At 40.1% G+C, this 187,500-nt stretch carries 188 protein-coding genes, 3 tRNA genes and 1 other RNA gene (2 of these 192 only partly in view); 63 read left to right on the top strand and 129 right to left on the bottom strand.

Going from position 1 to position 187,500, the window contains the following annotated elements; genetic code table 11:
* The 3 genes from GQ61_RS09060 to GQ61_RS09050 form a co-directional block, all read right to left on the bottom strand.
* Nucleotides 1-700 carry the 5' portion of an SEL1-like repeat protein gene (locus GQ61_RS09060; RefSeq protein ID WP_085785024.1) on the bottom strand. It extends 209 nt beyond the left edge of the window, so the window shows 700 of its 909 coding nt (coding positions 1-700); its start codon is at nt 698-700; its stop codon lies beyond the left edge, outside the window.
* Nucleotides 701-825: 125 nt separating this feature from the next.
* Complete coding sequence (locus GQ61_RS09055; protein ID WP_157111186.1) at nt 826-2,169, bottom strand: polyhydroxyalkanoate depolymerase; 1,344 nt, start codon at nt 2,167-2,169, stop codon at nt 826-828.
* A 64-nt stretch (nt 2,170-2,233) separates the two neighbouring features.
* Nucleotides 2,234-2,785 carry an SCO family protein gene (locus GQ61_RS09050; RefSeq protein WP_198157337.1) on the bottom strand — a complete coding sequence of 184 codons (552 nt, stop codon included), beginning with the start codon at nt 2,783-2,785 and terminating at the stop codon, nt 2,234-2,236.
* A gap of 354 nt (nt 2,786-3,139) precedes the next feature.
* Here GQ61_RS09050 and GQ61_RS09045 point away from each other — a divergent pair, with 354 nt between their 5' ends.
* On the top strand, nt 3,140-4,513 hold the full coding sequence (locus GQ61_RS09045) for a hypothetical protein (protein ID WP_085785022.1): 1,374 nt from the start codon (nt 3,140-3,142) through the stop codon (nt 4,511-4,513).
* Between the two features lie 18 nt (nt 4,514-4,531).
* Here the strand turns inward: GQ61_RS09045 and GQ61_RS09040 are convergent, their stop codons facing one another.
* Nucleotides 4,532-5,128: an SMI1/KNR4 family protein gene (locus GQ61_RS09040; RefSeq protein ID WP_085785021.1), complete on the bottom strand. Its 597-nt coding sequence runs from the start codon at nt 5,126-5,128 to the stop codon at nt 4,532-4,534.
* Nucleotides 5,129-5,338: 210 nt separating this feature from the next.
* Here GQ61_RS09040 and glmU point away from each other — a divergent pair, with 210 nt between their 5' ends.
* Together glmU and glmS are read left to right on the top strand one after the other, a co-directional pair.
* Nucleotides 5,339-6,682 carry a bifunctional UDP-N-acetylglucosamine diphosphorylase/glucosamine-1-phosphate N-acetyltransferase GlmU gene (gene glmU, locus GQ61_RS09035; protein WP_085785020.1) on the top strand — a complete coding sequence of 448 codons (1,344 nt, stop codon included), beginning with the start codon at nt 5,339-5,341 and terminating at the stop codon, nt 6,680-6,682.
* Between the two features lie 2 nt (nt 6,683-6,684).
* A complete protein-coding gene (gene glmS, locus GQ61_RS09030) occupies nt 6,685-8,505 on the top strand; it encodes a glutamine--fructose-6-phosphate transaminase (isomerizing) (RefSeq protein WP_085785019.1) in 1,821 nt (606 codons plus the stop codon).
* A 116-nt stretch (nt 8,506-8,621) separates the two neighbouring features.
* Here the strand turns inward: glmS and GQ61_RS09025 are convergent, their stop codons facing one another.
* Nucleotides 8,622-9,350: an outer membrane beta-barrel protein gene (locus GQ61_RS09025; RefSeq protein WP_085785018.1), complete on the bottom strand. Its 729-nt coding sequence runs from the start codon at nt 9,348-9,350 to the stop codon at nt 8,622-8,624.
* A gap of 222 nt (nt 9,351-9,572) precedes the next feature.
* On the opposite strand from GQ61_RS09025, the gene gltX reads away from it, so the two are divergent.
* From gltX to GQ61_RS09000, 5 genes are all read left to right on the top strand, one after another.
* Nucleotides 9,573-10,910, top strand: a complete 1,338-nt coding sequence (gene gltX / locus GQ61_RS09020; RefSeq protein WP_085785096.1) for a glutamate--tRNA ligase — start codon at nt 9,573-9,575, stop codon at nt 10,908-10,910.
* A 9-nt stretch (nt 10,911-10,919) separates the two neighbouring features.
* Nucleotides 10,920-12,293, top strand: a complete 1,374-nt coding sequence (gene cysS / locus GQ61_RS09015; RefSeq protein ID WP_085785017.1) for a cysteine--tRNA ligase — start codon at nt 10,920-10,922, stop codon at nt 12,291-12,293.
* Between the two features lie 8 nt (nt 12,294-12,301).
* Nucleotides 12,302-13,060, top strand: a complete 759-nt coding sequence (locus GQ61_RS09010) for an RNA methyltransferase (RefSeq protein ID WP_085785016.1) — start codon at nt 12,302-12,304, stop codon at nt 13,058-13,060.
* Nucleotides 13,061-13,147: 87 nt separating this feature from the next.
* A complete protein-coding gene (gene rpsD, locus GQ61_RS09005) occupies nt 13,148-13,762 on the top strand; it encodes a 30S ribosomal protein S4 (protein WP_085785015.1) in 615 nt (204 codons plus the stop codon).
* A 90-nt stretch (nt 13,763-13,852) separates the two neighbouring features.
* Nucleotides 13,853-14,107 (top strand): hypothetical protein, encoded by a 255-nt coding sequence (locus tag GQ61_RS09000; RefSeq protein ID WP_085785014.1) that lies wholly within the window; start codon nt 13,853-13,855, stop codon nt 14,105-14,107.
* Here the strand turns inward: GQ61_RS09000 and grxD are convergent.
* Both grxD and GQ61_RS08990 read right to left on the bottom strand, forming a co-directional pair.
* On the bottom strand, nt 14,104-14,433 hold the full coding sequence (grxD, locus tag GQ61_RS08995) for a Grx4 family monothiol glutaredoxin (protein WP_085785013.1): 330 nt from the start codon (nt 14,431-14,433) through the stop codon (nt 14,104-14,106). The two genes, GQ61_RS09000 and grxD, sit on opposite strands and share 4 nt — an antisense overlap.
* Before the next feature lie 16 nt (nt 14,434-14,449).
* Nucleotides 14,450-14,680 (bottom strand): BolA/IbaG family iron-sulfur metabolism protein, encoded by a 231-nt coding sequence (locus GQ61_RS08990; protein ID WP_085785012.1) that lies wholly within the window; start codon nt 14,678-14,680, stop codon nt 14,450-14,452.
* Between the two features lie 110 nt (nt 14,681-14,790).
* Here GQ61_RS08990 and GQ61_RS08985 point away from each other — a divergent pair, with 110 nt between their 5' ends.
* Nucleotides 14,791-15,096, top strand: a complete 306-nt coding sequence (locus tag GQ61_RS08985; protein ID WP_198157336.1) for an ATPase inhibitor subunit zeta — start codon at nt 14,791-14,793, stop codon at nt 15,094-15,096.
* A 4-nt stretch (nt 15,097-15,100) separates the two neighbouring features.
* Entirely contained in the window at nt 15,101-15,778 is a 678-nt protein-coding gene (locus tag GQ61_RS08980; RefSeq protein ID WP_085785010.1) for a hypothetical protein, read from the top strand.
* Here GQ61_RS08980 and apaG read toward each other — a convergent pair.
* The 10 genes from apaG to GQ61_RS08930 all read right to left on the bottom strand — a co-directional run bounded on the left by apaG (nt 15,775) and on the right by GQ61_RS08930 (nt 25,146).
* A complete protein-coding gene (gene apaG, locus GQ61_RS08975) occupies nt 15,775-16,176 on the bottom strand; it encodes a Co2+/Mg2+ efflux facilitator ApaG/CorD (protein WP_085785009.1) in 402 nt (133 codons plus the stop codon). The genes GQ61_RS08980 and apaG overlap by 4 nt on opposite strands.
* Nucleotides 16,177-16,250: 74 nt before the next feature.
* Nucleotides 16,251-17,255, bottom strand: a complete 1,005-nt coding sequence (locus tag GQ61_RS08970; protein ID WP_085785008.1) for a glycosyltransferase family 9 protein — start codon at nt 17,253-17,255, stop codon at nt 16,251-16,253.
* Between the two features lie 5 nt (nt 17,256-17,260).
* Nucleotides 17,261-18,637, bottom strand: coding sequence for a phosphoglucomutase/phosphomannomutase PgmG (gene pgmG, locus GQ61_RS08965; protein ID WP_085785007.1), 1,377 nt, complete (start codon nt 18,635-18,637; stop codon nt 17,261-17,263).
* A 2-nt stretch (nt 18,638-18,639) separates the two neighbouring features.
* Nucleotides 18,640-19,983, bottom strand: coding sequence for a UDP-glucose dehydrogenase family protein (locus tag GQ61_RS08960; RefSeq protein WP_085785006.1), 1,344 nt, complete (start codon nt 19,981-19,983; stop codon nt 18,640-18,642).
* Complete coding sequence (gene galU, locus GQ61_RS08955; RefSeq protein WP_085785005.1) at nt 19,984-20,889, bottom strand: UTP--glucose-1-phosphate uridylyltransferase GalU; 906 nt, start codon at nt 20,887-20,889, stop codon at nt 19,984-19,986.
* A 61-nt stretch (nt 20,890-20,950) separates the two neighbouring features.
* Complete coding sequence (locus GQ61_RS08950) at nt 20,951-21,379, bottom strand: DnaJ domain-containing protein (RefSeq protein WP_085785004.1); 429 nt, start codon at nt 21,377-21,379, stop codon at nt 20,951-20,953.
* Nucleotides 21,380-21,391: 12 nt separating this feature from the next.
* Nucleotides 21,392-22,225 carry a division plane positioning ATPase MipZ gene (locus tag GQ61_RS08945; RefSeq protein ID WP_232317318.1) on the bottom strand — a complete coding sequence of 278 codons (834 nt, stop codon included), beginning with the start codon at nt 22,223-22,225 and terminating at the stop codon, nt 21,392-21,394.
* Nucleotides 22,226-22,245: 20 nt separating this feature from the next.
* Nucleotides 22,246-23,067, bottom strand: coding sequence for an ABC transporter permease subunit (locus GQ61_RS08940; RefSeq protein WP_085785002.1), 822 nt, complete (start codon nt 23,065-23,067; stop codon nt 22,246-22,248).
* A gap of 3 nt (nt 23,068-23,070) precedes the next feature.
* Nucleotides 23,071-24,000, bottom strand: coding sequence for an ABC transporter permease subunit (locus tag GQ61_RS08935; RefSeq protein WP_085785001.1), 930 nt, complete (start codon nt 23,998-24,000; stop codon nt 23,071-23,073).
* A gap of 3 nt (nt 24,001-24,003) precedes the next feature.
* Entirely contained in the window at nt 24,004-25,146 is a 1,143-nt protein-coding gene (locus GQ61_RS08930; protein WP_085785000.1) for an ABC transporter ATP-binding protein, read from the bottom strand.
* Nucleotides 25,147-25,365: 219 nt separating this feature from the next.
* Here GQ61_RS08930 and GQ61_RS08925 point away from each other — a divergent pair, with 219 nt between their 5' ends.
* Nucleotides 25,366-26,169 carry a hypothetical protein gene (locus tag GQ61_RS08925; RefSeq protein ID WP_085784999.1) on the top strand — a complete coding sequence of 268 codons (804 nt, stop codon included), beginning with the start codon at nt 25,366-25,368 and terminating at the stop codon, nt 26,167-26,169.
* 12 nt (nt 26,170-26,181) lie between these two features.
* Here GQ61_RS08925 and GQ61_RS08920 read toward each other — a convergent pair whose 3' ends face one another.
* Nucleotides 26,182-27,285 (bottom strand): extracellular solute-binding protein, encoded by a 1,104-nt coding sequence (locus GQ61_RS08920; protein WP_085784998.1) that lies wholly within the window; start codon nt 27,283-27,285, stop codon nt 26,182-26,184.
* Nucleotides 27,286-27,482: 197 nt separating this feature from the next.
* On the opposite strand from GQ61_RS08920, the gene rplM reads away from it, so the two are divergent.
* On the top strand, nt 27,483-27,950 hold the full coding sequence (gene rplM, locus GQ61_RS08915) for a 50S ribosomal protein L13 (protein WP_085784997.1): 468 nt from the start codon (nt 27,483-27,485) through the stop codon (nt 27,948-27,950).
* Nucleotides 27,950-28,390 carry a 30S ribosomal protein S9 gene (gene rpsI / locus GQ61_RS08910; RefSeq protein ID WP_085784996.1) on the top strand — a complete coding sequence of 147 codons (441 nt, stop codon included), beginning with the start codon at nt 27,950-27,952 and terminating at the stop codon, nt 28,388-28,390. Before rplM ends, rpsI begins: the two co-directional genes overlap by 1 nt.
* An 84-nt stretch (nt 28,391-28,474) precedes the next feature.
* Here rpsI and GQ61_RS08905 read toward each other — a convergent pair whose 3' ends face one another.
* Together GQ61_RS08905 and GQ61_RS08900 are read right to left on the bottom strand one after the other, a co-directional pair.
* Nucleotides 28,475-28,774: an integration host factor subunit alpha gene (locus tag GQ61_RS08905; protein ID WP_085784995.1), complete on the bottom strand. Its 300-nt coding sequence runs from the start codon at nt 28,772-28,774 to the stop codon at nt 28,475-28,477.
* A 238-nt stretch (nt 28,775-29,012) separates the two neighbouring features.
* Nucleotides 29,013-29,591 (bottom strand): AAA family ATPase, encoded by a 579-nt coding sequence (locus GQ61_RS08900; protein ID WP_085784994.1) that lies wholly within the window; start codon nt 29,589-29,591, stop codon nt 29,013-29,015.
* A gap of 222 nt (nt 29,592-29,813) precedes the next feature.
* Here GQ61_RS08900 and GQ61_RS08895 point away from each other — a divergent pair, with 222 nt between their 5' ends.
* The gene (locus GQ61_RS08895; RefSeq protein ID WP_085784993.1) at nt 29,814-30,575 is read left to right on the top strand and encodes a hypothetical protein; all 762 of its coding nucleotides are present in this window, start codon (nt 29,814-29,816) and stop codon (nt 30,573-30,575) included.
* Between the two features lie 20 nt (nt 30,576-30,595).
* Here GQ61_RS08895 and GQ61_RS08890 read toward each other — a convergent pair whose 3' ends face one another.
* From GQ61_RS08890 to dnaE, 3 genes are all read right to left on the bottom strand, one after another.
* Entirely contained in the window at nt 30,596-31,483 is an 888-nt protein-coding gene (locus GQ61_RS08890; RefSeq protein WP_085784992.1) for a LysR family transcriptional regulator, read from the bottom strand.
* Between the two features lie 302 nt (nt 31,484-31,785).
* Entirely contained in the window at nt 31,786-32,502 is a 717-nt protein-coding gene (locus tag GQ61_RS08885) for an N-acetylmuramoyl-L-alanine amidase (protein ID WP_085784991.1), read from the bottom strand.
* Nucleotides 32,499-36,071 carry a DNA polymerase III subunit alpha gene (gene dnaE, locus GQ61_RS08880; protein ID WP_198157335.1) on the bottom strand — a complete coding sequence of 1,191 codons (3,573 nt, stop codon included), beginning with the start codon at nt 36,069-36,071 and terminating at the stop codon, nt 32,499-32,501. Before dnaE ends, GQ61_RS08885 begins: the two co-directional genes overlap by 4 nt.
* An 807-nt stretch (nt 36,072-36,878) precedes the next feature.
* Between dnaE and GQ61_RS08875 the strand changes: the two genes are divergently transcribed.
* The gene (locus tag GQ61_RS08875) at nt 36,879-37,892 is read left to right on the top strand and encodes an aminoglycoside phosphotransferase family protein (protein ID WP_085784990.1); all 1,014 of its coding nucleotides are present in this window, start codon (nt 36,879-36,881) and stop codon (nt 37,890-37,892) included.
* Nucleotides 37,893-37,984: 92 nt separating this feature from the next.
* Here GQ61_RS08875 and GQ61_RS08870 read toward each other — a convergent pair whose 3' ends face one another.
* Complete coding sequence (locus tag GQ61_RS08870; RefSeq protein ID WP_157111184.1) at nt 37,985-38,452, bottom strand: hypothetical protein; 468 nt, start codon at nt 38,450-38,452, stop codon at nt 37,985-37,987.
* Between the two features lie 319 nt (nt 38,453-38,771).
* Here GQ61_RS08870 and GQ61_RS08865 point away from each other — a divergent pair, with 319 nt between their 5' ends.
* Together GQ61_RS08865 and GQ61_RS08860 are read left to right on the top strand one after the other, a co-directional pair.
* A complete protein-coding gene (locus GQ61_RS08865; protein WP_085784988.1) occupies nt 38,772-39,002 on the top strand; it encodes a DUF1467 family protein in 231 nt (76 codons plus the stop codon).
* Between the two features lie 168 nt (nt 39,003-39,170).
* Nucleotides 39,171-39,629, top strand: coding sequence for a MarR family winged helix-turn-helix transcriptional regulator (locus tag GQ61_RS08860; RefSeq protein WP_085784987.1), 459 nt, complete (start codon nt 39,171-39,173; stop codon nt 39,627-39,629).
* A gap of 66 nt (nt 39,630-39,695) precedes the next feature.
* Here GQ61_RS08860 and GQ61_RS08855 read toward each other — a convergent pair whose 3' ends face one another.
* Nucleotides 39,696-40,925 (bottom strand): multidrug effflux MFS transporter, encoded by a 1,230-nt coding sequence (locus GQ61_RS08855; protein WP_085784986.1) that lies wholly within the window; start codon nt 40,923-40,925, stop codon nt 39,696-39,698.
* A gap of 313 nt (nt 40,926-41,238) precedes the next feature.
* Between GQ61_RS08855 and GQ61_RS08850 the strand changes: the two genes are divergently transcribed.
* Nucleotides 41,239-41,970, top strand: a complete 732-nt coding sequence (locus tag GQ61_RS08850; RefSeq protein ID WP_085784985.1) for a DUF3800 domain-containing protein — start codon at nt 41,239-41,241, stop codon at nt 41,968-41,970.
* Between the two features lie 235 nt (nt 41,971-42,205).
* Here the strand turns inward: GQ61_RS08850 and GQ61_RS08845 are convergent, their stop codons facing one another.
* Together GQ61_RS08845 and GQ61_RS08840 are read right to left on the bottom strand one after the other, a co-directional pair.
* Nucleotides 42,206-43,288, bottom strand: coding sequence for a hypothetical protein (locus GQ61_RS08845; RefSeq protein WP_085784984.1), 1,083 nt, complete (start codon nt 43,286-43,288; stop codon nt 42,206-42,208).
* A 313-nt stretch (nt 43,289-43,601) separates the two neighbouring features.
* Entirely contained in the window at nt 43,602-44,366 is a 765-nt protein-coding gene (locus tag GQ61_RS08840) for a dockerin type I domain-containing protein (protein WP_198157334.1), read from the bottom strand.
* Between the two features lie 186 nt (nt 44,367-44,552).
* Here GQ61_RS08840 and GQ61_RS08835 point away from each other — a divergent pair, with 186 nt between their 5' ends.
* The gene (locus GQ61_RS08835) at nt 44,553-44,975 is read left to right on the top strand and encodes a CBS domain-containing protein (RefSeq protein ID WP_085784982.1); all 423 of its coding nucleotides are present in this window, start codon (nt 44,553-44,555) and stop codon (nt 44,973-44,975) included.
* Between the two features lie 56 nt (nt 44,976-45,031).
* Here the strand turns inward: GQ61_RS08835 and GQ61_RS08830 are convergent, their stop codons facing one another.
* Nucleotides 45,032-46,168, bottom strand: a complete 1,137-nt coding sequence (locus tag GQ61_RS08830) for a methyltransferase (RefSeq protein WP_085784981.1) — start codon at nt 46,166-46,168, stop codon at nt 45,032-45,034.
* Between the two features lie 135 nt (nt 46,169-46,303).
* On the opposite strand from GQ61_RS08830, the gene GQ61_RS08825 reads away from it, so the two are divergent.
* The 5 genes from GQ61_RS08825 (at nt 46,304) to GQ61_RS08805 (ending at nt 51,378) form a co-directional block, all read left to right on the top strand.
* A complete protein-coding gene (locus GQ61_RS08825; RefSeq protein ID WP_085784980.1) occupies nt 46,304-46,948 on the top strand; it encodes a TetR/AcrR family transcriptional regulator in 645 nt (214 codons plus the stop codon).
* A gap of 64 nt (nt 46,949-47,012) precedes the next feature.
* Nucleotides 47,013-47,138: a type B 50S ribosomal protein L36 gene (gene ykgO / locus GQ61_RS08820; protein WP_085784979.1), complete on the top strand. Its 126-nt coding sequence runs from the start codon at nt 47,013-47,015 to the stop codon at nt 47,136-47,138.
* A 22-nt stretch (nt 47,139-47,160) separates the two neighbouring features.
* Complete coding sequence (rpoZ, locus tag GQ61_RS09460) at nt 47,161-47,562, top strand: DNA-directed RNA polymerase subunit omega (RefSeq protein ID WP_085784978.1); 402 nt, start codon at nt 47,161-47,163, stop codon at nt 47,560-47,562.
* A 144-nt stretch (nt 47,563-47,706) separates the two neighbouring features.
* The gene (locus GQ61_RS08810; RefSeq protein WP_085784977.1) at nt 47,707-49,857 is read left to right on the top strand and encodes a RelA/SpoT family protein; all 2,151 of its coding nucleotides are present in this window, start codon (nt 47,707-47,709) and stop codon (nt 49,855-49,857) included.
* A 72-nt stretch (nt 49,858-49,929) separates the two neighbouring features.
* Nucleotides 49,930-51,378, top strand: coding sequence for a TrkH family potassium uptake protein (locus tag GQ61_RS08805; protein ID WP_085784976.1), 1,449 nt, complete (start codon nt 49,930-49,932; stop codon nt 51,376-51,378).
* A 3-nt stretch (nt 51,379-51,381) separates the two neighbouring features.
* On the opposite strand, the gene GQ61_RS08800 is transcribed toward GQ61_RS08805, so the two are convergent.
* Nucleotides 51,382-52,215, bottom strand: coding sequence for a hypothetical protein (locus tag GQ61_RS08800; protein WP_085784975.1), 834 nt, complete (start codon nt 52,213-52,215; stop codon nt 51,382-51,384).
* A 261-nt stretch (nt 52,216-52,476) separates the two neighbouring features.
* On the opposite strand from GQ61_RS08800, the gene GQ61_RS08795 reads away from it, so the two are divergent.
* The 5 genes from GQ61_RS08795 (at nt 52,477) to GQ61_RS09265 (ending at nt 55,982) form a co-directional block, all read left to right on the top strand.
* Nucleotides 52,477-53,811: an MFS transporter gene (locus GQ61_RS08795; RefSeq protein ID WP_085784974.1), complete on the top strand. Its 1,335-nt coding sequence runs from the start codon at nt 52,477-52,479 to the stop codon at nt 53,809-53,811.
* Between the two features lie 108 nt (nt 53,812-53,919).
* Nucleotides 53,920-54,342, top strand: a complete 423-nt coding sequence (locus GQ61_RS08790; RefSeq protein ID WP_085784973.1) for an Xre family toxin-antitoxin system antitoxin — start codon at nt 53,920-53,922, stop codon at nt 54,340-54,342.
* Nucleotides 54,343-54,358: 16 nt separating this feature from the next.
* Nucleotides 54,359-54,817 carry an RES family NAD+ phosphorylase gene (locus tag GQ61_RS08785; RefSeq protein ID WP_085784972.1) on the top strand — a complete coding sequence of 153 codons (459 nt, stop codon included), beginning with the start codon at nt 54,359-54,361 and terminating at the stop codon, nt 54,815-54,817.
* Nucleotides 54,818-54,860: 43 nt separating this feature from the next.
* Complete coding sequence (locus tag GQ61_RS09270) at nt 54,861-55,352, top strand: AAA family ATPase (RefSeq protein ID WP_198157333.1); 492 nt, start codon at nt 54,861-54,863, stop codon at nt 55,350-55,352.
* Between the two features lie 12 nt (nt 55,353-55,364).
* Entirely contained in the window at nt 55,365-55,982 is a 618-nt protein-coding gene (locus GQ61_RS09265; RefSeq protein WP_320408937.1) for an ATP-binding protein, read from the top strand.
* Nucleotides 55,983-55,994: 12 nt separating this feature from the next.
* On the opposite strand, the gene ftsZ is transcribed toward GQ61_RS09265, so the two are convergent.
* The 16 genes from ftsZ to mraZ all read right to left on the bottom strand — a co-directional run bounded on the left by ftsZ (nt 55,995) and on the right by mraZ (nt 74,301).
* Nucleotides 55,995-57,395: a cell division protein FtsZ gene (ftsZ, locus tag GQ61_RS08775; RefSeq protein ID WP_408606999.1), complete on the bottom strand. Its 1,401-nt coding sequence runs from the start codon at nt 57,393-57,395 to the stop codon at nt 55,995-55,997.
* A gap of 342 nt (nt 57,396-57,737) precedes the next feature.
* Nucleotides 57,738-59,018, bottom strand: coding sequence for a cell division protein FtsA (gene ftsA, locus GQ61_RS08770; protein WP_085784971.1), 1,281 nt, complete (start codon nt 59,016-59,018; stop codon nt 57,738-57,740).
* 9 nt (nt 59,019-59,027) lie between these two features.
* Entirely contained in the window at nt 59,028-59,894 is an 867-nt protein-coding gene (locus GQ61_RS08765) for a cell division protein FtsQ/DivIB (protein WP_085784970.1), read from the bottom strand.
* Entirely contained in the window at nt 59,882-60,805 is a 924-nt protein-coding gene (locus GQ61_RS08760; protein ID WP_085784969.1) for a D-alanine--D-alanine ligase, read from the bottom strand. The genes GQ61_RS08765 and GQ61_RS08760 overlap by 13 nt, the downstream gene beginning before the upstream one ends.
* On the bottom strand, nt 60,802-61,740 hold the full coding sequence (gene murB, locus GQ61_RS08755) for a UDP-N-acetylmuramate dehydrogenase (protein ID WP_085784968.1): 939 nt from the start codon (nt 61,738-61,740) through the stop codon (nt 60,802-60,804). The genes GQ61_RS08760 and murB overlap by 4 nt, the downstream gene beginning before the upstream one ends.
* Nucleotides 61,741-61,758: 18 nt before the next feature.
* Complete coding sequence (gene murC / locus GQ61_RS08750; protein WP_085784967.1) at nt 61,759-63,213, bottom strand: UDP-N-acetylmuramate--L-alanine ligase; 1,455 nt, start codon at nt 63,211-63,213, stop codon at nt 61,759-61,761.
* A complete protein-coding gene (murG, locus tag GQ61_RS08745; protein WP_085784966.1) occupies nt 63,210-64,325 on the bottom strand; it encodes an undecaprenyldiphospho-muramoylpentapeptide beta-N-acetylglucosaminyltransferase in 1,116 nt (371 codons plus the stop codon). The genes murC and murG overlap by 4 nt, the downstream gene beginning before the upstream one ends.
* A complete protein-coding gene (gene ftsW / locus GQ61_RS08740; RefSeq protein ID WP_085784965.1) occupies nt 64,322-65,455 on the bottom strand; it encodes a putative lipid II flippase FtsW in 1,134 nt (377 codons plus the stop codon). Before ftsW ends, murG begins: the two co-directional genes overlap by 4 nt.
* Before the next feature lie 13 nt (nt 65,456-65,468).
* Entirely contained in the window at nt 65,469-66,845 is a 1,377-nt protein-coding gene (gene murD, locus GQ61_RS08735) for a UDP-N-acetylmuramoyl-L-alanine--D-glutamate ligase (RefSeq protein ID WP_085784964.1), read from the bottom strand.
* Entirely contained in the window at nt 66,845-67,936 is a 1,092-nt protein-coding gene (gene mraY, locus GQ61_RS08730; protein WP_085784963.1) for a phospho-N-acetylmuramoyl-pentapeptide-transferase, read from the bottom strand. Before mraY ends, murD begins: the two co-directional genes overlap by 1 nt.
* Before the next feature lie 3 nt (nt 67,937-67,939).
* Entirely contained in the window at nt 67,940-69,358 is a 1,419-nt protein-coding gene (locus tag GQ61_RS08725; RefSeq protein WP_085784962.1) for a UDP-N-acetylmuramoyl-tripeptide--D-alanyl-D-alanine ligase, read from the bottom strand.
* Complete coding sequence (locus GQ61_RS08720) at nt 69,355-70,842, bottom strand: UDP-N-acetylmuramoyl-L-alanyl-D-glutamate--2,6-diaminopimelate ligase (protein ID WP_085784961.1); 1,488 nt, start codon at nt 70,840-70,842, stop codon at nt 69,355-69,357. Before GQ61_RS08720 ends, GQ61_RS08725 begins: the two co-directional genes overlap by 4 nt.
* Complete coding sequence (locus GQ61_RS08715; RefSeq protein ID WP_085784960.1) at nt 70,839-72,530, bottom strand: peptidoglycan D,D-transpeptidase FtsI family protein; 1,692 nt, start codon at nt 72,528-72,530, stop codon at nt 70,839-70,841. The genes GQ61_RS08720 and GQ61_RS08715 overlap by 4 nt, the downstream gene beginning before the upstream one ends.
* A gap of 8 nt (nt 72,531-72,538) precedes the next feature.
* Nucleotides 72,539-72,859, bottom strand: coding sequence for a cell division protein FtsL (ftsL, locus tag GQ61_RS08710; protein ID WP_085784959.1), 321 nt, complete (start codon nt 72,857-72,859; stop codon nt 72,539-72,541).
* Nucleotides 72,860-73,825 carry a 16S rRNA (cytosine(1402)-N(4))-methyltransferase RsmH gene (gene rsmH, locus GQ61_RS08705; protein WP_085784958.1) on the bottom strand — a complete coding sequence of 322 codons (966 nt, stop codon included), beginning with the start codon at nt 73,823-73,825 and terminating at the stop codon, nt 72,860-72,862.
* Nucleotides 73,822-74,301 (bottom strand): division/cell wall cluster transcriptional repressor MraZ, encoded by a 480-nt coding sequence (gene mraZ / locus GQ61_RS08700; RefSeq protein WP_085784957.1) that lies wholly within the window; start codon nt 74,299-74,301, stop codon nt 73,822-73,824. Before mraZ ends, rsmH begins: the two co-directional genes overlap by 4 nt.
* 344 nt (nt 74,302-74,645) lie before the next feature.
* On the opposite strand from mraZ, the gene GQ61_RS08695 reads away from it, so the two are divergent.
* Nucleotides 74,646-76,574 carry a S8 family serine peptidase gene (locus tag GQ61_RS08695; RefSeq protein WP_157111182.1) on the top strand — a complete coding sequence of 643 codons (1,929 nt, stop codon included), beginning with the start codon at nt 74,646-74,648 and terminating at the stop codon, nt 76,572-76,574.
* Between the two features lie 97 nt (nt 76,575-76,671).
* On the top strand, nt 76,672-77,880 hold the full coding sequence (locus GQ61_RS08690) for a DUF4917 family protein (protein ID WP_085784955.1): 1,209 nt from the start codon (nt 76,672-76,674) through the stop codon (nt 77,878-77,880).
* Nucleotides 77,881-77,896: 16 nt separating this feature from the next.
* Here the strand turns inward: GQ61_RS08690 and fabI (GQ61_RS08685) are convergent, their stop codons facing one another.
* The 3 genes from fabI (GQ61_RS08685) to GQ61_RS08675 all read right to left on the bottom strand — a co-directional run bounded on the left by fabI (GQ61_RS08685) (nt 77,897) and on the right by GQ61_RS08675 (nt 80,563).
* A complete protein-coding gene (fabI, locus tag GQ61_RS08685) occupies nt 77,897-78,667 on the bottom strand; it encodes an enoyl-ACP reductase FabI (protein ID WP_085784954.1) in 771 nt (256 codons plus the stop codon).
* Nucleotides 78,668-78,696: 29 nt separating this feature from the next.
* Nucleotides 78,697-79,082: RNase P RNA component class A (rnpB, locus tag GQ61_RS08680), an RNA gene on the bottom strand.
* Nucleotides 79,083-79,171: 89 nt separating this feature from the next.
* Complete coding sequence (locus GQ61_RS08675) at nt 79,172-80,563, bottom strand: Rpn family recombination-promoting nuclease/putative transposase (protein WP_085784953.1); 1,392 nt, start codon at nt 80,561-80,563, stop codon at nt 79,172-79,174.
* A 219-nt stretch (nt 80,564-80,782) separates the two neighbouring features.
* On the opposite strand from GQ61_RS08675, the gene GQ61_RS08670 reads away from it, so the two are divergent.
* The 4 genes from GQ61_RS08670 to GQ61_RS08655 are packed head-to-tail and all read left to right on the top strand — an operon-like array spanning nt 80,783 to nt 85,075.
* Nucleotides 80,783-81,943, top strand: coding sequence for an ABC transporter permease (locus GQ61_RS08670; RefSeq protein ID WP_085784952.1), 1,161 nt, complete (start codon nt 80,783-80,785; stop codon nt 81,941-81,943).
* An 8-nt stretch (nt 81,944-81,951) separates the two neighbouring features.
* Nucleotides 81,952-82,674 carry an ABC transporter ATP-binding protein gene (locus GQ61_RS08665; RefSeq protein WP_085784951.1) on the top strand — a complete coding sequence of 241 codons (723 nt, stop codon included), beginning with the start codon at nt 81,952-81,954 and terminating at the stop codon, nt 82,672-82,674.
* 11 nt (nt 82,675-82,685) lie between these two features.
* A complete protein-coding gene (locus GQ61_RS08660) occupies nt 82,686-83,636 on the top strand; it encodes an efflux RND transporter periplasmic adaptor subunit (RefSeq protein WP_085784950.1) in 951 nt (316 codons plus the stop codon).
* Entirely contained in the window at nt 83,633-85,075 is a 1,443-nt protein-coding gene (locus GQ61_RS08655; RefSeq protein ID WP_085784949.1) for an efflux transporter outer membrane subunit, read from the top strand. The genes GQ61_RS08660 and GQ61_RS08655 overlap by 4 nt, the downstream gene beginning before the upstream one ends.
* 61 nt (nt 85,076-85,136) lie before the next feature.
* Here the strand turns inward: GQ61_RS08655 and GQ61_RS08650 are convergent, their stop codons facing one another.
* From GQ61_RS08650 to GQ61_RS08640, 3 genes are read right to left on the bottom strand one after another with little or no spacing between them, the layout of a single operon-like run.
* Nucleotides 85,137-86,726, bottom strand: a complete 1,590-nt coding sequence (locus GQ61_RS08650; RefSeq protein WP_085784948.1) for an ABC-F family ATP-binding cassette domain-containing protein — start codon at nt 86,724-86,726, stop codon at nt 85,137-85,139.
* Between the two features lie 6 nt (nt 86,727-86,732).
* A complete protein-coding gene (locus GQ61_RS08645; protein ID WP_085784947.1) occupies nt 86,733-87,617 on the bottom strand; it encodes a DMT family transporter in 885 nt (294 codons plus the stop codon).
* A gap of 29 nt (nt 87,618-87,646) precedes the next feature.
* On the bottom strand, nt 87,647-88,246 hold the full coding sequence (locus GQ61_RS08640; RefSeq protein WP_085784946.1) for a thymidine kinase: 600 nt from the start codon (nt 88,244-88,246) through the stop codon (nt 87,647-87,649).
* A 189-nt stretch (nt 88,247-88,435) separates the two neighbouring features.
* On the opposite strand from GQ61_RS08640, the gene GQ61_RS08635 reads away from it, so the two are divergent.
* Nucleotides 88,436-89,386 carry a lipase family protein gene (locus GQ61_RS08635; RefSeq protein ID WP_198157331.1) on the top strand — a complete coding sequence of 317 codons (951 nt, stop codon included), beginning with the start codon at nt 88,436-88,438 and terminating at the stop codon, nt 89,384-89,386.
* 2 nt (nt 89,387-89,388) lie between these two features.
* Here GQ61_RS08635 and GQ61_RS08630 read toward each other — a convergent pair whose 3' ends face one another.
* The 3 genes from GQ61_RS08630 to lpdA are packed head-to-tail and all read right to left on the bottom strand — an operon-like array spanning nt 89,389 to nt 92,163.
* The gene (locus GQ61_RS08630) at nt 89,389-89,829 is read right to left on the bottom strand and encodes a type II toxin-antitoxin system RatA family toxin (protein ID WP_085784944.1); all 441 of its coding nucleotides are present in this window, start codon (nt 89,827-89,829) and stop codon (nt 89,389-89,391) included.
* Nucleotides 89,813-90,742: a lipoyl synthase gene (gene lipA / locus GQ61_RS08625; protein ID WP_085784943.1), complete on the bottom strand. Its 930-nt coding sequence runs from the start codon at nt 90,740-90,742 to the stop codon at nt 89,813-89,815. The genes GQ61_RS08630 and lipA overlap by 17 nt, the downstream gene beginning before the upstream one ends.
* 11 nt (nt 90,743-90,753) lie before the next feature.
* A complete protein-coding gene (gene lpdA / locus GQ61_RS08620; RefSeq protein ID WP_085784942.1) occupies nt 90,754-92,163 on the bottom strand; it encodes a dihydrolipoyl dehydrogenase in 1,410 nt (469 codons plus the stop codon).
* A gap of 114 nt (nt 92,164-92,277) precedes the next feature.
* Between lpdA and GQ61_RS08615 the strand changes: the two genes are divergently transcribed.
* Both GQ61_RS08615 and GQ61_RS08610 read left to right on the top strand, forming a co-directional pair.
* Entirely contained in the window at nt 92,278-92,976 is a 699-nt protein-coding gene (locus GQ61_RS08615; RefSeq protein WP_085784941.1) for a response regulator, read from the top strand.
* Entirely contained in the window at nt 92,976-94,310 is a 1,335-nt protein-coding gene (locus GQ61_RS08610) for an ATP-binding protein (RefSeq protein ID WP_085784940.1), read from the top strand. Before GQ61_RS08615 ends, GQ61_RS08610 begins: the two co-directional genes overlap by 1 nt.
* 253 nt (nt 94,311-94,563) lie before the next feature.
* Here GQ61_RS08610 and GQ61_RS08605 read toward each other — a convergent pair whose 3' ends face one another.
* The 4 genes from GQ61_RS08605 to GQ61_RS08590 all read right to left on the bottom strand — a co-directional run bounded on the left by GQ61_RS08605 (nt 94,564) and on the right by GQ61_RS08590 (nt 96,958).
* A complete protein-coding gene (locus GQ61_RS08605) occupies nt 94,564-95,007 on the bottom strand; it encodes a phasin family protein (protein WP_085784939.1) in 444 nt (147 codons plus the stop codon).
* Between the two features lie 72 nt (nt 95,008-95,079).
* Nucleotides 95,080-95,628: a hypothetical protein gene (locus GQ61_RS08600; RefSeq protein WP_085784938.1), complete on the bottom strand. Its 549-nt coding sequence runs from the start codon at nt 95,626-95,628 to the stop codon at nt 95,080-95,082.
* A gap of 1 nt (nt 95,629) precedes the next feature.
* Complete coding sequence (proC, locus tag GQ61_RS08595; protein WP_085784937.1) at nt 95,630-96,445, bottom strand: pyrroline-5-carboxylate reductase; 816 nt, start codon at nt 96,443-96,445, stop codon at nt 95,630-95,632.
* Nucleotides 96,446-96,448: 3 nt separating this feature from the next.
* A complete protein-coding gene (locus GQ61_RS08590) occupies nt 96,449-96,958 on the bottom strand; it encodes a type III secretion system chaperone family protein (RefSeq protein ID WP_085784936.1) in 510 nt (169 codons plus the stop codon).
* A gap of 157 nt (nt 96,959-97,115) precedes the next feature.
* Here GQ61_RS08590 and rfaD point away from each other — a divergent pair, with 157 nt between their 5' ends.
* The 6 genes from rfaD (at nt 97,116) to sppA (ending at nt 103,411) form a co-directional block, all read left to right on the top strand.
* Nucleotides 97,116-98,102, top strand: coding sequence for an ADP-glyceromanno-heptose 6-epimerase (gene rfaD, locus GQ61_RS08585; protein ID WP_085784935.1), 987 nt, complete (start codon nt 97,116-97,118; stop codon nt 98,100-98,102).
* A gap of 9 nt (nt 98,103-98,111) precedes the next feature.
* Entirely contained in the window at nt 98,112-98,915 is an 804-nt protein-coding gene (gene lgt, locus GQ61_RS08580; protein WP_085784934.1) for a prolipoprotein diacylglyceryl transferase, read from the top strand.
* Nucleotides 98,887-99,945: a class I SAM-dependent methyltransferase gene (locus GQ61_RS08575; RefSeq protein WP_085784933.1), complete on the top strand. Its 1,059-nt coding sequence runs from the start codon at nt 98,887-98,889 to the stop codon at nt 99,943-99,945. Before lgt ends, GQ61_RS08575 begins: the two co-directional genes overlap by 29 nt.
* A 10-nt stretch (nt 99,946-99,955) precedes the next feature.
* Entirely contained in the window at nt 99,956-100,735 is a 780-nt protein-coding gene (pgeF, locus tag GQ61_RS08570) for a peptidoglycan editing factor PgeF (protein ID WP_085784932.1), read from the top strand.
* Between the two features lie 72 nt (nt 100,736-100,807).
* Nucleotides 100,808-101,629: an enoyl-ACP reductase FabI gene (gene fabI, locus GQ61_RS08565; protein ID WP_198157330.1), complete on the top strand. Its 822-nt coding sequence runs from the start codon at nt 100,808-100,810 to the stop codon at nt 101,627-101,629.
* 9 nt (nt 101,630-101,638) lie between these two features.
* Nucleotides 101,639-103,411 carry a signal peptide peptidase SppA gene (gene sppA, locus GQ61_RS08560; protein ID WP_085784931.1) on the top strand — a complete coding sequence of 591 codons (1,773 nt, stop codon included), beginning with the start codon at nt 101,639-101,641 and terminating at the stop codon, nt 103,409-103,411.
* A 1-nt stretch (nt 103,412) separates the two neighbouring features.
* On the opposite strand, the gene pip is transcribed toward sppA, so the two are convergent.
* From pip to GQ61_RS08505, 11 genes are all read right to left on the bottom strand, one after another.
* The gene (pip, locus tag GQ61_RS08555) at nt 103,413-104,375 is read right to left on the bottom strand and encodes a prolyl aminopeptidase (RefSeq protein WP_085784930.1); all 963 of its coding nucleotides are present in this window, start codon (nt 104,373-104,375) and stop codon (nt 103,413-103,415) included.
* A gap of 11 nt (nt 104,376-104,386) precedes the next feature.
* Entirely contained in the window at nt 104,387-106,300 is a 1,914-nt protein-coding gene (locus tag GQ61_RS08550) for a transglycosylase domain-containing protein (RefSeq protein WP_085784929.1), read from the bottom strand.
* Entirely contained in the window at nt 106,293-106,859 is a 567-nt protein-coding gene (gene idi / locus GQ61_RS08545) for an isopentenyl-diphosphate Delta-isomerase (protein ID WP_085784928.1), read from the bottom strand. The genes GQ61_RS08550 and idi overlap by 8 nt, the downstream gene beginning before the upstream one ends.
* Before the next feature lie 17 nt (nt 106,860-106,876).
* The gene (locus GQ61_RS08540) at nt 106,877-107,227 is read right to left on the bottom strand and encodes a hypothetical protein (protein WP_085784927.1); all 351 of its coding nucleotides are present in this window, start codon (nt 107,225-107,227) and stop codon (nt 106,877-106,879) included.
* Nucleotides 107,228-107,238: 11 nt separating this feature from the next.
* Nucleotides 107,239-109,683 (bottom strand): DNA topoisomerase (ATP-hydrolyzing) subunit B, encoded by a 2,445-nt coding sequence (gene gyrB, locus GQ61_RS08535; RefSeq protein WP_085784926.1) that lies wholly within the window; start codon nt 109,681-109,683, stop codon nt 107,239-107,241.
* Nucleotides 109,684-109,709: 26 nt separating this feature from the next.
* The gene (gene recF / locus GQ61_RS08530; protein WP_085784925.1) at nt 109,710-110,843 is read right to left on the bottom strand and encodes a DNA replication/repair protein RecF; all 1,134 of its coding nucleotides are present in this window, start codon (nt 110,841-110,843) and stop codon (nt 109,710-109,712) included.
* Nucleotides 110,844-110,874: 31 nt separating this feature from the next.
* Entirely contained in the window at nt 110,875-112,047 is a 1,173-nt protein-coding gene (dnaN, locus tag GQ61_RS08525; protein WP_085784924.1) for a DNA polymerase III subunit beta, read from the bottom strand.
* A 3-nt stretch (nt 112,048-112,050) separates the two neighbouring features.
* Nucleotides 112,051-113,475 (bottom strand): chromosomal replication initiator protein DnaA, encoded by a 1,425-nt coding sequence (dnaA, locus tag GQ61_RS08520; RefSeq protein ID WP_085784923.1) that lies wholly within the window; start codon nt 113,473-113,475, stop codon nt 112,051-112,053.
* A gap of 124 nt (nt 113,476-113,599) precedes the next feature.
* Complete coding sequence (gene rpsT / locus GQ61_RS08515; protein WP_085784922.1) at nt 113,600-113,860, bottom strand: 30S ribosomal protein S20; 261 nt, start codon at nt 113,858-113,860, stop codon at nt 113,600-113,602.
* An 83-nt stretch (nt 113,861-113,943) separates the two neighbouring features.
* A complete protein-coding gene (mutM, locus tag GQ61_RS08510) occupies nt 113,944-114,783 on the bottom strand; it encodes a bifunctional DNA-formamidopyrimidine glycosylase/DNA-(apurinic or apyrimidinic site) lyase (protein ID WP_085784921.1) in 840 nt (279 codons plus the stop codon).
* A gap of 7 nt (nt 114,784-114,790) precedes the next feature.
* Nucleotides 114,791-115,495 carry a DUF1003 domain-containing protein gene (locus GQ61_RS08505; protein WP_085784920.1) on the bottom strand — a complete coding sequence of 235 codons (705 nt, stop codon included), beginning with the start codon at nt 115,493-115,495 and terminating at the stop codon, nt 114,791-114,793.
* Nucleotides 115,496-115,625: 130 nt separating this feature from the next.
* Between GQ61_RS08505 and GQ61_RS08500 the strand changes: the two genes are divergently transcribed.
* On the top strand, nt 115,626-116,063 hold the full coding sequence (locus GQ61_RS08500; RefSeq protein WP_085784919.1) for an NUDIX hydrolase: 438 nt from the start codon (nt 115,626-115,628) through the stop codon (nt 116,061-116,063).
* Between the two features lie 16 nt (nt 116,064-116,079).
* A complete protein-coding gene (gene ubiE / locus GQ61_RS08495) occupies nt 116,080-116,838 on the top strand; it encodes a bifunctional demethylmenaquinone methyltransferase/2-methoxy-6-polyprenyl-1,4-benzoquinol methylase UbiE (protein ID WP_085784918.1) in 759 nt (252 codons plus the stop codon).
* 12 nt (nt 116,839-116,850) lie between these two features.
* On the opposite strand, the gene GQ61_RS08490 is transcribed toward ubiE, so the two are convergent.
* Nucleotides 116,851-118,158, bottom strand: a complete 1,308-nt coding sequence (locus GQ61_RS08490) for an Rpn family recombination-promoting nuclease/putative transposase (RefSeq protein WP_085784917.1) — start codon at nt 118,156-118,158, stop codon at nt 116,851-116,853.
* Between the two features lie 208 nt (nt 118,159-118,366).
* Between GQ61_RS08490 and gatC the strand changes: the two genes are divergently transcribed.
* From gatC to gatB, 3 genes are read left to right on the top strand one after another with little or no spacing between them, the layout of a single operon-like run.
* Nucleotides 118,367-118,654: an Asp-tRNA(Asn)/Glu-tRNA(Gln) amidotransferase subunit GatC gene (gatC, locus tag GQ61_RS08485; RefSeq protein WP_085784916.1), complete on the top strand. Its 288-nt coding sequence runs from the start codon at nt 118,367-118,369 to the stop codon at nt 118,652-118,654.
* A 14-nt stretch (nt 118,655-118,668) separates the two neighbouring features.
* On the top strand, nt 118,669-120,150 hold the full coding sequence (gene gatA / locus GQ61_RS08480) for an Asp-tRNA(Asn)/Glu-tRNA(Gln) amidotransferase subunit GatA (protein ID WP_085784915.1): 1,482 nt from the start codon (nt 118,669-118,671) through the stop codon (nt 120,148-120,150).
* Nucleotides 120,147-121,643, top strand: coding sequence for an Asp-tRNA(Asn)/Glu-tRNA(Gln) amidotransferase subunit GatB (gene gatB, locus GQ61_RS08475; protein ID WP_085784914.1), 1,497 nt, complete (start codon nt 120,147-120,149; stop codon nt 121,641-121,643). Before gatA ends, gatB begins: the two co-directional genes overlap by 4 nt.
* Nucleotides 121,644-121,822: 179 nt before the next feature.
* Here gatB and GQ61_RS08470 read toward each other — a convergent pair whose 3' ends face one another.
* The 13 genes from GQ61_RS08470 to rpsM all read right to left on the bottom strand — a co-directional run bounded on the left by GQ61_RS08470 (nt 121,823) and on the right by rpsM (nt 135,072).
* A complete protein-coding gene (locus GQ61_RS08470) occupies nt 121,823-122,536 on the bottom strand; it encodes an outer membrane protein (RefSeq protein WP_085784913.1) in 714 nt (237 codons plus the stop codon).
* Nucleotides 122,537-122,563: 27 nt separating this feature from the next.
* Complete coding sequence (locus GQ61_RS08465) at nt 122,564-123,370, bottom strand: hypothetical protein (RefSeq protein ID WP_085784912.1); 807 nt, start codon at nt 123,368-123,370, stop codon at nt 122,564-122,566.
* 193 nt (nt 123,371-123,563) lie between these two features.
* Complete coding sequence (locus GQ61_RS08460; protein WP_085784911.1) at nt 123,564-124,832, bottom strand: dicarboxylate/amino acid:cation symporter; 1,269 nt, start codon at nt 124,830-124,832, stop codon at nt 123,564-123,566.
* Between the two features lie 18 nt (nt 124,833-124,850).
* Nucleotides 124,851-127,001 (bottom strand): adenylate/guanylate cyclase domain-containing protein, encoded by a 2,151-nt coding sequence (locus GQ61_RS08455; protein WP_085784910.1) that lies wholly within the window; start codon nt 126,999-127,001, stop codon nt 124,851-124,853.
* Nucleotides 127,002-127,013: 12 nt separating this feature from the next.
* Complete coding sequence (locus tag GQ61_RS08450) at nt 127,014-127,868, bottom strand: substrate-binding periplasmic protein (RefSeq protein ID WP_085784909.1); 855 nt, start codon at nt 127,866-127,868, stop codon at nt 127,014-127,016.
* 3 nt (nt 127,869-127,871) lie between these two features.
* Entirely contained in the window at nt 127,872-128,648 is a 777-nt protein-coding gene (locus tag GQ61_RS08445; RefSeq protein ID WP_085784908.1) for an aspartate/glutamate racemase family protein, read from the bottom strand.
* Between the two features lie 110 nt (nt 128,649-128,758).
* Nucleotides 128,759-129,676: a LysR family transcriptional regulator gene (locus GQ61_RS08440; protein ID WP_198157329.1), complete on the bottom strand. Its 918-nt coding sequence runs from the start codon at nt 129,674-129,676 to the stop codon at nt 128,759-128,761.
* A 245-nt stretch (nt 129,677-129,921) separates the two neighbouring features.
* Nucleotides 129,922-131,220, bottom strand: coding sequence for a replication-associated recombination protein A (locus GQ61_RS08435; RefSeq protein WP_085784906.1), 1,299 nt, complete (start codon nt 131,218-131,220; stop codon nt 129,922-129,924).
* On the bottom strand, nt 131,204-132,661 hold the full coding sequence (locus GQ61_RS08430; protein ID WP_085784905.1) for a Do family serine endopeptidase: 1,458 nt from the start codon (nt 132,659-132,661) through the stop codon (nt 131,204-131,206). Before GQ61_RS08430 ends, GQ61_RS08435 begins: the two co-directional genes overlap by 17 nt.
* Nucleotides 132,662-132,763: 102 nt before the next feature.
* Entirely contained in the window at nt 132,764-133,207 is a 444-nt protein-coding gene (rplQ, locus tag GQ61_RS08425; RefSeq protein WP_085784904.1) for a 50S ribosomal protein L17, read from the bottom strand.
* Between the two features lie 26 nt (nt 133,208-133,233).
* Nucleotides 133,234-134,250: a DNA-directed RNA polymerase subunit alpha gene (locus GQ61_RS08420; RefSeq protein ID WP_085784903.1), complete on the bottom strand. Its 1,017-nt coding sequence runs from the start codon at nt 134,248-134,250 to the stop codon at nt 133,234-133,236.
* A 35-nt stretch (nt 134,251-134,285) separates the two neighbouring features.
* Complete coding sequence (rpsK, locus tag GQ61_RS08415; RefSeq protein ID WP_085784902.1) at nt 134,286-134,675, bottom strand: 30S ribosomal protein S11; 390 nt, start codon at nt 134,673-134,675, stop codon at nt 134,286-134,288.
* 28 nt (nt 134,676-134,703) lie between these two features.
* Nucleotides 134,704-135,072 (bottom strand): 30S ribosomal protein S13, encoded by a 369-nt coding sequence (gene rpsM / locus GQ61_RS08410; protein ID WP_085784901.1) that lies wholly within the window; start codon nt 135,070-135,072, stop codon nt 134,704-134,706.
* Between the two features lie 332 nt (nt 135,073-135,404).
* On the opposite strand from rpsM, the gene GQ61_RS08405 reads away from it, so the two are divergent.
* On the top strand, nt 135,405-136,697 hold the full coding sequence (locus tag GQ61_RS08405) for a gluzincin family metallopeptidase (protein ID WP_085784900.1): 1,293 nt from the start codon (nt 135,405-135,407) through the stop codon (nt 136,695-136,697).
* Between the two features lie 158 nt (nt 136,698-136,855).
* On the opposite strand, the gene GQ61_RS08400 is transcribed toward GQ61_RS08405, so the two are convergent.
* The 39 genes from GQ61_RS08400 to GQ61_RS08210 all read right to left on the bottom strand — a co-directional run bounded on the left by GQ61_RS08400 (nt 136,856) and on the right by GQ61_RS08210 (nt 165,805).
* Nucleotides 136,856-137,536 carry an adenylate kinase gene (locus tag GQ61_RS08400; RefSeq protein ID WP_085784899.1) on the bottom strand — a complete coding sequence of 227 codons (681 nt, stop codon included), beginning with the start codon at nt 137,534-137,536 and terminating at the stop codon, nt 136,856-136,858.
* Nucleotides 137,533-138,873, bottom strand: coding sequence for a preprotein translocase subunit SecY (gene secY / locus GQ61_RS08395; protein ID WP_085784898.1), 1,341 nt, complete (start codon nt 138,871-138,873; stop codon nt 137,533-137,535). The genes GQ61_RS08400 and secY overlap by 4 nt, the downstream gene beginning before the upstream one ends.
* Nucleotides 138,874-138,882: 9 nt before the next feature.
* Nucleotides 138,883-139,353 (bottom strand): 50S ribosomal protein L15, encoded by a 471-nt coding sequence (gene rplO, locus GQ61_RS08390; RefSeq protein ID WP_085784897.1) that lies wholly within the window; start codon nt 139,351-139,353, stop codon nt 138,883-138,885.
* 29 nt (nt 139,354-139,382) lie between these two features.
* Nucleotides 139,383-139,580: a 50S ribosomal protein L30 gene (rpmD, locus tag GQ61_RS08385; protein WP_085784896.1), complete on the bottom strand. Its 198-nt coding sequence runs from the start codon at nt 139,578-139,580 to the stop codon at nt 139,383-139,385.
* Nucleotides 139,573-140,121 (bottom strand): 30S ribosomal protein S5, encoded by a 549-nt coding sequence (rpsE, locus tag GQ61_RS08380; protein WP_085784895.1) that lies wholly within the window; start codon nt 140,119-140,121, stop codon nt 139,573-139,575. The genes rpmD and rpsE overlap by 8 nt, the downstream gene beginning before the upstream one ends.
* Before the next feature lie 11 nt (nt 140,122-140,132).
* Nucleotides 140,133-140,498: a 50S ribosomal protein L18 gene (gene rplR, locus GQ61_RS08375; RefSeq protein ID WP_085784894.1), complete on the bottom strand. Its 366-nt coding sequence runs from the start codon at nt 140,496-140,498 to the stop codon at nt 140,133-140,135.
* A gap of 2 nt (nt 140,499-140,500) precedes the next feature.
* Nucleotides 140,501-141,034 (bottom strand): 50S ribosomal protein L6, encoded by a 534-nt coding sequence (rplF, locus tag GQ61_RS08370; protein WP_085784893.1) that lies wholly within the window; start codon nt 141,032-141,034, stop codon nt 140,501-140,503.
* A gap of 10 nt (nt 141,035-141,044) precedes the next feature.
* Complete coding sequence (gene rpsH / locus GQ61_RS08365; RefSeq protein ID WP_085784892.1) at nt 141,045-141,446, bottom strand: 30S ribosomal protein S8; 402 nt, start codon at nt 141,444-141,446, stop codon at nt 141,045-141,047.
* 11 nt (nt 141,447-141,457) lie between these two features.
* Nucleotides 141,458-141,763 carry a 30S ribosomal protein S14 gene (rpsN, locus tag GQ61_RS08360; protein WP_085784891.1) on the bottom strand — a complete coding sequence of 102 codons (306 nt, stop codon included), beginning with the start codon at nt 141,761-141,763 and terminating at the stop codon, nt 141,458-141,460.
* A 9-nt stretch (nt 141,764-141,772) separates the two neighbouring features.
* The gene (rplE, locus tag GQ61_RS08355; protein WP_085784890.1) at nt 141,773-142,312 is read right to left on the bottom strand and encodes a 50S ribosomal protein L5; all 540 of its coding nucleotides are present in this window, start codon (nt 142,310-142,312) and stop codon (nt 141,773-141,775) included.
* An 11-nt stretch (nt 142,313-142,323) separates the two neighbouring features.
* Nucleotides 142,324-142,644: a 50S ribosomal protein L24 gene (gene rplX, locus GQ61_RS08350; RefSeq protein WP_085785092.1), complete on the bottom strand. Its 321-nt coding sequence runs from the start codon at nt 142,642-142,644 to the stop codon at nt 142,324-142,326.
* 3 nt (nt 142,645-142,647) lie between these two features.
* A complete protein-coding gene (gene rplN, locus GQ61_RS08345) occupies nt 142,648-143,016 on the bottom strand; it encodes a 50S ribosomal protein L14 (protein WP_085784889.1) in 369 nt (122 codons plus the stop codon).
* 22 nt (nt 143,017-143,038) lie between these two features.
* Nucleotides 143,039-143,272, bottom strand: a complete 234-nt coding sequence (gene rpsQ, locus GQ61_RS08340; RefSeq protein ID WP_085784888.1) for a 30S ribosomal protein S17 — start codon at nt 143,270-143,272, stop codon at nt 143,039-143,041.
* 1 nt (nt 143,273) lies between these two features.
* Entirely contained in the window at nt 143,274-143,477 is a 204-nt protein-coding gene (gene rpmC, locus GQ61_RS08335; protein WP_085784887.1) for a 50S ribosomal protein L29, read from the bottom strand.
* A 3-nt stretch (nt 143,478-143,480) separates the two neighbouring features.
* On the bottom strand, nt 143,481-143,900 hold the full coding sequence (gene rplP, locus GQ61_RS08330; protein WP_085784886.1) for a 50S ribosomal protein L16: 420 nt from the start codon (nt 143,898-143,900) through the stop codon (nt 143,481-143,483).
* A 19-nt stretch (nt 143,901-143,919) separates the two neighbouring features.
* A complete protein-coding gene (rpsC, locus tag GQ61_RS08325; RefSeq protein ID WP_085784885.1) occupies nt 143,920-144,603 on the bottom strand; it encodes a 30S ribosomal protein S3 in 684 nt (227 codons plus the stop codon).
* The gene (gene rplV / locus GQ61_RS08320; protein WP_085784884.1) at nt 144,603-144,983 is read right to left on the bottom strand and encodes a 50S ribosomal protein L22; all 381 of its coding nucleotides are present in this window, start codon (nt 144,981-144,983) and stop codon (nt 144,603-144,605) included. Before rplV ends, rpsC begins: the two co-directional genes overlap by 1 nt.
* Before the next feature lie 2 nt (nt 144,984-144,985).
* Nucleotides 144,986-145,267: a 30S ribosomal protein S19 gene (gene rpsS / locus GQ61_RS08315; protein ID WP_085784883.1), complete on the bottom strand. Its 282-nt coding sequence runs from the start codon at nt 145,265-145,267 to the stop codon at nt 144,986-144,988.
* A gap of 9 nt (nt 145,268-145,276) precedes the next feature.
* Nucleotides 145,277-146,095: a 50S ribosomal protein L2 gene (gene rplB / locus GQ61_RS08310; RefSeq protein ID WP_085784882.1), complete on the bottom strand. Its 819-nt coding sequence runs from the start codon at nt 146,093-146,095 to the stop codon at nt 145,277-145,279.
* Nucleotide 146,096: 1 nt separating this feature from the next.
* Entirely contained in the window at nt 146,097-146,438 is a 342-nt protein-coding gene (locus tag GQ61_RS08305; protein WP_085784881.1) for a 50S ribosomal protein L23, read from the bottom strand.
* Nucleotides 146,435-147,055: a 50S ribosomal protein L4 gene (rplD, locus tag GQ61_RS08300; protein ID WP_085784880.1), complete on the bottom strand. Its 621-nt coding sequence runs from the start codon at nt 147,053-147,055 to the stop codon at nt 146,435-146,437. Before rplD ends, GQ61_RS08305 begins: the two co-directional genes overlap by 4 nt.
* Nucleotides 147,052-147,858: a 50S ribosomal protein L3 gene (rplC, locus tag GQ61_RS08295; RefSeq protein ID WP_085784879.1), complete on the bottom strand. Its 807-nt coding sequence runs from the start codon at nt 147,856-147,858 to the stop codon at nt 147,052-147,054. Before rplC ends, rplD begins: the two co-directional genes overlap by 4 nt.
* Nucleotides 147,859-147,869: 11 nt before the next feature.
* A complete protein-coding gene (gene rpsJ / locus GQ61_RS08290) occupies nt 147,870-148,178 on the bottom strand; it encodes a 30S ribosomal protein S10 (RefSeq protein ID WP_085784878.1) in 309 nt (102 codons plus the stop codon).
* A gap of 25 nt (nt 148,179-148,203) precedes the next feature.
* Complete coding sequence (tuf, locus tag GQ61_RS08285; RefSeq protein WP_085784866.1) at nt 148,204-149,394, bottom strand: elongation factor Tu; 1,191 nt, start codon at nt 149,392-149,394, stop codon at nt 148,204-148,206.
* 40 nt (nt 149,395-149,434) lie between these two features.
* Nucleotides 149,435-151,510 carry an elongation factor G gene (gene fusA / locus GQ61_RS08280; protein WP_085784877.1) on the bottom strand — a complete coding sequence of 692 codons (2,076 nt, stop codon included), beginning with the start codon at nt 151,508-151,510 and terminating at the stop codon, nt 149,435-149,437.
* A gap of 23 nt (nt 151,511-151,533) precedes the next feature.
* Nucleotides 151,534-152,004 carry a 30S ribosomal protein S7 gene (gene rpsG, locus GQ61_RS08275; RefSeq protein WP_085784876.1) on the bottom strand — a complete coding sequence of 157 codons (471 nt, stop codon included), beginning with the start codon at nt 152,002-152,004 and terminating at the stop codon, nt 151,534-151,536.
* A 9-nt stretch (nt 152,005-152,013) separates the two neighbouring features.
* Nucleotides 152,014-152,385 carry a 30S ribosomal protein S12 gene (gene rpsL, locus GQ61_RS08270; protein ID WP_085784875.1) on the bottom strand — a complete coding sequence of 124 codons (372 nt, stop codon included), beginning with the start codon at nt 152,383-152,385 and terminating at the stop codon, nt 152,014-152,016.
* Between the two features lie 204 nt (nt 152,386-152,589).
* On the bottom strand, nt 152,590-156,759 hold the full coding sequence (gene rpoC / locus GQ61_RS08265; RefSeq protein WP_085784874.1) for a DNA-directed RNA polymerase subunit beta': 4,170 nt from the start codon (nt 156,757-156,759) through the stop codon (nt 152,590-152,592).
* 30 nt (nt 156,760-156,789) lie between these two features.
* Entirely contained in the window at nt 156,790-160,968 is a 4,179-nt protein-coding gene (gene rpoB, locus GQ61_RS08260) for a DNA-directed RNA polymerase subunit beta (RefSeq protein ID WP_085784873.1), read from the bottom strand.
* A 159-nt stretch (nt 160,969-161,127) separates the two neighbouring features.
* Nucleotides 161,128-161,502, bottom strand: a complete 375-nt coding sequence (gene rplL, locus GQ61_RS08255) for a 50S ribosomal protein L7/L12 (RefSeq protein ID WP_085784872.1) — start codon at nt 161,500-161,502, stop codon at nt 161,128-161,130.
* 26 nt (nt 161,503-161,528) lie between these two features.
* Nucleotides 161,529-162,038, bottom strand: coding sequence for a 50S ribosomal protein L10 (rplJ, locus tag GQ61_RS08250; RefSeq protein WP_085784871.1), 510 nt, complete (start codon nt 162,036-162,038; stop codon nt 161,529-161,531).
* Between the two features lie 211 nt (nt 162,039-162,249).
* Nucleotides 162,250-162,939, bottom strand: a complete 690-nt coding sequence (rplA, locus tag GQ61_RS08245) for a 50S ribosomal protein L1 (RefSeq protein WP_085784870.1) — start codon at nt 162,937-162,939, stop codon at nt 162,250-162,252.
* Between the two features lie 4 nt (nt 162,940-162,943).
* Nucleotides 162,944-163,372 (bottom strand): 50S ribosomal protein L11, encoded by a 429-nt coding sequence (gene rplK, locus GQ61_RS08240; RefSeq protein ID WP_085784869.1) that lies wholly within the window; start codon nt 163,370-163,372, stop codon nt 162,944-162,946.
* A 71-nt stretch (nt 163,373-163,443) separates the two neighbouring features.
* Entirely contained in the window at nt 163,444-163,986 is a 543-nt protein-coding gene (nusG, locus tag GQ61_RS08235; protein WP_085784868.1) for a transcription termination/antitermination protein NusG, read from the bottom strand.
* A 12-nt stretch (nt 163,987-163,998) separates the two neighbouring features.
* Nucleotides 163,999-164,187, bottom strand: a complete 189-nt coding sequence (gene secE / locus GQ61_RS08230) for a preprotein translocase subunit SecE (RefSeq protein WP_085784867.1) — start codon at nt 164,185-164,187, stop codon at nt 163,999-164,001.
* Nucleotides 164,188-164,218: 31 nt separating this feature from the next.
* Nucleotides 164,219-164,294, bottom strand: a tRNA-Trp gene (locus tag GQ61_RS08225).
* A gap of 77 nt (nt 164,295-164,371) precedes the next feature.
* Entirely contained in the window at nt 164,372-165,562 is a 1,191-nt protein-coding gene (tuf, locus tag GQ61_RS08220) for an elongation factor Tu (protein WP_085784866.1), read from the bottom strand.
* Between the two features lie 57 nt (nt 165,563-165,619).
* Nucleotides 165,620-165,693 (bottom strand) — tRNA-Gly (locus tag GQ61_RS08215).
* A 26-nt stretch (nt 165,694-165,719) separates the two neighbouring features.
* A tRNA-Tyr gene (locus GQ61_RS08210) sits at nt 165,720-165,805 on the bottom strand.
* Between the two features lie 180 nt (nt 165,806-165,985).
* Here GQ61_RS08210 and GQ61_RS08205 point away from each other — a divergent pair.
* The gene (locus GQ61_RS08205; RefSeq protein ID WP_085784865.1) at nt 165,986-166,507 is read left to right on the top strand and encodes a hypothetical protein; all 522 of its coding nucleotides are present in this window, start codon (nt 165,986-165,988) and stop codon (nt 166,505-166,507) included.
* A gap of 23 nt (nt 166,508-166,530) precedes the next feature.
* Here the strand turns inward: GQ61_RS08205 and GQ61_RS08200 are convergent, their stop codons facing one another.
* Both GQ61_RS08200 and GQ61_RS08195 read right to left on the bottom strand, forming a co-directional pair.
* Nucleotides 166,531-169,608: an efflux RND transporter permease subunit gene (locus GQ61_RS08200; protein ID WP_085784864.1), complete on the bottom strand. Its 3,078-nt coding sequence runs from the start codon at nt 169,606-169,608 to the stop codon at nt 166,531-166,533.
* Between the two features lie 6 nt (nt 169,609-169,614).
* Nucleotides 169,615-170,640, bottom strand: a complete 1,026-nt coding sequence (locus GQ61_RS08195; RefSeq protein ID WP_085784863.1) for an efflux RND transporter periplasmic adaptor subunit — start codon at nt 170,638-170,640, stop codon at nt 169,615-169,617.
* Between the two features lie 91 nt (nt 170,641-170,731).
* Here GQ61_RS08195 and rlmB point away from each other — a divergent pair, with 91 nt between their 5' ends.
* Genes rlmB through rnr form a run of 5 tightly spaced genes read left to right on the top strand, consistent with a single transcriptional unit; the run spans nt 170,732 to nt 177,934 of the window.
* Nucleotides 170,732-171,523 (top strand): 23S rRNA (guanosine(2251)-2'-O)-methyltransferase RlmB, encoded by a 792-nt coding sequence (rlmB, locus tag GQ61_RS08190; RefSeq protein ID WP_085784862.1) that lies wholly within the window; start codon nt 170,732-170,734, stop codon nt 171,521-171,523.
* 8 nt (nt 171,524-171,531) lie between these two features.
* Nucleotides 171,532-172,155, top strand: a complete 624-nt coding sequence (plsY, locus tag GQ61_RS08185) for a glycerol-3-phosphate 1-O-acyltransferase PlsY (RefSeq protein WP_085784861.1) — start codon at nt 171,532-171,534, stop codon at nt 172,153-172,155.
* Nucleotides 172,115-173,272: a DNA-processing protein DprA gene (gene dprA, locus GQ61_RS08180; protein WP_085784860.1), complete on the top strand. Its 1,158-nt coding sequence runs from the start codon at nt 172,115-172,117 to the stop codon at nt 173,270-173,272. Before plsY ends, dprA begins: the two co-directional genes overlap by 41 nt.
* A gap of 23 nt (nt 173,273-173,295) precedes the next feature.
* On the top strand, nt 173,296-175,686 hold the full coding sequence (topA, locus tag GQ61_RS08175) for a type I DNA topoisomerase (RefSeq protein WP_085784859.1): 2,391 nt from the start codon (nt 173,296-173,298) through the stop codon (nt 175,684-175,686).
* Nucleotides 175,687-175,690: 4 nt separating this feature from the next.
* On the top strand, nt 175,691-177,934 hold the full coding sequence (rnr, locus tag GQ61_RS08170) for a ribonuclease R (protein ID WP_198157328.1): 2,244 nt from the start codon (nt 175,691-175,693) through the stop codon (nt 177,932-177,934).
* Between the two features lie 16 nt (nt 177,935-177,950).
* Here rnr and rpmG read toward each other — a convergent pair whose 3' ends face one another.
* Complete coding sequence (gene rpmG / locus GQ61_RS08165) at nt 177,951-178,118, bottom strand: 50S ribosomal protein L33 (RefSeq protein ID WP_085784857.1); 168 nt, start codon at nt 178,116-178,118, stop codon at nt 177,951-177,953.
* A gap of 176 nt (nt 178,119-178,294) precedes the next feature.
* Here rpmG and GQ61_RS08160 point away from each other — a divergent pair, with 176 nt between their 5' ends.
* The 7 genes from GQ61_RS08160 to GQ61_RS08130 are packed head-to-tail and all read left to right on the top strand — an operon-like array spanning nt 178,295 to nt 184,059.
* A complete protein-coding gene (locus GQ61_RS08160; protein WP_085784856.1) occupies nt 178,295-179,791 on the top strand; it encodes a leucyl aminopeptidase in 1,497 nt (498 codons plus the stop codon).
* 1 nt (nt 179,792) lies between these two features.
* A complete protein-coding gene (locus GQ61_RS08155) occupies nt 179,793-180,239 on the top strand; it encodes a DNA polymerase III subunit chi (protein ID WP_085784855.1) in 447 nt (148 codons plus the stop codon).
* 21 nt (nt 180,240-180,260) lie between these two features.
* On the top strand, nt 180,261-180,683 hold the full coding sequence (ndk, locus tag GQ61_RS08150; RefSeq protein WP_085784854.1) for a nucleoside-diphosphate kinase: 423 nt from the start codon (nt 180,261-180,263) through the stop codon (nt 180,681-180,683).
* 22 nt (nt 180,684-180,705) lie between these two features.
* Nucleotides 180,706-181,785 carry a DUF2066 domain-containing protein gene (locus GQ61_RS08145; RefSeq protein ID WP_085784853.1) on the top strand — a complete coding sequence of 360 codons (1,080 nt, stop codon included), beginning with the start codon at nt 180,706-180,708 and terminating at the stop codon, nt 181,783-181,785.
* Nucleotides 181,782-182,324 (top strand): CDP-alcohol phosphatidyltransferase family protein, encoded by a 543-nt coding sequence (locus GQ61_RS08140; protein WP_085784852.1) that lies wholly within the window; start codon nt 181,782-181,784, stop codon nt 182,322-182,324. The genes GQ61_RS08145 and GQ61_RS08140 overlap by 4 nt, the downstream gene beginning before the upstream one ends.
* Complete coding sequence (locus tag GQ61_RS08135) at nt 182,321-183,412, top strand: AI-2E family transporter (RefSeq protein WP_085784851.1); 1,092 nt, start codon at nt 182,321-182,323, stop codon at nt 183,410-183,412. The genes GQ61_RS08140 and GQ61_RS08135 overlap by 4 nt, the downstream gene beginning before the upstream one ends.
* On the top strand, nt 183,409-184,059 hold the full coding sequence (locus GQ61_RS08130) for a DnaA/Hda family protein (protein WP_085784850.1): 651 nt from the start codon (nt 183,409-183,411) through the stop codon (nt 184,057-184,059). The genes GQ61_RS08135 and GQ61_RS08130 overlap by 4 nt, the downstream gene beginning before the upstream one ends.
* A 3-nt stretch (nt 184,060-184,062) precedes the next feature.
* On the opposite strand, the gene GQ61_RS08125 is transcribed toward GQ61_RS08130, so the two are convergent.
* From GQ61_RS08125 to GQ61_RS08110, 4 genes are all read right to left on the bottom strand, one after another.
* A complete protein-coding gene (locus GQ61_RS08125) occupies nt 184,063-185,223 on the bottom strand; it encodes a hypothetical protein (protein ID WP_085784849.1) in 1,161 nt (386 codons plus the stop codon).
* On the bottom strand, nt 185,210-185,788 hold the full coding sequence (locus tag GQ61_RS08120; protein WP_085784848.1) for a hypothetical protein: 579 nt from the start codon (nt 185,786-185,788) through the stop codon (nt 185,210-185,212). Before GQ61_RS08120 ends, GQ61_RS08125 begins: the two co-directional genes overlap by 14 nt.
* Before the next feature lie 89 nt (nt 185,789-185,877).
* Complete coding sequence (locus tag GQ61_RS08115; RefSeq protein WP_157111180.1) at nt 185,878-186,927, bottom strand: hypothetical protein; 1,050 nt, start codon at nt 186,925-186,927, stop codon at nt 185,878-185,880.
* Between the two features lie 52 nt (nt 186,928-186,979).
* A protein-coding gene (locus GQ61_RS08110; protein ID WP_198157327.1) for an MBOAT family O-acyltransferase crosses the window boundary here: on the bottom strand, nt 186,980-187,500 show its 3' portion. Its footprint extends 742 nt past the window's final position; only the last 521 of its 1,263 coding nucleotides appear in the window; the start codon falls outside the window, past its right edge; the stop codon is at nt 186,980-186,982.

Here is a 187,500-nt window from a genome sequence, read left to right as displayed (position 1 = left end):
TCATCTCAGGGATGCGATCTGCCTTGACGAATGTTGATTTCGTCAGTGTATCGTCGAGCACATAATGTTTATGCCTGAGTTTCCCCAAATATCTCATCCCTACATCATCTCCTGACTCTGCAGCAATTTTAAAAAAAGCTTCTGCTAAAGGAATATTTTTCTTCAGACCCAAAAGACCATATCGATTGAGGAGACCGTAAGCAGAAAGTGCAGGTAGATAACCTGATTCTGCTGACTGCTCGAGTTTTGTGACAATCGTATAGCAGTCAAGATTTCGATCTTTACGTTTTGCTTTATGTCTTTTCTTAATGAGTTCAAGAGCTTCTTTAAAATCATTTTTGGCGTGTTCATTTTTCTTTTTATTCTTTGTTAACTTGAAATACTTCATTAATCGCACTTTGATAGCAGCATCATAAGGAATATCTTCTTTAAAGACGGTTGTTTCATTAACTTGCATTAACTGATCAACCACATGATCAATATCAGTCACAAAAGTAGAATCTGGTGTTTTTTTAAGAGGAAAGTTTTTTAAAAGGCTCTTCTCCCGACTTTTCTTATTTAACGTGTAACTTTCCCCCCCCTTTTTTAGCAACCGCTCTTTTACCTCTCCTTCGTCTAAATCTTTTAAATACAAGCTATTTACAGGACTTGTTAATAAAACACTTCCTAAAAAAGCCCAAGAGAATACATGTCTTATCATGCTTAGCTCCCTGATCCTGAAACTGTTAAAACATTCATCATTTAAGATATAGAGATAGTCTCAACAGCTATCTTCCTCTGCAGGAGCTAAAAAAACGTAAATTTTTGACTAAGCACGCTATTCCTTTAAGAAACTTTTCGTTTTAAAGACGTTATACTTGAAGGCGATTGATTGCTTTCCACGTGTTTAATAAAATCACGAATGACAGGCGCGATGGACTCTCTCCACCGTTTACCATTAAAAACGCCGTAGTGACCAACCCCTTTTTGTAAATAATGCTTTTTCATGTTTTGAGGAATGTTTGTGCATAAGGCCTGAGCAGCTTCTGTTTGTCCAACTCCAGAAATATCATCCTTTTCTCCCTCTACAGTCAATAAAGCAGTTCTGCGAATAGCTTTTGGATCAACAGTTTCTCCCTTCCAACGCATAGTCCCCAAAGGTAAATTGTGGTGTTGGAAAGCGATTTCAACAGAGTCTAAGAAATAATCAGCAGGCAAATCTAATACAGACCTATACTCATTGTAAAAACGTCGATGCGCTTCAGCACTATCATCGTCCCCCTGCACGAGATGATTGAAATGATCAAAACTCGCATTAAGATGACGTTCGAGATTAAGGCTCATAAATCCTGCTAACAGAATAAAACCAGGACATACACGACGCAAAGCTCCTGGATAATAATGGGGCACACGCGCGATAACAGTTTCATCAAACCATTCAATTTTCTTTTCTTTTGCCAGTTTATTAACTTTTGTGGGATTAACGCGCGTATCTATAGGCCCCCCCATAATTGTCATCGAAAGCGGCTGACAAGGGTCATTATGCGCCGCCATTATAGAAGCAGTCGCCATCACAGGTAACGCAGGTTGACAGATGCCCATAATGTGGACGCGTTCTCCAAAAGAGTGAAGAAAATCTATCAAATACTGAATATAGTCTTCCAGCTTGAAACTTCCTTCATAAAGAGGGACATTTCGACCATTTTTCCAATCCGCTAGATACAAATCATGATCCTTTAAGAGAGTATTGACCGTATCGCGGCACAGCGTGCCATAGTGACCTGAATAAGGAGGCACCAATAATAATTTCGGCATTTTCTCGTCGGCTTGATCTTTAGTAAATTCAGAACGAATCAGTTCCTTACGAAAATGAATTAAGCGACCAAAAGGCTTATTCATCAGAACATCTTCGTGAATTTTGTAAACACACCCATTTTGAGAAACAATCTGATTAATTTCAAATGAAGGCTTTCCATAGAAATGAGTGAAACGCTCCATCATCTCCAAGTTTGCCGACATCGTTCGACCTGTCGTCGTTTTATTCAAAGGTATAAAAGGATTGGAAGTCACGCGATGAGCCATATCAAAAAGTAGATTGCTGGGCACATATGTCGCTTTTTTAAAATCAACAAAATAATACACTGCAGACATTTCTGAATGGTTTTTTTGTCGCTTATAGAATTGCCGCATGATCTATCTCCCGTATTTTTTTGTTATTTTTGAGTATCAACGATTAAGGGTTAATAAATCTTAATTAAAAATGCTTTCGCAAAATTTCTACAATTTTATCAGGCATTGTATTATGGCTGAAATGACTTAAAAATCTACCTTGTCGATCCATAAGATATACAATTGACGAGTGATCAATCAAATAATCATTACTATCTTCTCTCTCGACTTTACTCGCATAGACACCATAAGCATCCATAGCAGCTTTAATCGCCCCATCCTCTCCGGTCAAAGCGATAAATTGCTGCGGATAATTCTGCATGTATGAAGAAAGCGCATCTACCGTATCGCGATCGGGATCAATGGTAATAAAGATAGGTTGTATCTCTTGTCCTTTATCTCCAAGCATCTCAAGTGCTTCAGCAATATTATAAAGGGCTGTGGGACAAATATCTGGGCAAAAACTATAGCCAAAATAAATCAGCATGTATTTTCCACGAAAATCAATGTCCGTACGAATAACACCATTTTGATCAACCAATTTAAAAGCGCCTCCAATTTTGGCAGTCCCGGTTTCTCCTCGTTCCATCACCAAGGCATCGTTCTCATTTTTCTCAAGGGCACTGTGATTATTCATGGAATAAAATAAACTCAACACAAGGAGCGTGATTAAAAAAGCTCCTCCAGAGATATAGAGGATGCATTTTCTCGACAGAACATACTTACAAGGGAATTTAATTTTCATTTTTTTAGCTTCTTTTACCTTCTTCAACAGCAAGGCCCCTATCATTCCAAACTCTTGCAGCAAATGCAACGCATAATTCCTTTCAGTCAATAAGGTAAATTAAATTTTTAATTAAATTTTAATAAATTTTTAGTATTTATACTAACAAAATATCATGACAACTATGCAAATATTATATTGTACAAATCAACAAAAAGTATTAAATAGTATGTCATCATGCATTACTTAATGAGGAGTTTCTTGAGGATGAATCAAATCTTCAAAATGTTTATTTTAGTTGCTGTCGGGCTCATTATCCTTAAAAACCCTTTACAGGCAACGCTTTTGGAAAACCCTTTATTAGAAGATAGGGTTAGAAAAACGCTGACATTTTATGACCTTGATAGAGATTCTGAAAATTTTACCCCTTCAACTCTTAAAGAAAAGTGGGATGATTCCTCTGAGCATTCCTCCATTCCTGCAAGCCCTACCTTTCAAGAAGAGGGTACAAAAAGTGAAAGTCAGATCGTTGAAGAAGATAGCCTTGCAGAGAAAGATATCTCTCCCAAAAAAGCAAGAAAAAATGAAGAGAAGGACGAAGAATCTGAGGACACGGATCGTGATCCTTCATGGGATAACTCTTTTGAAGATTTAGAAGAATATGACACAAGTTTTCTCGAAGAAGGCAAAGGCTTATTTGACGATATAGATCCTGAAGAACTAAGAGAAGCAACGCCTGATAACTGGGGAGACAAGGCTGTTGAGCGTCGCGACGGATTAACGCGCTCTCAATATCAAGTCTTGCGTGAGATTCCAAGAAATGCAGGTGGGCTCGGCTTGAGTCCTGTGAAACCCATCGTCAGAGCCTTACGTCTAGAGCAAAAAAAGCCTGTCGCATCCAAAGAATTTCAACCTACAAAAACAAGCCCCCAAAAAAGCTATACGACGCGTCGTCAGGAAAAAGTGCGAGAGCAGGCTTTACAAGAGAGCGCACAAACACAAGCAGATAAAAGACCGTTCCAACTTTTAAGGTGGGGAAAGTATATGAAGTTTGTATCGAGTGCTAAACAAAATGGCGATATTCCTTCTGTTCAAACTCTTGTTAATAAATTTTTTGAAATTTTTGCCGATGACCCTCAACTCCAAGTCATCTCTATTGGCGCCTCAACATTTGTTGTCGATTTGTCTCTGATCGATCTATTGCTTCAGAATACAAAAGGAGAAAATAACAAATCCCTCCTAAAACGTGGATGCAACCCAGTTTTCTTTGATAAGGAAGAAGGTGCCCTGGTTCTTGAAGAAACAGATGATAGTTTTAGACTCTCTGATGATGAAAAGACAGCTCCTCTAACTCCTCTTTTAGGTAACTATATGCATCTCGTACAAGGAGCAGGAGCAAAGATCACTCTCGATGTCTCAGATATGCCAGATACACCAATGGTACAGTTTATCAGGAGAGCAAAAGAACAGGGCACGATTGTGAATCCTGTCTATCTTTGTCATCAAAAAATACATCAAGCTTTCTATGACCTCTTTAATCACAACAATGTCAGAGGACTTTCAATACATTTTGATGGTCAATTCGACAAGGAACGCAAAGCGGCCAACATAAAGTTGCTCGAGCTTATGGTGAAACCGTAAAAATCAACGGGTCCCCCTTTACTTTGAGGGGCTCGTGTTTTCACTTTCGTCGTTTTCAGGCGTATGATTAAGCTCTTTTTTATCAGCTTGCTTTGATTGCACCCACTCTAGCAAGCATCCCCATTTTTTTAGTTCCTGTACATAGGGTTTGGATTGATCTTTTTGAGAGGGGATAAAAAGGAAACGCTTAATCTCCCCTGTTTTATTATTAAAAAAATCACATTCACTACCTTGCACCCGATTAAAGGGAATCCAATCTTTGTCAATCTTACATTCACGTGCATTCTTGATCGCTTTGACAAGGTCACTTTCTTTACCATGGTTAGCGGTAATAAAGTCTGCATCTTCAAAAGTGCATCCACTTAATTTCTTTAGAAAGCTTGTTATTAATGGATGAAACTTAATGCGCAGCGATCTTTGAATTTCTAGTATTTCCTGACTGGAAGGACTCTTAAATGTGCTTCCCGAGCTTGTCTTTTGATGCGTTTCATAAATAGTTTTAAAAGCAATTTTTGTTTTTTCATCTGCATCTAAAACAACAGAAGTACTTCCATGGGAAAACCCACTGAAAATAAGACTTATAGCAAAAACCCAGCTTACTTTTTGTACTCTCATGACATCCAAATGGTTAAAATTTTATTAAAATTACCTTAATGTACAAATTCAACACCAAATTGGCAATATTTTTCTTAATAATCTTCATAAAGCTTGTCCTAGATAGCATCGAGAAGAATTCACTTGAAATTTTTCGTCACATTTAACATTCTTGGCCAACTTTCAAGCCTATGGCATTGTCAATTCAATGTTTTTAAGGAAAATTAAAAAATGAAGAGCTCACCTTCAATAGCTATTATTCTTGCAGCGGGCCAAGGATCCCGTATGAAATCATCACTGCCTAAAGTTTTACACCCTTTGGCAGGAAAACCTATTATTCAGCACATTGTTGATACGGTAAATCAAACCCAGGTTGATCAAACGATTGTTGTCCTCTCACCTCAGATGAAAGAGGTTGAAGCCTATTTAAGACGCGAAAATCCTAAAATCGAGATCGTCTATCAAGACCCTCCAAAAGGTACTGCCCATGCAGTTCTTTCTGCACGTCCTTATTTAGAAAATCTTCCTGGTAAAGTTCTCATTCTATTCGGAGATACCCCTTTTATCCAGAGCGCCACGCTGCAAAAAACTTTGGAGTCCCTTGATCAATCTCAGATTGTTGTTTTAGCCATGACTCCAAAAGATAAGCGTCAATATGCGCGCACCATTATAGGTGATGACGGATTCGTTGAAAAAATCATCGAATACAAAGATGCAAGCGAGACCGAAAAGGCCACATTTATTTGTAATTCAGGATTTATGGGCATAAAGGGAAGCTGTGCCTTATCTCTTCTTGAAAAAATACCCCCCATTAACAATGAGTATTATCTTTTTGAAGCCGTCCGTCTAGGCAATGAGAAAAACATCAAAACCCGATTTATGATGATTGAGGAATGGGAAGCACAAGGTATTAATTCCCAACAAGAACTCGCTTTTGCAGAAAATTTTTACCAAACCCAACAACGGATTAAATTCATGGATTCAGGGGTTACATTTCAAGCACCTGAAACTGTCTTTTTATCCCACGATACTATTCTTGAGCCTGGCGTAACACTTGAACCTTTTGTTTATTTTGGACCAAATGTCCATGTAAAACGTGATGCACGTATCAAAGGTTTTTCTCATATTGAAGGCGCCTTAATTGAAGAAAAAGCTGTGATCGGTCCTTATGCACGCATTCGTCCCAATACTGTCGTTGGACAAGGTGTCCGCATTGGTAACTTCGTTGAAGCGAAAAATACTGTCTTCGAAGAAGGATCTAAAGCCAATCATTTAAGCTATATTGGTGATGCACATGTGGGCAAGAAAACCAATATCGGCGCCGGAACGATCACGTGCAACTATGATGGTCTTAACAAATATAAGACTGTCATTGAAGAAAATGTATTCATTGGATCTAATACAGCGCTCATTGCTCCAATTACTATTGGAAAAGGATCAATTATTGGAGCAGGAAGTACGCTAAGCCAAAGTGTAAGCGCGGATGCGATTGCTTTGACCCGATCCGATCAACGTGAAATTAAAGAGGCCGCTGCACGTTTTCGTAAAAAGCGGATGATAAAGGAGTCTTCTTAAAGATGTGTGGAATTGTTGGAATTATTTCTTCAACGTCAGTTGTTGATCGATTGGTACAAGGAATTAAACGCCTTGAATATCGAGGGTACGACTCAACAGGGATTGCAACATTTTCTCATGGGGATCTTCACGTTAGACGCACACCGGGCAAAATCATTAACCTGGAAAAACGTCTTGAGACAAGTCCTCTAAAAGGGATGATTGGTATCGCCCACACACGATGGGCGACCCATGGACTGCCAAACGAAACGAACGCTCATCCTCATCAGAGTGATACAGTAGCTCTCGTTCATAATGGTATTATTGAAAATCATGATGAACTGCGTCGTGAATTGATGCAACAAGGGGTCGTATTCAATAGTGAAACAGACACTGAAGTTATTGTGCACTTGATTACATACTATCTCCAATCTGACACAAAACCTTTACAAGCAGTGCAAAAGGCCTTGCAACGTTTAAAGGGGGCTTATGCCATTGCCGTACTCTTTAAAGACACTCCTGATCTTCTCATTGGCGCACGCCATGGCAGTCCCCTTGCCATTGGTTATGGGGATAATGAGATGTTTTTAGGATCTGACGCCATTGCATTAAGTGGCCTTGCCCAAGAAATTTCTTATCTTGAAGAAGGTGATTTAGCGGTTCTTTCTTTAACTTCTGCACAAATCTATGATGTTCAAGGTACTCCAGTAAAACGCCCTATAGAACCAGCTCCCAAAGGCGAAGATTTGAATAAAGGCTCATTTGAGCATTTCATGGCTAAGGAAATTTTTGAACAACCAGATGTCGTACGTCAAACGTTGAGCCACTATTTGAACGTCTCTGAATCTCATTTTTATTTTCCCCCCCTTCCCTTTCATTGGCAGGATGTACCAAAAATTACAATTGTTGCATGTGGAACGGCTTATTATACTGGCGTTGTGGCAAAGTACTGGTTTGAAAAAGTAGCACGAATCCCTGTTGAAGTTGATATTGCCTCCGAGTTTCGATATCGCATGCCTCCCTTGCCCAAAAATGGGGTCGCTCTCTTTATCTCTCAATCTGGTGAAACTGCGGATACATTGGCTGCTTTTCATTATGCTAAATCTCAAGGACAACACTGCATCGGAATTGTAAACGTTCCTAAAAGCTCTTTGGCACGCCTTGTCGATGTTTGTCTTCTTACCCATGCAGGTGTAGAAATTGGTGTAGCTTCAACAAAAGCGTTCACAACACAATTAACAGTTCTCTCTGTGCTAGCCTTAGCTGCAGCAGAACAGCGCAAAGTAATTACCTCGGAAGAAGTAAAAGACTATTGTGCAGAGCTGGCGCGTTTACCCAATACTCTTGAAAAAGCTTTGACTTTAAAAGATGAGGTTAAATCTATTACTCAAGATCTGAAACATGCTTCAAACGCTCTCTATCTTGGACGGGGCACCAGCTACGCCATTGCCCTTGAAGGAGCGCTCAAACTCAAAGAAATTTCCTATATTCACGCAGAAGCCTATGCTGCAGGGGAAATTAAACATGGACCGATTGCGCTTATTGATGAGGCTATGCCGATTATCATTATCGCTCCCCATGATGACCTCTTTGAAAAAACTTTATCAAACGTCCACGAAGTCCATGCACGACAAGGCCGTATCATCTTTTTAAGTGACCCTAAAGGCCAAAAAGCTTTCACGTTAAAAGATACAGTTCGGGTGACATTACCTGAGATCTGCTCTTATCTCTCCCCGATTCTCTACACGATCCCCATTCAGCTACTCGCTTATTATACGGCTGTTGCCCGGGGGACTGATGTCGATCAACCTCGTAACCTCGCCAAATCTGTCACGGTCGAATAAAGCATTTCAATTTACACCTTAAAATAAGTCAAAAACCTCCACTTATAGGGGAGGTTTTTTTGTATAAAAAAGCCCACCAAAGGTGGGCTTTTAAATGACGGGAAATACCGTTCTAATTAGAAGCGGTACCCGATTCTCAAACGGAAATCAGACACGCGTGGTTTAGTTTTATAAGTTTGAGAGATGTTAAGCACACCACCAGGATTACCAGCTAAAGACAATTGAGGAGCATCTTTATACATAGTATAAGTCCATTCACCACCAAGATACCAATGCTTATCGAGTTTAGTTTCAAAGCCAACCCCTGTTACAAAACCTGTAAGACGTTTTTTCTTTGAGTCACTCGCTTTAATATCAAAGTTAATTCTATCATTCGTTTTTAAATCAACAGTCCATTTAGCAGTTTCCACACCAACTTTCACATAAGCTAAAAAGTGGTTATGGATAATTCCACCAATACGTGCAGCAATTCCAAAAGAATCAGACCTTTTTAAACTATATTCATCAGTTACAAGCAAGTTTCCTCCCCCGGCACGTTGACGTGTCTGAGACCCTTGTAAATTGCTAAAATCACCGGACGCTTCAAGACCAATCAAAAAAGCATTGGTGAGCATAAAATCATAACCAAATTGCAGACCACCGCGAAAACCTTTTAACCCAAGATCAACGCTATTGAACTGATTACCAGGAGCAATGGGAATAAAAAAGTTTTGGTCTGTCTTTCCAGAACCGATGCCATACCCGCCGTTCACTCCAACGTGGAAACCGTGAAACTCTTTTGAAGCCGCAATGGCTGGTGCGCTTACAAGCGCCGATGTTAACAGTGCTAAAGCAATCTTCTTCATGTCTTAACCCTTTTTTAATGGAATATTAATCAAATTTAAATCTAACCCTAGATAGCGCCCCTTAAATAAAGAAGGCAACTGAAAGAAACCCCCCTTGTCAAAATTTTTCCCACCATGTGTCTTTTTAAACACAGTTATACGCACCCCCCTAGGCAAGGTAGAGATTATCTGTTAGTTTTCTTAAAAATTAAAAACTTTGATTTTAAGGATTCCATGTCAAAAATGTCCCCTCGCGTACGTTTTGCGCCCAGTCCAACAGGTCTCTTACACGTTGGCAATGCACGCACTGCCTTAGTAAACTGCCTTTACGCCAAAAAAAACAATGGGATATTTATTTTAAGGCTCGATGACACAGATGCTGAAAGAGGCTCAGAAACTTATGCAGAAGGTATTCATCAAGACTTAAAGTGGCTGGGGATTATCCATCAAGAATATTATCGTCAGTCAGACCATCTCGAGCGTTATCAGAACGTCATTAACAAGTTAGAGCAAGTGGGTCGCTTATATCCTTGCTATGAAACTCCAGAAGAGCTTGATTTTAAAAGAAAACGGCTTTTAGCTCAAGGTCGCCCTCCAATTTATGATCGATCTTCACGCAATTTATCTTCCGAGCAGATGGAAAAATACATGCAGGAGAATCGCAAGCCCCATTGGCGATTCTTCTTAAATCCAGGAAAGATAACTTGGGATGACTTAGCCCATGGCCCCATGGAATTCGATGCAGAAAAGCTTAGTGATCCTATCCTTATTCGTGAAGATGGGAGCCCTGTTTATACACTTTCTTCTGTCGTCGATGATTTGGACATGAAAATCACGCATGTGATACGCGGAAACGATCATATTTCCAATACAGCAATTCAGATCCAACTTTACGAAGCGATCGGTGGCACGCCAGCGGACCTTCACTTTGGACATCTTCCTCTGATCGCTGGAGAGCAAGGAGAGAGCCTTTCAAAAAGATTAGGCAGTATTAGTTTGCAATCTTTGCGTGAAGAAGGCATTGATCCTATGGCTATAAATTCCTATTTAGCCAGCCTTGGAACATCAAATGAAGTCAAAGCATCTTATTATCTAGAAGCTTTAGTCACTGATTTTGATCTTAAGAAATTTGGACAGGCATCGCCTAAATTTTCCTTAGATGTTTTATGGCGTTTAAACGAAAAATTGCTTCATAATATGTCTTTCGAAATGGCAAGGCCAAAGCTCCATGCTTTAAATTTATCTCATATTACTGAATCTTTTTGGAATGCCATGCGTGGTAATTTAAAAAAGATTAAAGACATTGGGCATTATTGGTCTGTTTGTAATGAATCAATCACCCCCGTAATTGAAGATAGACCCTTTATTTTAACAGCAAAAAGCCTACTGCCAGATACCCCGTGGGACGAATTTACCTGGCAAAAATGGACTGACGCGCTAAAAGAACAAACTGGTCGCCAAGGAAAAGAGCTGTTTCGCCCCTTAAGACTAGCACTGACGGGGGAAGAGCATGGCCCTGAGATGAAAAAGCTTCTCCTGGCTATTGGTCCTGAAAAAACGATTGAAAGACTTTCTGTTTAAAGGACGACGATGACGATTATCCTTTATAATACCCTTACTCAATGCCGCGAAGAGCTTGTTCCAATAACGCCTGGCGAAGTCAAAATGTATGTCTGCGGACCAACAGTTTATGACCGTGCCCATATTGGGAATGCGCGCCCCTATGTTGTTTTTGATGTTCTTTTTCGACTTCTACAAATTTTTTATAAAACGACTTACGCACGTAATATCACTGATATTGAAGATAAAATTATTGTAGCCTCAAAAGAATCTGGAGAACCCATAAGCGCCTTAACTGAACGCACAACCAGACTATTTCATGAAGACATGGCCACCATAGGTATTTTACCTCCGACCATTGAACCTCGAGCCACGATGCACATTCAAGAAATGATAGATATCATCGAAACTTTGATTCAAAAAGATCATGCTTACGAAGCACAAGGACATGTTCTCTTCAATGTGAAAAGCTTTAAAGACTACGGCACGCTATCAAAACGCAATCTCGACGATATGCTGGCTGGTGCACGGGTTGAAATAGCACCTTATAAAAAGGATCCTATGGATTTTGTGTTATGGAAACCTTCAACCGATGATGTGCCCGGTTGGCCGAGTCCTTGGGGAAGAGGACGACCTGGTTGGCATATAGAATGCTCAGCAATGAGTTGTAAGCATCTTGGAACCAGCTTTGATATTCATGGCGGGGGACGTGACTTGATTTTTCCACACCACGAAAATGAAATTGCTCAAAGCCAAGCTGCGTTTGGAAATAATAGCTTTGCTCGGCTATGGATGCACAACGGCATTCTAACCGTTAATGGCGAAAAAATGTCCAAATCCTTAGGTAACTTCTTTACAGTGAGGGATCTGCTCGATCAAGCTGACGGAGAAACAATACGCCTTGCACTTCTCTCAACCCATTATCGGCAACCTTTAGATTGGAAAGATACTACCCTTGCACAAGCTAAAAGTACGCTTGATCGCTTTTACACTGCATTAAAAGATTATGAGTTGCATGAGGAACCGTCTTATGATGAAGCGTTCATAGCTATCTTGCAAGATGATCTCAATACGCCAAAAACATTAACATGGTTGCACAGCCTTGTGTCAGACATTCATGCAGCCGAGTCTTCTCTTGAGAAAGCGCAAATGCAAGCTATCTTAAGAAAAAACGCAAGTCTTCTTGGAATCTTACAACAAGATCCAAAGATTTGGTTTCAAAAGACTGTTCAAAAACAGGCGCATACTCTCGAAATTCCTCAAATAGAGCAATTGATCCTGGAACGCCAATCAGCACGCTTTAATAAGGATTTTGCTCAGGCCGATAGCATCCGCAAGACTCTAGAAGAAAATGGAATTATCCTTGAAGATAGCCCAAAAGGCACGACTTGGCGTCGAGTATAAGGATTCAAATGTTTCCAGTAATGATATTAATCGATCCTCAATTAGGAAGAAATATTGGCAATACCGCGCGGGCTATGCTCAATTGTGGTCTTCAAGAATTGCGTCTTGTGCGCCCCCCCCTCAATTGGCTTAATGAAAACACCCGAGCTCTTTCAGCAGGCGCAGACATCGTTTTAGATAATGCTCAGTGTTTCGAGAATGTTGAATCAGCAACTGCTGATCTTCATCGTCTTTATGCGACGACAGCCCGTCATCGAGATATGGTGCAAGAAGTGATGACCCCGCGACATTTTGCAAAAATCGTAACGCCGCTTTATCAATCAGGTCAAAGAATTGGCGTGCTTTTTGGTCCTGAGAAGTGTGGTCTCGAAAATGATGATCTCGGCCGCGTTAAAGGAGTCATAAAAATCCCTGTTAATCCTGAATTTAGCTCATTTAACCTATCGCAAGCCGTTCTCATTCTTGCTTATGAAATTTTTCTGGCTTCTAGCCTCAATGATTCAAGAGAAAGTCATTTAAATCATGGTAATTCTGACCTTGCCAAGAAAGAAGAAGTGGATGGTTTTCTAGATCAGTTATTAGATGAATTAGATAAAGCAGGCTATCTTAGACCAGAACACAAAAAATCGATTATGCAACGCAATTTAAGAAATATTTTTTCCCGCATTGACATGACCTCTCAAGAAGTGCGTACATTAAGGGGAGTCGTCTCAAGTTTGGTGAATCCAAATGGCATTTTTTCGCGTCCAAGACGACGGCCAAGGTAAAATTGAAAATAAACAATTTGACAAGGCACATAAAATTACTATAGTTGCTGGCTTTAGGTAAGATTTTCTTGATTATGGAAGTGATGAATGACAAAGCGCTTAAGTTCAAAATATAAAATTGATCGTCGGTTGGGATTAAACCTATGGGGACGCCCCAAAAGTCCAGTAAACTCCAGAAATTATGGCCCTGGTCAGCATGGTCAAAAGCGCAATAAGCCTTCAGACTACGGCTTACAATTGCAAGCTAAACAACGCTTAAGAGGTTACTACGGCAATATCAATGAAAGGCAATTCCGTCGCTTCTATAAAGAAGCAGTACGTCGCCGCGGTGATATCAGCGAAAACCTCATTGGTCTCCTCGAGAGACGATTGGATGCCGTTGTTTATCGTATGAAGTTCGTTCCAACGGTGTTCGCAGCACGTCAATTCGTAAACCATGGTCACGTTCTAGTGAACGGTCAACGCGTCAACATTCCTTCTTACTTGGTGAAAGAAGGGGATTTGATTGAGGTAAAAGAAGCATCTCGTGAGATGGCCCTTGTGATGGCAGCATCCCAATCCAGCGAACGTGATATTCCAGATTATATGGAAGTGGATCACAAATCTATGAAGGGTAAGTTCGTAAGAACTCCTCAATTGGCTGATGTTCCTTACCCAGTAAAGATGGAACCAAATTTGGTCGTCGAATTTTACTCACGATAAAAGAGATGGAACAACACTTAAAAAAGCCAGGAATAAAACCCCTGGCTTTTTTATTGGGTAAAAAACAATAACGATAAACGGGAGATTGCAATGATTTACAAAATACTATTCAGCCTTATTTTACTTCTGCATATTTCTAGCGCTTTGAGTTCTTCAGATTTCCCTCAGGAAGAAAATGACCAAGAAACACCTTCTTCATCTACCTTTGTTTCAAAACAACCTAAAGATCCTCAGGAAAAGCAAGCTTCTTACGATTATGAAGACTTGCTTAACAGAGCCTATAGACAAATGGGGGAGTATCTTGAAGAGCGTTTAAAGCAATCTCAAACCTCGCACAAATCTTAAATATTGAGAATACCTTTTGCTTTTAAAAGGTTTTCAAATTCACCAGAAGCGAGCATATCGCGAACGATATCAGCGCCACCAACGAATTCTCCTTTAATATAAAGTTGCGGAATCGTCGGCCAATTGGTGAAATCCTTAATAGCTTGACGCATGTCCTGATTTTCAAGAATGTTCACATCTAGAAAAGGAACTTTAAATTTATTCAAAACCTGCACAACAAACCCCGAAAAGCCACACATTGGCGTTTTTTGAGTCCCTTTCATATAGAGAACCACATCATTGTCTTGAATTTGCTGTTTAATTTCATCAAATAGAGTTTGTGTCATTCTTCATCTCCTCATACTATTCGGCCCGTGTTTCCAGAGAAAGAGCATGTAATGCTCCCCCCATAATCTCTCCGAGAGCTCCATAGACCATTTTATGTTGTTCTACGCGTGATTTTCCAGCAAAACCAGCATACACAATAGTGGCCTTATAATGATCCCCATCTCCCATAGTATCTTCAATTTTGATGGAAGCTCCGATCAAATTTTCTTCAATAAGTTTTTTTAATGCATCTGCTTTAATAGCCATGACTTAAAACCCTAAGATAGACATTGCACTTGATAATTTCATGTGCGACACTTCACTATATAATGCTCATAAAAGTCAATAACTTTATAATAAGATTAATGGGTCAAAACTTGAAAAAGACAACACAATCAAATCATCCAGAAGATAACAATACCTATAAAGTTCGGGCACTCACCTATGTTTATTTAAGTGCTTGGGCGAGCAAATTGATGAAATTTTCAGAAGCCGAAACACAACAATTTGCTCAAGAGATTGTTTCCTTAAGTGTTTCCACTCCTGAAATCATCTTTGAGCACATAAAAAATATACTCCAAAAGCACAGTATCTCTGTTGATCTTGATCAACTACAAAAGCAATTTGAGGATTATCAAAGGCTCGCACGCATTCAAGTTATGGATTTAAATCGGGCTCCCTAAAGTGATGAAATCATTTAATCCCGAAAAATTTTTTGCATCTCTTTGGGTTCAGAAACTCTTATTGATTGTGGCTCCTTTTGTCCTTCATCCCGATGGTTCAAAAGCAAAAACCCCTATTGAGCAAATTCTTTCAAGCCTACACCTGAACATGCTGGCGCCTTTTATTGGGACAGGTTTTATGGTCAGTGCTTTATTTGTAACCTTTCGTATGATGAAAAAACGTTTTGTGGATCTAAGCTGGCTGGTGAATTTTGAATCCATAGAAGCTTTAACGCACATCAGCCTTGGGTTAGCTTTATTGGCTTACATAGCCTCAATTACACGTTATTTAGGGCCGCGAATTTTACGTCTTTTTATTAAGACTAAAGAAATGCCAGCTTTCTCTTTCTCTTTTTGGACGGCTCGTTATGGAGGCATAATGATGTTCTTTGGTTTTATTGCCTGGGTTTTGACTTTTATTTTTTGGATTCAACCCAGCTTGGGATGGTTGATATTTTTGCTCGTTGTAGTCGGGAGCCTCCTTTTTCTATCCTACATGGAAATAAGACGCCAATACATAAGAATCCACGATCATTATGATGCTATGATGCTCAAAAAAATAAATATCGTTGAATCAATTTTGTTTGTATTACTCAGTCTTTTTTCTGGAGCAATTTATTTTTCAGTAATCAAGATCATTTAATTAATTGTTACTGACTCCTCGGGACTATTCAAAACAAAAGTTGGAATAAGAATTTTTATTGTTCTTTCATCTTGCGTTTCCATTTCATAGTAGCCACCCATAATACCTGAGGGTGTATTTAAAGGAACACCACTTGTGTATTGATAGGATTCACCAGGTGCAAGAATAGGCATTTCCCCCACAACCCCTTCTCCCTCGACTTCTTCGACATACCCTGTCGCATCAACAATCCGCCAAAAACGACGTAATAACTGAAGAGTCTCAACACTCTGATTCTGAATGTTTATATGGTAAGCCCAAACGTAATGGGGACCATTAGGTAAGGATTCTTCTTCAACAAATTGTACTTTGACAGTGACGATGACTGAATGGGATTGAGTTAAAAAGGTATCGGACATTTCTTATCTATTTTTTTTATTATATTCCAGCAATTCATTAAGTAACTTCAGGTATAGCGTCAAGAAAAAACACCTTATGAAGCTTCTTTTGAAAAATATTTTTCCTTTAAAAGTTTTTTTTCTTCTATGAACTGAAACACTCTTTCAACTGAAATGCTGGCCATAGGTGTTTCTGTTTCCAGTTTTTGATCGGGACGAATCACAGGATAAAGATTTTTTGAATATGTTAAAGGGGGCGTAACGCCAAAAAGTCCTACAGAAGGCATATCCAGACAAGCAGCAGCATTCATAAGACTGCTGTCATTCCCTACAAATAAATCTCCATGAGATAACAATGCAAAAGAATCTTCAATCTCCAGGTCAGTCACTGCTTGTGCGTGAACACCTCCTTCGCTCATCTCTTCGACAATCCATTCAGCTTCTTTAGATTCAAAACGCGCTCCACAAATAAAAATAGTACCTCTTGCGTTTTTTTGCAGAGATAGTCCTAATTCTGCAAAATTTGAAAGAGGCCAACATTTCAAACGATCACTCGCACCAATGCCAAAGAATATCCAAGGTCTGGGCAATGCTCCAAAACGACTATCCACATAATTGAGAGATTTGGGCAACAAAGGCAATCTTCGTGATTCTTTTGCCCAATCAATACTATGGAGAGCCATTAAACTCTCAAGCTGCTCGATGGTATGTTTTTGACGCCAACGAGCATCTAAACATTTCTTAGATGTTAGAAAAAGATTTTGACGTCCCAATCCCAAACCATAACGTTCAGGTACGCCAGCAGCAAAAGGCAGAAAAGCATGCGTAACGCTCCGATGCAAAGCCCATGATTGTTGAAACTTTCGCTGACGAATTTCACGAATTGCCTTCCAAATTTCGTTCTTTTCAATATAAAGCACTTCTTCAATTATTGGCTCGGACGTTAACCAACGCTGTGCTAAGGATCGAGACTTGGTAAGCACTGTTACTTTTCCCGTCGGGGATTGTCGCGCAATTGCCCTAATATACGGTAAATACCAAATCATATCGCCGATGCCGGGATAAGCTTGGATAATTAATGTACGCGAACGTTTCGCCATCCCTCTTAGCTCACTTTCAAATTATAGTTTTTTAAATGGCTTTCTAAATCGTCTTTCAATTCTCCAAGAACCTTTTCACTCAAAGCTTCAACACGCCCTACCAAAATTTCTTGAGTATTAGAGGCCCTTAGTAACCACCAACCATTTTTTTTCACAACTCTAACGCCATCTACATCTATAAAATCTATATTATTTTTTTCCAATTCAACACGAATTGACTGAATCACTTTGAATTTATCAACGTCTTGAGCCTGAATATGCAACTCAGGCGTTGCGTAAGTTTTAGGTAGTGATAAACGCCATGCACTCAGCGGCTTTTCTTTCATGCCAACAATCCCGCAAAGACGCAAAGCTGCATAGAGCGCATCATCAAACCCAAAATTGCGATCACCAAAGAAAACATGACCGCTCATTTCACCTGCTAAAGGAGAAGAAAGTTCTTTCATTTTTGTTTTAATCAAAGAATGTCCAGTACGACTCATGAGAGGATTTCCTCCCATCTCTTTGATTTTATCAAAGAGCACCTGACTCGCTTTGACATCTGCTAATACTGTGGCGCCGGGGTGAGTTTTTAAAACTTCCTCTGCAAACAAAATAAGCAGCTGATCCCCCCAAATAATTTGGGCAGTTTCATCCACCACCCCCAAGCGATCTCCATCACCATCAAAAGCAATGCCCAGATCTGCTTTACGAGAAAGAACAGTTTGTTGTAATTCCACGAGGTTTTCAGGCACTGTAGGATCTGGATGATGTGCTGGAAAGTGACCATCAATGGTTCCATTAAGGACAATATGTTCTCCGGGCATCTTCTTGAGGAGGCGTTGGAGAGCGTTACCCATAGCACCATTCCCCACATCCCATACAACCCTTAAAGGACGTGAAGTTTCATAATGAGTCTTAAAATCTTCAAGGAGATATTCTACGTAGGCTCCTTCAAAAGCCACTTCTTCGATGCTTCCTGCGTTTTCAAAAAAATCACTTTGCGTCAAAGTTTTATACAGCTTTTGAATATTATCGCCAAAAAACGACACCCCTTTGAGCATCATTTTGAAGCCATTCATATGAGCTGGATTATGAGATCCAGTAATCATAATGGCGCCGTCAGCGTTCAAAGCTCTTTGAGCAAAATAAACCATAGGGGTGGGACCAAGACCAACATTAATGACGGCGCGTCCACTCTTTTTAAGTCCTTCTTGTAACCCCATCACAAGATCAGGTGAGCTTAAACGTCCATCATAGCCTATAACAATTTTTTGCGCCCCTTGAGCTTCAGCCATGGTACCATAGGCTCTGCCTAACTCATACGCAAACCTGTGCGTTATTTCAGTGCCTACTACCCCCCGAATGTCGTATTCACGAAAGATTTTTTGTGGATAAGACATATCTATATGACGGCCCTTAAGCCTTCTTTCGTTTTGTACACAGGAGTTCTACCGATCGACACATAATCTAATCCTGCCTGTGCCATTTCATCGGCCTTATATATATTGCGCAAGTCAATGACCATCGGAGTTTTAAGTTCATTTTTCATGCGATCAAGATCCAACGCACGAAATTCGTTCCATTCCGTAAGAATCACTACAGCTTCAGCTTTTTTCATAGGCGCATACGGATCTTCAAACCACATAACATTAGGCAAAAGCTCTTTGGCTTCTTCCATTCCTTTTGGATCATAGGCTCGTACTTCAGCTCCCTGTTTTTGAAGTCCTGGTATAATGTCTAAACTCGGACTTTCTCTCATATCATCCGTATTTGGCTTAAAAGTAACCCCTAAAACCGCAATGCTCTTTCCTTGAACAGTTCCACCACAAGCTGCAATAATTTTATTCACCATTTGTTTTTTACGTTTATCATTACTTGAAACAACAGTGTCTACAATGATCAAGGGAGAACCATAATCATTTGCTGTTTGGGCCAGCGCCAAGGTGTCCTTCGGAAAACATGAGCCTCCATAACCTGGGCCCGCATGAAGAAACTTACCACCAATCCGTTTATCTAATCCCATACCCTTTGCAACTGCTTGCACATCGGCACCAGTTTTTTCACATAAATCTGCAATTTCATTGATGAAGGCTATTTTAGTCGCCAGAAAAGCATTTGATGCATACTTCGTAAGCTCAGCTGTCTCTAGGCTCGTCATCACCAAAGGTGTTTCAATAAGGTATAAAGGACGATAAAGCTGACGCATCAATTCTTCGGCACGTGCACTACTGCAGCCAATTACCACACGATCAGGTCTCATAAAATCTTCAATCGCCGACCCTTCTCTTAAAAACTCGGGATTGGAGACAACATCAAACTCTGCCTTAGGATTGGTCTTTTTTAAAATCTCCTCAACCTTTCGGCCTGTCCCTACAGGTACAGTGGATTTAGTCGCAATAATAGTATATCCCTCTAAGGATTGGCCAATTTCCTCAGCAGCCGCAAATACATAAGAAAGATCTGCATGACCGCCACCACGACGCGTCGGTGTCCCTACTGCTATAAACACGATATCCGCTTCTTTTACAGACGCCTTGAGGTCAGTTGAAAATTCGAGACGTCCCGCTTTAACATTATCTGTTACCAGCTGCTCTAATCCAGGTTCATAAATCGGAATAATCCCTCTTTTAAGAGCTTCGATTTTTGTTTGATCTTTGTCTACACAAGTTACATGAACACCAAATTCTGCAAAGCACGTGCCAGAAACTAGGCCTACATATCCTGTGCCAATAACTGAAATGCGCATTTAAGCTCCTTTAATTTTAACGTTTTGAGAATGCTCAGAGATCTCATCATAAAGTGCTTGAATCTCTTGAGTGACGGATTGTTTAAGATCGTCTCGTTTAAAAGCAACATTAAGATTTGCTGCTAACAACCCCTCTTTTGAACCACAGTCAAAGCGGCGTCCCTTAAATCTATATCCCACAAAAGGATATTTTCCTATCATCGGAATAAACGCGTCAGTTAATTGGATTTCACCGCCAGCACCTCGCTCTTGACGCTCTAAATGCGTAAAAATTTCAGGAAGTAAAACATAACGCCCGATAATCGCGACATTAGAAGGAGCTTTATCAACAGGAGGTTTTTCAACCACACCCTTTGCCCACACTTTATTTCCCTCATCTCTGTCAACATCCAAGATGCCATAGCGAGAAACGTTCTGTTGCGGAACATTTGTCACTGCAACCATATTTCCGTCATCGTAAGCCTCAACCATTTGCTTTAAACAAGGCTGATCACTTAAAATAAAATCATCGGCAGAAAGAACGGCAAAAGGTTCATCATTAATCAAATGGCGCGCACACCATACGGCATGTCCTAGCCCCAAAGGTTCCTGTTGACGCAAATAACAGATGCTACCGGGGGCTCGCACAAGTCCTGATAGGTCATCTAAGGCATTGTTATTGCCTCTATCCTTAAGCATCGACTCAAGCTCAAAAGAATGATCAAAGTGATCTTCAATAGAAGTCTTTCCACGTCCCGTTACGAAAATAAATTCTTCAATGCCAGCGGCGGCAGCTTCTTCAACGGCATATTGAATCAATGGTTTATCCACCACAGGAAGCATTTCTTTTGGCATCGCTTTAGTTGCAGGCAAAAAACGTGTTCCTAGCCCCCCAACAGGAAAAATGGCTTTACGAACTTTTTTCATATCCTATCCATGATTTATACAACGTCCCTTCCCGTTTATCGAATCACGGTCAGAAAAACAATTAATTTTTCAAAAGAACATCTTTAGCGTGATTAACTTTTGCTGCCAGATAAGCTGATCCTCCCTTATCTGGATGCACTTTTTGAATAATGCGGCGATAGGCCTTTAAAATCTCTTCTTCCGTATCACGGGCCTTAACACCGAGGATTTGACGTGCCTCTTCTAACGTCATATGTGTTGAGACAGCTGATTTAGAGAGTTCTTGTGTTTCTTGTTGAAAAAAATAAGGCAAAAATGGAATGAGGACGAATAAGCCCGTAATAACGAATGGCAGCCTTAACCCAAAAAAGATTAATACAAAAGCCAAAACAACAACGATAGCCAAGCCAATTTTAGCAGCTTTAGCACGCGTTTCAGTATCTACATGTATAAACCAACGCGCCAGAAAAAGAGTAGCCACTAATAAAACTGCGCCTACAAGAATTGACATTCTGTGCGCTCCTTAACTGGCTTTAGAAAGTTTTTCTGATAAAGCGGGCAAGCGAATCATCTCCAACAAAGCCCGAAGTTCTTGACGTGCAGTTAAGTGAGAAAGAGTCATACTAATTCCCGCATCTTTTAGATCCAGAAGGGTGAGTCCGTCTAAAAACAGTTCACGAAAAATAACTCTTTCTCCAAGTCCCCAGCCCAAACGAAAACCAATACGTTTTGCAAGATTTTCCAAAGCTCCTTGCATTTCTTTCTTATTCTTCGCCCGATGGGAACTTAAGCGATTACGGATCACAATCCAATCAAAAGTCCCCTTACCACGCATAGCGCGACGTTTCTTTTGATCCCAGACCATTTCTGCATAGGTACTCGGTTTTTCAACCTTGCCAGATTCTGGATTAACGCGACCAAGCATGTCCAAATCAATAAAGCTATCATTCAATGGTGTAATAAGTGTATCAGCAAATGAATGAGCGTAACGAGATAAAAAGCTGTCGCTACCGGGTGTATCAATAACGATGAAATCCTTATTTTGAAAAGTTTTCAAGCAAGTATCAAAACGACTCGTTTCATCCTTCTCAGCTTCATCTAAACTTTTCAACTCACTCTTAAAAATGGGCTGATGATCGGGCATGGGTAAATTGACACCTTTGCGCTTTTTATAATCATTACGGTTTTCAATATAACGGCTTAATGTACCTTGACGTGCATCCACGTCAATGCTGCCAACTTGAAATCCTAATCTTAAAAGATGCGTAATAAGATGCATCGACACTGTCGACTTACCAGTGCCACCCTTTTCGTTACCCAAAACAATGACATAGGGCTTTCTCAAATTATTTGACACTTTGTTGAACTCCATTTTCTTTAAATATCTTGCCAACGTTGTTTAGTTTTAATACGTCGATTCACAACATAACCTGCAATCAGAATCCCCACGGTTACCAATAAAACAATAATTGTGGCCAAAGCATTAATTTCAGGACTTACTCCTTTTCTAATACTTGAGAATACAACAAGAGGCAATGTAGTGGATCCAGGCCCTGACAAAAAGCTTGCAAGCACTACGTCATCGAGAGACAGAGTAAAAGCCAAAAGCCACCCAGCAGCAATCGACGGGAATATAATTGGTAAAGTAATTCTAAAAAATACCGTCATCGGTTTTGCACCTAAATCAAGAGCAGCTTCCTCAAGGTCTACATCAAACTCTGCCAAACGTGCTCTTACAACTACGAGAACATAGGCAATAGCAATAGTCGCATGACCCAAAGTAATTGTTGTTATTCCTCTCTTCGGCCATCCTATTGTCTGTCCGAGAACAACAAACATCAACAGAAGCGCTAAACCAGTCATGACATCTGGCATAACCAGAGGAGCTGTCACCAATCCATTTAGAATTGATTTCCCTTTAAAAGACTTAAAACGCACAATAACTAAAGCACCGACCGTTCCGATGATCACAGCTAAATTTGCAGTCATAAAAGCAATCTTTAAGCTCAACCATGCAGCGTTAAGAATGTCTTGATTTGCAAAGAGCGCTTTATACCACTTTAAAGAGAATCCTGTCCAAAGGCTTACGACTTTAGACTCATTAAAAGAATAAATGATAAGCGACATAATGGGGGCATATAAAAAGACATACCCAAAGACCATAAATGTAAAAAGAAAAATACTGCGACGGGCTTTCATAGACTAATCATCTCCCGTGGCAAGGAATTTCTGAAAGAGCGAAATAGGCAGAACGAGAAGCCCAAGCATTGCAACTGCGAGACCTGATGCCAAAGGCCAATCACGATTAACCAAAAACTCTGTCCACAAAATTTTTCCGATCATGAGAGTATCAGATCCGCCCAAAAGCTCGGGAATAACGAACTCTCCCATACTGGGAATAAAAACCAGCATAGCACCTGCGACAGCACCTCTCAAAGAAAGGGGAACAGTAATAGTGAAAAATGCTTTTAATGGCTTACACCCTAAATCATAAGCAGCTTCCAGCAAAAGAGGGTTGATCTTATCGAGCGTAGCGTACAAAGGCAAAATCATAAACGGCAAATAAGAGTAAACGATGCCGAGACATACTGCAAAATTGTTATTAATCAGGGGCAAAGGTTCATTAATAATTCCCCATCCCATCAGAAAATTATTAATAAGCCCCTTGTTGTTCAAGATACCTACCCAAGCATAGACACGAATTAAAAACGACGTCCAAAATGGAAGGATCACGAGCATCAACAAAGGAAGACGCCAACTATCAGAAACACGCGTAATACCATAAGCAATAGGATAACCGATAAATAAACAGAGTATCGTCGACAACCCAGCGACTATAATGGATTGTGAATACGCCGCAAAATAAAGCTTATCATCGATCAAAGAGCTGTAATTAAAGAAACTCAGACGTATTTGCAGAGTCGAATCTTCCAACCATTGGAAGATCGCCGTATAGGGCGGCGCTCCCAAAACACTGTCTGAAAAACTTATTCTGACCACAATGAAAAAAGGAACCAGAAAAAAGGCAATATGCCATCCATAAGGAATAGCAATCACTAGACTGCGACTAAGAAATCGGCGAAGAAAGGATTGTTTAATCCCCTCTTTCCATGACTGAAAGGTTCTTATCATAATTTATCCTGTTAAAATCACAGCACTTTCAGGGCGCCATGAAAGATATACTTGATCATCCCAGTTAATGGGACGCTCAGCCATACGAAATTGGTTCGTCACCGTCGCTAAAACTTTTTTCTTATTGGGCAGTTCCACGTGATAAATAGACACGTCTCCAAGATATGCTATTTCACTCACAATCCCTTTCATAAAATTAGGGCCAACGTGCTTACGATTTGAGGAAATCACAACTTTTTCAGGTCGAATAGCGACAGCCACATGCGCTCCAACAGGAGCTGATGCAAAACTGCTAACATAAAGGGTTGTCCCTGCTTCCTCAGAATGAACAACCACGTGCTCTTCTGTTTCTTCTGCCACAATTCCTTCAAAAATATTCATATCCCCAATAAAATCAGCGACATAATAAGAGTTCGGATATTCATAAATTTCAGTCGGTGTTCCTACTTGTCGGATGCGTCCTTCTTCCATCACCGCTATGCGCGTTGACATCGTCATCGCTTCTTCCTGATCATGGGTTACCATAATGAATGTAATCCCTAGCTTTTCCTGAATGCTCACCAACTCAAATTGAGTTTTTTCACGCAATTGACGGTCCAAAGCCCCTAATGGCTCATCCAAGAGTAATAATTTAGGCTGTTTAACCAAACAACGCGCTAATGCCACACGCTGACGTTGACCTCCTGAAAGTTGTTCAGGCTTACGACGACTGTGTTTCGTCAAATGAACAAGTTCCAATATTGAAGAAACGCGATCTCTAATCTCTGTTTTTGGCAACCCTTCTTGCTTAAGTCCAAAAGCAATATTTTGTTCCACAGTCATATGTGGAAAAAGCGCATAAGATTGGAACATCAAATTGACTGGACGTTCATAGGGAGCTACAGCCGTCATATCAGATCCATCGATATACACTTTGCCAGAAGACGGCGCTTCAAAACCGGAAAGAATTCGCAATAAAGTCGTTTTACCACAACCAGAAGGCCCAAGAAGAGCAAAAAACTCTCCCTTATAAACGCTGAGATAGGCGTTATTTAAGGCAACTAATCCATCATAGTTTTTGGACACATGATCTACAAGAATGTAAGGCTGAGCCTTTGGATCCTGCCATGGGGGAAGTCCTTGACTTGGGCGATCTGCAACAGCCATTTATTTACCTCTTTCCTACTCCGACATCTCTGTCAGGTTGACCCTCTATTCTTTTTAACGCAAATAGAGCGCTGCGTCCTCAAAAAAATTATAAACGGCGTTATACTCTTCTACCAGGATATATCAAGAAAAAAGAAGGATTTTTTGGAATAAAAATTAATCATTCCTTAAGCTCAAAATCCCCATGATGTGAGAGCCAAAAAACAATAGGAGCGTTTCATGAAAAAAATATCTTTTATTTTTGTAGTTTTAACACTGCTGATTCCTCTAACGACTTCAATTTCTTATGGGACAGAGGACCTTTTAAGAGAGGATTCTCCTTTAAGAACAACTGCAGAAAACACGACCCAAGGCGGAACAATGAAAGACATTAATCTTGATGAAGATGTTCCTGGGTGTTGGGATAATTATCATCGGGTTATGAGAAAATTTTGGATTGCTATGGATACCCCTTTTGACATTGTTCACACTTTAGCAGCTAAAGGCAGCGCTTTAACAGCTCTTCTTAAGACATACATCTCATTTTCGCCTGAGGCTCTCTCAAAGCTTGGCTTATCAAGCTTAATCCTTGGACAAATTTCATCCTTTATGGTCGCAGGCAAAGGTGGATCAAAGTATTTGATACGTCGTCATGAGGATCAATTAAGACAACTTATTCAAGAAGCGCATAGAAAGAATGCTTCTAACTCTTCCGTCTCAGCATTACCGTCCATAACAGTCACCTTGGATAACGATAGCGCTCCTCAAGGATGTCTTCCACGATATCACAGCACAATGCTCAAGTTTTGGGGAGCCGCAGAAACTTACTTTGATGTGATCAACTTCTTAGCAGCCCAAGGCAGCACCATTTGTGTCGGACTCCAAAATTATGGCGGCTTTTCTGCTGAAGCAACGATTTCTCTTGGAACGGCAGGCACTGTCTTAGGGTACATCTCAACAGGCATGATTGCGGCTAAAGCAGTTTCTCAATATTTAATGCGTTGGCATGAGAAAAGTCTACAACCTGTAGCAGGCAACTCCTAAAGTTGCCTTCTATTAAGTACCTGTTCTGACTTTTGTCATGGCACGCGTCATCATGCGCTGAAACTTAGGTGCTTTTGCCGTGGTTAACACAAATTTTTTCATATCCTTTTTATCCGGGAAAATAAGCTTATTGTTCACTAAGCTCTTATCCATAAACTGCTTAGACTCAGGCACAAAGTTACCAAAGAAATTTTTATTACTCGTGGCAGCAATATTTTCAGGTCTTAGAATAAAATCGAGAAATTTATGGGCATTATCCGCATGGGGCGCATCCGCAGGAATAGCGGCAACATCAATCCACATGCCAGCTCCTTCTTTAGGAATCACGAATTTAATATTAGAACGTTGATTTTTAGGGACATCATTGTAGGCAATATAGAGGTTGCTGATCCAATGCTGTACTAGACACATGTCGCCAGAAGCCAATTCACTTGGGGAGCGGGCGACGTCAAACCGGTCTATATAAGGGCGAACGCTTTGAAGCAACGTTACTGCTTTATCAATGTCTTCCTTAGAAGCTGTTGATGCATCTAACTTTAAATAAAGCAAGGCGGGCACAAAAACATCCACTGCCTCATCCAGCATCGTAACTCCACAGCTATTAAATTTACGAATAACGTTTGGATCAAAAAACATTGCCCAACTATCGACAGGGGCATCTGGCATAATTTCCTTAACTAAATCTTCGTTATATCCAAAACCAATAAGGCCCCAGGTAATTGGAATCGCATAAAGGTTTCCTGGATCAGCTTCATCAAGTCTTTGAAAAGCAATAGGATCAATTTTTTTGTAGTTCTGCAGCTTTTTCTTATCAAGTTTTTGATAGAGCTCTGCAGGCACTTGGCGTGCGAGATAAGGCCAAGCACTTGGAAACACTAAATCATAACCTGAACGCCCTAGAAGCAGTTTCGCTTCCAAGACTTCATTACTATCAAAGAAATCCACAATGACTTTAACCCCTGTTTCTTTCTCAAACTTAGCAATAATCTCAGGGGGAACCATTCCTTGCCAAATGTAGAGATTTAGAACATTTTCATCTTCAATAGCCTTTAAAGGGAGACTCGTCGCCATAAGCGCAACAATTAAAAGAGTAAAATAACGCAAAATTAAGGCCATTTCCTTTGGTACCTCTCAAATTCTTAAAAATTCTAGGAAGACTACGTTAACGTTTGCTTAAACTAGAGGTTTTTTTTAACATTATAGGCCCTATTGGTCTATATTTTTTAAATTATGCATTTTTGTCATTGACGTCCCCCCCGAACCTACTGTATCAGAGCACATATATTTTTAGGCAATTACATTGAATTAGGCCCATGAAGACTTTTTCTTTAAAAACTGCAGAAGTTAAAAAAAATTGGCTCGTTATTGATGCAGAAGGCATCGTCCTCGGACGACTCGCCAGCATTGTTGCGAACCGTCTGCGCGGAAAACATAAACCAGAATATACACCTCATGTTGATTGCGGTGATCACATCGTTGTCATCAATGCAGAGAAAGTACGTATTACTGGTAAAAAAATGACTGATAAGGTTTATTATCGTCATACAGGCCACCCTGGTGGTATTAAGGAAACTACTCCTGCAAAAATTCTGGCAGGACGTTTTCCAGAACGTGTATTGATGAAAGCTGTTGAAAGAATGGTGCCAAGAGGCCCACTCGGACGTCAGCAAATGACCCACTTAAAAATTTATGCTGGTCCCAATCATCCACATACTGCACAAAATCCAGTACAGTTGGATGTAGCCGCAATGAACGAAAAGAACAAGAGGAGCAAGCTCTAATGGCTGAGCCGATGACAACGACAACTGAGCAACCAAAGCCAAAATTAGATGCATTAGGTCGCGCCTATGCAACAGGTAAACGCAAAAATGCGATTGCCCGTGTATGGATTAAGCCCGGCAGTGGTAAAATTGTTGTTAATGGACGTGATTGGAGCAAATATTTTGGTCGCCCCGTTTTGCAAATGATCATCAATGAACCTTTTAAGGTTGCGAGCCAAGAGAATCGCTTTGACGTGATGTGCACAGCTGTTGGTGGTGGTCTTTCTGGCCAAGCAGGTGCCGTAAAGCATGCTATTAGTAAGGCTCTTACGTTTTTTGACCCTACCTTACGTGCTGTTTTAAAGGTTCATGGTCTTTTGACCCGCGATAGCCGTGTTGTTGAACGTAAGAAATACGGTCATCGTAAAGCACGCCGTCGCTTCCAATTCTCTAAACGTTAAAAGATATTTGGAGTTTTCCAAAAAGCAAAAGAGCAAGTATTTATACTTGCTCTTTTTTTATTTTAAGGACGCTTTTAAAATCCCTTAAGCAGGAATCTTTTCTACTTTTTTCTTTAAGATGTGTGATGCTCGAAACGAAATTGTTCGACGTGGTGTAATGACTACTTCTTCGCCTGTCTTAGGATTGCGACCGACACGACTATTCTTCTGACGGACGGCAAAACTACCAAATGATGACAGCTTGAGTACTCCCTCTTTTACGAGTCCTCTTGTCATTTCTTCTAAAATTGATTGTAAAATAATACTTGCTTCGTTTTTTTGAAGACCTGTCTGATTTGCAATTGCTTCAGTCAAATCACTCCGTGTGATGGTCGTGTGAGCCATCTTATCACCTCCCTAGATTTATTATTTTTATTATTCTATTTATTTGTATATTTGACCATACCCCTTGCATATAAAGGGGTCAAACAAATTTTTGTTAACAATCCTTGCTGGAAGATTAACAACCTAAGCGCATTTTCATAAGAGATTGATTTATGTGAATTATCTCAATTAAGAAAAAATCAAATCAATTCAAGGCAAATTCAATCCATCATTGCAATCGAATAAGCGCATTTTTAACCTAATCGCGCCCTTCATTTAAAAGAGAATTTGCCAATTTTTTTAAACGTACAATACGATTACCAGAAATTTCTATTATTTGAGGATGACGATAGTTTGGGAAGATATCATAGAGATCATCGCGATATATTTTTTTAAAACATGTATCAACTGCCCTACGATAATCTGCATCCTCTTCGGTATATTCAATAGGATTTTCGTTTGTGATGGGCAAAAATATAATCAAATCTAAATTATTTAAGGCTTCTTTTACGTCATCAAATTTTTCAGAAACTTCACTCTCATTAATATCAAGACAATCCTGCTCTAGTACACACATAGCATACGCGAGAAAATCAACTGGACATCTGTCAAAAATGATATTTTGTTCGTTTGCATATTCATTAAGTTGGGTAATGCTATAATCGAGTTGCTCAAGGAAGCTCTCAAGACTAGGTTCTAATGACAGCTCCATTACTGTCTCATCTTGTAATTTATAGTATGGCTCACTTTCACACTTATAATGAGGGTGCTTGTTAATAAAATCTTCAATAAGTGTGCTTTTGCCCATAAAATGGGTGCCAGAAACAGCAATGCGCATGTCATTTTCCTCATTTTAATATTTCGTTTGGATTTCCTGACCGGACCTTCTTCTTCGACCTATTATTTAATTTTAACCACCATTGCAATGAAATCTTATTTTATTGACTCTTTTAAAGAACGTCTTTTTTCAGATTTCGCCAGTGATCAATGAGTATTGATTTTTAAGAGAATTTCGAATAGCTCATAGTATAGAGTGAAAAATTACAAGAAGACCATACCAATGAAGCGATACATATTAATTCCTTTCTTGATCGTAATGTCGCCCTCTCTTCACGCCTCTCTCAGTGAAAGTAGTCATGATGAGCTAGAAGAATTAAGAAGCGCTTTAACTGATATAGATTTATCTAAGTTCACGCTTCATGATGGCAACGAAACACCACCATCCCCTCCACTGAATCATGGTTGCATGCATCGAGAATTAAGTCAAAGAACCATTGAGGCACTGGATACTGTGCAAACTGCTGCTGGGATGTACCCTGGATTAATCAAAGCTGGTCAAGAGCTCGTGCTCGCTGGTCAAGCTTCAGGTCAGCAAAGTGATTATAGAAAGGCAGAGAGCCAGTTTCGTCTTGCTTTAAGAATCATTATCGAAGAGTTATCAGGCAATGAGACCCTTGAAGAGAAAAAGCGTAAAGTCACGTTTTCGGTAATCTCCACTGAAATGCAAAAAGGAGAAATTACTGAGCTCCCATTATTTCATATTTTCAAAGGATTGATAGAGGCCACTGAAAAGCAAGGTAATCAAAAGGTTATTGCGAGACTCATTAGTACAACTTTCAACGGAGAACCTTTTCGCTCTCTCTTAAGTGCCACATGTCAAAGAAAACTAATCCTTGCTCTTGAACAATTCGTAGCTTCCCGCGACGTTATTCATTTAGATTTCCTTCAGGAAATGCGAGATTTGAAAAAGCAGGAATTAGCCCATATCTATCCAACGACATCGATTCTGCAACACGCAATTGTTAATCAAAAAAAAGGATAAGATAAGAATGAACGTTGTTTTTATCTCTTCTTAATTTCATCCAAGATGTAGTCACAAAAGGCTGTTACGCGTTTAGAATACTGTAAATGTCGACGGAAAGTATAATAATACTTTTCTTCACGCGTTCCAATGTCAGGGAGAATTTGAACGACATTGGGATATTGAATATCGATCAACTCATCAATAATCGCGCCAATCCCCAGCCCATAATTAACAGCTTTAATCACCCCATCAGTTGTATTGACCTGCAAATAGGGTGTTCGTGGCTTTTCAGGATTCGCTCCAAAACTTAACAACCAATCAGCTGTCTGCAAATTTTTGGGGGAGTCTAGAGAATAAACAATTAAACGATGATTATCGAGATCTTGGGGCGTCTTAGGTTCGCCAAACTCTCGCAAATATTCTTTGCTCGCGAAAATTTTATACTTTACCGATCGCAAATAGATTTGCACAAGATCTTCGTTACTCTCTTCAAAGGGATTGATCGCCGCATCGGCATTTGAATTTGTAAGACTCTCACTGGATGATCCATAAAGAGTTAAACGCATATCCGGATATTTCCTTAAAAATCCCGGCACAAAATGAATAATCCAATTACTGATAATACCTGCCGTAGAGATCACCTTGAGATTCCCTTTTGGGGTCTTATCGACATCTTTCACAGTTTCTTCTGCAGTCGCCGCAATTCTTAGGATTTCCTTCGTATGTTCAAACAAGATTTTCCCTGCATCACTAAGCACTAGGCTTTTTGCTTTTTCACGAATGAAAAGCTTTGTTTGGACACTTTCTTCAAGAACGCTAATAGTTCGGCTTAAGGCTGACGGGGCTAAGTTCAACTTTTTGGCAGCACGATACATGCTTCCCTCAGCCACAACTAAATAAAAGACTCTAAGTTTATCGAGATCCATGTTCACTATCTTACTGTTAACTTCATATTCACAATATTAGAAAAAGATTAAAAATAATTTAAGATGCAAAAAACTGCAATTTTCATCAAAAAATTGAGAGGTTGCTCCTAAAAACAACCTCTCAGATGGTTGAGTCAACGCTCTTGATAATTAGCGCTTAATAATTGCATACATATGGGTTGTCGAAACAACTTCGAAAGTTATTTGCTTCATGACAAAATCCTCCTCTGTTTTATGAAAATGTCTATCTAAAATAGACATTTTATAGATATGTCTTTTTTCCCAATTGGTCAATTAAAAAATTAAATAGACTGTTTTAGTAAATTCAAGCATGCCAAAGTTTGGCTATCACCTCCCCCATTAAAAAGGAAGGGGCAATAATGCATTTGAAAGGCTTGTACCGCTCTTCTCGTCGCTAAATCTTCTTTATTATCCTGAGGGATTTTATAACCAAATTCATGGAGAGCTTTTTGAAGATCTAAAATCGAGACCGACTGACTATCATGAAAATTGACATCCTTCACGGGGGGTATTCCAATGCCATTTTCTGCAAGATAATGCCAATTAAAACGCTCACCAGGATCAGATTTTCTTATGGGATCCACATCAGAATGACCCAAAACAAGAGAAGGTTGAATAGGATGTCGATTGATAATTTCTTGAGAAAGTTTTAACAAACTCTCCATCTGCGGCTCAGAAAAATCCCGATAATCCGGTCCATGACCAGGATTAACCAACTCAACCCCTATGGAACGATTGTTAATGTTCTGATGTCCTCGCCAGTAACTCGAATCCGTCGCAGCATGCCAAGCACGCTTCTCTTCTGGCACCAACCCATACACACTTCCTTCTTCATCAATTAAATAATGAGCACTGACCGGATGGGCAGAAGTTGCATCAGTTAAAATTTGTAGAGAGAGGTCCAAGTCACAAGCTGTGTAATGGATAATGAGAAAATCAATCTCTCCATCTTTAGGACGCTCGTTAAAGTTAGGAGACGGAATTGATTGAATCTTCATAGAACAACCATCTCTTGAATTCCCGGAACATTCAATATGCGTGCCCTGACAATGTCATTCAGATTATATGTCTCAGGCAATGTTATTTTCATCGCCATTTGTCCAGAACCAATGATTAATTGCACTTTGTTCTTTCCCTCTCCTCCTCCCAAAAGGATCGTACGAATACGAGAGAAAACTTCTGCATCATCTTGATTATTGATCACAATTTTATAATTACAAGACGCTCGCGCTACTTTGCTGTGTAAGTGTGGCGCTTCTAAAGCTTCAACAAGAGGCATCACATCTTGTACGGTTAATCGTAAGTTATCATCCTCAAGACGACCTAAAATCTTCAAGAAAAAGCAATTTCCTGGCTCCAGCTGTTCTCGATATTTGGCATAATGCTCTGAAAAAAATGTGACTTCAAAAATCCCATGACGATCGGAAAACTGCACAAAGGCATAACGCTGGCCATTCTTAGAGAGACGCTCATTCTTAGCGATGACCACGCCTGCTAAATTAAGTGTCTGATGATGAAGAGCTAACTTTTCCAATAATTCACTCGAAGATGTTAATGATAGACTCTCTAGCTCTGCACCATAAGATTCAAGAGGATGAGATGAAAAATAAAAGCCAACAGCGTCAAATTCCTTTTGAGCCTTTTCCATCGGTGACCAAGGATCTACGTCGGGCAAGCGATGACTCGTAGAAAGAGCACCTTCGCTCGCACTCCCAAAAAGACTTGTTTGACTAGCTTCACGGGCTTGGCGCTGTTCTCCCACATATCCTAGAATCTGATCAACAGCTCTCATCAATTGACTTCTTTGAGTATGTAATGCATCAAAAGCACCTGCAGAGATAAGATTTTCCAGCTGACGACGGTTCACCGTTTTTGTATCTAAACGTTTTGCAAAATCAAAAACATCCTTATAAAGACCCCGTTCATTACGTTCTTCAACCATTAGTTGAATAGAAGCAGCGCCTACATTTTTGATAGCTGATAATGCATAACGCACAGCATATTGCCCCTCTTCATCCTTCTCCACAGCAAACTCTGCAAAGGACTTATTAACATCAGGAGGCAAAAGTTTAATTCCCATCCGCAATAGTTCTTGGCGAAATAAACTTAATTTATCGACGTTATTCATTTCAAAAGTCATGGTTGCAGCCATGAACTCTACGGGATAATTAGCTTTCAGATAGGCCGTTTGATACGTAATCAAGGCATACGGCGCCGAGTGCGATTTATTAAAACCATAGCCAGCAAATTTGGCCATTTGATCGAAAATTTGCGTCGCAACAGCCGAACCAATAGCTTTACTAGCAGCCCCTTCCAAAAATATCTGTCGTTGGGCATCCATTTCTTTTTTAATTTTCTTACCCATCGCCCGTCTTAAAAGATCGGCACCTCCGAGACTATAGCCTCCCAAGACTTGGGCAATCTTCATGACTTGTTCTTGATAAACCATTACACCGTGGGTTTCTTCAAGAATGGTTTCCAAATCCTTGTGCAGATAATGCACTTTTTCATGGCCATGCTTACAGGCAATATAACGAGGAATATCGTCCATGGGACCTGGTCGATAGAGAGCAACTTGAGCGATAAGATCTTCAAAACGGTTTGGTTGCATACGTCTTAAAACATCACGCATGCCTGCCCCTTCAACCTGGAACACGCCAACGGTTTCTACGCGTTGTAACATTTGATATGTTTTAGGGTCATCAAGGGGAATGGTTGAAATATCAATTTCAATCCCCCGATTCTTTAATAGATCAGCGGTCTTCTGAATGATGGTCAAAGTTTTTAAACCTAAAAAGTCAAACTTTACCAGGCCTGCTGTTTCTACATCTTTCATATTAAATTGGGTAGCGGCCATGGCGCTCTTACCATCGTGATACAAGCCAACACCTTCCGACAGAGGACGGTCAGCAATCACCACACCTGCTGCATGGGTTGAGGCATGACGATAAAGTCCTTCGAGCTTTTTACTAATTGAGAGAAGCTTCGCCACAGAAGGATCTTCTTTTTCCATAGCTTGTAATTGTGGTTCTTGGTCAATGGCTTGCTCAAGAGTAACAGGATTCGTAGGGTTATTAGGAATCATCTTGGAAATCTTATCCACTTGTCCATAGGGCATCCCTAAAACACGTCCTGCATCACGCAAAACTGCGCGGGCTTGGAGTTTTCCAAAAGTAATAATTTGCGCCACACGATCGCGACCATATTTATCAGCAACGTAATGAATCACTTCATCACGTCGCTCCTGACAGAAATCGATATCAAAGTCAGGCATGGAAACACGCTCTGGATTCAAGAAACGCTCAAAGATCAATCCCCATCGTATGGGATCAATATCCGTAATGGTCAAAGACCACGCCACAAGAGAACCCGCGCCCGATCCGCGCCCCGGTCCCACAGGTATTTCTTGACGACGAGCCCACTGAATAAAATCTGCAACAATCAGGTAATAGCCCGCATACCCCATACGCACAATCACGTCTAATTCGTAATGAAGGCGATCAAAATATTCTTTCTCTAAAGCTTCTTTTTCAACCGTTGTCATCTTGCTTTGATACACTTGTTGTTCAAGACGCTTTAAGAGCCCCTCTTTCGCCTGCTCTCTGAGTTCCACTTCTTCCCCTTTTTCAGTAGGGAAAAGAGGTAATAAGGGTTTTGATGGCTCCAACATAAACGCACAACGTTGGGCAATAATAATAGAATTCTCAATAGCTTCGGGCAGATCTTTAAATAACTCCCGCATCGCCTTATCAGACTTAAAATAATGTTCTGGTGTTACACGTCGACGATTTTGTTCACTTACATACGTCCCTTCGGCAACACATAAGAGCGCATCATGGGCTTCGTAATAGTCAGGCGTAGAAAAATAAACATCATTGGTGGCAACGATTGGCACGTTCAACTCATCAGCAAGCGCTAAAAGACTGCTTTCAAGAAAGAGTTCATCGCGATAATGATGACGTTGAATTTCAAGGTAGAGACGATTTCCAAAACATGTTTTGAGGCGCTCCAAGAGAGCCTGCGCCCCTGCCATATCTTTCCCTATCAAAAGCTTATGCAAGGGGCCTTCACGCCCTCCACACAAAGCAATAAGCCCATGACCATAGCTTTCAAGTTCACTTAACGTCACGTGAGGCTGCGTAATAGAGCTATTCTGACGCAAGAAAGAATTAGACACCATCTTCAGAAGATTTTTATATCCTTCCTGATTTTGGACCAGGAAAACCATCTTTGGCAAATCCACTTGTTTTTGAAGGTGTTCGTGGAGATTTTCATTCACTTGAATGAGCAGCTGACACCCAAGAATGGGTTGGATGCCGGCTTTAGCCGCTGCAAGAGAGAACTCCATGGCTCCAAAGAGATTGCCAGAATCTGTCATGGCCACAGCAGGCATGCCGTGCTGTAGGGCAAGATCCACAAGCTCTTTCACTCTAATCGCTCCTTCTGCAAGCGAATAAGCCGAGTGATTCCGAAGATGAATAAAAGGTGCTTTGGTCATAATTCCTGTGCTGTCATAAACGTAAAATTTATAGCCTAGCCCAGGACAGGATGCAAAGGATTCAATCATGCGGTAAATTCCCTGATTCAAAGCCTATTTCAAAGTATTACAATAGTAGTTATAATTTTATGAAAATAATTTATACTATATTTACATCTTTTTTCTTGACATATGAGTAATTTAATAATATATATGACTTATGTTTGTTCTGCAGAATAACATTTACCCTTGTCTCTCCCCAAGAGAGACTGGAGTAAGATACGTTAAAGAAGTAATAGGTCATTAAGATCTTAAGACCACACAGTAAACGATCTTTTAAAAGGAAGAGGGTTAGTTGCCCGCCGGCCCAGGACCTTTTAAGAAGATTTTTAGAGTGTTAAAAGAATTTTTCCCCGGGGAAAGAGCTTCGAAGGAAGAGAAGATTTGAGAGAAGAGTCTCCCTTTGAAAACGGTATCATGCTCTTTCCTCCCTCAGCGTCCTGAGCCATCCCAGGCGATGGGGGAGTGAAAGGGTCATCACCCAACAAGAACAATAAAAAACATCGTCAGAAAATGTCATCACGCGATTCTTTCAGAACCGCGGAGCGATTCAGCGTGTTTATGTGTAACCAAACCACGTCCCTGCGAGGCCCCTTGGCCGCGGCAGTCCATATTGCTTATTTAACTGGATCACGTCGCTTCGCTCGTGATGACGAGAGTGGGAAGAGACGCCATGACCTTCTTTCTTCGTCATCGCGAACCCTCGAAGAGGGTGTGGCGATCCATCTTGCTTTTCTAGAATGCGTCCCTGCCCTATCTCCCCGATAGACACCAACGTGCTGCCTTTAGCTATAAAAATTTGGCGAGCTACTGCTAGAATTCCTGTATACTTCTCCCATGATAGAAAAACCGTCTCTTTCAGAGCAACGCCTTATTGAGTGCCTAAAGATCAATTATGGCATTGAAGTTGCTACGCTTACCTCCCTTCTTCTGGGGGCGGATATGCATGCGTCAGTCTATAAAGCTCAAACGCATGATCAGTCCTCTTATTTCGTAAAGTTAAAACAGGAGCATCCCCAGGATATCAGCACTATCATAATTGGGGTGTTACGTAATGCTGGCATTCAACACATTATCCCCATCGTTAAAACAATCCATGGCAAAGAAACTCAGCCCATTGACGACTTTACCCTGATTGTATCCCCCTTTGTCGGTGGGTGTGACGGATTTAGTCGTGATCTAACGAATGATCAATGGTATACGCTCGGCAAAGTGATGAAAAAAATTCATGACATTAATGTGCCGGGCGCTATTCAAGCCACGATCCGGCAAGAATCTTACTCACCCAAATGGCGACAAGCCGTGCGATCGCTCTATCCGCTTATTGAGTCTGAACCGAAGGGGGATACGATTGCCGTTAACTTGCTGACATTTATGAAGCAGCATATAGCTGCCATTCATCGGCTGGTCGATCGCGCTGAACAATTGGCCCAAATGGCCCAAGATCAATCACCTCAATTCGTGCTGTGCCATTCTGATCTTCATGGCGGTAATATATTAATAGATAAAAACGATACTCTCTACATAGTGGATTGGGATGACCCTATCCTAGCACCTAAAGAGCGTGATCTCATGTTTATTGGGGGAGGTGTTGCTAATGTTTGGAATAAGCCCCATGAGCAAGAGTTGTTTTATAAAGGCTATGGAAAGACCGACGTTAATAGGACACTCTTGGCATATTACCGACATGAACGCATCGTAGAAGACATAGCACTCTATGGTCAGCAGTTACTTCTAACGATGGCAGGAGGCCAGGATCGAAGTAATTGGTATCAACACTTCATCGCCCAGTTTGATCCTCAAGGCGTGGTCGAAATAGCCTTTAAAACAGATGAGGAACTTACCCTATAGATTTAAATTTTGGTTAACTCCACCATATCCTTTCTATAGGAGCAGGTGGAGTTCACTGCAAGGCCAGACTCTTTCATGACCAGCTGAATATATTATTTAAAAAGATCAAAAAATTTCCACTTATTCTTAGGGTGTTTTACGGGTACGCGCATTTCTTGCTCCGTTTGCCAGGCCTGTTGAGCGTTCCTTTCATAACCTTCTTTCTTTTTTGGATCCACAGTACGATGAGCGAGACCTTTATATATGTTCCACGCTAGATCATAGTGGCCTTGCGTAAGGCTGCATACGGCTAGTTCCTCCATATTTGAATCTGTTGGATTATGAAAAGCTTTTTTTTGCTTGAACGCAAACTCTTCCTTATAGTTTCCTTGATAAAAGTTCTGCTTCGCTTGCGCATCTAATCTTTGTTCATAGGGAGAAGGTGTAAGAGAGTTTTTTGACGTGCTTGATTTCTTTTTACGTTCTGCTCCTTTTGATTCCTCCCAAAGGTGCGTAGCATGAACACTTGAACTAACAATTCCTAAAACACATAAACAAAGTGACAATCTTTTTTTTAACATTTTAATTCTTTCAGTTTGCAGATACACAAAATTCCTTAAGGTCATTAAAAAGCATTCTGATTCCTTCCTAACGGGAAAAAGCAGACCTTTCATATGACGAATAGGAAACATTCAAAAAATTATAACACTTTTACTTATTAAATCAATCTTCTGTGATGCATTTATTCGCACACCTTATCCTTACTTTAGAAAAATTGAGGTTTATTGATTATTGAGAGCCTCAACCTCATAGCACACTTCTCAACGTACAACTGCAGACCCTTTTGATCTTTGCTAAAGTGCTCTTCCTTTCTCCTTTAAAAAAATGTAAGAATGAATCATGTCTATTGTATCAGCCATTGTTACATATCTTATGGTTTGGTGGGTGGTTCTTTTTACAGTTCTACCTTGGAGAAATGAGCCTGTTTTACATCCTCTTCAAGGGCATGACAAAAGTGCTCCAAGAAACCCTCAAATTCTTTTCAAACTATTGATCACCACTCTAATAAGCTCGATACTATCGGCTATTATATATTTCCTGATTAAAAACACCTTTATTACTTTAAATTAATAAATTTTTAAATATTAATTTCATAAAATTTGTTGAAAATTCTATATCTATTCTTACATGTAAGAAAAAATGCGATTAAAATTAATGTAAGAAATGAATCTATATTAATTAAAATTTAACTAGTCTTCTGCGAAAATAACAATATATGCAGAATGAAAGATAGGAACTATGAAACAAGTCTATTTTGACACAATTATGCTCATTGAGAGGCTGCATCGTCAATTCTTGGAAGTTGTGCGCGTTGAGCTTGATCGTATTAACGTAACCGATATTACAAACATTCAGTGCTTTATCCTTTATAACATTGGTAAAACACGCTTGAGTGTAGGTGAAGTTTCCAATCGTGGGTATTATTTGGGTTCAAACGTAACGTATAATTTAAAGAAGATGGTTGAAAACGGATACTTAGTTCAGGAACAATCTCCCCATGATCGCCGGTCAAGCTACATTAGTCTTTCTAAAAAAGGCGAAACACTGTACGACCGCATCGAGACAATTTTTACTGAGCATGCCAAAAACCTTAAACACAATGGGATCAGCGATGAAGATATCAAACACATGAAATCTTTATTACAAAAACTAGAGGGATTCTGGACGTTTACTGCTACTCACGAAGTACGCTTTTAGAAAAAAAAAAGAAAAACAAACAAGAAAGAAATAACCCGAAGGGTGTTTATCCTTCGGGTTATTCATTTAAGCTTTGAATGCTCGGGTATGCGCCTTTCTTATGAAAGACCACCAAATCACTAAAAGATTAGCTATATTCAAAGCTAGAAAGTAAGTCGGCATTGCTTTCAGCGTTCCATTATGGAAATACCCCATCAACAAGGTAAATCCTGAAATGAGCAAGTAATAAACACATCCAAACACTGAAGCTGCTTGGCCAGCGTTCGTTCCATATTTTTGTAATGCCAACCCCAAACAATTGGGAATAATCAACGCATGTCCAAAAGCTGGAATCATGACCAAGCTGTAGGATATAATAATCGCACTCATTGGATCACGGTGTGAAATGACTTCTGATTGTGCAAGCACTGTAAACATCAATGTAAAAATGAAGTTAAACGTTGCTCCCATCATAATAATCTTTTCACCTTTGATACCTTTTTGGTTTAAGATCTTTGAGGTATAGGCTCCAAGCAGCAATGGCGCAGCAACACCAATACTCATCATGCCATAAACATCCGGTGTCATATTCAACATATCAATGAAGTAAAATGGCCCTTCTGCATAATAACTAAAGATGATGCCGTTGCTGGATCCCACAAGAAAAGCAAATCCCATGACTCGACGATCAGTGAGAATATCCTTGAGTCGCTCTATAAAGCTGCCTTTTGGTTGTGGAGAACCTCCTCCATGGGTTTCTGGTAAAGAACGCCATACCCAGGTAAGAGTCACTCCTCCCAAAAGGATTAGGAAAATAAAAACCGACTGCCAGCCATAAAACTTATCTAAATGTCCTCCAATGGTAGGTCCCAAAGCGGGCGAAAAAGCCAAAGCCATACTGATGGAAGAAAAGGCTTTACTTCTCTCTGACGGAGCAAAGGAATCGCGGGCAATAGCTTGCCCCAAAACTGATCCCGTGCTTCCCCCAAAAGCTTGAAGGAAGCGACTCGCTAATAAAGCTTCTATGGTTCCAGAAACGTAACAAAAGAAGCTAGCCAAGATATAAAGACCTATCCCCAGCATGAGAATAGATTTTCGACCATAGAGATCCGATAGATTGCCCCAAACAGCGACTCCTACGGCAAAGCCAAAGAGATAGATGGTTAAGGTAGACTCTGCCATATGGCACTCCACAAAGAAGCAGCGCGCCACATCGGGCAGAGAGGGCGTGTAGATGGTTTCAGTCACTTGTGGCAACGCCACAATCATAACGATCAAAGCCAACGCCACGCGTTTAGCATGTTTTTGTATCGACATTTTAATAACTCACAAATCTTGATTTTAATAAAAACAAAAGCTCCCCAGCTCACTCTCTTGCAAGCAGGCAACTCTTTTTAAGACAGGATGTCGACTAAGCGACTTTGATCAGGATAATCTTCATAATAAGAATAATATAAACATGCCGGACAGTATTGTAAAGGCCTATCGCTCAGGGATAATGAGAATTATTGTTAGCATTGCGATCTAAGATTTTTTCAGCTTATCTAAACATCAGAATGTTGTCATTTTATAGTTCTTTCTATAGTTTGAAAAATACAATAACAATTGACGCACTAAGGACAAGAAAGTTTTGAAAGAACATAGCGATTTTATTGTTTACGTTGATGAAAGCGGCGATCACAGTCTTACTTCGATTGACAATAAATACCCTATCTTTGTATTATCATTTTGCATATTTCACAAAGAAGAATATACCAATATAATTGTTCCTCAGCTAAAAAAACACAAATTTGAGAGATTTGGACACGATGCGTTTGTGTTACATGAACGCGATATAAGAAAACAAACAGGGCATTTTTCTTTCCTTCACAATGAAGCTCTAAAACACGAGTATTATAGCCAAATCAATGACTTGATTAGCAAAACTTCAATGGATATCATTGCAGCTGTCATCGATAAGAAAAAATTACAAAAACAGTATGCCCATCCAGACAATCCATATCATATGGCTCTTGGGTTCTGCCTTGAGCGATTATCCTGTTTTCTTAAACAAAAGAATCAAGAGAGTAAACTAACGCACATTCTTGTAGAAGCACGAGGAAAAAAGGAAGATAAAGATTTAGAACTAGAATATTGGAGAATCGTTAAAGGACAAAATCAGGCTAATAAATTAAATTATACAGTAGATAATGGACCTTTTCAAATACACTTCGTCTCAAAAATAGCTAATATGGCTGGAATGCAAATAGCTGATTTAGTAAGCAGGCCAATAGGCAGAAGCGTTATAAATCCTAACCAATCCAATCAAGCATGGGATATTCTTAAAAATAAACTTTTTGAAGGATTAAAAGTTTTCCCTTAACTCATAAAAAGCGAAAAACCCCGGTAAAACCGAGGCTATAACGCCGACCGGGAACCCCCAATCCACTTAAATCATTATATCGTGCAAAAAGTGCTTTTTACAAGAAAAATTTTATCTTGTTAAACTAGCTTAAGCACACACTAAGATTTAAAAATGTTTTTTATTAATCTCTGTAGTTGAAGGGTTATTTTTTCCCCCCCATTACCTTTTCAAAAGATTTTCAGTCACTTTTTTCTCAAAGCGCTTTATTTGTATTATTCGTCGAATGTTCTGCCTCTAATTTTTCTAAAACCAAGCTCTTTAAAAAATTTGTTTCACGCGCGGGAGAAAAATCTTGCAAAGCTTTTTCTTGATCCCATTTATCATATGAAAAATGCGGGCCCAATTTCCAAAGTTCTGATTCTGCAAATAGTCTGATAAAATAATTAACATTAGAAACTATTTCGTCCACAGCACTCCCTTCAAGCTCACATAAAGAATAGAATTCTACATTCTGGGGAAGAATTTTTTCATAGTTATCTTCTAGAAACTGTAACCCATTGAACATACCCAAGACGTTAATCGAAATTTTTGAGTACTCTTGACCAAGCCATTTCCTTAAAGTCATATTAAAACTAGCGATAGAAGCGCCAGACTCTACTATGTCAACAATGATTAACTTTTTCGTTCCTAAGGCCTGTTTTAGTCCTGTTTTTTCTAAGTAAGACAAATAGGCTTTTTCTTGTTGATCTGTGGGGATATCGATATCAAGATGCTTAAAATATTTTCTTCGCTCTGGATTAAGATCCCTAGGATAAGATTCTACTTGATTAAAAAGCTTTTCAAATGAATTAAAGTGATTTGCTTCGTCTTCTGAGTCAAAAGCTGTGAAATCTGGAACATAGGGCCTTCCAGAATAAGCGATATCAAAACATTTTCTCTGGCCCTCATATAAAGCTTTAAAGGCCATCCTCAACCATAAAGGGGTACGCCCTAAAAATACTATTGTTTCATCTGAGTCTGTGACTTCAAAAAGTTTCTGTGCTGCTTTTTTTAAATAATTTGACATCCGATCGGCTGTTTTTTGGTAAGTCAAATCGTCCTGACTACCTTTGAGAGAAAATATATTAAATTTTGTTTCTGGTGTTAAAGAATCTTTTTGTTTTTTCTGAGGCCCTTGTTCCTCTGAACAGTCATCACATCCAGATATTCTGTCGCTTTTTCTTTTAGCGGGCGTTGCACGTGTCTCTCCAACCTCTATGAAGGGATCACTTGTGTACGCATCACAATTAGATAGAATTGAAATTATTGCTAATATAATATGAAAATAAATCTTCAAAACACCCCCCAATGCTTAATATACGTATAATATTAAAATACAAATATTCAATCATTAGAGTAAAAATATACATGATAAATGCATGTAAGACGGACAATACTCTTTTCGGGAGATTTACCTACAACCTTAAGTTTTGAGAAGAGTATACTTAGATCGACCACTATTTTTCTGATTCGATCTTAGCTAAGGAAAAATTTTGCGGGTGTTTTATACCAATAAAGGTTCATTCAAAAATTTGGCTAACATATCTCATAAAAAAACACCCCTTCTTTTTGAGAAGGAGTGTTCTTTTGATCTAACGATCTTTTAAAACCTATTTTGCTCTCTTGAGAATCTTCAGCATTGAATCAATCTTATCGCCAACGACATTCTTAGAATCTTTTGCACCTTCCCAAGTTTGCACCATGTGCAGAAGACCGCTAATAACATCTGTCACTTGCGTCAGTTTTTTAGGATCGAATTTATCGCTCGCCCATTGAGTTTTCAGGACTGAAAGTTTCTCTGCCATTTCATCACCAAAATCATTGGCAATTTTAGCACCGCCTTTAATACTATCCGCTTCTTTTGCGATACGCTCAATAAATGAAACAAACGTATCTTTATAGCGTGCTGGTAATTGAGCAAAAATATCGCTTGTTTCAATAACGTCTTTCGCTTTGACAACAGTCTCAGAAACCGTTGTTGCAGCACGTATAATGGCCTCAGGAGCAGCTAATGCATCTTGCAGATCAACTTTCCCATCATGGTTAATATCGAGTAATTTACTGGAAAAAAATAACTTCAAGTCTTCACCGTTAAACTGCCCATCACCATTCACATCTAAGAGGTGAAGAAGGCGCGCAACTGACTCATGAACAAATTTACTGAGCTTACCGACTAAGGCCTTAAAATCTGAACTATCAACACGACCGTCGCCATTAATATCCAGAATGCTCAATTTCTTAGATGTAACTGAGCCAGAAGTTGATGCACCCACATCCTCTTTCACTTCGCTTGAAGCTAAGGATGGATTTGCGCTGCTGAGAGCGATCACACTGGTTAGAGCTAAAGCTAGATATTTAATTTTAATAGTCATCATTATCCTCCATTTTGGTTGTCTCCCCATGTAAGAAGGAAATTATTAATAATCTACTAATTATTTACTAAGTTTCCGTATTTAGTGGATAATAGGTTTTTAATTAATCTTCACAGCTTCTTAAGCTTTTGATTTTATAATAAAAATAGAACAACAAGAATAATCTTAGAGTTAAATGGAGGCGTTTTCATGAAGGTAAAAAATATTATGACGCGTAAGGTTGATTTCGTTTCTCCTGAAATCACCGTCGCAGAAGCTGCACGCCACATGCGTAAGCTAAATATTGGTTTTTTACTCGTTGCAGAAAACGATCGGCTGATTGGCACTCTAACCGATAGAGATATTGTTATTACGGCTGTTGCAATGGGCAAGGATGTTAACAAAACTTTGGTTCGTCACGTGATGTCCGTGGGTGTTTTGTATTGTTCTGAAGATGATGATATTGAAGAAGCTGCTCACAACTTGGGACGCAATCAAGTCCAAAGAATGCCAGTCCTGAATGATGAAAAGCGTCTTGTTGGTGTTATTTCCCTATGTGACCTGTGTGTTAAAGGTTCTAAACATGCAGGAGCCGAAGCTCTTTATGAAATCTCGCAACGGGCGTTTCATTAAATATGGAGAAAAGGTGAACATAATTCATCTTTTCTCCAAGTTCGAAGAATACAGATTTATTGACGTATTCCTTCAATGATGCTTAATTTTGTTGAGGTTGGTAAAACACGGTTCAGTGTAAATCCTGCACTTTCTAAAAGAAGGCGAAATTCTTCGCGTGTACGTTCGCGCCCTTCTCCCAAAGACATCATGATCAAATCTCCATCTTTGAGTATATTGGGCTTTGAAGAATCCTCAAGCACCACATCAACAATAAGAACTTTACCTTCTTTGGGCAGGGCTTTTGCTGAATTACGCAAAATTAAATGACAATTTTCATCACTCCAATTATGAAAGACGCGCTTCATAACATGAATATCCGCGCCTTCAGGTATTTGATCAAAAAAACTTCCCCCCACAACCTTATAGCGATCTTGATGGGTTGTCAGACTTAGAGAAGTTTGCGCTTTTACAGTTGCTGGCAAATCAAAGAGTATGCCTTGTATAGATTGATTTTCTTTGAGAACAGTCGCCAAAAAACCGCCATAACTTCCCCCCACATCCATGACACACCTTGCGCCAGAAAAATCATAACACTTTGGAATTTCACTATCTTCAACCACAGAAAAATTTCCCATACCTGCATTAAAACGTTCATGGGCTTTAGGATTGCCTTCTAGGTAATCATAAAAACCCATACCATTCAGAGCATTAAAAGGCGTCTTACCATTTTTTACCGCCATATCGAGGGCCCCTACCGATTCCCATCGCTTTGAATCCATTTCCTTAGCAACCGCTGCACGCAACGACTGTGGATGGTCTGATCGTAAAAATTCAGATTGTTCAGTGAGATAAAAAGTTCCATCTGAATTCTTTTTAAAAACTTCATGGCTTTCAAGGACCATCATCAATCTTTTTAAATTGAGAACATGAGCTCCCAATCTGTTTGCAAGATCATCAATTCCCATGGGCTGTTGGTGCAGAATATCAGCAATCTTAAGATCCGCTGCAATTTGAATAGCGCGCGCTTTCAAGTGTCCATAAGCATTAAACAGTAACTCATCTTTTGCCGTATTAAATCTTTTAGAAGACACTTTTATTTCTGCTTCTGATTTTATGTCTGAAGCTTGAAGCACTGCAATGCTACAAACACTTCCATAAAGAAGTGTCGTTGATAATAGTAGTGCTGGTCTAAAATTTTTTACGAAGTTCATTTCTATCTCCTTGATTGAATGTTCGGTCAATAACCGCTTAAAAAAGCTGTTGAATGATCGTTCAATTAACCATATAGTACCTCTAAATTCTAAATGCAAGAAAAAATTGAATGATCGTTCAATAAAGAGGAAAGCATGGTAAAAAAAGGATCTAAGAAACTACCGGAACAAAAAAATGAAGAATCCACTGCGGATAAAATCCTAATATCTGCCCAAAAATTATTTGTTGCCCATGGATTTGCTGGCACTTCTATCAGTGATATTGCAAATGACGCAAAGATCAATAAAAGTCTTATCTACCATCACTTTGAAAATAAAGAAAAGTTATGGCTAAAAGTAAAAGATACGATGGTAGAAAAATTCTCACCCGATCTACAATCCTATGGTCAGCACACACACGGTGCAAAAGTAACGCTAAGATCATTTATTGAAGATTTCGTGACGAAAAGATTTGAGTTCTATCTAAACAATCCCGATATGGTACGTCTCATTCATTGGCAACGCATCGAAGATAAAGAAAAACCTCTGACCAAAGATCGCTTAAGTAGCAGCCTGTCCATTATCTCTCAAAACACTATCGAAGAGCTGCAAAAAAAGAAAGAAATCAGAAACGATGTGCCCACTGATTTAATCCGTGCCTTTATTCTGACCACAACCTCCGCCATATTTTTGATTCAACCTCACCTTCTCTACGGAGCAAAAGATAAAAAAATAGCCAAAAAGTACTTAGAATTACTCATTGATTCTCTTATGGATGGTTTACGTCCACGGAAACCTTGACAGGACTGTTTCAAACCGTTAAGTGATAGTTCATTAATTATTTGATCTGAGTGGGAGAGAGTCCATGAAAGTTGTAAATTCACTAAAATCCATGAAAACTCGTCATAAAAATTGCCGAGTGATTCGTCGTAAGGGCCGTGTTTATGTCATTAATAAAACCAACCCTCGTTTTAAAGCTCGTCAAGGTTAATAGAAAACATTTAGGATAGTCCATGGCACGCGTTACCGTTGAAGATTGTATTGAAAAAGTCCAGAACCGTTTTGAATTGGTTGTTTTAGCAGCCTTTCGTACGAGACAAATTTCAGCGGGAGCTCCTCTCACGATTGAACGCGATAAAGATAAAAATCCTGTTATTTCCCTACGTGAAATTGCTGAAGAGACCATAAAAGTCCCAGATCTTCGGGATGGAGTCATGAGCGGCTTTCGTCGCGTTGTTGAAGTTGAACCCGAGGAAGAACAGCTCGTCGACCTTTTGGAGCAAGAAATTGCTAGCACAATTATTCCTTCACAACCTATGCGTCTTGAAGATCTAGATGATAATGAGCCTGAAGACGATCTTGAAGAAGAAGGTGTGGAAGATTTCGGCGGAGAAAGCGACGAAGCCTCTGAATAGCTTGTAATATAAGATTTTTCCTTCCTTTTCACTCATCAAACTGTTAAAATTTAAATAAAATAAGTTCAACTAAACGCAAGCCTTAAATTAAGTAGGGCTTGTGATTATTTTTTATTTAAGGCTTAGCCTAGGAAAAGGAAAAAAATGATTCGGCAATTTGAGCTTGTCGAAAAAGTCAAAGCTTATAACCCAAATGTCGATGAAGAGCTCTTAAACAGAGCTTATGTTTTTTCCATGAAAGCTCATGGAAGTCAAATCCGTGAGTCTGGTGATCCCTATTTTTCTCATCCCTTAGAAGTTGCTGGCATCCTCAGCGATATGAAAATGGACTTAGCAACCATTATTACTGGGCTCTTACATGATACTATCGAAGATACTATTGCCACCCGCGATGAAATTAAAACTTTATTTGGTGAAGAAATCGCAACCCTTGTAGATGGGGTCACCAAACTTACAAAAATTGAATTACAATCAGATAAAACCAAACAGGCCGAAAATTTTCGTAAGCTTGTATTAGCCATGTCCAATGATATTCGTGTTTTATTGGTCAAATTGGCAGATCGTCTCCACAATATGCGCACCCTGCATTTTGTTAAATTAGAAGAAAAGCGTCGTCGCATAGCACGAGAAACGATTGAAATTTACGCCCCTCTTTCTGCACGTCTTGGCATTCACCATTTCAAAGAAGAACTAGAAGATCTGGCTTTCAAAATTCTCAATCCCGATGCGCGTGAATCAATTTTAGCCCGTTTAAGATTCCTAGAAAAAGAAGGAGATCAAAATCTTATTCAAAGCATCATCCAAGAACTTAGCGAAGTTCTGGAAAAAAATTCTTTGAAAGCTGAAATTTCAGGTCGGGTCAAAACGCCCTATTCTATTTGGCTTAAGATGCAAAAAAAGAATGTTACTTTTGAACAACTCGCCGATATTATGGCTTTTCGTGTAGTTGTTCCTGAGTTAAGCGATACCTATCAAGCGCTCGGCATTATCCATAGCGCTTACTCAGTCATTCCTGGTCGATTTAAGGATTATATTAGTACACCAAAACCAAATGGTTATCAGTCTATTCATACCACCGTCATTGGTCCTAAAAAGCAAAAAATTGAAATCCAAATCCGCACAAAACAAATGCATGAAATTGCAGAATACGGTGTTGCAGCGCATTGGCAATATAAAGAAGGCCGAACTCCTGAAGTCCAAGAATATCAATGGTTGAGAAGTCTTCTGGAAATTCTTGAACACGCCTCAGGACCTGAAGAATTTTTAGAGCATACCAAACTTGAGATGTTTCAAGATCAGGTTTTTTGTTTTACACCAGCCGGTGATTTAATAGCTTTACCGAAAGGTGCGACATCTATCGACTTTGCCTATGCAATTCACTCTGAAATAGGGAATCATTGTGTTGGAGCAAAAATAAATGGACGCATGGTTCCTTTAAGAACCATTCTGAATAATGGGGATCAAGTTGAAATTATCACCTCAAAAACTCAGACCCCTTCTCCTACTTGGGAACGCTTTGTTATTACAGGCAAAGCAAGTGCTAACATCAGACGTTTTATAAGAACACAACAGCGTTCACAATATATAAACCTAGGAAAATCAATTTTAACCAAAGCATTTCAGCACGAACATCTGACTTATTCTGAAAAAGATATTGAGAAAGTTCTGAATAAATTTCAATCAGAAAGCATGGAAGACCTGTTTGCTCTTATTGGCGAGGGACGCTATACCAGTTATGAAATCATTCGTACTGTTCACCCAGATTATAATCTCAAGTACCCACCCAAATCTAGAGATTCCATAACCAAAGTTCCCGAAGGAACGAAAGATGTTTTAGACACTTTTATTTCGATTCGAGGACTTATCCCTGGCATGGCAGTCCATTTTGCACGTTGTTGCCATCCTCTTCCTGGCGATAAAATTGTGGGAATAATTGTTACAGGTCGCGGCGTTACTATTCATACTTATGATTGCGAAAATTTAAAGAACTATGCAGAAGAACCTGAACGCTGGATTGATGTTGCGTGGGATACAAAAGAAGAACAGCAACAAGAAATGCATACAGGACGTTTATCCCTTGTTCTTTTTAACCAACCTGGCTCACTTGCCGCAATTACGACCACCATCAGCAAAAATCATGGTAACATTGTGAACCTTAAATTTACGCATCGCTCAGAGAATTTTGTAGATATCATGATCGATATTGAAGTTAAGAATTCTGAACACTTGAGCATTATTATGGCTGCTTTGCGCGCTTGTCCTCTCGTAAGCTCCGTTGATCGGGCAAAATCCTAATGATTGAAATTGTTCTCAGTCTAAAACTAGAGTAACATCATACATAATATTCAATAAAAATTGGGCTTTTAAGTGATTACGTTTCACCCTATATTTTTTTCCTCTGGGCTTTTTTTAACTGCCCTTTCATTAGCTATGGTTCCGCCTCTCATCACGGATTACATGCATGAAGATATTAATTGGCAAGCGTTTGCAATTTCCATCGGCATCACCTTGTTTTCTGGACTTTTATTAACGCTCGCCAATCGCCCTTCTGGCAATGTGCGTCTTTCTGTTCGCGATACATTTTTGCTTACGGCAATTAATTGGTTGTTAATGGCTTTTTTCTCAGCACTGCCTTTTATCTATTCTAACAGCACCAACACCCTCACTGATTCATTTTTTGAAGCTATCTCAGGTCTGACAACAACGGGAGCAACTGTTCTCCATGGGCTCGATTTTACATCCCCTGGAATTGTTTTATGGCGCTCACTTTTACAATGGTTTGGGGGTATTGGTATCATTATTACTGCGCTTACAGTCATGCCTATTCTGAAAATCGGCGGTATGCAATTATTTCGTAATGAGTTTTCTGATCGCTCTGAAAAAATTCTCCCTCATGCTTCTCAAATCGCGACAGCCATACTGCTCACTTATCTTTTCTTTACAGTCATTTGTGGATTTTGTTTGTGGTTCGCAGGAATGGACATTTTAGAAGCCGTGTGTCATGCCCTCTCTACCATCTCAACTGGAGGATTTTCAACGGTTTCAACTTCGATTTCACATTTTAACAGCGTTGCTATTGAGATTATCTTAATGGTGTTTATGATCATTGGAAGTATTACTTTAATTCTCTTTGTACGTCTTTTTCAAGGAGAACCACAGGAACTTTGGAGAGATACTCAAGTACGTACATTTCTGGCCATTATTGTTATTGCCAGCATAAGCTTGACTCTATGGCGTTGGAACGAAGGCACTGAATTCTTAACTTCTCTTCGTGAATCGGCATTTAATACAATTTCCGTCATTACTACCACTGGTTATAGTTCTTCTGACTATCATCAGTGGGGAAGTTTTCCCATCACCTTCTTCTTTCTTCTTATGATGATTGGGGGATGTACGGGTTCAACATCCGGCGGTATTAAAGTATTTCGCTATCAAATTATGTTCTCCGTTGCGCGCAGTCAAATTGCACAAATGCGCCGTCCTCATGGTGTTTTTCTCGCTTCCTATAATCACAAGCCTATTCCAGAAGGAATTTTTATTTCTGTTTTTACTTTTTTTGCGCTGTTTGTCCTTTGTTTTGGATCGCTTGCAATTACTCTTTCCCTTTATGATTTGGATTTTCTCACCTGCACTTCGGCAGCCATTGCTGCGTTAAATAATATTGGTCCTGGCCTTGGTGATCTTATTGGACCCGATGGAACTTATGCCCCCCTTCCTGATTCAGCCAAATGGCTTTTAATGATTGGCATGATTTTAGGGAGGCTTGAATACGTCACAATCCTAATCTTGTTCTCACCAGGTTTTTGGAAAAATTAAATATCAAACTTCTCGAGCAATTTTCTTGTAAGTCACTGCAGCCATAGCAATTGGTAGAAGACCAGTCATTGTACTGAAAAGCGTTTGTAATACTTGAATAGCATTGACTGCTTCAGGTGCCACAAGAGCCAAAGAGAAAGCTAATAGCCCGATTAAAAGCGCTATGGGGATATAAAGAACTAAAGTCATGAGAATCGTCAATATTAACGTGATTGCTATTTTAAAACGGTATCCCTGAGTAAGTTTCCAAGACGTACTGAGATATCCATCTCCATCCAGCGCTGCTAAGAGAGGTGTATATAAAAATGAAGAAGCCAGAAAAAAAATGAAAGGCAAGAATAAAAGAATCGCCAGAGCAATCATTATGGGTAAAGATAATGTTATCCCTAAAAGAATTTTTAGACCAAAATAGACACCTGTCAATACGCCACCAAAGACAACCATCAATCCCAACGTCGCAAAAAAGACTTTCAAGGTTGCGAGAATATAAAGCCAATATCGTTTCGTTGCGATTGTAGCGAGTAAGTTTGTTTGAGGAAGTTCATCCAAAACGATCTGTCTGGATAGGGCAATATGCATTGGTAATGCGACCAAAGCCATGAATAAAGAATAGGTAATGATACCAGCCAACTCTAATAAATCGATACTTTCTTTTGGTGCACCATACCTCGAAAAATCAGTTAGAAAAAATTTTCCGGTGAAGCCATACGCAACGACAACATTAAGCAGAATACCAATGATAACAAATTGTAGTAATAATGGAAAAAGCCCTTTGAGGTTTTTAAAAAATGAAATGAAAGTTTCTCGCGTACATTCAATAATGTTAAACCTACTCATAACTCAGCCTCTTAGATATACTTTCACAACTTATTATGTGATTAGAATAACAATTAATTACTAATTTTTAATGAACTTTTTGACTTGTTTTTTGACAAAAATGGATTTCAAAATAAGCCTTTAAGAATATGCAGATATATATCCTTCACAAGCTTCATCCAAAACCTTGTGTACGCAGTGTTTTTAATATCTTGACGGTGAGCAAGAATAATCGTTAGGATATGTTTTTGTTTTTTGTGCAATAACAATCAGGACTATCTGATGAAAGCTTCCGACGGCGTTATAATACAACCTCAATTCTTCCCTACAGATGAAGTCCTTCCACAACAACAGAGCTCAACTTTAAAAAAAGTTATTTCTTCTTGTATGATTGGCAATGCCCTTGAGTGGTATGATTTTGCGCTTTATGGACATTTTGCGACGATTATAAGCAAATTGTTTTTTCCTTCGACAGATCATTTTGCTTCGCTGATGGCTACCTTTGGTGTCTTTGCTGCTGGCTTTATTATGCGTCCTTTAGGAGCCATTATTTTTGGTCATATCGGTGATAAAATTGGCAGAAAAAACGCATTGCTGTGGTCTATTTATTTAATGACTATCCCCACCTTCCTCATAGGCTTATTACCAACGTACACGCATATTGGTTGGTTGGCCCCTGTTCTTCTAACGATCATCCGCCTCCTGCAGGGAATTTCAATGGGGGGAGAGTTTACGGGTTCAATGATTTTTATTGTCGAACACTCAAAAAATAAAAAGCGCGGCTTTTCAGGGAGCTGGGCACCTTTTAGCTTATTGATGGGTGTTCTAGTGGGCTCTGCAATCGCAATGCTCACCACCATGTTGCTCTCTCTCGACGACCTCCATAGCTGGGGGTGGCGCATCCCTTTTCTTCTGAGTATTGTTGGAGGCTTTATCGGCTCCTATATGCGTCGAACGTTGGCGGATCCTGAAACATTTGAAAAGATGAAAAAGAAACATACAACACACGCAACACCTGTCATTGAAGTTTTCAAGCATCATACACGTAAAATATTTTTAGTGTTGTTCGTCGATCTTCTTGTCGCCATTGGCTTTTTTATGACGGTTTCCTTTGTTGTTTCTCATCTTTCAGCCGTTGTTGGCGTTTCAAAATCATGGGCTTTAATCATTAACACGTGCAGCATGATTGCTTGTGCAATTGTGATTCCCTTCTCTGGATGGCTCACCGACAAGATTGGTCGTAAGCCTGTTATGATGGGAGCTGCGAGTGCGTTTGCTGTATTAGCCTACCCACTGTTTCTTGGATTTTCCGCTCAAGGTATTGTCATCCCCCTCATGAGTCATGTGACTATGGGAATTATTCTAGGCTTTTACTTCGGTCCTATCTCCGCTGTGCTTGTTGAAATTTTCCCTGCATCTGTGCGTTATTCGGGAATTTCTCTCGCTCATAATCTGAGTATGGCCATCTTTGGCGGAACATTACCGACTATTTCTTTAGGTCTTATCCAACTCACGGATAATCATGCTGCGCCAGCATTTTATTTAATTCTGGCGGCTATTATTTCTTTTTCTGGCCTTTATTTTATGAAAGACCGCTATAAGGAAAAAATCGATTAAAAATCCTTTTCTTCTCAAGGCTTGAGAGAAAAAATTCTTGTCATATACTTGTAGATAGTATATATTTATACTATATCATAGTATAAAAAAGAACCTGGAGAAAAAGCCATGATTGCAGCGGGAAAGATAGCCGAAGAGCTAGGAGGAAAAAAAATCCTCCATCGTAACATTAAATCTTTTTCCGATTTACGCGACACCGTAGAAAATGGGCTTCCTAAGGCGTCGATGAAATACGTTTTTCGTTCTTTTCCTGAAAGCAATAAATATGTTTATAGCCTTATTCCTGAAGGCACTTATAAGAAAAGAAAATCCACTCTAAGCTTGGAAGAAAGTGAAAAAACAGAAAGAATCGCCAGAGTAATAGCGACGGCAAACTATGTATGGGATGATGAAGAAGTTGCAAAACAGTTTTTATTGAGACCCCATGCCTATTTCAAGAATCGTACACCTCTTGAAATAGCATTTTCAGAACTGGGAGCAAGACAGGTTGAAGAACTTCTGTGGAAAATTTATTATGGCCTTCCTGTTTAAAACATAAGAGATTATCTTGGATTCTTTAATTGCCTATAGAATAGCAGATGCTAGGCACGCTCTCATGGATGGTTATGGAGCCTTGATGTTTGGAGGAAGGTGGAATTCTCCTGGTTTTGAAGTTATTTATGCTTCTCTTTCATATTCGTGTGCAATGTTGGAAGTGTTAGCCCATATAGGGCGTCAGGGAATTATTCCAAAAAACCATCGTTATATAAAGATCTCAATCCCACAATCATTAAAAATAGAAAGTTTTGCCAAACAAAACAAGCATTGGAACTCTCCAGATACGATAGCGAGTAGAGCGTACGGAGATAAGTGGATCAAAGAAGAACGAACAGTTGCTTTAATTGTTCCCTCTGTTGTTGCTACAGAGGATAAAGATATCGTCATTAACCCCAAACATCCTGATTACAGGAAGATTAAAGCTTCTCCTCCTCAAGATATTATTTGGAATGAAAGGCTATTCACCTAGATCAATTATCGACTATTCTCCAATATATTGGAGAATAGTCACTATGGAAAGAGCTCAAAAACAAACAATACTGAAAGATTTAGAAAAAAAACTGGTACTTCTTGTCGGGCCACGACAATGCGGGAAGACTTGGTTGGCTAAAGATATTGCTAAAAATTTCCCCAACAGTGTTTACCTCAATTACGACCAACAAATAGATAAAAAAATTATTCTAGAACAATCATGGTTGGATTCCACAGATCTTCTGATCCTGGACGAACTTCATAAAATGAGAGACTGGAAGAATTATCTGAAAGGCGTGTATGATACAAAACCAGAATCAATGCGCATTTTGGTTACAGGAAGTGCTCGACTTCACGCTTATGATCAATTAGGGGATTCTCTTGCTGGACGCTATTTTCGTCATCGTTTATTGCCAATTTCTCTCGCTGAGTTAGAACAGATATCTGAACCACTTGATATTAACAAGTTGTTGGAGCGAAGTGGGTTTCCTGAACCTTATTTAGCGGATAATACCACTGAAGCAAATAGATAGAGGCTACACTATATCAATAGCCTGTTAAGTACGGATATTTTTGAAATTGATAAAATCCATAATGCGAAAGCCATGCAGCTTGTCTTTAATGTATTGCGAAGCAGGGTTGGATCTCCCACTTCATATCAGTCTATTTCCGAAGATGTTGGCGTATCTCCAACCACAATCAAAAAATATGTTCAGATTTTAGAGGCTTTATTTATCATTTTTACAGTCCACCCGTATTCCAAAAACATTGCAAGAAGCCTTCTCAAAGAGCCAAAAATATATTTTTATGATACAGGCTTAGTTCAGGGCGATGACGGAGCAAAGTTTGAAAATTTTGTTGCAGTTAGTTTACTCAAACATGTCTATGGGAAAGTTGACATTAAGGCTGAAGACTATGCCTTGTATTATCTACGAACAAAAGATAGTCAAGAAGTTGACTTTGCCGTAGTATCGCAAGATAAGATTGAAACAATGATCGAAGTAAAATACTCAGATCGCACTCCAAGTAAAACCTTGATAAAATTTCATGAAAAATATAACTACCCTGCGATTCAATTGGTCAACTCTCTTCGAAATGACTATCAACAACAAGGCGTTCGTATTTTAAAAGCAGAAAAGTTCTTATCTCAACTCTTTTTGTGATTCAAGGCTGCACTATTTTCCTGACTTACGTCTTAAGTAGGAAGGGATATCCAATATATCACCATCCGTACTATCGCGCTGGATCGCTGATGGCTTTTGCGCTTTTGCAGATACAGGCTCAGCCATATAATCAAACTCTTCTCCTAAAGATTCTTCAGTGGATCTACCTCCACGCATCTTTTCGGCAAAGCGACTAAAGAAATTCTTTTTACGAGGCTTTAAATCGTCTTCAACGATTGGCTCTGGCATCTTACCCTGTGATGCAAAAAAATCTTCCTGCTCTGCGTCGTCCAAATTATGATCATCAAACTGAAAATTTTCTTCAATACGCGCTTCTTCTTGAGTTCTCTTTTCAAAATCGATTAATTCGTTCTCAGCGATAATTGTATCTTGAGGGCTTTCTACAGGAGCAGAAACTGGCGTCTCAAGCTCAACTTCGTCCTCAATCAAATTACGCATTATCTTAGAGCGTGAAGCCCAAGGTTTTGGCATTGTCATCGCAGCATCTATCCCTGTTGCAACAACAGATACCCGTAGACGACCATTTAAACGCTCATCATACGTTGAACCAAAGATAATATTGGCGTCGGGATCAACCTCTTCACGAATACGATTTGCAGATTCATCAACTTCAAAGAGCGTCAAATCACTGCCTCCCGTAATATTAATCAAAACACCGCGGGCGCCCTTCATGGATACATCGTCCAAAAGCGGGTTCGAGATCGCAGCCTCAGCAGCACTGATAGCGCGGTTTTCACCTTCAGCTTCTCCTGTTCCCATCATGGCCTTACCCATCTCACTCATCACAGCACGAATGTCAGCGAAATCAAGATTGATTAACCCTGGCATCATCATCAAGTCAGTGACACCACGAACACCTGAATACAAGACATCATCAGCCATTTTAAAGGCGTCTGCAAAAGTCGTTTTTTCGTTGGCAACCCGGAATAGATTTTGATTAGGAATAACAATCAAGGTATCAACGTATTCTTGTAGGTCTTCAATCCCCTTCTCAGCCGTGCGCATACGGTGATTTCCTTCAAAATTAAAGGGTTTTGTCACAACAGCCACTGTTAAAATCCCGCGATCTCTCGCAGCTTGCGCAATAACAGGAGCAGCCCCAGTTCCAGTACCACCACCCATACCTGCTGTAATAAACACCATATTACAATTTTGAATCTCATTTAGCACTTCTTCAATGGATTCTTCAGCTGCGGCGCGTCCGACCTCTGGTTTTGAACCAGCACCAAGGCCTTGTGTAATCCCAAGTCCTAAGCGAATTTTTCGTCCAGTCAGTGATTGGCCTAAAGCTTGCGCATCCGTATTACAAACAATAAAATCAACGCCTTGCAATTTAAGACGCATCATATTGTTCACAGCGTTTCCACCCGCGCCTCCAACGCCAACAACCATAATTTTTGGTTTTAATTCTGCGTCAGTTTTACTTGCTAATAATTCAAGATCCTGCCCCGTTGAAAAAGCTCTTTGCTCACCATTAGAGTCAATAAAAGATGGGCTTTCTTCATCTTGAGAAGAACGGGGAGTTGCAGTCTTTGATTTTGCAGTACGTCTGCGTGTCGCTGGAGCTTTGGTCAATGGCGTTGGTTCCATATCCATACCCAATTCTTCTTGGGTTTCCAAAGTTGCAATTTCCTCGGAGGTTTTATTTAAAGAAGTTGGGGCCGTTGTCATTCCTATCTCCACGTTAACACTAATATCTTCAAATCGTTTTGAACGCATTAATAACCTAGTCTACTATAAATTTTCCCGAAGCCAAACGCCAAACCTACCAAAAAATGCAGGTGCATTTTGAGACATTTTCTTTTGGCGACTCGCATTAAGCTTTTGTTCCCCCCGCGCATATACTAAAAGTCCTGCACAGGTAGCAAATGAGGCAGTACGCATTCTCTCATCTAGACCTTGAACATTGATGGGTTTACCTAATCGCGTGTGCTTATCTAAAATGAGACTTGCTAATTCTCTTACACCAGGAAGTTGACTAGCACCACCCGTTAAAACCAATCTTTTGCTGGCAATAGCAACATCGTTAAACTTTTTCAAGCGTTCTTTTACAAGCTCAAAGGTTTCTTCTATACGAGGACGTATGATACGGACAAGTTCAGACTTTGTAACTTGTAATCCTTTTTGAGGATCATCTTCCCCAATTTGAGGCACACTAATAATCCCGCGATCGTCTTGATTTGAAAGAGGCGAAACCATAGCACTGCCATGGAGAATCTTGATTCGTTCTGCGTGAAGAAGAGGCGTTGATAGTCCACGAGCAATATCATTTGTTACGTGAAGCCCTCCTACAGGTAAGTAATCTGTATGATAAAGGCGACCATCATAAAAAACAGAAATCGAGGTTGATCCTGCTCCCATATCAATCAAAGTTACACCTAAATCAATTTCATCTTCGACCAATGTGGATAGTGACGATGCATAAGGAGCCACTACAAAACCGCTAACGCTTAAATGACAACGATCGACACATGCATAGAAATTCCGTACTGGTCCAGTTTCAGCGGTAATAACGTGAATACTAGCTCCTAAGCTCTCCCCTACCATTCCTCGAGGATCTTTAACGCCACGCGTTCCATCAATATTAAAAGTAACGGGGATACAATGCAAAATTTCTGAATTACTTCCCCCGACAGATTGAGCCGCGGTCTGTTGCATTTTTCGAATATCATTATCATCAACAGCGCGTCCAGCAATAGGTAAAGAAACATCAAGGATATGAGATTCCACAAGACCTGCGGAGAGGCTCACCAAGATATCATTAACTGTTACTTGAGCCATTTGCTCGGCAGCATGTGTTGCTCGAGCAACCGAAGTCGATAAAGCTTCCATGTTAACGATTGCACCATTTCGTATGCCCTTTGATGCTTCGTAACCAACGCCCATAACTTGAATAGTGTCACCACTTCCAAGACGACCGATGTAACAGCAAACTTTGCTTGTGCCAATATCTAAGACCGTCACGATCTCTGGCAAAACTTTCTGCAAACTTTTTCGAACTGTTTTAAAATACATTATTGCCCTTTAAGCACTCTTCTCGCCTTTCAACTTAATTCCAGGAGCGCGCATTTCTTGTGAAAGATAAAAGAACACACGATCGGGTACACGCAGGTCAATCACTACTATATCTCTTTCCTGCAAAGGCTGCTCCTGATTTAGTTGATCCAAATATTTTATAGCCTCTTTAAAATTGGCAGACACTTCAGGTAGTTGTACGCGCAATTTGTTATCCAGGATTAAATCCCATCTGCGTTTGCTGATATATACCGCACCAGTCATACGACTCGCTATGGCCGAATAGCGGCTGACTTCTTCAATCAGAACGGGCGCTTTTTCAACGGCACCATCACCGGTCAAAATAGGAAGCTGAGTAAATGGTCCAATTTTATCCGCTTTAATAATTTGTCCGTAATTATCAATCAAATGCAGTTTTGCATCTTTTTGCCAGAAGGCGATTGGATGGTGCTCTACGATTCGAATATAAAGTGTATGTGGCAAACGACGGCTAACCATAGCTGATTTTACCCAGCCGAGTTTCTCAATTTTCTCACGAACTACACTCGGAGAAACATCAAATATGGATTTATTCATATCTAACGAAACAGCCTGTAAAACATCTGTCTTTGAACAATGATGATGACCATCGATAATTAAGTTTTTTACTTTAAAACCTGCTCGTTGACTTGTCGCCATCCACCAATTCCAGGAATCTTGACGCAATGCTTCTATATGACCACTGAGTAAGGCAAATGAAAGACCTCCCAATAGAATCACAAATGACAGAGCCTTGAAAAATAAAGAAAAATTACCGCTCTTCGGTTTTGCGGATTTCTTGCCTCTTTGAGAGACGCTCTGTCTTGATGAAGATTTATCTGCTCTCAATCCGGGCATTTTGGATTTTCAACCATCCATTCCAACAATTTTTCAAAAGGCATCCCTTGATGCGCTGCAATCTCTGGGAGTAATGACAACGGTGTCATACCAGGTTGCGTATTCACTTCCAGAATGTAAAACCGTTTCCCTTTTTCATTTTTATTGTTGTAACGGAAATCCGCCCGACTCACCCCAAAACAATTGAGACAATTGTGAGCTTTTAAGGCTAAATCCAAAACTTCTTGGTAATCCTCTTCAGGCAATGGCGCTGGCATAATATGCTCAGCTTTACCTTCAGTATACTTTGCTTCATAATCATAAAAGCCTTGCTTAGGCTTTATTTCAATGGCACCGATCGCTGCGTTACCAATCACTGCGACCTGGATTTCACGACCATCAATATATTCTTCGACCATAACGCGAGAACCATATTTCCAATTCTTATGCCATTTTTTCAAATCCTCATCGGTCTGAATCACAGCGACACCGATGCTGGATCCCTCTTCCAATGGTTTTAATACATAAGGCTTAGGCATCGGATCCTTTTTTAAGACGGCCTCAACATCTGTAACAAAGCCCTTTGGACAATGAATACCTGCTGCTTGAAACAGCGTTTTAGCAGTCGGTTTATTCATAGCCAAAGCTGAAGACATAACGCCTGATGATGTATAAGGAATTTTCATAATTTCAAGGACACCTTGAATATGTCCATCTTCCCCCCAACGACCATGCAGCGCATTAAAGACCACATCTGGAGCTGGCTTAAGCTTCTCGATTAATTTTTGAAGATCGCGAGAAACATCGATTGAAATAGTTTGATAACCAGCCTTTTCAAGGGCAGTCGCAACCTTTTCTCCGCTTGCGAGAGAAACTTCGCGTTCACCGTTCCACCCTCCCATTAACACTGCAATTGTCTTTGTCTTCTTCATGCTGCCTTTACACTCATTTCCACTTCAGATGCTGATTTACCAATCCTCCTGATCTCCCATCTTAAGTCAACCCCTGATGTTTCAAAAACACGCCTTTGTACTTCTTCTGCGAGTGTTTCAATTTCTTCAGCTGTTGCATCCCCTGTATTAATTAAAAAATTACAGTGTTTTTCTGAAACTTGCGCTCCCCCTATGCGTAACCCTCTACAACCGGCTTGATCAATAAGTTCCCAAGCGCTCATTCCATCTGGGTTTGCAAATGTACTGCCCCCTGTCCTAGAACGTACTGGTTGAGTAAACTCACGTTCTTCTAAAAGTTTTGTGATTTTCTCTAAAATAATTGATGATTTTCCATTGCGAAGTCTTAATCGTGCGCCAATAAAAATCCAATTTTCAGGAATCCCGCAGTGTCGATATGAAAAGCCCATCTCTTCAAGAGTTAAATGATGGAGCGTTCCTCTAGGATCTAGAGCAAAAACCGCCGACACCACATCTTTCATCTCAGTTCCATAACATCCTGCATTCATTCTCAAGCCACCACCAATGGTTCCAGGAATACCTGCAAGAAACTCAATACCTTCAAGACCTTCATCTACTGAACACATAGCAAGAGTGCGATCCAAAACTGCAGCTCCAACATCAACTTCATTGCCATGGAATGCAATATTATTGAAGCCTTTTCCTAAACGTATAACCACCCCGGGTACGAGACCGTCTCGCACTAATAAATTAGATCCAACTCCGATAACATTGATAGGAATATCTCTGGGTTTTTCTTTGAGGAAAAAGGACAAATCATCTGTATCAGCAGGTTTATAGATGACTTCCGCAGGTCCCCCAACATTGAACCATACGTATTTGCCAAGGGCGACGTTCGCATTATAGCTGCCACGTACTTTCGGTAAACGTTCAATGAGATTTTCTTGCGCTTTCAATCTATTGTCTCCCTAATCTTAGCCAATTGCACTTTTAGTCTCCATATGACCAGCTAATGACTCTAATTTTTCCTGTAAGCCCCTCGCCCACGATGTTATTGTTCCAGCCCCTAAACACACAACATAATCTCCTGATGCAGCAATGTCAAAAACAAGTGGAGCGAGTGCTTCTGCTGAATCAATCGAATAGATGTTTCCTTTATAGGCAGCCTTGAGAGACGAAACAAGATGTTCTTGCGTCAAACCTGGTAATGGTTTTTCACCGGCACCGTAAATCGGTGTTACAACAACTGCGTCCGCTTGTGAAAAACTGTTACAAAACTCATTAAATAAATTGCCTAAACGCGAATAGCGATGAGGCTGAAAGATAGCGATAACTTTTCCTTTTGCTACTGTCGTAGCTGTTTTCAAAACAACTTTAATTTCTTCAGGATGATGAGCATAATCGTCAATAATTTGTATATTTCTAAAATTTCCAACTGCTGTAAAGCGTCGGCTCACTCCTTGAAAACTACTCAGGCCTTGTTTGAGATGTTCGACATCCATTCCCAGCTCTAATCCTAAAGCAATTGTTGATAAAGCATTTTGAACATTATGTTCTCCTAACATTGATAGGAAAACATCTTTAATGACTTTAAGATCTGAAGGCATGGCACAAACTTGGCGAAATCGTTCATTAATCACCACATCAAAAACACTTCCTTGCGGCCCAGGACGGATATTGGTTGCATAAATATCAGCTTTAGGGTTCAATCCATAAGTCACTACTCTACGATCCGTGATTGATTCAGCCAGAGCACTGACTTCCGGATGGTCTTTACATAAAATAGCCAAACCATAAAAGGGGATCCCGAGCACAAAGTCTTTGAAAGCTTTCTTAAGGGTCGCAAAGTCTTTATAATATTCCATATGCTCAGGATCAATGTTGGTCACAATAGTAATTGTCCTGGGTAATTTCAAAAAACTTCCATCAGACTCATCAGCTTCAGCAACAAACCAATCACCATGTCCCTGACGCATATTAGTTCCATATGCATTAATGATTCCTCCGTTCACAACAACAGGATCAAACCCTCCTGTCTCGAGGATCGCTGCACTTAAAGAAGTTGTTGTGGTTTTGCCATGGGTGCCGGCGACCGCAACAGAAAATTTTGATTGCATTAATTCAGCGAGCATTTCAGCGCGCATAACTACCGGAATAGATTGTTCACGTGCTGCTTTAATTTCTGGATTATCGGACTTTATATCTGATGAGACCACTACAACATTTGCTCCAAGGATACTCTCTGCTTTATGGCCAATCGTCACTGAGATCCCAAGTTTTTGCAACCGTTCAACATTTGCATTTAAATTTATGTCACTGCCGCGCACATGATAGCCTCTATTATGTAAGAGCTCAGCAATACCGCTCATACCAATACCGCCAATACCTATAAAGTGAATCTCACCTGCGCTCTGTGGCGAAATTTTCATGCTGAGACTCCCAATTTTCTCTTACCGTATAAAGTTTTGTTACACATAATTGCCGTCAATTCCTTTAACGCCTTAGGTTTTCCAAAGTGGCGGGATTTTTCAGCTGCTGAAAATAAAGGTTTCGGATCACTCATCAAGCCTTTTATCAAAACCTCAAGATTTTTTTGTAAACATGCGTTTTCTGGCAACAGCCATCCTCCTCCCGGCCCTGTAAAAGCCTTAGCATTTTCAGTTTGATGATCATCCAAAGCTTGTGAAAAAGGCACTAAAACAGCAGGTCTACCTACTGCAGCAATCTCAGAAACCGTTGCAGCACCAGATCGTGCAATAATTAAGTGAGAAAGGTGCAATAACTCCGGAACATTTTCATAAAATTCTTTAATCGTCACCTTAGCTTGCGTTTTTTCATAGCTTTTTTTCAAGCTCTCTATTGTCCCTTTAGGACATTGTTGAAATATTCTTAAACGTTTTTGCTGAGTTAACGGCAATGATGCGATCACTTCAGGAAGTATTTGATTAAATATTTGTGCTCCCTGGCTCCCCCCTAAAATAAAAAGATTAAAGTATCCTTTTGAGGGTGGAATCTCATAATCCTTTTTTCTGGCTTCAAGGAGAACGGGTCTTACAGGTAGACCAGTCACAACAACTTTTTGTTGGTGAACCGACTTAATTTTAAGAGTCTTTGGAAAAGAAATCGCTAGTTTGCTTGTGAAAGGCAAGAACAGACGATTAACGCGTCCTAAAACTGCATTTTGCTCGTGAAGAACTATAGGCACTCTAAACAACACAGCTGCTGTTAATAAAGGGAAAGAAGGATATCCTCCAAACCCTATGACGCTTTGAATGTTTCTGCTTTTGATTAGTTTAAATGATGTAAGACAACTTTTTAATAAGCCCCAATAAAAAAGAACTTTACCCTTCCCATTTCTTCTCAGAGGCAATGGTAGAACTTCAACCGAAAAAGGCTCAGAGTTTTGTAAATAGCTATTTCCGCGAGGATCCGTCATAAACAGAACCTTGTGACCAAGCTTTATCAACTCTAAAGCAAGGGCTTTTGCTGGTAAAACATGTCCTCCCGTCCCTCCGGCAGCAATTGCAATAGAATACTTCATAACCACCGTCCTTTATTGCGACGCTTCGTAAGAGCCAGGATCATTCCCATAGCGATAGAAAGAGCAATCAACGAAGATCCGCCATAGCTAATAAAGGGCAAAGTCATCCCCTTTGTGGGAATCAGATTGGTCGTAGACGCAATATTAATCATGGCCTGCAAACCAAATTCTGCAGCCAACCCTGCCACAGAAAGTAAAATAAATAAATTGTCTTCTGACAAAACACGCGCAAAACTTCTCAAAACGATAAACAAAAAGAGACCCAAAATAATGAGACAAAAGAACAACCCAAATTCTTCCCCAGCCACAGCATAAATAAAGTCAGCATGAGCATCTGGTAAATATTTTTTTACTGTACCTTCACCAGGTCCTTGTCCCCAAAAACCTCCATTCATAAACGCTTCCAGTGACTGACTCACTTGATAACGTTCGCTAAAGCGGTCGCCTAAATTAGGATTAAAAAATCGATCGATACGATGACTCACATGGGGAAAAACGAGGTAAGCCCCTCCTAATCCTAGTAGCCCTATGACTCCTGATACACCGACCCATAACAAAGGCAATCCGGCTAAAAATAATTGACCAAAGAAGACTGTTGAAACCAAGATCACCATTCCCATGTCAGGTTGTAAAGCAAGCAAAAATATAACGAAACCGTAAAATACAAAGGCTGCTACGTAACCAGGAAAATCTGGATTCAATTTGCGTTCTGACAACATCCAAGCACAGAGAATAACAAGTGCAGGCTTAATAAACTCTGACGGCTGTAGAGACAACCCCATAAAACTTATCCAGCGCCTTGCTCCCTTTATTTCCGATCCTGAAAACAAAGTCATAGCAATTAAAAGTAACCCCATAAAATATATTAACAACGAAACTCGCCGAATGTTTCTTAAGGACAAAAGAGATGTACTAACCAAAGTGATAAGCACAGGCACAAGGTAAAACGAGTGTCGTTTCACAAAATAGAAAGGATCTAAGTTTAGATGATTAGCTACAGATGGACTTGCTGCCATGGTAAGAAAAAAACCAATCGCTATTAATGCAATAATTGCAGACAAAAGCCATCGATCGATGGTCCACCACCACCGGCCTAAAACACTATTATCACTGCGTGCAAAAGTCGCCATTAAGTAAGATCCCTCATGACGCTTTCTCTACACAAAGCTGTTGCACCAGATTTTTAAATATAGTTCCCCGCTCTTCAAAATCACGAAATTGGTCAAAACTTGCGCATGCTGGTGAAAGCAAAATCACTGCATTTTTATGAGCACGCAGCGCATCATTATGGGCAGCATTGACAGCCTCTTCAAGAGTACCATTACATTCATAATCAAGCTTCCCATTCAATTGTCTTGCAAAGCTTTCTTGAGCCTCACCAATTAAATAGGCTTTTTTAATATTGGGATAAAATTTTTCTAAGGGCGTTAAAGGCTCATTCTTTGGCTTTCCTCCCGCAATCCAGTAAATGTTACTAAAACATGCAAGAGCCTTGCCAACAGCCTCCACATTAGTAGCCTTACTATCATTGACAAAAGTAATCGCCCGCTTTTCACAAACTTTTTCAATTCGATGGGCTAATCCCTGAAAATTTTGGAGGCCTTTCAAGGTTTCATCAAAACTTAATCCTTGGCATCGAGCAATAGCATAAGAAATCGCTGCATTTTGCCAATTATGATGTCCTAAAGCCCAGCTGAGATCTCTAAAATTAAAGACAATTTTTCCTGCTCCCCAAGCATTATCCGTCAATCCATCGTCCGTAATTCGTAGCAACGAACTTTTGTCTCGCCCAACACTAATGAGCTGAATGCTGGACTTTTTTTCAAGACGTTTAAAAATATCTGATGAATAATTATCATCAATGCTAACAACAGCATTCTTGAGGCCCTCTGCACCAAAGATCAGTTCTTTCGCTTGAGCGTACTGTTCAATAGAACCATGACGTTCTAGATGATCAGGTGTAATATTAATGAGCGCGGCAGTGTCCAAACTTAAAGATGGTAGTCTTTCCAACTGGTAACTTGACAGCTCAAGCACATAAACTCCTCTTTCCCCCATCGAGGGTAAACTGAGAGCAGGAACACCTATGTTTCCTCCCACAGCAACCTTTAGACCTCCATTATCGAGAATATGACCGACAAGGGCTGTTGTTGTTGATTTTCCATTGGTACCAGTAATACCAATAAATTTGGCATGGGACTCCCACTTAAAAAGTAAATCAACGTCTACAATAATAGGCACTTTGTTTTTTTGAGCTAGTCTAGCAACAGGATGAGGTACTGGAAGATGATGAGGAATTCCTGGACTGAGAATCGTGGCTTGAAAATTCTGCCATGGCCATTCTTCATAAGGCGATATAATGCACCCTAAATTTTTTACAAGTTCGTAATAATTAGATTGATCATCCCAAGCATAGACACTCGCTCCACGCGCTCTTAAAGCTTGACAAGCTGCGAGACCAGATCTTCCAAGACCTACCACCGCAAAGCATTGATCCTGAAGTTCTAAAGACCCGCCCATTAACGTAACTTCAAGGTTGAAAGTCCAACTAAAGCTAAGATTACCGCAATAATCCAAAACCGTATAACAATAGTTGGCTCAGCCCAACCTTTTTTTTCAAAGTGATGATGTAAGGGAGCCATTAAGAAAATGCGTTTTCCACCTGTTGCTTTAAAATAAAGCACCTGAAGAATCACTGAAATCGTTTCAACGACAAAAAGCCCCCCAATAATAGCCAGAACGATCTCATGTTTTGTAATAAGACTGATCGTTCCAAGAGCACCTCCCATAGAGAGAGAACCAGTATCTCCCATAAACACCATGGCAGGGGGGGCATTAAACCATAAAAATCCAAGACCAGCTCCGATGAGTGCACCACAGAAAACTGTCAGCTCACCGCTTCCAGGCACTTGATTAAGTTGCAAGTAATTTGCAAAAATATGGTTACCCACCAAATAAGCAATCACAGCAAAACATAATGCCACTAAAATCACTGGTACGATTGCTAAACCATCCAAACCATCTGTTAGATTAACGGCATTGGATGATCCCACAATAACTATGCATGCAAAGGGTAGATAAAACCATCCAAGATCAAACATAAAACTTTTCAAGAAAGGAACAGCTAAGCCTGTTGCATTTGGTACATGCATCACATGAGTCAGTGCATAGGCTGCCAAAAATGCTGTAGAAAATTGCACTATCAACTTGAGTTTTCCTGGCAACCCTTTGCTATTTTTTTGAGACAACTTAAGATAATCATCAGCTGCTCCAAGGCCCCCAAATATTATAGTTACTCCTACAACAATCCAAACGAAACCATTGCTTAAATCTGCCCAAAGAAACGTACTAAAAATAAGAGCCACAAGAATTAAAAAGCCTCCCATTGTTGGAGTTCCTTTTTTTGAAACAAGATGCGATTGCGGACCTTCTTTGCGAATTGGTTGACCTTCTTTTTGTTTAGATTTTAGCCATCGAATAAAGTAAGGACCAAAAATAAAGCTAATTAGTAAGGCAGTAAGGATAGCTCCACCCGTTCTAAACGTAATATAGCGAAAAAGGTTGAAAACTGGGAATTGAACAGAGAGTGGTGCTAATAAATTATAAAGCATCCTTTAAGCACTCTTCTTTATTTTTTCATGATTGAGCGCTTCAAGTGCATCTACAATTTTAGACATCCTACCACGATAAGCACGCATGCCACGTGATCCCTTAACAAGCAAAACATCACCAGGGCGAACAAAAGAACAAATCTTCTTTGCAAGATCATCCAAGTCATCATTTTGATAGCCCTGCATAGACTCAGGTAATTTAGCAAAGAGATGCGCCATCAAATTACCTGTTGTAAATACTTTATCTACATGATTAGCAACTAACTCGTCGACTAAAGCTTCATGCAGCTCTTTAGCAAAATCACCAAGCTCAGCCATATTACCCATCACGGCGATACGTCGTCCTTCAGGTCCAGGATTAAGCCTTCCTAAGGTTTTAATACCTGCAGACATAGATCCAGGTCCTGCGTTGTAACTATCATCGATAACTGTAATACTCCCCCCATCAACCTTAAATTCGCGAACTGCTCCACGACCATCTAAGAGTTGAAATTGAGAAAGACTTGCGGCAGCTAATTCAACATTACCTCCCAGCAACCAGACTGCCGTCAATACCGCTAAACTGTTATAGGCCCAATGCTCTCCCACTGCAGGTACAGCATATTCAAGTTCACGACTGCCAACCGTTGCTCGAACAAAAAGACGTCCATCTCGATAAAAATTCTCATGTAAACGCGCATCAGCAGTTGGATCGCTACCAAAAGTAACAACGTCAAGACCTTTGCTCTTAGCTTTCTCTTCAAGACGATGGAACATGGGATTATCTTTCTTTAAAATCACCTTACTTCCAGGATCCATACCTTCAAAGATTTCAGCTTTTGCATCTGCAACACCCTCATAGGAACCGCAATTTTCAATATGCATTTTTTCTACAGTGGTGATGAGAGCAATATGAGGACGCGCTAATTTAGACAATGGCGTAATTTCGTTAGGATAATTCATCCCTATTTCAAAGACACCATAATCAAAGCTTTGAGGAAGCTGACAAAGACTTAATGGCAGCCCCCAAAAATTATTAAAACTTCTCTCGCTGGCCGTCACTTTTCCTTGATGACCGAGGACCAATTTTAAAGCTTCTTTTGTACTCGTTTTACCAAAGCTACCTGTAACCGCTATGATTTTAGCCTGTGTGCGCTTTCTTGATGCATAAGCCAAATCATTAAGCGCTTGGAGCGTGTCTTTTACGCGTACTACGTTATATTGTCCTTTAAAATCTTCATTAACAATGGCAGCTACGGCCCCTTTCTCAAAAGCTTCTTGCACATGGTCATGCCCATCATGAATCGGTCCTTTGAGAGCAATGAACAAGTCCCCTTTTTTTATTTCTCTTGAATCAATCGTAAAGCCTGTTGCTTGCCATTCGCAACTAGGAGTGCCCCCAGTTGCCTGTGCAACTTCATGAGATGTCCAGAGTATTGTCATGAGCAGGTTCCTCCAATGGCTAGCAAAATCTTTTGAGCTTCTTCAAAATCGTTATAGGGGATCCGTTGATCGCCCACAATTTCTTCGCGTTCATGCCCCTTACCGGCAATTAAACATATATCCCCTTCTTCCAGTGTGGAAAGGGCGTGACGAATTGCTTCAGAGCGGTTGGGAATTTCTATAGCGTCAGGACAGCCTTTTAAGAGAGACGTCCTAATCAACTGAGGATCTTCATATCTCGGATTGTCATCGGTAATGATCACCCGATCTGCACCTTCTCGTGCAGCAATCCCCATGCCTTCTCGTCGACTCAAATCACGTCCTCCTCCGCAACCAAAAATCACGGTAAGATTTCGTTTTGTATAAGGTCTGATAGTCTTTAAAGCTGTGCGCATACCATCTATATTTTGAGCATAATCAATATAGACGATGCCCTTTTTGGGAGTTTCGCCTGCTTTTTGCATGCGTCCACTCACGGTCTTTAATTTTTCTAGACAAGGAAGAACATCTTCTATGGAATCCCCAGCACCAACGACAAGACCCGTTGCACAAAGAGCATTCATTGCTTGAAATTCGGCTATCAACGGTAAATTAATTTGGTGCGTTTTACCAAATGCCTCTAGGTCGATCGTTTGACCATTTGCATGAGGCTTAATCTTTAAAAGACGCAGTTCCTGTCCTTGCCAGCCATAACTCATATAGCGTACATCATGATGACGACAGAGTTCTTGTAAAGGTTTAAATTCTTTAACATCAGCATTTAAAACAGCAACACCATTAGGGGCTATAAGATCGCTAAAAAGACGCTTTTTAGCTGAAAAATAACGTTCCATCGTTTGATGGTAATCAAGGTGGTCGCGTTCGATATTAGTAAAACCTGCGGATTTAAACCGTATACCATCCATACGATATTGATCGAGACCATGGCTGGATGCTTCCATACTCACGTGCGTTACACCGTGGCGATGCATATCTGAAAGAGCTTGATGCAAAACAAAAGCATCAACAGACGTTTGTTTAACCTCAGGTAAGAGTTCTTTCAAATTCTCTGGACAATCAAGACCTGTTGTTCCCATAAAACAAGCAGTGTGCTTTAATTGAGTCCAAATTTGACGACAAAAGGAAGCTACAGAGCTTTTACCGTTTGTCCCCGTCACTGCCACAAGAGACTCAGGTACGCCAGGATATAATTTTCCAGCAATACGCGAACGAACGAAGCGTGGATTTTCTACTGCTATGATTTTGACTTTATTCAGCAGAGATGAATCTAAATCTTTTAGATCTTCATCCAGCCCTTTGAGAATAGCGCAAGCACCTTTTTCAATCGCTTCTTTAATATAGGGAAGATTGCTTGAACCATTTAAAGGTTTAAGCGCAATAAAAAGCTCACCTGTCTTTGTTAAACGAGAATCCGATGAGACCCCAGTAACTTCAAAGTCTAATCCGTTGAGTTGGCTTTCATCTAATAAGGCACTGAGTTTCAATGCTTTCCTCCAAAGCTAACTGTACGGAAAAATGGATCGGCATCCTCCATTTCTTTGATTGGATTTGGCATCATTCCCAACACAGGTCCCATCCTTGAGATAATATTCTTGGTTACCACTGCAGCATTCCAGCCAGCGGCATTAAAACCATAGGTTTGTTTCGAAGCTTTTGGATCATCTATCATGATAAATATCACGTATTTTGGGGTGTCCGCCGTCTCACCCACAACCCCTACCAGAGTTGTGACCACATGGTCATCACTATAACCGCGCCCAGAAAGCTTTTTACGTGTTCCTGTTTTTACCGCAACAAAGTATTCAGGAACATTTGCCTTCCTGGCAGTACCATCGCTTACCACATGCCGCATTAATTGCAAGATCTTTCGTGAATTCTCTTGAGAAATAACCCGGACTCCTGGCTCTAAATCAGTCTTTTGGCGTAGTAAAGTAGGCATAACTTTTGTCCCGCCCCCTGCCAAAGTAGCAATGCTAGAAACTAAATGTAAAGGTGTAATGGACATACCATATCCATAGGAAACTGTGATAGCAGTCGTCTCACGCCAGTGTCTGGGGACCAAAGGAACTCCTATTTCTTTTAATTCAATAGAGGATGGCTCAAACAATCCTAAACTCTTTAAGAATTCCTTTTGACGAGAAATCCCAGTTGCTAACGCAAGTTGGGCCGCTCCAATATTTGAGGAATAAACAAAGATCTCAGCAACGTTTAAAGGTCTACCCTTTGGGTGGTTATCCGTAATCTTAAATCGACCAATATGTATTGGATGGGTCACATCATAAACCGTAGAAAGCTTTGCAACACCATACTCTAAAGCCATGGCTATTGTAGCAGCTTTCATTGTAGAACCCATCTCATAAGTACCAAGGGTCAATTTATTGAAATGATTATCCTTTGGGCAATCATTGGGGTGATTGGGATTAAAATCTGGGAGAGATACCATGGCGACAACTTCACCTGTCTTTATATCCATCACCATTCCCGCAGCACCATCAGCATTAAACTCAGCAACTCCCTTTGCCAGTTCATCACGCACGATGTGCTGTACTCGCAAATCCACACTAAGCTGAAGAGGCTCCTGGTTGGAAGTGAGATAAGAATCCATACTCTTTTCAATGCCAGCGATCCCTTGGTTATCAACGTTCGTAACACCTAAAATATGGGATACCAATGAACCATGGGGATAAATACGACGTTGATCAGACATAAAATTTAAACCTGGAATCCCAAGTCTAAGGACTTTTTCTTTTTGTTGGGGAGTCAAGTGACGCGCTATCCAAATAAAACTCTTCTTTGATTGCAGACGCTTCAGCAATGCATCACTGCCAACTGCAGGCAAAACAGTTCTTAATTTTTTAACAACTTCGTCATAGTTTTGAACAACGCGCGCATTAGCATACAGAGATGAAGTTGTAATTGTTGTTGCTAAAACGTTACCAACGCGATCTACAATTTCAGCGCGACCTGTTTTAAATCCTTTAGAAAGATCTTGTTCTGCTAAAGTAGGTTCATGGGTTGAACGTAAAACCGTAAGATCAAAGAGACGACCACATATAGCCAAAATAGCGAAAACAAAAACAGCGCTCGCCATTAATAAACGTGTTCTCGCTATATCCAACGCACCGCGCTGGAGCATTTTCATTTTTTGAACGTTTAATAATGCCTCTTCCATTAATCGTTTTAACCTTCGCCTTTGATTAAATGTATAGAACCTTCTTCAAATACTGTCTTGTTTGGTAAGTCTTTCAAAGAAACTATTTGATAACCATGAGCAGGTTGAACATTTAAATGCTTCTCTGCTAAAATTTGCAACCGCTGAGGCTCATTCAAATAGCTCCACTCTGCCTTTAAGAGACTCGTCGATTCTTCTAACCCAAGCATATTCTGATGAATTCGGGCCAATTCTGTTTCGATACTCAATACACATTGTTTGATATTGTATGTTGCAACACCTAATAATGCCACCATAAATACAGCTGTGAAAATGGTACTGCGTCTCATTTACACCTCCTTAGTAGTTTTGGCTATTTTGAGTCTCATAAGAGCCCTTAAGCGCGCCGAACGTGCGCGTGGGTTTCGTCTTGATTCTTCATCACTTGGCCTGACGACATTTTTCGTTAGCAGTTTAAACTCTGCTTGAGTTGCGACTTTAGTGGCCCCAAGACTATGACGGGATCCTTGAGAAGCCTTACCCGAACGTTTTTGCATAAATTGCTTCACAATGCGGTCTTCCAAAGAATGAAAGGACACAACAACTAAACGTCCCCCTTCCGCTAAAAGCTTTTCGGAAGCCAATAGACCTCTTTCTAACTCGCCGAGCTCATCGTTTACGTAAATGCGCAGTGCTTGAAATGTTTTTGTAGCAGGATCAATATCATGTTTTGCAGACCTTACGACTGATCGCACAATCTCCGCCAATTGTAATGTTGTCGTAACAGGTTGTTTTTGTCTTTCGAGGACAATCTTGCGAGCAATAGCGCGAGAATGCCGTTCTTCCCCATAGCGATAAATGATATCTGCTAAATCTTTTTCCTTATAAGTATTCACAACATCAGCAGCACTGAGCGTTGCTTTTTGACTCATACGCATATCCAAAGGGCCATCTAACCGAAAAGAGAATCCACGCTCTCTCTGATCTAATTGATAAGAAGAAACTCCTATGTCAAGCGCAATTCCATCAATTTTGCCGATACGATCCGAGAACAAATCGTCCATTGCGCCAAACCTACCCTCAATGATAGAAAAACGATCAGGATATTTCTTTTCAAATTCTCGCCCACGCTCAACCGCCTCTAAATCGCGATCAACCGCTTTTACTACACATAAGGATGATTCAAGAATAGCTTTTGAATACCCTCCTCCCCCAAAGGTACCATCAATAATGACTTCTCCATCTTTTGGCGCAAGGTAGTAAAGAACTTCATTGAGGAGCACAGGAGAATGGAGGGATGGAGCTATGTGCGTCATGCTCTAGTCCCTCCACCGGGAGATAAATCGTTACGTAACTTAACAGTGACTTGATGCTCTTTGACGCTCGCTCGAGCCTTAGCTTGCAATAACGCAAAAGCTTTAGGCTCCCATATTTGAAAAGTTGCGCCACGCCCAACAAAAGCTATCTGTTCTTCAAGATGAGCATAATCAAGAAGCATCTTTGGCAAAATTACACGTCCATCCCCATCAATGGGAATTTGTTGAGCGTCAGCAAAAATTGTCGCAGCAAGGTCATCTTGAGCATCGGAAAAAAGATCCAAAGCATCGACGCTCTGACTTAAACGCTGCATCCGACTAAAACTACAACATTCAATCGCTGGAAATTTATAGGAACGAAACGCAACAAATCCTTGAAAACTTTCTGACGACAAAGCTGCACGGAAGGCTGCGGGGACGGAGACACGTCCTTTCTTATCTATCTTATTTTCAAAAGTTGACAAGAAAAGGGTCATAATTCCCCAAGTACTCCACAAATAAAACCCATTACCTACCAAAACTGGATATCTATGGGATAGCATGGGATTAAATGGGAGTCAATGGATATTTTATGGGAAAATGACTACCCACAGACTTATCCACACCCAATCTTACGTGTACTAATATTCGCAAATGATTGTTTTTCAAGGTGTTAGGCAAAAATGTTGCAAAGAAGAAGAAAAGGATAAGAAATTTTATGCAGAGGACTTAAAAAAACTTTTAAACTTCATAATAAAAATTATTAAGAGTCCCTCTTTCTACATCTTTAAGTTTTTTTAGAGATTATCGTCCTATAATTTAGAAGAATCACGAGGTGCAAATGAATTACCTTCAAGATCTTTATCGTGTGTGGAGAACGCATCAAAGCCAAGCCATAAAGAGCATAATGCGGGGTAATATTCACGAAATGCGGCAGGCCAATCTCAATTATTATCAGCAATTAGTTACTGCTAACCAAGACCTTTTAAAAAGGTCCTTAGACCGTCAAGAAAAGAACAATTGGATGAAACATTTAAAAACTTCTGCTCTTGCTCTTAGTGGTGTGTTTTTGGTTGGTCAACCAAATTTTGCCAGCAGTCTTCGCGAAGAATTAGGAATAAAAAAATATCATAGCAGTCAAACAAAATATAAAGCAGCTCTACAATCCAAGAAAATTGAAACAGATAAAACTCTGGATGAGCAGCTTAATCCATTAAAAGCCTTAACACCGCAACAGAGGGCAAGATTATTTGAAATTAGTGATATTACAGTAGAAAATGATTTGCTGAAAAATTTAAAAGAAATTGCAGAGCGTGGCAAAAATTATGCCAAACTTCGTAGTAAATACCGTGGAATGCCCCACACCATTGATACTCTCACCACTTTTATTCTTTTGAAGGATGATGACTACAGAAAAGAGAACCTTCCTTATTTGATTCCTCTTTTTGAAAAAGAATATCACACTCGATATAGAATAGTTAAAAAGCAAGATCAATTACTCAGAGAGCTTATGACTAGACTAGATGATACATTGGATTCAGACGTAGCAATTAAAAAGTACCTACAGAGTCTCTATATGCATGGCAAATATGATGCTTACGCAATGAAATGGACGAAATTCAAACATGTCCTAGAGTCTCAAAATAAGGCACTCTTAGGTCTCTCATTCCGTAATCAAAACCATAGTGGAAAAGGCGTAACGCTTATTGTCTATGAAAAAGATGTGGAAGAAAATCATGGCACAGACATGATCAAGACAGTGAAACATGGAGTTACTCACAAGAATGTTGGCATCCACCGAACACAAGGATTGGCACCAGATGCTACAATCAAAGCTTGGAACTACCAAGACCTTTTAGAACAAATCGGTGAAGGAAAAACAACTCTTTTTAAATCTAAAGGATTGCCAATAGTCGTTAATGCTTCTCATTCAGCTGGTGAAGAAATCATCACTGTTTTTAAACAAGATGAAAAAGGCAAAGTGCATTTTACTTTTCCAACAAACAAAATTCCTCCTAGACTAAAATTATCTTTAAACGTTGTTGAAGGAGTCTTAGATCTCTCTCTTAAAAGTTCTGAAATCTCGGTTCCCGTCTTAAAAACTTCAGAAATATTATCCTCTTCTTTTGCTGAATTTCCAATTATTGATGCTTATCTAAAATCACAACACTGGACACCAGAATCTCCTCTTCCTCCCCTCTTGCAGAAAATATATCTAGACGCACAGCAATATGCTTTAGAAGACACTCTTCTCCTTAAAGAAATGCTTGAAGGATCGGACATTTTACTTTTTAGATCTGCTGGAAATGAAGGTCTTACTATGATCAAAGGTAACAAGCCCGGTCTTAAAAAAGTAATGGAAAGCCATCAAGAGCTTCTAGACCATACACTTCTTGTTGGCGACTGGGATATTTCAAAGAGTGCTATAAGTAGTTACAGCAATCAGGCTGGAGATTACTCTGATATGTTTTTATTGGCTCCTGGTAAATATCAAATCAGAGATGTTGGAGATAACATTTATGAATTCATACCAAAAGGAGGTACTTCGACAGCATCAGCCATAGCAAGCGCTATTGCTACTAAACTTAGAGGAGCATTTCCAGATCTAACCTATAGTGAAATTAAGGAGGCGCTTCTTAAAGGCGCCAATAAGGATGATATCAAAGACTATAATCCCAATATTCATGGGCAAGGCATCATCAATTTTAAGGGGGCAATGGCAGAAGCTCATAAAATTAGAGCTCAAAAAATGTTGATACAACAGAGTTAGCTCCTCTTTAAACAAGTATGCCTGTTTATCTGATATCTAGAAAGGAATTTGAAATAATTGAGAATTAAACTTTCTATAAAATCAAAGGTCAGAAGAAATGCCGTTTAATCCTATTCAATGTACTCACATAGAGTCAGGTCAAACTGCAACCCTATGTCTTAGTTGTTATATAAAAGCTCTGAGAAATGGTGTTGTAAAAAATGCAAAAAAAACTCTTCTAATAGGAAATGGTCTAGGACTCTCTTGTCCCGCAGACAGTGTAAGAAATGCAGTCCATTATGATACAGTTGAAGCTCTAGACAACATTACTAAAAATATTACAAACCTTATTAATGCTCCAAAAGCACTCGATCGATTAGTTATCATCAAAAAGCCAGAACTTATTAACGAATGTGTTCGCTATATTGTTAATTTTAATCTTTTGAATCATGTTCTCAAAAGAGCGCCTCAACCCTCTGATATTATAGGTCAGACTCAATTAAAAAATTTTTTTCTAGACTTCAATCAAATATTTACAATCAACTACGATCCTTTTTTCTTTTGGACTATTCAAAAATATAGTGCTCCTGAACAAGGAGCGAAATTTCTGGATGGTCTAACATTTATCCATGGAAACAATCTGAAAGAATCTCTCCATTTAACCTACGATGAAATTGCCACCAACTTACAAAATGGTGAAAAAGAAGGACGTATTCCAGTTTATTTTCTACATGGAGGATTTCACCTTAGAAAGCATCAAATAACAAACAAATATTTCACAATATCTGCAGAAAATTGGTGTCGAGAAAATTTTATGAAAGCCTTCAAAGATGATACACAAAGTCAATTACATGCAAGACTTCACAATCTTCCTCTAGAACGTACCCCTGTTATTATTTTTGAAGATCGTTACTATGTCAAAAAAGCGGAAATTAACGATGATCATTATCTTCGTGAGGCCTACAAAAAACTCTCTGATTTAAAACAAGGGCATCTTTTTATCTATGGATGCTCTTTTTTCAATTGTGAACATCTCTTTGAAGCAATTTTTCACTCTCCCTTAAATCCGGCTTTAAAGATATACATAAGCTATATGCAAGATGACACAAGACCCAAGAAGTTTGTGATGAATTACTTGCATTCAAAAGGATTAAATAGCGTAGAAAATATATATTGGGTGGAAATAAAAAAGGGACAGGAAAGGCTGATCTGGAAAGACCCAAAAACTGATGATGGGTTTGAATTCGATTTAGAACTCTCTTTGCCTTCTCAAAACAATACATCACAGCCGAGGGCAGAGGGCAGAGACCATAAGCCAATACGCTAAAAAATATGTCTCAGTCTTAACCGAGAGTGTGATAACCTCCATCGATATATTCGATGTTACCCGTTAAAGATTTAGCAGCATCACTCACTAAAAATGCAGCTAAACTCCCAACTTCTTCAATTGTCACCAATTTATGATTAGGAACGCGCTTTTTGACCATCTCCATCAACTCATCAAAACGATCCAAACCTGAAGCTGCCCTGGTTTTGATAGGACCTGGTGAAAGAGCATGTACACGAATATTTTGAGAGGCCAGTTCAATGGCTAAATAACGAACAGTCGACTCTAAGGCTGCCTTGACGGGTCCCATCAGATTATAGTGCTTAACAACTTTTTCAGCCCCATAAAAACTGACAGCCAAAAGACACCCCCCCTTTTTCATCAAAGGTTCGCTCTGCTTTGCTATCCGAATAAATGAATGACAAGATAAATCCATGGCCGTCGAAAAACCTTCTTTACTGCAATCTGTTACACGAGCGTGCAAGTCTTCTCTCGGCGCATAGGCTACCGAATGTAGTACAAAATCAAGCTCTCCCCAGGTGTTTTTAATTTTTTCAAAAACTGCTTCTAATTGACCTGGAATACGAAAATCGCAGGCTAACAGCAGGGGGGCATCTAAGCGTTCGGCAAGTGGCTTGACATAAGGATAAGAGTCACTATTCAAGTAGGTAAGTGCCAAAGTCGCTCCCATCTCTCGAAAAACGTGTGCACATCCATAAGCAATGCTATGTTCATTGGCAATACCAATGACCAATCCTTTTTTCCCTCTTAATAAAGCCCCAGTCATAGAAATCACCTTTTTTGTTATTTATAAAATTTGCTTGGAAGCATATAAGCCGGGTTCTGTCCAGCCCGCTTGAGCCTGGATGGTCATTCATCTGGAAGCGTTGTTACCAACGCCTTCACGCAACCTACCCGAACGATCGTGCAGAAACCCACGTTTTAGGTTACCCTAAAGTATCGTCCCTATTTGGTTTTGCTCCAGGTGGGGTTTACCCTGCCATACCTGTTACCAGGAATGCGGTGTGCTCTTACCACACCATTTCACCCTTACCTTATATACAAAACATAAGGCGGTATATTTTCTGTGGCACTTTCCCTAAAGTTACCCTCGCCGGACGTTATCCGGCACCTTGTTTCTGGGGAGCCCGGACTTTCCTCCCCTTAAGAAAATCTTAAGGAGCGACCATCTTGCTTCCAAGCATATTAACTATAGCATAAACAATACGTTATGGGAATATTAAGCAATCACACTCCCTTTTATAGAGATCCTTCCTTCATCTCACCTTTTCTACTTCCTCTCTTGCTTTGCTTTTAAGCGCAGTTTTTCGACTGTCTCATCTTCTAGTCCTGTCGCTTCTTTGATTTGCAAAGTACTTAACTTAAAAGCGATGAGTTTAAGAGCCGTATCGATATTCATCTGACCAAGCTTCTCCTCAGCCACTTTCGATTTCTCTTCAGCTATCTTAGATTTTTCCTCAGCTTGTCTTAAGCTCTCTTCAGCTATCTTAGATTTTTCCTCAGCTTGTCTTAAGCTCTCTTCAACAACCTTAGATTTTTCATCAGCGGCTCTGGCTTTTTCCTCAGCTATCTTAGATTGCTCTTCAGCGTGTCTTAGGCTTTCCTCAGCGTGTTTAACACTCTCCCTTACTTGATTAAGCTCTTCTTCTTTGTCTCTTCGCGTCATCTCGTCCAACATTCTTTCTTGATAAGCCAAGTACTCCATTGACGAAAAGTTGTAACTGCTGATGGTTTCATAGGCCCCTTTTATCTTTGAATCTGGAGGAGAACTCACCACTTGCTGCCAATTGTTTAATAGATAGAGAAATTCATCTTCAGCAGATTTTATTCTTCCATTGGTCTTAGTAAACTTTTCTAATTCAATCACCACATAGCGCGGACCATCAGGAAATTCAGTGTGCATTTTTTTATGCTTTAACGTAAAGATGTGCTTATAATCTTGATTATCCTTAAACAAGGTATGATCAACAATACAAACAAGATAGACAGGCTTCAGAAGACCATAGTCCAACCCTCTCCCAAGTTGTTCACTATACGCGGCCGATGCATAATAATGGAGGCGTTTGAAAAAGGCCTTTTCTTTGTCTTTTTGCATTTCAACAATAAATTGCTTTCCGGCTCGGTCTTTACAAAAAATATCGAAGAAAGATTTCTTGCCACGATAACGTCTAGGGGTAAATTCATTGTTCAAGATCGTAATGGTTTCAATTCTCTCTTGCCCTTCTAATTCTAGAAAATCATTCAAAAGCCCGACGACCATCTGAGAGTTTTCTTTTGATGTGAAAATTCTTTTAAACAATTCATCATCCTTTGGGTCCAACAAAGCCGTACGATGAAGAGGAATTGATTCGCTGGTTTCAGGAATCGTGATTCCTTTTGTTTCATCCTGATCTTGAAAAAACGCAGTTTTATGAAAACCTGACGTTTGGAAATTCTTTGGCCACGCTCTCAACCCCTTCCCTCTTTGCACGTTAACGGTGGAGTTTTTGAAAAGGGGGACGGAGGAAGAATGAACAGCCGGTCGCTTCTTAACGACCTTTGCCCCGCCCTTTGTCACTCCGTTGAACAGCACTTCTGCCAAGGCTGACGCTTCAGCTGCAGCTCCGTGTAAACTATAGATGCCCATACATAAAAATAAACAGACTTTGATGCTCTGCTTCATGGCTAACCTCTCTGTGGATAGGAAAACGTCTTTTTATTATTACGATAGTCATATCCACAAAGAAGAAGATTGTCAACTTTTTTGGCAATTATTTTGCCTTAAATTTTGCTGATCCTCCTGATTTGGCTAAGAACCAATGATTTACTTTTTAAAAACTTTTTCCTTCTATCCTTCGTATGTTAATATTTTTCATAATAACAAAAGAGCGAATACGCCAAGATGTTTTATATTGCCCTGAGAATGCTCATTGGAGACCGCGGAAAGTTTATTGGAATTATCCTTGGTATTTCTTTTGCTTCATTGATTATGACTCAACAGCCTGGCGTTTTCGTTGGTCTTATGACGCGATCTTTTAGTTTTCTTACAGATATGGGATTGCCTGATATTTGGGTCATGGATTCGAAAGTTCAATATATCGATGATAGCAAACCTATGGCTCAAACAATGCTCTATCGGGTTTCAAGCATTGCAGGTGTTGATTGGGCAAAGCCTCTTTATAAAGGCAACATTCAAGCTCGTCTCGAGAATGGTAACTTTCAAAATTGTAATGTCATTGGATTGGACGATACTACTCTGATAGGTGGCCCTGCAACTATGATAGAAGGTCAACTTGAAGACCTTAGGCGCAGTGATTCAGTTATTGTCAATGTAGAGGGCGCTAATGACAAACTAGCAAAACCGTCAGCATACCCTGGAGGTCCCAAGATTCCCCTAAAGGTTGGCGATCAGCTTGAATTAAATGACCACCGAGCTGTCGTTGTTGGCATTGCAGAAACCACGCGAACTTTTCAGTCTCTTCCTGTTGTCTTTACAACATTCACCAGAGCCACTAATTTTGCTCCTCCTCAGCGGCATCTTCTTTCTTTTATATTAGTTAAGGTTAAATCAGATGAGAACATTCAAGGCGTCATAACGAGAATTAAAGAAAACACAGGTCTAGCAGCGTATACAGCTGACGAATTTAAAAATATAACAATAAAGTATTACTTAAAATACACTGGCATTCCTATCAATTTTGGAGTTTCAGTTCTTTTAGGCTTCCTTGTTGGTGCTGCTATTTCTGGTCAAACATTCTATAATTTTACCCTTGAAAATCTTAGGTATTTTGGTGTCCTTAAAGCCATGGGAGCAACGGACCGCATGCTTCTGTATATGATTCTATTTCAATCAATCATCGTTGGAGTTGTTGGGTATGGCATAGGTCTTGGGGGCACAACACTTTTTTCTATTCTCTCTCGATCTTCTCAGATTGCCTTTCGTTTTCCTTGGCAACTCATGGCCTTCAGCATTATTGGTGTCACTATCATTTCAACGATTGGGGCCCTCATCAGTATTCGCAAGGTAATCAAGCTTGAGCCTGCAATCGTATTCAAAAGCTAGCGATACTTATGAAACAACAAAAACTAACTACCGCAGTGCAATGCTCAAAAGTCATCAAGACTTATACTGATGGCACAACAAAAGTAACGGCGTTAAGGGGTGTTGAACTAGATATAAAAGAAGGTGAACTCTTGATGCTTGCAGGTCCATCAGGGTGTGGAAAAACAACACTTATTTCGATAATTGCTGGAATCTTGGATCATGATAGTGGTACTTGTCAGGTGTTTGGGCACAAAGTTTCAGAATTTTCTCCCCTTGAAAGAATTAAATTTCGCGCTAAAAACATTGGTTTCGTGTTTCAAGCTTTCAACCTTATGCCTACATTAACAGCTTCAGAAAACGTAGCAGTACCTCTTATAATTAATGGAATGGAGCGTCACGCAGCAACTCTTAAAGCAAATGAAATTCTTGCTCAAATGGGATTATCTGACAAAACACACTCACTGCCTGTTTCACTTTCAGGTGGACAACAACAACGCGTCGCCATTGCGCGTGCTCTTATCCATGACCCACGCCTTATTGTTTGCGATGAACCAACGAGCGCCCTTGATGGTGAGACTGGCCAATTGATTTTAGGAATAATGAAGAAGATAGCCATGGACCAAAAGCGATCGCTCATAGTTGTAACACACGATATACGCATATACCCTTTTGCAGATCGCATTGCGCTCATGGAGGATGGAAAAATTAAGAAAATTGTGACTTCATATAAAGATGCAATAAAAAATTGATGAGAACATAAATGAAAAAAGACCTTTTCGCTTTACACAGAATTTTATATATCATAGCTGCCTTAGGCGTCATTGGTGGCATTAGCATGGTTATTCGTGATCAAAAGACACCCAAAATTTCTCATCCTGTTACTCTTCCTTCGTCATCTCCCTATAAAGATTTCATTGCTGGAGCAGGAATCATTGAAGCTCAAACGGAGAATATCAAACTTGGCAGCCTTGTTTCTGGTATCGTTGAAAAAGTTCTGGTAGAGGTGGGCGCCCATGTTAAAAAGGGAGAACCATTATTTAGCCTTAATCCACGTCAAGCAAAGGATGCCCTTAACTCTAAACTTGCACAACTTGAAAAAGCAAAAGCATCTATTATTCAAGCACAAACAAATCTTAATGATGCCCAAGATAAATTTAAGCTTGTCAAAGGTTTGAAAGATGCAAGCGCCATAAGTAAAGAAGAGTTTATTACACGAAGAAATAACGTAATGATTGCTGAAGCTGCTCTTCAATCAGCTAAGGCAGATATCAAAACAGCAGAAGCTGATGTAGAAACTGCCCAAACAACTTTAGATCTTCAGAGGATAAGAGCTCCTATTGATTGCACCATTCTACAAATCAATATCCACCCTGGTGAATATGTACCAACAACTCAATTAGCGACTCCCCTGATGATTCTTGGGGGCGTGCAAAATTTTCACATACGCGTTGATATTGATGAAACTGATGCGTGGCGTTTTCAGCCTAATACAAACGCAACAGCTTTTTTGCGCGGCAATAGTTCCATAAAAATCCCGCTTAAGTTCCAATATACTGAACCCTATGTAGTTCCTAAAAAAAGTCTTACGGGTGATTCTACGGAAAGAATAGATGTTCGCGTCCTTCAGGTGATTTACAGTTTTGATCCCAAAGATATGCCATCTTATATTGGTCAACAGGTAGATGTTTATATTGAGGCTCCCCCATCATGATGATCAAACTATACCTCAAGAAAAAGTCTTTGCTCGTAGGTGTTTTACTTTTAGCTGGGTGTGAAATTGGACCTGATTATGAAAGACCCAAGATTGATATATCTGAAAACTGGTCAGAAAAAATCAATCAAAGCGCTCCATTCTCTGAGGATATTAAATGGTGGAAAAACTTTAATGACCCAGTCTTGACTGCACTTATACATGCTGCAACAGAATCTAACCTTGATCTTAAAGTTTCAGAAGCAAAAATTGCTCAAAGTCGATCCCTCGTTAAAAGTGCAGAAGCAGGCTTATTCCCTCAATTTTCGCTTTCAGGAGCTTTAACTCATCGTCAAAACAGTCGAAACGCTTACACATCTCCACAACAAAGCTTAGGAAAAAGGTTTTATGATTTATATCGTGGCGAATTAGACACTAGCTGGGAAATTGATTTATTTGGTCGATTGCGTCGTGCTGAAGAATCTGCAGTTGCTTCTTTAGATTTAAGTATTTCTGATGCCCATGGTGTTTTTCTCGCTTTAATTGCAGACATAGCGCAAAATTATATAACACTTAGAAGTACGCAGCAGCAATTACGACTCGCTCAAAAATCCTACGAAAAATTAGATAAACTCTACCGCTTAAATCAAGATTTACAAACTTCTGGGCTGCGAACAGACTTAGCTGTCTCTCAAGCGCAAGCATCAAGAGATGCGGCTTATGCAAAGATATTTCCGTTACAAGCAACTATTCAACTCCTCATACACCAGCTCAGCATCTTACTAGGTCAAGAGCCTAATCACTTAGTCAAGAGGTTGGAAGAAGCAAAGGAAATTCCCACACCTCCTTCCTCTATTTATGTTGGCCTTCCTTCTGAACTTCTCGAACGACGTCCAGATATCCGCAGTGCGGAAGAACAACTGAAGCTTAAAACAGCAGAAATTGGTATAGCGATAGGAGATCTGTTTCCAAAATTTACTTTAACAGGGAGCTTTGGTTATGAGAGTCTAAAGAGTTCAAATCTTTTTCAACCAAGAAGTGGCTTTTTTAGTTTTGGTCCAGGTGTGAGCTACACTCTGTTTGATTTTGGCCGTATTCGCGCAAATATTGAGTCGGCTGAAGCTTTAAAAGATCAAGCATTTCACACTTATAAAAAAACCGTATTGGTCGCTTTAAAAGATGTTGAAGACTCCTTAGTCAAGCTTGGTAAAGAAATCCTACACTTCGAACATTTAAGTCTTTCTGCATCTTCAAGTAAAGCTGCGGCAAATCTCAGCCTTAAAAGATACCAGACAGGCTTAAGTACATTTCTTGACGTTTTAACGGCAGAAACAGCTTATTATGATAACGAGTTGAATAAAATTCTCAGTCAGGAGTCTGTTGCTCTTAATGCCGTTGGTTTATTTAAAGCAGTCGGTGGTGGATGGCAGTCCTTCATGAGTCTTAAGCATTCGTCTTAGTCATGATAGCGTTGTATAACGTGAGAGAATTTCTTCAACTTTAAGCTTTTTAATATCATTGTTATTTTTTTGATTTGTGAGCGTCTTCTTTACCACCACTTAAGACAAATCGACGATAGTCTTTAAGATCTCCATCAAATCTCTTAACACTCTGATTAGCAACCAGCCACAATCGATCAGCTGTCAATTCTAAGAGATGCCAATCATGGGTGATTAAGATCACTGCACCTTTGAATTCGTTAATAGCCATGATCAAGGATTCCCTCGTTTCCATATCCAAATGGTTCGTTGGTTCGTCCAAAATTAAAATTTGCGGTTCAAGGGCAGATACAAGAGCAAAGTTGAGGCGTGACTTTTCCCCTCCAGAAAGTTTCTCAACAGCAACATCCGCTTTATCTCTGGAAAACCCAAAACGACCTAAACGTGCACGTACTTGGTCAGGACGTAAATTGGGCAAAAGCTTTTCCAAATGCTCAAAAGCAGACTCCTTAGGTCGTAAAGCTTCAATTTGATATTGATGAAAATATCCTACACGAACTTTAGGTGCCCGCGTAATTAGACCCGAAAGTGGTGCAAGTTCTCCCGCTATTAATTTTGCAAAAGTAGACTTTCCATTACCATTTTGACCTAAAAGAGCAATACGATCGTCGGGATCAATCCTTTGATTAAGTCCTTTAAGAACAACTTTATCTCCATACCCTGCAGATACTTTTTCAAGAGTAATCATGGGAGGAGGCATCATTTCAACTTCAGGGAAATCCAGCCTAAAAGTTGGATCATCTTTTGTTGAAATCACTGGATCAAATTTCTCCAACATCTTAATACGACTTTGTACCTGCCGAGCCTTAGATGCTTTATAGCGAAAACGATCAATAAATTCTTGAATATGTGTACGACGCTCTTGCTGTTTAGCTTGTTCAGCTTTTTCTTGTGCCAACCTTTCACGTCTTGTCTTCTCAAAAAAGTCATAATTGCCTGAATAAAGCATCAACCTACAATCATGGAGATGATAGATACGATCAGCTACACTATTTAACATTTGTCTATCATGGCTGATGATAAGGAGAGTCTGAGGGTAATTTTTTAAGAATCCCTCTAACCAAACAGTCGCTTCAAAATCAAGATGGTTTGTGGGTTCGTCTAAAAGCAATAAATCAGGTTCGGAAAAAAGAGCTGCAGCCAAAGCAACGCGCATACGCCAACCACCAGAATATTCTTGAAGTGGTCGTTGCTGTGCTTCCTCATCAAATCCTAAACCTACAAGGATTTTTGAAGCTTTAGCAGGCGCACTATAAGCATCAATTTCGATTAAACGATTATGAATTTCAACTAAATGTAGAGGATCCGTTTCAGTTTCTGATTGCTCTAATAACCTTGTTCTTTCATGATCTGCAGATAACACGAAACTTAAGGGGGTATGCCCCTTCACGTTAACTTCTTGGGCAACAACTCCAATACGAGATCCTTTTCTTATTTCGATTTCACCATGGTCAACATGTATTTCACCCATGATCAGTTTAAAGAGACTCGATTTTCCCGTACCATTGCGTCCGACCAAACCGGCTTTATGGCCTTTTGGTAAATGAGCCGACGTATTTTCGAAGAGAGTACGTCCTGCTATGCGATAGGTGATATTGCGAATGTGTAACATGCTATTTTAAGAAACCTTACGTTTCTTTCCCCAAAGAATAATAATATTACCGAAAATTAACAGGATCATTCCTAAGAATGACCAAAATGTCCATACAAAGCTCTCAAAAAACTGAGAGATAATCAAAGCGACAAGTGGTGTCAAAATGAGCGCATACGCTCCTTTATCAGCACCTATTTTTTTAATCAATGTTAAATAACAGCCAAAAGCCACGATTGATCCAAAAAACACCAGATAAAATAACGAACTCATGTAGGTTAGAGAAAAATCAAAGATAATTGCTTTACCCTGTGCCATTGCAATAATAAAGCTAATTATTCCTCCATAAAGCATTCCCCAAGCGTTGCCTTCAGTAATACCGATCCCATCTCTTGAGTGCTTTGCAGAAAGAATATTGCCTAATGAAGCTGAAAAAGCTCCTAATGACCCAAATCCTACCCCTATCAAGAATTGCCTATCAAAATTCACTTTAAGAAGCTCAGGAAGAAAAATAAAAATTAGTCCTGAGACTCCAATTGTTGCTCCTATAAAAATGAAAAGATGCACTTGCTGTCGCAAAAACAAGCGAGCATTGAGAATGTTCCAAAAAATAACACACGAAAACAGAACTGCATTGAGACCACTAATGACATAAGAGGCTGCACAATAAAACATGATGTAATTCAAAGAGAACATGAAAAACCCCATACACAATAGAGTAAAGTGGGTTTTAATTGAAAATTTTATGTTTAAGCCTCGCCAATAACACCAACCAAACAAAATAAACGCTGCTAAAATAAAACGATACGCACTCGATAATTCAACTGGAACAACACCGAGTTGAAATTTAATGAGATACCAAGTAGATCCCCATATTAAAATGGTTCCGAGATAACAAAGGACAAGCAACATTTATTTAAAACCTAAATTAGGATTGAACTTTAAGAGATCTGACGAACTTTGGTTTCAACAGGGTTCAAAAAGTGTTTGCGACACATAGACACATAGCGCTCATTGCCACCAATTTCAATCTGTTCTCCTTCGAAAACTTGATTTCCTTCTGAATCGACACGTAAATTCATAATTGCTTTGCGACCACAATGACATATGGTTTTAATTTCCACGAGATTATCGGCCCAAGCCAACAAATATCGGCTTCCCTCAAAAGGCTCACCTAGAAAATCCGTCCTCAAACCATACGTAAGAACAGGAATAGAGAGTTCATCCACAACACGCGCCAGCTGCTCAACTTGACGCTTTTTTAAAAAATGCCCTTCATCCACTAATACGCACGATAGTTTTTTACTTCGCGTTTTATAATTTTGAACTTCTTTAAAAAAATCTAAGCTTTCATCAAAGGTGTGAGCATCTCGGTTAAGACCAATCCTAGAGGCAATTTTACCCTTAGCAAGACGATTATCAAAAACAGGTGTAAACAGTAAAGTTTCCATACCCCGTTCTCGATAGTTATATTCCGATTGCAAAAGAGTTGTCGTTTTACCGGCATTCATTGCTGAATAATAGAAATAGAACTTGGCCATTTTTGATCTCCCATTCCCTTTGCCGTTTTTATAGGAGATGGACAGTCTACTGGCAATAGGGTAATGACTTTTTAAATCGTCATTATTTATCTCGTGCGTATCTGACTCTATTTTTAACAATTACAGTTAAATGTTTTTTAAGACTTTTCTTCATAAAATGACATGAGATTAACAATCAAAAGTTATAACATGAAAAATAATCAATCTTCGAAGTCAAAAATAACTTCAAGTAAAAAACTTGTATTTGCTTTCATGATAATATTTTTTAGTGGTGCAAATTTTGAAAACGCGCATTCGATTAGCTTTAATTACATAAAACGCTTGGGGGCAAATTGCACAGGAGTATGTGATCAACCAAGCCAAGTTTGCACGAACAACAAAGAATTACAGGCATGGTGTGATAAAAATTGTGGTCATAAATTTTCGCGTATTGAGGTTTGTGCTCACTATTCTATCCCAGTTCCTTCAGAGAAATGTCCTCTCACAATTGAAGATTCAGCTCTAGAAACAAATGCGGCTAAAGCTTCTCAGTTAGCTTATTCCTGGGGAGAAAACGGAGGCTATACAGGAAGTGATTTTAAAGAGGTGGGTCATCTCAAAGGAAAAACTCTAACTATTGCTTGGGCAGGTGTCAAAGACTGCGCATTATATATTGCCTATCGTGGCACAAAGACGAAAACAGATGTATATAAAGATCTTCAAATCGGTATCTCTACTGTATCTAAAGAACTGGGTCTTGGACAGGCAACTGCTAGGGGTCTTTACAATGATTCAATTCTTGAAGGTATTGAATTTTATGACAATGTCATAAAAAGTACACGTATACCCTATTCTAAGATTGTCATTACTGGGCATTCTTTAGGAGGAGCATTAGCACAAGGCATTGGAGATAAAGTCTCTCGAGGACAAAAAATTATCAAAATCTATACTTTTAATGCTCCTGGCGGTGATTTTATGACAAATAAAGTTGGAGAGGGACATAAGGATACAGAAGCTGAACATGTCAGAACCAAAGGTGATATCGTCAGTAAAATCGGCACAAAAACCGTTGGAACTGAAAAAACTTATGCTACTTCTGCAAGAAATCCTTTGGACGCACATAAAATAAAAGGGCTTAGCGAGCACTTAGACAATAAGTAATTTTATTTTTTATCAGTATAAAGCTCTTTTGCGCGATTAGTAAAAGCAGACATTAAGTGATGAACAGCTTCTTTGAAGATCATCTCAAAGGCTTTTTGAAAAAAACCTGAGTGAAAATCAAAATCAATAAAAAAATCAATCTCTGTGGATCCATCACTTTTCGGATTAAACTGCCAATGGTTATTCAGATGTTTAAAAGGACCTTCAAGATACCGGACATCTATTCTCTGATAGGGCGTTAACTGGACCTTGCAAGTATAAGTTTCACTAAAAAAACCAGCTCCAACTGTGACAACCGCGATTACTTCATTATTTTCTCGTTTGATCACTTCTAATTTTTGGCACCAAGGCAGAAACTCAGGATATTTTTCAACATCAGCTACCAGATTAAAAAGTTGCTCTTGCGTATAAGGCAGCGTGCAACAATCAGCGTGCGTGGGCATTTATTCCTCGTGCAATTTTCTGAGAGCGCGCTTCTTGTAGCTTTTTAAAATCATCACCTGCATGGTAAGAAGAACGCGTCAAAGGAGACGCTGAAACCATCAAAAACCCTTTTCCTCGCGCCATGCTCTCATAATCTTTAAATTCTTCTGGAGTCACAAAGTTGCGTACTGGGTGATGTTTAGGTGTCGGTTGCAAGTACTGACCAATAGTTAAGAAATCAACTTCCGCTGACCTTAAATCATCCATGACTTGATAGACTTCTGACTTTTCTTCACCAAGTCCCACCATCATACCCGATTTCGTAAACATAGCAGGCGCTATTTCTTTCACACGATTCAGAAGATGGAGTGAATGAAAATAGCGAGCTCCTGGTCTCACTGTAGGATATAAGCGTGGCACGGTTTCAAAATTATGGTTATAAACATCGGGGCCGGCTTCTACAACAATCTCAAGAGCACCTTCTTTTCTGAGAAAATCGGGAGTTAAAACCTCAATGGTTGTGTTAGGACAAGCGACACGAACCGCTTTGATTGTACGCGCAAAATGATTGGCTCCCCCATCAGGTAAATCATCTCGATCTACCGACGTAATCACCACATGGCTAAGATTAAGCTTTGAAAGCGCTTCTGCAACACGTTCTGGTTCATGGGGATCTAATTTGTCAGGCATACCTGTCGCCACATTACAAAATCGACACGCTCTGGTACAAACACTTCCTAAAATCATGATTGTGACATGTTTTTTTGCCCAGCACTCTCCTATATTGGGACATGAAGCTTCCTCACAAACCGTATTTAAACCATGAGTACGCACTAGCTCTCTTGATTCATTATATTCTTTTGAAACGGGAGCTTTCACCCGAATCCATTCAGGCTTCTTTAAAGGCAACGATGATGGTTCAACATGACTCATAAAAAAACCTATTAAAAATTTAAAGTTCGTCCATAAGCTGACAAAACTGACTCATGCATCATTTCTGAAAGAGTTGGATGAGGAAAAACTGTTTGCATCAACTCCTCTTCTGTTAATTCAGCAGTTTTTGCAATAGCAAACCCTTGAATAAGCTCTGTCACTTCAGTGCCAATCATATGTGCGCCTAGAAGTTCGCCTGTTTTCTTATCAAAAATAGTTTTAACCAAACCTTCTGGTTCACCTAAGGCAATAGCTTTCCCATTGGCCATAAATGGAAAACGACCCACTTTTATCTCATATCCCTGATCAAGAGCTTGTTTTTCTGTCAAGCCCAGGCTTGCTACCTGAGGAGTACTATAAGTGCATCCTGGGATAAGCGTCTTTCTAAGCGCATGGACTTTTTTATTTCCAGAACAATGTTCAACAGCCAATACTCCCTCATGACTCGCTTTATGAGCGAGCCATGGACCATCAGTCATATCCCCAATAGCGTAAACTCCTGGTTCGTGCGTTTGACACCATTCATTGGTCACAACACGTCCCTTTTCAATTTTAATCTTTGTGTTCTCCAGACCTAAATTCTCAATATTAGCATCAATACCGACGGCCAAAATCGCACGATCAAATTCAACAGTATGACCTTTATTCTCTTGCTTAAAAGAAGCGACCAAACCTTTGCCTTTTTTCTCAAGTGAATCTAAGGTCACTTCGGTCATAATTTTGATTCCACGCTTTTCAAGAGCTTTTCGCGCAAGTTTCGATATTTCCTCATCTTCAACAGGCAAAATTCGATCCATCAGCTCAACAATAGTCACTTGAACACCTAAAGAACAATAGAAACTAGCAAATTCGACTCCTATAGCGCCTGAACCAATCACTAGCAAAGTCTTTGGCAACTCTTGAGGCATCATAGCTTCTCGATAAGTCCAAATGTACTCATTCGCTTTTAAATTAGGCAAAAACCTAGCTCTAGCTCCTGTTGCCAAAATCACCGTTTTTGAAAGAAGAGTTTCAGATTTTCCATCACTTTTTTGGACTAGTACCTTACGTACCCCATCTTCTGCACCAGCCAAAGAGCCTCGACCGCGAAAAACAGTCACCTTGTTTTTCTTCATAAGAGATTCAACGCCCTTTGAGAGCTGTGCAGCAACAGCTCTAGAACGCTCAATAATTTTAGAAAAATTAATTGTGGTCTTTTCTACTTTAAAGCCGTAATCACTGGCATGCTGAATATGGTCATAGATTTCTGCCGAGCGCAGTAAAGCTTTCGTAGGGATGCATCCCCAATTCAAACAAATCCCCCCTAAATTCTCAGCCTCAATGAGAGCTACTTTACGACCTAGTTGAGAAGCACGAATTGCCGCAATATAGCCACCTGGACCAGAACCAATTATTGTCAAATCAAAGGCAGTTCTTTCCATTAACATCTCCTTCTTATACAAGAATAATATTTCCTTTGAAAAAACACTATACAGGGTCTTATGGCAAGTCTTAATATGTAAATCATATAGCAAAATGGGAAATGTATTTAAAAGATGAAACACCGTCACCATATATTGGTGGTAGATGACGATAAGCGTCTTCGCCAGCTCTTGGATAAGTATTTGAGCGAAAACGGCTTTCTAATCACTACTGTTGCTTCTACAGAAAACGCTAGACAGATCCTAAACAAGCAATCTATTGATCTGGTAATTCTAGATCTTATGATGCCTGAGGAATCTGGTCTTGAGTTTCTAGAGAGCTTTCGCAAAAACCTTGATCATCCTAAACATAACGTTCCTATTCTTATGTTAACAGCACTCGGTGAGGTAGAGCATCGCATTGATGGTCTTGAAAAAGGAGCCGATGATTACCTCTCAAAACCTTTTGAACCTAAAGAACTTCTGTTACGGCTTCATAGCATTTTGTCACGCTCTACACGCCAGAGTCAGGCTTTTACAAAAATTGTTCTTGGTAAACGTTCTTATGATTTAAACCAGCAGCTTTTACTAGAAGGAACAAAACCTATCTACCTTACGTCTGTTGAGCAAGCATTGATGCAAATTTTTGCAAATAATCCAGGTTTTATTCTTTCTCGCGAAGAATTAGCAGAACGCGCGGGCGTGTCCTTAAGCCCTCGTACTGTTGATGTTCAAATCACACGCCTTCGTAAGAAAATTGAAAGTAATCCAAAGCAACCCCTTTATCTTCAAACTGTCCGCCATCAAGGCTATGTTTTGAGGCCAGATCAATAATGAAATTACGTATTTTTCCAGGTAAGCCCTTTAAACTTCTTAAAAAATATTTGCCAAAAACACTCTTTGGACGGGCTTTAGTCATCATGATTGCGCCAGTCCTCTTGATTCAATTAACTGTCGCATATGTGTTTTTTGATCGTCATCTATCTAAAGAAATGGAACTGCTAGCCGACAATATGGCAGGCAATATTGCGCTCATAACTGAAATGGCTTTTAAAACAAGTGCCATGCAAGAAGATCTTCCTTTATTAAGACACTATTCATCTAATTATCTGAATCTTACCTTTAATCTTAAACCTGCTGAGGGAATATTAACTTTTTCCGATACTAACTATACTTGGCGAGAACGTATCCTTGTAAAAGCTTTGAATCATCGCGTTAAATATAATTACTCTCTGACTATGGGTGACGAGATGATACAAGTTGAAGTAGCTACTGTAAAAGGCAATTTTGTCTTTTCTGGCCCTACAAAAAACCTTTTTACACGCACCACGCCTCTGCTTCTTTGGTGGGCTCTTGCTACACCTTTACTTTTTCTCATTATTTCCATTCTCTTCATGCGTAATCAAATTCGACCATTACGTAAATTAGCGCTTGTGGTGAGTGCTTTTGGTAAAGGCAGAGATGTGAAAAATGTTCGGCCTGCAGGTGCTTATGAGGTGCGTAAAGCAGCCCAAGCTTTCAATTCCATGAAAGAACGCATTCAGCGACAAATTCGCCAACGAACTGAAATGTTAGCAGGGGTCTCTCATGATTTACGAACTCCTTTGACACATATGGAACTACAACTCGCAATGATGAAACCAAGTGCAGAGATTAAAGATTTACAAAGTGATGTGAAAGCAATGACACGCATGATTGATGAATATTTAGCTTTTGCAAAGGGTGAAGATGGTGAGCCTCTCACTTTAATAGATCTCAATAAGCTAATACGGGATATCACTAAGAATCACCCCCAAAATAAAATTACCTTTAAGAGCACTGCCCACCTTCCTTCCTTACCTGGTCGTTGGAATGCTCTTTTACGTTGTTTAACAAATCTTATCAATAATGCCGTACGTTATGCACCTCGTGTCTGGATCCATATAGAACGCCAACCAAAACGTTTACATGTTTTTATTGATGACAACGGCCCGGGAATCCCCGAAGATAAGCGCAAGGATATGTTTCGTCCTTTTGTAAGGATGGATGCTTCAAGAAACCTTGAGACTGGAGGAACCGGTTTAGGATTGGCTATTGCTAAGGATATTGCCCATTCTCACGGTGGAAGGATTAGTTTAAATGACTCTCCTCAGGGGGGGTTACGTGTTATCCTCAGTTTGCCTCTTTAAATTCTGCTTGTTCTTCTAAAGACATGATAAAATTTATATTTTTAAAGTATAACAACCAACGAAAGCTTCATTCCATACTTTTTTACATATACCTTGAAAGCCTATCTCATTTCCTGTCGTAGGTTTTCACAAAAATATAATGCTATCTCGATAGTATGGATTTGTTAGATCTTAGGGATTGAAATTTCAGAACTGAAAAATAGATAAGAAAAAACCGTACTGATATTAACCAGTACGGCTTAAAAAGGAATTTTTAGCTCTTTGAAGATTTACGCTTAACAGCGCTCTTTGCTTCTTCAACGCCGTCTTTAAAACGTTTTGCAAAAGAATCAGAAATATCGCGGTTTGTTTTTGTCCACATATTCATTACTTCGCGACCATGTCCCATTGCTTTTTCAAAACCATTTTTAATGGAATCAGCGTGCACTTTCATGCGATCTTCACGGGAAGATACTGAACGGACATTACTAATGTGGTTCTTCATGTCATCCATCATCTTTTTTGTGTATTGACCATGGAGCTGACCAACTTCTTTTGCTGTATCAAGAGCTGCTTTATGAGCTTTTGTAAAAACTTCAAGATTTTTACGATGCATTTCCATTGCTGCTTCCATGTTAAAATGAGGCATTGAGAAATTTTTAAAGAAATCTTTGTAATTATTTGCGTTTGATTGTTTATCAGTAGATGGTGCGGCCATTGTTTACTCCCCTTTTTTCTTCATTGATATTAATTTAGTCTTATTATGAATCTATATGCTCTTGAGGTCAACCTATTTTGTAAAAAAACTGCTTAGGTTTCCTGTGAACCCCTTAAGCTCTCCCAACCACTCCAATCCGCGGTCTAAGGACGCCATCGTTTTTTCACAATCAGACGTATCATCTTGAAGCCAAATTTGTGTAATATATAGTAAAAAAAGAGCAAAAGCTTGAGTAGAAATAAACCCTAACAAAGGGGGGACTTCCACTCCCGCCAAATCAATTATTTTTGCAGAGGCTTCACAACCAAGGGGAGCTAATGTCCAGTATATTTTGGGATCCAACCAAGCTTCTTCTGGGATTCTCTTAAGAGCTGGTTTATGAGAAGACATTAAATCAAAACGCCCCATCAAAAGCTCAAAGAGTTTCTCTTTAGGACTTACATTCTCTTCCAAGGTCACTTTGGTAAGAGCGATAGCATTTAAGACTTGAAGATAAGTATTTAAGAAGACGTATTTGTCTAAAAACTGTGCGGCTAAAAATGGATATTGTTGAGGGTCGAAAGATTGCCAACCTTCAACTTTAATCAAATTCATGCCTTCATCAAAGTCAGAAAGATTCATGCTAGCCCTCTTTTCTGATTTCTTTGGCACGTTCATACGCTGCCCTGAGAGTTTTATTGATTATCTCTTGAAAATTACTCCCCATAAGAACCTTTAACGCAGCTTCAGTCATTCCTTTAGGGCTCGTCACTTGATCACGTAATTTTTGAGCACTTTCAGCAGTATTCTCCAAATAGGCTCCACACCCAACAAATAGCTCTCGTGAGAGCTTTTGTGCTATTTCTTGTTCTAAGCCAAGTTCTATTGCTGCCTTTTCAAAACACTCCACCAAGTGAAAAACATATCCAGGACCACAAGAACTTAAAGAAGCTGCTTTGTCAAAAAGCTCTTCATCTTCCAGCCAAAATATTTTCCCAAGAACTTCCATGATTTCTTGCACTTGGTTGCCAGAATTACCTTGGAGTTTTATCGATGAAATAAGCAAAATAATACCCTTAGAAACTATTGATGGGGTATTAGGCATCGCGCGCACAAAGAGAGTTTGAGGTGCAAAATAAGACCTATAAAACTCTAAAGTTTTACCGGCTGCGATAGAGATCACAATTGTTTTACTGTCTACATATTGTCGATAATGAGGTAGAACATCGCTTAATTGATAAGGTTTAACAGCAAAAACAATCACATCAAAATTAGATTTTAAGTGTTCAGGAGAAGAGAACCAAGAAATTTGATGATGATTTTGGAACTCTTTTAAAGATGAAGAATGCGGTGTCACAACAGTGATGGAAGAAAAAGAACTGGAATGCTTCATCCATCCTTGAAGCATAGCGTACCCCATATTGCCACATCCCACTAAAAGGAGGCGCTGAGGTGTCAAGGTTTATGCCTCCCCGACCGTCTCTAAAAGCGCAATTGAAAGAGCTTCTTTTTGAGATTTACCCTCAAGCAAAGTCATCTGAAAAACTGGATAAAAACGCTCGGACTCATCAAAAACCAATTCGACAATCTCTTCCATTTGCTCGCCATTTATTAATCGTGCATCACCAAAGAAGACGGAATAACGGAAATTCAAAGTATTTTCCTCGCTTGAGCGTTCAAAATGACCAATAATTGTCTGCCCATTAACTCCGTTTAAGAGTTCATAAAGTGTAGCCTGATTTTTGCTATTGAGAGGAATATCAAATACGCAAGTTATCTGAAGGAGCCCTACTTCCTGCTGCCATACAAATTCCATGCGATAGTCTCCCCAGCGCCCTGGAATCTCAATAATAATAGCTTCAGAATCAGGCCTATGGTAAGGCCATTCTTGTGAAACAATCATTTCTTCAATGACATCAATAGGATTGGCGAGAAAACGATAGTCACGCACTGAACGTACATCCTTTGGCAAGGCGCCCTCCTTCAAAATCTTAGGGCAATTTGAAATCCGGACACAGTCGTAACATACTTTTTGGATCGCTGCAAAGAGAATAATGTATATCACACCCCCTTGTCATTATAGTATGGAACAACTTATAGTCTGCCATAAAGGAAATCAGGAGAACACAATGATCATCGTCACCGGAGGTGCTGGGTTTATTGGCTCAAATTTAGTTGCCGCTCTGGATCACAGCCAAAAACATCCTATTATTGTCTGTGATGTCTTAGGACAAGATGAAAAGTGGCAAAACCTTAAGCGCCATAATATTGCGGATCTCATCCCTCCCCAAGAATTGTTCGTTTTTCTTGAAAAAAATGTCAGATCGGTGAAAGCCGTTTTTCATATGGGAGCTATCTCCACAACAACGGAACGCGATGCAGACCTCATTATGACCAACAATTTCAAGCTTTCTATGCAGCTTTTAGAATGGTGCTCGCAAAACGCCAAACGTCTTATTTATGCTTCATCTGCAGCAACTTATGGGGATGGAAACCAAGGCTTTGAAGATCATGTCTCATCCGAAGCTTTAGCGAACCTCGTCCCTCTTAATGCTTATGCATGGAGCAAACATCTCTTTGATCGACGCCTCATCTCTATGCATGATCACTCAGTGAAACTTCCTCCTCAATGGGTTGGTTTAAAGTTTTTTAATGTATACGGTCCCAATGAATATCATAAAGGCAGTCAGAAAAGTGTCGTTAACCACCTTTATCATACAATTCAAAAAGGCGAGTCTGCCAAACTCTTTAAATCTTATAAACCTGAATATCCAGATGGCGGTCAGCAAAGAGATTTCGTATGGATTGATGATTGTATCAACGTCATGCTTTGGCTCTTGGAAAAACCAGAAGTAAGCGGTATTTTTAATGTGGGATCCGGTAGAGCAAGAAGTTTTGATGATCTTGCTCGCGCAGTATTCACAGCACTCGATAAGACCCCGCAAATAACCTATGTAGATATGCCAGAAGGACTCGCAGAAAAATACCAATATTTTACAGAAGCTTCTACGAGTAAACTAAAGAGCGCTGGTTATCAGAAGCCTTTTACTTCATTAGAAGAAGGTGTAAAACAATACGTTCAAGGTTTCCTTATGCAACATGATCCGTATCGATAAGAGGCTAAAATGTTTGTAATCCCCTATCTGGCTTTAAATCCTATTGCTATTCATCTTGGCCCCCTTAAAATTCATTGGTATGGGATTGCTTATGCCATGGGTATTCTCATTGGTTGGCAGTATTGTCAGTTTCTAATTAAAAAAAGACGCTTTGCTATAGACAAACATCATCTTGATGCATTTATCCCATGGGCAACTCTGGGCATTATTGCAGGTGGACGCCTCGGACAAGTCTTGTTTTACAATCCTAGTTATTATTTTAGCCATCCTTTAGAAATATTTGCGATTTGGCATCCAGGGATGTCTTTTCATGGAGGCTTTTTAGGAGTGATTATTGCTCTCTTTTGGTACTGTAAAAAGCATAAAATCCCAGGTTTTGTTTTCACAGACCTCATTGCAGCTGGCGTACCCTTTGGCCTCTTTTTTGGCCGTATTGCAAACTATATTAATGCTGAGCTGGTGGGAAGACCAAGTGATGTACCGTGGGCAACCATTTTTCCAGGAGCCGGTCCTCTTGCAAGACATCCAAGTCAAATTTATGAAGCACTTCTTGAAGGCATATTATTATGGAGTGTGTTAGCGTGGATTACATTTAAAACCGACTATACTAAAAAACGACCTGGTGTCATTCTTGGGACCTTTATGATTATATATGGTCTCTCTCGTATTTTAGCTGAGTGTTTCCGTGAACCTGATGCAAATATCGGTTTTCTAATAGGAGGAACAACTTGGGGACAATGGTTAAGCTTACCTCTCGTCATTGCTGGAGTATTGTATCTTGTCTATGTCTTTAAACGTCCAGCAAAAAACTAAACCTTTCAAGAAGCTTTTAATAGATCTGATCCACAGAAATGGACCAATTTCTCTTGAGAACTTTATGGAGCTTTGTTTAACTTCGAAGGAAGGTGGATATTATCTTCATCAACACCCTATCGGTTCAGAGAGCGATTTTCTAACTGCACCTGAAATCAGCCAGATGTTTGGAGAGATAATTGGACTTTGGTTTGTTGATCAATGGGAACAATTAGGCTGTCCCTCATCTTTTACCTTTTTAGAGTTAGGCCCTGGTAAAGGAACACTCTTGCATGATATTTTAAGATCAGCGCGTATAAGACCCTCTTTTTTAGATGCTATCCAGATCCACTTAGTTGAAATCAGCCCATACTTCCGAGATCTACAAGGAAAGATTTTGCAGGATTTTCGAATAAACTGGCATAATTCACTAGATGAAGCGCTTCAGAATCTCCCTCATCAACCGGTTTTCTTGCTTGCCAATGAGTTTTTTGATGCCCTACCAATTCAACAATTTATAAAAAAAGAAGATGGTTGGCATGAACGACTTGTAGATTTTAACTCACACAGTCAAACTTTTTGTTTTGTTGATGGTCCTTTGAACAAGACCATAACTGTAGATGCATCTGTAGGATCTGTATTGGAATCTTCACCACAAACACTCAAAGCTATTAGAGATATAGCACAGGCTCTCAAAAAATTAGGAGGAGTTGGAATCATAATCGATTATGGATACGAGGAACCTTATTTTGGTGAAACTATTCAAGCCATAGCCAACCATAAACACCAAGAAGTTTTGGAAAATCCAGGAGAACATGATCTGAGTGCACACGTAAATTTTCATGAACTTAAAGAAATTTTTCGGGATTATCCAAAGTTTAAAATTGAAATTTCAACCCAACGTAATTTCCTGCTCAGACATGGCATTGTAGAACGCACAAAAATTTTAATGAAACAAAAGGCCAAACACACTGAAGAAGCTCTCCATCGTCTTGTAGGGCTTTCTGAAATGGGGGGCCTATTTAAAGTTCTCACCCTTACCCCTGCATAAGAGTTATAATATGAATCAAGAATTAAAAATATTTTTGTCCCCTCTTTTCTCTCCATTCACGCAAATCAAACATGGCTTTTTTTCAAGAAAAGGGGGCGTTAGTCAAGGCATGTATGAATCACTTAACGTATGTTATGATAAAGGGGATAAAAAATATCATGTCTCGGAAAATCGAAATCTTATAGAGCGTCATTTTAGCGCTTCCAATCCTCCTATTCTTTTAATTCCTCAACAAGAACATACAGAGAAAGTTTTGATCCTTGAAGAGCCGTTCATTTCTCCTCCAGTGGTTGATGGGCTTGTGACACAAAAAAAAGGTCTACTGATTGGTGTCCAAACAGCAGACTGTGTTCCTCTCTTAATGGTTGATCCAAAAAAACAAATAATTGCAGCGGTACATGCTGGATGGAAAGGTACTCTTAAAGGAATTCCTCAGAAAGCTGTCAAAAAAATGATGGCATTAGGAGCCGACATAAAGGATATTTATGCATCCATTGGCCCCTGCATTTCTCAAGAATCTTATGAAGTCGGAGAAGAAGTATTTAAAGCCTTTACCTCTAAGGATCATTCATTTAAAGATCATTTCAAACAAAGTGGACGAGCTAATCACTATCTTTTTGACCTACCAGGCGTGGTTTATATGAGTCTAAAAAAAGAAGGGGTTGAATTTATCCACAACACACACTTAAATACCTACACTGATGAAACACATTTTTTTAGCTGTAGGCGCTCTACTCATCGAGGAGAAAGCGTCTTTGGCACATGTGTTTCATCCATAATGATATGTTAGTGCCTCTTAAAGTGAGGTATTTATTGTTTTATATGATGAAAGTTGAATGAAACATTTAAGGAATTACAAACTATGAATCAACTGCTAATGACCGGAAAAAAAGGCTTAATCATGGGTGTGGCTAACAACCGTTCCATAGCCTGGGCAATTTCTCAACAGCTCCATGCCCATGGCGCTCAATTAGCATTTACTTTCCAAGGCGAAGCTTTACAAAAGCGCGTTACTCCTTTGGCTGAATCAATTAATTCTAAAATTATTTTGCCTTGCGATGTGACAGTGGATAGCGACATTGAATCCGTTTTTCAAACTCTTGAAAAAGAATGGGGACAGATTGATTTCGTTTTGCACGCTATTGGTTATTCCGATCGTGAAGAACTAAAAGGAAAATATGTGAATACGTCACGTAAGAATTTTTTAAACAGCATGGATATTTCATGTTATTCATTTACTGCTATCTGTCAACATGCGGCCCGTTTAATGCCCCAAGGAGGCAGTTTGTTAACGATGAGTTATTATGGTGCTGAAAAAGTAATGCCACACTACAATGTTATGGGCGTTGCCAAAGCTGCTCTTGAAAGCAGCGTACGCTATTTAGCGATGGATTTAGGTAAGCAGAATATTCGTGTTAATGGCATGTCAGCTGGCCCTATTAAAACTCTCGCAGCTTCTGGAATTGGCGATTTTCATTATATTTTAAAGTGGAACCAATACAATGCACCGCTTAGACGTAATGTAACTTTAGAAGAAGTTGGTAAATCAGGCCTTTATCTTTTAAGCGATCTTTCTTCAGGGGTAACTGGTGAAATCCATCATGTAGATTGTGGATATCACGTCGTTGGGATGAAAGCTGCGGATGCTCCTGATATTTCTGTTCAGGAAAAAAACCAAGAATAAAGGAAAAAAATGAAAAAGTGGTTTGGGCGACTGTTTAGGTTTTTTGAAAAATTAAGCGTAATCATTATTTCTATTGTTGTGCTTAGTTTTTTCGCAATACAGTTTATACAACCACGTACCGCTTCAATCACAGATAAATCTGTTCTCTATATAAAGTTAGATCGTCCTATCTTTGAACATATGGATGATAATTTCCTTTACAGCCTTATGTATGATCATCGTCATTTAACTTTTGGAGAAATTATTGAAGCGTTAAAACAAGGTGAATCTGATGCTCGTATCAAAGGGCTTGTTCTTGAGATTCAAGCAAATGTCTTAGGCATCGCCCAAGTACAAGAATTGCGTCAAGCCTTGCAAAAGTTCCGAGAAGCAAACAAATTTGTTCTCGCTTATTCAGATACTTTTGGAGAACTTTCCTCGGGCACCCTTACCTATTATCTAGCCGCAGTTGCAGATGAAATTTGGGTGCAACCTCAAGGGTTCGTCAATATTACAGGATTTGCCATCGAAATGCCTTTTTTAAGAAAGCTTTTGGATGAGTGGCAAATCAATCCTCAAATTGGCCATCGAGAACAATATAAAAATGCTATGGATTTCCTAACTGAGAGTGCTCTCTCTCCAGCCAATGAAGAAGCATGGAAAACCGTGTTAGATTCTTTAATGAATCAATTCGTTAGGGATGTTGCTATTGATCGAGACCTACAAGAAGAACAAATTAGAACCTTAGTCAACGACGCTCCTTTTGTAAAAACTCAAGACGCTCTCGATTCAGAGCTTATAGATCATATTGGATATTATGATGAAGTCATTCATAAAGCCAAAGAACTGGCTGAAAGCTCTCATTCTTTGATTCCATTGAAGGATTACTGGCACTCACTTCCACAAAAGAAACCTTCAGATGATATTATTGCGCTTATTTATGGTGTAGGTGCGATTTCAAGATCAAAATTAGAGTATAATCCTCTTACTCAAAGTCAAAATATGGTCGGTTCAGAAATTGCTAAAGCTTTTGAAAAGGCTTTTGAGCATCCCAATGTAAAAGCCATTGTCTTTCGCGTTGATAGTCCAGGTGGGTCAGCGAATGCATCTGAGACTATTCTCCGTCAAGTACGCCGTGCAAAAGAAAAAAATATACCTGTTATTATTTCCATGGGAAATGCAGCTGCTTCTGGAGGTTATTGGATTAGCGCTTATGCAAATAAAATCGTTGCTGAGCCAGGAACAATCACTGGCTCCATAGGTGTTTTTGGAGGAAAAGTTGCGACTGAAAAATTCTGGAATAAGCTTAATATTAACTGGGGCAGTATTGTCGCAGGCAAAAACGCCGATATGTGGAGTTCTGTGCGTCCATTCAATGAAATACAATGGACCAAATTGCAAGATTGGTTAGATTATACTTATAACTCCTTTATCAATATTGTAGCAGAAGGACGTAATCTCTCTGTAGATCACGTAAAGGAAATTGCCAAGGGTCGTATTTGGACTGGTGAAGAAGCTAAAAAATTTGGTTTGGTAGACGAGTTAGGCGGCCTAGACAAAGCAATCGTTCTTGCAAAACTTGAAGCAAAAATTCCCCTTACTGAAAAGATTGAAACTATTCATTTTCCAAAGGCTAAATCAAACTTTGAAAAGCTAATTCAGTTCCTTCACGGTGACGAAGGAAGCATTGAAATTATGATGCAACCCTTGCGATTATTGGCTCAGGATTTGAAGTCTGCTTTTGGGTTAAGACCTGCTGAAGAGGCTCTCAGCATTACAAATACTTATAAACGGATAAAATAGTTTACCTAAGGATTGTCTTAAATTTTTCCGTGGCTTTCAAAAGTTCACGCATAATAGCAGGATCAAATCCTGCATGCCCTCCTGTTGGGACAATGATGAACTCTGCTTCAGGCCAGACTTGATGTAACTCATAAGCAGAAATAATGGGGCAAACAATATCATAGCGTCCGTGCACGATTATTCCAGGAATAGACTTTAAATTAAATGCATTTTTAATGAGCTGATTTTCTTCGAGAAATGTATCATGACTAAAGTAATGTGCTTCTGTCTTAGCAAGACCGATAGCCGCTATTTCATCCTCCATAATTTTCGCAATACTTTCTTCGCTGAAAGTCAGATAAGCCATACTCATTTCAAAACGAAAATATTCTTTGCATGCGGGGATAGAAATAAGAGGATCGGGGTGTAAAACACGTGCGTGATAGGCCTTTAGCAAGTCATGACGCTCTTCTTTTGGGATATAATCAGCAAACCTTTGCCATACCTCTGGATAAATCGTACGCGTTCCATAAAGAAACCACTCAATTTCACTTGGACGACAAAGAAAAATTCCTCGCAAAATAAGACCAAGACAACGCTGAGGATAGGTCTCTGCATAAGCCAATCCCAAAGTTGTTCCCCAAGAACCACCAAATAAAATCCATTGATCAATACCTAATAGATCACGAAGCTTTTCCATATCTTCGACTAAAAGAGGCGTTGTATTTTGACGCATTTCACCAAATGGTCTTGAACGTCCTGCACCTCTTTGATCAAAAACAATAATACGATAGAATTTGGGGTCAAAGAATCGGCGACTGCCCGGTGATGACCCTGCACCTGGACCACCATGAATAAAAACGATAGGTACTCCTTGAGGATTCCCACACTGTTCCCAATAAATTTGATGCAATTCATCAACAGATAAATAGCCTGAGTCATATGGTTCAATGGCAGGAAATAATTCATACATGGTTTCACTCATTTTAAATTACTCTAAAAATCCGGAAAATTTTTGATGGGCAATCCGCTGTGAGCCGTTTCCATAAATTTTTTCCACAATTGCGCTGGTAATCCACCCCCTGGGACTTTTTTCATGAGAACGTTATCATCATTCCCCATCCATACCCCTGTCACAAGATCTGGAGTAAAGCCTATAAACCAGCCATCATTATAATTTTGAGTTGTTCCTGTTTTTCCTGCACAAGGACGATTAAGAATCGAACGTTTGCCTGTTCCATATTCCATCACTTTTTGAAGCATATACAAAAGCTTAACAACGTTTTCCTTGTCAATCACTCGACTCGCCCCTTGATTCCGACGTTGATAAAGCACCACACCTTCAGGAGTCTTAACTTCAAGAATCCCATATGGCCAGACTCCAAAGCCGTGGTTCATCACTGAAGCATAAGCAGCAGTCATTTCAAGCAAGCTTGCTTCACCGGTTCCTAACGCAAGTGTAAGATTCTTGGGCTGCACGCCTAAAAGACCAAGACGACTAGCAACTTCAATAACCGGTTTATATCCTATGTCGCTTATAATACGCACAGCAGAAGTATTGACTGATTCAGCAAATGCCTCTTCAAAAGTAATATCCCCCTTACTTTGCCAATGATCATCATTTTTTGGACGCCACTTCCCTACTTGAACTGGCAAGTCACTAACAATCGTCTGGAGGTCATACCCTTTTTCAAGAGCCGCTAAAAATAAAAACAATTTAAAAGCTGAACCTGGCTGTCGGCGGGCCTGAGTAGCACGATTAAACTGACTCTTTTGATAATCTCGTCCACCAATAAGTGCACGCACTCCTCCCTCTGGCGTCATAGCAATCATGGCCCCTTGAGAAACACGATGGGCTTGACCTTCTTTATCCAACAGAGCGTGATAGGATTCATCAGCTAAATTCTGCAATTTTAGATCCAGAGTTGTTTTAATAATTAAATCTTGTTGAACGTCTCCAACAAAATCATGGAGGGTTTCCATGATCCAATCTGCAAAGTAACGCGCTTTATGAATTACATTAGCATTGGAGGAAGGATTCTTTAAAAGAATGCGCTGAAATTTGGCCTCTTGCTCAGAAATGAACCCAACTTTCACCATGTTCTCAAGGACAACTCTAGCTCTGCCTTCAGCAGCTTCTGGATGGGTTAAAGGAGAATATTTTGAGGGTGCCTTAAGAAGACCTGCTAAAATAGCAGATTCATAGAGAGATAAATCACTCGCAGACTTACCAAAATATTTTTGTGAAGCAGCCTCAAGGCCATAAGTTCCTGCACCGAAATAAACGCGGTTAAGATAAATTGATAAAATTTGATCTTTGGTTAAATTTGACTCCAACCAAAAAGCAAGTAATAGCTCTTGCACCTTGCGGCGAAGACTACGATCTTGCGGCGAAAACAACTTTTCAGACAAAAGGAAATTTTTAGCAAGTTGCTGAGTAATTGTACTCCCTCCTTGTACAACCCCTCCCCGGCGATAGTTATTCCAAATCGCCCGCATTACACCAAAGATATCAACACCAAAATGTTCATAAAAACGCCTATCTTCAGTTGCTAATAAAGCCTGGGTTGTATGAGCAGGCAACTCTTCAAGTTTTATCTGTGTTCCATAAAGCTCTCCATAGGTTGCAATCAGTGAGCCATCTCTTGCCAAAAGAGTTATTCCAGGCTGACGTACCGTAGCTTGAAGTTTGTGAATATCTGGCAGGTCATACCCATACCAAACAATAAGACTTCCAGCAGCAACGGTTCCCCAAATAACCAGAATCAGCATCCATTTGATTAGTCTAAAAAACAAACCTTCACGTTTTGTTTTTTTATGCTTTTTCTGGCGAATAGATTCTTTACCAGCAGACCTAAATCTTTGCCGATTTTCACCTATTAAGCTTGGTTCAATGCGCTTCTCATTCATGAGATTTTATCAAAATCGGTGATTCAAGAAAGACAGAATTAAAATATTTAAATAAATACAGTTTAAACCAACGAGCATAAAATTCAGGATTTTGTAGAGCATCAATCAATATTTCTTTTGGATCCACCCACGCAATTTCTGATACCTCTTCAGGATTAGGGTCTAGATGAATTGATTCCTCAAAAATCCCTTCAAAAACGTGAACAAATTCTCGTTCATAGAGCCCATCTTTTAATGTCAAAGCATACTTAATTTTTGTACGAGGCGCCACAGGTACAGTAAATCCCAACTCTTCATTCAGTCGTCTTTCAGCAGCAACTTTAGAATCTTCATTAGGATAAGGGTGGCCACAACAACTGTTTGCCCACAGATTGGCTGAGTGATATTTGTGAGCAGCACGTTTTTGAATAAGAAGCCGTCCTGCTTGATCATAAATCATTACTGAAAAAGCTCTGTGAAGAAGTCCTTTTTGATGAGCTTCTAATTTTTCCATCGTTCCAATCTCATGATCGCCAGAATTAACAAGAATAAGATTGACTGAGTTTAATTCAGAGGACATCACTAATGTTAGAACCTTTACTTTTTATTCTGTAAGCCACTAGGTCGAACGATTTTAGTTGCGTCGCTTTTTTGTTTATTCATTGTATCATAGTGTTTACGTATTGGATCATAGTCATTTAAGCGACCAGAAACGTCTTTTTCATTGAGAGGCCTTCCCTCTTCAATTGACAGAAAACTTTTTTTGAGGCCAATTTTTCTTAAACGATTCTCTTCTTGTTGAAAACGTTTTTCCTCTACGTTATTAGGCAGGGGAATGTCTAAGGAATTCCTATCAACAAATGTGTTCTTTAAATCAGTATTGATATCAGCCTTTGTTTCTGGTCCAATCGTCAACAAACAGATAAAAGTAAAAATAATTTTTTTCATTAAGAAATTCCTTATGCGTCTAAGTTTGATACTTTCAAGGCATTAGCTTGAATAAAATCACGACGCGGTTCTACCAAATCCCCCATCAGCATAGAAAAGACTTCTTCAGCTTGATCAGCATGGGTAATTTTCACCTGTAGCAAAGTACGAACATCTGGATCAAGAGTGGTATCCCACAGTTGATTCGCATTCATCTCTCCCAACCCTTTAAAACGCTGAATCGTAATACCCTTGCGACCTTGCTCAATGATAGCTTCATATAATCCCTTAGGTCCATAAATGGCCAGTGATTTATCTTTCAAGTTCAATTTTAACGGATGCTCAAAAAACTCATAAAGGTCTTTTTGCATTATTTTGACTTGGTAAGCGTCACTCCAGTTAGCCATAGGAGCTGTTAATTTAAAGCTTTCTTCGACACCCCTTTCAGACCTAGTCAACACTATAGTCGTCTCTTCCACGCGAGAAGACCATTTTTCTTGAGATCCTCCAATACCAAGCGTATTGAGTCGTTCAGATAAAGCACTTGCTGAAGTTTTAATATTTCCCGGGGAAAGTTTTTCTGTATCAAATAGCCCTAATATTGCAGCTTGTTCTGCAACAATCAATGAACCAATTTTCTCAGATAATCCTTCAATGTTTTTCTTAATCTTCTGTGCATTGAGCACTAAATTACGTAAATCTTCGCCAACAACACGGCCTCCAGATTTTTGGTCGAGGGATGCCCCTTCCAGACCTGTTTTTAAGAGGTGCTCATCTAACGCGCGATCATCTTTTAGATAAATGATTGAACTACCCTTTTTAACACCATAGAGTGGCGGTTGAGCGATATATAAATACCCTTTTTCAATGATTTCAGGCATCTGTCGGAAAAAGAAGGTCAACAAAAGTGTACGGATGTGACTACCATCAACATCAGCGTCCGTCATAATAATAATGCGATGATAACGAATTTTATCCAGTGTAAAATCTTCACTTCCGATTCCAGTTCCTAGCGCTGCAATCAATGTTCCAATTTCTTGAGAACCGAGCATCTTGTCAAAACGAGCACGCTCAACGTTTAGAATTTTTCCTCTTAAAGGAAGAATCGCTTGGAACCGACGATTGCGACCTCCCTTTGCTGAGCCACCAGCGCTATCTCCCTCAACCAGAAACAATTCACTCTGACTTGGATCACGTTCTTGGCAATCAGCAAGTTTTCCTGGAAGAGAAGCTAAATCGAGTACACCTTTACGACGTGTTAGTTCTCTGGCTTTACGTGCCGCCTCACGGGCCACAGCTGCCTCAACAACTTTACCAATAATTTTTTTAGCTTCAGCTGGATGCTCTTCAAACCACTGTCCCAATTTATCAGCTACAGCATTTTCAACAACAGGACGAACTTCGGACGACACAAGTTTATCTTTAGTTTGCGAAGAAAACTTAGGATCAGGAACTTTCACTGAGATAACCCCTGTCAATCCTTCACGCGCATCTTCACCACTAAGTGCAATTTTTTCTTTCTTTAAAATGCCAGTTTCTGTTGCATAATTCTGAATCATACGTGTCAGAGCCGAACGAAACCCAGCTAAGTGAGTTCCCCCATCACGCTGTGGAATATTGTTTGTAAAGCACAAGACAGATTCATGATAACTATCAGTCCACTCCATAGCAATATCAACCACGATGTTGTTTTGCTCAGTTGTAAAACTGATAGGAGTTTCATGTAGTACGCTTTTACTGCGGTCTAAATAGTGAACGAATGCAGCAATACCGCCTTCATAATGAAGTTCAGTAGTTTTTGGCTCGCTATCTCTCAAATCAGTCAGAATAATACGAACTCCAGAATTAAGAAATGCAAGTTCACGAAAGCGATGCTCAAGTGTTGCATAATCAAAATTTGTCATTGTAAATGTTTGGTTCGAGGGCTTAAAAACGACGCGCGTTCCTGTTTTCCCTGGCGTTTCTCCAACAACTTTCAAAGAAACTTCCGGAACACCATCCTTAAAGCGCATAAAGTGCTCTTTATCGTGCTGCCAAATTGTCAGATCTAACCATTCAGAAAGAGCATTTACCACAGATACACCAACTCCGTGGAGACCTCCCGAAACTTTATAAGAATTTTGATCGAATTTGCCACCAGCATGGAGTTGCGTCATGATAACTTCAGCAGCTGAAACTCCTTCTTCTTCATGAATACCAACTGGAATCCCACGACCATTATCGACAACCGTTACTGAACCGTCTGAATTCAAAGTCACTTCGATTCGATCACAATATCCAGCTAACGTTTCATCAACGGCGTTGTCTATGACTTCATAGACCATGTGATGAAGACCTGAGCCATCGTCTGTATCGCCAATATACATTCCAGGCCGCTTTCGGACCGCATCAAGCCCTCTTAGAACTTTAATCGAATGGGCACCATATTCATCATTTTCAATATGGTCAGGGGTCGTTGAAGTCGTTTCATTTTTCATATTAGATCACCAGCGTTAATAATTGGTCACACTATGGCACGGACTATAGCATTTTTTACCTGAAAATGCTGAACTTTTTCGTCTAAATTTTTAAATAAATCCGCATCGGTTCCTGTCATCCAGGCCTGAATATTTAGATTAAGAATTTCTTCAAAAAGAGCCTGCCTTCTACTCTCATCTAAATGAGCTACCACTTCATCTAAAAGAAGTAAAGCCGCTCCAGGATTTATTGTTGATTGAATACGTGCAGCAGCCATAATAATTGATAAAAGCATCGCCTTTTGTTCACCAGTTGAACACTGTTCGGCATGCAATCCCTTGTCGACAAAAAATACGCTCAAATCATCCTTATGAGCTCCTACACTGGTTCGTCCCACTTCACGATCCACAGTGCGCGTCTGATGCAATTCTTCTTTCAAGTCTTCTTCAACGTGTAGAGCAGGAAAAGATTGCAACTTCTCCGCCAAGTTACTTTTTAAGGAAAGCTGCGCTTTTGGAAAGTTGCCAAAAGATTGATTTTTAGCTTCACTTAAGAAGTGCAAAAAATTAACCCGAGCATCCACTATCGCAATAGCTTCAGCAGCCATTTTTTCTTCTAGAGTTGAAAGCCATTGGGGATCAGGCTTAGGTTGCATAAGAACCTTTAAGCGCTCACGGGTAAAAAAATCATAACGAGCAACACGCTCCGCATGACCAGCGTCCAAACCATAAACAAGACGATCAAGAAAGCGTCTACGCTCTTTCGCGCCTTCCATAAACAATCTATCCATCTGTGGTGTTAACCAAGAAACATAAAGTTCTTTATTAAGAGAGCTTTGATTCTTAGCATATTCTCCTTCTATTTTTATCACCCTTCGTTCTTTTGATGGACCATATTCAAGACCTGTCCCTATTTGACGTTCCCCTAGACTTGAGAAAACCGTTGCTGAAACAGCCCAGTGTTGAAGAGGACTTTGTCCATTATCCTTATGAGAGATATCTAAGAGTTGAGATTTGCGAAGACCTCTCCCAGGTGCCAAAAAAGAGAGCGCTTCCAAAATGTTTGTTTTACCTGCACCATTGACGCCCGAAAGTACTACAGGTCGAGGATCTAACTTTAAATCGAGATTTTTATATGAACGAAAGGCTGTTAACTGTAACCGGCTAACACCCTCTCTCATGATGGATTATTTCTCGTAGCCGTGAATGTTCTCACACGCGCATCGGCATGAGAACATAAAGTGCTTCTTGATCATTGCGACTACGAATAATCGTAGGAGATGTCGAATCAGCAAAAGAAAAACTAGCACTCTCATTGCCAATTTGCTGTGCAATATCCAAGAGATATCTAGAATTAAAGCCAATCTCGATACCAGACGCATTGTAATCTACTTCCAGTTCTTCAACCGCATGACCAGATTCATTACTTGTCGCCGTCAAAACCAACTTGTTCGTTTTTAAGGACAAACGTATCCCACGATTTTTCTCTGATGAAATTGTAGCGACACGATCCACTGTTTCTGCAAATGCTTCCATATCAACCGTCATCACCTTGTCATTATGCGCAGGTATAACTTTTTCATAATCAGGAAACGTTCCATCAATCAGTCGTGAAGTAAAATAGGTATCGGAAAATTTAAAGCTAACTTGTGTGTTCGAAAGATACACTTCAACATCTAACACTTCTTCAGATACAATTTTCAGTACCTCATTAATCGTTTTTCGCGAAATAATAACACCTGGAATAGCCTCAGCTCCTTGAGGAAGAGGCAAACTCATTTTAGCCAAACGGTGTCCATCTGTTGCAACTGCCCGCAACTCTTTACTTTGAAAAGCGTGTAGATAAATACCATTCAGATAGTACCGCGTTTCTTCCGTTGACATTGCAAAACGAACTCTATCAAACAGCTCTAATAAGTCTTTAGCTGGTAAAATAAAACGATACGGTTGGTTACCACTATTAATAGCTGGAAATTCATCCGGTGACAAACAAGGCAAAGCAAAATGAGAACGACCAGACTCAACATTCAAGCGATTCTGAGCCTCATCGAAACTTAAAGAAATTTCTGCACCATCGCGTAACTTACGTACAACGTCAAATAGCATATGCGCAGAAACTGTAAGACGCCCTGGCTTTTCTACTTGAGCAGCCACTGTTTCAACAATGGCAACTTCCAAATCAGTTGCAGTTAGAGTAATGCCTTCACCTGTTGTCTCAAGAAGAACATGTGAAAGAATAGGAACAGTTGAACGTTTCTCAACGACTCCTTGACTATGACTAAGGGCTTTAAGAAAGACATTGCGATCAACATGCACTTGAAATGCTTGCGATACTTGTTTTTCTTGAGTTTCTGAGATTTTTTCTGCTGCTGCGTTGGCTTCCATGGTCTAGCTCTGTAACATTTTCCTTAATAAATCAATATCCTCTGAAAGACTTAAGTCGTTTTGCTTAAGTTCTTCCACTTTTTTCACTGCATGCATCACGGTTGTATGATCACGCCCCCCAAATTTACGACCTATTTCAGGTAAAGACAATGGGGTTAATGTCTTTGCCAAATACATAGCAACCTGTCTTGGTCTTGCCACAGTTCTTAAGCGTCTTGGCGAATGCATATCGGATAACCTTACATTAAAGTGCTCCGCTACTCGTTTTTGAATATCTTCAACAGAAATACGACGATCGTTTGCTCTTAAAAGATCTGTAAGTACTTCCTGGACAGTTTCTATCGTAATTTCTCTTCCAACCAACATAGAGTGAGCGATAATTCGATTAAGCGCCCCCTCTAATTCACGTACGTTCGAAGAAATTTTATGGGCTAGGAACTCTAAGACTTTAGCAGGAAAAGTTGTTTTCATTTGCTCAACTTTAGACTGTAAAATTCCTAGACGCAGTTCATACGTTGTTGGATGAATATCAGCCACCAACCCCCACCCTAAGCGAGAACGCATACGTTCTTCGAGCCCAGTTAAATCAGAAGGAGATTTATCAGCAGAAATAATAACTTGATGGTTCTTATCAACTAACGCATTAAAGGTATGGAAAAATTCTTCCTGGGTCGAGTCTTTGCCAGCGATGAACTGAAAATCATCAATCATCAACACATCTACAGCACGAAATTGCTCTTTAAAAGCAACCGTATCTTTAAAGCGCAAAGCTCTAATAAAGAGATACATAAACTTTTCAGCAGAAAGATAAACGACTTTACGATGAGGATGACATTTACGAATATGCCAAGCAATCGCATGCATTAAATGAGTTTTTCCTAACCCTACTCCTCCATATAGAAAGAGAGGATTAAACGTAACTTGATCAGCCTCTGCCACACGACGTGCTGCAGCATGAGCAAGCTCATTAGGTTTACCTATAACAAAATTTTCAAAGGTATATCGAGGATCCAAACGAGAGCCAAAAGAATCTTGATCCACGCCTTGATCTGCACCAAGATTTATCAGAGTCTCTTTGGAGTATTGATCAGCTTCTCTATCGCTTTTTACAGAAGAATTTGAAGATGCACTAGGATCAACGATGATATCCAGGGCAAGAACTTGAGAATTTTTTTGTTGTAACAATTTCAGGATTTGACGTCCACAGTTCGTATCCACCCAATCACGCATAAAGCGACTCGGAGCTATCAACACAAGTCTTCCTGATACAAACTCATAAAACTTTAAATGAGATAACCAGCTATTGGTTGTACTTTCACCAAATGATTCAGGAAATTTTTTTGTGACTTGTTGCCAGAAAAGAGCATAATCAGCTCCTTGCTGTCCTTGCTCAGATTCTTTTATAACCGATGCAGCTAGTGATGCCATAAGGTCAGCCTTTTCGAATCAATGTAGAATCCAAACGCATTTTATTTCCGTCATTTGAAACAAAATACACCAACCGTTTCCTTAGTAAAGGAACGCTTTCCTTTCAACCGAAAGGTTGAAAGCCTTAAAGAGACTTAACTCTCGCAGATAAACGTGAAATTTTACGGGAAGCTGTCTTCAAGTGTAGAACACCTTTTGTCACCCCTCGCATGATTTCAGACTGCGCTACTTTTAGTGCGCTTGTAGCATTCTCTTTTTTGCCCGAAGAAATCGCTTCTTCAACACCTTTAATAAAAGTGCGGATGCGACTCACGCGTGCTTTGTTACGCTCTGTACGACGAGCAGTCTGACGAATTCTTTTCTTTGCAGATTCTATATTGGCCATAGATACCTTATGTTACTTAAAAATTTAAATCTGGATGTCATATATACCACCCTTAAGCGTCAGTCAACTACTCTTATTCACAATTATGAAAGCTTTTGGCAATGAGGACAATAGAATGTTGAACGACCTGCCTGAACAACTCTTTCAATAGATTTTTTTTTACAAACCAAGCAAATCAATCCTTCACGATCATACACTTTAAAAGAAAATTGGAAATACCCAAGTTCTCCCGAAGGTCTTCGATGATCTTTCAAGGTTGAACCTCCGGCTGCTATGGCTTCCTGCAAAACTATCTGTAAAGACATCACAAGGGACTGTAATTCTGTTTTTGAAACTTGACCACTTGGTTTGAAAGGACTTAGTTTTGTTCGAAAAAGAACCTCTGAAGCATAGATATTTCCGACCCCTACAATGATTTTTTGATCTATGATAGCATTTTTAATAGAGACCTTTTTACCTTTAAACATTTTCTCTAAAAAATCACTGTTAAAGGCTTTATCAAATGGCTCAACTCCCAAATGGCTCAACAAACGATGTTTATTGATATCTTTTACCTCTAAGAGAAGAGCCAATCCAAAACGTCTGGGGTCTCGATAGACCAGTCGCGTCCCACTCTTAAACTCAAAGCTCCAATGGTCATGGGGGCTTTTATCAATCGGCATATCTTTGGCAAAAACCAACAATCTCCCAGACATACCAAGATGAATAAGGAGACAAAAATTTTGACCTTCAAAGTGCATCAATAAATATTTAGCGCGACGACTTAATCTATTGATTGTCAGTCCTGTTAGTCTTCTAGCAAAATCTTTAGGTATAGGTTGGCGAAGATCATGACGCTTTACCAAGACCTTCGTGATCGTCTGCTTGCGTAAAACGGGAGTTAATCCTAATCTTATCGTCTCAACTTCAGGAAGTTCCGGCATAGAATCTCTATCTCACCTTCCTTTTTTCAATAATTTTTATCAATTCTCTATGCTCTTTCTCCAGTGCTTTAATTCCTTGCCAGTGCATTTTAATATAATGGTCTAGTTTTAAGTTAAGATGCCTAATTTCTAATTCAGCCTTTAAGTTGACTTCATAATCATGTTCAGAGCGCATCCGATCTTTTGCCTCTTGACGATTTTGACTCATCATAATCAGAGGCGCCTGAACAGCAGCAAGACATGAAAGGACAAGATTCAACAAAATATAAGGGTATGGATCAAAAGACTGTTTTATAAGAAAATATGTGTTCATCAAAATCCATAATCCCATAAAAGCACCAAAGCTAATTAAAAATCTCCAACTCCCACCAAAAAAAACAACACGATCAGAGATCCTTTCACCAAAAGTAGATTTTTCTTCATACTCTTGAGAGATGTCTTTGGAAATTACACCATTCTGTTCAAAACTTTTGATTACATTTCTTTCATATGAACCAAACTTCACACGCTGTTTTTTGATAACATCCTGTAAGTTCAGACTATGGAAATGATTCATGTCTTCCAAACAAATGGAGTCCGTCTTGGAAACTTGTGGGTATTCTTGGTGAATCAACTCATAAAGTGTATGACGCAGCAATGCTAAAGGAAACAATCTTGACTCAGCAAAACGCTTTTTACAAACAACACATTTTTTTTGCGCTCTCTCAGGCATAAGACCTCTCCTCTTTTTTTATATCTCATCATATACAACCTTTGACGTATGTGCACGATAATTGACCTTCTCAGTCTTCTTATACTATGGTGAGCTCTTATCATAAAAGCCACGTTCACAGGAGTAAGACTTGAAAAAATACCTTGTCATTGTTGAATGCGCCATTGAGCACAACCATAAATTTCTCATAATCAAAAGACCCATTGGTAGTCATGGAGAAGGTACGTTGGCGTTTCCCGGTGGAAAAGTTGAGGAACAAGATGAAAAAAATACAACCGATGCCCTTATTCATGCACTTAAACGAGAAGTGCAAGAAGAAGTAGGCCTCATTTTAAATGACCCTCTTCACTACGTAACCAGTTGTTATTTTTTTGTGGAAAAAACACAAATGCCTGTCATTGATGTCATTTTTCATTGCCGACTTAAAAATACGCTTGTTGACGTTAAAGCCTCTCAACGGGAAGTCCCAGAGTTTTATTGGATGTCAAAGGAAGATATAGAAAAGCACGAAAATACTCCTCCGTGGTTAAAGAAGTATATGTATGCTATAAGTACCATGCGTACATGATTGTCTAGGATTATCCATGGTAAAAAATTTACAAAAGTCATTTGGTTATCGTACCGTCGCTGAAGGTGAAAAAACCTTTCTTGTTAAAAGTGTTTTTGAAGAAGTTGCGCGTCGTTATGACCTAATGAATGATCTAATGAGTTTTGGTGTTCATCGACTATGGAAGCATGAACTTATCAAAATGATTCGTCCTCGGGAAAATATGCATCTTCTGGATCTCGCTGGCGGAACAGGCGATATAGCGTGTCGTTTTTTAAAAACCACTCAGGAATTTAAGGGTTGCTCAGCGACTGTTGTAGACATTAATCACGCTATGATTCTCCAAGGAGAATCCCGTGCCATTGATCAGGGCATCATTAACGGTCTTACTTGGATTGTTGCAGATGGCGCAACGTTACCCTTTAAAGATCAAAGCTTTGATACCTGTACAATTTCTTTTGGACTTCGAAATTTTACTTATATTGAAGAATCCCTCAAAGAAATTTTACGCATCCTCAAACCAGGGGGCTTTTTCTTTTGTCTTGAGTTTTCTAAAGTTTCTTCAAAAATCTTTGATAAACTCTATCGCTTCTATTCATTTGAAGTCATTCCACGCATTGGCGAAATGGTCGCGAATAATAAGAGCGCCTACCAATATTTGGTTGAGAGCATTGATCGCTTTTATACGCAAGATGAACTAAAATCGCTCATGACCACTACTGGCTATCAAAACGTCGCTTACCAAAACTTATCCGGTGGTGTCGCAGCCATCCATAGTGGTCAAAAGCTAACTTAAAATTCTGATTCTTTAAGTGCTCTGTTGTGTTTTAAGAGAGAGGATTTTTTCTTCGCTCAATCCTGTAGCTTTTGCGATTTTTTCTACCTCTACCCCCATCGCTAACAAATTCATGGCTGATTCAGTCTTACCTTTTTCTATGCCTTCTTTTATTCCTTCTTCTTTTTGGGCGCTCACATAATGACTAATATTTTGACGTTTGATATAAGCTTCCTCATAGCGCATCATCACATCTTCTGGAAGTGTTCGAATGGTGTGATAGGCTTCCTTAATCACCGGTGACGACACACTCTGTTCAACTTCTTCCATAGACTTTAAATGACCATGGGCGAGCAACTCGAGCCACTCGCGATAGTCTGCAGACTCCCCCGCTAAGACTGAAAGAGGTTTATGATGGGATAAAGCCCCAAGGTTAATATCGATGAACTCAAGACCGCTCCGTGTCATTCGGGGAACCTTCTTCTCTGCTAACACAAAATCCCGGCGTAATTCATCTTCTCCCCAAGGCTCCATCCGATACCAGGGCAGAAGTTGATGAAGGTGATGGGGCACCTTGGGCGGGTTTTCAAAGAGGCTAATCCCAACGACTTTTCTTACTTTGTCGGCAAGGTCTACATCCGTTTTAAGCTCTGACCATTTAAACCCCTTGGGAAACTGGCGATGAAACAAACCACACACATGATCAAGAATACGAATGTCCCAGAAATTCTGCGGTTCAACTTGCACTTCCACATTGATCAACCCAAACCGTGTTTTACAAATCAAATCCAGCTGGGTATTGCGCTCTTCTGCCGGCAGCGAGGCCACAAGATGATAATAAATCGGCGCAAGCTGTTTTAAAAACTCACGCATCTTACCCATGGATCTATTGGTCCTGGCATTGATGACAAGGGGATCCTTCAGGTCCTTCTCGACCTCCTTCATAAGAAGGATATGCTTTTTATCGTTTATAAAACCTCTGAGCGCTGTAAAACTTTTAAGAGGATTCAGGGCCTGATCCAAGTATTCAGACTCTAGAATTTCTTCTCCCAAGACGGCACTCAAAAAGGAATTCCGAAAATGATCCTTTTGCATCACATGCTTAAACACCGAATCCTCGGTCGCATGGATGTAAACGCCTTGAGGATATTTTTGGGAAGATTTCGTGACAAAAGACCTATGCTGGATTTTTGGAGGGAGAGGCTTGCTTCGAAGCGTAAGCCCCTTCATGCCATCGACCAGGTCTTTCATCAAGAACGACCCCTGGCTTTCGCCAATCCCCCCAACGAAGCAACACACTACGACTGATATAAATTTAAGACGCACCCACTGCAGACCCATGGAACATTCTCCTGTTCGAAACGTTACACACCGCCCGCATGATTTTTATGATTTATTTAGAACACTCTATCCATATTTATCACTATGTCAAGTTTTTGTCAGTTATTTTGCCTATCGAGAAGAGAAAAATGTGGGATTCAGCATTGCGCCTCTTGCATCAAAGCAGTTGGCATATTATGTTTAGGCAGCAAAAATTAAGAGTATTTCCATGAAGATTGATGAAAAAGTAGTTAGAAAAGTAGCACGGCTTGCCCGTCTTCGGCTCCAAGATGATGAAATTGTTCGCTGGCAAAATGATTTAACGCAAATCTTAAGTTGGGTAGAGCAACTTAATGAAACAAACACTGATCAAGTAGACCCTATGACCAGTGTTAACTTAAAAGAAATGCCACGCCGTAATGATATTGTCACAGAAGGGGATGCTCCTCATTGCGTGGTCTCCAATGCTCCGAAAGCTGAATTCGACATGTTTGTCGTACCCAAAGTCGTCGAATAGAAAGGTCACTTACGATGGATCTAACAAAACTAACATTGAGTGAGGCCTTGGCAGGGTTAAAAGCAAAAAAATTTTCAGCCACTGAGCTCACCCAGTCTCACATTAAACGGATTGAAGCGTCAAAGCATTTAAATGCTTTTATTACAGAAACACCAGATCTTGCTCTCTCGAGCGCAGAAAATTCAGATAATCGTATTGCGCGGGGAGAGATGTTACCGCTGGATGGAATTCCCTTAGCCATTAAGGACTTATTCTGCACACAAGGTATTAAGACAACCGCGGGATCACATATCCTTGGCAACTTTGTACCCCACTATGAATCAACAGTGACCTCTAATCTTTGGAAAGCGGGCGGCATTATGCTGGGCAAAACCAGCATGGATGAATTTGCGATGGGGTCTTCGAATCTCACATCCGCATTTGGTCCTGTCATTAACCCGTGGCACGTCGAAGGTAACGATAAAAAGTATGTTCCTGGTGGTTCTTCTGGTGGTTCATGTGCTGCTATTGCTGGCGATTTAGCTTTAGGAGCGACGGCTACAGACACGGGTGGATCTATTCGTCAACCCGCATCATTTTGTGGTATTGTCGGTATCAAACCAACTTATGGTCGTTGCTCGCGCTGGGGTATCGTAGCGTTTGCTTCTTCTTTAGATCAGGCCGGTCCAGTGACAAAAACAGTTGAAGATGCAGCTCTTATGCTCGAAGTGATGGCAGGTCATGATCCCAAGGATGCTACCTCTGTCAATCGTCCTGTGCCTCATTACAGCAAAAGTATTGGTCAATCTATACAGGGTCTAAAGGTTGGTATTCCTAAAGAATATCGTGTAGACGGGATGAATAAAGAAGTTGCAGCCCTTTGGGATAAAGGGATCGAATGGTTGAAGGAAAGTGGCGCTGAGATTGTGGATGTTTCTCTGCCACACACAAAATATGCTCTTCCCACCTATTATATTATTGCACCGGCGGAAGCTTCTTCAAACCTTGCTCGTTACGATGGTATTCGTTTTGGTCATCGCTCTTCTTCTGCTCAGTCACTCGATGATCTTTATGAACTCACACGCTCAGAAGGGTTTGGAAACGAGGTGAAACGCCGAATTTTAATCGGTACGTATGCTCTCTCGGCTGGTTACTATGAAGCTTATTATATTAAGGCACAAAAAGTTCGCCGTCTCATCACGCAAGATTTTGAAGAAGCCTTTAAGAAAGTCGACGTCATGCTGACCCCCACGGTGCCCTCTGCAGCTTTTGCAATTGGTGAAGAGCCTAAAGACCCCATCTCTATGTATATGATGGACGTCCTAACCGTAACTCTGAATCTTGCAGGTTTGCCAGGGATCTCTATCCCAGCGGGTATAAATAATGAAGGCCTTCCCTTAGGACTGCAACTCATTAGTCCAGCCTTTGAAGAAGAACGTCTTTTTAAAGTCGGCGCTGTCATAGAAAAAGCCGCCGACTTTTCCAAACAAATTGAAAAATTGAGAAAAGCATCATGACAACGGCAACAAAATATCTAGAAGGATCAACGGGCCCCTGGGAATTAGTCATTGGACTTGAAGTTCATGCCCAGGCTACTTCAAAAGCAAAGCTCTTTTCAGGAGCAGCGACCACTTTCGGAGCCGAACCCAATGCGCAAGTCTCTTTCATTGATGCAGCTTTCCCAGGGATGCTCCCCGTCATTAATGATATGTGCGTCAAGCAAGCGATTAAAACAGGATTGGGACTTAACGCTGTTATCCATAAGTTTTCGGTGTTTGACCGTAAAAACTATTTCTATCCTGACCTTCCCGCGGGGTATCAGATTTCTCAATTTAAACATCCCATCGTGGGGCAAGGATACCTTGATATCGATTTAGAAAATGGGGAAACCAAAAGAATCGGAATCACACGTCTTCACCTTGAACAAGACGCAGGAAAAAGCATCCACGATCAACGCCCAGATGCAACGTTTATTGATTTAAATCGTGCGGGCGTAGCATTGATGGAAATTGTTAGTGAACCTGATATTCGCAGTGCCGAAGAAGCCCAAGCCTTCGTCAAAAAGCTTCGCTCTCTTTTAAGATATTTAGGTACGTGCGATGGTAACATGGAACAAGGGAGCTTGCGGGCCGACGTTAACGTTTCTGTTCGCAGACCAGGAGAAGATTTGGGCACACGCGCAGAAATTAAAAACGTGAATTCTATTCGCTTTATTGGTCAAGCCATCCACTATGAAGCGCGTCGCCAGATTGAAATTTTAGAAAATGGCGGACAAATTGATCAGGAAACGCGCCTCTTTGATGCGAGTAAGGGAGAAACACGCTCCATGCGCTCAAAAGAAGATGCCCATGACTATCGATATTTTCCCGATCCGGACCTTCCGCCGCTTCTTCTCACCGATGAGGAAATTGAAACCCTTCGTCGTCAACTTCCTGAACTTCCCGATGTAAAGAAAAAGCGTTTTATGGATAGTTTTGGGTTAGCACATTATGATGCAGCTTTACTCACGTCAGAAATTGAAATTGCGAACTATTACGAACAAAGCCTTGAAGAGTTGCAAAAGAAAATCTCGTCTCCCGATGATCTGGCAAAGTCAGGGAAGACCTTAGCCAATTGGATTTTGGGAGAGCTTTTTGCCGCTCTTAATCGAGACAGTCTCACCATTGTTGAGTCAAAGGTCAAACCTCAAGATTTGGCAGATCTCATCGTCTTGATGGCCAAGGGGACTATCTCTGGCCGTATTGCGAAAGATGTTTTCGTTGATATGTGGGAAACGGGCGCCAACCCCGAAGTCATTGTCAAAGAAAAAGGCCTTGAGCAGGTCAGCGATGACTCTGCGATCACAGCGTGTATCGATAGAATCCTGGCCGAAAACCCCGATCATGTTGCTGACTATAAGGCTGGTAAAGACAAACTCTTTGGCTTTTTTGTAGGCAAAGTCATGAAGGAAATGGCAGGCAAAGCCAATCCAACCGTTGTCAATGAGTTGTTAAAGAAGAAGCTGTCCTAATCAGCGGTCGGCGTCGCGCGATTAGATCACGTCGCTGTGCTCGTGATGACAAGGATGCCCCCGTGGCACAGTCCACCTTACTTCTTCCTCGACGCCGAAGCTCAAACAAAGAGCTGGCGCTTCAAACACAAAAAAAGCCAGCGGCGCAAACCGCTGGCTTTAAAGTATAGAATAGAAGACTAACGACCTAAATGGAACGTAAAGCCTACTAAGAAGCGACCCACTTGCGGTTGCATGCTGTAATTATCGGCAGCAGCAGCATTAAAGTTATTCTTAGCAAAGCTTTGCTTACTGAACCAAGCATGGGTGTATTCTCCATGGAACGTCCAACGATCAGCAATCTTTACCGCAAACCCAAGACCTGGCTCAAAGCCAACTTTTGTCTTGTTCAGCGTTGTTTGCGAATCCACTGCTCCCCCAAGAACATATTGTTGTTGAGTGAAACGGAAATTGGCAAAACGCGCGCCCAGTCTTAAGTAAACCATGCAATGGTCAGCCACGACTTTACCGAGCTTTAAGGCAAGAGCAAAATTGTAGCGTTCTTGAGAAGATGTTTTTTCAAACGTGTTGTTCGCAAGATCAATCACTGAATCCTCATCTCCCTTAATACTGGAGAGAGCTCCGCTCCCTTCTAAGCCCGTATACCAGGACTGAGCAAACATCCATCCATATCCTAGATGAAGGCCACCTGTAGCTCCAATTCCAGCATGGTCAAAACGACGTGTTAGATTCGCTCCATAATCAGCGTTCACACGGGTTTTCAAGTATCCCACGCCACCATTGGCACCCACGTAAAAGCCTTTGACAAAGGCGTTAGCATCTTGAGACGGAGACATCAAAAGTGCTGATGTCATAAGCCCCAAGGCCAGTGTCTTTTTCATTGTTTTTTTCATTTTTAAAGTCCCTCTGTAATTTTATTATTAGTTTAAAACAGCGCCTGTAGCGTTGATAGTAGCTTTAACGTTTACCCATGATGCTCCCGCTGTTGCACCACCACCGACTGCAGCTACTTCAAGATCATGGAAGCCAGCTCTCATGAGATCAACAAGAGGACCGAACTTTAGTGCTTTTGCACCACCACTTAAATGAGGAGTTCCTATCGCATCATTCACAACACGAGCAAGTTCAGCTGTAATCGCCGCTTCTTTTCCTTGAAATAGGTTTGCCGCACCATGCGGGCCACCTGCTGCGTAGTTAACGGGAACATACACAATTCCAACTTCTGCATAAGCTAGGTTTGCTAAATGGTTGGCATCCCCAATGATATCGTCAATTCTCGTTATGACATCATCGTTCGCAGGTTGACCACCTGCAAGAGCACCATCATTAGCAGGGTTAGCTGCAGGAGCCAAACCAATACGAGCACGAATTCGATTGAGTATCCCTCCTACTCCAGGTGCTGTAAACCCAGCAGCCATTGCTGCATCTGCTGCTTGTAGTGCATTGTGAACTTGCACTGCTGTAGGATTAGCAGCGGGTTGAAAAGGAGCTCCATGAGCACCCACAATACCTGCAGTTGTTACAAGCGCTAACATATCTGCTTTTAATTGATTAACTTCAGCAGCATCCAAAAGAAGGCCTCCTGGTGGAACTACAGCAGCTGCGGCAGCCTGAACTTGGTGTTGAACTTGTTGCTTTGCTCTTTGAGCAGAGGCGTAAGTTTCACTGGTCATGCCGGCAAAGAGCATGCTCGCACTGGTCAGCATTAACAAAATATGTTTTTTCATTCTCAACTCTCCCTAAGATTTATTGTTAGTTTTATAACAGAGTCATTTTATGGCCTATCCTCCTCAATTCACAAGGATTCCTTAAGATTAAGAAGGCAATATTTTCCCCTGTAGCTCTAAGGTAACAATTGTTTAACAAAGGGTTAATTTTGTCTGATTGGCGTTTTATTGAACGGGCACAGAGCCAACGTTTCTATTTCTCGCGATTTACAACCAAGCTGGTGACCCCAACATTCATATACATGGTAAGCAAACTGCGGAAAGGATCAATAATCGGATCAACGGCAACGAAAAGAACCAACGCGGCACCAAAGGGCAAACCCAAAGGTTCAAAAACGATGCTCATCATGCTGAGAGCTGCGATCGACGCTGCTCCTGTTGTTGTGACACCAGCAATCGCTGACCCAACCAAAACAATCATATATCCTTGCATAGTGAGAGGAATGTTATAGAGCTGAGCGACAAAGATAATAGCGAAAGAAAAGGTCAGAATTGTTCCATAACGAAATATAATCATTCCTAAAGGCATTAAGAGGTTTGTGGCTGTGCGTTCGAATTTAAATTTATCGGTCAATACTTCCATAGCCGCTGGCATGGCCGCAAAACTACTGGACATTACCAACGCTAAAAAAACTGGATATTTCATAGCACTTAAAGAATTAAAATAACTAAAGCCAGAACGTCGCCAGATAATAATACTAAACACCAAAAGCAAGGCAACAATCACAGCGCATAGAATGATAACGTAATTAAGCATCGCTAAAAACGCATCCACACTGGTGCCCGCTAATTGGCTTGAAACCAAGAAAAATACCCCTAAAGGTAACGCTCTAATTACAACGCTAATAATTTTCGTAAAGATTTCTTGCACAGCCACTATAAACTGAAGAAGATGACCTTTTGCCACCGTTTTCAAACTGCCCAAGGTGACACCAAAAATAATCGAAACAAGAATTAATTGAATCATTTTGCCATCAGCAAACGCTGAGAAAATATTATTCGGTATAGCGTCAAAGAAAAAACTCATCAGCCCACGTGCATTGGAAGGTTCAATAAAATCATCCATGCCAATTTCTGGGCTTACCGTCAGACCATACTTACGCAAGATTTTAATGACCTCCATGCTGCCTTGAACTTCAAAGCCTGGCTGCAAGATCAATGCCGCAATAATACCAATAGCGCTCGTGTAGATCAGAAATGGTATAAAAATAGCAGCAATCCCCATTATGTAATCTTTCCCTCGACTGTCTTGAAAAATATTGGCAATGCTCGAGGAAATGGACGTAACAACCAAAGGAATAATGGACATTTGTAAAGTGGAAATATAAAGCTTTCCATAAGGCGCCATGGATTGCCCCAATTGCTGATGATAAACACCAATATAGAGGCCGAGTCCCAACCCCACAAAGATAAAAAATGGGCTTTTAATGATATTGACAGTTAATTTTACAATAGATCGCATGATGCTCCCTAGGGCTTCTTATTTTGATTTGAGATGCACAACACCGTCCCAATCTTTGGGAGGCGCTTTCTTTTTAAATTCTTTACATCTCTTGATATACATTACTGCTGTTTGATCTTGTCCAAATTTTGTAACAATTTCCTGAAAGATACGAATAGCTTCATCCCAACGTTTTTCTAAGTAAACCTGAAAGGCTTTGGTAAATAGCTTACAAAATTCTGTTTGCTCTTCGGTCGGTAACAAGACGGGATCATCTCCCATCAATCCTATTAATTCATAAATCTTGATACCGCGATTCTTACCTTTCACAGCAACAACATCTAAAGGCCGTGCAAGAGCATGAGCAGACACCTCTTTATAGACTTCTTCGCTGATGATGATTTCTGTACCATACATTTTATTGACCCCTTCAAGACGAGAGGCAAGATTCACTGAATCTCCCAAAGCGGTATAATTCAGACGATCCGATGATCCTACGTTACCAATGATCACTTCCCCTGTATGGATACCAATACGCGTTGGCAATTCTGGCTTGCCTTCAAATTTCCATTTGCGATTTAGTTCCAACAAGCGTTTCTTGAATTTTAAAGCCGCCACACACGCATGGATTGCTTGAGCACGATCAGGTGTTGGAGCTCCCCAAAAAGCCATCACCGCATCACCAATAAATTTATCAATAATACCATTGGATTGCATAATAATTTGGGTGATTTCTTCAAAGTATTCGGAAAGATGGATAATCAGTTTATCGGGCGGATAATTTTCACTTAAAGTCGTAAAGTTTGCCACATCAGTAAACAAAAGCGTTGCTTTACGTGACTTTCCACCAATGGCCATATCTTGTCCAGTTTTGATTAGTTTGCTGACCAAAATCTTTGGAATAAACTTAGAAAAAGTCCGCATACTTTGGCGCATGGCAACCATGGCTTCATTAAGAACTTGGATTTCAAAAATGCTAGATTTAACTTCTTCGTCTCCTTGAAGATCAAAGCTTCTAATTTTCTTAGTTTCTTCCGCCAAGGTCATGATGGGTTTAGCAATTCTCATAGCTATGAGTAAAACAACTAATGAAGAGACAATAAGAATAATGATAGACATCAAGAGAATTCGATAGTTAGTCGCCTTTGCAGTCCCTATAAAAGCATCCACGGGAGCTACAACCCCAATCCCCCAATTTTTATTAAACGATCCAGGAAAAGCCATAAAATAGGCCAGATAATCATTTCCTTCATATTGGAAAACAAATTTATCTTTTTTGTTATTCACGTGTTCTTTGAAAGCCATTTTTAAAGTCATATCTTTCAGATCGTTGACTAAAACCATACGAATTTTATTACCTTCAACGATAGAAGTATTCTCAAGGTGTGAGTGGGCAATGATTTCTCCCTTACTACTCACAATAAAGGCCTTGCCATATTTGCCAATTTTTGAATCACGCAAAAACCCTGAAAGAACAGCAATTTCGATATCAGCAGCCATAACTCCCATGAATTGGTTGCCACTAAAAATAGGATTGGCGGCTGTCAATCCTGGCAGTTGACTACTATTAAACACATAAATGTCACTCCATTTAAATGAGCGACTTTGGTTCACATTTTGATACCAATCGCGCCCCCTATGGTCATACATAACCTTGTTCAAAGTTTCGGTATCTAAAGTTTTTCCTTCTTGATCAACATATGACCAAACTTCAGTTTCTGCGCCTTTCGTAGAACGGTCAACAAAGCGAATGGCATAATAGCTTCCGCCTGGTAACAATTGGGCAGGATCAGCTCGATAGGTAGCGTTGGGAGGTAAACGCCTCACTTGTAAAAACTTTCCGTCTTCCGTCCCTATATAGAGAGAGGCAATAAAAGAATAAGAACGCATCCCCCACTTCATAAAACTTAAAAGTTGCTTATTCTCAACATTTAAGTCTTTTGAACTGGTAATGAGTTGAGTGCCCAGCTCTGTTAGGGTGCGGGATTGTTCTAAATAATCAATTGTTTTATCGATGGAAGCACGACTCGTTTGGAGAATAAGATCATCAGCTATATTAATTAATGCTGAAGAGTTGTTCTGATACGTATACCAGCTTATAGCCGCGCAAGTAATAAGCAATAATAGGAAAAAGCTAGCGACGATATCAACATAAAGCCTTCTTGATCGCCAATGGTTCAACAACCACATATCAGCCTCTCCCTATTTATTGACAGGTTTATTTTCGTTTTTATACTCAAAATAACTTTCATATTTACTAAGAATAGATGATACGGTTAATTCTTGATGTAGAGTGATTAGAAAACCATCAAGCCAATCCTTAAAATGAAAATTATCTGGTGCAACCACCATGTGAATGGGGTCATTATTATTTTTCAAAATAACAGGCATGATTGTGAAATTCGCTTCAGGCTTTAAAAAGAAATACTTCATAACTTCTGATTCATCACGAAACGCTGCTAGAATTTTTCCTTCTTCTAAAGATTTCAAAATGTCGTTTTCCCAGGTTGCCATAGGTACGATAGTCGTGTCTGGGAAATAGTCATGGGCAAAAGTGACATAGGAGCTTTTGTCAATAACACCAATAACACTGCTTTTTTCATTCATGAGCTGACGCAAAGTATCAGCAGAACGTGTGGCTTTAATTTTAGCAAACACCAGACGATTAATGAGTAGCGCTTTCCTAAGGACCATATAAGGGTCGGTATATAGAACACTTCTTGCACGTAATAAGGTAAAACTTAACTTAGAAATCCCCAGATCCGCTTCTTTATTCTTAACTTTTTCAATCACCTCATCAAAAGTTTTTGAATCTCTATTGAACCTTACTTCTACGCCTAAAGATTCACCTATTTTCTTGGCAATTTCAACATCCACGCCTATTAACGTGCCATCTTTATCTACCATAAAAAAAGGCGGCTGATCTTTTTCATGCATGGCTACATCAAGGACGCCCTTCTTTATTATTGCTTGAGTCCCTGAAATTTCTTGGCAATATGCACTCTCATTCAAGAAAGTAATGACCAAGAGCAAAATAAAGAGTTTAAACGTTTTCATTTTTTATTTCTCAATAGCTCGGGTTATGAGACGGCCAGCAATTATTTGTAGGGGATCTATCTTTTTCCCATTCCAATCTATTTTCTCTGCCACCAAAGATATTTCCGTACATCCCAGGAGGAGAGCTTCTACTCCCATATCCTTAAAATAATGAATGATTTTATCAAAAACCTCAAGGATGGAGTCATTAATCTTCAAAGAAACCTTCAACTCATAAATAATCCGATGAAGTTCTTTTTGCTGCTCTTCATTCGTTTGAATAACTTGAAAACCGAGCGGTTCAAGAGCACTCTTATAGATGTGAAAGGTTCTTTCTCCAGTTGTTGAAAGGATGCCTATTTTAGTATCATTTTTAAAATTTTCCCTTAGATAGGACGCCACTTCTTCAATAAGATTGAGCAAAGTGATGTGTTGAAAATTGCTTTCGAGAAATAATTTTTTCAAATGATCAAAAATGGGCGGGGCATGAAATGTATTACAAACAACAGCAGCAATAATTTTTTTATGTAGATAAAGAGAGAGTTGGTGAAGACCAACGAGCGTTTTATAAACAACATCAGCGGGGTTTTTTTCTGTCTTATTTAAGAGAAACTGTGTTCTATCTTCTAAACCTTGACTTAAAGAGAAATGAATAAGATCAATATGATCTTGATCAGTTTTCAAAGTTTTAAATTTTGGAGTTTGCTGAAGAATTTCAGAATGAAGTCTTAAACTTGATTCTGGTCCCATTCCTCCGATAAGAGCAATTATTTTTCCTTCAGATAAATCTTCTGTCTCCACTGCGTCCCTTATGTGTCTTGTTTTTTTCAAGCTACACTGGTCACGATTTAAGATCAATAGTGTTATAGATCTTTCTCTTCGTTAAGAAGGAAAAACTGCAGACTTAAAAATTATCCTGCTTTTCTTGTTTTCAAAAATTCTTGCTTTTGAAAACGTTTTTGAAGATAGTCCTTTAAAGCCAGAACACGTCTCGAAAACATTAGATCTTCAGGATATGAGAAGTAAATATCAACATCCGACCCTTGTATATCTGGCAATACACGTACCAAAGGAACTCGACTATTTTTTTCACCTTGTTGTGAAATTGGCCCTATTCCAAGACCATTCTCAACAGCACGTAAAATTCCAGCGCCTGTATTAATTGAAATGTAGGGTTTCACTTTATTTTTCAAAAGCTTCAGATGCCAGTTAAAATTGCAAAAGTTATTTTGTTCGTTGTTCGTATAACCAACAAGTTGGTGTTTTTCGAGTTCTTGAATATTCTTTGGTAGTCCAAACTGCTTTATATAAAATTCAGAAGCATATAAATTTAAACGATAAGTCAATAGATAGTCTTGGCATAATCCAGCCAAGTCAGAAATATAAGGTCTAATAGCAACATCCGCTTCCCTAATTGACAAGTCATGAGCAAAATCACTGCCTAGGACAGTGAGTTTTAGCTGAGGATGCGCTTTAAGAAAATCAGCTAAATCATCCATCAACCACAATACAGAGATAGAATTAGTTGTGGACAGTGTAAGATTGCCATTGACTTCTGAATCATCTTCATCGAGATACTTTACAGCAGAATCAATCTCACTCAAAATTTTTCCCACACGTTCATATAGCAGCTCACCTTTAGGCGTAAGCACCAACCTTTGATGAACATTACGAAAAAGTTTATGTCCTATTTCTTCTTCTAAAGCAGCAATTTGACGCGTTAGACCCGAAATTGACATTCCTTGATATTCAGCAGCTTGCTTTACTGACCCTTGCTTAACAATAAGATAGAATGTCCTGAGTTTATCTATATTAAGTTTTGATCTCATTGGCCCCCACTTCATTAGAATTATTTAATCCTACTGAAATTTTAAATTTTAATGTAGATAAGGTCAATAATTGACAAATTGTCTTTTTTAATCTTTCAAAAGCGGCATAAATGATTGAGTTTGATCGAATTATCACTAAAAAATCATATATCAATTTTTAATATGTATGATTGTTTTGCATAAAAAATATTTATATCATATCTTGTGGAACTACTAAAAATTCACGGTAAAATATAGAGGAGACTCTATATGCTCTTTTTTTCACGAAGTTTTTGCCAATAATCTAGACGTTTCTTTATTTCCCTCTCAAAACCAATTTCAATTGGTTGATAAAATTCTATTCTTGGCAACTTTTCAGGGAAATAATTCTGACCAGAAAATCCTTCCGCCTCATTATGATCATAGAGGTAATTCTTTCCATACCCTTGATCTTTCATGAGTTTTGTAGGTGCATTGAGAATATGTTTAGGAGGCATCAATGATCCAGCTTCTTTTGCTACCTTCAAAGATTTATTCTGCGCAATGTACGCCGCATTGGATTTAGGAGATGTCGCTAAATATACAACGGCTTGAACAATAGCCAGCTCGCCTTCCGGTGACCCCAAAAATTCGTAAGCATCTTTTGCAGCAATCGTTTGAACTAATGCTTGAGGATCCGCAAGACCAATATCTTCCGAAGCAAATCTCACAAGACGCCTCAGAATATAGAGTGGCTCTTCTCCGGCAGCTAACATTCGCGCTAGCCAGTATAGAGCTGCGTTCACATCTGAGCCTCGTAACGATTTGTGAAGAGCACTAATTAAGTTATAGTGAGCATCTTGTCTTTTATCGTAAATGGGTGTGCGTTTTTGCAAATATTCCGAAATTTCTCCATAGGTTAACGGAGTGTGAGAACGAGCATTAAAAAGAATCTCAGCCATGTTAAGCAAATAACGACCATCTCCATCTGCCATGTGACAAATGACTGTTCTACCTTCATCATCTAAAGGTAATGTCTTTCCAAGCAGAGATTCAGCGCGCTTTAAAAGTTTTTTCAAATCGTCTAAAGAAAGTCTTTCAAGAGTCAAAACTTGCATACGTGAAAGCAAAGCTGCATTAAGTTCAAAAGATGGATTTTCAGTCGTTGCACCTACAAGGATAATGGTACCATCTTCGATATGGGGCAGAAGCACATCCTGCTGAGCACGATTAAAACGATGAATTTCATCAACAAAAAGGAGCGTCCCTTGCCCCATACTTCGACGCTTTTTCGCGTTGTCAAAAACCACTCTTAAATCAGCCACCCCTCCAAGGGTCGCAGGCACGCATTCAAAATGCATATTTATATAATTAGCAATAACTTGTGCCAGAGTCGTTTTTCCACATCCAGGAGGCCCCCAAAAAATTAGAGACTGAGTTTCTCCTCTTTCTAACATAGTCCTAAATGGCTTATCAGGATTCAATAGGTGACCTTGCCCAATGATTTCCTCAAGCGTTTTAGGACGCAAAAGATCAGCAAGGGGTTGTGGTGCCAATTTGCCAAATAAACTATCCGTTTTCGACAATTAACCTCCGTACACTCTCGCCACGTCGAGAAACAATAATCCATCCACGTTTAGAACGTTTCAAGTTTTGTTCAATATCCCCAACGGTTTTTATTTCAGCATCATTAATTTTAAGAACTACATCTCCAGGCATAAAACCTGCAAAGCTTGCAGGCGAGCCCGCAGTTACTGAAAGAATTACTACGCCTCCACCACCAAACCCCATTCCAAGCTCACTCGCAACAGCTGGTGAAAGTCCTATGACTACTGCCCCTGAAAGAGGATGACGACCAACAAGACGCACTTGCTTATTCCCGTCAAAATCTGGAGGAGTTTCAAGAATTAAATCTTTTTCTAAAACGATCCCCTTACGTTGCAGTTTAACTTTTACGCTCGAACCCTCCTTAATAGAGGCTATACGAAAACGAAAAGCTGTTTCATTCTTAACTTCATGACCATTCAGTTCAAGGATTAAATCGCCCACTTCTATACCAGCTTTTTTTGCAGGGCTATTATCAAACACTGCTTTCACAATAATTCCTGAAATTTTTTCAAGACCGAGCGCTTTTGCAATCTCTTGATCAACGTTTTGCATCGTTATGCCTGCCCAAACACGCTTTATCTTTCCACCATGATCTGCGCTTGCAATAATAGGAACTAACAAATTAGATGGAATGGCAAAGCCTATGCCAATTGATCCTCCTGAGTTAGAGAAAATAGCCGTATTAATCCCCACAACCTTTCCATCTAAAGTCACTAAAGGACCCCCTGAGTTTCCTGGATTAATCGCTGCATCAGTTTGAATCAGAGAACGAAAATCATCTATCCCCACTTGTGTTCTCGCTAACCCTGACACAATCCCCATGGTGACAGTTTGTCCAAGACCAAAAGGATTCCCCACAGCAAGGACAACATCTCCCACTTCAAGCTCATCCGCATCTCTAATGTCCAAATGTGGCAATTCTTTTTTATCTTTCCTCCGCAATTTTAAAGCTGCAACATCCGTCCTCTGGTCTTTAACGATAATATCTGCTTCAAACTCACGACCATCATTCAATACAACTTTGACTTCCTCTGCTTCATTGACCACATGTAAATTCGTAATCACCAAGCCATCATTACGAACGATAACACCTGAACCTAGAGATTTTTGAATGCGCGCATGGGGTTGCTCTTCAGGGATGATGTCCCCAAAAAAATGTCTAAATATAGGATCTTCTAGAAAAGGTGATGTTCGTGAACGCACCATTTTAGCTGCATAAATATTCACAACAGCAGGCGTCACCTTTTTTACAACAGGAGAAAAAGACATTTGCAACTGATCTCTAGATGGAGGCAAAACTTTTTCAGAGGAAATTTCTTTTATGACTTCTTTCTCTGCCAAAACCTTGTTCTCAGCAAAACCTTCTGTCTTCATTAATAAGAAAGCGCTAATAATCAGAAACAGTCTTTGAATTCTCATTTTTATCCTCACCAAACCATAGGATTAGAGTAATCTATTTTAAAGCAAAAAGCAGCCCTGAAGGCTGCTTTTTTAAAGCCGAGTATCTCTCGCTGATACCTTTTAACTCGCTGCTGCTTCCACAGACTTTGTTGTTGCTTCGTCAGCACCACTGTCTGTTGCCTCAGCTGGTTTCTTTGGTTTTGCATTAGGGTCACGATCAATAAACTCGATAATAGCCATTGGCGCCATATCACCATATCTAAAACCAGCTTTCATGATTCGTGTATAACCACCGTGTCGTGTTTTATAACGATCACCTAAAATTGATAACTTTTTTACCAACTCATTATCTCGTAGAATACTGAAAGCACGACGCGTAGCTGCGAGGTCACCTTTTTTGCCTACAGTGACAAGCTTTTCAACAATTGGACGTATATCTTTTGCCTTTGCGAGGGTTGTTCTAATTTGCTCGTATCGAACCAAAGAACTTGCTAATCCTGTTAGCAAAGCTTTTCTTTGGCTTCTTTTACGACCAAATTTCCTTCCTCGATGACCATGACGCATTTTTCTCTCCTAAATTTTTATAGAGCTTAATAAGGCTCATCAATTTTTTTGGCAAGCTCTTCAATGTTTTCAGGTGGCCACCCTTCAACATGCATACCAAGTTCAATGCCCATTTGAGCTAAAACTTCTTTGATTTCATTCAAAGACTTACGACCAAAGTTTGGTGTTCTGAGTAGATCAGATTCTGACTTTTGAACAAGATCACCAATATAAACAATGTTTTCATTCTTTAAGCAATTTGCCGAACGCACTGAAAGCTCAAGTTCCTCAACCTTACGAAGAAGATTACGGTTGAAAGGTAGATCAGATTTTTTCTCTGTCTCTTCTCGTATTTCTGGCTCTTCAAAAGTAATAAATTGCTTAAGTTGATCCTGAAGAATACGAGCAGATAATGCTACTGCATCCTCTGGTTTTACTGAACCATTGGTTTCAATATCAAGAATCAGTTTATCAAAGTCTGTCCTTTGACCAACACGTGTATTCTCAACTTTAAAGGATACCTTCAAAACTGGACTATAAATTGCATCAACTGCAATGTATCCAATAGGATGATCATCACTGCGTGATTGGCTAGATGGTACATAACCCTTACCTGAATCAATCGTAATTTCCATATGAATACTACCACCTTGATCAAGGCTACAAATAACCAAATCAGGATCCAAGACTTCAACTTCAGAAGTTGTCTGAATCATACCAGCCGTTACAGGACCTGCCTTATTCGCCTTTAAGCTAACCTTGCGAGGTCCTTCGCCATGTTTGCGGACTGCAAGAGTTTTAAGGTTCAAAATAATTTCAGGAACATCTTCAATCACACCTGGGATCGAAGAAAATTCATGCTGTACCCCCTCAATTTGCACACCTGTCACCGCTGAACCTTGCAGCGAAGATAACAGAACACGACGAATTGCCGTGCCAAGGGTTACACCAAAACCACGCTCTAAGGGCTCAGCTACAACTGTAGCCCGACGGCTTGGATCAAGATCAGTTTTGACATTAAGCTTATAGGGCTTAATCAAAGATTGCCAATTCTTCTGTATCACCGATGTATCCTCTCAGGGTTGATGATTAGAACTAATTAAACGCGACGACGATTAGGTGGACGACAACCATTGTGAGGCACAGGCGTCACATCCCTAATTGCTGTAATTGTAAAACCAATACCTTGCAAAGCACGCAATGCTGATTCTCGTCCAGACCCTGGACCGCTGACCTCAACTTCAAGGATCTTCATACCGTGATCCATTGCTTTACGACCAGCATCTTCAGCAGCCATCTGTGCTGCATAAGGCGTTGATTTTCTTGAACCTTTAAATCCCATCATCCCTGCTGAAGACCAGGAAATTGCATTCCCCTGGGCATCAGAGATTGTGACCATGGTATTGTTAAAAGTTGCATTAACATGTGCGACACCAGAGACAATATTTTTTCTCTCGCGGCGGCGCAAACGAGTGGTTGGCTTTACCATTGTGTAAAAATCCTATCCGTTCAAGTTTTTACTTTTTCTTGCCAGCAATAGCGACTGCTTTGCCTTTGCGAGTGCGCGCGTTCGTATGAGTCCTTTGCCCATGAACTGGGAGACCTTTACGATGACGCAACCCACGATAACAACCAAGATCAACAAGGCGCTTTATATTCATCGCTACATCACGACGTAAATCACCTTCTACCTTGATTTTTTTATCTATGCACTCACGAATTTTCAAAATCTGATCATCGGTCAGTTGATGGATTCGACATTCTGCAGGAATGCCTACTTCATCACAGATTTCCTTGGAATTCGATGGACCAATACCATAAATATATCTGAGGGCTATCACCACACGCTTTTGAGTCGGTAGGTTGACACCAGCTATACGCGCCACACTCAATCTCCTTACACTACAATTACAAAAATTTTTATAGGTACATGCATTAGATCGGCAATGTATAAGCAACTCATTACCAAAGTCAACACTTATGTACCAATGTTTATTGGTTGGATCACTTTCTAGGGAATTATGAGGCGCTCGTCAAGTGTTAGTATGATGAAAAATAAAATTTTTGGCAAAATTAGGGGTTTATTAAAACCTAATTAAATTTTTATTAAATTTAATTCTCTAAACATAAACAGCGTGGGGATATTTTAAATGCTGCTGTTGCAAGCAATTTAGGGCGTTACTCCCCTTCACTTTAAACAAAATAAATTGGAGGCGTTATGTTACATCTAACCTACTTTGAAAAATTTAAAAAGCCTATAAGCTTAGCTTTTGCAGCGAGCTTATTAATTTCATTTAACGCAATTGCTTCAAATCTACAAAAAAGCGATGAATTTGTAGACCTTGGTAAAGGCACGAAAGTAAGAATTGTAGAACAAGATGCTACTGTAACAGAAACACTTTCTAAAGTTTCGTATATTCCAAAGAAAGTTTCAGAGGGTCCGACAGATAGCGATATGACTGTGGTTCAAAACCCTGCAAAACCCGGTAAGGATGGACACTTTGTCGATGGTCCCTATACTATCGATGAATTAGATAGTATTCAAACATATGCTATTGTTGAAAGCGTCTACAGAATGACAAGGGGCGATCTAGAAGTCTTGAAAACTAAGTTCCCAACTACTAGTTCTATAACTAAGGCTGTTAAAACTTGGGATGGCAGACAATACGGTATCCTTAAAATTAGCCCAAATGCGGGTGAAGATGAAAATGCCTACTATTCACGAGAAGGCACTGATCGTGTTCTTAATTTTTTCCACTATACTGGTACCGACAAAAAAGAAGGTCGAACATGTCGTTCCTCAGATGTAGTCGCTCATGAAGCTGGACATTCCATGCTTGACATCTTTCATCCCGAATATTTTGATGTTGATTCCCCCCATACTGGTGGATTCCATGAAGCCTTTGGTGATCTAACAGCGATATTCTGGACTTTATCAGAATTTGATCAATGCAAAGCTGTTATTCTTGATACTGGCGGCGATCTGCATCAACCAAACTTCGTATCAGAATTAGCTGAACAATTTGGCCAAACAATTGGTGTAGGTTCTTCATTGCGCAATGCTGATGATGATCTAGCAATTACGCAAGTTGAAAATGAAGTTCATGAACTTTCAAGAGTCTTTACTGGAGCAATATACGATGTGCTCGTAGATGGATTTCAAGCAAACTATACTGTCAGTAAAACCATGAAAACTCCTGAACTGATTTTATTTGAAACCAGTCAATATCTAAGGCAGCTTTTTATGGAGTCAGTCTTAAGGTTAAAAACTAAAGCTCCTACGTTCTCTGATTTTGCTTATGGATTATTTGATACAGCGAATAAGCGTAAGGTAACACCTGTATTTGAACTCGATAAGATCGACTGGTCTTCTTCAATTCTAAAACAATTTGAAAGACGTAAAATTCGCGTTAAAGCGGGATCAACTAAAATGAATTTTATGGGTGAAGCCGCAGTTGCTAAAAAAGGTGCATGTGGTGTTGCTTGTGGAAGAAATGCAAAAAAGAAATAAAAAATAATTATCTAATTCTCAAAAAAAACGCTCTTCTTTTCAGGAGGAGCGTTTTTTCTTACCCAATATCAATTCGTAAAAGTTGCCGTACGCAAAATAGCGCTATTTATGTGATTTCACAAAAAAACAGAGTCTTTATTTTACATCAGAAGATTTTTTTAAGAAGAGCTTAATTTAATGGAGACTTCACTTGACGTAAGCTTATGGATAAGCCTTACAATTTCCGCATGCACTTCATCAGGAGCATTATTTCCATTCACACGGTACAACAATCCTTTTGCTTGATAAAAATCAACTAACTGAGATGTCTGTTCACGATACACTTCAAAACGTCTTTTAACTGCTTCAGGATTATCATCTGAGCGTCTAAAAAACTCAGTACTCCCACATATGTCACATACACCTTCTTTTAATGTCGGCGAAAAATAATCGTTATACGAAGCCTTGCATTCTTTACAATTAAAACGCCCAGACAAACGTTTGATCAAAAGTTCTTGATCAACATCCATCTCTATCACTGCAGTCAAAGGCTTTTTAATTTCAGTAAGAAAATCATCCAACACTTGTGCTTGATTAATGGTTCGAGGGAACCCATCACAGATAAAACCTTTTGCGGGTTTTGACATCTCTCTCCGGAACATATCAATAAAAATCTGATCATCAGGATATTCACCACGATCAATGATAGCCTTAATGCGCTTCCCAAGATCACTTCCAGAAGCGATCTCTTCTCGCACTAAATCACCTGTTGCTATTTGCTTTAAATGAAATTCTTCTTGAAGCCTACGGGCTTGGGTTCCTTTACCAGCACCTGGAGGACCAAGAAGAATCAAGATCATTTCTTGCGATCCTTATTCATAAAATTAGCTTTACGGATAAGGCCTTCGTATTGATGAGCCAAAAGATGAGATTGTATCTGTGCAACAGTATCGATGGATACGCTGACAACGATCAATAAACTTGTACCACCAAGATAAAATGGCAAAGAGTATTTCGATATCAGTACTTCAGGCAGAACACAGATAAAAGAAAGATAAATTGCGCCAACTACCGTCAAACGAGTCAACACAAAATCCAAGTGATCAGCTGTCATTTGGCCTGGACGGTATCCTGGTACAATTGCTCCATTCTTTTTCAAGTTTTCTGCAGTCTCAACGGGGTTGAAAACGACAGCGGTATAAAAGAAAGCAAAGAATACGATTAAAGCTACAAAAATGCCCATATACAAAGGTTTACCAGGACTCATGTAATATAAAATATTTGACAGAATACCTTCTGAATTTGAAGCAGAGAAGCGCGCCATCGTCACAGGCAACAACAATATAGAGCTTGCAAAAATTGGGGGAATAACTCCCGAACTGTTAATTTTTAAAGGCAAGTGTGAACTTTGCCCACCATACATACGAGATCCAACTTGTCGCTTTGGATATTGAATCAAAATTCTTCTTTGGGCACGTTCCATAAAAACGATAAATGCCACTAATCCAATAACCAGTAAAAGAATGATAAATATAAAGAAAGACGAGAGAGCACCCGTTCTTCCAAGCTCCAAAGTTGTTGCTAATGCATGAGGGATATTTGCCACGATACCAGAGAAGATTAATAAAGAGATACCATTTCCTACTCCTCGTGATGTGATCTGCTCACCTAACCACATTAAGAAAAGTGTTCCACCCAATAAGCTTATAACTGCAGAAAATCGAAAGAAAAAGCCAGGATCAATAACTGGTGATTGCGGCATAGACTCAAGACCAGCAGCAATACCCCACCCCTGCACAAAAGCCAAGAGAACCGTTCCATAACGTGTATATTGGTTAAGCTTTTTGCGACCAGATTCACCTTCTTTCTTTAAAGCCTCAAGTTGAGGAGATACAGAGGTTAAAAGCTGGACGATAATGCTCGAGGAAATGTACGGCATAACACCAAGCGCAAAAATAGTCATACGTCCTAAGGCGCCTCCTGAGAATTTATCAAAAATCCCCAATATACCTCCTGCATTTTGTTGTGCAATATGACGCATAAGTTCTGCATCAATTCCCGGTAAGGGAAGATACGTTCCAATACGATAAATGATAAGAGCAAATAATGTAAACCAAAGCCGCTTTTTTAAATCATCGGCTTTGGAAAATGACGAGAAACTAAAATTTGCCGCCAGTTGTTCGGCAGATGAAACCATTGTTATCCTTTATTGTTTTGACTCAAGTAGAGTGAGCTTCCCCTTAGCTTTTTCAATTGCAGCTTGTGCTGTTTTTGAAGCATTCAGCGCCTCGATGTCAAGAGCAACTTTTAGTTCTCCCCTACCTAACACCTTAACACCTTCCGCATGCTTATCGACCAGGTTTTTCTCAACAAGTATTTGATAGTTAACAGGCTTTTTAGGATCAAGCTTCCCTGAATCAACAGCCATCTGTAACTCATCAATATTGATAGTTGCAATTGTTCGTGTAAAGTTAAAATTGTTAAATCCGCGTTTTGGCAAACGGCGATAGAGTGGATTTTGTCCACCTTCAAACCCATTGATTGATACACCTGTACGTGCTTTTTGTCCTTTAACGCCACGACCACAGGTTTTACCTTTACCAGAACCAATACCACGACCCACTCTCATGAGTCCTTTACGTGCACCTGGATTATCTTTTATCTCATTCAATTTCATTGGCGTACCCAAATCTCTTACTTTAACTTCTACTTTACTTCTTCAATTTTCAAAAGATGCTTTATCTTTTCTATCATCCCACGCACTGAAGGAGTATCTTCAAGCACACGACTTTGATGAAGCTTCTTTAAACCCAATCCTTTTAAGGTCGACGTTTGATCTTCTCTACGTCGAATCGCACTAACAACTTGCGTTACTTTAACTTTTTTACCTGAATTCTTATTCATCGCCTTGATCACCTAAAGCTGCATCTCGATCACGTCTTCCAACAATTTCCCCTACCCGTTTACCACGCTTTGCAGCAATCTGCCGAGGGGAATGTATTCTTTGCAAACCAGTAATTGTCGCTCTCACCATGTTATGTGGACTGCTGGTTCCAAGTGACTTACTTACAACGTCTTGTATACCTAAGGCCTCAAAAACTGCACGCATTGGTCCACCAGCAATAATACCTGTACCTACTGGAGCAGCTCTCATATGTACATGGCCTGCACCAAAAATAGAAGTGACATCATGATGAAGTGTACGCCCTTCACGAAGGGGGATACGAATCATAGATTTTTTAGCAGATTCGGTAGCTTTTTTAACTGCTTCTGGAACTTCACGAGCTTTACCTGTTCCAAAACCAACACGACCTTTTCCATCACCTACAACTACGAGAGCTGAGAATCCAAAACGACGACCACCTTTTACAACCTTAGCGACGCGTTTAATACTCACAAGCTTTTCTATGTATTCAACATCTCTTTCAGCAGCGTTACGAGCCATTTTTTAATTCCTTAAAACTTTAATCCACTTGAGCGTGCAGCCTCAGCAAGCGCTTTTACACGCCCATGATAGAGATATCCGCCACGATCAAATACAACTGATTTTATTCCTGAAGCAATTGCTTTTTCCGCAATCAACTTTCCAACCGTCTCGGCTGCATCTTTGTTGCCGCTAGACTTTAACTTGCCACGCAAGCTTTTATCAAGAGTTGAAGCAGCGACAATTGTTTGACGCTTCGCATCATCAATAATTTGTGCGTAAATGTTATTCCGTGAACGAAAAACTGAAAGTCGTGGCATAGCTGCTTCGTTAGATGCTGCTAATTTCACTCGATTTCTTGTTTTACGTCTTAAAAATTTATCGCGCGCGTTTAACATGGCTATTTCTTCTTACCTTCCTTACGCATAATTACTTCGTTTTCGTATTTAACACCCTTGCCCTTATAAGGTTCAGGACGTCTAAAATCACGAATAACGGCTGCGAATGCTCCTACTTGTTCTTTATTAGCACCTGAGATTGCTACAGATGTTGGCTTTTCACATTTGACTGTAAGACCCGCTGGCACTGGAAGAATCACTTCGTGACTGAAGCCTAAGCTCAGCACGAGATTCTTTCCTTGAACAGCTGCACGATAACCAACGCCGTTAATTTCCAGGATCTTTGTGAACCCTTTTGTAACGCCATCAACAAGATTTTGAATCAGTTTTTTAGTTGTTCCCCAAGCCATTCTAGCTTGCTTGCTATTTGTGCGTGGACGTACAAGTACTTCGCCGTTTTCTGATTTCACAATCACTTCAGTCGAAAGTTTAATACTTAACTGACCGTTTTTTCCCTTAACACTTATATCTCCAGACGTTAGACTTACATCGACGCCTGCAGGAATTATTACTGGGTGTTTACCAACACGTGACATATTTTATCCTTTAGAATACCCGACACAAAATTTCACCACCAACATTTGCCTCACGCGCTTCATGGTCTGACATAACGCCTTTTGACGTTGATAGGATTGAAATCCCCAAACCATTATAGACTTTAGGCATTTTCTCAAGCGCTGAATAAACTCGGCGGCCTGGCTTTGATACCCTTTCAATCATTTGAATGACAGGTTGATTGTCGGGGTCTGTATATTTTAACTCTACAATGACATCCACGCGTGGACCATTTTGTACAGTCTTAAATGCACGGATATAACCTTCGCGCTTTAAAACCTCAAGTAAATTTATTTTTACAGTTGAGGAAGGAGAAGTCACTGTCTCTTGACGATTAGCTTGCGCATTACGTATGCGCGTCAACAAATCTGAAATAGGATCAGATAAATTCATTTTTTAACTCCTTACCAACTTGACTTTGTGACGCCAGGGATCAATGCTTCTGAAGCTAAATCCCGGAAAATCATGCGACACAATCTAAACTTACGATAATATCCACGTGGACGACCCGTCAATTCGCAACGGTTACGTATACGTGTTGCAGATCCATTCCTTGGCATTTCAGCCAACTTAAGAGAGGCTTGAAAACGCTCTTCAGCAGGCAAAGCCTTATCCATCACTATCTTTTTCAAAGCATTTCTCCGCGCTTTGAATTTAGCCGACATACTCTTGCGGCGGTTATTTTTTTCAATTGAACTCTTTTTAGACACGACTCACCCTCAACTTGTAAATGGCATGTTAAACGCTTTCAGTAATGCAACAGCCTCTTTGTCAGTCTTGGCTGAAGTCACAATGATAATATCCAATCCGTGAATCTTATCAATTTTATCATAGTTAATCTCAGGAAATATGATGTGTTCCTTAACACCCATTGCGAAGTTTCCATTGCCATCAAAACTTTTTGAAGAAAGCCCTCTAAAGTCTCTAATACGTGGCATTGCGATATTCACCAGCCTATCCAGAAACTCGTACATTCTTTTATTGCGAAGAGTTACCTTAGCACCGATACCGATATTCTCACGCAACTTAAACCCAGCGATTGACTTTCGTGACTTTGTCACAACTGGCTTTTGTCCAGAAATTGCAGCTAACTCATCAACGGCTATCTCAAGCTTTTTCTTATCTTGGGCCGCTTCACCAATTCCCATGTTAATCACAATCTTTTCGATCTGTGGAACCATCATAGGATTTGTATAGCTAAACTCTTTCATGAGAGTTGGCTGTACGACCTTTTTATAATGTTCAATCAAACGCGCCATTATTAAAACCTTTACTTATCAATCGCTTCACCAGAACGTTTTGCGAAACGTATTCTGGCACCATCCTTTAGAATCTTTCTTCCAATACGTGTTGGCTTGTTATCTTTTGGATCCAAGTGCATCACGTTAGAAATATGTATGGAAGACTCTATCTTCTTTAACCCACCTGTGTCTGCCATTGTCGCTTTTTGGTGTTTAGTTTTTACGCCAACACCTTGCACAACAACACGCATATCTTTTCGGTTCACAGATAAAATCTGTCCAATTTTTCCCTTATCCTTACCAGAAATGACAATAACTTGGTCACCCTTTTTAACATGTGTTTTTATCATCATTTAAAGAACCTCAGGTGCAAGAGAGATAATTTTCATATACTTACGGGCACGAAGCTCACGGGTAACGGGACCAAAAATACGTGTACCGATTGGCTCACCTTGGTTGTTGATCAACACAGCGGCGTTACGGTCAAAACGAATTTCAGATCCATCATTACGACGGATACCTTTAGCTGTTCTTACAATCACAGCTTTGTGAACTTCACCCTTTTTAACTTTACGGTCTGGAATAGCATCTTTTACGGCGACCACAATAATGTCTCCAATTGATGCTGTCTTTCTCTTTGAGCCACCGAGCACTCTTATACACTCCACGCGTCGTGCACCAGAATTATCAGCAACATCTAAATTTGTTTGTTCTCTAATCATTTTTAACCCTAAACACTACCGCTTATGACTCAAATACAACTTCCCAGTGTTTCGTCTTGGAAATTGGTCTACACTCACGAATTTTTACACCTTGACCTACTTGGCATTGGTTGTTCTCATCATGAGCTGTAAATTTCTTCGAGCGTGTAATAAATTTTTTGTAAACAGGATGCATCACACGTCTTTGAACTGTTACTGTTATTGTTTTATCGCATTTATTGCTAACAACAACGCCTTGAAGCACTCTTCTAGGCATCTTAAACTCCTTTACCAGTACGTTGCTTTTCAGCCATCACCGTCTTAATACGAGCAACTTCACGACGTGCTGTCTTAAAGCGCGTCGTCGACGCAAGCTGACCATTCACCTTTTGGAATCTTAGATTCATGAGCTCTTGCTTAAGCTTCACAACCATATCCATAAGCTCACTCTCGGTTTTTACACGAATCTCTTCTGTTTTCATACTCTATACTCCTGATGCGAGACGTGTAACAAATTTTGTTTTAATTGGCAATTTCGCAGCTGCCAATAAAAAGGCCTCTTTTGCCAAATCCGCGGGAACACCCTCTAATTCAAAAAGAATCCTTCCCGGTGCTACACGGCATACCCAAAACTCTGGGTTACCTTTACCGCTACCCATACGTACTTCAGCTGGCTTTGTCGACACTGGTACATCGGGAAATATGCGAATCCAAACGCGTCCACTTCTTTTAATGTGACGTGTAATAGCACGACGTGCCGCTTCAATCTGTCTTGCAGTCACACGTGTTGGTTCTAAAGCCTTCAACCCAAATGACCCAAAATTCAATCTTGTCCCACCCTTGGACATACCATGAATACGGCCTTTGTGTGCTTTTCTATATTTTGTCTTCTTAGGAGCTAACATCTTAATCTTTCCCTAAACACTAAGCTCTTGGTGATTGTTGATGACTATAGCGACGATCTTGCGCAAAAGCATCACGCTCTAAAACTTCACCGCGATAAATCCAAACCTTTACTCCACAAACACCATAGGTCGTTTCAGCACCACAGTGTCCATAGTCTACGTCAGCCCTCAATGTATGCAGCGGCACTCTTCCTTCATGATACTGCTCCACACGAGCAATTTCAGCACCCCCTAGGCGACCTGAAACGATAATACGAATTCCTTCAGCCCCCATACGCATAGATGTTTGGATTGCACGTTTCATGGCACGACGATAACTAACACGTCTTTCAATCTGTTGGGCAATGCTCTCTGCTACAAGTGAAGCCTCTAATTCAGGCTTTCGCACTTCAACAATATTGAGACTCACTTCAGTTGCCAGCATTTTTGTTAAAGCTGCCTTCAAAACCTCAATATCAGAACCTTTTTTGCCAATAATCACACCAGGTCTAGCTGTCTGAATTGTAATAATTGCTTTTTTAGCAGGTCTTTCTACTATAATTCTCGCAATACCAGCCTGCGGTAATTTTTCCTTCAGGAAATCACGAATTTTTAAATCCTGAATCAGTTGATCACCATAAGTACCTTTATGCGCAAACCACCTTGAATCCCAAGTGCGATTAATGCCTATGCGCAGACCAATAGGTTTAACTTTTTGTCCCATTATGCAGCAACCTCTTGTTGACGGACGATAATACTAATATTGCTAAAGGGCTTTTCTATACGTCCAGCACTTCCGCGTGCCCTTGCATGAAATCTCTTCATAACTAGGCTTTTCCCCACATAAGCTTCCGCCACATAAAGGCGATCAATATCAAGCCCATGATTATTTTCAGCATTGTTTACCGCAGATATAAGCAATTTGTAAACATCTTTTGCTATGCGTCTTTTTGAAAATAAAAGATTTTCTAAAGCAAGTGAAACAGACTTACCTCGAATCATTTGAGCAACAATATTAAGCTTACGTGGACTTGTCCTTACCGTACTTAATGTTGCCTTTGCCTCATTATCCTTCAATTGACGTGGCGTTGGTTTTTTAGACATCTTTATGCAACCTTTGTAGCTTTCTTACCACCTGTGTGCCCATGAAAAGTACGGGTTGGTGCAAATTCACCAAATTTATGCCCCACCATTTCTTCACTGACCAGAACAGGGATGAATTTATTACCATTATGAACTGCAAATGTTAAGCCCACAAATTGAGGTAATATGGTCGAACGTCTTGACCATGTTTTAATAATTTCTTTACGGCCTTGAGTATGAACTTTTTCTGCCTTCTTCAACAGAAATCCATCAACGAAAGGACCTTTCCAAACAGAGCGTGCCACAAACTACTCCTATTTCTTACGACGACTAATAATATGTTTATCCGAAGGCTTTTTATGCCTTGTCTTACGACCCTTTGTCGCAATACCCCACGGTGTCACCGGGTGACGACCACCATTTGTACGACCACCGTGTGGGTGATCAACTGGGTTCATTGCTATACCACGCACCGTTGGACGAATACCAAACCAACGATTACGACCCGCTTTACCAATACTGATGTTCTTTTGATCAGGATTAGAAACCGCACCAATAGATGCTCGACAATCTCCCGGCACAACGCGTAGTTCGCCAGAAGAAAGACGCAATTGAATTAAACCTAAGTCACGACCTACGATCTGCGCATAAGTTCCCGCAGAACGTGCTAATTGTCCACCCTTACCCGCTTTCATTTCAACGTTGTGTACAATTGTTCCAACGGGAATGCTCTTTAAAGGCAATGCATTCCCTGGTTTAATATCAACCCTATCTCCTGAGACAACCTTATCACCAACTGCGAGTCTTTGAGGCGCTAAAATATAGGCAAGCGTTGAATCAGATTGATAACGAATAAGAGCGATAAATGCTGATCTATTCGGATCGTACTCAATACGCTCCACGACAGCAAACACATCATCCTTACGACGCTTAAAATCAATTTTACGATATAACCTCTTCGCACCACCACCAATATGGCGTGTGGTTATATGACCATTATTATTACGACCGCCAGTCTTTGTCATGCCCTCTGTAAGGGATTTTTCAGGTCTCCCCTTCCAAAGTCCGCTTCGGTCAACGAGAATAAGTTGTCTTTGTCCTGGTGTGACAGGTTTAAATTGCTTCAATGCCATCTTAGATCACAGCTCCAACATCAATAGTATGCCCTTCAGCGAGCTTTACATAGGCCTTCTTCTTGTCTGAACGTTGACCTAGGAAACCGCGGAATCTTTTTTCTTTACCCTTGTTGATCAATGTATTAACGGCTTCTACTTTGACCTTAAAAATTGCTTCTACAGCTTCTTTAATTTCTTTTTTCGTTGCCTTTGGACAAACCAAAAATACAAACTGACGTTCTTGGGACACAAGAGTCGCTTTTTCTGTAATCAAAGGAGCCTTAATGATTGAAAAAGCCCTTTCAGTGACGGCCACTTTCTTATCAGTCTTGGTCTTCTTTGTTGTAGCCTTTTTTGTCATCTCAACCTCTGTTCTAAGTATTTCACTGAATCCTTAGTCAAAACCAGGATATCACGGCGCAAAATATCGTATACGTTGATGCCTTGTTGGGCTAACACGTCTATTCCCACGAGGTTTGAAGCGGCTCTAGAGAAGTTCTGATCCACTGTTTCACCATCAATTACCAGGGCCGATGTAAGTCCTAAGGCTTTAATCTTGCTTAAAATTTCTTTAGTCTTATGACTTTTTACTTGCAGCGTGTCAAGGATAAGTAGCTTTCCTTCTGAAAATTTTGCTGAAAGCGCTGTTTTCAAGGCTAAACGACGAACCTTTTTTGGCAAGTCATAGGCATGTGAACGTACAATCGGTCCAAAAATAACGCCACCACCCCTAAATTGGGCTGAACGAAGACTACCTTGACGTGCACGACCAGTACCTTTTTGCTTCCAAGGCTTCTTTGTCGTTCCACTAACTTCACTAACGCCCTTAGTTTTATGTGTGCCGGCTCTTCTTTTTGCAAGCTGCCAATGAACCATACGGGCTAAAATATCTTCACGTGTTGGCAGACCAAAAATCTCTGAAGCGAGCTCGATGTCGCCAATCGTTTTATTATCAATGCTCTTTATTTCGCACTTCATGACTCTACTTTCTCTGTTTGAGCTTGTTCAGAGGAACTCTCTACTGAAGGTTCTTGAACTATTTGCGTTACCTGCTCATCTTGCTTCGGGCTGTCAGTTACTGACACCTTACTTCCTCCCTCTGCACCAGCTTTAATTAAGGCCGCGGGAAATGGAAGATCTGCAGGCATCTTTCTTTTTACTGCATCACGAATCGTCACAAAGCCTCCTGGATTACCTGGGATAGCTCCGACAACTGCTATAAGTCCCTTTTCAGGGTATGTCGCATGAATTTTTAGGTTTTGCACAGTTACTCGCTCACAACCAAGATGTCCAGCCATCTTCTTACCTTTGAAGACACGTCCTGGGTCTTGGCGGTTACCAGTCGAACCATGACTACGGTGTGAAACTGACACACCATGGCTGGCTCTTAAACCACCAAAATTATGGCGCTTCATAGCACCAGCAAAACCTTTACCATTTGATGTTCCAGTAACGTCAATATATTGACCTGCAACAAAGTGCTCTACAGAGATTTTGTCTCCTACATTAAGCAAGGCTTCATCACTTACCCTAAACTCAATTAGCTTCTTTTTTGGTTCAATCTTAGCCTTCGCATATGTACCGCGAGAAGCTTTCGTCACATTTTTAACCTTAGCTTTGCCGACTCCAACTTGAATAGCTGTATAGCCATTCTTTTCTTTTGTTCTTACAGCAACAACTTGACAATCATCTACCTTCAACAAAGTTACAGGCACATGTTCGCCTTTCTCTGTAAGGATTCTTGTCATTCCAACTTTTTCCGCAAGTAAACCTGTTCGCATCATGGCCCCGTTTAAAGCTTAATCTCTACTTCAACACCAGCAGCCAAATCGAGTTTCTTCAGAGCTTCTACCGTTTGTGGTGACCACTCTATGATATCGAGAAGACGCTTATGTGTCCTTATTTCAAACTGCTCGCGCGACTTTTTGTCGATATGCGGGCTTCTATTGACTGTGTAAATCTCTTTCTTATTAGGTAAAGGAATGGGGCCTCGTACAACCGCACCAGTTCTTTTAGCTGTGTTTACAATTTCCTGCGTTGATTGATCTAGCAGTCGATGATCAAACGCTTTTAGTCTAATGCGTATATTTTGGTTTTCCATTACCTTTACCTATAACAATCAATAATTACTTAATCACCTTAGTCACAACACCGGCACCGACGGTACGACCACCTTCACGAATAGCAAAGCGTAATCCTTCATCCATCGCCACTGGTGCAATCAACTTTGCCACCAACTTAATGTTATCTCCGGGCATCACCATCTCTACGCCTGTTGGCAGGTCGACGGATCCCGTTACGTCTGTCGTACGGAAATAAAATTGTGGCCTATAGTTTGAGAAAAATGGTGTGTGGCGTCCACCTTCCTCTTTCTTCAAAATATAACACTCACACTCGAAATCTGTATGAGGAGTAATCGTTCCTGGCTTTGCCAACACTTGTCCACGCTCTACTGCTTCTCTTTCAACGCCACGCAACAACGCTCCAATGTTGTCTCCTGCCCGTCCCTCATCCAACAGCTTCCGGAACATCTCGACGCCCGTTACCGTTGTCTTCGTTGTTGGCTTTATTCCCACGATCTCGATTTCTTCTCCAACCTTCACGATTCCGCGCTCTACGCGTCCTGTCACCACTGTTCCGCGCCCTGAAATCGAAAATACGTCTTCAATCGGCATCAGAAATGGCTTGTCAATATCACGTACAGGCTGTGGAATATAACTATCTACCGCATCCATCAACTGCATAATCGCTTCACGACCAATCTTTGGATCTCTATCTTCAATCACGCACAACGCTGACCCCTTCACCACTGGAATCTTGTCCCCGGGAAATCCATAGCTCGTCAATAACTCTCTGATCTCCAGTTCCACCAAGTCCAACAACTCTGGGTCGTCTACTTGATCTACCTTGTTCATAAACACTACCATCGCTGGCACGTTAACCTGACGGGCCAACAAAATGTGTTCTTTTGTCTGGGGCATCGGTCCGTCTGCTGCGCTTACCACCAAAATCGCTCCGTCCATCTGCGCCGCACCCGTAATCATGTTCTTCACATAGTCCGCGTGTCCTGGGCAGTCCACGTGCGCATAGTGGCGCTTGTCTGTCTCATATTCTACGTGCGCCGTTGAAATCGTAATACCACGTGCTTTTTCTTCTGGTGCTTTATCGATCTGATCATACGCTGTATACGTTGCTCCACCCTTCTCTGACAACACTTTCGTTATCGCTGCTGTTAGCGTTGTCTTTCCATGGTCTACGTGTCCAATCGTTCCGATGTTTACGTGCGGCTTCGTCCGCTCAAACTTCGCCTTACTCATCTCTTATCACCCTTTCCTTGGTTATCTTTCATTATGTTCTTTAACCTTGCTTTGCCACAATTTCATCTGCAACGTGCTGAGGAACATGATCATAGTGATCAAACTGCATTGTATATTGTGCACGCCCTTGGCTCATGGATCGCAAAGTATTAACATATCCAAACATATTTGCAAGAGGAACCATTGCCGAAACAACACGTGCGTTCCCTCTTTGATCCATACCTGAAACTTGACCGCGACGACTATTAAGATCTCCAATCACATCTCCCATATATTCTTCAGGAGTTACGACCTCAACCTTCATAATAGGTTCAAGCAATTTTGGAGAAGCTTTTCTAATACCTTCACGGAAAGCAGCTCTTGCAGCAATTTCGAAAGCTAAGACGCTAGAGTCAACATCGTGATATGCGCCGTCAATCAATGTAGCTTTAAAGTCAATCATTGGATATCCAGCAATTACACCGTTGTCACGTGCAGAGTTCAGACCTTTTTCAACACCTGGAATATATTCTCTTGGTACTGATCCACCCACAATTTTGCTTTCAAACTGATAACCTTGTCCACGTTCTTGTGGTTCAAAACGCACAGTAATACGAGCGAACTGACCAGCACCACCTGTTTGTTTCTTGTGTGTATAATCAACTTCAGAAGTACCAGTAATGGTTTCACGATAAGCAACTTGTGGCTGACCGACTGTCGCATCAACTTTAAATTCACGCTTCATACGGTCAACGATAATCTCAAGGTGTAACTCACCCATCCCCTTAATCACGGTCTGACCGCTCTCAGGATCAGAGGACACACGGAATGATGGATCTTCAGAAGCAAGACGCGCAAGCGCCAATCCCATCTTTTCTTGGTCCCCTTTAGTGTTTGGCTCAACAGCCACTTCAATAACGGGCTCTGGGAATTCCATGCGCTCTAAAATAACTTTATTGTTTTGATCACAAAGAGTATCGCCTGTTGTTGTATCTTTTAATCCACAAAGTGCAATAATATCACCAGCACGCGCTTCTTTAATATCTTCACGACTGTTTGCATGCATCAACAACATGCGACCTACACGCTCACGTGAATCTTTTACAGAGTTGTAAATATAGGAACCGCTTTCCACAACACCAGAATAAACACGCACGAACGTCAAGGATCCCACGAATGGATCAGTCATAATTTTGAATGCCAAACCAGAAAATGGTTCAGTATCAGCTGGCTGACGACTCAATTCTTTGTCACCATCAACATTGGTACCATGAACAACGCCAACGTCGAGCGGACAAGGCAAATAGTCTGTAACCGCATCAAGAAGAGGTTGCACACCTTTATTTTTAAAAGCGCTACCGCAGATCACCGGTACAAAAACATATCCTAATGTCCCCTTACGAATACACTTCTTCAAAACTTCAACTGAAGGCTCATTTCCTTGCAGATAAGCCTCTAAGGCAGCATCATCTTGTTCAACTGCAGTCTCAATCAACTTTTTGCGATATTCTTTCGCTTTTTCTTGAAGGTCTACAGGAATTTCTTCAGACACAAATTCTGCACCAAGCTTTTCATCCATCCAACGAATGGACTTCATGGTAAGAAGATCTACAACACCAGAAAATTCAGCCTCACTTCCAACAGGCAACTGAAGAACCAACGGTGTAGCACCTAAGCGGTCAACAATCATATCTACACAACGATAAAAATCAGCGCCTATACGGTCCATCTTATTGATGAAGCAGATACGTGGAACGCTATATTTGTCTGCTTGACGCCAAACAGTTTCAGACTGCGGCTCAACACCAGCAACGCTATCAAAAACGCATACCGCACCATCAAGAACGCGAAGGGAACGTTCTACTTCAATAGTAAAGTCAACGTGTCCGGGAGTATCGATAATGTTAATACGATGATCATTCCAAAAACAGGTTGTAGCAGCTGAGGTAATTGTAATACCACGCTCTTGCTCCTGCTCCATCCAGTCCATCGTAGCGGCACCCTCATGGACTTCGCCAATTTTGTAGGATTTACCAGTATAATATAAGACACGCTCCGTGGTGGTGGTTTTCCCAGCATCAATGTGGGCCATAATCCCAATATTGCGATATCGTTCTAAGGGTGTCGTTCTCGCCATTGTTTTTACCTTATAGTCCTTTCCTACCAGCGATAATGTGAGAAGGCCTTGTTTGCCTCTGCCATCTTGATTGTATCTTCACGTTTCTTAATAGACGCACCAGTATTATTAGCTGCATCAATCAATTCCGAAGCCAAACGATTAACCATAGTCTTCTCTGAACGCTTACGAGACATATCTATAATCCAACGGATAGCTAAAGCTTGCGCACGATCAGAACGTACCTCGACAGGTATTTGATATGTAGCGCCGCCAACACGACGTGAACGCACTTCAATTGCCGGTTTTACATTATCCAACGCCTCATAGAAAACCTCAAGAGGATCGCGATTGATTTTCTTTTGAACTTCAATCAGCGCACCATAAACGATGCTTTCAGCAACAGACTTTTTGCCTGTAACCATAATATTATTAATAAACTTACCCAGAACAAGGTTATTAAACTTTGGATCTGGAAGCGTATGGCGTTTTTCTGCAGCGCGACGACGTGCCATTTATATCTCCTACTTTGGACGCTTTGTGCCGTATTTAGAACGGCTTTTCTTACGATTTTGAACACCTTGAGTATCTAGTGCACCGCGAATTACGTGATAGCGCACACCTGGAAGGTCGCGTACACGTCCACCACGGATCAGAACAACGGAGTGCTCTTGAAGATTGTGACCTTCACCTGGAATATAACCAGTGACTTCAAATCCACTTGTCAAACGCACACGCGCAATCTTACGCAAAGCGGAGTTTGGCTTCTTTGGGGTTGTCGTACTTACACGCGTACACACACCTCGGCGTTGTGGACAGCTCTTTAAAGCTGGAACCTTATTACGGGGAGGACTACTCTCCCTTGGCTTACGAATCAACTGGTTAATTGTAGGCATTAAGCCATATCCTTTCTTTTGAGTGTTTGCTCTTATATAAATAAAACCTCATCTGAAATAAAGCTCTATTTTCAGATGGTTAAAATCTTTTTACTCAAGCGAGTCACGTTAAAATGCGACAGGCGGCATACTAGTCAGGGTAAGCCCGCCAGTCAAGCTCTCAATTTAACTTAACTGGCATTTTATTAAGAAATCTTAACTTTATTAAGATCTCGACTCAGTTTGAGCGGGGTTTTCTTGCTGGGCAGCCATTAAATTGACCTTCCCGCTACCACTGGCCTCATCCAATAAAGCAGCTTCTTTTCGCAAGCGATTCACCATACTTCCCGTTCCTGCAGGCACTAAACGGCCAACAATCACGTTTTCCTTAAGTCCTTCAAGATGATCGACTTTACCTGCAACTGCAGCCTCAGTAAGCACGCGAGTTGTCTCTTGGAAAGATGCCGCAGAAATAAAGGAGCGGGTTTGCAAGGAAGCCTTTGTAATACCTTGCAAAACAGGTATTGCTTGTGCAGGGCGTCCACTTTCAGCCATAACCTTATTATTGACTGCTTCAAACTCAGTGCGATCCACATTTTCACCGAGCAAGAAAGTTGTATCACCAACATCAACAATTTCAACCTTTTGCAGCATCTGTCGAACTATCACTTCAATATGTTTATCGTTAATGGGCACGCCCTGAAGTCGATAAACTTCTTGAATTTCATTTATTAAATAACTTGCCAAAGCCTCGACCCCCAAAATACGCAAAATATCGTGGGGAACGGGATTACCATCAACGAGCAATTCACCTTTTTGAACGTAATCTCCTTCTAGAACTGCCACGTGACGTCCTTTAGGTACAAGGTACTCAACTGCAAGCTCTGGTGCGTCTTCAGGAACAATACGAATACGACGCTTTGCTTTGTAATCCTTACCAAATTCAACCCGTCCTGCAATCTCACTAATAATCGCATGATCTTTAGGAATACGTGCCTCAAAAAGTTCAGCAACGCGCGGCAAACCACCGGTAATATCTCGAGTCTTCGATGACTCTCTAGGGATACGTGCGATAACATCACCTGCATGAACCTTCACGCCATTTTCTATATTCAAAATAGCGTCTACTGGCAAGAAATAGCGAGCTTCTAGACCGCTAGAAAGATTAAGAGCAGCACCTTTAGCATCTCTAAGAGCTATACGTGGTTTCAATTCAGCAGCACGTGTTTGTTGACGCCAGTCGGTCACAACACGACTAGCAATACCGGTCGTTTCGTCCATAACTTCGCGCATCGAAACACCATCAACCAAGTCGACAAAGTGTGCAATACCATCACGTTCTGAAATAATTGGAACAGTGTAAGGATCCCACTCAGCCAAGCGTTGGCCCATTTTCACCTTTGTTCCTTCATCAACTAACAACTTAGCTCCGAACGGAATCTTATAACGTGCACGTTCACGGTTCTTATTGTCTTTAAGAATTACCTCACAATAACGACTCATCACAACGAGAACGCCATCTTTGTTAGTAACAACGTTACGGTTTTTAATATCAACCTTCGCCTCAAAAGAAGCTTCAATACTGGATCGTTCACTCGCAGCTTGTGCCGTACCGCCAATGTGGAATGTTCTCATTGTCAACTGCGTACCTGGCTCACCAATGGATTGTGCAGCAATAACGCCAATCGCCTCCCCATGATTCACTCGTGTACCACGAGCAAGGTCACGTCCATAACAAGATGAACAAGCACCAATGACTGATTCGCAAGTCAAAATGGAACGGATATGTACTTCATCCAAGCTACTTTGCTCAATACGCTCTAAATGAGACTCGTTTACAATTTCGCCAGCTGCAACCATCACTTCACCTGAGTTTGGATCAACCAGATCCTGTGAAGCAGTTCGCCCTAAGATTCTTTCAGTTAATGGCGTTAATATTTCGCCTCCTTCAACCACGGCCTTTACGGTAATACCTTTTGTTGTACCGCAATCTTCTTCGGTAATGACACAATCTTGCGCAACGTCAACCAAACGACGCGTTAGGTAACCAGAGTTTGCTGTTTTGAGAGCCGTATCCGAGAGACCCTTACGAGCACCGTGTGTTGAATTGAAATATTCAAGGACGGTAAGACCTTCTTTAAAGTTTGAAATAATAGGCGTCTCAATAATTTCACCTGAAGGCTTTGCCATAAGACCACGCATACCTGCGAGCTGTTTAATCTGCGCTGCAGATCCACGCGCTCCTGAGTGAGCCATCATGTAAACTGAGTTTACTTCATTATCACCTGGCTCAGCCATACCTTTCATCATTGCAGCAGCAACTTGATCGCTACACCTTGACCAAGCATCAACAACCTTGTTGTATTTTTCGCCTTGTGTAATCAAACCATCGAGATATTGACGCTCATATTCAGAAGCTAAATCACGTGTTTCTTGCACCATCTTTTCTTTTTCACCAGGAATAACCAAGTCATCCTTTCCAAAAGAAACACCAGAAGCAGTTGCATAACGGAAACCAAGAGCCATCATACGATCAGCAAAAATGACAGTTTCTTTTTGACCACAGTGACGATAAACTAAGTCTACTAAACGACTTACATCTTTGCTGGTCAATAAACGGTTAATAATGTCAAATGGCACATTGCGATGCTTTGGCAAAATTTCACCTAAAATCATCCTGCCAGGAGTAGTATCAATGATTTTGATATACTCTCTACCATTTTCATCAATTAAGGCGCGGCGTGCTTTTATTTTTGAGTGAAGCTTCACACATCCATGAGCTAAAGCCAACTCTATTTCTCCAATATTAGAGAAAGTTTTTCCTTCACCCACCAAGCCTGACGCTTCCATCGTAAGGTAGTAAATACCAAGGATGATGTCCTTTGTAGGAACAATAATTGGACGTCCGCTAGCAGGACTTAAAATATTATTCGTTGACATCATCAAGACACGCGCTTCAAGCTGGGCTTCCACTGAAAGTGGTACGTGCACAGCCATTTGGTCACCGTCAAAGTCTGCGTTAAAAGCTGTACAAACCAGGGGATGAAGTTGAATTGCTTTACCTTCAACCAGTTTAGGTTCAAACGCTTGGATACCAAGACGATGAAGCGTTGGCGCACGGTTTAGAAGTACAGGATGTTCACGAATCACTTCTTCTAAAATATCCCAAACTTCAGGACGCTCACGTTCAACCATCCGCTTTGCAGCTTTAATAGTGCTAGCCAAGCCATAACGTTCAAGTTTTGAATACACAAAAGGCTTAAATAGCTCGAGAGCCATTCTCTTTGGTAATCCGCACTCATGGAGCTTCAGCTGAGGTCCTACAACGATGACTGAACGCCCCGAATAATCGACGCGCTTACCAAGTAGGTTCTGACGAAAACGACCTTGTTTTCCTTTAAGCATGTCAGAAAGTGACTTAAGGGGGCGCTTGTTCGTTCCTGTGATAGGACGACTACGGCGCGAGTTATCAAAAAGAGCATCTACAGATTCTTGCAGCATTCTCTTTTCGTTGCGTACGATAATTTCAGGCGCCCTTAATTCGATAAGACGCTTCAAACGATTATTACGGTTAATAACGCGACGATATAAATCGTTCAAATCCGACGTTGCAAAACGACCGCCATCCAAAGGAACTAAGGGACGTAATTCAGGTGGAATAACCGGTAATACTTCCAAAATCATCCATTCAGGACGAGATCCAGACTCTAAAAATGCCTCTATAACCTTAAGACGCTTAACCAGTTTTTTACGACGCATCTCTGAATTATTGTCGCGCATTTCCTCGCGGAGTTTATTGCGTTCTTTCTCTAAATCAATCTCTGCCAGCATTCCCTTAAGCGCTTCAGCTCCAATGCTTGCCTTAAAAGATTCTTCTCCGTACTCGTCCTGAGCATCAATATACTCTTCTTCAGTAAGCATCTGATGAAGTTTCAAAGGTGTTAATCCTGGCTCAGTAACAATATAAGCTTCAAAATAAAGGATTTTATCTAAGGCTTTCAAAGAAAGATCAACCATAGTCGCAATGCGGCTTGGCATCGACTTTGTAAACCATATATGCGCTACTGGAGAAGCTAATTCAATGTGCCCCATACGGTCACGACGTACTTTTGCAAGCGTTACTTCTACACCGCATTTTTCGCAGATAATTCCACGATATTTCATGCGTTTATATTTACCGCAAAGACATTCGTAATCCTTAATTGGACCAAAAATGCGTGCACAGAACAGACCATCACGTTCTGGTTTAAAGGTTCTGTAGTTAATGGTCTCAGGCTTCTTAACCTCACCAAAAGACCATGAGCGGATTTTGTCTGGACTGGAAATACCAATCTTCACAAAGTCAAAACTATCTGGTCCTTTTGCTTTCCCGAAAATGTTCATCAAATTGTTCATCTGGAAATCCTGCCTATCTAAAATTCGTCTTTAAGAGTCCTGATTTTGTTGTCCAAAATCAAAATCCAAACCAAGGGACCGCAATTCTTTCGCCAAAACGTTGAAAGATTCTGGAATCCCCGACTCAAAAGTATCATCGCCACGTACAATAGCCTCATAAACCTTCGCACGTCCTGAGACGTCGTCTGATTTAACTGTAAGCATTTCTTGCAAGGAATAAGAAGCACCATAAGCTTGTAGCGCCCAAACTTCCATTTCTCCGAAACGTTGACCACCAAACTGTGCTTTACCACCAAGTGGTTGCTGCGTCACAAGACTGTATGGACCAACAGAACGAGCGTGAATCTTATCGTCAACCATGTGATTGAGTTTCAACATATAGATGTATCCCACAGTCACAGGACGTTCAAGAAACTCACCGTTTCTGCCATCAATGAGTCTCACTTGACCTGAGGTTTGCAGTCCAGCATTTTTCAATTCATTGACCACATCAGGTTCATGAGCACCGTCAAATACTGGTGTTGCCATTGGCACGCCTTTAACCATGCTGCAAGCCATTTCAACAAGTTGATAATCATTCAAGCTTTCAACAGCTTTTTGATCTTGCTTGCGATGGTAAACTTGTTTCAAATGACTTCTAAGATCATCAGGCTTTTTCTTACCATTATGCATATGGCTCAAAATTTCAGCTACTTGACGACCAAGTCCTGCAGAAGCCCAACCAAGGTGTGTTTCAAGAATCTGTCCGACGTTCATACGAGAAGGAACACCAAGCGGATTCAAGATAATATCAACAGGAGTACCGTCTTCCAAGTGAGGCATATCTTCAACAGGCACAATGATAGAAACGACACCTTTGTTTCCATGTCGACCTGACATTTTGTCGCCGGCTTGTATCTTACGTTTTGTTGCCACGAAAACTTTAACCATCTTCAAGACACCCGTTGGCAACTCATCACCACGACGGACTTTCTCCACCTTATCTTCAAAGCGGCGCTCAAGCTGTTTAATATCCAGCTCATGTTGAGACTTAAGAGCCTCAACTTCACGCATCACATTATCGTCTTCAACAAAGATTTGTAACCATTGAGCTTTTTTAAGCTCAGCAAGCAAGTCAGGAGTTATTTGAGTACCTTTTTTAACTCCTTTAGGACCACTAATTATTTTTTGGTTTACAAGTAATTCTTCCATACGCGCATAAAGACCACGTTCAAGAATCTGCCTTTCAGCATCCCTGTCTTTCGCAAGACGGTTAATCTCTGCTCTTTCAATAGCAAGGGCGCGCTCGTCTTTATCAATACCACGTCGAGAGAAAATACGAACTTCAACCACAGTACCAGACACACCAGGAGGTACACGCAATGAGGTGTCTCTTACATCCGAAGCTTTTTCGCCAAAAATAGCTCTGAGCAATTTTTCTTCAGGTGTGGTTGGTGTTTCACCTTTTGGCGTCACCTTACCAACCAGAATATCACCCGGCTTCACTTCGGCACCGATAGATACAATTCCAGCTTCGTCTAAATGACGCAAAGCATCATCACCAACGTTGGGAATATCACGGGTAATTTCTTCTTGTCCAAGCTTTGTATCACGAGCCATTACCTCAAATTCTTCCATGTGAATTGAAGTAAAAGCATCTTCACGAACAACGCGCTCTGAAAGAATAATTGAGTCTTCAAAGTTATATCCGCCCCAAGACATAAAGGCTACAAGCACGTTTCTACCCAAGGCCAATTCACCACAATCAATGCCCGGACCATCAGCAATAACGTCACCTGCCTTAACAACATCACCAGAACGAACAAGAGGTCGTTGGTTAATAGCTGTATTTTGGTTAGAGCGTTGAAATTTTTGCAGATTGTAGATGTCGACAACTGACCCCGCTTCGCCTGTACGCTCTGTAACACGCACAACAATACGCATTGCATCTACCTGGTCAACAACACCATCACGACGAGCAATAACAGACACTCCTGAGTCAGAAGCAACAACACTTTCCATTCCAGTCCCAACTAAAGGAGCCTCAGTTTGAAGCAAAGGAACTGCTTGACGTTGCATGTTTGATCCCATGAGAGCACGGTTAGCATCGTCATTTTCAAGGAATGGAATCAAGGATGCAGCCACTGAAACCATTTGCTTTGGAGATACGTCAATAAAATCAATATCTGAAGGGGGCGCTATTGTGAACTCACCTGCCTTACGACAACTGACGAATTCCTCAACAAAACGATCATCCTTATCTAACAAAGCACTGGACTGAGCAATTGTGTATCGCCCCTCTTCTGTCGCAGATAGATAAACAATTTCATCTGTTACTTGTCGGTCATTAACACGACGATACGGACTTTCAATAAATCCATACTTATTTACACGCGCATAGGTAGCCAATGAGTTGATTAAACCAATATTGGGTCCTTCAGGAGTCTCAATTGGACAAATACGACCATAATGTGTCGGATGCACGTCACGAACTTCAAAACTTGCACGATCTCTAGTCAAACCACCTGGCCCTAAAGCAGAAAGGCGACGTTTGTGGGTTATTTCAGCAAGTGGGTTCACTTGATCCATAAACTGTGATAGCTGCGACGAAGTAAAAAATTCTTTGATCGCTGCAGATATAGGTTTGGAATTAATCAAATCATGAGGCATCACTGTATCGACTTCAACAGAGCTCATTCGTTCGCGAACAGCACGCTCCATTCTCAGAACACCGGCACGGAATTGGTTCTCCAAAAGCTCGCCAACTGGGCGCACACGACGGTTTCCGAGGTTATCAATATCGTCGATTTCCCCTCGACCATCCTTAAGCTCAAGCAAAACCCGAACCATTTCAAGAATATCTTTACGACGTAAAGTTTTAATTTCGTCACTAATATCGAGGTTTAGTCTCGCGTTCATTTTCACGCGACCAACTGCTGAAAGATCATAGCGCTCTTGATCAAAGAACAACCCGTAGAAAAGAGCTTCAGCGCTTTCAACGGTTGGTGGTTCACCAGGACGCATAACACGATAAATATCAATCAACGCATCTTCACGACTATAGTTCCGATCAGACATCAATGTGTTTCTAAGATATGGTCCCTTCGTTACGTCGTCGATAGCTAACGTTGGGATTTCATCATACCCTGCTTTCTCAAGAGAATTGAAAACAGCTTCAGTAATTTCATCACCAGCCGTGGCGAGTAATTCTCCTTGCTTGGAACCAGCCATATCTTGAGCTAGAAATCTACCAATCAGATCTTCTTCTGACACCAAGATTTCTTTCAAACCTTGCTCTTGCAATTGTTTTGCTAAACGTGGTGTGATTTTGGATCCTGCTTCAGCAACAACCTTATTAGTTTTTGCATCAACCATATCGGTTGTAAGTTTACGACTACGCCAGCGAAGTGGGTTAAAAACAGTTTTCCACCCTTTTTTACTTTTTGAATAAACAACGGTCTCATAATAATATTGTAAAATCTCAGAGCGTGTAAGGCCATTCACACTAGCAGAGAGATTCTCTGTTAAAGAGAAATCACCTTTATCAAATTTCTTTTCCGTTTTTTCATCATAAAGCGCCATAAGCAATGTAGTAATTGGCAGTTTACGACGACGATCAATACGAACATAAAGTAAATCTTTCGCATCAAACTCAAAGTCTAGCCAAGATCCACGATAAGGAATTACACGCGATGAAAAAAGATATTTTCCTGAAACATGGGTTTTACCACGATCATGATCAAAAAACACACCGGGTGAACGATGCATTTGTGAAACAATAACGCGCTCTACACCATTAATGATGAAAGTACCGTTATTTGTCATTAAGGGGATATCCCCCATATAAACATCTTGCTCTTTAATATCACGAATGGATCTTGATCCAGTATCAGAATCTGTATCCCAAACGACAAGACGTAAGGTTACTCTTATAGGAGCAGAATAAGTAGCACCACGCTGACGACATTCTTCTACGTCATACTTTGGTTCATCAAATTCATATTTAAAAAACTCAAGCTGAGATTTTTCAGCAAAATCTTTAATAGGAAAAACCGATTTAAAAACGGCTTGGAGTCCAACATCAGCCCGCTTTTCAGCACTGACATTTTTTTGCAAAAGCATCTCATATGAATTTTTCTGTAGCTCGATCAAATTGGGCATCGATGCTACGCCACTAAGACGCTCAAAACTCTTTCTTATACGCTTACGACCTGGAAGGGAAACCGCCATTCATGCCTCTCGAAAGTTACGCAACACACGTCATCCTGACGTGTCTCTTTAGTCACTATTGGAACTCACATTTAAGCCCCAAGTTAAAATATGCAAAGGCGCCCGAGAGTTTTACTATCTGCATCCTCTCAGGCGCAAGCTTATTAAACTAAGAAAATACTACTTGAGCTCGACTTTTGCTCCAGCATCTTCAAGTTGCTTCTTAATTTTTTCAGCTTCATCCTTGCTTACACCGTCTTTAACGGGCTTTGGCAAAGCTTCTACCAAATTCTTCGCTTCAACGAGACCAAGAGCAGTGATTGCTCGAACTTCTTTAATCACATTAATCTTGTTTGCACCAGCATCTGTCAATACAACTTGGAATTCAGTTTGAACTTCAGCAGCACCAGCATCGCCGCCTGCAGCAACTGCAGCTACAGCAACAGGAGCAGCAGCACTTACGCCCCACTTCTCTTCAAGTAATTTTGATAATTCTGCAGCTTCAATCACTGTCAGAGAAGACAAACTGTCTACTAATTTATTTAAATCCGCCATTTTTAACTCCTATACAAATCTAATTATTAACCTTTTCGACTATACGCAGAAAGAACACGCGCCACTTGACCCCCAGGGGCTTGCAGAACGCCAACGATCTTGCTTGCAGGAGCCTGTAAGAGACCAACCAACTTACCACGCAATTGATCAAGCGATGGTAATTTAGCAAGCGTTTTGACTCCATTACTATCCAAGAGCTTATCTCCGAGCATGCCACAAACGATTTCCAACTTGTCGTTCTTATTGGCAAACTCAACCGTGATCTTGGCAGCAGCAACAGGATCTGGCGAATATGCAAGCGCCACAGGACCATTTAAATGATCCGTAAGCGCCTCATTGGCCGTATCTTTAATTGCCAGTCGAATAAGGGTGTTCTTTGCTACCTTATAACGTCCACCGATTTTATGTACTTTATGCCGAAGATCTGTTGATTCAGATACAGTCAATCCTGACTGCCTCGTCACAACCACAATCCCTGCATCACTTAAGTCAGCACGCAGTGACGTTACAAAGGCTTCTTTTTCATTACGATTCACACCATTACTCCTTTGTAAATCCTTATTTCCAAGAAACAAGGGACTCCACTCAAAAACTGTCCCAGAAGACGGCTTTACATAGAGTTGTATAGGCACCTCTTCTGTCTATGCAGGGTATTAAGCAAACAAATGTTTACGCCTGCAGTCTTGGACAGGGCGGGGAAACTTATCATTTCCCCCACATTCCCGCAAGGGGAATTTTTAACAATTATTACTTTTGCAGATCTGCTAAGTCTATCTGGACAGAAGGACCCATTGTAGAGCTTAAGAAAGCACTCTTCACAAATGTACCCTTAACTCCAGCGGGACGTGCTTTAGTAATAACGGAACTCAATGCTTTCAGGTTTTCGGCCAAAGCTTTTTCTGTGAAGCTCGCCTTTCCAATACCCGCATGAATAACTCCAGCCTTTTCAGAGCGGTACTCGACTTGCCCACTTTTGGTTGCCTTCACCGCTTCAGTAATATTCGGCGTGACAGTCCCAAGTTTTGGGTTTGGCATTAATCCCTTAGGGCCAAGAACTTTAGCAACACGTCCAACAACACCCATCATATCAGGAGTTGCAATGCAACGATCAAAATTGATTGAGCCCGCTAAAATTTTCTCAGCAAGATCTTCAGCACCCACAACGTCAGCGCCTGCTTTCTTTGCCTCATCTGCCTTAGCATCTCGTGCAAAAACTGCCACACGCACTGTCTTACCTGTGCCATTGGGGAGTTGCACAACGCCACGTACGTTTTGATCCGACTTACGTGAGTCAATATTCAAATTAATAGCCAACTCAACAGTTTCATCAAACTTTGCTGTAGCGTATTTCTTAACAAGCTTTACAGCATCATCAATACTATAGTGAGTAACGCGATTGATTTCTTCATGTATCTTTCTTAATCTTTTTCCTGCCATCGATTTACTCCACAACCTCAATACCCATGGAACGTGCAGAACCTGCAATCATACGACACGCAGCATCCAGATCATTCGCATTCAAATCCACCATCTTCTTCTCAGCAATTTCACGAACTTGCTTCATCGTAACCTTACCCACAAATCCTACACCTGGTGTCTTTGATCCCTTTGGAAGACCAGCGGCTTTTTTCAAGAAAAAGCTAGCAGGAGGTGTTTTCGTTTCAAAAGTAAACGAACGATCGGAATATGCCGTAATCACGACTGGGATAGGCATTCCCTTTTCCAGCTCTTGAGTGCGCGCATTAAATGCTTTGCAAAATTCCATAATATTCAACCCTTGTTGACCCAAAGCTGGACCAATAGGTGGTGATGGGTTTGCAGAACCAGCAGGAACCTGCAACTTAATATAACCTTGAATTTTCTTTGCCATAGTACTCCTCTTTAGCTTCAGGTTTGCGGTAAGCGGTTATGGCCAACCTTCCGCACTAACCCCACCAGGGGCTAAACTTTTTCAACTTGTGTATAATCAAGATCCACAGGTGTGGCACGACCAAAAATAGAAACAGAAACTTTTAAGCGTTCTTTTTCTTCATCAATGTCCTCAACAATTCCATTAAAGGAAGCAAAGGGGCCATCAGAAACGCGCACTTGCTCACCCACTTCAAACCTTAATGTATGTTTTGGTTTCGATTGACGTTCTTGCACTTGCGAAAGTAATCGCGTTACTTCAGATTCACTAATAGGACTTGGTTTTCCCTTGCCACCCAAAAAGCCAGTGACTTTTGCGGTACTCTTGATCAAATGCCAAGTTTCATCACTCATAACCATATGAACTAACACATAACCAGGGAAAAAGCTCTTTTCAGAACTTAATTTCTCACCTTTTTTAATCTCAATCACTTCTTCGACTGGGACTAAAACATCCAAGATTTTTTCTTTTAAATTCTTTTTTTCTGCTTGCTCGCGGATCGTCTCAGCTACTCTACGTTCAGAACCGGAATAGACATGCACTACATACCAACGAGGCTTATCTGATGGCGACATTGGCCAAAACCCTTATTTCATTATCAAGTTAACAACGAAGGCAATACTGCCATCAGTTACAAGAAAAAAGACTGCAGCAATCAGTGAGATAATAAACACCATCAAAGACGTCACCATTGTTTCACGGCGACTTGGCCATGCAACCTTACCAACTTCTTGACGTACCTGCTTTATGAACTCAATGGGACTTACTTTAGCCATTCCTCGTCTTTCAAAAATTTGCTTCAAAGCTTGGCAGGAGTGGGGGGACTCGAACCCACAACCTTCGGTTTTGGAGACCGACGCTCTGCCAGTTGAGCTACACTCCTAAACAATTAACTCCAGAAGATCAAGCTTTTTTTGATTCTTCTGAAGTTAATTTATACAGCTTAAAGCAATTGATGCGTTACTTAATCACCTTAGTCACAACACCGGCACCGACGGTACGACCACCTTCACGAATAGCAAAGCGTAATCCTTCATCCATCGCCACTGGTGCAATCAACTTTGCCACCAACTTAATGTTATCTCCGGGCATCACCATCTCTACGCCTGTTGGCAGGTCGACGGATCCCGTTACGTCTGTCGTACGGAAATAAAATTGTGGCCTATAGTTTGAGAAAAATGGTGTGTGGCGTCCACCTTCCTCTTTCTTCAAAATATAACACTCACACTCGAAATCTGTATGAGGAGTAATCGTTCCTGGCTTTGCCAACACTTGTCCACGCTCTACTGCTTCTCTTTCAACGCCACGCAACAACGCTCCAATGTTGTCTCCTGCCCGTCCCTCATCCAACAGCTTCCGGAACATCTCGACGCCCGTTACCGTTGTCTTCGTTGTTGGCTTTATTCCCACGATCTCGATTTCTTCTCCAACCTTCACGATTCCGCGCTCTACGCGTCCTGTCACCACTGTTCCGCGCCCTGAAATCGAAAATACGTCTTCAATCGGCATCAGAAATGGCTTGTCAATATCACGTACAGGCTGTGGAATATAACTATCTACCGCATCCATCAACTGCATAATCGCTTCACGACCAATCTTTGGATCTCTATCTTCAATCACGCACAACGCTGACCCCTTCACCACTGGAATCTTGTCCCCGGGAAATCCATAGCTCGTCAATAACTCTCTGATCTCCAGTTCCACCAAGTCCAACAACTCTGGGTCGTCTACTTGATCTACCTTGTTCATAAACACTACCATCGCTGGCACGTTAACCTGACGGGCCAACAAAATGTGTTCTTTTGTCTGGGGCATCGGTCCGTCTGCTGCGCTTACCACCAAAATCGCTCCGTCCATCTGCGCCGCACCCGTAATCATGTTCTTCACATAGTCCGCGTGTCCTGGGCAGTCCACGTGCGCATAGTGGCGCTTGTCTGTCTCATATTCTACGTGCGCCGTTGAAATCGTAATACCACGTGCTTTTTCTTCTGGTGCTTTATCGATCTGATCATACGCTGTATACGTTGCTCCACCCTTCTCTGACAACACTTTCGTTATCGCTGCTGTTAGCGTTGTCTTTCCATGGTCTACGTGTCCAATCGTTCCGATGTTTACGTGCGGCTTCGTCCGCTCAAACTTCGCCTTACTCATCTCTTATCACCCTTTCCTCAAAAACAATTTTCTTCCACTTGAACAAACACAAAATTTTGGAGCGGGTGAAGGGAATCGAACCCTCGTAGCCAGCTTGGAAGGCTGGAGCTTTACCATTAAGCTACACCCGCTTTATAAATCTCATCACATCCTGTGATGGTGGAGGGGGCAGGATTCGAACCTGCGTAGACATAAGTCGGCAGATTTACAGTCTGCTGCCATTGACCGCTCGGCCACCCCTCCCGACAGTGTCGGTCAAATAAACCTAGCTATAGGCGATCTATAGGAATTTTGTGAACATTGTCAATCTGAAATTCATGCAGATAAAATTATTTATTAAATTTGTTTTCAAATTTTAAATTCTTGACAAATCCCCTCTACCTCTTCTTTTGTAGACTCACACAGCAAATAAGGAGGTTTAGAATGTTAAAATATATCAAATTTATGTGTTACATTGTTTTAAGTGTTTTCTTATCCGAGTCCCCACTTCTTGCCACCAGCAACGCAGGTCATGAGCTCAGAGAAGACGAAAAACCTATTACAAAAGCAGCATCTCATCATGAAATTGAAGAGCTCATGAATGCTGAACAAACGAAAGCGCTTCTTCAATCAACTCTTTTACCGGATATTGAAGAAGAAGTGAATTTATCTAACTTTATATCAGAAGTCATTGATGCACTGTATGGACCATTGTTTGCAGAGAAAACTCACTCTAATTCCCAGGTTAATGGCTTCATCAAATGTCTCGCTAAAAAGTTAGGGGAAGCTGAAACAACAGAAGAAAAATTCAAAGCTACGGCAGCTCGTTTGTGTACACACATTGTGATTTTTGAAAAATACCCAGAATTAAGTAAGATAACAAGCAAACTCACCCAACTAAAAGAAGCAACAAAACCAGGGCATTGTATTGAGTGTATGAAAAGTGCTATCGATCAAATTCAATAACAAACAAAGAAATAAGCGGTATCTTATCGCTTATTTTTTACAAAAAAATCTCTCTTGAGTCTATTGAGCCAGTAATAGACCAAAGGTATCAAAACTAACGTCAGACAAGAACCAATACCGAGACCGCCTAAGAGCACTAAACCAAACTCTCGGCGTGCCTCAAATCCTGGCTCTAAACCGATCATCAAAGGAATTGCACCAGCCATCATAGCCAATGTCGTCATCAAAATGGGTCGTAAACGTAATTGGCTAGCTTTGGTAATCGCTTCTAATAATGGCGTACCAGCGCGTATAAAGTCTTCCGCAAAAGATACAATCAAAATGCCATGCTTAGTAATAAGACCAACAAGGGTAATCAATCCAATCTGGGTATAAAGATTGAGTCCTTCTCCCCACAACCAAATAAAGAGAAGACCGCCAATTGTTGACAAAGGTACAGTTGTTAAAATGATCAAAGGATCAAAAAATGTTTTAAACTGAACAGAGAGAATCAGATAAATAAAGACTAACGCCAACAGAAAATTTATGTAAAGCTCATGCTTAGCTTCTATGGTTTTAAGTATGTTTCCATAAATTACAACAGTTAAATCCTTTGACATCAAGGGTTTCAACTGTTGATTTAACCACTCCATGATTTTAGAAATAGGGGCGTCTTTCTTTAAAGACAAATCCAATGATAGCGCCTTAATTTTATTAAAATGAAAATAAGGAGACAAATCGGGTTTAATCTCAATCTTTGTGAACGCACTTAAAGGAGTGAATCTCTTCTTGTCTTTATCTTTCTTCTGGTCTTCTTGAGAAGCCCCCCATCTTGCTTCACCTTGTTTTATCATGACATTTGCAATATCATCTTTAGACCTCGGCCATGAAGAAGAATTCTCTATGTGAATTGGGTAATTCACGCCCTTCAACTCCATTCTATCCACATAAAGCCCACCAAAAAGATAACGTAGTTGTTTACTAGCCACGTTTGATTCAATATTAAAGGCTTTTAAACGTGCCTGATCCATGGTCAATGAAAGCTCGACATTATTCATTTGAGCATTAAAATTTGATTGCTCAAAAAAACCACTATCATCAAACTTTTCTTTAAGGCCTCCCACAACTTTGAATAAATAATCATAACCTTGGGTTGATTGAAAAATAACTCTAAAATCGGATTGTTCATCTCTTAAAATCTCAGGACGAGGAAGCCATACATGACAATTGCCAGTAGGAATTAGCTCTTTTATTTTCCCTCTTAATTCTTGCAGAACGTTTCTTATAGGTCGATTTCGATCAGAACGTGGTTTAAATTTAGCCGTTACTAACACATGTTCCTTCATCCAAATAGTCGTATAAATCTCTTCCACTCCATCCGTGCTTCGTAAAATATCTTCAAAGCGTTTTGAATATGTAAGCAACTCTTTATCATTTTTAAACTTCGGTGCGTTTAAATAACCATAAATGGCATTTTGATCTTCATCGGGAATAAAACTTAGAGGTAAATAATTTAATAGCACCACGCCAATACCAATCATTAAAGGAAACGCCAGGAGCAATTTAGGCTTAGCGATGAGGATTTGAAGCTTTTTTCCATAAGCGATAGCAATGTGATCATAGAATATTTCAAACGCTTTGGTTAAATGATTAGAACTCCTCAAAACTTTTGAAGTCATCAAAGGCGAAAGCGTAAGAGCCACAATGCCTGAAATAATAACCGTTGCAGCTAAAACTACAGCAAATTCAGTAAATAGCTGAGAGGTCAACCCTTTTGAGAATAAAAGAGGCGCATATACACAACTAAGAGTTAGTGTCATAGCAATAATCGCAAAACCTATTTCCTTAGATCCTCTGATTGCAGCTTCAAAAGCTGACACCCCAGAAGAGTAATGCCGCCTAACATTTTCAAGCACCACAATGGCATCATCAACCACCAAGCCAATGGCCAAGACCATTGCTAATAATGTCATTTTGTTAATTGTATAGCCCAAACCATACATCAAGAGTAAAACTCCCATTAAACAAAGAGGTATCGTAACAATCGGCACAAAAGAAAGTCGCATAGATCCTAGAAACAAAAAGATAACTACAGAGACACAAAAGATAGACTCAAGAATTGTCTTGTACACGGTTGAAATCGAAGAACGGATTGCATCCGTATTATCCTCAACAACAGTGATTTTAATTCCCTGAGGCATCATTTCATTAATGCGCGGTAGCAACTCACGTACACTTTTCGATACCTCAAGAGGATTAGCCTCAGGAGCAACCAACAAAGAAACATAGGTTGTTTTTTTACTGTTTTTAAAAGCAAGAGGGGTTGTTTTAAGAGGCTCAAAAACCACATCCGCCACGTCACTTAATCTAACGGGCATTGATTTCACTTGCTTGATCACAAGATTACGAAAATCTTCAATAGATCCTATACGCGATTTTGAAACTAGAGGGACCAGCCCCCTTCCAATTTTGATTTCACCAGCAGGTAAATCTTTATTAGCGTTATCAATGACCCCTACAATATCTGATACATTAAAGTTCCATTTGGCAAACATTTCAGGCTTTAGTTTGACGCTAATACCGTATTGTGTTGCTCGATTATATGCATTTTGAAGACCAGGCATTGACATAAGCATTGGCTCAACAACACGAGATAAAAGAGCACTCATTTCCATATCAGAAAGCTGACTCTCGTTACTTACTTCCAAAGTCATAAAAGGATCGGACCAAATGGAATTAAAAGCGTAACGAGGCTTATTCACTTCTTTAGGTAAATCACTCAAAGCATTTGACAGTCTTTCTCTCAGTTCAGCCATTGCATCGGTAAGAGCTACACCTGGAGCAAATGTCACTTTTATATGCGAAAAATCTCGCATACTCTCAGATTCAGTTTTTAAAATCCCCTTCATACCTGAAAGCGCCATCTCGAGAGGCGTTGTCACACGACTTTCAACAACGCTGGCGCTTGCCAATGGATACATAGTTTGCACAATAACCACATTTGATGGGATCGGAGGATATTCTCGCACGGTCAAGTGTTCTAATGAGAGCAGTCCACCCAGAAAAATCATCAGGTTTAAGACTATTGCAAAAATAGGATTTCTAAGAAAATATGTGGTCATTAAAGATTACTTCTTCTGACTATCCAAGATATTGAGTTCAGCACCTTCAAAGACGTTATCTTGCCCTTGAACGATCACTTGATCTCCTTTTTCAACTCCCTTAATCACTCGGATGAATTCATCTTGCATAAGATCATACTCGACAGTAACTCTTTTAGCCTTACCCTCAATAACCTTATAAACACCTATGCCTTTTTCATCGACCACTAATGCTGAGAGCGGTAATAATATCGCATCTTCATAGGAAAGCAATTTAACAACGATCGGCACTATCATACCTGGAGTTAACAGATCCAAAGAATCTTTGGGATTTTCGATAATAGCCTTTATCTTAACCGTGTAAGTATCAGGCGCTATAAACGGATTAATTTCTGAAATAGAGGCTGAAACCTTTTTTGCGGGCGTTTCAGAAACATAGACATCGACTAATTGCCCAATCTTAATATTTTTCCTTTCATCCCCTGGGATCTCAAAAATGACTTCAAAGGGACTAATATCCCTTAGTCTAAGGATGTTGTCGTTTTTTTTAAGGACTGTCCCAGCTTTGAATTTAATTTCACCAACAATTCCATCAAAAGGAGCTTTAATAACTGATTTGTTCAGTGTGTCTTTTAATTCATTGACTGAGGCTTCAACCTGCAATAGATCCATCTCTTGTCGTTCAAGATCTTTCGTTGCAATAGTATTGGCTGAATGAAGCTTTTTTAAACGCGCTAACCTTTTTTTAACTAGCGCTTCTTGCTTTTCTTTAATTCCCTCAAGATTACGTGACCACTTGGTATCAAGCAAAAGCAATTCTTGTCCTGCTTTCACTAATTCTCCATCCTTAACAAGAACTTTAGCCACTTGACCATCCACTTGAGCCAAAATATCGGCCTGACGTGAAGCTTCAATTTGTCCGAAGTTGCGAAAAAGTTTACTAATCTCGCCTTTTGTGACAAAATCAGTCTTAACGCCTATTTTACCTGGACCTTCAGCGGCGTGAAGAGGAGTTATCAATATTAGCAGAAAAAAAAATAACGACCGAATCATGAAAAACTCTTTGGATATTTAACCTAAAACGTATAAATGAATTGTCAAAAAATGTAAAGTATTTCGACAAACACAAGATTTTGAAAAAGTAATGAAGAAAAGCCCTTCCCCATTCAAAAAGAATCAGTCACACAAAACTTCTAATACACTTTGGATCTATGGAATTCATACAGTTGAAGCAGCCCTCTTAAATCCAAATCGATGTTGCAAACACCTTCTATTGATCAATAAAGAGGTGTTGGATCAAAGTATCATCAAGCAAGCTAAGCAAATCCATAAAAACTTGTCTATAGAAGTTGCAGATAAAGATCGCTTTATGACATTATTTGGTCCCTCTGCTGTTCATCAGGGAATCGCTTTACAAATACAGCCTCTCCCTGAAATGGCCATTGAAGACATTGATGTAAGTGCAAATGACATGCATGTTCTGATTCTTGACCAAGTCACTGATCCACATAACTTAGGTGCAATTTTGCGTTCAGCAGCTGCGTTTGATACCTCTGCCATCATTGTAACTGATCAAAACTCCGCGCTTGAAACAAATTCAGCCTTAGCTAAAGCTGCTTCAGGGGCGCTCGAAATTATACCCGTCATTCGTGTGATTAATCTTTCACGAGCAATGGATATTCTTAAAGATAAAGGTTTTTGGTGTGTCGGCCTTGATGAGATGGGCGAAAAAACAATCGATGAGATTCAGTTACAAGGAAAAATTGCAATTGTTCTTGGGTCAGAGGGCAAAGGATTAAGAAGGCTTACAAAAGAAAAATGTGACTTTCTTGTAAAACTCCCCACCAGTGGTATTTTTAGTACATTGAATGTATCAAATGCCGCTGCTGTTGCTCTTTATGAAGTTTTAAGACAAAACAAAAATAAAATGAAATAGGAAAATAAATGCTGAGTTTTTTATACTCCTTCATCGCTCTTCTTTATGGCTACGCCTTAGGGTCCATTCCGTCTGGTTATATTTTTACAAAGCATTTCACAGGCCAAGATATTCGCACCATAGGATCAGGCAACATTGGTGCTACTAATGCCTTAAGAACTGGAAATAAGGTTGTTGCGATTCTAACGCTCCTTGGTGACAGCTTAAAAGGCGTCCTCGTCATTCTTTCTTTAAAAATTCTTTCCTTTTCACAAGAAGCCCTATTGCTTGCAGGTGCTGCAGCGGTGCTGGGACACATTTTCCCAGTATGGCTTAATTTTAAAGGAGGCAAGGGAGTTGCAACAACTTTTGGCGTTATTCTTGTTACGAGCTGGCCCTTAGGTTTACTTATTCTTGGAACTTGGACTTTCACAGCAGTCATTTGGAGATATTCTTCTTTAGCAGCCATTGTGGCTAGCGCATCAGCGCCTATTTGGTCTTTGCTTTTTTTAGATACATCAATCGCCATTTGGGCAACTTTTCTTGCTTTATTGGTTCTTTTCAAGCATACTGACAATATAAATAGACTGCTGGCAGGGAAGGAACCAAAAATTGGCGCTTCAAAGCCTAAAAGCAAAATGGACAAGTCCTGAATTATCTGCTGATGAAAAGCTTCATTGGCTTCAATTAAGTCGTAGTCAAAATGTTGGACCGATAACTTTTTTCGGGCTACTGCAAAAATATGGCTCTGCAAAAAAAGCTCTAGAACAGGTTCCATTTCTTGCTCAAAAAGGTGGGGGACTCACACCTCTTAAAATTTTCTCTCAAGAGGAAGCTAGAATGGAACTCGAATGTCATCAAGCTTTTGGCGCATCTCTTATTGCTTATGGCGAAGAACTCTACCCCAAAAATCTTTATCCACTCAGTGATGCCCCTCCCCTTTTAAGCGTCAAAGGCAATTTATCTCTTTTAAACAGTGAATTAAACATTGCTATTGTAGGAGCACGTAATGCCTCTGCCCATGGTAAACACTTAGCTCGAACGTTTGCAAAAGAGTTAAGCCATCAAGGCGCAACAATTGTCTCAGGACTTGCACGTGGCATCGACTCTGCAGCCCATACTGCTTCTTTAGACTCAGGAACCATTGCTGTTGTTGCAGGAGGAATCAACACAATATATCCGACTGAAAATGAATCTTTATTCCATGAAATTAGTCAAAAAGGTCTCTTAATCAGTGAATCTGCTTTTGATGCGCCTCCTTCAGCAAGCTTATTTCCACGTCGTAATCGTATTATTGCAGGGCTTTCCCAAGGACTCATCATCATTGAAGCTGCTTTACGATCAGGTTCTTTAATAACCGCTCATAGGGCTTTGGACTATGGCAGAGATATTTTTGTCGTTCCAGGATCTCCTCTTGATCCTCGCTATCATGGAAGTAATCGTCTTATTAGAGATGGCGCCATATTGGTTCAATCAACGGACGATGTCATATCAGGTTTGAACAAAACATCTCATCACCAAATTCAAGAAAGTTCTCCCCCTCCCTTACCATCCCCTTTTCCTTCTATTAGTGACAGCGTTCTAGATAAGGCGCGAAAAATTATCCTTGAAAATCTAAGCTTTTCTCCAATAAGTATTGACGAATTGATCCAAGAATGTCAGTTGTCACCTACAATAGTAATGACTGTAATTCTAGAATTAGAGTTAGGTGGTAGAATACTAAGGTCTTTGTTGAATGAAGTTAGTTTAAAAACTGATATTCAGAGCTGAAGAGGAAATTGAGAATATAAAACATGAAAAAAGTCGTTGTCGTAGAATCGCCCTCAAAAGCAAAAACAATTAATAAATATCTAGGTGAAGACTATCAAGTACTCGCAAGTTATGGTCACGTTCGTGATCTGCCTTCCAAAAGTGGATCCGTAGATCCAGATCATGATTTTAAGATGATCTGGGAATCTGCAGAGGGATCTGAGAAAAATATCGATGACATAGCCAAAGCTCTCAAAAAAGCTGATACTCTCTATCTGGCAACGGACCCTGATCGTGAAGGAGAAGCGATATCTTGGCATGTTCAAGAGGTTCTAAAAGAAAAAAAGCTAACGACAAATCTAGATGTCAAACGTGTGGTATTCTTTGAAGTAACAAAAAATGCTGTCAAAAACGCCATTGAAAATCCCAGAGAATTAAATCCTAGTCTTGTTGATGCTTATTTAGCTCGCAGAGCACTGGATTACCTTGTAGGATTTAGTCTATCCCCCCTCTTATGGCATAAACTGCCTGGCAGTCGATCTGCAGGACGTGTTCAATCTGTAGCCTTAAGACTTATTGCTCAACGCGAAACTGAAATTGATAATTTTAAAGCTCAAGAATATTGGACTGTTGCTGCTGATTTTGAAGGTGAAAAATCTAAAAAGATTTCAGCGAAGCTTACTCATCTAAAAGGTGAAAAGCTTGATAAATTCTCTCTCAACAATGAAAAGTTAGCCCATGAGGCAGAAACACTGATTCAAAAAAGTCAGTACAAAGTTAATAAGATTGAAAAAAAGCAAGTAAAGCGCAACCCAGCAGCGCCTTTTATTACTTCGACATTGCAACAAGAAGCCTCACGCAAATTAGGATATAGTGCTCGCAAAACTATGCAGCTTGCTCAAAAACTTTATGAAGGAGTGAGTTTAGGTAGTGAAACAATAGGTCTTATTACTTATATGCGTACAGACAGCGTCACCTTAGCTAATGAAGCAATTGCTAATATACGCAGTTTTATTCAAAAAACCTATGGCGATAAACATTTACCAGGATCACCTAGAACTTATAAAAGCTCGACTAAAAATGCACAAGAAGCCCACGAAGCCATTCGCCCTACTGACTTCTCACGTTCTCCTACTGCAATTCAGAGTTATTTGGAAGGCGATCTTTTTAAACTCTATGATCTGATTTGGAAGCGAACAGTCGCTTCTCAGATGGAAAGCGCTGTGATTGATCAAGTGGGAATTGATTTCAGCAACCAAGATCGCAGCATTATTTTAAGGGCCACAGGTTCTACCATTTCCTTTGATGGGTTTTTAAAGGTATATGAAGAAGGTAAAGATGACGAAGAAAATGAAGAAAATAGAACTCTTCCGTCAGTCACTGAAAATGAGCCTTTTGATTTAAAAGCTGTCCATCCCGAACAGCATTTTACTCAGCCTCCCCCCCGATTTACTGAAGCTAGCTTAGTCAAAAAGCTTGAAGAACTCGGCATTGGAAGGCCCTCAACCTACGCTAGCATTCTGTCTACGTTAGTTGATCGTAAATATGTTCACATTGAAAAACGTCAGATGGTTCCTGAACCTTTGGGAAGACTAGTCACTGCATTTCTTGAAGGTTATTTCAAACAATACGTTGAATATGATTTTACGGCAAAGCTAGAAGAGCATCTAGATGAAATCGCAAACGGTAAAGAAACCCGTCTTGATGTTCTAAGGAATTTTTGGCATGCATTTCATCAGGCGCTTCTTCAAGCAAAAGATTTGAAAATTACTGATGTAATTAATCGTCTTAATCAAGACCTTTCTGCTTTTATTTTTGCGGGTGAGGATCAAAGAGATGGGCACTACGCATGTCCCAAATGTAGCAACGGTGAACTAAGTCTTAAACTAGGAAAATATGGTGCTTTCGTAGGTTGCTCAAATTATCCAGAGTGTAATTACACACGACAACTTGTAAAACGTGACTCTGAGCAAACAAGTAACTTAGAAGACGCACAAAAAGAAACTTTTGAAACACGTGTTCTCGGTCTTGACCCTAAAACAGATACAGATGTATCTGTGAAAAAAGGTCCTTATGGTTTTTATCTTGAATGGGCCTTAAAAACTGTTACTAAAAATAAAAAAGAGAAGCCCAAACGTTTAGCGTTACCAAAGGGAGCGAATCCTCAAACGATTACCTTAGATGAAGCTCTAGCGGTGGGAGCATTACCTCGAACTTTGGGGAATCATCCTGAGACAAAGGAACCTGTGACAGTTGGTATTGGTCGTTTTGGACCTTATATCAAACACAATAATAGTTTTACATCCTTAGGTAAGGATTATGATGTTATGACAGTAACACTTGATGAGGCATTAGCGGTCCTTGAGATTGCTAAATCAAAACCGAAGAGACCTCGCGCAAAAGCACCTGTCAAAAAGTCGAAGAAAAAGAAATAAAGATTTGATAAAAAAGAAAAGCTCTTTAACTCGTGAAGCACTTCTTGAATACCTTTCAGCGCAAGGCGCTAGTAATGTGTCTCGTCGTGAAATTGCACGTGCTTTTGGAATCAAGGGACAAGATCGCATTACCCTTAAAGCCTTACTCAAGCAACTTTGGCAAGACGGCAGCCTAATCAAAAAGGGTAAATCCTACGCCATAGAAAGTACACCTGAGTTTTCATCATTTGAAATTATTAGTATTGAAAGTGATGGCGAATTTAAGGCACGCCCCTTAACAAAAAGTCCAGAACTTGAACATGCCTCTGTTTCTCTTTTTATTGTCTCAGGTCGTGGCCCTCGTGGAGCTAGTGCTAAGATTAGAGTCGGTGATCGAGTCTTGGCACGTATTTATAAAATTCACGACACTGTTTTCCATGGCCATATTTTTCGCAAGCTAGAAGAAACTCTTAGCAAAACGATTGGTGTTTATGAAGAACGCCCGGGGAAAGGCGGCATGGTGATCCCAACCGATCGACAAGACAAAAATCGTTATTTAATTGATAAACTTTATACCTTTAATGCTCATGAAGGTGATTTGGTTGAAGTAGAGCTCATCCCTTCGCCCAACAGAGCGTTACCGAAAGGTCGTATTATTCGCATTATAGGGTCAATCAAAAAACCTAAATCTTTTAGTCTCATTGCAATCCACACCTATGATTTACCCTACAAGTTTTCGAAAGACGCTTTGGACCTGGCTGAAAAAGCTACCATTCCTCAACTTAAAGGCCGAGAAGATTTGAGAAACATTCCTCTTGTAACAATAGATGACGAAGATGCTCGAGATTTTGATGATGCTGTTTTTGCAGAAAAAGACCTTGATCCTAAAAATCCAGATGGTTGGCATCTGATTGTTGCGATTGCTGATGTTAGTTATTATGTCCACGAAGAAGATCAACTAGATAAAGAGGCTTATGAACGAGGGAATTCCGTCTATTTTCCAGATAGTGTTATTCCCATGCTACCCGAAGAACTCTCTAATGGATTATGCTCTCTAAAACCTGAAGAAGATCGTGCCTGTCTCGCGGTTCATTTGTGGATTAATAGTAAGGGTCAACTCATTCGTCATAAATTTGTTCGAGGACTTATGCGTTCTTATGCGCGCTTAACATATAAACTAACTCAGCGGGCTTATGATGGTGATGAAACTGCTTTACCAAAAGATATTGTTGAAAAAATTGTTAGGCCTCTTTATGCAGCTTACTTTTGTTTAGAAAAAGCTCGTGAACATCGAGCCCCTCTTGAACTCAATGTCCCTGAAAGGCAGGTCCTTATTAATAATAATGGTGCTGTTGAAAAGATTATTATGCGTCCAAGGCTTACAAGTCACCGTTTAATTGAAGATTATATGATTCTTGCCAACGTCGCGGCTGCGACAACTTTAGAACAAAAAGGCTTTCTAGCCATGTATCGTGTTCATGATTCTCCAACACTTGAAAAAATTGAAGCTCTACGTGAATTTTTGAAAGGTACAAGTTTTGCTCTTCCTAAAGGCAGCGTTATTCTCCCAAAGACTTTCAATTATATGTTGGAAAAAGCCGCATCAACTCCCATGGATACGATGATCAATACATTGGTTTTAAGAACTCAATCTCAAGCCATCTATAGCCCTAAAAATATTGGACACTTTGGGCTAAACTTAAGATCTTATTGTCATTTTACGTCACCTATTCGACGCTATGCAGATCTTCTCGTACATCGTGCTCTTATCAAATCGCTCAAGTTAGATAAAGAAGCTAAATTCAGCTATACCATGAAACAATTTGAAGCTATTGCGGAACACATTTCCTTTACTGAGCGTCAAGCTGCAGAAGCAGAAAGATCCACATCAGAACGTTATCTCTCAGCTTATTTGAGTGAAAAAATCGGCCAAGTATTTGAAGGAGTTATTAGTGGCGTAACAAACTTCGCTCTTTTTGTGTCATTAAAAGAAAATGGCGCTGATTGTTTTTTGCCATTACGTAAACTCCCTGATGATTATTACGTTTTTGATGAAAGTAACCATCGTTTAGTCGGTCGTCGCTATAAAAAGATATTTACACTGGGCGATTCTGTGAAGGTTTTGCTCGAGGAGACCAACCCCTTAACAGGACAGATCTTAGTATCTATGGCTCCCTATCAAAAGAGCCCTGAAATGAAAGATACCAAACGCTCATTTCAGAGACCTAAAAGTAAAAAGGCCCCCAAAAGGAGGCCTAAGAAATCTTAAAATCTCAATGATTTTGCTATTTAATTTTTGTTTCTTTGAACAAGACTCGCTTACGCAAGATTGGATCGTATTTCATCATTTCAAGCTTTTCAGTTTTTGTACGGGGATTTTTCTTTGTTACATAAAAATAACCCGTTCCTTCAGAGCTCAGCAATTTGATTTTGATTGAATTTGGCTTTGCCATCACTAAAATCCTACTTAAAGTTTACTTTGACCTCATATAGCACCCCTCGGCCTCACTTTGTCAAGATCATTCATATGAAAATTTCATATTCTTACTTTTTAGCATTCACAGAGGTCCAACAATTATCTATAACCTTAAGGAATAATCAAAAATAGATATTAATAAGGAGCCTTGCTATGGAAATCCGTTTTGCAAAAGAACCTAACAATAAAGGAAATGCCCTCGTGCTCCTTTGTTTCAAAGGAAAAAAGCTTTCAGCCTTCGGTGCAGCGATTGACAAAACTTCGAACAAAGCACTCAGTCAGGCTCTTAAGGATAGTCCTTTTGAAGGAAAAAAAGGCGAGTCATTAACACTTTATGCCCTTAAAAACGTAAAACATCCCAAAATTATTCTATTTGGTCTAGGAGATGCAAAAGAATTTACTCTTAAAAACGTTCAAGAATTAGGAGGAATGCTTTTTAATGAAATTAAGAATACGGGAAACAAAGAAGCCTCAGTCATTATTGATATTGGTAAAATTGGAGCACTACAAGAAGAAATTATAGCTGCGAATATGGCACATGGATTTCTTTTGCGGTCTTGGAGATTTTTCAAATACTATACTGTAAAAGGTAAAGCTCCCAAAATTACCTTAGAACGCTCTACATTTATTACCAATAAACAAAAAGAAGCGGAAACAGTCTATAGAAAATTAGAGAAGATTTCTTCAGGCGTATTTTTAACGCGTGAATTAGTTTCTGAACCTCCTAATGTTATGTATCCTGAAGTTTTAGCAAAACGCATTGAACAAGAGCTAAAACCTTTAGGGGTAAAAGTTGAAATCTTCAACGAAGAACAACTCAAAAAGATGGGAGCCACTGCCATACTTGCCGTTGGCCAGGGCAGCATTCGAAGTCCTAGACTTGTTGTTATGCAATGGCAGGGTGGATCAAAAACGCAAAAGCCTGTTGCCTTTGTGGGAAAGGGAGTAACCTTTGACACAGGCGGTATCAGTATTAAGCCCAGCGAAGGCATGGATTCGATGAAATACGATATGGCTGGCGCGGGAACAGTTGCAGGATTGATGAAGGTTTTAGCCGGACGAAAAGCAAAAGTGAACGCTGTGGGTGTAGTTGCATTAGTTGAAAACATGCCTTCCGGTGCAGCGTATCGTCCAGGAGATGTAGTAAAAACTCTCTCAGGTCAAACGATTGAAGTCTTAAACACGGATGCAGAAGGTAGAGTTATTTTGTCAGATGCGCTCTGGTACACCCAAAATCGTTTTAAACCTCAAGCCATGGTCGATTTAGCAACCCTAACGGGTGCTATGGTCATAGCTTTAGGCGATCAATTTGCTGGCCTCTTCCCTAATAATGACGCGCTCGCAGATAAGTTGAAAAAAGCCGGAGAGAAAACTGGTGAACGTGTTTGGCCAATGCCTATGGATAACGCTTTTGATAAGGATATTGACTCAGTCATTGCCGATGTTCGCAATACTTGCATCTCAAGGAAAGCAGGAAGCATCACAGCAGCAAAATTCCTTGAAAGGTTTGTTAACAAAGTGCCTTGGGCGCATCTTGATATTGCTGGCATGGCTTGGGCTGATAAAAGCTTACCTCTCGTTGAGAAAGGTGCAACAGCATTTGGTGTCCGTCTCCTCAATACCTTTGTCGAGGATTATTTCGAGAAATAAAATGACAGAAGCAAGCTTTTATCATTTACAATCTACTCCCCTTGAGAAAGCGCTGCCTAAGCTTTTGGATAAAATTTATTCACTTAAGTTACGGACTATTGTCCTTGTTGACTCGGAAGAACGCCTATCGGAACTCAACATGGTTTTATGGACTTTCTCTTCTGGAGCTTTTCTTCCTCATGGATCAGCAAAAGAGGGTTTTCCAGAAGATCAACCAATATGGTTGACGACGCGCTTAGAAAATCCTAATGATGCATCGGTCATCGTGATAACAAACGGCATGACACTCGATAATTTAGATGGCTTTGAACGCATCATCGATATATTTAGTGGTCGTGATGAAGATCAAGTCAGTGAAGCACGCAAACGTTGGAAAAATTACAGCTCAAAGGGTATCCCCCTCACCTATTGGAAACAAACCCAAGAAGGAAGCTGGGAAAAACAATAAATTTTTTTATGGAGAAAACTTATGGCATTACAAAGAACACTTTCTATCATTAAACCCGATGCAACTCGCCGCAATATTACTGGCGCCATTAATGCACTTATTGAGCGCGAGGGTCTCAGAATTATTGCGCAAAAGAGATTGTTACTAACACAAAAGCACGCTGAGAAATTTTACGCTGTACATGCTGAACGTTCATTTTTTAATGATTTATGTTCTTTTATGTGTTCTGGTCCAGTAGTGGTCCAAGTTTTAGAAGGAGTCAATGCAGTTGAACAATATCGCAAAGTGATGGGAGCGACCAATCCTGCTAATGCGGATGAAGGCACTATTCGCAAAGAATTTGCTGAGTCAATTGAAGCGAATTCCGTTCATGGATCGGATTCAAAAGAAAACGCTGCAATTGAAATCGCTTTCTTCTTCAGCGACATGGAAATCGTTGGCTAACTCAAAAAGGAGAGCTCAAAAAATGTTTAGCATGCGCTTTATTTCTTATGTGATCAGCGCCATCCTATTTTTGAGCTTTTCCCCCGTTCTCTATGCTTCAAACTATCTTATCGAGGATGTTGAAGTTGATGTGACTGCTGAATCCGTTACCAAAGCAAGAGAACAAGCTTTAATTGAAGCTCGACGAAAAGCTTTTCAAGTTTTGCTTGAAAATAATTTTACACCTGTTGAACAATCAAACTTACAAAAAATCAGCGATGAAACTTTAGAAGAAATTATTAAAACACTTGAAGTAGTGAGAGAAAAGCAATCTTCTATGCGCTATAGTGCTACTTTTAATATTGAGTTTAAGCCAAAATCCATCAACAAGATTCTCAAGAAAGATTCTAATACTCTCAACCAATCAATCACAAAAACAACAAAAGTTCTTCTCATTCCGGTTCTTGTGGAACAAGAGAAAATTCATTTGTGGGATGGAAACAATCCTTGGTTTAATTTCTGGAACGAAGATCCAAAAGAACATGAGAACATTATTCTTCCCTTAGCAGACCTTGAAGATTTAAAAATCTTACCTATAAAATCTTATAAAAACCAAGACCAACAAGCGTTTGCTAAACTCTTAAATCACTATCATACAGAACGTGGTGTTCTAGCGGTCCTCAACGATCAAACCATTGAGTTAATTAATTTTACTAAAGACGCTATGCTTCAAGCAGATGCTTTTAATTTAAAAACCAGTGAAACACAAGCTTACTCAGAAGCGCAACAACTTATATTAGAGTATATCAAACATCCCTTAAGCACGTCTTCAACCACTATAAAACCTCAAGAAATCGTTGATATTTTTGTTCCTATAAATTCTTTTCAAGATTGGATTCATACGCGCCAAATTTTAGAAAAAGCAAAATGTGTTTTGTCTTCACAAGTTTTAGAGTTGACTCGCGAGAGTGGAAAGTTGCGTCTAAGCTTAAATAGCAATATTGACCAATGTCTTCCTCAACTTAGACAACTGGGCATAATGATTGAACAGCTTGATGGAACATGGACTTTGTCCTTGTCTCCTATGACAGGAATAATTAACAACGCGAGTAACATTCCATGACTTGGCCTAATTTTATTAGTCTTGGTCGGCTTTTCACCACACCGATACTGATATGGTTACTTCTTTCTGGACGAACTGTAGCAGCGTTTTACGTATTTATTTTAGCAGGACTTTCGGACATCCTTGATGGCATTTTGGCGCGTGCTTTAAAAGACCACTCGATCATTGGATCTTATCTTGATCCAATTGCCGATAAGTGTTTACTAACAGGCGCGTTCATCGCTCTCGGGGTCAAAGGATTGATCCCAATTTGGTTGATTATTTTTGTAACCTTTAGAGACGCTATGATTGTAGGTGGCGCTATTTTATTAATTCTTTTGGAAAAAAAACTTCAGGTTCAGCCTCTTTTGATTAGTAAACTCAACACCCTTCTCCAAATCCTTCTTGTCGTGTATGTTATGGGAGAAAGGGTTTGGTCTTTTAATTTCCCTTATATGCTTGAGAGTTTGACGAGTCTAACAGCACTCACAACTTTTATTTCGGGTGCGGGGTATGTTGTTCTGTGGGTTAAAATCATGAAAAAGGATTCTTTGTCGTGACAACAGTTAGTCCAACAAAACGCCAAAAAGCTCTTCTTTGGACTTTTTTCTTCGTCTCCATTGGTTTTTTCCTTTACATGATTAGTGGTATTCTTCTTCCCTTTATTGCTGGTATTTTAGTTGCTTATCTTTTAAATCCACTCGCAACTCGAATTGAGTTTTTCAAAATCCCGCGAGCATTAATCACTATCCTCTTAATACTTATGTTCTTTGCTGCTATCGGCAGCGTGCTGTTTTTTGCGATCCCTTTATTGAAAAAAGAGCTATTGATTTTGGCTGAGCATTTGCCTGATTATGGAGAGCGCATTTACCAAACACTCTTTCCCATTATTCAAAAAGTCTCTCAGTATATTGAAATTAAAGATCTTTCTCATCTTAAAGAAACTGCAAAAAGCTACTTGGGGGATATGCTTTCTTGGGGACTAAAACTTGTTGCTGGACTCTTAACAAACAGTTTGGCTCTTGCAAACCTTCTTTCTCTCGTGATCCTAACGCCTGTTGTCGCTTTTTATTTGTTAAGAGATTGGCCTCATATCATAGAAATCCTGAATCATTTACTCCCTCGTGAACATGCAAAGACAATCCGTCAACAGGTGAACTTAATTAATAAAACATTAGCTGGCTATATACGCGGTCAAGCGACAGTATGCTTAATCTTAGCTACCCTTTATAGTATCGGGTTTTTACTAACTGGTCTTGATTTTGCAATTACAATTGGGTTTGTCACAGGCTGTCTTGCTTTTATTCCCTATTTTGGATTTCTCATTGGTGCAATGGCTGCCTTTGGTGTTGCCTTTGCTCAATTTGATAGCTGGACATCTATTGGAACTGTTGGTTTAGTTTTATTGATAGGACAGCTATTAGAAGGCAATGTTCTCACTCCCAAACTGGTCGGCGATCGTATAGGCTTGCATCCTGTATGGATCATTTTTTCATTGCTTGCAGGTGGCGTTCTCTTTGGCTTTTGGGGATTGTTAGTAGCTATGCCTATAGCAGCAACTTTAGGAGTTCTTGTACGTTTTATTATCGATCAGTATTTAAAAAGTCCTTATTATAAAGGGCTTTCAAGTAAATCAAAGATCAAATGACATCACGACAATTTACTTTTTCTCTGCCTCACCAAGAGACTTATACTTCCGAAACTTTTTTTCAAAGCACCGCTAATAGCAACGCGTATCAGTGGGTTAACCGTTGGCCAGAATGGCCTGGTCAAGGATTGGTTATATATGGTCCTCCCGGATCTGGGAAAACCCATTTAGCGCATGTATGGCAAAAAAAAGCGCAAGCCATTTTTTTAGAAAATTTCCATAACGTCCAAGACTTACAATCTAATGTCGTACTTGATGGCTTTAATTTACTTGATTATGAAACTGATCTCTTTCATTTTTACAATACGTCTCATGAACAAAAACGCTTCTTTCTCATTTGCACTGAAACCCCTCCAAATCATTGGAAAATTCAACTCGCTGACTTAAGATCACGTCTTCTAAGTTTACCAACTGTTGGACTTGAAAATCCTGATGATGCATTATTACGGGCTGTTTTAATGAAGAAACTCGCAGATCTCCAACTTCGAGTTTCTCCAAAAACCTTGGACTATTTACTAACCCGTATGCCACGTACTTTTGAGACGCTCCATACTTTTATCAGTACGTTAAATCAACGCAGTCTAGCAGAAGGACAAAAAATTAATATCCAAACCATACGCAAAGTTTTAGAAAGTAAAATCGATTAAAATTTAATCGCCTTCCATTTCCTTTTTAAGATCTACGAATTTTGCTATTTCGAACAAGGGCAAAACTCCATCTTCAAGAGCCATTTTTTTTAATAGTTTGCCCATAAATTTTTCTGAACTAAATTTGATACTCACGGCTCCACGAATAGAATCAAGATAGCTCTGAATCACTCTTAAATCGGCTTCTGCAATAATACTTCGTACATAGAGATCTTGGTCATATCCTTCTGAAAGCCCGTTCGATAAAGCATCTTTAATGGCAACGCGATCTATAATTTTTCTTTCAATGGAGTGATATGATTTCAGCTTATCTCCTCGCTCAGCATTATATGATTCCAACAATAATTTGCCTTGGTGATATGCAAAGGCTTGTTCAGCAGTAAGATCTTTCTCTTCACTCAGTGTGATTGCTTGAGCGGATAAATCGCCTTCACTTTCAGGATCAAAACCAGCAAGTAAATCTAGAAAAATTGGACTCTGATCAAGTTTAATTCTTTCCTTTAACACTGCTTGACGACTCGTAATAAAAGCATCTCTGGGAATTGTGACCATTTCATCTTCCAATGCTTTATTAATTAAAGCATCACGCTCTTTTGCAAAAATATTGTAGATGCGCATAAAATCACCTTCATCGATAAGTTGTCCCTTTAAATCTATAAAAGCTTCCCCTTCAAGATAAAGTTTACTTAAATATAAATGAATGAGCTGACGATAGAAAACAGACTTAATCTTTTTAAAGTGATCCAAAAATTCTACTTTTCCAACCTCCCCTTTCTTCTCCTTTAGAAAACTAAGAACTGAACTTATTGACTCTTCCTCTTCTACGAGTAATTGTGCTTCATATCTCATCTTAGAAAGTTGCTCTAACCGTGCTACTTGTGAATTATTAAGACCATGAACGTTCGTATCTTTTTGCGCATCCTCTCGTCGATTTTCTAAAGCTTTTAATTCATCTATTTCTTCGAGAGTAAGGGGTTGTTTAATTTTAGAGGTAATAAGAATATCCAAACGTCCCAAACTCCTCTCAATTTTTTCGTTTCTTTTCTTTTTAGGTTGTTCTGATATCACTTCTTCTTGGCTGGCGAATGATTTTTGTCCCCCTGTAGAGAAAAGGGCTACAAAACTAAAAATAAAAACAGGAAAGAAAGCTTTAATATAAGACATGCTGGCTGAACTTCTGGGCTATAATAGATTTTTCGATATAAAGTAATACTAACGTGCCGCTCGCAAGGGCTGGATTGATGCTCATATGAGGATTGCATGTATATTTTTCAATAAATTTATCAAGAGCTCCATAAAACGTAGAAATTTTTTTAGTAAACTGCCTAGAAGATCCAACAACAGAGATTGCTTCATCATTTTCATTAAAAAGCCAAACATCATTAATTCTTTCCATGAGGGCCGTAATATCCAGATAAAACAGTAAATCAGCGTTTGTTAAATCTCTTAAAAAGGTCTTAACCTTGCTTACGAGGATGAGACGATTAACTGTCATCGCCTTCGTCAAATTCTCTGAACAAAACTTCTCCTGACTCAAATCAATAAGTTCTTGAACATATTGATTAATGGCATTCTTGTTCACATATGTTGATCGTTTAAAGGGCAGAATTGCATCATCACTAAATTGTTCAAGTAAAGAGTTTGAGGAATGAGCCTCTCTTACGATTAAGAGACAAGGTATTCCTATGAAAAGCACATTTTTGGTTATTTGAAATATATTTCGTACCAAAACAATCTCCTTTGATCACGCGTTTAGTTTGAATGAAAAATGGTTTTTAAAAGATTAATAATCGTTAAGGAAAAAAAATATCTTCCTGATTAATCTGACTTAATTTGCATGTCTTCTGTGGATTTAAAAGATCGAATGTGGGTAAATCGATCTTCTTTTCTATTGAGTGTTACAGCCTGATAAAGACAATCACAGATCTGCTCAGCAACAGTTTGTGTATAATGAAGTGCATCCCAATAGTGTTCATCGTTTTCCGTCATGGAGGAATGGATCATAAAATCAATAACGTGGGTATTCGTAAAATTAAGAGCTAATTTTCCGTAACTGGATTTGAAAGCCTTCCAACGCGCCCCTTGACTATTGATATTATTCGACTGAAGATGCACATGATACGGAACCAAAAATAATACTTTTACGGTCTCTTGAGGCAATTTCGCTAAGAGCTGTTTTAATCGTAATTGCTGAGGAAAAGAAAAATTCTTCTTGTTTCCTTCATAATCAATCAAATCACTCCTTTGAAAGCCCACGTTTTTCATAGGAGTTTGTTGATTATAAATATGTTCTTGAGCCTTTCTTAAATTATATTCTTCAAGAGGGGGCACAAAACATTCATAACCATCAAATCGGTTTTCATGAGGCTTAATACGTAAATAAGTCCCCAATTTTTTAAAAGAATTTTTGAGATTAAGAAGACTGAAAGCGTTTTTAAAATCTTCGGTCAAGTTTTCTTCAAAAAGATAGGTTGGAAAATGGAAATTTTCATTCCAAGTTGTTGGATTTTCTTGAAACCAGGCAACATCTAAGGCGATAAAAACATATTTGGGACGAGGATGATGCTTTAAAAACTCTTCTAAAAGCATCATCTGCTCATAGGGCGTCGCACTAGCCATAGCAAGATTCACAAATCTTCCATTAAACTGTCGGTTTAATTGCTCGGGTTTTAAAAGTTTAACAGTTGAAGTGCCTATAATAACACTATCAAAATAAGCTTTCCGCACCAAAGAGGGCAATAAATAACGATCGGCAAGAGCAATCGTTTGAGCAGGTTTATCCTGCTTAAAGAAAAATCGATCATAAGGATCCATTCCAATGTAAAAACACATATAAGTCGACAAACACACGATCCAGGTCAAAACCATGACACGCAGGAATCTTGTCCAGTCTTTGATATTTTTTCTACCTCTGGTCATTTTAAAACTGAAAATAAATAAATTCTTTTTGCTGCCCATCACCGATCAACAATATAAAAATAAAATATGCGGTACCAAGACCCATTGCCAATAAACGCTTTGGTTGCAATTTTTCAAAAACCAACCCCTGGCTCGTAGGGCCAAAGATCGCTATTGCTAAAGCCAACAGGATCAACAAAAACTGCTTAGATTTAACCATTGCAAGTTCTGATCCGTTAAAATGAAACAATGAAGAACAATAATGAAAAGCATCATGAATACTCTGACAACGAAAAAAGACCCAAGCCAGCATTACCACGCTTAACGTTAACACCTTTCCCAGTCCTTTGGGTAAAGTCAGTCCTGACTTATTAAACAATTGATTGACTGTCAAACAAAGACCATGAATGGCACCCCAAACTACAAAGGTTAAATTGGCTCCATGCCAAAGTCCTCCTAAAACCATCGTCACATTTGTGGCCAAAATTTGTCGCCATAAGCCTTTGCGACTTCCACCCAGACTGATATACACGTAATCCCTCA

This window comes from Candidatus Nucleicultrix amoebiphila FS5 (assembly GCF_002117145.1).
GTDB lineage: Bacteria > Pseudomonadota > Alphaproteobacteria > Caedimonadales > Nucleicultricaceae > Nucleicultrix > Nucleicultrix amoebiphila.
This window is presented reverse-complemented; position numbering and strand designations above follow the sequence as displayed.

What these genes read in the sequence shown, in the direction of transcription:
- GQ61_RS09055 (WP_157111186.1), bottom strand. Translation starts at nt 2,169, where the DNA reads ATGCGGCAATTCTATAAGCGACAAAAAAACCATTCAGAAATGTCTGCA.
- GQ61_RS09050 (WP_198157337.1), bottom strand. Translation starts at nt 2,785, where the DNA reads ATGAATAATCACAGTGCCCTTGAGAAAAATGAGAACGATGCCTTGGTG.
- GQ61_RS09045 (WP_085785022.1), top strand. Translation starts at nt 3,140, where the DNA reads ATGAATCAAATCTTCAAAATGTTTATTTTAGTTGCTGTCGGGCTCATT.
- GQ61_RS09040 (WP_085785021.1), bottom strand. Translation starts at nt 5,128, where the DNA reads ATGAGAGTACAAAAAGTAAGCTGGGTTTTTGCTATAAGTCTTATTTTC.
- glmU (WP_085785020.1), top strand. Translation starts at nt 5,339, where the DNA reads ATGAAGAGCTCACCTTCAATAGCTATTATTCTTGCAGCGGGCCAAGGA.
- glmS (WP_085785019.1), top strand. Translation starts at nt 6,685, where the DNA reads ATGTGTGGAATTGTTGGAATTATTTCTTCAACGTCAGTTGTTGATCGA.
- GQ61_RS09025 (WP_085785018.1), bottom strand. Translation starts at nt 9,350, where the DNA reads ATGAAGAAGATTGCTTTAGCACTGTTAACATCGGCGCTTGTAAGCGCA.
- gltX (WP_085785096.1), top strand. Translation starts at nt 9,573, where the DNA reads ATGTCCCCTCGCGTACGTTTTGCGCCCAGTCCAACAGGTCTCTTACAC.
- cysS (WP_085785017.1), top strand. Translation starts at nt 10,920, where the DNA reads ATGACGATTATCCTTTATAATACCCTTACTCAATGCCGCGAAGAGCTT.
- GQ61_RS09010 (WP_085785016.1), top strand. Translation starts at nt 12,302, where the DNA reads ATGTTTCCAGTAATGATATTAATCGATCCTCAATTAGGAAGAAATATT.
- rpsD (WP_085785015.1), top strand. Translation starts at nt 13,148, where the DNA reads ATGACAAAGCGCTTAAGTTCAAAATATAAAATTGATCGTCGGTTGGGA.
- GQ61_RS09000 (WP_085785014.1), top strand. Translation starts at nt 13,853, where the DNA reads ATGATTTACAAAATACTATTCAGCCTTATTTTACTTCTGCATATTTCT.
- grxD (WP_085785013.1), bottom strand. Translation starts at nt 14,433, where the DNA reads ATGACACAAACTCTATTTGATGAAATTAAACAGCAAATTCAAGACAAT.
- GQ61_RS08990 (WP_085785012.1), bottom strand. Translation starts at nt 14,680, where the DNA reads ATGGCTATTAAAGCAGATGCATTAAAAAAACTTATTGAAGAAAATTTG.
- GQ61_RS08980 (WP_085785010.1), top strand. Translation starts at nt 15,101, where the DNA reads ATGAAATCATTTAATCCCGAAAAATTTTTTGCATCTCTTTGGGTTCAG.
- apaG (WP_085785009.1), bottom strand. Translation starts at nt 16,176, where the DNA reads ATGTCCGATACCTTTTTAACTCAATCCCATTCAGTCATCGTCACTGTC.
- GQ61_RS08970 (WP_085785008.1), bottom strand. Translation starts at nt 17,255, where the DNA reads ATGGCGAAACGTTCGCGTACATTAATTATCCAAGCTTATCCCGGCATC.
- pgmG (WP_085785007.1), bottom strand. Translation starts at nt 18,637, where the DNA reads ATGTCTTATCCACAAAAAATCTTTCGTGAATACGACATTCGGGGGGTA.
- GQ61_RS08960 (WP_085785006.1), bottom strand. Translation starts at nt 19,983, where the DNA reads ATGCGCATTTCAGTTATTGGCACAGGATATGTAGGCCTAGTTTCTGGC.
- galU (WP_085785005.1), bottom strand. Translation starts at nt 20,889, where the DNA reads ATGAAAAAAGTTCGTAAAGCCATTTTTCCTGTTGGGGGGCTAGGAACA.
- GQ61_RS08950 (WP_085785004.1), bottom strand. Translation starts at nt 21,379, where the DNA reads ATGTCAATTCTTGTAGGCGCAGTTTTATTAGTGGCTACTCTTTTTCTG.
- GQ61_RS08940 (WP_085785002.1), bottom strand. Translation starts at nt 23,067, where the DNA reads ATGAAAGCCCGTCGCAGTATTTTTCTTTTTACATTTATGGTCTTTGGG.
- GQ61_RS08935 (WP_085785001.1), bottom strand. Translation starts at nt 24,000, where the DNA reads ATGATAAGAACCTTTCAGTCATGGAAAGAGGGGATTAAACAATCCTTT.
- GQ61_RS08930 (WP_085785000.1), bottom strand. Translation starts at nt 25,146, where the DNA reads ATGGCTGTTGCAGATCGCCCAAGTCAAGGACTTCCCCCATGGCAGGAT.
- GQ61_RS08925 (WP_085784999.1), top strand. Translation starts at nt 25,366, where the DNA reads ATGAAAAAAATATCTTTTATTTTTGTAGTTTTAACACTGCTGATTCCT.
- GQ61_RS08920 (WP_085784998.1), bottom strand. Translation starts at nt 27,285, where the DNA reads ATGGCCTTAATTTTGCGTTATTTTACTCTTTTAATTGTTGCGCTTATG.
- rplM (WP_085784997.1), top strand. Translation starts at nt 27,483, where the DNA reads ATGAAGACTTTTTCTTTAAAAACTGCAGAAGTTAAAAAAAATTGGCTC.
- rpsI (WP_085784996.1), top strand. Translation starts at nt 27,950, where the DNA reads ATGGCTGAGCCGATGACAACGACAACTGAGCAACCAAAGCCAAAATTA.
- GQ61_RS08905 (WP_085784995.1), bottom strand. Translation starts at nt 28,774, where the DNA reads ATGGCTCACACGACCATCACACGGAGTGATTTGACTGAAGCAATTGCA.
- GQ61_RS08900 (WP_085784994.1), bottom strand. Translation starts at nt 29,591, where the DNA reads ATGCGCATTGCTGTTTCTGGCACCCATTTTATGGGCAAAAGCACACTT.
- GQ61_RS08895 (WP_085784993.1), top strand. Translation starts at nt 29,814, where the DNA reads ATGAAGCGATACATATTAATTCCTTTCTTGATCGTAATGTCGCCCTCT.
- GQ61_RS08890 (WP_085784992.1), bottom strand. Translation starts at nt 31,483, where the DNA reads ATGGATCTCGATAAACTTAGAGTCTTTTATTTAGTTGTGGCTGAGGGA.
- GQ61_RS08885 (WP_085784991.1), bottom strand. Translation starts at nt 32,502, where the DNA reads ATGAAGATTCAATCAATTCCGTCTCCTAACTTTAACGAGCGTCCTAAA.
- dnaE (WP_198157335.1), bottom strand. Translation starts at nt 36,071, where the DNA reads ATGATTGAATCCTTTGCATCCTGTCCTGGGCTAGGCTATAAATTTTAC.
- GQ61_RS08875 (WP_085784990.1), top strand. Translation starts at nt 36,879, where the DNA reads ATGATAGAAAAACCGTCTCTTTCAGAGCAACGCCTTATTGAGTGCCTA.
- GQ61_RS08870 (WP_157111184.1), bottom strand. Translation starts at nt 38,452, where the DNA reads ATGTTAAAAAAAAGATTGTCACTTTGTTTATGTGTTTTAGGAATTGTT.
- GQ61_RS08865 (WP_085784988.1), top strand. Translation starts at nt 38,772, where the DNA reads ATGTCTATTGTATCAGCCATTGTTACATATCTTATGGTTTGGTGGGTG.
- GQ61_RS08860 (WP_085784987.1), top strand. Translation starts at nt 39,171, where the DNA reads ATGAAACAAGTCTATTTTGACACAATTATGCTCATTGAGAGGCTGCAT.
- GQ61_RS08855 (WP_085784986.1), bottom strand. Translation starts at nt 40,925, where the DNA reads ATGTCGATACAAAAACATGCTAAACGCGTGGCGTTGGCTTTGATCGTT.
- GQ61_RS08840 (WP_198157334.1), bottom strand. Translation starts at nt 44,366, where the DNA reads ATGATGACTATTAAAATTAAATATCTAGCTTTAGCTCTAACCAGTGTG.
- GQ61_RS08835 (WP_085784982.1), top strand. Translation starts at nt 44,553, where the DNA reads ATGAAGGTAAAAAATATTATGACGCGTAAGGTTGATTTCGTTTCTCCT.
- GQ61_RS08830 (WP_085784981.1), bottom strand. Translation starts at nt 46,168, where the DNA reads ATGAACTTCGTAAAAAATTTTAGACCAGCACTACTATTATCAACGACA.
- GQ61_RS08825 (WP_085784980.1), top strand. Translation starts at nt 46,304, where the DNA reads ATGGTAAAAAAAGGATCTAAGAAACTACCGGAACAAAAAAATGAAGAA.
- ykgO (WP_085784979.1), top strand. Translation starts at nt 47,013, where the DNA reads ATGAAAGTTGTAAATTCACTAAAATCCATGAAAACTCGTCATAAAAAT.
- rpoZ (WP_085784978.1), top strand. Translation starts at nt 47,161, where the DNA reads ATGGCACGCGTTACCGTTGAAGATTGTATTGAAAAAGTCCAGAACCGT.
- GQ61_RS08810 (WP_085784977.1), top strand. Translation starts at nt 47,707, where the DNA reads ATGATTCGGCAATTTGAGCTTGTCGAAAAAGTCAAAGCTTATAACCCA.
- GQ61_RS08800 (WP_085784975.1), bottom strand. Translation starts at nt 52,215, where the DNA reads ATGAGTAGGTTTAACATTATTGAATGTACGCGAGAAACTTTCATTTCA.
- GQ61_RS08795 (WP_085784974.1), top strand. Translation starts at nt 52,477, where the DNA reads ATGAAAGCTTCCGACGGCGTTATAATACAACCTCAATTCTTCCCTACA.
- GQ61_RS08790 (WP_085784973.1), top strand. Translation starts at nt 53,920, where the DNA reads ATGATTGCAGCGGGAAAGATAGCCGAAGAGCTAGGAGGAAAAAAAATC.
- GQ61_RS09270 (WP_198157333.1), top strand. Translation starts at nt 54,861, where the DNA reads ATGGAAAGAGCTCAAAAACAAACAATACTGAAAGATTTAGAAAAAAAA.
- ftsZ (WP_408606999.1), bottom strand. Translation starts at nt 57,395, where the DNA reads ATGGTTGTTGGCGTTGGAGGCGCGGGTGGAAACGCTGTGAACAATATG.
- ftsA (WP_085784971.1), bottom strand. Translation starts at nt 59,018, where the DNA reads ATGTATTTTAAAACAGTTCGAAAAAGTTTGCAGAAAGTTTTGCCAGAG.
- GQ61_RS08765 (WP_085784970.1), bottom strand. Translation starts at nt 59,894, where the DNA reads ATGCCCGGATTGAGAGCAGATAAATCTTCATCAAGACAGAGCGTCTCT.
- GQ61_RS08760 (WP_085784969.1), bottom strand. Translation starts at nt 60,805, where the DNA reads ATGAAGAAGACAAAGACAATTGCAGTGTTAATGGGAGGGTGGAACGGT.
- murC (WP_085784967.1), bottom strand. Translation starts at nt 63,213, where the DNA reads ATGAAAATTTCGCCACAGAGCGCAGGTGAGATTCACTTTATAGGTATT.
- murG (WP_085784966.1), bottom strand. Translation starts at nt 64,325, where the DNA reads ATGAAGTATTCTATTGCAATTGCTGCCGGAGGGACGGGAGGACATGTT.
- ftsW (WP_085784965.1), bottom strand. Translation starts at nt 65,455, where the DNA reads ATGGCGACTTTTGCACGCAGTGATAATAGTGTTTTAGGCCGGTGGTGG.
- murD (WP_085784964.1), bottom strand. Translation starts at nt 66,845, where the DNA reads ATGGGCGGGTCTTTAGAACTTCAGGATCAATGCTTTGCGGTGGTAGGT.
- mraY (WP_085784963.1), bottom strand. Translation starts at nt 67,936, where the DNA reads ATGCTTTATAATTTATTAGCACCACTCTCTGTTCAATTCCCAGTTTTC.
- GQ61_RS08725 (WP_085784962.1), bottom strand. Translation starts at nt 69,358, where the DNA reads ATGACAATACTCTGGACATCTCATGAAGTTGCACAGGCAACTGGGGGC.
- GQ61_RS08715 (WP_085784960.1), bottom strand. Translation starts at nt 72,530, where the DNA reads ATGGAAGAGGCATTATTAAACGTTCAAAAAATGAAAATGCTCCAGCGC.
- ftsL (WP_085784959.1), bottom strand. Translation starts at nt 72,859, where the DNA reads ATGAGACGCAGTACCATTTTCACAGCTGTATTTATGGTGGCATTATTA.
- rsmH (WP_085784958.1), bottom strand. Translation starts at nt 73,825, where the DNA reads ATGACGCACATAGCTCCATCCCTCCATTCTCCTGTGCTCCTCAATGAA.
- mraZ (WP_085784957.1), bottom strand. Translation starts at nt 74,301, where the DNA reads ATGACCCTTTTCTTGTCAACTTTTGAAAATAAGATAGATAAGAAAGGA.
- GQ61_RS08695 (WP_157111182.1), top strand. Translation starts at nt 74,646, where the DNA reads ATGAATTACCTTCAAGATCTTTATCGTGTGTGGAGAACGCATCAAAGC.
- GQ61_RS08690 (WP_085784955.1), top strand. Translation starts at nt 76,672, where the DNA reads ATGCCGTTTAATCCTATTCAATGTACTCACATAGAGTCAGGTCAAACT.
- fabI (WP_085784954.1), bottom strand. Translation starts at nt 78,667, where the DNA reads ATGACTGGGGCTTTATTAAGAGGGAAAAAAGGATTGGTCATTGGTATT.
- GQ61_RS08675 (WP_085784953.1), bottom strand. Translation starts at nt 80,563, where the DNA reads ATGAAGCAGAGCATCAAAGTCTGTTTATTTTTATGTATGGGCATCTAT.
- GQ61_RS08670 (WP_085784952.1), top strand. Translation starts at nt 80,783, where the DNA reads ATGTTTTATATTGCCCTGAGAATGCTCATTGGAGACCGCGGAAAGTTT.
- GQ61_RS08665 (WP_085784951.1), top strand. Translation starts at nt 81,952, where the DNA reads ATGAAACAACAAAAACTAACTACCGCAGTGCAATGCTCAAAAGTCATC.
- GQ61_RS08660 (WP_085784950.1), top strand. Translation starts at nt 82,686, where the DNA reads ATGAAAAAAGACCTTTTCGCTTTACACAGAATTTTATATATCATAGCT.
- GQ61_RS08655 (WP_085784949.1), top strand. Translation starts at nt 83,633, where the DNA reads ATGATGATCAAACTATACCTCAAGAAAAAGTCTTTGCTCGTAGGTGTT.
- GQ61_RS08650 (WP_085784948.1), bottom strand. Translation starts at nt 86,726, where the DNA reads ATGTTACACATTCGCAATATCACCTATCGCATAGCAGGACGTACTCTC.
- GQ61_RS08645 (WP_085784947.1), bottom strand. Translation starts at nt 87,617, where the DNA reads ATGTTGCTTGTCCTTTGTTATCTCGGAACCATTTTAATATGGGGATCT.
- GQ61_RS08640 (WP_085784946.1), bottom strand. Translation starts at nt 88,246, where the DNA reads ATGGCCAAGTTCTATTTCTATTATTCAGCAATGAATGCCGGTAAAACG.
- GQ61_RS08635 (WP_198157331.1), top strand. Translation starts at nt 88,436, where the DNA reads ATGAAAAATAATCAATCTTCGAAGTCAAAAATAACTTCAAGTAAAAAA.
- GQ61_RS08630 (WP_085784944.1), bottom strand. Translation starts at nt 89,829, where the DNA reads ATGCCCACGCACGCTGATTGTTGCACGCTGCCTTATACGCAAGAGCAA.
- lipA (WP_085784943.1), bottom strand. Translation starts at nt 90,742, where the DNA reads ATGAGTCATGTTGAACCATCATCGTTGCCTTTAAAGAAGCCTGAATGG.
- lpdA (WP_085784942.1), bottom strand. Translation starts at nt 92,163, where the DNA reads ATGGAAAGAACTGCCTTTGATTTGACAATAATTGGTTCTGGTCCAGGT.
- GQ61_RS08615 (WP_085784941.1), top strand. Translation starts at nt 92,278, where the DNA reads ATGAAACACCGTCACCATATATTGGTGGTAGATGACGATAAGCGTCTT.
- GQ61_RS08610 (WP_085784940.1), top strand. Translation starts at nt 92,976, where the DNA reads ATGAAATTACGTATTTTTCCAGGTAAGCCCTTTAAACTTCTTAAAAAA.
- GQ61_RS08605 (WP_085784939.1), bottom strand. Translation starts at nt 95,007, where the DNA reads ATGGCCGCACCATCTACTGATAAACAATCAAACGCAAATAATTACAAA.
- GQ61_RS08600 (WP_085784938.1), bottom strand. Translation starts at nt 95,628, where the DNA reads ATGAATCTTTCTGACTTTGATGAAGGCATGAATTTGATTAAAGTTGAA.
- rfaD (WP_085784935.1), top strand. Translation starts at nt 97,116, where the DNA reads ATGATCATCGTCACCGGAGGTGCTGGGTTTATTGGCTCAAATTTAGTT.
- lgt (WP_085784934.1), top strand. Translation starts at nt 98,112, where the DNA reads ATGTTTGTAATCCCCTATCTGGCTTTAAATCCTATTGCTATTCATCTT.
- GQ61_RS08575 (WP_085784933.1), top strand. Translation starts at nt 98,887, where the DNA reads ATGTCTTTAAACGTCCAGCAAAAAACTAAACCTTTCAAGAAGCTTTTA.
- pgeF (WP_085784932.1), top strand. Translation starts at nt 99,956, where the DNA reads ATGAATCAAGAATTAAAAATATTTTTGTCCCCTCTTTTCTCTCCATTC.
- fabI (WP_198157330.1), top strand. Translation starts at nt 100,808, where the DNA reads ATGAATCAACTGCTAATGACCGGAAAAAAAGGCTTAATCATGGGTGTG.
- sppA (WP_085784931.1), top strand. Translation starts at nt 101,639, where the DNA reads ATGAAAAAGTGGTTTGGGCGACTGTTTAGGTTTTTTGAAAAATTAAGC.
- pip (WP_085784930.1), bottom strand. Translation starts at nt 104,375, where the DNA reads ATGAGTGAAACCATGTATGAATTATTTCCTGCCATTGAACCATATGAC.
- GQ61_RS08550 (WP_085784929.1), bottom strand. Translation starts at nt 106,300, where the DNA reads ATGAATGAGAAGCGCATTGAACCAAGCTTAATAGGTGAAAATCGGCAA.
- idi (WP_085784928.1), bottom strand. Translation starts at nt 106,859, where the DNA reads ATGTCCTCTGAATTAAACTCAGTCAATCTTATTCTTGTTAATTCTGGC.
- GQ61_RS08540 (WP_085784927.1), bottom strand. Translation starts at nt 107,227, where the DNA reads ATGAAAAAAATTATTTTTACTTTTATCTGTTTGTTGACGATTGGACCA.
- gyrB (WP_085784926.1), bottom strand. Translation starts at nt 109,683, where the DNA reads ATGAAAAATGAAACGACTTCAACGACCCCTGACCATATTGAAAATGAT.
- recF (WP_085784925.1), bottom strand. Translation starts at nt 110,843, where the DNA reads ATGAGAGAGGGTGTTAGCCGGTTACAGTTAACAGCCTTTCGTTCATAT.
- dnaN (WP_085784924.1), bottom strand. Translation starts at nt 112,047, where the DNA reads ATGGAAGCCAACGCAGCAGCAGAAAAAATCTCAGAAACTCAAGAAAAA.
- dnaA (WP_085784923.1), bottom strand. Translation starts at nt 113,475, where the DNA reads ATGGCATCACTAGCTGCATCGGTTATAAAAGAATCTGAGCAAGGACAG.
- rpsT (WP_085784922.1), bottom strand. Translation starts at nt 113,860, where the DNA reads ATGGCCAATATAGAATCTGCAAAGAAAAGAATTCGTCAGACTGCTCGT.
- mutM (WP_085784921.1), bottom strand. Translation starts at nt 114,783, where the DNA reads ATGCCGGAACTTCCTGAAGTTGAGACGATAAGATTAGGATTAACTCCC.
- GQ61_RS08505 (WP_085784920.1), bottom strand. Translation starts at nt 115,495, where the DNA reads ATGCCTGAGAGAGCGCAAAAAAAATGTGTTGTTTGTAAAAAGCGTTTT.
- ubiE (WP_085784918.1), top strand. Translation starts at nt 116,080, where the DNA reads ATGGTAAAAAATTTACAAAAGTCATTTGGTTATCGTACCGTCGCTGAA.
- GQ61_RS08490 (WP_085784917.1), bottom strand. Translation starts at nt 118,158, where the DNA reads ATGGGTCTGCAGTGGGTGCGTCTTAAATTTATATCAGTCGTAGTGTGT.
- gatC (WP_085784916.1), top strand. Translation starts at nt 118,367, where the DNA reads ATGAAGATTGATGAAAAAGTAGTTAGAAAAGTAGCACGGCTTGCCCGT.
- gatA (WP_085784915.1), top strand. Translation starts at nt 118,669, where the DNA reads ATGGATCTAACAAAACTAACATTGAGTGAGGCCTTGGCAGGGTTAAAA.
- gatB (WP_085784914.1), top strand. Translation starts at nt 120,147, where the DNA reads ATGACAACGGCAACAAAATATCTAGAAGGATCAACGGGCCCCTGGGAA.
- GQ61_RS08470 (WP_085784913.1), bottom strand. Translation starts at nt 122,536, where the DNA reads ATGAAAAAAACAATGAAAAAGACACTGGCCTTGGGGCTTATGACATCA.
- GQ61_RS08465 (WP_085784912.1), bottom strand. Translation starts at nt 123,370, where the DNA reads ATGAAAAAACATATTTTGTTAATGCTGACCAGTGCGAGCATGCTCTTT.
- GQ61_RS08460 (WP_085784911.1), bottom strand. Translation starts at nt 124,832, where the DNA reads ATGCGATCTATTGTAAAATTAACTGTCAATATCATTAAAAGCCCATTT.
- GQ61_RS08455 (WP_085784910.1), bottom strand. Translation starts at nt 127,001, where the DNA reads ATGTGGTTGTTGAACCATTGGCGATCAAGAAGGCTTTATGTTGATATC.
- GQ61_RS08450 (WP_085784909.1), bottom strand. Translation starts at nt 127,868, where the DNA reads ATGAAAACGTTTAAACTCTTTATTTTGCTCTTGGTCATTACTTTCTTG.
- GQ61_RS08440 (WP_198157329.1), bottom strand. Translation starts at nt 129,676, where the DNA reads ATGAGATCAAAACTTAATATAGATAAACTCAGGACATTCTATCTTATT.
- GQ61_RS08430 (WP_085784905.1), bottom strand. Translation starts at nt 132,661, where the DNA reads ATGAGAATTCAAAGACTGTTTCTGATTATTAGCGCTTTCTTATTAATG.
- rplQ (WP_085784904.1), bottom strand. Translation starts at nt 133,207, where the DNA reads ATGCGTCATGGTCATCGAGGAAGGAAATTTGGTCGTAAAAGAAGCCAA.
- rpsK (WP_085784902.1), bottom strand. Translation starts at nt 134,675, where the DNA reads ATGGTAAAGCCAACCACTCGTTTGCGCCGCCGCGAGAGAAAAAATATT.
- GQ61_RS08405 (WP_085784900.1), top strand. Translation starts at nt 135,405, where the DNA reads ATGTTACATCTAACCTACTTTGAAAAATTTAAAAAGCCTATAAGCTTA.
- GQ61_RS08400 (WP_085784899.1), bottom strand. Translation starts at nt 137,536, where the DNA reads ATGATCTTGATTCTTCTTGGTCCTCCAGGTGCTGGTAAAGGAACCCAA.
- secY (WP_085784898.1), bottom strand. Translation starts at nt 138,873, where the DNA reads ATGGTTTCATCTGCCGAACAACTGGCGGCAAATTTTAGTTTCTCGTCA.
- rplO (WP_085784897.1), bottom strand. Translation starts at nt 139,353, where the DNA reads ATGAAATTGAATGAGATAAAAGATAATCCAGGTGCACGTAAAGGACTC.
- rpmD (WP_085784896.1), bottom strand. Translation starts at nt 139,580, where the DNA reads ATGAATAAGAATTCAGGTAAAAAAGTTAAAGTAACGCAAGTTGTTAGT.
- rpsE (WP_085784895.1), bottom strand. Translation starts at nt 140,121, where the DNA reads ATGGCTCGTAACGCTGCTGAAAGAGATGTTGAATACATAGAAAAGCTT.
- rplR (WP_085784894.1), bottom strand. Translation starts at nt 140,498, where the DNA reads ATGTTAAACGCGCGCGATAAATTTTTAAGACGTAAAACAAGAAATCGA.
- rplF (WP_085784893.1), bottom strand. Translation starts at nt 141,034, where the DNA reads ATGTCACGTGTTGGTAAACACCCAGTAATAATTCCTGCAGGCGTCGAT.
- rpsH (WP_085784892.1), bottom strand. Translation starts at nt 141,446, where the DNA reads ATGAATTTATCTGATCCTATTTCAGATTTGTTGACGCGCATACGTAAT.
- rplE (WP_085784890.1), bottom strand. Translation starts at nt 142,312, where the DNA reads ATGGCGCGTTTGATTGAACATTATAAAAAGGTCGTACAGCCAACTCTC.
- rplX (WP_085785092.1), bottom strand. Translation starts at nt 142,644, where the DNA reads ATGATAAAAACACATGTTAAAAAGGGTGACCAAGTTATTGTCATTTCT.
- rplN (WP_085784889.1), bottom strand. Translation starts at nt 143,016, where the DNA reads ATGATTAGAGAACAAACAAATTTAGATGTTGCTGATAATTCTGGTGCA.
- rpsQ (WP_085784888.1), bottom strand. Translation starts at nt 143,272, where the DNA reads ATGCCTAGAAGAGTGCTTCAAGGCGTTGTTGTTAGCAATAAATGCGAT.
- rpmC (WP_085784887.1), bottom strand. Translation starts at nt 143,477, where the DNA reads ATGAAAACAGAAGAGATTCGTGTAAAAACCGAGAGTGAGCTTATGGAT.
- rplP (WP_085784886.1), bottom strand. Translation starts at nt 143,900, where the DNA reads ATGTTAGCTCCTAAGAAGACAAAATATAGAAAAGCACACAAAGGCCGT.
- rpsC (WP_085784885.1), bottom strand. Translation starts at nt 144,603, where the DNA reads ATGGGACAAAAAGTTAAACCTATTGGTCTGCGCATAGGCATTAATCGC.
- rplV (WP_085784884.1), bottom strand. Translation starts at nt 144,983, where the DNA reads ATGTCTAAAAAACCAACGCCACGTCAATTGAAGGATAATGAGGCAAAG.
- rplB (WP_085784882.1), bottom strand. Translation starts at nt 146,095, where the DNA reads ATGGCATTGAAGCAATTTAAACCTGTCACACCAGGACAAAGACAACTT.
- GQ61_RS08305 (WP_085784881.1), bottom strand. Translation starts at nt 146,438, where the DNA reads ATGACAAAAAAGGCTACAACAAAGAAGACCAAGACTGATAAGAAAGTG.
- rplD (WP_085784880.1), bottom strand. Translation starts at nt 147,055, where the DNA reads ATGAAGTGCGAAATAAAGAGCATTGATAATAAAACGATTGGCGACATC.
- rplC (WP_085784879.1), bottom strand. Translation starts at nt 147,858, where the DNA reads ATGCGAACAGGTTTACTTGCGGAAAAAGTTGGAATGACAAGAATCCTT.
- rpsJ (WP_085784878.1), bottom strand. Translation starts at nt 148,178, where the DNA reads ATGGAAAACCAAAATATACGCATTAGACTAAAAGCGTTTGATCATCGA.
- tuf (WP_085784866.1), bottom strand. Translation starts at nt 149,394, where the DNA reads ATGAGTAAGGCGAAGTTTGAGCGGACGAAGCCGCACGTAAACATCGGA.
- fusA (WP_085784877.1), bottom strand. Translation starts at nt 151,510, where the DNA reads ATGGCGAGAACGACACCCTTAGAACGATATCGCAATATTGGGATTATG.
- rpsG (WP_085784876.1), bottom strand. Translation starts at nt 152,004, where the DNA reads ATGGCACGTCGTCGCGCTGCAGAAAAACGCCATACGCTTCCAGATCCA.
- rpsL (WP_085784875.1), bottom strand. Translation starts at nt 152,385, where the DNA reads ATGCCTACAATTAACCAGTTGATTCGTAAGCCAAGGGAGAGTAGTCCT.
- rpoC (WP_085784874.1), bottom strand. Translation starts at nt 156,759, where the DNA reads ATGAACAATTTGATGAACATTTTCGGGAAAGCAAAAGGACCAGATAGT.
- rpoB (WP_085784873.1), bottom strand. Translation starts at nt 160,968, where the DNA reads ATGGCGGTTTCCCTTCCAGGTCGTAAGCGTATAAGAAAGAGTTTTGAG.
- rplL (WP_085784872.1), bottom strand. Translation starts at nt 161,502, where the DNA reads ATGGCGGATTTAAATAAATTAGTAGACAGTTTGTCTTCTCTGACAGTG.
- rplA (WP_085784870.1), bottom strand. Translation starts at nt 162,939, where the DNA reads ATGGCAGGAAAAAGATTAAGAAAGATACATGAAGAAATCAATCGCGTT.
- rplK (WP_085784869.1), bottom strand. Translation starts at nt 163,372, where the DNA reads ATGGCAAAGAAAATTCAAGGTTATATTAAGTTGCAGGTTCCTGCTGGT.
- nusG (WP_085784868.1), bottom strand. Translation starts at nt 163,986, where the DNA reads ATGTCGCCATCAGATAAGCCTCGTTGGTATGTAGTGCATGTCTATTCC.
- secE (WP_085784867.1), bottom strand. Translation starts at nt 164,187, where the DNA reads ATGGCTAAAGTAAGTCCCATTGAGTTCATAAAGCAGGTACGTCAAGAA.
- tuf (WP_085784866.1), bottom strand. Translation starts at nt 165,562, where the DNA reads ATGAGTAAGGCGAAGTTTGAGCGGACGAAGCCGCACGTAAACATCGGA.
- GQ61_RS08205 (WP_085784865.1), top strand. Translation starts at nt 165,986, where the DNA reads ATGTTAAAATATATCAAATTTATGTGTTACATTGTTTTAAGTGTTTTC.
- GQ61_RS08200 (WP_085784864.1), bottom strand. Translation starts at nt 169,608, where the DNA reads ATGACCACATATTTTCTTAGAAATCCTATTTTTGCAATAGTCTTAAAC.
- GQ61_RS08195 (WP_085784863.1), bottom strand. Translation starts at nt 170,640, where the DNA reads ATGATTCGGTCGTTATTTTTTTTTCTGCTAATATTGATAACTCCTCTT.
- rlmB (WP_085784862.1), top strand. Translation starts at nt 170,732, where the DNA reads ATGAAGAAAAGCCCTTCCCCATTCAAAAAGAATCAGTCACACAAAACT.
- plsY (WP_085784861.1), top strand. Translation starts at nt 171,532, where the DNA reads ATGCTGAGTTTTTTATACTCCTTCATCGCTCTTCTTTATGGCTACGCC.
- topA (WP_085784859.1), top strand. Translation starts at nt 173,296, where the DNA reads ATGAAAAAAGTCGTTGTCGTAGAATCGCCCTCAAAAGCAAAAACAATT.
- rpmG (WP_085784857.1), bottom strand. Translation starts at nt 178,118, where the DNA reads ATGGCAAAGCCAAATTCAATCAAAATCAAATTGCTGAGCTCTGAAGGA.
- GQ61_RS08160 (WP_085784856.1), top strand. Translation starts at nt 178,295, where the DNA reads ATGGAAATCCGTTTTGCAAAAGAACCTAACAATAAAGGAAATGCCCTC.
- GQ61_RS08155 (WP_085784855.1), top strand. Translation starts at nt 179,793, where the DNA reads ATGACAGAAGCAAGCTTTTATCATTTACAATCTACTCCCCTTGAGAAA.
- ndk (WP_085784854.1), top strand. Translation starts at nt 180,261, where the DNA reads ATGGCATTACAAAGAACACTTTCTATCATTAAACCCGATGCAACTCGC.
- GQ61_RS08145 (WP_085784853.1), top strand. Translation starts at nt 180,706, where the DNA reads ATGTTTAGCATGCGCTTTATTTCTTATGTGATCAGCGCCATCCTATTT.
- GQ61_RS08140 (WP_085784852.1), top strand. Translation starts at nt 181,782, where the DNA reads ATGACTTGGCCTAATTTTATTAGTCTTGGTCGGCTTTTCACCACACCG.
- GQ61_RS08130 (WP_085784850.1), top strand. Translation starts at nt 183,409, where the DNA reads ATGACATCACGACAATTTACTTTTTCTCTGCCTCACCAAGAGACTTAT.
- GQ61_RS08125 (WP_085784849.1), bottom strand. Translation starts at nt 185,223, where the DNA reads ATGTCTTATATTAAAGCTTTCTTTCCTGTTTTTATTTTTAGTTTTGTA.
- GQ61_RS08115 (WP_157111180.1), bottom strand. Translation starts at nt 186,927, where the DNA reads ATGGTTTTGACCTGGATCGTGTGTTTGTCGACTTATATGTGTTTTTAC.